General features: G+C 67.6%; 205 protein-coding genes and 1 pseudogene (1 of these 206 running past the window's edge). 107 read left to right on the forward strand and 99 right to left on the reverse strand.

Annotated elements, in window-relative coordinates; genetic code table 11:
• Positions 1–51: 51 nt before the first annotated feature.
• Both DES47_RS05975 and DES47_RS05980 read right to left on the reverse strand, forming a co-directional pair.
• The gene (locus DES47_RS05975) at positions 52–465 is read right to left on the reverse strand and encodes a VOC family protein (protein ID WP_133699785.1); all 414 of its coding nucleotides are present in this window, start codon (positions 463–465) and stop codon (positions 52–54) included.
• Between the two features lie 66 nt (positions 466–531).
• Entirely contained in the window at positions 532–1,524 is a 993-nt protein-coding gene (locus tag DES47_RS05980) for a helix-turn-helix transcriptional regulator (protein ID WP_133699786.1), read from the reverse strand.
• Positions 1,525–1,638: 114 nt separating this feature from the next.
• On the opposite strand from DES47_RS05980, the gene DES47_RS05985 reads away from it, so the two are divergent.
• On the forward strand, positions 1,639–2,250 hold the full coding sequence (locus DES47_RS05985) for a glutathione S-transferase family protein (protein WP_133699787.1): 612 nt from the start codon (positions 1,639–1,641) through the stop codon (positions 2,248–2,250).
• 167 nt (positions 2,251–2,417) lie between these two features.
• Here the strand turns inward: DES47_RS05985 and DES47_RS05990 are convergent, their stop codons facing one another.
• The 10 genes and pseudogenes from DES47_RS05990 to creB all read right to left on the reverse strand — a co-directional run bounded on the left by DES47_RS05990 (position 2,418) and on the right by creB (position 16,378).
• A complete protein-coding gene (locus tag DES47_RS05990) occupies positions 2,418–2,756 on the reverse strand; it encodes a cupin domain-containing protein (RefSeq protein ID WP_133699788.1) in 339 nt (112 codons plus the stop codon).
• A 168-nt stretch (positions 2,757–2,924) separates the two neighbouring features.
• Positions 2,925–3,470 carry a DUF4256 domain-containing protein gene (locus DES47_RS05995; protein WP_133699789.1) on the reverse strand — a complete coding sequence of 182 codons (546 nt, stop codon included), beginning with the start codon at positions 3,468–3,470 and terminating at the stop codon, positions 2,925–2,927.
• 101 nt (positions 3,471–3,571) lie between these two features.
• A pseudogene (locus DES47_RS29165) lies at positions 3,572–3,673 on the reverse strand (VOC family protein); the annotation flags it as partial.
• 134 nt (positions 3,674–3,807) lie between these two features.
• Positions 3,808–4,083 (reverse strand): hypothetical protein, encoded by a 276-nt coding sequence (locus DES47_RS06005; RefSeq protein WP_133699790.1) that lies wholly within the window; start codon positions 4,081–4,083, stop codon positions 3,808–3,810.
• Positions 4,084–4,285: 202 nt separating this feature from the next.
• A complete protein-coding gene (gene pbpC, locus DES47_RS06010; protein WP_243748188.1) occupies positions 4,286–6,610 on the reverse strand; it encodes a penicillin-binding protein 1C in 2,325 nt (774 codons plus the stop codon).
• Between the two features lies 1 nt (position 6,611).
• Complete coding sequence (locus DES47_RS06015) at positions 6,612–12,530, reverse strand: alpha-2-macroglobulin (RefSeq protein WP_133699791.1); 5,919 nt, start codon at positions 12,528–12,530, stop codon at positions 6,612–6,614.
• Between the two features lie 26 nt (positions 12,531–12,556).
• A complete protein-coding gene (gene creD / locus DES47_RS06020; protein WP_133699792.1) occupies positions 12,557–13,957 on the reverse strand; it encodes a cell envelope integrity protein CreD in 1,401 nt (466 codons plus the stop codon).
• Positions 13,954–14,112: a hypothetical protein gene (locus tag DES47_RS28645; protein WP_166651874.1), complete on the reverse strand. Its 159-nt coding sequence runs from the start codon at positions 14,110–14,112 to the stop codon at positions 13,954–13,956. The genes creD and DES47_RS28645 overlap by 4 nt, the downstream gene beginning before the upstream one ends.
• A 109-nt stretch (positions 14,113–14,221) precedes the next feature.
• Positions 14,222–15,652 (reverse strand): two-component system sensor histidine kinase CreC, encoded by a 1,431-nt coding sequence (gene creC, locus DES47_RS06025; protein WP_133699793.1) that lies wholly within the window; start codon positions 15,650–15,652, stop codon positions 14,222–14,224.
• A 9-nt stretch (positions 15,653–15,661) separates the two neighbouring features.
• Complete coding sequence (gene creB / locus DES47_RS06030) at positions 15,662–16,378, reverse strand: two-component system response regulator CreB (RefSeq protein ID WP_133700753.1); 717 nt, start codon at positions 16,376–16,378, stop codon at positions 15,662–15,664.
• Between the two features lie 60 nt (positions 16,379–16,438).
• Here creB and DES47_RS06035 point away from each other — a divergent pair, with 60 nt between their 5' ends.
• Complete coding sequence (locus DES47_RS06035) at positions 16,439–17,797, forward strand: MATE family efflux transporter (protein WP_243748189.1); 1,359 nt, start codon at positions 16,439–16,441, stop codon at positions 17,795–17,797.
• A gap of 5 nt (positions 17,798–17,802) precedes the next feature.
• Here the strand turns inward: DES47_RS06035 and DES47_RS06040 are convergent, their stop codons facing one another.
• Complete coding sequence (locus DES47_RS06040; RefSeq protein ID WP_133699795.1) at positions 17,803–19,722, reverse strand: glucokinase; 1,920 nt, start codon at positions 19,720–19,722, stop codon at positions 17,803–17,805.
• Between the two features lie 263 nt (positions 19,723–19,985).
• On the opposite strand from DES47_RS06040, the gene glk reads away from it, so the two are divergent.
• From glk to DES47_RS06055, 3 genes are all read left to right on the forward strand, one after another.
• Positions 19,986–21,005: a glucokinase gene (gene glk / locus DES47_RS06045; protein ID WP_208114920.1), complete on the forward strand. Its 1,020-nt coding sequence runs from the start codon at positions 19,986–19,988 to the stop codon at positions 21,003–21,005.
• Between the two features lie 300 nt (positions 21,006–21,305).
• The gene (locus DES47_RS06050) at positions 21,306–24,086 is read left to right on the forward strand and encodes a TonB-dependent receptor (RefSeq protein WP_133699796.1); all 2,781 of its coding nucleotides are present in this window, start codon (positions 21,306–21,308) and stop codon (positions 24,084–24,086) included.
• A gap of 81 nt (positions 24,087–24,167) precedes the next feature.
• On the forward strand, positions 24,168–26,186 hold the full coding sequence (locus tag DES47_RS06055; RefSeq protein WP_133699797.1) for a S9 family peptidase: 2,019 nt from the start codon (positions 24,168–24,170) through the stop codon (positions 26,184–26,186).
• Between the two features lie 6 nt (positions 26,187–26,192).
• On the opposite strand, the gene DES47_RS06060 is transcribed toward DES47_RS06055, so the two are convergent.
• The 9 genes from DES47_RS06060 to DES47_RS06100 form a co-directional block, all read right to left on the reverse strand.
• Positions 26,193–27,410 carry a CaiB/BaiF CoA transferase family protein gene (locus DES47_RS06060; protein WP_133699798.1) on the reverse strand — a complete coding sequence of 406 codons (1,218 nt, stop codon included), beginning with the start codon at positions 27,408–27,410 and terminating at the stop codon, positions 26,193–26,195.
• Positions 27,397–29,325 (reverse strand): glycoside hydrolase family 127 protein, encoded by a 1,929-nt coding sequence (locus tag DES47_RS06065; RefSeq protein WP_208114921.1) that lies wholly within the window; start codon positions 29,323–29,325, stop codon positions 27,397–27,399. Before DES47_RS06065 ends, DES47_RS06060 begins: the two co-directional genes overlap by 14 nt.
• On the reverse strand, positions 29,322–31,505 hold the full coding sequence (locus DES47_RS06070; RefSeq protein WP_133699799.1) for a formylglycine-generating enzyme family protein: 2,184 nt from the start codon (positions 31,503–31,505) through the stop codon (positions 29,322–29,324). Before DES47_RS06070 ends, DES47_RS06065 begins: the two co-directional genes overlap by 4 nt.
• Positions 31,502–32,455 (reverse strand): ribokinase, encoded by a 954-nt coding sequence (locus DES47_RS06075; protein ID WP_133699800.1) that lies wholly within the window; start codon positions 32,453–32,455, stop codon positions 31,502–31,504. Before DES47_RS06075 ends, DES47_RS06070 begins: the two co-directional genes overlap by 4 nt.
• A gap of 54 nt (positions 32,456–32,509) precedes the next feature.
• A complete protein-coding gene (locus DES47_RS06080) occupies positions 32,510–34,672 on the reverse strand; it encodes a TonB-dependent receptor (protein WP_133699801.1) in 2,163 nt (720 codons plus the stop codon).
• A 263-nt stretch (positions 34,673–34,935) separates the two neighbouring features.
• Positions 34,936–36,000, reverse strand: coding sequence for an alpha/beta hydrolase (locus DES47_RS06085; RefSeq protein WP_133699802.1), 1,065 nt, complete (start codon positions 35,998–36,000; stop codon positions 34,936–34,938).
• Positions 36,001–36,097: 97 nt separating this feature from the next.
• Positions 36,098–36,985, reverse strand: a complete 888-nt coding sequence (locus tag DES47_RS06090; protein ID WP_133699803.1) for a LysR family transcriptional regulator — start codon at positions 36,983–36,985, stop codon at positions 36,098–36,100.
• A gap of 12 nt (positions 36,986–36,997) precedes the next feature.
• On the reverse strand, positions 36,998–39,388 hold the full coding sequence (locus tag DES47_RS06095) for a sodium:solute symporter family protein (RefSeq protein ID WP_133699804.1): 2,391 nt from the start codon (positions 39,386–39,388) through the stop codon (positions 36,998–37,000).
• A 61-nt stretch (positions 39,389–39,449) separates the two neighbouring features.
• Positions 39,450–40,316, reverse strand: coding sequence for an HpcH/HpaI aldolase/citrate lyase family protein (locus DES47_RS06100; RefSeq protein WP_133700756.1), 867 nt, complete (start codon positions 40,314–40,316; stop codon positions 39,450–39,452).
• 153 nt (positions 40,317–40,469) lie between these two features.
• Here DES47_RS06100 and DES47_RS29540 point away from each other — a divergent pair, with 153 nt between their 5' ends.
• The 13 genes from DES47_RS29540 to DES47_RS06165 all read left to right on the forward strand — a co-directional run bounded on the left by DES47_RS29540 (position 40,470) and on the right by DES47_RS06165 (position 54,966).
• Complete coding sequence (locus tag DES47_RS29540; RefSeq protein WP_166651875.1) at positions 40,470–42,020, forward strand: methyl-accepting chemotaxis protein; 1,551 nt, start codon at positions 40,470–40,472, stop codon at positions 42,018–42,020.
• Between the two features lie 135 nt (positions 42,021–42,155).
• Entirely contained in the window at positions 42,156–43,766 is a 1,611-nt protein-coding gene (locus tag DES47_RS06110; protein ID WP_166651876.1) for a methyl-accepting chemotaxis protein, read from the forward strand.
• Positions 43,747–45,351, forward strand: coding sequence for a GMC family oxidoreductase (locus DES47_RS06115; RefSeq protein WP_133699807.1), 1,605 nt, complete (start codon positions 43,747–43,749; stop codon positions 45,349–45,351). Before DES47_RS06110 ends, DES47_RS06115 begins: the two co-directional genes overlap by 20 nt.
• An 80-nt stretch (positions 45,352–45,431) precedes the next feature.
• Entirely contained in the window at positions 45,432–46,223 is a 792-nt protein-coding gene (locus tag DES47_RS06120) for an SDR family NAD(P)-dependent oxidoreductase (RefSeq protein ID WP_133699808.1), read from the forward strand.
• Positions 46,224–46,236: 13 nt separating this feature from the next.
• Positions 46,237–47,034 carry a MoaF C-terminal domain-containing protein gene (locus DES47_RS06125; protein WP_133699809.1) on the forward strand — a complete coding sequence of 266 codons (798 nt, stop codon included), beginning with the start codon at positions 46,237–46,239 and terminating at the stop codon, positions 47,032–47,034.
• Positions 47,034–47,423, forward strand: coding sequence for a nuclear transport factor 2 family protein (locus DES47_RS06130; RefSeq protein WP_133699810.1), 390 nt, complete (start codon positions 47,034–47,036; stop codon positions 47,421–47,423). The genes DES47_RS06125 and DES47_RS06130 overlap by 1 nt, the downstream gene beginning before the upstream one ends.
• 298 nt (positions 47,424–47,721) lie before the next feature.
• Entirely contained in the window at positions 47,722–48,609 is an 888-nt protein-coding gene (locus DES47_RS06135; protein ID WP_133699811.1) for a SphA family protein, read from the forward strand.
• Between the two features lie 187 nt (positions 48,610–48,796).
• A complete protein-coding gene (locus tag DES47_RS06140) occupies positions 48,797–50,302 on the forward strand; it encodes an aldehyde dehydrogenase family protein (protein ID WP_133699812.1) in 1,506 nt (501 codons plus the stop codon).
• A gap of 41 nt (positions 50,303–50,343) precedes the next feature.
• Complete coding sequence (locus DES47_RS06145) at positions 50,344–51,600, forward strand: ABC transporter substrate-binding protein (protein ID WP_133699813.1); 1,257 nt, start codon at positions 50,344–50,346, stop codon at positions 51,598–51,600.
• Between the two features lie 3 nt (positions 51,601–51,603).
• The gene (locus DES47_RS06150) at positions 51,604–52,461 is read left to right on the forward strand and encodes a branched-chain amino acid ABC transporter permease (protein ID WP_133699814.1); all 858 of its coding nucleotides are present in this window, start codon (positions 51,604–51,606) and stop codon (positions 52,459–52,461) included.
• Positions 52,462–52,476: 15 nt separating this feature from the next.
• Positions 52,477–53,538, forward strand: coding sequence for an ABC transporter permease subunit (locus DES47_RS06155; protein ID WP_133700757.1), 1,062 nt, complete (start codon positions 52,477–52,479; stop codon positions 53,536–53,538).
• Entirely contained in the window at positions 53,535–54,239 is a 705-nt protein-coding gene (locus tag DES47_RS06160) for an ABC transporter ATP-binding protein (RefSeq protein ID WP_133699815.1), read from the forward strand. The genes DES47_RS06155 and DES47_RS06160 overlap by 4 nt, the downstream gene beginning before the upstream one ends.
• A gap of 13 nt (positions 54,240–54,252) precedes the next feature.
• Positions 54,253–54,966, forward strand: a complete 714-nt coding sequence (locus DES47_RS06165; RefSeq protein ID WP_208114922.1) for an ABC transporter ATP-binding protein — start codon at positions 54,253–54,255, stop codon at positions 54,964–54,966.
• Here the strand turns inward: DES47_RS06165 and DES47_RS06170 are convergent.
• Positions 54,960–55,937 carry an AraC-like ligand-binding domain-containing protein gene (locus tag DES47_RS06170; protein ID WP_133700758.1) on the reverse strand — a complete coding sequence of 326 codons (978 nt, stop codon included), beginning with the start codon at positions 55,935–55,937 and terminating at the stop codon, positions 54,960–54,962. The two genes, DES47_RS06165 and DES47_RS06170, sit on opposite strands and share 7 nt — an antisense overlap.
• Before the next feature lie 197 nt (positions 55,938–56,134).
• Between DES47_RS06170 and egtB the strand changes: the two genes are divergently transcribed.
• Both egtB and egtD read left to right on the forward strand, forming a co-directional pair.
• Positions 56,135–57,352, forward strand: a complete 1,218-nt coding sequence (gene egtB, locus DES47_RS06175) for an ergothioneine biosynthesis protein EgtB (RefSeq protein ID WP_425057412.1) — start codon at positions 56,135–56,137, stop codon at positions 57,350–57,352.
• A 1-nt stretch (position 57,353) separates the two neighbouring features.
• A complete protein-coding gene (gene egtD, locus DES47_RS06180; RefSeq protein WP_133699817.1) occupies positions 57,354–58,310 on the forward strand; it encodes an L-histidine N(alpha)-methyltransferase in 957 nt (318 codons plus the stop codon).
• Positions 58,311–58,937: 627 nt separating this feature from the next.
• On the opposite strand, the gene DES47_RS06185 is transcribed toward egtD, so the two are convergent.
• Positions 58,938–59,204 carry a hypothetical protein gene (locus DES47_RS06185; protein WP_133699818.1) on the reverse strand — a complete coding sequence of 89 codons (267 nt, stop codon included), beginning with the start codon at positions 59,202–59,204 and terminating at the stop codon, positions 58,938–58,940.
• A gap of 195 nt (positions 59,205–59,399) precedes the next feature.
• Here DES47_RS06185 and DES47_RS06190 point away from each other — a divergent pair, with 195 nt between their 5' ends.
• Positions 59,400–59,684: a hypothetical protein gene (locus tag DES47_RS06190; protein ID WP_133699819.1), complete on the forward strand. Its 285-nt coding sequence runs from the start codon at positions 59,400–59,402 to the stop codon at positions 59,682–59,684.
• A gap of 77 nt (positions 59,685–59,761) precedes the next feature.
• Here DES47_RS06190 and pdxR read toward each other — a convergent pair whose 3' ends face one another.
• Complete coding sequence (gene pdxR / locus DES47_RS06195; protein ID WP_133699820.1) at positions 59,762–61,255, reverse strand: MocR-like pyridoxine biosynthesis transcription factor PdxR; 1,494 nt, start codon at positions 61,253–61,255, stop codon at positions 59,762–59,764.
• Between the two features lie 89 nt (positions 61,256–61,344).
• On the opposite strand from pdxR, the gene gabT reads away from it, so the two are divergent.
• From gabT to DES47_RS06230, 7 genes are all read left to right on the forward strand, one after another.
• Complete coding sequence (gene gabT, locus DES47_RS06200) at positions 61,345–62,628, forward strand: 4-aminobutyrate--2-oxoglutarate transaminase (RefSeq protein ID WP_133699821.1); 1,284 nt, start codon at positions 61,345–61,347, stop codon at positions 62,626–62,628.
• A 14-nt stretch (positions 62,629–62,642) separates the two neighbouring features.
• On the forward strand, positions 62,643–64,103 hold the full coding sequence (locus DES47_RS06205) for an NAD-dependent succinate-semialdehyde dehydrogenase (RefSeq protein WP_133699822.1): 1,461 nt from the start codon (positions 62,643–62,645) through the stop codon (positions 64,101–64,103).
• Positions 64,104–64,187: 84 nt separating this feature from the next.
• Complete coding sequence (locus DES47_RS06210) at positions 64,188–65,756, forward strand: wax ester/triacylglycerol synthase family O-acyltransferase (RefSeq protein ID WP_133699823.1); 1,569 nt, start codon at positions 64,188–64,190, stop codon at positions 65,754–65,756.
• Between the two features lie 9 nt (positions 65,757–65,765).
• Positions 65,766–66,590, forward strand: a complete 825-nt coding sequence (locus DES47_RS06215) for an alpha/beta fold hydrolase (protein WP_166651878.1) — start codon at positions 65,766–65,768, stop codon at positions 66,588–66,590.
• Positions 66,591–67,478, forward strand: a complete 888-nt coding sequence (locus DES47_RS06220; protein ID WP_133699824.1) for an alpha/beta fold hydrolase — start codon at positions 66,591–66,593, stop codon at positions 67,476–67,478. It begins immediately after the preceding gene.
• A 112-nt stretch (positions 67,479–67,590) separates the two neighbouring features.
• Entirely contained in the window at positions 67,591–69,693 is a 2,103-nt protein-coding gene (gene fusA / locus DES47_RS06225; protein ID WP_133699825.1) for an elongation factor G, read from the forward strand.
• A gap of 199 nt (positions 69,694–69,892) precedes the next feature.
• On the forward strand, positions 69,893–72,322 hold the full coding sequence (locus DES47_RS06230; protein ID WP_133699826.1) for a putative bifunctional diguanylate cyclase/phosphodiesterase: 2,430 nt from the start codon (positions 69,893–69,895) through the stop codon (positions 72,320–72,322).
• On the opposite strand, the gene DES47_RS06235 is transcribed toward DES47_RS06230, so the two are convergent.
• The 4 genes from DES47_RS06235 to DES47_RS06250 form a co-directional block, all read right to left on the reverse strand.
• Positions 72,309–73,271, reverse strand: coding sequence for a Bug family tripartite tricarboxylate transporter substrate binding protein (locus DES47_RS06235; RefSeq protein ID WP_133699827.1), 963 nt, complete (start codon positions 73,269–73,271; stop codon positions 72,309–72,311). The genes DES47_RS06230 and DES47_RS06235 overlap by 14 nt on opposite strands.
• Before the next feature lie 19 nt (positions 73,272–73,290).
• Positions 73,291–74,463, reverse strand: a complete 1,173-nt coding sequence (gene tcuB, locus DES47_RS06240; RefSeq protein ID WP_133699828.1) for a tricarballylate utilization 4Fe-4S protein TcuB — start codon at positions 74,461–74,463, stop codon at positions 73,291–73,293.
• The gene (tcuA, locus tag DES47_RS06245) at positions 74,450–75,853 is read right to left on the reverse strand and encodes an FAD-dependent tricarballylate dehydrogenase TcuA (protein ID WP_133699829.1); all 1,404 of its coding nucleotides are present in this window, start codon (positions 75,851–75,853) and stop codon (positions 74,450–74,452) included. The genes tcuB and tcuA overlap by 14 nt, the downstream gene beginning before the upstream one ends.
• A 77-nt stretch (positions 75,854–75,930) precedes the next feature.
• Positions 75,931–76,857, reverse strand: coding sequence for a LysR family transcriptional regulator (locus tag DES47_RS06250; RefSeq protein WP_133699830.1), 927 nt, complete (start codon positions 76,855–76,857; stop codon positions 75,931–75,933).
• Positions 76,858–76,887: 30 nt separating this feature from the next.
• On the opposite strand from DES47_RS06250, the gene DES47_RS06255 reads away from it, so the two are divergent.
• From DES47_RS06255 to DES47_RS06270, 4 genes are all read left to right on the forward strand, one after another.
• The gene (locus tag DES47_RS06255; RefSeq protein ID WP_341800590.1) at positions 76,888–77,535 is read left to right on the forward strand and encodes a glutathione S-transferase; all 648 of its coding nucleotides are present in this window, start codon (positions 76,888–76,890) and stop codon (positions 77,533–77,535) included.
• Between the two features lie 73 nt (positions 77,536–77,608).
• Positions 77,609–78,052 (forward strand): FecR family protein, encoded by a 444-nt coding sequence (locus DES47_RS06260; RefSeq protein WP_133699831.1) that lies wholly within the window; start codon positions 77,609–77,611, stop codon positions 78,050–78,052.
• Entirely contained in the window at positions 78,049–78,654 is a 606-nt protein-coding gene (locus tag DES47_RS06265) for an OmpA family protein (RefSeq protein WP_133699832.1), read from the forward strand. Before DES47_RS06260 ends, DES47_RS06265 begins: the two co-directional genes overlap by 4 nt.
• A complete protein-coding gene (locus tag DES47_RS06270; RefSeq protein ID WP_133699833.1) occupies positions 78,632–80,665 on the forward strand; it encodes an adenylate/guanylate cyclase domain-containing protein in 2,034 nt (677 codons plus the stop codon). Before DES47_RS06265 ends, DES47_RS06270 begins: the two co-directional genes overlap by 23 nt.
• Here the strand turns inward: DES47_RS06270 and DES47_RS06275 are convergent.
• On the reverse strand, positions 80,644–81,720 hold the full coding sequence (locus DES47_RS06275) for an MBL fold metallo-hydrolase (RefSeq protein ID WP_243748191.1): 1,077 nt from the start codon (positions 81,718–81,720) through the stop codon (positions 80,644–80,646). The two genes, DES47_RS06270 and DES47_RS06275, sit on opposite strands and share 22 nt — an antisense overlap.
• 166 nt (positions 81,721–81,886) lie before the next feature.
• Here DES47_RS06275 and DES47_RS06280 point away from each other — a divergent pair, with 166 nt between their 5' ends.
• Together DES47_RS06280 and DES47_RS06285 are read left to right on the forward strand one after the other, a co-directional pair.
• A complete protein-coding gene (locus tag DES47_RS06280; protein ID WP_133699835.1) occupies positions 81,887–82,534 on the forward strand; it encodes a TetR/AcrR family transcriptional regulator in 648 nt (215 codons plus the stop codon).
• On the forward strand, positions 82,531–83,376 hold the full coding sequence (locus tag DES47_RS06285; protein WP_133699836.1) for an alpha/beta hydrolase: 846 nt from the start codon (positions 82,531–82,533) through the stop codon (positions 83,374–83,376). Before DES47_RS06280 ends, DES47_RS06285 begins: the two co-directional genes overlap by 4 nt.
• 18 nt (positions 83,377–83,394) lie before the next feature.
• Here DES47_RS06285 and nadC read toward each other — a convergent pair whose 3' ends face one another.
• Together nadC and DES47_RS06295 are read right to left on the reverse strand one after the other, a co-directional pair.
• Positions 83,395–84,267 (reverse strand): carboxylating nicotinate-nucleotide diphosphorylase, encoded by an 873-nt coding sequence (nadC, locus tag DES47_RS06290; protein ID WP_133699837.1) that lies wholly within the window; start codon positions 84,265–84,267, stop codon positions 83,395–83,397.
• 9 nt (positions 84,268–84,276) lie between these two features.
• Positions 84,277–84,975 (reverse strand): fumarylacetoacetate hydrolase family protein, encoded by a 699-nt coding sequence (locus DES47_RS06295; protein ID WP_133699838.1) that lies wholly within the window; start codon positions 84,973–84,975, stop codon positions 84,277–84,279.
• Between the two features lie 143 nt (positions 84,976–85,118).
• Here DES47_RS06295 and DES47_RS06300 point away from each other — a divergent pair, with 143 nt between their 5' ends.
• Both DES47_RS06300 and DES47_RS06305 read left to right on the forward strand, forming a co-directional pair.
• Positions 85,119–85,694: a GAF domain-containing protein gene (locus DES47_RS06300; protein WP_133699839.1), complete on the forward strand. Its 576-nt coding sequence runs from the start codon at positions 85,119–85,121 to the stop codon at positions 85,692–85,694.
• Entirely contained in the window at positions 85,691–86,656 is a 966-nt protein-coding gene (locus DES47_RS06305; protein WP_133699840.1) for a septal ring lytic transglycosylase RlpA family protein, read from the forward strand. Before DES47_RS06300 ends, DES47_RS06305 begins: the two co-directional genes overlap by 4 nt.
• Here the strand turns inward: DES47_RS06305 and DES47_RS06310 are convergent.
• From DES47_RS06310 to DES47_RS06320, 3 genes are all read right to left on the reverse strand, one after another.
• Positions 86,653–87,393: an SDR family oxidoreductase gene (locus tag DES47_RS06310; protein WP_133699841.1), complete on the reverse strand. Its 741-nt coding sequence runs from the start codon at positions 87,391–87,393 to the stop codon at positions 86,653–86,655. The genes DES47_RS06305 and DES47_RS06310 overlap by 4 nt on opposite strands.
• Positions 87,390–89,039, reverse strand: a complete 1,650-nt coding sequence (locus DES47_RS06315) for a GGDEF domain-containing protein (RefSeq protein WP_133699842.1) — start codon at positions 89,037–89,039, stop codon at positions 87,390–87,392. The genes DES47_RS06310 and DES47_RS06315 overlap by 4 nt, the downstream gene beginning before the upstream one ends.
• Positions 89,040–89,171: 132 nt before the next feature.
• Positions 89,172–90,692: a CoA-acylating methylmalonate-semialdehyde dehydrogenase gene (locus DES47_RS06320; RefSeq protein ID WP_133699843.1), complete on the reverse strand. Its 1,521-nt coding sequence runs from the start codon at positions 90,690–90,692 to the stop codon at positions 89,172–89,174.
• Between the two features lie 88 nt (positions 90,693–90,780).
• Between DES47_RS06320 and DES47_RS06325 the strand changes: the two genes are divergently transcribed.
• Both DES47_RS06325 and DES47_RS06330 read left to right on the forward strand, forming a co-directional pair.
• Positions 90,781–91,731: a LysR family transcriptional regulator gene (locus DES47_RS06325; protein ID WP_133699844.1), complete on the forward strand. Its 951-nt coding sequence runs from the start codon at positions 90,781–90,783 to the stop codon at positions 91,729–91,731.
• A 336-nt stretch (positions 91,732–92,067) separates the two neighbouring features.
• The gene (locus tag DES47_RS06330) at positions 92,068–92,709 is read left to right on the forward strand and encodes a YecA/YgfB family protein (protein WP_133699845.1); all 642 of its coding nucleotides are present in this window, start codon (positions 92,068–92,070) and stop codon (positions 92,707–92,709) included.
• Here DES47_RS06330 and DES47_RS06335 read toward each other — a convergent pair whose 3' ends face one another.
• From DES47_RS06335 to DES47_RS06345, 3 genes are all read right to left on the reverse strand, one after another.
• On the reverse strand, positions 92,710–94,023 hold the full coding sequence (locus DES47_RS06335) for an Hsp70 family protein (protein ID WP_133699846.1): 1,314 nt from the start codon (positions 94,021–94,023) through the stop codon (positions 92,710–92,712). It abuts the gene before it with no gap.
• Positions 94,024–94,085: 62 nt separating this feature from the next.
• Positions 94,086–95,369, reverse strand: coding sequence for a D-amino acid dehydrogenase (locus tag DES47_RS06340; RefSeq protein ID WP_133699847.1), 1,284 nt, complete (start codon positions 95,367–95,369; stop codon positions 94,086–94,088).
• A 49-nt stretch (positions 95,370–95,418) separates the two neighbouring features.
• Positions 95,419–96,048 (reverse strand): LysE/ArgO family amino acid transporter, encoded by a 630-nt coding sequence (locus DES47_RS06345; protein WP_133699848.1) that lies wholly within the window; start codon positions 96,046–96,048, stop codon positions 95,419–95,421.
• A gap of 109 nt (positions 96,049–96,157) precedes the next feature.
• Between DES47_RS06345 and DES47_RS06350 the strand changes: the two genes are divergently transcribed.
• Positions 96,158–97,090 carry a LysR family transcriptional regulator ArgP gene (locus DES47_RS06350; RefSeq protein ID WP_133699849.1) on the forward strand — a complete coding sequence of 311 codons (933 nt, stop codon included), beginning with the start codon at positions 96,158–96,160 and terminating at the stop codon, positions 97,088–97,090.
• Between the two features lie 7 nt (positions 97,091–97,097).
• Here DES47_RS06350 and DES47_RS06355 read toward each other — a convergent pair whose 3' ends face one another.
• The gene (locus tag DES47_RS06355) at positions 97,098–97,301 is read right to left on the reverse strand and encodes a hypothetical protein (protein ID WP_133699850.1); all 204 of its coding nucleotides are present in this window, start codon (positions 97,299–97,301) and stop codon (positions 97,098–97,100) included.
• A 359-nt stretch (positions 97,302–97,660) separates the two neighbouring features.
• Here DES47_RS06355 and DES47_RS06360 point away from each other — a divergent pair, with 359 nt between their 5' ends.
• Complete coding sequence (locus DES47_RS06360) at positions 97,661–97,867, forward strand: hypothetical protein (protein WP_133699851.1); 207 nt, start codon at positions 97,661–97,663, stop codon at positions 97,865–97,867.
• A gap of 1 nt (position 97,868) precedes the next feature.
• On the opposite strand, the gene DES47_RS06365 is transcribed toward DES47_RS06360, so the two are convergent.
• Genes DES47_RS06365 through DES47_RS06375 form a run of 3 tightly spaced genes read right to left on the reverse strand, consistent with a single transcriptional unit; the run spans position 97,869 to position 100,402 of the window.
• Positions 97,869–98,648, reverse strand: coding sequence for a metallophosphoesterase (locus DES47_RS06365; RefSeq protein ID WP_133699852.1), 780 nt, complete (start codon positions 98,646–98,648; stop codon positions 97,869–97,871).
• Between the two features lie 9 nt (positions 98,649–98,657).
• Positions 98,658–99,431: a UPF0149 family protein gene (locus DES47_RS06370; RefSeq protein WP_133699853.1), complete on the reverse strand. Its 774-nt coding sequence runs from the start codon at positions 99,429–99,431 to the stop codon at positions 98,658–98,660.
• A complete protein-coding gene (locus tag DES47_RS06375; RefSeq protein ID WP_133699854.1) occupies positions 99,428–100,402 on the reverse strand; it encodes a LysR family transcriptional regulator in 975 nt (324 codons plus the stop codon). The genes DES47_RS06370 and DES47_RS06375 overlap by 4 nt, the downstream gene beginning before the upstream one ends.
• A gap of 130 nt (positions 100,403–100,532) precedes the next feature.
• Between DES47_RS06375 and DES47_RS06380 the strand changes: the two genes are divergently transcribed.
• Positions 100,533–100,772 carry a hypothetical protein gene (locus DES47_RS06380; protein ID WP_133699855.1) on the forward strand — a complete coding sequence of 80 codons (240 nt, stop codon included), beginning with the start codon at positions 100,533–100,535 and terminating at the stop codon, positions 100,770–100,772.
• Positions 100,773–100,902: 130 nt separating this feature from the next.
• Here the strand turns inward: DES47_RS06380 and DES47_RS06385 are convergent, their stop codons facing one another.
• Positions 100,903–102,768, reverse strand: coding sequence for a phosphoenolpyruvate carboxykinase (GTP) (locus DES47_RS06385; protein ID WP_133699856.1), 1,866 nt, complete (start codon positions 102,766–102,768; stop codon positions 100,903–100,905).
• A gap of 323 nt (positions 102,769–103,091) precedes the next feature.
• Between DES47_RS06385 and DES47_RS06390 the strand changes: the two genes are divergently transcribed.
• A complete protein-coding gene (locus DES47_RS06390) occupies positions 103,092–103,667 on the forward strand; it encodes an MOSC domain-containing protein (RefSeq protein WP_133699857.1) in 576 nt (191 codons plus the stop codon).
• Here the strand turns inward: DES47_RS06390 and DES47_RS06395 are convergent.
• Positions 103,664–104,749: an alkene reductase gene (locus DES47_RS06395; protein WP_133699858.1), complete on the reverse strand. Its 1,086-nt coding sequence runs from the start codon at positions 104,747–104,749 to the stop codon at positions 103,664–103,666. The two genes, DES47_RS06390 and DES47_RS06395, sit on opposite strands and share 4 nt — an antisense overlap.
• A 110-nt stretch (positions 104,750–104,859) precedes the next feature.
• Between DES47_RS06395 and DES47_RS06400 the strand changes: the two genes are divergently transcribed.
• The 5 genes from DES47_RS06400 (at position 104,860) to DES47_RS06420 (ending at position 108,384) form a co-directional block, all read left to right on the forward strand.
• Positions 104,860–105,714 (forward strand): 23S rRNA (adenine(2030)-N(6))-methyltransferase RlmJ, encoded by an 855-nt coding sequence (locus tag DES47_RS06400; RefSeq protein WP_133699859.1) that lies wholly within the window; start codon positions 104,860–104,862, stop codon positions 105,712–105,714.
• A gap of 114 nt (positions 105,715–105,828) precedes the next feature.
• Entirely contained in the window at positions 105,829–106,509 is a 681-nt protein-coding gene (locus DES47_RS06405) for a CAAX prenyl protease-related protein (RefSeq protein WP_133699860.1), read from the forward strand.
• Positions 106,510–106,574: 65 nt separating this feature from the next.
• A complete protein-coding gene (locus DES47_RS06410) occupies positions 106,575–107,258 on the forward strand; it encodes a glutathione S-transferase N-terminal domain-containing protein (protein WP_133699861.1) in 684 nt (227 codons plus the stop codon).
• A complete protein-coding gene (locus tag DES47_RS06415; RefSeq protein WP_133699862.1) occupies positions 107,255–107,569 on the forward strand; it encodes an aromatic ring-opening dioxygenase subunit LigA in 315 nt (104 codons plus the stop codon). Before DES47_RS06410 ends, DES47_RS06415 begins: the two co-directional genes overlap by 4 nt.
• A complete protein-coding gene (locus DES47_RS06420) occupies positions 107,566–108,384 on the forward strand; it encodes a DODA-type extradiol aromatic ring-opening family dioxygenase (RefSeq protein ID WP_133699863.1) in 819 nt (272 codons plus the stop codon). Before DES47_RS06415 ends, DES47_RS06420 begins: the two co-directional genes overlap by 4 nt.
• A gap of 1 nt (position 108,385) precedes the next feature.
• Here DES47_RS06420 and DES47_RS06425 read toward each other — a convergent pair whose 3' ends face one another.
• The 3 genes from DES47_RS06425 to tgt form a co-directional block, all read right to left on the reverse strand.
• Positions 108,386–109,612 carry an alpha/beta hydrolase family protein gene (locus DES47_RS06425; protein ID WP_133699864.1) on the reverse strand — a complete coding sequence of 409 codons (1,227 nt, stop codon included), beginning with the start codon at positions 109,610–109,612 and terminating at the stop codon, positions 108,386–108,388.
• Between the two features lie 71 nt (positions 109,613–109,683).
• Complete coding sequence (locus DES47_RS06430) at positions 109,684–110,184, reverse strand: hypothetical protein (RefSeq protein ID WP_166651879.1); 501 nt, start codon at positions 110,182–110,184, stop codon at positions 109,684–109,686.
• Between the two features lie 8 nt (positions 110,185–110,192).
• Positions 110,193–111,323, reverse strand: coding sequence for a tRNA guanosine(34) transglycosylase Tgt (gene tgt / locus DES47_RS06435; protein ID WP_133699865.1), 1,131 nt, complete (start codon positions 111,321–111,323; stop codon positions 110,193–110,195).
• 38 nt (positions 111,324–111,361) lie between these two features.
• On the opposite strand from tgt, the gene DES47_RS06440 reads away from it, so the two are divergent.
• Entirely contained in the window at positions 111,362–111,949 is a 588-nt protein-coding gene (locus DES47_RS06440) for an IMPACT family protein (protein ID WP_133699866.1), read from the forward strand.
• Here DES47_RS06440 and DES47_RS06445 read toward each other — a convergent pair.
• A complete protein-coding gene (locus DES47_RS06445; protein ID WP_133699867.1) occupies positions 111,946–112,284 on the reverse strand; it encodes a hypothetical protein in 339 nt (112 codons plus the stop codon). The two genes, DES47_RS06440 and DES47_RS06445, sit on opposite strands and share 4 nt — an antisense overlap.
• A 13-nt stretch (positions 112,285–112,297) precedes the next feature.
• On the reverse strand, positions 112,298–113,422 hold the full coding sequence (gene queA, locus DES47_RS06450; protein WP_133699868.1) for a tRNA preQ1(34) S-adenosylmethionine ribosyltransferase-isomerase QueA: 1,125 nt from the start codon (positions 113,420–113,422) through the stop codon (positions 112,298–112,300).
• A gap of 127 nt (positions 113,423–113,549) precedes the next feature.
• Between queA and DES47_RS06455 the strand changes: the two genes are divergently transcribed.
• On the forward strand, positions 113,550–113,948 hold the full coding sequence (locus tag DES47_RS06455) for a TraR/DksA family transcriptional regulator (RefSeq protein WP_133699869.1): 399 nt from the start codon (positions 113,550–113,552) through the stop codon (positions 113,946–113,948).
• 27 nt (positions 113,949–113,975) lie between these two features.
• A complete protein-coding gene (locus tag DES47_RS06460; RefSeq protein WP_133699870.1) occupies positions 113,976–114,356 on the forward strand; it encodes a hypothetical protein in 381 nt (126 codons plus the stop codon).
• A 43-nt stretch (positions 114,357–114,399) separates the two neighbouring features.
• On the opposite strand, the gene DES47_RS06465 is transcribed toward DES47_RS06460, so the two are convergent.
• A complete protein-coding gene (locus DES47_RS06465; RefSeq protein ID WP_133699871.1) occupies positions 114,400–116,736 on the reverse strand; it encodes a YCF48-related protein in 2,337 nt (778 codons plus the stop codon).
• A gap of 121 nt (positions 116,737–116,857) precedes the next feature.
• Here DES47_RS06465 and recG point away from each other — a divergent pair, with 121 nt between their 5' ends.
• On the forward strand, positions 116,858–118,909 hold the full coding sequence (gene recG, locus DES47_RS06470) for an ATP-dependent DNA helicase RecG (protein WP_133699872.1): 2,052 nt from the start codon (positions 116,858–116,860) through the stop codon (positions 118,907–118,909).
• A gap of 4 nt (positions 118,910–118,913) precedes the next feature.
• Here recG and DES47_RS06475 read toward each other — a convergent pair whose 3' ends face one another.
• The 3 genes from DES47_RS06475 to DES47_RS06485 all read right to left on the reverse strand — a co-directional run bounded on the left by DES47_RS06475 (position 118,914) and on the right by DES47_RS06485 (position 121,130).
• Entirely contained in the window at positions 118,914–119,603 is a 690-nt protein-coding gene (locus DES47_RS06475) for a peptidylprolyl isomerase (RefSeq protein ID WP_133699873.1), read from the reverse strand.
• A gap of 130 nt (positions 119,604–119,733) precedes the next feature.
• Complete coding sequence (locus tag DES47_RS06480; protein ID WP_133699874.1) at positions 119,734–120,450, reverse strand: peptidylprolyl isomerase; 717 nt, start codon at positions 120,448–120,450, stop codon at positions 119,734–119,736.
• A gap of 38 nt (positions 120,451–120,488) precedes the next feature.
• The gene (locus tag DES47_RS06485) at positions 120,489–121,130 is read right to left on the reverse strand and encodes an ABC transporter ATP-binding protein (RefSeq protein ID WP_166651881.1); all 642 of its coding nucleotides are present in this window, start codon (positions 121,128–121,130) and stop codon (positions 120,489–120,491) included.
• Between the two features lie 156 nt (positions 121,131–121,286).
• Here DES47_RS06485 and DES47_RS06490 point away from each other — a divergent pair, with 156 nt between their 5' ends.
• Together DES47_RS06490 and DES47_RS06495 are read left to right on the forward strand one after the other, a co-directional pair.
• Positions 121,287–122,210, forward strand: coding sequence for a hydrogen peroxide-inducible genes activator (locus DES47_RS06490; protein ID WP_133699876.1), 924 nt, complete (start codon positions 121,287–121,289; stop codon positions 122,208–122,210).
• Between the two features lie 420 nt (positions 122,211–122,630).
• A complete protein-coding gene (locus DES47_RS06495) occupies positions 122,631–123,923 on the forward strand; it encodes an NF038122 family metalloprotease (protein ID WP_133699877.1) in 1,293 nt (430 codons plus the stop codon).
• A gap of 48 nt (positions 123,924–123,971) precedes the next feature.
• On the opposite strand, the gene DES47_RS29180 is transcribed toward DES47_RS06495, so the two are convergent.
• Positions 123,972–125,162, reverse strand: a complete 1,191-nt coding sequence (locus tag DES47_RS29180) for a LysE family translocator (protein ID WP_243748192.1) — start codon at positions 125,160–125,162, stop codon at positions 123,972–123,974.
• 162 nt (positions 125,163–125,324) lie between these two features.
• Here DES47_RS29180 and DES47_RS06510 point away from each other — a divergent pair, with 162 nt between their 5' ends.
• The 5 genes from DES47_RS06510 to DES47_RS06530 all read left to right on the forward strand — a co-directional run bounded on the left by DES47_RS06510 (position 125,325) and on the right by DES47_RS06530 (position 131,375).
• Positions 125,325–126,749 carry an esterase-like activity of phytase family protein gene (locus DES47_RS06510; RefSeq protein WP_133699878.1) on the forward strand — a complete coding sequence of 475 codons (1,425 nt, stop codon included), beginning with the start codon at positions 125,325–125,327 and terminating at the stop codon, positions 126,747–126,749.
• A 64-nt stretch (positions 126,750–126,813) separates the two neighbouring features.
• The gene (locus tag DES47_RS06515) at positions 126,814–127,776 is read left to right on the forward strand and encodes a helix-turn-helix transcriptional regulator (RefSeq protein WP_243748193.1); all 963 of its coding nucleotides are present in this window, start codon (positions 126,814–126,816) and stop codon (positions 127,774–127,776) included.
• A gap of 53 nt (positions 127,777–127,829) precedes the next feature.
• Entirely contained in the window at positions 127,830–128,354 is a 525-nt protein-coding gene (locus DES47_RS06520) for a Dps family protein (protein ID WP_133699879.1), read from the forward strand.
• A 37-nt stretch (positions 128,355–128,391) separates the two neighbouring features.
• Positions 128,392–129,660 carry a hypothetical protein gene (locus DES47_RS06525; protein ID WP_133699880.1) on the forward strand — a complete coding sequence of 423 codons (1,269 nt, stop codon included), beginning with the start codon at positions 128,392–128,394 and terminating at the stop codon, positions 129,658–129,660.
• An 86-nt stretch (positions 129,661–129,746) separates the two neighbouring features.
• Positions 129,747–131,375, forward strand: coding sequence for a peptide chain release factor 3 (locus DES47_RS06530; RefSeq protein WP_133699881.1), 1,629 nt, complete (start codon positions 129,747–129,749; stop codon positions 131,373–131,375).
• Between the two features lie 45 nt (positions 131,376–131,420).
• Here the strand turns inward: DES47_RS06530 and DES47_RS29185 are convergent, their stop codons facing one another.
• The 3 genes from DES47_RS29185 to DES47_RS06545 form a co-directional block, all read right to left on the reverse strand.
• On the reverse strand, positions 131,421–132,353 hold the full coding sequence (locus DES47_RS29185; RefSeq protein ID WP_133699882.1) for an SdiA-regulated domain-containing protein: 933 nt from the start codon (positions 132,351–132,353) through the stop codon (positions 131,421–131,423).
• A gap of 26 nt (positions 132,354–132,379) precedes the next feature.
• The gene (locus DES47_RS06540; protein WP_133699883.1) at positions 132,380–133,045 is read right to left on the reverse strand and encodes a lamin tail domain-containing protein; all 666 of its coding nucleotides are present in this window, start codon (positions 133,043–133,045) and stop codon (positions 132,380–132,382) included.
• 63 nt (positions 133,046–133,108) lie between these two features.
• Positions 133,109–134,038, reverse strand: a complete 930-nt coding sequence (locus DES47_RS06545) for an EamA family transporter (protein WP_133699884.1) — start codon at positions 134,036–134,038, stop codon at positions 133,109–133,111.
• Between the two features lie 84 nt (positions 134,039–134,122).
• Between DES47_RS06545 and DES47_RS06550 the strand changes: the two genes are divergently transcribed.
• Positions 134,123–135,058: a LysR family transcriptional regulator gene (locus tag DES47_RS06550; protein WP_133699885.1), complete on the forward strand. Its 936-nt coding sequence runs from the start codon at positions 134,123–134,125 to the stop codon at positions 135,056–135,058.
• On the opposite strand, the gene DES47_RS06555 is transcribed toward DES47_RS06550, so the two are convergent.
• Positions 135,048–136,901 carry a S8 family serine peptidase gene (locus DES47_RS06555; RefSeq protein ID WP_166651883.1) on the reverse strand — a complete coding sequence of 618 codons (1,854 nt, stop codon included), beginning with the start codon at positions 136,899–136,901 and terminating at the stop codon, positions 135,048–135,050. The genes DES47_RS06550 and DES47_RS06555 overlap by 11 nt on opposite strands.
• A gap of 147 nt (positions 136,902–137,048) precedes the next feature.
• Between DES47_RS06555 and DES47_RS06560 the strand changes: the two genes are divergently transcribed.
• Complete coding sequence (locus tag DES47_RS06560) at positions 137,049–138,035, forward strand: helix-turn-helix transcriptional regulator (RefSeq protein ID WP_133699887.1); 987 nt, start codon at positions 137,049–137,051, stop codon at positions 138,033–138,035.
• Between the two features lie 80 nt (positions 138,036–138,115).
• Positions 138,116–140,182 (forward strand): 3-hydroxybutyrate oligomer hydrolase family protein, encoded by a 2,067-nt coding sequence (locus DES47_RS06565; RefSeq protein ID WP_133699888.1) that lies wholly within the window; start codon positions 138,116–138,118, stop codon positions 140,180–140,182.
• Here the strand turns inward: DES47_RS06565 and DES47_RS06570 are convergent.
• Positions 140,179–140,598, reverse strand: coding sequence for a VOC family protein (locus tag DES47_RS06570; protein WP_133700765.1), 420 nt, complete (start codon positions 140,596–140,598; stop codon positions 140,179–140,181). The two genes, DES47_RS06565 and DES47_RS06570, sit on opposite strands and share 4 nt — an antisense overlap.
• Before the next feature lie 2 nt (positions 140,599–140,600).
• On the reverse strand, positions 140,601–141,104 hold the full coding sequence (locus DES47_RS06575) for a helix-turn-helix domain-containing protein (protein ID WP_133699889.1): 504 nt from the start codon (positions 141,102–141,104) through the stop codon (positions 140,601–140,603).
• 153 nt (positions 141,105–141,257) lie between these two features.
• On the opposite strand from DES47_RS06575, the gene DES47_RS06580 reads away from it, so the two are divergent.
• The 3 genes from DES47_RS06580 to DES47_RS06590 are packed head-to-tail and all read left to right on the forward strand — an operon-like array spanning position 141,258 to position 143,160.
• On the forward strand, positions 141,258–142,328 hold the full coding sequence (locus DES47_RS06580; protein WP_133699890.1) for a flavodoxin family protein: 1,071 nt from the start codon (positions 141,258–141,260) through the stop codon (positions 142,326–142,328).
• A 32-nt stretch (positions 142,329–142,360) separates the two neighbouring features.
• Entirely contained in the window at positions 142,361–142,813 is a 453-nt protein-coding gene (locus tag DES47_RS06585; RefSeq protein WP_133699891.1) for an OsmC family protein, read from the forward strand.
• Positions 142,814–142,833: 20 nt separating this feature from the next.
• Positions 142,834–143,160 carry a plasmid stabilization protein gene (locus DES47_RS06590; RefSeq protein ID WP_133699892.1) on the forward strand — a complete coding sequence of 109 codons (327 nt, stop codon included), beginning with the start codon at positions 142,834–142,836 and terminating at the stop codon, positions 143,158–143,160.
• A 34-nt stretch (positions 143,161–143,194) separates the two neighbouring features.
• Here DES47_RS06590 and DES47_RS06595 read toward each other — a convergent pair whose 3' ends face one another.
• The 3 genes from DES47_RS06595 to DES47_RS06605 all read right to left on the reverse strand — a co-directional run bounded on the left by DES47_RS06595 (position 143,195) and on the right by DES47_RS06605 (position 146,224).
• Positions 143,195–143,566, reverse strand: a complete 372-nt coding sequence (locus tag DES47_RS06595) for an HPF/RaiA family ribosome-associated protein (protein ID WP_133699893.1) — start codon at positions 143,564–143,566, stop codon at positions 143,195–143,197.
• Between the two features lie 98 nt (positions 143,567–143,664).
• Positions 143,665–144,126 carry an SRPBCC family protein gene (locus tag DES47_RS06600; RefSeq protein WP_166651884.1) on the reverse strand — a complete coding sequence of 154 codons (462 nt, stop codon included), beginning with the start codon at positions 144,124–144,126 and terminating at the stop codon, positions 143,665–143,667.
• 97 nt (positions 144,127–144,223) lie between these two features.
• Positions 144,224–146,224 carry a 3'-5' exonuclease gene (locus DES47_RS06605; RefSeq protein ID WP_133699895.1) on the reverse strand — a complete coding sequence of 667 codons (2,001 nt, stop codon included), beginning with the start codon at positions 146,222–146,224 and terminating at the stop codon, positions 144,224–144,226.
• A gap of 137 nt (positions 146,225–146,361) precedes the next feature.
• Between DES47_RS06605 and DES47_RS06610 the strand changes: the two genes are divergently transcribed.
• A complete protein-coding gene (locus tag DES47_RS06610; RefSeq protein ID WP_133699896.1) occupies positions 146,362–148,140 on the forward strand; it encodes an ABC transporter ATP-binding protein/permease in 1,779 nt (592 codons plus the stop codon).
• A gap of 15 nt (positions 148,141–148,155) precedes the next feature.
• On the opposite strand, the gene DES47_RS06615 is transcribed toward DES47_RS06610, so the two are convergent.
• Positions 148,156–149,109, reverse strand: coding sequence for an MBL fold metallo-hydrolase (locus DES47_RS06615; RefSeq protein WP_133699897.1), 954 nt, complete (start codon positions 149,107–149,109; stop codon positions 148,156–148,158).
• A gap of 206 nt (positions 149,110–149,315) precedes the next feature.
• Between DES47_RS06615 and DES47_RS06620 the strand changes: the two genes are divergently transcribed.
• A complete protein-coding gene (locus tag DES47_RS06620) occupies positions 149,316–149,882 on the forward strand; it encodes a PEP-CTERM sorting domain-containing protein (protein WP_133699898.1) in 567 nt (188 codons plus the stop codon).
• Positions 149,883–149,945: 63 nt separating this feature from the next.
• On the opposite strand, the gene DES47_RS06625 is transcribed toward DES47_RS06620, so the two are convergent.
• On the reverse strand, positions 149,946–152,129 hold the full coding sequence (locus tag DES47_RS06625; protein ID WP_133699899.1) for a 3-hydroxybutyrate oligomer hydrolase family protein: 2,184 nt from the start codon (positions 152,127–152,129) through the stop codon (positions 149,946–149,948).
• A 125-nt stretch (positions 152,130–152,254) separates the two neighbouring features.
• Between DES47_RS06625 and DES47_RS06630 the strand changes: the two genes are divergently transcribed.
• Genes DES47_RS06630 through ubiA form a run of 3 tightly spaced genes read left to right on the forward strand, consistent with a single transcriptional unit; the run spans position 152,255 to position 154,637 of the window.
• Complete coding sequence (locus DES47_RS06630; protein WP_133699900.1) at positions 152,255–152,830, forward strand: helix-turn-helix transcriptional regulator; 576 nt, start codon at positions 152,255–152,257, stop codon at positions 152,828–152,830.
• Entirely contained in the window at positions 152,830–153,738 is a 909-nt protein-coding gene (locus tag DES47_RS06635; protein WP_133699901.1) for a helix-turn-helix transcriptional regulator, read from the forward strand. The genes DES47_RS06630 and DES47_RS06635 overlap by 1 nt, the downstream gene beginning before the upstream one ends.
• Positions 153,735–154,637 (forward strand): 4-hydroxybenzoate octaprenyltransferase, encoded by a 903-nt coding sequence (ubiA, locus tag DES47_RS06640; RefSeq protein WP_133699902.1) that lies wholly within the window; start codon positions 153,735–153,737, stop codon positions 154,635–154,637. The genes DES47_RS06635 and ubiA overlap by 4 nt, the downstream gene beginning before the upstream one ends.
• Before the next feature lie 3 nt (positions 154,638–154,640).
• Here the strand turns inward: ubiA and DES47_RS06645 are convergent, their stop codons facing one another.
• On the reverse strand, positions 154,641–155,249 hold the full coding sequence (locus DES47_RS06645) for an ECF-type sigma factor (protein WP_208114924.1): 609 nt from the start codon (positions 155,247–155,249) through the stop codon (positions 154,641–154,643).
• A gap of 143 nt (positions 155,250–155,392) precedes the next feature.
• On the opposite strand from DES47_RS06645, the gene DES47_RS06650 reads away from it, so the two are divergent.
• Entirely contained in the window at positions 155,393–158,053 is a 2,661-nt protein-coding gene (locus tag DES47_RS06650) for a serine/threonine-protein kinase (protein ID WP_133699903.1), read from the forward strand.
• A gap of 15 nt (positions 158,054–158,068) precedes the next feature.
• On the opposite strand, the gene DES47_RS06655 is transcribed toward DES47_RS06650, so the two are convergent.
• The 3 genes from DES47_RS06655 to proC form a co-directional block, all read right to left on the reverse strand.
• On the reverse strand, positions 158,069–158,758 hold the full coding sequence (locus tag DES47_RS06655; RefSeq protein ID WP_243748194.1) for a hypothetical protein: 690 nt from the start codon (positions 158,756–158,758) through the stop codon (positions 158,069–158,071).
• 105 nt (positions 158,759–158,863) lie between these two features.
• Entirely contained in the window at positions 158,864–159,391 is a 528-nt protein-coding gene (locus DES47_RS06660; RefSeq protein WP_133699905.1) for a chorismate--pyruvate lyase family protein, read from the reverse strand.
• An 18-nt stretch (positions 159,392–159,409) separates the two neighbouring features.
• On the reverse strand, positions 159,410–160,222 hold the full coding sequence (gene proC / locus DES47_RS06665) for a pyrroline-5-carboxylate reductase (RefSeq protein ID WP_133699906.1): 813 nt from the start codon (positions 160,220–160,222) through the stop codon (positions 159,410–159,412).
• 144 nt (positions 160,223–160,366) lie between these two features.
• On the opposite strand from proC, the gene DES47_RS06670 reads away from it, so the two are divergent.
• On the forward strand, positions 160,367–161,053 hold the full coding sequence (locus tag DES47_RS06670; RefSeq protein WP_133699907.1) for a nitroreductase family protein: 687 nt from the start codon (positions 160,367–160,369) through the stop codon (positions 161,051–161,053).
• Positions 161,054–161,065: 12 nt separating this feature from the next.
• On the opposite strand, the gene DES47_RS06675 is transcribed toward DES47_RS06670, so the two are convergent.
• Complete coding sequence (locus DES47_RS06675; RefSeq protein WP_133699908.1) at positions 161,066–164,746, reverse strand: L-glutamate gamma-semialdehyde dehydrogenase; 3,681 nt, start codon at positions 164,744–164,746, stop codon at positions 161,066–161,068.
• A 94-nt stretch (positions 164,747–164,840) separates the two neighbouring features.
• Between DES47_RS06675 and DES47_RS06680 the strand changes: the two genes are divergently transcribed.
• The 4 genes from DES47_RS06680 (at position 164,841) to DES47_RS06695 (ending at position 166,463) form a co-directional block, all read left to right on the forward strand.
• Positions 164,841–165,344, forward strand: a complete 504-nt coding sequence (locus DES47_RS06680) for an Lrp/AsnC ligand binding domain-containing protein (RefSeq protein WP_133699909.1) — start codon at positions 164,841–164,843, stop codon at positions 165,342–165,344.
• 75 nt (positions 165,345–165,419) lie between these two features.
• A complete protein-coding gene (locus DES47_RS06685; protein ID WP_133699910.1) occupies positions 165,420–165,656 on the forward strand; it encodes a FitA-like ribbon-helix-helix domain-containing protein in 237 nt (78 codons plus the stop codon).
• Positions 165,643–166,080 (forward strand): type II toxin-antitoxin system VapC family toxin, encoded by a 438-nt coding sequence (locus DES47_RS06690; RefSeq protein WP_133699911.1) that lies wholly within the window; start codon positions 165,643–165,645, stop codon positions 166,078–166,080. Before DES47_RS06685 ends, DES47_RS06690 begins: the two co-directional genes overlap by 14 nt.
• Before the next feature lie 164 nt (positions 166,081–166,244).
• Positions 166,245–166,463, forward strand: a complete 219-nt coding sequence (locus tag DES47_RS06695) for a hypothetical protein (protein WP_133699912.1) — start codon at positions 166,245–166,247, stop codon at positions 166,461–166,463.
• Between the two features lie 5 nt (positions 166,464–166,468).
• Here DES47_RS06695 and DES47_RS06700 read toward each other — a convergent pair whose 3' ends face one another.
• From DES47_RS06700 to DES47_RS06720, 5 genes are all read right to left on the reverse strand, one after another.
• The gene (locus tag DES47_RS06700) at positions 166,469–167,152 is read right to left on the reverse strand and encodes a phosphatase PAP2 family protein (RefSeq protein ID WP_133699913.1); all 684 of its coding nucleotides are present in this window, start codon (positions 167,150–167,152) and stop codon (positions 166,469–166,471) included.
• The gene (pcaG, locus tag DES47_RS06705; protein WP_133699914.1) at positions 167,142–167,753 is read right to left on the reverse strand and encodes a protocatechuate 3,4-dioxygenase subunit alpha; all 612 of its coding nucleotides are present in this window, start codon (positions 167,751–167,753) and stop codon (positions 167,142–167,144) included. Before pcaG ends, DES47_RS06700 begins: the two co-directional genes overlap by 11 nt.
• Positions 167,750–168,493 carry a protocatechuate 3,4-dioxygenase subunit beta gene (pcaH, locus tag DES47_RS06710; RefSeq protein WP_133699915.1) on the reverse strand — a complete coding sequence of 248 codons (744 nt, stop codon included), beginning with the start codon at positions 168,491–168,493 and terminating at the stop codon, positions 167,750–167,752. Before pcaH ends, pcaG begins: the two co-directional genes overlap by 4 nt.
• A 36-nt stretch (positions 168,494–168,529) precedes the next feature.
• Complete coding sequence (locus DES47_RS06715) at positions 168,530–170,446, reverse strand: putative bifunctional diguanylate cyclase/phosphodiesterase (protein ID WP_133699916.1); 1,917 nt, start codon at positions 170,444–170,446, stop codon at positions 168,530–168,532.
• A 241-nt stretch (positions 170,447–170,687) separates the two neighbouring features.
• On the reverse strand, positions 170,688–172,748 hold the full coding sequence (locus DES47_RS06720; RefSeq protein ID WP_133699917.1) for an NADPH-dependent 2,4-dienoyl-CoA reductase: 2,061 nt from the start codon (positions 172,746–172,748) through the stop codon (positions 170,688–170,690).
• Between the two features lie 103 nt (positions 172,749–172,851).
• Here DES47_RS06720 and DES47_RS06725 point away from each other — a divergent pair, with 103 nt between their 5' ends.
• Entirely contained in the window at positions 172,852–173,133 is a 282-nt protein-coding gene (locus DES47_RS06725) for a DUF427 domain-containing protein (RefSeq protein ID WP_133699918.1), read from the forward strand.
• Positions 173,134–173,136: 3 nt separating this feature from the next.
• On the opposite strand, the gene DES47_RS06730 is transcribed toward DES47_RS06725, so the two are convergent.
• A complete protein-coding gene (locus tag DES47_RS06730; protein ID WP_243748195.1) occupies positions 173,137–174,138 on the reverse strand; it encodes a GlxA family transcriptional regulator in 1,002 nt (333 codons plus the stop codon).
• 81 nt (positions 174,139–174,219) lie between these two features.
• On the opposite strand from DES47_RS06730, the gene DES47_RS06735 reads away from it, so the two are divergent.
• Positions 174,220–175,011, forward strand: coding sequence for an MBL fold metallo-hydrolase (locus tag DES47_RS06735; RefSeq protein WP_133699919.1), 792 nt, complete (start codon positions 174,220–174,222; stop codon positions 175,009–175,011).
• Here the strand turns inward: DES47_RS06735 and DES47_RS06740 are convergent, their stop codons facing one another.
• Entirely contained in the window at positions 175,012–175,875 is an 864-nt protein-coding gene (locus DES47_RS06740) for a pirin family protein (RefSeq protein ID WP_133699920.1), read from the reverse strand. It abuts the gene before it with no gap.
• Positions 175,876–175,894: 19 nt separating this feature from the next.
• Positions 175,895–176,500, reverse strand: a complete 606-nt coding sequence (locus DES47_RS06745) for an FMN-dependent NADH-azoreductase (protein ID WP_133699921.1) — start codon at positions 176,498–176,500, stop codon at positions 175,895–175,897.
• Between the two features lie 186 nt (positions 176,501–176,686).
• Between DES47_RS06745 and DES47_RS06750 the strand changes: the two genes are divergently transcribed.
• Together DES47_RS06750 and DES47_RS06755 are read left to right on the forward strand one after the other, a co-directional pair.
• On the forward strand, positions 176,687–177,592 hold the full coding sequence (locus DES47_RS06750) for a LysR family transcriptional regulator (RefSeq protein ID WP_243748196.1): 906 nt from the start codon (positions 176,687–176,689) through the stop codon (positions 177,590–177,592).
• A gap of 55 nt (positions 177,593–177,647) precedes the next feature.
• Positions 177,648–178,574, forward strand: coding sequence for a DMT family transporter (locus tag DES47_RS06755; RefSeq protein ID WP_133699923.1), 927 nt, complete (start codon positions 177,648–177,650; stop codon positions 178,572–178,574).
• A 1-nt stretch (position 178,575) separates the two neighbouring features.
• On the opposite strand, the gene DES47_RS06760 is transcribed toward DES47_RS06755, so the two are convergent.
• On the reverse strand, positions 178,576–179,247 hold the full coding sequence (locus DES47_RS06760; protein WP_133699924.1) for a DNA alkylation repair protein: 672 nt from the start codon (positions 179,245–179,247) through the stop codon (positions 178,576–178,578).
• Positions 179,244–179,723, reverse strand: a complete 480-nt coding sequence (locus DES47_RS06765; RefSeq protein ID WP_133699925.1) for a hypothetical protein — start codon at positions 179,721–179,723, stop codon at positions 179,244–179,246. Before DES47_RS06765 ends, DES47_RS06760 begins: the two co-directional genes overlap by 4 nt.
• A 211-nt stretch (positions 179,724–179,934) precedes the next feature.
• Between DES47_RS06765 and DES47_RS06770 the strand changes: the two genes are divergently transcribed.
• Positions 179,935–181,512 carry a thioredoxin family protein gene (locus DES47_RS06770; RefSeq protein WP_243748197.1) on the forward strand — a complete coding sequence of 526 codons (1,578 nt, stop codon included), beginning with the start codon at positions 179,935–179,937 and terminating at the stop codon, positions 181,510–181,512.
• On the opposite strand, the gene gstA is transcribed toward DES47_RS06770, so the two are convergent.
• A complete protein-coding gene (gstA, locus tag DES47_RS06775; RefSeq protein ID WP_133699926.1) occupies positions 181,509–182,114 on the reverse strand; it encodes a glutathione transferase GstA in 606 nt (201 codons plus the stop codon). The genes DES47_RS06770 and gstA overlap by 4 nt on opposite strands.
• A 125-nt stretch (positions 182,115–182,239) precedes the next feature.
• On the opposite strand from gstA, the gene DES47_RS06780 reads away from it, so the two are divergent.
• Genes DES47_RS06780 through DES47_RS06795 form a run of 4 tightly spaced genes read left to right on the forward strand, consistent with a single transcriptional unit; the run spans position 182,240 to position 186,118 of the window.
• On the forward strand, positions 182,240–182,695 hold the full coding sequence (locus DES47_RS06780; protein ID WP_243748198.1) for a MaoC family dehydratase: 456 nt from the start codon (positions 182,240–182,242) through the stop codon (positions 182,693–182,695).
• Between the two features lie 8 nt (positions 182,696–182,703).
• Positions 182,704–184,158: an alpha/beta hydrolase gene (locus tag DES47_RS06785; protein WP_133699928.1), complete on the forward strand. Its 1,455-nt coding sequence runs from the start codon at positions 182,704–182,706 to the stop codon at positions 184,156–184,158.
• Positions 184,155–184,943 (forward strand): ABC transporter ATP-binding protein, encoded by a 789-nt coding sequence (locus DES47_RS06790; protein ID WP_133699929.1) that lies wholly within the window; start codon positions 184,155–184,157, stop codon positions 184,941–184,943. The genes DES47_RS06785 and DES47_RS06790 overlap by 4 nt, the downstream gene beginning before the upstream one ends.
• Positions 184,940–186,118 (forward strand): ABC transporter permease, encoded by a 1,179-nt coding sequence (locus DES47_RS06795; RefSeq protein ID WP_133699930.1) that lies wholly within the window; start codon positions 184,940–184,942, stop codon positions 186,116–186,118. The genes DES47_RS06790 and DES47_RS06795 overlap by 4 nt, the downstream gene beginning before the upstream one ends.
• A gap of 48 nt (positions 186,119–186,166) precedes the next feature.
• Here the strand turns inward: DES47_RS06795 and DES47_RS06800 are convergent, their stop codons facing one another.
• A complete protein-coding gene (locus DES47_RS06800; protein WP_133699931.1) occupies positions 186,167–186,442 on the reverse strand; it encodes a hypothetical protein in 276 nt (91 codons plus the stop codon).
• A 256-nt stretch (positions 186,443–186,698) separates the two neighbouring features.
• Here DES47_RS06800 and DES47_RS06805 point away from each other — a divergent pair, with 256 nt between their 5' ends.
• The 4 genes from DES47_RS06805 to DES47_RS06815 all read left to right on the forward strand — a co-directional run bounded on the left by DES47_RS06805 (position 186,699) and on the right by DES47_RS06815 (position 191,231).
• Entirely contained in the window at positions 186,699–187,412 is a 714-nt protein-coding gene (locus tag DES47_RS06805; protein WP_133700769.1) for an autoinducer binding domain-containing protein, read from the forward strand.
• 142 nt (positions 187,413–187,554) lie between these two features.
• Complete coding sequence (locus DES47_RS28650) at positions 187,555–187,701, forward strand: hypothetical protein (protein WP_166651886.1); 147 nt, start codon at positions 187,555–187,557, stop codon at positions 187,699–187,701.
• Positions 187,702–187,816: 115 nt separating this feature from the next.
• The gene (locus DES47_RS06810) at positions 187,817–189,076 is read left to right on the forward strand and encodes an HlyD family secretion protein (RefSeq protein ID WP_133699932.1); all 1,260 of its coding nucleotides are present in this window, start codon (positions 187,817–187,819) and stop codon (positions 189,074–189,076) included.
• Positions 189,069–191,231, forward strand: a complete 2,163-nt coding sequence (locus DES47_RS06815; RefSeq protein ID WP_243748199.1) for a peptidase domain-containing ABC transporter — start codon at positions 189,069–189,071, stop codon at positions 191,229–191,231. The genes DES47_RS06810 and DES47_RS06815 overlap by 8 nt, the downstream gene beginning before the upstream one ends.
• A gap of 8 nt (positions 191,232–191,239) precedes the next feature.
• On the opposite strand, the gene DES47_RS06820 is transcribed toward DES47_RS06815, so the two are convergent.
• From DES47_RS06820 to DES47_RS06830, 3 genes are all read right to left on the reverse strand, one after another.
• A complete protein-coding gene (locus DES47_RS06820; RefSeq protein WP_133699933.1) occupies positions 191,240–193,273 on the reverse strand; it encodes a sensor domain-containing diguanylate cyclase in 2,034 nt (677 codons plus the stop codon).
• A gap of 134 nt (positions 193,274–193,407) precedes the next feature.
• A complete protein-coding gene (locus DES47_RS06825; protein WP_133699934.1) occupies positions 193,408–194,553 on the reverse strand; it encodes a GGDEF domain-containing protein in 1,146 nt (381 codons plus the stop codon).
• Positions 194,554–194,564: 11 nt separating this feature from the next.
• The gene (locus tag DES47_RS06830) at positions 194,565–194,837 is read right to left on the reverse strand and encodes a YkgJ family cysteine cluster protein (RefSeq protein WP_208114925.1); all 273 of its coding nucleotides are present in this window, start codon (positions 194,835–194,837) and stop codon (positions 194,565–194,567) included.
• 146 nt (positions 194,838–194,983) lie between these two features.
• Between DES47_RS06830 and mnmG the strand changes: the two genes are divergently transcribed.
• The 4 genes from mnmG to DES47_RS06850 all read left to right on the forward strand — a co-directional run bounded on the left by mnmG (position 194,984) and on the right by DES47_RS06850 (position 199,302).
• Positions 194,984–196,960: a tRNA uridine-5-carboxymethylaminomethyl(34) synthesis enzyme MnmG gene (gene mnmG / locus DES47_RS06835; RefSeq protein WP_133699936.1), complete on the forward strand. Its 1,977-nt coding sequence runs from the start codon at positions 194,984–194,986 to the stop codon at positions 196,958–196,960.
• Between the two features lie 21 nt (positions 196,961–196,981).
• Entirely contained in the window at positions 196,982–197,641 is a 660-nt protein-coding gene (gene rsmG, locus DES47_RS06840) for a 16S rRNA (guanine(527)-N(7))-methyltransferase RsmG (protein ID WP_133699937.1), read from the forward strand.
• 99 nt (positions 197,642–197,740) lie between these two features.
• Positions 197,741–198,511: a ParA family protein gene (locus DES47_RS06845; RefSeq protein WP_133699938.1), complete on the forward strand. Its 771-nt coding sequence runs from the start codon at positions 197,741–197,743 to the stop codon at positions 198,509–198,511.
• 5 nt (positions 198,512–198,516) lie between these two features.
• Positions 198,517–199,302, forward strand: coding sequence for a GNAT family N-acetyltransferase (locus DES47_RS06850; RefSeq protein WP_133699939.1), 786 nt, complete (start codon positions 198,517–198,519; stop codon positions 199,300–199,302).
• On the opposite strand, the gene argC is transcribed toward DES47_RS06850, so the two are convergent.
• Positions 199,303–200,244 (reverse strand): N-acetyl-gamma-glutamyl-phosphate reductase, encoded by a 942-nt coding sequence (gene argC, locus DES47_RS06855; RefSeq protein ID WP_133699940.1) that lies wholly within the window; start codon positions 200,242–200,244, stop codon positions 199,303–199,305.
• Positions 200,245–200,300: 56 nt separating this feature from the next.
• Here argC and DES47_RS06860 point away from each other — a divergent pair, with 56 nt between their 5' ends.
• The 6 genes from DES47_RS06860 to DES47_RS06885 all read left to right on the forward strand — a co-directional run bounded on the left by DES47_RS06860 (position 200,301) and on the right by DES47_RS06885 (position 208,070).
• Positions 200,301–200,861 (forward strand): RBBP9/YdeN family alpha/beta hydrolase, encoded by a 561-nt coding sequence (locus tag DES47_RS06860; RefSeq protein WP_133699941.1) that lies wholly within the window; start codon positions 200,301–200,303, stop codon positions 200,859–200,861.
• 33 nt (positions 200,862–200,894) lie between these two features.
• Complete coding sequence (locus DES47_RS06865) at positions 200,895–201,785, forward strand: ParB/RepB/Spo0J family partition protein (RefSeq protein WP_133699942.1); 891 nt, start codon at positions 200,895–200,897, stop codon at positions 201,783–201,785.
• A 283-nt stretch (positions 201,786–202,068) separates the two neighbouring features.
• Positions 202,069–203,991 carry a PrkA family serine protein kinase gene (locus DES47_RS06870; protein WP_133699943.1) on the forward strand — a complete coding sequence of 641 codons (1,923 nt, stop codon included), beginning with the start codon at positions 202,069–202,071 and terminating at the stop codon, positions 203,989–203,991.
• 36 nt (positions 203,992–204,027) lie between these two features.
• A complete protein-coding gene (locus DES47_RS06875; RefSeq protein WP_133699944.1) occupies positions 204,028–205,308 on the forward strand; it encodes a YeaH/YhbH family protein in 1,281 nt (426 codons plus the stop codon).
• Positions 205,305–206,927, forward strand: a complete 1,623-nt coding sequence (locus DES47_RS06880; RefSeq protein WP_133699945.1) for a SpoVR family protein — start codon at positions 205,305–205,307, stop codon at positions 206,925–206,927. Before DES47_RS06875 ends, DES47_RS06880 begins: the two co-directional genes overlap by 4 nt.
• A gap of 141 nt (positions 206,928–207,068) precedes the next feature.
• Positions 207,069–208,070, forward strand: a complete 1,002-nt coding sequence (locus tag DES47_RS06885) for a hypothetical protein (protein ID WP_133699946.1) — start codon at positions 207,069–207,071, stop codon at positions 208,068–208,070.
• Positions 208,071–208,132: 62 nt separating this feature from the next.
• Here DES47_RS06885 and DES47_RS06890 read toward each other — a convergent pair whose 3' ends face one another.
• Positions 208,133–209,545, reverse strand: coding sequence for an FAD-binding oxidoreductase (locus tag DES47_RS06890; RefSeq protein WP_133699947.1), 1,413 nt, complete (start codon positions 209,543–209,545; stop codon positions 208,133–208,135).
• A 69-nt stretch (positions 209,546–209,614) separates the two neighbouring features.
• Between DES47_RS06890 and DES47_RS06895 the strand changes: the two genes are divergently transcribed.
• On the forward strand, positions 209,615–210,193 hold the full coding sequence (locus tag DES47_RS06895; RefSeq protein WP_133699948.1) for a cob(I)yrinic acid a,c-diamide adenosyltransferase: 579 nt from the start codon (positions 209,615–209,617) through the stop codon (positions 210,191–210,193).
• Here DES47_RS06895 and DES47_RS06900 read toward each other — a convergent pair.
• Entirely contained in the window at positions 210,190–211,188 is a 999-nt protein-coding gene (locus tag DES47_RS06900) for a helix-turn-helix transcriptional regulator (protein ID WP_133699949.1), read from the reverse strand. The two genes, DES47_RS06895 and DES47_RS06900, sit on opposite strands and share 4 nt — an antisense overlap.
• Positions 211,189–211,331: 143 nt before the next feature.
• On the opposite strand from DES47_RS06900, the gene DES47_RS06905 reads away from it, so the two are divergent.
• Positions 211,332–212,480, forward strand: coding sequence for a hypothetical protein (locus DES47_RS06905; RefSeq protein WP_133699950.1), 1,149 nt, complete (start codon positions 211,332–211,334; stop codon positions 212,478–212,480).
• Positions 212,481–212,632: 152 nt separating this feature from the next.
• A complete protein-coding gene (locus tag DES47_RS29190) occupies positions 212,633–213,397 on the forward strand; it encodes a PEP-CTERM sorting domain-containing protein (protein ID WP_133699951.1) in 765 nt (254 codons plus the stop codon).
• Between the two features lie 15 nt (positions 213,398–213,412).
• Here the strand turns inward: DES47_RS29190 and DES47_RS06915 are convergent, their stop codons facing one another.
• The 5 genes from DES47_RS06915 to DES47_RS06935 form a co-directional block, all read right to left on the reverse strand.
• Positions 213,413–213,628: a hypothetical protein gene (locus DES47_RS06915; protein ID WP_133699952.1), complete on the reverse strand. Its 216-nt coding sequence runs from the start codon at positions 213,626–213,628 to the stop codon at positions 213,413–213,415.
• Between the two features lie 117 nt (positions 213,629–213,745).
• Positions 213,746–214,165: a PIN domain-containing protein gene (locus DES47_RS06920; protein ID WP_133699953.1), complete on the reverse strand. Its 420-nt coding sequence runs from the start codon at positions 214,163–214,165 to the stop codon at positions 213,746–213,748.
• On the reverse strand, positions 214,162–214,611 hold the full coding sequence (locus DES47_RS29195; RefSeq protein ID WP_243748200.1) for an AbrB/MazE/SpoVT family DNA-binding domain-containing protein: 450 nt from the start codon (positions 214,609–214,611) through the stop codon (positions 214,162–214,164). Before DES47_RS29195 ends, DES47_RS06920 begins: the two co-directional genes overlap by 4 nt.
• A gap of 79 nt (positions 214,612–214,690) precedes the next feature.
• Positions 214,691–216,313, reverse strand: a complete 1,623-nt coding sequence (locus DES47_RS06930) for a GDYXXLXY domain-containing protein (protein ID WP_133699954.1) — start codon at positions 216,311–216,313, stop codon at positions 214,691–214,693.
• Positions 216,310–217,284 carry a DUF2157 domain-containing protein gene (locus tag DES47_RS06935; protein WP_133699955.1) on the reverse strand — a complete coding sequence of 325 codons (975 nt, stop codon included), beginning with the start codon at positions 217,282–217,284 and terminating at the stop codon, positions 216,310–216,312. Before DES47_RS06935 ends, DES47_RS06930 begins: the two co-directional genes overlap by 4 nt.
• Positions 217,285–217,363: 79 nt before the next feature.
• On the opposite strand from DES47_RS06935, the gene DES47_RS06940 reads away from it, so the two are divergent.
• The 3 genes from DES47_RS06940 (at position 217,364) to DES47_RS06950 (ending at position 219,007) form a co-directional block, all read left to right on the forward strand.
• A complete protein-coding gene (locus DES47_RS06940) occupies positions 217,364–218,053 on the forward strand; it encodes a helix-turn-helix transcriptional regulator (RefSeq protein ID WP_133699956.1) in 690 nt (229 codons plus the stop codon).
• 80 nt (positions 218,054–218,133) lie between these two features.
• A complete protein-coding gene (locus DES47_RS06945) occupies positions 218,134–218,505 on the forward strand; it encodes a VOC family protein (RefSeq protein WP_133699957.1) in 372 nt (123 codons plus the stop codon).
• A gap of 88 nt (positions 218,506–218,593) precedes the next feature.
• Positions 218,594–219,007, forward strand: a complete 414-nt coding sequence (locus tag DES47_RS06950; RefSeq protein ID WP_133699958.1) for a D-Ala-D-Ala carboxypeptidase family metallohydrolase — start codon at positions 218,594–218,596, stop codon at positions 219,005–219,007.
• On the opposite strand, the gene DES47_RS06955 is transcribed toward DES47_RS06950, so the two are convergent.
• Together DES47_RS06955 and DES47_RS06960 are read right to left on the reverse strand one after the other, a co-directional pair.
• Positions 219,004–220,269 carry an RNA polymerase sigma factor gene (locus DES47_RS06955; RefSeq protein WP_133699959.1) on the reverse strand — a complete coding sequence of 422 codons (1,266 nt, stop codon included), beginning with the start codon at positions 220,267–220,269 and terminating at the stop codon, positions 219,004–219,006. The two genes, DES47_RS06950 and DES47_RS06955, sit on opposite strands and share 4 nt — an antisense overlap.
• Positions 220,270–220,276: 7 nt before the next feature.
• Positions 220,277–220,714, reverse strand: coding sequence for a YciI family protein (locus tag DES47_RS06960; RefSeq protein WP_133699960.1), 438 nt, complete (start codon positions 220,712–220,714; stop codon positions 220,277–220,279).
• 159 nt (positions 220,715–220,873) lie between these two features.
• Between DES47_RS06960 and DES47_RS06965 the strand changes: the two genes are divergently transcribed.
• Positions 220,874–222,163: an aspartate carbamoyltransferase gene (locus DES47_RS06965; protein WP_133699961.1), complete on the forward strand. Its 1,290-nt coding sequence runs from the start codon at positions 220,874–220,876 to the stop codon at positions 222,161–222,163.
• Here DES47_RS06965 and DES47_RS06970 read toward each other — a convergent pair whose 3' ends face one another.
• Positions 222,164–223,087, reverse strand: a complete 924-nt coding sequence (locus DES47_RS06970) for a DMT family transporter (protein WP_133699962.1) — start codon at positions 223,085–223,087, stop codon at positions 222,164–222,166. It lies immediately after the preceding gene.
• Positions 223,088–223,173: 86 nt separating this feature from the next.
• On the opposite strand from DES47_RS06970, the gene DES47_RS06975 reads away from it, so the two are divergent.
• Entirely contained in the window at positions 223,174–224,040 is an 867-nt protein-coding gene (locus DES47_RS06975) for a LysR family transcriptional regulator (RefSeq protein WP_133699963.1), read from the forward strand.
• A 9-nt stretch (positions 224,041–224,049) separates the two neighbouring features.
• Here DES47_RS06975 and DES47_RS06980 read toward each other — a convergent pair whose 3' ends face one another.
• Positions 224,050–224,928: a LysR family transcriptional regulator gene (locus DES47_RS06980; RefSeq protein WP_133699964.1), complete on the reverse strand. Its 879-nt coding sequence runs from the start codon at positions 224,926–224,928 to the stop codon at positions 224,050–224,052.
• Positions 224,929–225,063: 135 nt separating this feature from the next.
• On the opposite strand from DES47_RS06980, the gene DES47_RS06985 reads away from it, so the two are divergent.
• Positions 225,064–225,999, forward strand: a complete 936-nt coding sequence (locus tag DES47_RS06985) for a DMT family transporter (RefSeq protein WP_133699965.1) — start codon at positions 225,064–225,066, stop codon at positions 225,997–225,999.
• A gap of 2 nt (positions 226,000–226,001) precedes the next feature.
• Here DES47_RS06985 and DES47_RS06990 read toward each other — a convergent pair whose 3' ends face one another.
• The gene (locus tag DES47_RS06990) at positions 226,002–227,045 is read right to left on the reverse strand and encodes a S1/P1 nuclease (protein ID WP_166651887.1); all 1,044 of its coding nucleotides are present in this window, start codon (positions 227,043–227,045) and stop codon (positions 226,002–226,004) included.
• A 47-nt stretch (positions 227,046–227,092) separates the two neighbouring features.
• Positions 227,093–227,842: the 3' portion of an ATP-binding protein gene (locus DES47_RS06995; RefSeq protein WP_133699967.1), read on the reverse strand. It continues 765 nt past the right edge of the window; 750 of the gene's 1,515 nt are visible here — the last part of the coding sequence; its start codon lies beyond the right edge, outside the window; it ends in the stop codon at positions 227,093–227,095.

The raw sequence follows: 227,842 nt of genomic DNA on the forward strand, positions 1-227,842 counted from the left end.
CTCAGGCTGTTCCGCCGAGCTACCCAGTGCCATGCGCTGCACGGGCCCTGCTTACTCGGGCAGATGGCAGACGGCTTCGATGTTGTTGCCCTCGGGATCGATGACAAACGCGCCGTAGTAGTTGGCGTGATAGTCCGGGCGCAGGCCCGGGGCGCCGTTGTCCTTGGCGCCGGCGGCCATCGCCGCCCTGTAGAAGGCATCCACCTGCGCGCGGTTCTGTGCACGCCATGCAAGGTGGCAACCGGAGGTGGAGGGGGGGCCACCATAGGGCGATGGGCCATCAATGAACCAGACATCAGCCTTCTTTCCATCGGGTTCAGCGGCATCCGGATAGGCGAAGCCCACGATGTTCGAGCCGAAGTTGCCCTCGAAACACAGGCTGTAGCCCAGTGGCGCAAGGGCCGCACTGTAGAACGTCTTGGCGCGTGAAATATCGGTCACGCGGAAGGTCATATGGTCGAGCATGATGAAGCACTCCTGAGTTTGGTATGGCGCGTTTGCGCCTGCTCATATTACTGTACGTAATCACAGTCAAAGAAGAACTGGTTTGGGTGGATCTCCAAGCCGACCCAGGCCGCGCATCACCCGCTCGGCCGCCAGCGCCAGCCGCTCGCGCAGCGCCGGCGGTGCCAGCACCTCGAACTCGACCTCCAGCGCCATCAGCCAGTAGACCAGCGAGTCGAGCGCGTGGGCGCCGCATTGCAGCAGGCAGCGCTGCTCGTCGTCGACCGCCTCCAGCCGCGCGGCCGTGGCCGGGATGCGCGCGGCCATCTGGGCCAGTGGCGCGTGCAGGATCACCCGGGCCTGCTCGGCATGGGGAGAGAGCACCACGGAGCGCGCGACAAAGGCGCGCAGATCGCCGCCCTCGGGGCCGATGCGCGGCGTGAAATGCCTGCCGACCATCGCCGTGCCGGCAATGCGGTCGATGCGGAAGGTGCGCCAGTCGCTGCGCAGCGTGTCCCAGGCCACCAGATACCAGCGGTGGCCGGTGTGGACCACCCCCTGCGGCTCGACCCGGCGACGGCTGGGCTCGCCCTTGGCATCGACATAGTCGAAGTCCAGGCCCAGCTGATCGCGGCAGGCGCCGGCCAGATCGGCCAGCAGGCCGGCGTCGACGCTGGGGCCGACCGGGTCCATGGCCTGCACCGCCGAGCGCAGCGCATCGGCCCGCCGCCGCAACCGTGCCGGCATCAGCTGCTCCAGCTTGACCATGGCCTGCAAGGCCGGCTCCTCGATGCCGCCGACCTGGCCCGAGGCGGCGGTGCGCAGGGCGATGGCTACGGCCAGCGCCTCCTCGTCGTCCAGCAGCAGCGGCGGCATGGCCTGGCCCGCCCGCAAGGCGTAGCCACCGGCCACGCCGCTGCTGGCCGCCACCGGATAGCCCAGCTCGCGCAGCCGGTCTATATCGCGCCGTAGGGTGCGCGGATGCACACCCAGGCGCTCGGCCAGCTCGGGCCCGGCCCAATGGCGCCGGGCCTGCAACAGGGACAGGAGCTGCAGCAGTCGGGAGGAGGCACTCAGCATCCGGTCACTGTAGCTTTGATTGAGGGCCGTATCTGTCCGCAATGCTTTCTACAGTGACCGCAGTCGTCGGCGCCGTGCCGATGCCCATCAAACCACCTCAACGGAGAGAAACCCATGTCCATCGTTCTGTATTGGCACGCTATGTCCAGCGCCACCCCCGTCGCCTGCGCGCTGGCCGAGCTGGACCTGCCGCACGAGCGGGTCAAGATCGACATCCGGGCCGGCGAACAGCATCGCCCGGACTATCTGGCCCTGAACCCGAATGGCAAGGTGCCGACCTTGACGGTCGACGGCGCGCCGATGTTCGAGGCCCTGGCCATCCAGCTGTGGCTGGGCGAGACCTATGGGATCGAGCGCGGGCTGTGGCCGGCAGCCGGCACGCCCGAGCACCTGCAGGCCCTGTCCTGGTGTGCCTGGGCCTATGTCAGCTATGGCGCGGTGCTGACGCGTCTGCACCGCGCGACGCTCGGTGACGAGGCGCTGCGCAGCAGCCCCCATGCCGACGCGGCCCGTGCCGAGCTGAATGAGCTGCTGGCCCTGCTCGACACCCGGCTGGCGCGCCAGCCCTGGATGCTGGGCGATACGTACTCGCTGGTGGACCTGCTGGTCGGCTCGGTGATCGGCTACAGCGCCTACATCGGTGCGCCGGTGGCCGCCCACGCCCATGTGCAGCAATGGCTGGACCGGGTCCAGGCCCGGCCGGCGATGCAAAACGAGGGGCTGTGAGCCCTTCGGCTGGCGCTGGCTCCCCGGCGGGGCCAGGGAGCCGCGAATGAGGCCGCCGAATTGGGACTGACTGTCGCACGGGTGTCTGCCCAGGGCTGATCGTTCGTCAATGCGTCAGCGACGTTGCTGCGCCTTGCCATCGATGCGGCAGCTTGATGCTTGGCCGCTCACGGCAGCTGACGGGTCAGAACAATCGTCACCAACGCCGACGAGTCCTCGATCGCCACGACCCCATGTTGAACCCCGCCCGACAGGAAGAGCATCTGCCCGGCACGCAGCGGGTTGCTGCGGCCCTCGACGGTGACGTCGATCTGGCCTTCGATGCAGTGAATGGTGATCTCACCCGCGACGCGGTGCGGTGGGAATGAGTCGCGCGCCTGCAGCACCAGCCGGATGACCTCAAGCTGCTCGGACTTGAAGAGCGCGCTGGTCTTTTCGTTCGACAGACGAGCGCCCAGCGGCTGGACATCGATGAGCTGACCGGAACTTGCGTGGGGGATGGCCATGCACAAGTATGCGCCGCTTCACTCCTTCCGCAGCATGACCCTTGAGCCAAATGGGCGGCGGTGGCGGCGGTGAGTGAGGCTCGTCCCTCATCGCCTTCAAGGCCAGCTGCAGAGTGGCAGCCTGCTCCCTGTACAGCTCGTCACCTGGACGCTCGGCACGACCCAGGCTCACACGCGCAGCAGGCCGCGGAAGCCCCGTGCGGCGTAGTAAGACTGCGCCCCGTTGTGATAAACGAACACCCTGCCGTAGCGGCGATCGCAGAACAGCGCGCCGCCGAGCGCGCGCACCGGGTCGGGTGTGGCGATCCAGCTGGACGTCTTCAGGTCGAACTCGCCGAGCTGCTGCAGCTCACGGTACTGCGCCTCATTGAGCAAAGTGACGCCCATCGCCGCAGCGGCACCGACGACACTGCCCTCAGGCCTGTTCTCCTTCCGCGAGGCCAGAGCCTCGCCGTCGAAGCAAAGACTTCTGCGCCCGGAAGGGCTCTCGGTCGAGCAATCACAGAAGATGTACTGGCCGGTGGCTTCGTCATAGCCGATCACATCCGGCTCGCCACCGGATGACTCCATGTGATGGAGTGACTTCAGGGCACTGGGAGTTTGTTCAAGCCTGGCCTGAACCGGCGCCCAGATGAGCCTCTGATGTCGATGCTGGTTTGTTTCGAACCGGCCCTTCAATGATTGGAGTAGCGTGTCTCGTTCCTGTGCCTTCATAAACGCATCCGTAGTCGCTTGGGAGGAAGTCGGGTGGATGGGCTTGTACCACCACGTCTTGAGCTGAGCGCGAGGTAGCCACCTGCCAGTTGAGCGAAGGGCTAGGTCCCAGGCTCGTGGCAGACCGCCTCGATATTGTGTCCGTCCGGGCCAATGACGAACGCCGCGTAGTAATTCACATGGTAGTGCGGGCGCGACCCAGGCGGCGAGGACCGGCCAGCTGTCAACGAGATGGGCGTTGCGGACTTTCAGGTGGGTCTTGAGCGCGATGGCGACTCGCCGCGAAGTCCCTGTTGCGATTGGCGGGGGACAGATCGGGATCTACCCCCGTTGGCGCCTAGACGATGCCCTGAGGAAACTGGATACGCTGGTTCTCCTGACAGGCGAAAAGCATGTCAGGGCCCACACCCGAGGTATCCGATAGCACGGCCGTGAACGCCTTGGCCACATTGGGGGCTGGGTCTCCGCCCATGTTCGCGTTGTTGACTGTGACCAGATTGGTCCCTTGGGTGGCCTTGATGGCCGCGTACAGGGCGTCCACCACACTCGCCGCCACGGAAACGCTGCTGCCATTTGTGCCGCCGTAGATGGCACTGCTGATGCTCCAATACATGATGCCTACTCCCTGGTTGAATGACTGCCGATGGGCACGGATTCGTCGAGCTTCGGCCGGAAAGGTCACGACGCCAAATCGCCGTGGCTCTAATGTCTTACCTGAGAGCATCATCCGTCCTGAAAGCAGCTGAATCGCGGCTGAAACGTTCTGAATTCGACAACGGCAAGCACAACGGGGTAGATCGAAAACACCTCTGCCCTCAATTCGTGAACTCCACCGCGACCTCACGGGTATCGGCAACACCTTGCGCATCCACCGCACTGAGCAAGTAGCGACCAGCCGCCGCCGGCTGCCAGCTCAAGTCCTTGCCAGTCGCCGACTGGCCCAGGTAGGCCGCGTCGGCAAACCAGTAGACCAGCCCCTGACGCGCCGCATTCGCACGCAAAGTCAGCGGCGTCGCCTGCTTCACCCGCAACACATAACTAGCCCCCTGCAGCGGCGAAACGATGCGCGGCCCGTCACCCTGGGCCTCGGCAGCCACCGCAACGCCACAGCGGGCCGGCACCGGTGGCACGCGCCGCGGCATGCCGGCCTGGGCGAACAGTTGCAGCATGTCGCTGCTCCAGTACTCGAACACCTCTTCGCGGATGTTGGCACCTAGCCGGCAGACGGCGCGGCCCGAGGCGTCGACCAGCACGGCGCGATGCAGGGTGCTGAGCTTGATCGGTGACTTGCCGGGGATGAACCAGGTCTCGGCCAGTTGCTTGCAATGTTCGTTGGGCAGATCGCCGCTGGCTGCGCAGACGGGAACGCGGCTCAGGTTGGCCGGCGCCTTGGTGGCCACCTCGCCGGCGTCCAGGCCCTGGCTGCGCAGGCTGTCGACGATCTGGAAGAACAGCGGTGCGGCGGCCTGCACGCCGACCAGGGCCGGGTTCGACGTGGCGTCGAAGTTGCCGAGCCAGACGACCAGCGCGTAGCGGCCGAACACGCCTGCCGTCCAGGCATCGCGAAAGCCCCAAGAGGTGCCGGTTTTCCAGGCCACGCGCGGGAAGGCCGGCCGGCCGGTGTCGGGCCGCGGGTTGTTACGCAGCATGTCCAGCGTGATGAAGGCGGCCTCTGGGCTCAGCAGTTGTTGGCCCTCTGCCGACGGCGTGGGGTCAGTCGTGAACTGCAGCGGCTTCAGCTCGCCGCCATTGGCCAGCATCGCGTACATCGCCAGCAGCTCCTCCATGCTCAGCTCGCCGCCGCCCAGGGTCAACGCCAGGCCGTAGTGCTGCTCGCTGGCCAGCTGGCTGACGCCGGCCAGCTTCAGGAACTGGTAGAGATTGGGCTGCTTCAGCTTTGCCGACACCTGGACGGCCGGGATGTTGCGGCTGCGCACCAGGGCGTTGGCGGCGGTGATGGGCCCCTCGAAACGGCCGTCGAAATTCTCCGGGCTGTAGGTGCCGAAGGCGGTGGGGGCATCCTTCAGGATGCTGGCCGGGTGCAGCACGCCCTGGTCCAGCGCCAGCGCGTATATAAAAGGCTTCAAGGTCGAGCCCGGCGAGCGCTTGGCGGTGGTGGCGTTGACCTGGCCGTCGATCTTGTCGTCGAACCAGTTCGCCGAACCGACCCAGGCACGCACCTGCATCGTCTGCGTATCGACCAGCAAGGCGGCAGCGTTGTTCAGGCCCTGGCCTTTGCGGTTGTCCAGGAACTGGGTGATGGTCCGCTCGACGGTGCGCTGCGTCGGCATGTGCAGGCTCAGTGTCGTCTGTGCAGCCGGGGTCTGGAAATGAGACTGCCGCATCAAGGTCTGCACGGCATGCGGAGCGGCGAACGGCAGCTCCTTGACGCTGCGCAGATTCAGCGGCAGGTTCAGACTGGCCTGCTGCGACGGGGCCAGGTCGTGAGGATGGCGCTTCAGCCAGGCCTGCCACAGCCGGCCGCGCGCATGGCCAAGCGCCACCGGCCAGGCCTCTCCACCGCGGCGATTCGGGTTCTGCGGGATCACGGCCAACGCCAGCGCCTCGGGCAGCAACAGTTGATCCGCCCGCTTGCCGAAGTAGATCAGGCTGGCTGCGCCGGCCCCCTCGATATTGCCGCCGTAGGGCGCGAGGTTCAGATATGCCTCCAGGATCTCGCGCTTGCCGTAGCGTGACTCCAGCCACAGCGCGGCGGCGATTTGCCTGAGCTTGCCCACGGGGCTGCGGCTGTCGATGCGGTACAGGCGCCGTACGAGCTGCATGCTCAGCGTCGAGCCACCCCGCCGCTTGTCGCCGCTCCAGGTGCTGACGGCGCCACGCACCAGGCTCGCCGGGTTGACGCCCGGGTGCCAGGCAAACCAGCGATCCTCGTACAGCTGTACCGCCTCGACCAGGCGCGGGTCGATCTGCTCAAGCGGCGTCCAGACGCGGTACTGCTCGTCGCGCGCCAGAGACAGGCGCAGCAAGGCGCCGTCGCCGCTGTAGAAGGCCGACGAGTAGCTGGCCTGCGCCTGCAGCGGTGGCTTGGGCAACAGGCGCAGTACCGCCAACACCACGAACACGAACAGTACCGCGATGGCAAGTCGCCGCAGCGCTGGTCGTTTGAAGGCCTTGTTCACCTCACTTCGCCACCACCACCATGCGCCCGGCCAGCGAACGCGCCTGCCGCTCGCGCTCGTACATCGATTGCGCAAAGGCCGGCGGCACGACGAACTCGCCGATATTGGTGGCGCGGATCTTGTACGTGTAGGTCTGCACCTTGTCCTCGGCCCAGCTGTAGATCACGACACGGTCTTCGCGCACATCGGCGAACTCCAGATTCGGGCCGGCCACAGTGCTCGGTGCGCCATTCGCATCGCGCCCCTGCACCGGCTCGAAGCCGCCGGGCAGCAGATCGGTCAGCGCCACGCTGCTGACGGCCGCACTGCCCGCGCCCGAGGCGCTGGTCATCGGCATGCCGCGCAGGCTCAGCCGCACCGTCACCTCATCGCCGACCTTCATCTGCGTGACCGGCTTGCCATCCGCGCCAACATACTCGCGCACCACCTCCAGGCCGGACTTCAGCTCCTGCGTCGGCGGCACGGCGTCGAAGCCGGTCTGCGTGACGGCGTAGTAGCTGGTCAGGCCGCTGCTCTCATTGCTGAGCTTCAGCTTGGTGGTGCCAGGCAGGAAGGCCGCGCGCGGCAGCAGATTGGCCGGCAGCACCAGCGGCGTGGCCACGCCCTTGGCATCGAGCTGGACGACGGCCAGCTTGCCCAGCGCCTGCTCGCCCAGGGTGCGCGCCATCGCGTCGAAGGCCAGCACCGTCCAGGCCGAGGACACGGTGTTGTAGCCACCGCTGGCCAGCGGCGCGACGAAGCGGGCGTAGGCCTTGGCGTCCAGGCCCTTGAGCCGCGCCGGGAAGTGGCGGGCCAGCAGGTACAAGGTCTGCGCGTCACGTATCGTCGGGTCGTTGTAGTAGGCGTAGCGATAGACCGGCCCGCCCTGCTCGACCTGCTTGGCCAGCGGTGCGATCAGCTCGGCCGCAGGCTTCTCCTGCTTCAGCAGCTGGTAGGTTGCGGCCAGATAGGCGGCGGTGGCGTCCAGCTTCCACTCCTTCGCGTGCTTGGCGTCTAGCGTTTCGCGCAGGCCCGCCAGCAGCGGCGTCGTCACCGCGCCGTTGCGCGTCAGCAGATAGATCGCGTAGGCCCGCTGGCGCGCCGCGTTCAGGTCGGCCGGATTGCTGCCCGCCAGCTGCTGCAGATACTCCAGGCCCTTGTTCAGCATGTCGGCCGGCACGGTGGCACCAGGCACGTCGAGCTCGCGCGCTTCCAGCATCAGGTGCACGGCATAGACGGACGCGTACTCGTCGGCTTGCACCGAGGCGGCCCAGAGGCCGAAGCCGCCCTGCGCGTTCTGCCGCGTGCGCAGCACGTTCAGCGTCTGCTGCAGGCTTGAAGCGGCGTTCTGCGGCGGTCGGTCCTGCGCGAACTCGGGCCGCTTGGCCAGGGCCAGGGCGGGCAGGCTGCGGCTCACCAGCTGCTCGGTGCAGGCATGCTCGAAGTGGTCGAGGTAGGTCATCAACCCCGGCGCCAGTGCCAGCGGCAGCACCGACAGCGCCACCTCCTGCTTGCGGAACTCGGGCACCAGGCTGCGCGGCGTGTCCACGTCCTTGGAGCCGCTGAAGCTGCCTATGCTCAGCGTCGTGGCCATGGGCGTGGCCGGGCGCACGCTGATGTCCATGCGGCGCGTCGCCGTCTTGCCGTTCCAGCTGGCGGTGAACTCCAAGGTGGCAGAGCCGAGCTTGGCCGAAGCGGCATCCTTCACCTTCAGCTTGAAGCGGGCCACGCCTTCACGCATGGGGCTGATCTTCAATGTCTGGCTGGGGTCGCCCACCAGCTCGAAGGTGGCGGCCGACTTGATCGCCAGCAGCACCGGCGCATCCTTGGGCGCGCCGGTGACGTTGTTGGCCACACCGACCGAGACCTCGAACTGGTCGCCCGGTGTGACCATCAACGGCAGATTGGGCGACAGCACGAAGTCACCGCGCACCAGCGCCTTGGTCTGGGCCACGCCGATGGCAGTGTCGTTGACGGCCACGGCCATCACCCGCAAGGTGCCATTGAAGTGGCCCGGCACGGTGTAGCTGAACTCCTTCTCGCCGCTCACGTCGACGATGCCCGACCAGTACACGGCCGGCGCCTCGCCCTTGCGCTTGAACGGATTCAGCTGGCGGGCATTGGCGCCGGCGTCATCGCCGCCCGGGGCCGAGGCGGCCATCAGGCGCTTGAACTCGGGCAGTATCAGGTCGAGGATCTGCGTGCTGCGTACCTCCAGTGCGCGCTTCTGGAAGAAGAAGCCCAGCGGATCGGCGGTCTGGTAGCGGGCTACCTGCAGAATGCCCTCGTCGATGGCGAACACCACCGCGCGGGTCGGCTTCTCGGCGGCGAGCTTGATCTTCAGCACCTGGCCGGGCTTGGTCAGCTCGGGCACGGTGAGCTTCAGATTGTTGGTGCGCTGCGCGAGGCTGGTGGCGAAGGGTACGACGCCATAGCTCAGCGGGCTCATGAAGATCTCGTCCGAGGCCGGGTCGCGAACGAACTGCACATTCACATAGCCATTGCCCTCGAAGTCCTTGGGCAGCTTGATCTTCTGCACCGAGGCGGTGGTGGTGGTCTTGAACCACTGCTGCGAGTAGATCTTGTCGCGCTCGATCGTGATCAGCCCGGCGCCGACGTAGGGCGCGCGGATGCTGATCTCGATGTCTTCGCCCGGCGCGTAATCCTTCTTGCTCAAGGTCAGCTGCAGCTCGGCATTGCGCTCCAGCGAGCGCGTCACATTGCCCGCGCCGGCCACGCTGTAGTCGATGCGGTTCAGCTCGATGCCGGTGGCATCGCGCAACACATAGCTGTAGTTGCCGGCCTTGCCGGTGTCCAGCGCCAGCTTGTGGCCAGCGGCGGGGATCGCCAGCGCGCTCTCGCTGATCACGCTCTCCTTCTTGCGCGACTCGTAGCGGTAAGTGTCATTCGGTTGGCGCATCAGCACCGACACGACCTTGCGCTCGACGAACTGCAGGGTCAGGTCTTGCACGGCTGTCTTCTTCGCCGCCGGGTCGATGGCGATCAGATGGCTGAAGCGCTGGCTGCCACGCGACACAAAGCCCAGGTCGCCGTCATGCTTGACGCCGATCAGGAAGGCCTGCTCGGACACCAGCGCACTGGTCTCGGCCGCCACGCTGCGGCCGCCCTCGGGTTCGAACACCTTGGCCAGCAGGCTCAGCCGGTAGGTGGCCTTGGCAAAGCGCTGCAGCCGCAAGTCGAACTCGGCATCGCCGTTCGCATCGGTCTGGCCGGCGGGCAGCTCGTCGGTGAAGCCCTCCTTGGCGCGCTGCGGATCGTAGAACTGGTAGTCGGCATGGCTGCGGAAGGCCGGCCAGGCCGGCTGCAGGGTCATGCTGGCCTCGACGCGGCGGCTCTCGGCGGGCGTGCCGAACAGGTTCTGCGCGTTGATGCGGCCCTTCAAGTCCTTCGGATTCACCCAGCCTTCGACCGAGGGCGATGACAATTGCGCCGTGACCTTCATCCGGTCCGGCAGGAACTCCTGCACCTTGACCGTGACGGTGCCGATCTGCCGCTCGACGCGGCCATCCTTGCCGATGATGTTCAGATTGACCGTGTAGTTGCCGGTGGGCGAGGTCTCCAGGGTCGCGTGGCTCAGCTCGGCAAAGCCGCCGGCCGCCAGACGCAGACGCTCACGCTTGACGGTCAGCCCGCGCGCATCGAGCACCTCGGCCTCCAGCGGCACGCCGGCCAGCGGTTTGGCCCAGTCGGCGGCCTTGACGATCAGGCCAATCTTCATCGTCTCGCCGGGGCGGTAGATGCCGCGGTCGGAGAACAGATAGGCGCTCAGCTGATCCTGCGTGCGGGCATTGGGCATGCCGCCGACATCGAAGCGCGAATAGTCGAGCTGGCGGTCATAACGGTTCAGCGGCATGAAGCTCATATCGCCGGCCTTCTTCGCCAGCACCAGCAACGGCGCGCGCTCGCGGTTCAGGCCCTCGAGCTTGTCAAAGTGGGCGCGGCCGCCGGCGTCGGTCAACTGGCTGAACAGGATGCTGCCGTTCTTGGCCATCACCTCGACCGTCACTCCGGCCAGCGGCAGGCCGGTGAAGATGGATTGCACGAACACATCGCGCGAGCCGTCGGTGCTCTGCTTGATCAACAGGCCCAGGTCGGTGACCAGCAGCAGCCGGCTCTGCTCCATGCTGGCCGGATCGGTGCCATCTTGCGGCGCGGCTTCACCATCACCGCCCTCGCCGTCGCCCTCCTCCGGTTCGGTGCGGGCCGGCGCGGCGCGGCGGTCGTCTTCGGCTTTCGGGTCATAGCCCTGAACCTTCAGCAGGAACAGGCCGCGGCGTTGCTCGCCGTCCTTGGCCAGGTATTCGGACAGGTCGATCGCCTCGTAGTGCGGCTTGCCCCGCTGCAGCTGCGGCAAGGGCAGCTTGCGCTCGAAGCGCTCGGTCATATTGTCCGGACCGAAGCTGCCGTAGAACTCGGGGTTGGTGAAGCTGCCCTGGGCCTGCGACACGAGGTGCTGCAGCTGCGACGGTTGCACGCGGCCCAGCTCGATGCGCAGGCCCGGCAGGTCGCGCACCAGCACGGCCAACTTCTTCTCGCCGCTCATCGGCAGCAAGGCGCCCTGGCTGAGGATGCGCAGCTCCGGCGGGAACGGCGGCACCTTGACCAGGCGCTGGCCCCGCTCGCGCATCAGATAGCCGCCAAAGCTCTTGGCCTTGGGCTCCAGCTGCACATAGAGCACGCGGCCGACATCGGCGCGGATCTTGAACGAATGCAGCTCGGTGTGCTCGCGCTCGGCCGCCACCGGCGTCAGCTCCAGCTTGGTGGATTGCTTCAGCACCGCATCGGTGATTTCCGCCGGATCGGGCCAGGCGTAGGGGCCTAGCTCCTGCTCGTCCTTCTTCGCGCCAGGCCGGAACACCGGCAGCACCCAGGCGCTGATGCTCTTGGCCACCTCGCGCTCATGCACTGGCTGCGAAACATTGACCAGCAACACCTGCTCGGGCTCGTAGCGCTCGTTGGTCACCACCTTGGCGACCACCTCGCCCAGCGCGAGGCTGTACAGACCTGGCACCGCCACCGCCTTGGCCAGCACCTCCTTGGTCGCCGGCCCGCCGGCCTGGGCGACCAGGCCCTTGTCGACGGTCAGGTTCAGAGTCGTCGATTCCTTCGGTATCGGCAGCGCGGCCGAATGCACGTAGGCCGACAGCTTCAGCTTGTCGTAGCTGACGGTGAACTTCGTCGTCTCGCGGCCCACGCCCAGCACGCCGGCAGCCTGGCCGGCCAGCTGCAGCTCGATGCGCTTTTCCAGCTCCGCCGCGTTGACCGGATGGCTGAAGCCCAGCTCGAACACGGCCTTCTTCAGCGCCGGATTGACCGGGTCCTGGTAGAACTCGGCCTTGCGCACCGCCGGCACGAAGGCGGCGCTGGCATAGGCGAACTCGTACTGCGCCAGCCGCACCTGGGGCGCGACGGCCTGGCGGTCCAGCACCACCTTGACCTCGGCACCGACCGGCCACTCCTGCTTGGGCGTGAACTCCAGCCGGTCATCGGCCGCCCAGCGCCAGCTGCCGTCGATCGCCGGCGTGGCGACGATGCCGGCCTGCACTTCCTTGCCCACCAGGGCCAGCGGCGCGACCGATTTCGAGAACTTGACCGACAGCGGCTGCGCCGTGCCGTTGTTCAGAAAATCGGTCAGCGGCGGGTTGGTGAAGGCAAAGGTGACCTCGATCGGCTTGGGCCGGGCCTGCCACCAGGCATAGCCGTAGTAGCCGCCGACGCCGGCCGCCAACAGGGCCGCCAGCACACCGGCGCTGGTGCGGGGCCGGGCGCGGACGGTGGCCACCGAAGCCGAGCCTGCGGCATGCAGCTTGGCGCCGCTCCAGCGCAGCCAGGGCGGCGCGCTCCAGGTGCCAAGCAGGCCACTGGCAGCGCGGCCAATGCCGCCCCAGATCCGTGACCCGCCCGATGCTTGTTCCGACATGACCCAGCTCCCCGTTTTGCGCTCGATTATGTGGTGCGTGGCGTGACATCCTTCGGCTGCCCGCCCTCACGCATCTGCGTCATCAGCGCATACCAGTCGATGCGCCGCGTGGCCACCATGATCACCACCAGCACCCCGAACAACAGCAGCGAGCCCAGCATCAGGGCCGTCTGCTCGCGCTGCAGCAGAACGTACAGCGTGCCGAACAGCGCCGCGATGCCGGCGCCAAAGGCCAGGCCGGCGGTCCATCCGCGCAGCACGAAGCTGCCGTAGAAGCCCAGCAGCACCGTGCAGGCCGCACTGGCCACCAGATAGGCCCACTCGAAGGCCAGATGCTCGCTGAGGCTGACCAGCAGCAGGAAGAACACGCTCAAGGCGCAGCCCACCAGCAGATACTGAATCGGGTGCACCCGCAGGCGCCGCAAGACCTCGACCAGGCCCACGGCGACAAAGCTCAGGGCGATGAACAGCAGGCCGTATTTGGTGGCACGGTCGCTGAGCGAGTAGACGCTGATCGGGTCCATGAAGCTCAGGCCGAAGGTCTCGACGCAGGCGGTCTTGTTGGTCTCAGGGCCGATGTCGCCGAAGGCACACAGGCCGGCGCCGGTCAGCAACTCCTGCGGCGCCGAGGTGGCCAGTGCGCTGAGCTGCCAGTTCGCGGTGAAGCCCTTGGCGGTCACTTCACGCTTGCTGGGCAAGAACCGGCCCCCGAACGAGGGATGGGGCCAGTCGGAGCGCAGCTCCAGCTGCGTGATCTCGCCCAGCGGCGCAAAGGCCAGCGTGCCGGTGCCGACCAGATCGAGCCCGACGCTGAGCTTCAGCGGCGCGGCGCTGTTGTCCACCCATTCGGCGGGCAGCTGCGCATGAAAGCCACGGCCGTGCTTGCCATGGCCGGTGCCCGGCAGGATGGCCAATGCTTGCTGATTGGCCGTGACGGTGGCCACGCGTATGCCGCGCGCATCGCCGACGGCCACAAACACCTGCGGCGGCTCGCAGTGCAGCCGCCCGCCGGCATGCTCGGCGCGGGGGCGCAGCGCGCTCAGGTCGGCCCATTGGGCGCTGAAGCTGCTGCCCAGCGTGTAGGTGTTGACCTTGAAGATGCCGCGGTAGCGCGGCGCGATATCGGCCTTGGCCTTGATGTCCAGGGTTGCCGGCAGGCTGGTCAGCACGAAGTCGCGCCGCTCGGTCACCAGCTGGCGCTCCTTGCCCTCGCCCTGCATCACGTCCCAGCGCTCGTCGCAGGCCCGCCGCAGCACCGGGCCCAGCAGCGTCTGCGCGCCGGCCAGCCCATCGGCCACGCTGGCCTGGGCTTCGCGCAGCCGCGATTCGCGCTCACGGACGATGCCGGTCACCGATGCCAGCGCCATCATCAGCGCCAGCAGCACGGCGATCAGCGCCAGCGCCTTGGTCAACACCGGGAACCTCATGCCGCCCCCGCCACGGTGAACGCCAGGCCCTGCGCCTGGGCCCCGAGCACGCACAGCGCAGCGGCGACGATGCAGATGGCGCTGCACAGCAGGAATCTGGCCGTCAGCGACCAGGGCAGGAAGCGCTGAATGAAGCGCTGAGTTCTCTTCGACATGGTGTTCTCCCTGAGCAAGCGTTTGAGTGATGAGCAACGCTGCTCAGCATCGGCCGGCTCGGAGAACGCCGTAAGAAGCCTTTTCGACTTGTGTGAAGTCTCTGTGAAGTCAGCCCATCAACCGGGGTAGGGACAGCACCGCCACCGCCCCGCCCTCATCCGCATTGCGCAGGCTGACCCGGCCGTCGTGCAGGGCCGCAATCTCCTTGACGAAGGGCAGGCCCAGGCCGGTGCTCTTGCGCTGGGTGTGGGGGCGGGCCAGCGAGTAGAACTTCTCGAACACCTTGTCGTCGGCATAGTCGGGGATGCCAGGGCCCTGGTCTTGCACAACCACATCGGCGCGACGGGCATGCAGCTGCAAACCCACGGTGATCAGGCTGCCTGAGGGCGAGAAATCCAGCGCGTTGTCGAGCAGATTGCCGACCGCGCGGCGCAGCAGGAAGGCGTCGCCGAGCACCTGCGCGTCGTCGCCGGCCAGCAGCTGCACCTGGATGCGGCGTGGCGCACCAGCGGCCGAGGCGCTGGCGCAGATATCGTCCAGCAGCGCGCGCAAGCCCACCGGCTGCGGATGCTCCAGGCTGCGGCGCGACTCCAGTGCGGCCAGCTCCATCATCCGGTCCACCAGCTCCTGGATGCGCTGGGTTTCGCGCTCGATATTGCCAACGAAGCGCTGGCGGTCGCTGTCGGCCATCGGTTCATGCAAGAGCTCGGCCGCGCCGCGTATCGCCGACAGCGGGCTCTTCAGCTCATGGGTCAAGGTCTGCACATAGTCGGCCACATAGTTGCGGCCGGCCAGCGCATCGCGCATCTCGGCATAGGCCGCGCCAAGCGTGCCCCAGGCGCGGCGGGACAGCCGCGGCAGGCTGAAGCTGCGCTGGGCGCGCACAAAGCGTAGATAGTCGGCCGCAAAGCCCCAGGGCCGCACCAGCCAGACCGAGAGGATCAGCATCAGCACCAGCACGGCGGCCACCGAGGTCAGGCCCACCAGCAGGGTCTTCTGCCGCGCCGCCTGCACGAACTGGCCGAAGCTCTGCGTCGGCTTGCCCACGGTCACCGCGCCGGCAATGCGGCCCTGCAGCCGTATCGGCGCGGCCACATACATCACCGAGGTGCTGGTCTGGCCCTCGACATCGGGCGTCAGCCTTGCGCCGTACTCCCCGGCCAGGGCCAGCTTGACGTCGCGCCACTGCGAGAAATCGGCGCCCTCGAAGCGGCCGGTCGAGTCGAGCAGCACCCGGCCGGCGGCGTCCACCACGGTGGCGCGCAGCTCGATGCGGGTCTTCTCGAAGCCGAAGATGTCGGCCTTGATGCGGCGCTCGTGGAGCGACTGGAACACCGGTTTCAGCGCCCTGGTGTTGATCACATCGGTGGACTGCTGCTCGATCAGGCTGGCCAGCAGATGCGCCGTCTCGACCATCGACTCCTCGGCCGATTCGCGGTAGCGCGGATCGATGTCACCGAGCAGGCGCCACATCAGCAGCGCCAGGCCCAGGGCATAGGCCAAGAGGACGGCGACGAAGACGCGGTTGCGTTGGCTCAAGCGGCTGTCTCAATGAGGGGTCGAGTGAAGGACGGCCGGCAGGTCTTCTGCCAGCGCATAGCCGGTGCCGCGGTGCGTGCGTATGGCCTCCAGCTGCGGGGCGATCACCTTCAGCTTGGCGCGCAGCGTCTTCACATGGGCATCGACGGTGCGGTCCAGGCTGTCGCTGTGATCGTCCCAGACCTGGGCCAGCAAGGCGTCGCGGGTGAACACGTGGCCGGGGCGGCGCATCAGGGCCTTCAGCAGGCCGAACTCGTAGCGCGACAGGTCCAGCGGCCGGCCATAGAAGCGGATCTGGCGCCGGCCCTCGTCGAGCTCGAACACCGCGCTGGGCGCAGGCGCCGAAGCGCTCTTGCCGGCCCGGCGCAGCACGGTGCGCACCCGCGCCACCAGCTCGCGCGGCGAGAAGGGCTTGGCCACATAGTCGTCGGCGCCCAGCTCCAGGCCGACGACGCGGTCGATCTCGGCGCCGCGCGCGGTCAGAAAGACCACAGGCACCTCGATCAGGCTCTGGCGCAGCCGCTTGAACAGCTCGAAGCCGTTCATGTCCGGCAGGCCCACATCGAGAATGATCAACGCCGGCACGCGCTGGGCCACCGCCGTGAGGGCTGCCTCGGCGGTCGCGCACCACAGCGCTTCGAAGCCATCGGTGCGCAGCGCGTATTGCAGCGTGTCGGCGATGCCGGGCTCGTCTTCGACGATCAGGATCAAGGGCTTGATTGGCATCATGGGCAAATCATACGCAGACGGTGCGCGGAGCACGCAGGCCGAGGCATGATGCCCGCCATGTCGTCCGCACCCCAAGCCGCGTCACCGCGCCTGCTCACCCTCGCCTGGCCCCTGTTTCTCGAACTCTGGCTGGCCATTGCCGTGGGCATGGTCGGCACGGTGCTGGCCGGGCGCATGTCCGACAGTGCCGGTGGCGCCTTCGCGCTGGCCAACCAGGTCTCGGCCACGCTGTTCATCCTGTTGCGCATCATCGGCGCCGGGGTCAGCGTGGTGGTCACGCAAAGCCTGGGCGGCGGCCGACGCGACACCGCCGACCAGGTGGCCCGCGCGGTGCTGGGCGCCAGCAGCTGGATAGGCCTGGGCACGGCCCTGCTCGCGCTGGTGGGTGCCGGGCCCCTGCTGCGCCTGATGAATGCGCCGGCCGAGGTGCTGCCTCTCGCCACCGTGTTTCTGCAGTCGCTGTGCGTGGCGATGCTGCTCGATGCCTGGAACGCCTCGATGGCCAGCGTGATGCGCGCCCATCTGCGCACCCGTGACACGCTGGCCGTGTTCGTCGCCATGCATGTCTGCCACCTGGCCCTGGCCTGGCCACTGATGCAGCGCATGGGCCTGCCCGGCTTTGCGCTGGCGCTGGCGATCAGCCGGGCGCTGGGCCTGGCGCTGCACCTGTGGCTGTGGCGCACGCGGCTGGGCATCCGCCCCTCGGCCGCCGACTGGTGGCGCCTGCCCCGGCGCGAGCTGGCCGCGGTGCTGCACATCGGCCTGCCCGGCGCGGCCGAGAACATCGCCTACCGGCTGGCTTTCATGGTCAGCGTCGCGGTGGCGGCCCTGCTGGGCACCCAGGCGCTGGCGACCCAGGCCTATGCGCTGCAGCTGATGTATGGCGTGCTGCTGTTCGGTCTGGCCACCGGCTTTGCGGTGGAGATCGTCGTCGGCCACATGATAGGCGCCGGGCGCCTGCACCAGGCGCACCGGCTGGTGCGGCGGGCGCTGGCGCGCGGCCTGGCCGTCAGCACGATGGTGGCGCTGTGCGCCGCGCTGGCCGCGCCGTGGATGCTGGGCTGGTTCACGCAAGACCCGCAGATCATCGCCACCGGCACCACGCTGATGTGGATCACCGTGCTGCTGGAGCCGGGCCGCACCTTCAACCTGGTCGTCATCAACGCGCTGCGCGCGGCCGGCGATGCCCGCTATCCGGTGGTGGCCGGTGCAGCCTCGATGCTGCTGGTGCTGGCCGGCGGCAGCTGGGTGCTGGGCATCTATTTCGGCTGGGGCCTGGCCGGGCTGTGGATCGCCTATGCCGCCGATGAATGGATACGCGGCCTGCTGATGTGGCGGCGCTGGGCCACGCTGGGCTGGCTGCCCCACGCCCGCGCGGCGCACCGGCGGCTGCGCGCGGCCAATGCGGCGGCCTGAGTGGCCTAGCGGCTGTGCGAGGTCAGTCGTGCCAGCGGTCCGGCCAGGCTGACGCCCGGCGCGGCACGGCGGGCACCGGTGGGTGGCTGCGGCGTCACGGGGCTGGCATCCGACTCGTCGAGGCGCTCGTCGGCCGGGCCGCTGAGCAGGCCCACCCCATCGGGGCTGCGGCGCATGGCCACGCCGACGGCCAGGATGTCGATCACCAGCAGGTGCAGGATGCGGCTGACCATCGGCAGATGGGTGGCCACGTCTTCCACATGGTCGACGATCAGCGCGGCATCGGCCTTGCGCGCCAGCGGTGACTGGCTGGCGGTGATGGCGACCACGGCCGCGCCGCGCTCGCGCGCCTTCTCGGCCACCTCCAGCAGCTCGGGCAGCTTGCCGCCGCTGCTGATGATCACCGCCACATCGCCCGGGTTCAGTACCGAGGCGGCGAGCAGCTGCAGACGCGGGTCGGTGTAGGCGCCGCTGGACACGCCGAAGCGCAGGAACTTGAACTGCGCGTCCTGGGCCACCACGCCGTAATGGCCGACGGCATAGAACTCGACCCGCTTGGCATGGATCAGCAGCTGGATCGCCCGATCGATCATGTCGCGGTTCAGCTCGCTGCGCACCTGCAGGATGGCCGAGGCGGTGTTGCCCAGCACCTTGGCGCCGAGCTCCAGCATCGAATCGTCCTGCGTGACCTGGGTGTGGGTGACCGGCACCGTGCCGGTCAGGCCCGAGGCCAGGCGCAGCTTGAAGTCGGACAGGCCTTCGCAACCCAGCGAGCGGCAAAAGCGGATCACCGTCGGCTGGCTGACCTGCGCGGCGCGCGCGATCTCCGCGATCGGGTCGTTCAGCACCGAGCGCGCATGGGCCAGCACATGCTCGGCCACTCGCAGCTCGGCCGGTGACAGCTCGGCACGGGCGCGGCGGATCTGCCCGAGGATGGCCGAGCCGGGCTCGGTCTTCAGCGCGCGCAGCTGGGCGTCCAGGATCGCCGAGGCGCCGCTGAAGGTGGCGTGCTCGGCGGTGATGACATAGGTCGGTATCGCGGCCACGTACTGGCTGAAACGGCCCTTGTCCTCGAAGCGGGCACGGAATGGCGAGCGGTCGAAATACTCGCCCAGCCGCGGCACGATGCCGCCGCCGATATAGATGCCGCCCAGCGCGCCCAGGGTCACCGCCAGATTGGCGGCGGCCGTGCCGAGCAGCGCGCAAAACACATCCAGCGTGTCCACGCAGACCGGGTCGGTGCCGTCAAGCGCCCGGCGGGTGATCTCGGGGGCATGCAGGTCTTCGCCGGCCACGCCGCCATGCTCGGCCAATGCGCGGTACATCAGCTCCAGGCCCGGGCCGGAGACCAGGCGCTCGAAAGACACATGCTCGAAATGCTTCCAGGCAAAGCGCAGCACCGCGATCTCGCGCTCGTCATGCGGCGCGAAGCTGGTGTGACCGCCCTCGGTGCCGAGGGCCACCCAGCCCTCGCCGGCCGGGATCAGGCCCGACACGCCCAGGCCGCTGCCCGGGCCCAGCACGCCGATGACGCTCTGCTTGCTCGCGTCACCGCCGCCGATCTGGCGCCGGTCACGGCCAGACAGCCGCGGCACCGCCATCGCCAGCGCGGTGAAGTCATTGACCACCACCAGGGTGTCCAGACCCAGCTGCTGGCGCATCTGCTCGATCGAGAACTGCCAGTGGTAGTTGGTCATGCGCACCTGGTCGCCATCGACCGGGTTGGCAATGGCCACGCCGGCATGCTCCACCTGCACCGGCGGCAGCATCGCCAGATAGCCCTTCACCGCGGCATGGAAGTCGGTGTAGTCGGCGCAGCGCAAGGACTGCACATGGCTGAACTCGCCCTGCGCCGTTTCCAGTGCGAAGCGGGCATAGGTGCCGCCGATGTCGGCAATCAGGCGCGGGCTGTCAAAGGCGAGCATGTCAGTGGAATGAGGCGTTGGGCGTTAGGGGCAGCACTGCTGCGGTCGATTATGGGGCAGCCCGCCGACAGCCCAGCCGGTGAAGAACCCGGCCTTCCTTTTGACGCCCAACGTGTAGCTTGACTACAGATATTCCGAGCCTGATCAGCGCCTCTCAGGTTCATTCCACCCATGTCGTTTCCGCCTATTGCCTTTGCAATGTAGTTTAGCTACATTTCAACCGAACAGTGCCAACCCCGTGGCCGATCCAACCCAAGAGCACCGTGCCAGCCCCAGCTCAACCCCCACTCTCCAGCGCCGCCAGCGCCAGCCACCCCTGGCTGGTGGCCGATATCGGCGGCACCAATGCCCGCTTTGGCTGGGTAGATGGCCGCAGCGAGGCCGTCCAGCATGTGCGCACCCTGTCCGTGCCCGACTTCAGCGACCCGGCCGCAGCGGCGCAGGCCTATCTGGCGCAGCTGAACACTCTGTTGGGCAGCGATTTCCAGCCGCCGCACCGTGCCGCCTTTGCCGTGGCCACGGCCGTGGCCGGCGACCGCATCGAGCTGACCAACAGCCACTGGAGCTTCTCGCGCCAGCAGGTGCAGAGCGAACTCGATCTGCAGGCGCTGCTGGTGCTCAATGACTTCGAGGCGCTGGCACTTTCGCTGCCGCGCTTGCAGCCCACGCAATGGCGGGCCCACGGCGCGGCGCCACTGCACCAGGGCACGCTGGCGGTGATAGGCCCCGGCACCGGCCTGGGCGTGGCCGGCGTGCTGCAGACCTCCGCCGGCTGGGTGGCCCTGGCCAGCGAGGGCGGCCACGCCACCCTGGCGGCCGGCGACGAGTTCGAGAGCGCGCTGCTGGCCCGCGTGCGGCAGGACTTTCCGCACGTCTCGGCCGAGCGCCTGCTGTCCGGCATTGGCCTGCCGGTGCTGCACGGCGCGCTGGCCGATGTGTTGGACCAAGCGTCCCCGCCACTGAGCACCGAGCAGATCGTCGCCCTGGGCCTGTCGGGCGCCGACCCGCTGTGCGCCCAGAGCCTGGACATGTTCTGCGCCCTGCTCGGCAGCTTCGCCGGCAATGTGGCCCTGACCCTGGGGGCCCGCGGCGGCGTCTATATCGGCGGCGGCATCGTGCCGCGCCTGGGCGAGATGTTCTTCGCCTCGCGCTTTCGCGAACGCTTCGAGGCCAAGGGGCGCTTTCGCAGCTACCTGGAAGAAATCCCGACCGCCCTGATCACCGACACCCTGGCGGCACTGACCGGCGCGGCCCTGGCCATCGAGCAATACCGCCAGGCCTAGGCACTACAAGCAGCTCGATTCAAATGTAGTTTGGCTACAAAACAACACCCAAAGCGGTGCACCATCGGTACGGCAGAGGTCGATGAAATCCCTTTCACCATAGAGCAATGCGAACCAAAGCTGTGCATTCACTCAGATAAAAATGCACCTTTTAGGGTTTGTATCGGGTTGATAAATCATCTAGTTTAAGTACAAACTTGCATCAAGGTCCTGATAGGGCCACCGGTTCCGGGTTCCTTTTGACCGCTCGCGGGCAGGTCACTGGGATGTGTAGTTCGAGTGAGATCTAGGAGACAAGAGATGAAGAGTTCTGCAAACAAGCGCGCTGGCGCTTCGGGCGCCCAGCGCTTCCGGGTCAGCCCGGTGGTGGCGGGTTGCACCCTGCTGATGCTGGCCTCGGGCGCGAGCTTCGCGCAGCAGGCCCCCGCAGCGCTGGACACCGTGACGGTGACCGGCATCCGCCGCGGCATCGAGAGCGCCATCTCGGTGAAGAAGAACTCCGACTCCATCGTCGAATCGATCTCGGCCGAAGACATCGGCAAGCTGCCCGACAACAGCATCGCCGAGTCGATCGCCCGTCTGCCCGGTCTGTCGGCCCAGCGCGTGGCCGGTCGTGCCCAGGTCATCAGCGTGCGCGGCCTGTCGCCCGACTTCGCCACCAGCCTGCTCAATGGCCGTGAACTGGTCAGCACCGGCGACAACCGCAGCGTCGAGTTCGATCAGTACCCGTCGGAACTGATGAGCGGCGTGACCGTCTACAAGACGCCCGACGCCGGCCTGATCGGCCAGGGCCTGTCTGGGACGCTGGACATGCAGACCGTGCGCCCGCTGAACTTCGGCAGCCGCGTCGTCTCGCTGAACGTGCGCGGACAGCGCAACTCGCTGGGATCGGCCGCCAATGCGGACGCCACCGGCAACCGCATCAGCGCCAGCTACATCGACCAGTTCGCCAACCGCACGGTGGGCCTGGTGCTCGGCTACGCCCACCAGGAAACGCCGGTGCAGGAAAACCAGGTGGGCCTGTACGAGCCCTGGGAAGCGGTCGGCGACGGCTGGCGCCCCGGCGTGGCGGCGGGCACCTTCTATTCGAACGGCATCAAGGCGCTGCGCCGCACCGGCGTGACCAAGCGCGATGCGTTGATGGCCACGCTGGAAATGCGTCCGTCCAAGGACTGGACCAGCGTGCTGGACGTCTATCACACGACCGCCAAGCAGGAAGACACGGCCAACCAGTTCGAAGTCAACCTCGGCGACTACAACGGTGGCTATGGCCGTATCGGCATCACCGGTGCCCAGATCAACGGCAACAACACCTTCACCGGCGGCACAGTCGCGAACCTGTACCCGCTGATTCGCGGCATGTACAACAAGCGCGAAGACACGATCGATGCCATCGGCTGGAACAACAAGTTCACGGCCGCCGGCATCAAGTGGAACGCCGACATCAGCTACTCCAAGGCCAAGCGCGACGAGCTGAGCCTTGAGAACAACACCCAGCTCCCGCCGGTCGGTTCGGTCGCGCCGCTGGATACGCTGAAGCTCAACTTCGGCACCGGTGGCTTCTCGTCGATGATCCCGACGCTGAGCTACTCCGACCCGACCAAACTGCTGCTGCGCGGCACCATCTACGGCTCCGGCTATGGCAAGGTGCCCAGCGTGGAAGATGAGCTGAAGAGCTTCCGCTTCGGCGGCACGGCGGCCGTGCCGGCCATGCTCGACGGCTTCCTGTCCGACATCGAGTTCGGCCTGAACTACGCCGACCGCGCGAAGAAGAAGCGCCAGCCCGAGGGCAATATCAATGTGGGCGCCCAGGGCGACACGGCCGTCGGTGCGGAGTTCCAGTACGGGCTGGTGGACCTTGGCTTTGCCGGCCTGGGCCAGATCCCCGCGTGGAATGTGCCGGGCGCCGTGGCCAAGTACATGACCTTCAGCCCCAGCGGCACCGCCTTCCCCTATCTGGTGGCCAAGGCCTGGGACGTCAAGGAGTCGATCACCACCGGCTACCTGAAGGGCAATATCGACACCAAGATCGGCGGCTTCGATGTGCGCGGCAACATCGGTGTGCAGCTGCAGCGCGTCGACCAGTCCTCGACGGCCGTGCGCCTGACCGACGGCGCGAACCCGAAGCCGGTGGAAGACGGCAAGAGCTATACCGACGCACTGCCCGCCATGAACCTGGTGTTCGCCCTGGGCAATGACCAGACCCTGCGCATGGCCCTGGCCAAGCAGGTGGCACGGCCGCGCGTCGATCAGCTGCGCTCGGCGCTGGAGTTCGGCGTGGGCGACAACCCGAACGCCCAGGGCTTCCGCGAGCCCGGCGCCAGCGGTGGCAACGCCAAGCTCGACCCATGGCGCGCCGTGGCCTTCGACCTGTCTTACGAGAAGTACTTCGGCAACAAGGCCTATGTGGCCGCCGCCTACTTCCACAAGGACCTGAAGAGCTACATCTACACGCAGAAGATCTCGAACTACGACTTCGCGCCCTTCATCGGCGACGCCAAGGTCATCCTGGACGCCAATGGCAAGCCGGTGCCAATCCAGACCCTGGGCACCTACACCGCCCCCGACAATGGCAAGGGTGGCCGCCTGTCGGGTGTCGAGCTGTCGGCCTCGCTGCCCTTGAACATGCTGACGCCGGCGCTGAGCGGCTTTGGCATTCAGGCCAGCGCCAGCTTCACCAGCAGCAGCATCAAGGTCAAGGATCCCGAGAGCGCCTCCAGCGTCGGCTCCGGCGACATCTCGCTGCCCGGCCTGTCCAAGCGCGTGACCAACCTGACCTTCTACTACGAGAAGGCCGGCTTCGAGGCCCGCATCAGCCAGCGCAAGCGTTCGGACTTCATTGGCGAGATCGGCAACTTCAACGGCAACCGCACCTTGCGCTATGTGGTCGGCGAGAGCATCGTCGACGCCCAGATCGGCTACAACTTCACCGAAGGATCGCTGAAGGGCCTGGGTCTGCAGCTGCAGATCAACAACCTGGGCAACGCCGCCTACCAGACCTATGCCGGCACCAAGGATCGCCCGCTGGAGCACATCGAGTGGGGCCGCACCGTCTTGCTGGGTGCCAGCTACAAATTCTGATAGGCTGAACACCAGCGCTCCGGCGCATCAACAGCCCCGACGTTCGCGCGTCGGGGCTTTTTTCCTTTCTCACCCCAGCCCATGCCCAAGAACCGAAGCTCGCTCCACCCCACCCTGCGCAGACGCAGCCTGCTCGCCCTGGCGCTGAGCAGCGCCCTGCCGCTGGCCCGGGCCCAGGGAGCAGCCGACAAGCCCGACGCCGCGCGCCTTTTCCGCGCCCCGCAGATGCTCGGGGCCGTGCTCGCGCCCAATGGTCACCGCCTGGCCATGCGCAGCGTCGGCCCCCAGGGCCGGGTGATGCTGACGGTGCTGCAGCTCGACACCCTGGCGCCCAAGGTGGTCTACAACTCCGATAACGCGGACGTCGAGCGCGTGGTCTGGGTCAACAACGACCGGCTGGCCTTCGACCTCACAGATCGCGAAACACCCCAGGGCAAGATAGACGCTGGTCCGGGCCTGTTCGCGGTGGACCATGACGGCGCGAACCTGCGCCAGCTGGTGGAGCGCCAGGTCGCCTGGCTGAAGGACGGCAACGACACCCGGCAGCTGCAGCCCTGGAACACCTTTCTGCTCAACGGCAGCACGCTGCGCCAGGGCGATGCGGTGATGGCCGTGCGGCCCGAGGCCTATGACGGCAAGGACATGGGCTTTTTCAAGCTCCTGCGCGTGGACACCCGCAACGGCCGCGCCGAGACGGTGGACAGCCCGCTGCACTCGGTCGGCTGGTGGCCCGACGCCCAGGGCAATCTGCGCGTGGCGCTGACCCGCGACGGCGAGAAGGCCGCCCTGCGCTGGAAGGACCCTGCCAGCGGCCAATGGCGGGTGCTGGCCGAATTCAATGCCTACACCGAGGACGGCGATCTGCAGGTGCGCCATGTGGGCGCGGACGGCAAGCTCTATGTCAGCGCGCGCCGTGGCCGCGACAAGCAGGCGATGTGGCTGCTGGACCCGGCCACCGGCACCTGGTCGGCCAAGCCGCTGGCGGAGTCACCCCAGTTCGATGTCGATGCCCAGGCGCTGGCCCGCCAAGACAGGGTGCTGGGCCTGCGCTTCACCATCGATGCCGAGGTCACCCAGTGGCTGGACGCAGACATGCAAACGCTGCAGGCACAGATCGACAAGGTGCTGCCCAGCACCGTCAACCGCCTGTCTGTGCCCTGGAGCGACGATGCGCCCTGGGTCTTGATCGAGGCCTTTGCCGACATCCAGCCAACGCAGTACCTGCTGTTCAACCGCGAAACCCGCAAGTTCACCCGGCTCGGCGGCGAGCGCCCTGACATCGAGGCCAAGCAGATGGCGGCCATGGACATGGTGCGCATCAAGGCCCGCGACGGGCTGGAGATTCCGGCCTGGCTGAGCCTGCCGCCCGGTGCGGAGAAGCTGGACAAGAAGAACCTGCCCCTGGTGGTGCTGGTGCACGGCGGGCCGTTTGTGCGTGCCCCCGGCTGGACCTGGGACGCCGAGGTGCAGTTCCTCAACGCACGCGGCTATGCCGTGCTGCAGCCGCAGTTCCGCGGCACGCTGGGCTTTGGCACCGCCCATGCCCGGGCCGGCTGGCGCCAATGGGGCAAGGCGATGCAGGCCGATCTGGCCGACGCGGCGCGCTGGGCCATTGCCCAGGGCATTGCCGACCCCAAGCGCATCGCCATTGCCGGCGCCAGCTATGGCGGCTATGCGGCGCTGATGGGCCTGGTGCGCGACGCCGATCTGTTCCGCTGCGCGGTGGCCTGGGTCGGCGTGACCGACCTGGACATGCTGCACACCGTCAACTGGAGCGATATGTCGGACTCGTTCAAGACCCACGGCATGCCGGCCCTGGTCGGCGATCGCGTCAAGGACGCTGCCGACCTGAAGGACAACTCACCGCTGACGCACGCGGCCAGGATCAGGCAGCCGCTGCTGCTGGCCTATGGCAGCGCCGACCGGCGCGTGCCGCTGATCCATGGCGAGGCCTTCCGCAAGGCCGTGCAAGCTGGCAACACGGCGCTGGAATGGGTGGTCTATCAAGACGAGGGCCATGGCTGGCGGGTGCCGGCCAACAGGGTTGATTTCTGGAACCGCACGGCGACCTTCCTCGACAAGCATCTGACGCCGCGCTGAGCGGCCCTACTCCGGCAGGGCGCCGCTGGCACGCAGCAGCGCCAGCTCCGCGTCGCTGCAGCCGCTGGCACGCACCACCATGTCCGAGTGCTGGCCGAACACCGGTGCGGCAAAGGGAGCAGGCCCCGGTGTGCGGCCGAACTTCAGCGGCCGCGTCACACCACGGTAGGGGCCGATCACCGGGTGGTCTATGGTGCCCACCATGTCTTCGGCCAGCACTTGCGGGTGGTCGAACATGTCCTCGATGCGGCGCGCCGCGGCACAGGGCACCTCGTCGCCGAAGATCGCCTCCCACTCCAGTGCGCTGTGCGCCTGCAGCGCCGTGTGCAGGCGCGGAATGATCTCGCCGGCCAGCTGGGCCCGCTTGCGCACGGTGTCGAAGCGCTCGTCGTCGGCCAGCTCCGTCAGGCCGGTCTTCTGGCACAGCGCTTTCCAGAAGCGCTGCGTGTTGGCCGAGATGTAGAGGTGCCCCTCACGCGCCGGATGGATGCCTGTGACACCACCCGATCGCATGTCGCGGCCTATGTCCAACGGCTCGCCATCGGCCCAGATCAGCCGCGCCGACTGCATCGTCAGCGCACTGCGCAGCAGCGACACGCCGACGTACTGGCCCAGGCCGCTGCGCTCGCGCTCAAACAACGCCGATGACACGCCGGCCGCCAGCAGCGCGGCGGCGTAATAGTCCACCACCGAGCCATAGATGATCTCCGGCGCGCCGCCACGCTTGCCCTGCAGCGCGCACATGCCGGTCATCGTCTGCAGCACCTGGTCGTAGCCGGCCTTGTCCTTCATCGGCCCGGTCTCGCCATAGCCGGTGACGGCGCAGTAGATCAGGCGCGGGTTGATCGCGCCGAGCTGCTCGAAGTCAATGCCCAGGCGCTTGGGCACGCTGGGTCTGAAGTTGTGCACCAGCACGTCAGCCTCGCGCACCAGGCGCATCAAGAGAGCCAGGCCCTCGGCCTTCTTCAGGTCCAGCGCCACACCGAGCTTGCTGCGGTTGACGCCGATGAAGGCCCGGCTCTCGGCCTGCAGGGTCGAGGGATAGCTGCGCAGATTGTCGCCACCGGGCGGCTCGATCTTGATCACCTCGGCGCCCTGGTCGGCCAGCAGCGTGCAACCATAGGGCCCGGCGATATAGGCGCTGAGGTCCAGCACGCGCACGCCGCTCAGCGGGCCGGTCGGGCCGTCGCGGTGCGCAGGCTTGAAGGTGTCAGGTGTTGCCATGTTCGAAGTCGGAAGAAAAGCCGGTGTCCGGGGCTAGCGACAGCCAGGTCAGGCGCCAGCTGCCATCGCTGCGGCCGCCGGCACGGTAGTAGGGCCAGAAGGTGATGGGCGCGCGATAGCCCAGGCGCAGCTCGATCGCAGGTGCGGCGTCCTCATCCTCGCCCTTGCCCTCGATCAGCGGCAGCAGGCTCAAGGCCTGCGTCGGATCGCCCTCGGGCAGCCGTATGCTCTCCTCGGTCTTGAAGCCGTCGATCAGGCCGGTGGCATAGACCAGGGGCCCGCGGGTGATGGCCACATACTCATGGCACAGCACCTGCTGGCGCACCGGCGAGCCATCGGGCGCCAGCGATTCCTGCACATTGCGGTTGGCCTTGCGGTGCAACACCGGCGGCATCGCAAGGTCCATCGTGATGCGGTCGCCTGGAGTCCAGTCGCGATCGAGCTCCGCATAGCTGCCGGGCGTGGCGGCCACGCTCAGCTGTTCATCATTGATCTGGATGCGCACCTGCTGTGCCCAGGCCGGAATGCGTAGCTGGATATTGAAACGCGCCGTCTGGTCCGGTGTGACGCGCAAGCGGATCTGGCCGTCGAACGGATAGCCGGTGCACTGCTTCAACGCCACCGCACCGATGCCATCCAGCTGCACCGAGGCCAGGCCCGGACCGTAGAGATTGACGGCGATGGCGCCCTCGGCCGTGACGCCATAGGCCGCGGCGGGCAACTCCTCGACCGCCATCGCGCCGCTGGACTTGCAGCAACGCCAGTAGGTGGTGTGCACGCGCCGACCGTTCGGGAAGGAGTAGTAGCACCAGTCCTCGCCATTGGGCGCCATCGCCCCGAGCAGGTCGTTGTAGGCGGTGCGCTCGATCTCTTCGGCGTACTTCGCCTCGCCGCTGATCGCCAGCAGCTCGCGGTTCAGCTGCAGCCAGGCCAGGGTCGAGCAGGTCTCGACATAGGCCTGGGCCTGGAAGGCGCCCGGCGCGTTGAAGACCTCGCGCGAGCGATGGGCCACGCCGCCCCAGGGGCCGCCACCCAGGGTCAGGTGATGCCGGCGGATGCTCAGCCAGAGCTTGTCGACCGCCTCGCGGTACAGCGCCACGCCGGTGGCCTTGTGCAGCTTGGTCAGGCCGACCAGGTTCCAGGCCAGCTGGTAGGCCTTGCCGGTGGCGATCTCGGCCGCATCGGCGCCACTCAGTGCGCGGCTCAGCAGGGCCAGCGGCGGGTGGTTGTCGGCCTGCTCCAGTATCAGCAGGGCCAGGCTCAGATAGCGCCGCTCGCCGGTGACGAGATACAGCTCGACGGCGGGGTCAAGCAGCACGGTGGCCGACATGCCATGGTGGTTGCCCAGCTCGGTGATGTTGATGCCGCCCTCGCTGAGCGTGTACCAGCAGAGGTCACCGATCTTGCGTGCCGCCGCCAGATAGCGGGCACTTGATGGGACGTCAGGCATCGCCTTGTGCAGCTCCAGCAGGCCCAGCACCAGATAGCTGTGCGTCCAGATGTCCCAGGTGCGCGCACTGGGCGCCCCGTCCCAGCTCTGTGGCTTTGGCGGCTGCTGGTGCATGAAGCGGCGCTCGGGCGCATAGGTGCCCAGATAGCCCTCCTCGCCCTGCAGCGCCACCAGATGGTCTGCCACACTGCGCAGCTGCTCGCTTAAGCTGACGTCCTGCGTACGCGCATAGGCCTTGGCGGCGGCATACAACCACTTGCCGGCATGCTCGCCGTACCAGTCGCCCTCGCGATTGGCCAGCACCCGCGCCGGGTCGAAGATGGCGATGGCCGGGCTGGTCGGCCCGGTGATGAAACGCGACAGGCGGCCGCGCCTGTTGGCGTCGAGCGCGGCGCCGAGCAGACCGCCCAGCTGCACCTGGGCGGACGACAGCAGCCGCATGCCAACGGGCGCAGTTTTGCTCACAGCGTGTCCACCACGCAGCGAAAGCCGATGCAGCCCGAGCGGTCCTTGGACGGGGCCATCAGCAGGTATTTGCCATGCTGGTCGAGCCGGTAGGCATTCGGGAAGTACCAATGCGAGGTCTGCGGCTGGTAGCTGCTGCCGCCGCGCAGCACGGCCGCGCGGGTGTGATCGTCGCGGTATTCATCGGTCCACTGCCAGACGTTGCCGACCAGGTCTTGCACACCGAACGGGCTGGCGCCCTGCGGGTGCGTGCCCACGTCGGCCGGCGGCAGCAGCGTGCGACCGCGGTTCGGCGGTGGCACGACATCCGGCTGCCAGCTGTTGCCCCAGGGATAGAGGCGGCCGTCGAGACCCTGGGCCGCGTACTGCCACTCCCATTCGCGCGGCAGGCGCTTGCCGGCCCAGGCGGCGTAGGCGCGGGCGTCCTCGATGCCCACCCAGGTGACAGGCTTGTTGTCCCAGCCGGGCAGCGGCGCACCGTCGCGCCAGTCGCGCAGAAAGTTGTGCGCGTTGCGCGGCGTGTAGTTCGTGGCGTCCATGAAGGCCTTGAACTGCGTGTTGGTGACCGGGTACTGGTCGATGTGAAAGGCCGCGATGGGCATGCGGCGGCGGTGGCCGCGGCGGGCCTCATGCTCCCAGGGGTACTGGACATCGACACCGGCCCAGGTCTGGCCCTCGATGGCGATGCCACCGACGACGAAGTCGAACTCGGCGGCGGGAATCGTCACCATGCCCTTCGGCGCCGCGGACACGGCTGCGGTGGGCGCGATCTCGACCAGCTGCTGCGGAATCGACTTCCACTGCGCTGACAGCGACTGCAACGGCGTCCTGGCGAATTCGGCGGCACGGGCCAGATAGGCGTCCAGCCCCGGCACCTCGGCGCCGGCCGCGAGGGCCAGGACCGCGCCATAGCCGCGCGGCTCAAGGCTCAGCTCGATGAGAGCCCGGCCATCGACGATGCGCGGCTGCAGCGCCACGCCACTCCACAGATCGATGTAGGTCGTTCCTGCAGCATGCGGCAGGGCCAGCTGCTCGCCGCTGACCTCGACCTCGTTGCGGTTGACTATCGTATGCAAGACCTGTCCCTCACAGGGGAACCTACTGGCGAACACGCCCGCCTGCAAGGTCGGCGCATAGGGCCGCCAGTCCAGGCTGACCAGCAGCGGTGCGACGGCGCGCTGCAGGGTGGCGATGCGCTTCAGCGTCTGCGCATCGCGCGGCGTCAGCTGGTTCCAGATGCCCCAGATGTTTTCCCAGGCGTTGTAGCCGACGCCGTTGAAGAAGATGTACTGGAAGTCGTTGGTGCGATCGCGCCCCCAGCGGTTCTCGACATTGATCATGTGGCGCGGCTCCAGCCACTTCCACTTGGCCACCGAGGGGATCACGCTGTCAGGCACCTTCTTGCCCCAGCTCTGCACATTCCAGATCAGCGCTTCCTCGGCCGAGATAGTGGACTCGGGCTGCAGCACCACCGGGCAGCCGACCGCGTCGCAGGCATCGAAGAAGGCCCGCGGCACGCCGTTGTAGGTGTCGCCGTTGATGCCGTCGGCGCCCACCGCCTTGACGATGTCGGCGATCGCATGCCAGTCGGTCTGGCCCTGGTCGCGCGTGCCCTTGTCCCAGGGCTTGGTGGGCAGGAACACGCGCACGCCGCGGCGGTGGAAGTCTGCAATGGCACCGCGCAGGCCTTCCAGGCCACCGGGCATGTCATGGGCCAGATCGGTCTGGTTGCGGTCATCGACGCCGATGTTCGGATAGACGTACCAGATCAGCACGCTGTCGATGCCGCCGAAGCGCTGCTCCAGATCGTCGAGATAACGATCGACGGTGTACCGGCCGGCTTCGGCGTCGAAGAAATAGCGGTCCTCGACCATCATCTGCGCGTGGACGAAGTTGCGCTGCGCCCACTGCAGCTCGGGCCGGCGGTAATTGGCATCGTCATAGCCGATGCGGGTCAGGTGCTCCCGCCGCCAGTCCTGCAGCTCGGCGATCCAGTCGTCCGCCGTGCCGGCCACGTCCATCTTCCAGTGGCCGATCTCGGCAAAGGGCCAGCCTGGCGCCTTGCCCGGCGTGGGCAGGTAGCGGCCGGTGGTGACGTGCGAGAACTTGTACTCGGTCTTCAGCGCGCGGCGCTCGCCCCGGTCGTCAGGCCCGGGCAGGTGGTCGGATTCGGAGCTCATGCAGGTACGTTCGAAAGCGTGGGAACACCACAATGATGGGCCAGCGCGGACAGGCTGTGTTGGGGTCTTTCGGACGAGGCGCGCAGCAGCGCCTGAACCTCGTCGTAGGAGGGGATGCTGGCCTGTGCGCCCAGCCGCGTGCAGGCCAGGGCCGCTGCGGCGCTGGCATGGCGCAGCGCCTCGGCCAGATTGGCTCCCAGGCTCAGCGCGGCCACCAGGGCGCCGCAGAAGGTGTCGCCGGCGGCGGTGGTGTCCACTGCCTTGACCGGAAAGGCGGGCTGCAGCAACCACTCGCCGCGGTCCAGCGCGCAACAGCCACGCGGACCCAGGGTGACAATCACCCGCGCCACGTTGAGGCGTTGCATCCGTTCGATGATGCTGCCCTCGCTGCCTGCCAGGCAGGCCAGCTCGCCCTCGTTGACGATCAGCAAATCGATGGAGCCAAGCAGGGCCACCGGCAGCTCGCACGCCGGCGCCGCATTGAGCACGACGCTGACACCCTGCGCCCTCGCCGCCTGGGCCCAGGTGGTGACGGCCGCTATCGGCGTTTCCAGCTGCAGCAGCAGATAGCTGACGCCGGTCAGCGGCGGCAGATCGCTGCCGCGCAGGCAGCTGTTGGCGCCGGGCGCCACCGTGATGGCGTTCTCGGCCGAATCGGCCAGGCAGATGAAGGCCGTGCCGGTCGGTTCGGCCAGGCTGCGCACGATATGCATCTGCACACCGGCCTCGCGCAGCGAGTGCTCGATCGGTGCGGCATAGGCGTCCGAGCCCAGCGCCAGCAGCATCTGCGTGCGCGCCCCACCGGCGCGGGCGCAGGCGATCGCCTGGTTGGCCCCTTTGCCGCCGGGAAAGGTCTGGAAGGCGCCGCCGAGCACGGTCTCACCAGGTGCCGGGATGTGCGGCGCGCGCACGACGAAATCAAGATTGGCCGAACCGGCGACGAGGATCATGGGGCGCGAGCAGGGTGAGTGGACGGGGCTTCGGCGGACCCCGTCCGGGGTTGTTTAGAAGGTCAGCGTGTGCGTGACCGTCACGACGCGACCACGACCGGCCCAGTAGTTGCGGAAGCCCGGCACCTGCGACCAGCTGAGCACGTAGAACTTGTTGGCCAGGTTTTCGACGCCCAGGGTCAGCTTGCCGTAGCGACCGAAGTCGTAGTTGGTGTCCAGGTCGAACAGCGTGTAGCCGGTGGTGTTCTCCTCCGAGCCGGTGCCTGCATTGATGTGGCGCGACATCAGCTTGGTGAAGCCCAGCGTCACGTCCGCATTGGCCATGTACTTCCAAGTGGCCGACATGCCGAACTTGTCCGGGTTCACGTCGTTGACGCCCAGGCTCTTGTCCATCGGACCGTTGGCCACGAAGGTGGTCTTGCCGCGGATGCGCGAGTACAGGGCCGTGGTCTTGAGCTCCTTGCTCAGGTTCAGCTCGCCGGTCAGCTCCATGCCCTGGATGCGCACCGGCGCCCGGTTCATGATGAAGTCATTGGTGACCGGATCGACCGACAGCGACACACCCAGGTTCGAGTCCGATTGATAGAACGAGGCACCAAAGCTGGCCGCCGCGGTGCGCCAATTGGCACCCAGCTCCTTGTTCTTGACCAGGATGGGCTGCAGCTCCAGGATGCCGTCCACCGACTGCCCAGGCTTGTTGATATTGCGCAGCGGGATGCCGATATTGGGCAGGCTGAAGCCCTTGCTCTGTGCCACGAACATCGACCAGTTGTTCGGCAGCTTCAGCACGGCGCCGACATTGCCCAGATTGGCGTTGTACTTCAGGCTGCCGCCCAGCACCTGCACCCGGTTGCGGAAGTAGGTGGTGGTGTAGGTGTCCACCGACAGCTTGCCGTCTTCGCGGCGCAGGCCGCCACTGAGGGTCAGCGGGCCGATGTCATAGGACAGCTGCGCGTAGGGCGCGGTGCTCTGGTACAGCATCGGCGGCACCCACAGCCGGTCGGTCAGCGCTAGGCGCTGCTGCGCCTCGTCTTCGATCACATCGAGGCCGGCGCGCAGCTCCAGGCCTTCGACGGCAAAGATGTCGGGACGCGTCCACGCGGTGCGCAGGCCCTTCTTCTTGGCATAGATCTCGGACTGGTCGATCAAGGTGCCCAGCGGCGCGATCAGCGGATCCTGCCGGTCGGCGCCATCTTCGGCCGGATAGCGCATCGCCTGCTTGGCCAGATAGGCATCTGCCGTGAACGTGCCGCCGAACAGGTTGTCATGCCGGTACGACACGATGTATTGCTCGAAGTCGTTGAACTCGGTCTTGGCGCCCAGCGGCCGGCCGCGCTCGGAGGTGTTGGTGACGCCGGTCGCGCGGTCGCCATCCACCAGGATGTAGTTGCCCTTGCCGGTGACCTTGAAGTTGCTCATCGAGAACTGCAGGCGCTGCTGCTTGTCGACGCCGAAATCGACGCCCACCTTCAGGAACAGATCGTTCGTGCGCGAGTCGGAGAGCGAACCGCTGGTGTTCATGCCGATGCGCCGGCCATGGCCGTCGTAGGTGATGCCGCGGTCGCTGTGCGCGGCCGAGATCAGCAGGTCATAGGCCTCGGCCTTGCGGGCGAAGGTGCCGCCCAGCTTGAAGTTCTGGCTGTCGTTGCCGTTCTGCGAGCTGACCCGGCCGACCAGCGTGAACTCGTCGCCCTGCTTGGTCGGCACCTTGGAGATGTAGTTGATGATGCCGCCGGCCGCACCCACGCCTTCCGACGCCGACGGGCCGTTGATGACCTCGATGCGGCCTATCACCCCCATGTCGGTGAAGGTAGCGCTGCGCCCGCCTTCACGCAGCGGCGAGCCCTGCGGCACGCCATCGAACAGGCGCAGCGGGATGCGGCCGCGCAGCGTTTCGCCGGTGTTGCTCATGGCCTGCGACGACTCGGCATAGCCGGGCACGATGCGCGCCAGCACGGCGCTGGCGTCTTCCGTCACCGCCAGCGTGTGGGCCAGGTCTTCCTTGGACACGACGGTGATCGCACCGGGAATCTTGTCTATGGACTTGGCCGTGCGGGTGCCGGTCACGATGGTGGTTTCCAGACGCTTGGCATCGCTGTTGCCCGCCTCGGGCACGCTGGCGGCAGCGGCGGGTGCGGGGGCGGCCTGCTGGGCATAGGCCGCCGAGATGGCGCTGACCAGCAGCAGGGTGGTTAGGGTGGCGGGAACTTGTCTCATGTTTTTTTCGCTCTGTTTTTGGGTGGCGGAGATCCGGACCTCGCGTCTTCGAGTCGCCTCGCAGGCTGAAGGTCCGGGCTGTCGGGCAGGCAGCTCAGCGCCGGGCAGAAGCGGGTCAGAAGCGGGGCAGGAGTCGGGAGCCTCCTTCCGCGACGCTGTCATGCGTTCCCGGCGATGTCCTCAGTCTCAGTGATCGCGGAGCTTAGTAAAACTATCCCCGACTATGTTCAGGCGATAGTTTTTGTGGCTTTCTGACGGCGCACTCACTCGGGCGCGCGAAGGCTCTTCGCCACAAAAGCCAGGCCTTCGCGCAAGGCGGGCTGCCAGACCGCCCAGTCATGGTCGCCGTCGAGGATGCGCAGCTCGGCGCTGATGCCCGTCACGCGCGAGACGCGGTTGAACAGCAGATGGGCTTCGAGGTCGATGTCATTGCCGGCCTCGGCCGGGTCGGGGTTCTTGTATTCGTCATCGCCGGCGGCAATGAACATGCGCAGCGGCAGGTTCTTGGCCGCGAAGCCGGCCAGCAGGGCCGGATAGTTCTTGGCACGGTAGATCTCGTCAACGAACAGCGTGTTGACGCTGCCGAAGGCTCCGAACTCGCGCGTGCTCGACCCTGCGGGCGGCAGCGGCGTATAGACCGCCGGGCTGAGCACGATGGCGGCACAGAACAGCTCCGGATAGACCAGCGCATAGCGCAGTGCGCCATAGCCGCCCATCGAGTAGCCGGCCAGCGCGCGGGCATTGCGGTGCTGGATGGTGCGGAAGTTCGCGTCCACGTGGGGCAACAACTCGCCGATGACGCCGGTCTCGACCTTGGCGCCGGGCAGCGAGTCCTTGGTGTAGGCCGAGTCGACCCAGTAGCCGCCGCGGTCGCTGGACGGTGAGTCCGGCATGACGGCAATCATGGCCGGCATCTTGCCGCCGGCGATCAGCTCGTCCAGCAGCGCCTTGTTGCGGTCCCAGGCAGACAGGCTGTCGCCCCGGCCATGCAGCAGATAGATCACCGGATAGCGCAGACCCGAGGTCTGGTAGCCGGCCGGCAGATAGACCTTGTAGTAGCGCGTGCCGCCCAGCACCGGCGAGGCAAAGCTGAACTCGGTGATGCTGCTGGCCGACGGTGCCGGGGGCGGTGGCGGCGGTGCGGGCGTGGGCGGGGGCGGCGTGACGACGGCCAGCAGGTCCTCGCTGCCACCGCAGGCCGCCAGACCCAGTCCGCCGAGCAGCGCCGTGCTGGCGCGCAGCAGGCCGCGCCGGCTCAGCGGGCCCGGCTCCTCGGGGCGGGGGGCAGGTGTGATGGGGCTGATGTGCTTTTCGATGAACTTTTTCATTGTTGTCTCCACTGTTGGGAGACCGAGTCTGGGCGAGCATCCACCGCGATCACAGCAGCGCTGGCTTGGTTCACAAGACAGCTTTCATAGCGTCTGTTCAGGGCGCATCCACATGGGCCGCCATGGCCACGCGGCTCTCATGCAGAAACGCCGTCACCAACCGAATGCGTATCGTCGAGCGCGACCAGACGATGCCGATGCGCCGCGGCTCGAAGGGCCGGGGCAGCGGCAGGCGCACCAGGTGCAGGCCCTCGGGCCAGGGCCGCGCCCAGTCGGGCACCAGGGACACGCCCAGGCCCCGGTCCACCATCACCGCGATCGCATTCAGCGCATTCAGCTCGAAGCGCTCGCGCGGCGTGATGCCGGCCGAGCGCAGGTACTGATCGGCCTGGCGACCACCCCATTGGCTGCGGTCGTAGCGAATCAAGGGCTCGCTGGCCAGCAGCTCGTGCGGGTCGCGCCCGGCCATGGCCGCCGGGGCCAGCACCACCAGCGGCTCCTCGCGCAGCAGCTCCCAGTCGCAGGTCTTGGGCAGGGCGAACGGCGCCTGCAGCACGATGGCCGCGTCCAGCTCGCCGCCCTCGACGCTGCGGTACAGCTCCGGTGAATAACCGGGCTTGATGAAGACCTTGATGCGCGGAAACTTCTCGACCATGCGCGCCAGGATGTCGGGCAGCATGCCGGTCAGCGCATTGGTGCCGGCGCCCAGGCGCAGCTCGCCGGCGGTGGCGTCGTCATTGGCCACCGTGCTCAGATCGGCCACGTCGCGCAACACATCGCGGGCCCGCTGCAGGATGCGCGAGCCGGCCTCGGTGACGTTGACGGTGCGGCCGGCGCGGGCGATCAGCGGCGCACCGATCTCGCGCTCCAAGGTGCGGATCTGCTGCGCCACCGCCGCCGGCGTGATGTTCAGCAGCCGCGCGGCCGCGGCCATGGAGCCGTGATCGACCACGGCGACGAAGGTATGCAGGAATTGGGTGTCCACACGCCTAGGCTATCAGTGATACCCCTCATCGGAGTAAATCGTCAGTCCGCGCAGCGAACGCGTCGGCGCCGGGAAGAACAGGCTGGCGATATAGCCGATGACGATGCACAGCATGATGGAGATCGCCAGATAAAAATAGGGGTGGACCAGATTCATCGACCAGGCGATGGTGGTCAGCACGATGGCCGAGCCCACGCCTATGGCCACGCCCGGCGAGTTGGCGCGGCGGGTGAACATGCCCAGCGTGTAGGCGCCGGCAAAGCCGCCACCCAGCAGGCCCGCCAGCTCGATCGACACATCGAACAGCGAGTGGATGTCGTAGCGCGACAGCAGCAGCGCAAAGCCGATGCCGATCAACCCGGCCACCACCGTCATGATCTCGGCAAAAAGCACGCTCTTCTTCGGATCGGGCTTCTTCACCAGCTTCTCGTAGAAGTCCACCGAGGCCAGCGTGGCCACGCTGTTCATGATGCTGGACAGGGTGGCCATGGCGGCGGCAAAGATGCCGGCGATGATCAGCCCGGTCACACCCATCGGCAGCTCGGCGGCGATGAACATCGGGAAGGTGGCGTCAATGCTCAGCAACGGGTTCATACGCTCCGGATGGGCCTTGTAGAACACGAACAGCGCCGTGCCTATGGTGTAGAAGACGAAGCCGCCCGGGATCATGATCAGCGCAAAGGCCCAGATCGAGCGGCCGGCGTCCTTGTCCGACTTGGTGGACAGCGTGCGCTGCATCAAGACCTGGTCCTTGGGAAAGGTCAGCACCACATCGAACAGCACCAGGAAGATGAAGCCCCAGACGGTGGCCTTGGTCAGGTCGAAGCTGAAGTCGAACATCTTGGTCTTGTTGGCCGCCGCCGCCACCTCGATGAACTCGCCGAAGCCGCCATTGAGCTTGTAGATCATGAAGCCGATGGCAAAGATCGCCCCGCCCATCTTCACCACCAACTGCACCACATCGGTCCAGACCACCGCCTTCATGCCGCCCATGGCCGTGTAGGCGATCGTGAAGCCGCCCATCATCAGGATGCTCCAGACCACGTTCAGGCCGGTGATGGTGGCAATCGCCAGCGAGGGCAGGAACAGGATCACACTCATGCGGCTGCCCAGCTGCACCAGGATGCACAGGCCGCTGGACAGCATCCGTATCGCCGGGTGGAAGCGCGTCTCCAGGTACGAGAACACCGACATCAGGTCCAGCCGGCGCAGCAGCGGCACGATCCAAACTGCCACAAACATCAGCGCCACAACGGCGATCAGGTTGTTGGTCAGGTACTGCCAGTTGGTCTCGAAGGCCTTGGCCGGAATGGCGATATAGCTGATCGAGCTGGTATTGGCCGCATAGAGGCTGACACCGGCGGCCCAGAACGGAATCGTGCGTCCGCCGACGAAGAAGTCCGAGGTCGAGTTGCGCTTCTCGCGCAGATAGAAGTACAGGCCTATGCCCAGCATGGAGACCAGATAGACGACGATCACCACCCAGTCCAGCCACTTCAGCAGCAGCTTGCCGGACTCGATCTCGGCAAAGCCGAAGTGCTGACCGTTGGCATCGGCGCGGGCCCAGAGCACGCCGTTGTTCCAGGCGGCGGTCTGGCTGACGCCGACGGTGTCGGGTGCAGCCATCACCGCCCAGGAGCCGGTGATGGTGTGAAAACTCATCAGCCTGGGCGCTGCCTCGGCACCCGCCTGCACCAGATAAAGCACATGGGCCTGGCCCATCGCCCGGCCCGAACCGGCCACCACGCGGCCGGGCACGGCGCCCTGCTCGGTCCAGCCCCGGTCGGCCGACCAGCGCAGCATGGACTCGGCCCCTTGGCCATCGCTCTTGACGGTCGCGAACAGCGCAGCCGTCTGGCCGACCAGCGAACTCAGCTGCCCTGCCCCGGGCCAGCCCGCCAGCTCGCGCCAGGCCGGCTGCTTGGCCTGGGTGTCGAGTTGCAGCACTCGGGACTTGCCATCCGCGCCCAGTCCGGCGACGTAGAGCTTGCCGGCCAGGCCTGTGCCGCGGGCCAGCGCCAGTGCGGTCGGCAACGGGGGCAGCGGAGCCAGCGTCGGCTGGCCCTGGACCAGGGTCAACCTGTCCGTCCGCTGCACCCGGCCCTCGGCACCCATCAGCGCATAGGCCTGGGCCCCGCCACCGACCACCGCCAGCAGCGGGGCAGGTGCTTGCCAGTTCGTTGGCGTCCAGCGCTTCTGGTCCTCGCTCAGCAGCCAGGCGTTTTGCTGGCCCAGCGCCAACGGCCGTCCCTCAAGGGCCACCAGGGCCTGCAGCGGCTCGGCGGCCGGCAGCGAGGGCAGGTCCGTCATCCGCACCGAGGCCAGATTCTCGGCCCGGACCGGCGGGCAAATGGCCAGCAGCAGGAGGGCAATGACGCAAAGGACGCGGTGGACTGGGCTCATGGAGACTCGGGAAACGGGGGGAGGAGCGCGCGGGGCGCAAGACGGCACAACGACGACGGCGCTAGGGCGGATCGGCAGACGCCTCAGCGGCGGCCAGTAGCGCCTCGGCACGCCTCAGAAAGGGCAGATCGATCATGCGCCCGTCCACCAGAAAGGCCCCTCGCCCCTGTGCGGCCGCCGCACGCGCGGCCTCGACCACGCGCCGGGCATGCTCGATCTCCTCGCCGCCGGGTCGGAACACCTCATGGGCCAGCGCGACCTGGCTGGGGTGTATGCAGCTCTTGCCGGCAAAGCCCAGGCGCTGCGCCATCCGCGCCTCGGCGCGATAGCCCTCGGCGTCGGCCACATCGGCGAAGGCGCCATCGACGGCAAAAACCCCGGCCTCGGCCGCCGCCATGCGCACGGCAAACATCACGGCATGCACATTGGCCGCATCGCGGCGGGCGATGCCGTGCGGCGCGAACAGATCGCCCAGGCCCAGTTGCAGGCCGGCCACGCGGGGGTGGGCGGCGGCGATGGCAGCCACCGCGCGCAGCGCCTTCGGCGTTTCGATATTCAGCAGCAAGCGGATCGGCTGGTCAACGCCGTTGGCCCGCTCGGCCCGCTCCAGCGCCGCCACGGCCATACGAACGTCGTCGGCCGACTCCGGCTTGGGCAGGTTCAGCAAGGCCAGGCCTGGCCGGGCCACGGCCTGCAGATCGGCCTCGAAGTGCGGCGTGCCCAGGGCATTGACGCGCACGATGATCAGCTTGACCGCGCTGCGTGCCGCGTCGGATGTCACGAAAGCCTGAACTAAGTCACGGGCCGACGCCTTGCGCTCCTCGGGCACGGCGTCTTCCAGATCGATGGAGAGGGCGTCGGCGGCGCCGGCCAGGGCCTTGTCGAAAAGCTCCGGCCGTACACCCGGGACGAACAGTTTGCTCCGCATCATGGGCCGCAGTATGGTGGAGCCCGGACTGAAGAAAAACTGCTCTCAGCATCTTCAGACGATAGTTTTTCTATGCAACAGAGGCCGGTCAACTGCTTCAGCCTTGGGTCAAAACGCCGATACCTTCTTACTGATCAATCGGGAGACGCACGCATGAACCTCAACAACCTGCCCATTTCACGCAAGCTCTGGGGCGCCATCCTGTTCCTGCTGGTGGCCATGCTGCTGGTGGCGGGGCTGACGATGCGGCGGGCGCAGGTGGTTCAGCAGGAGGCCTTTGACCAGTCCATCCTGGCCCATCAGCTGGTGGAAAAGGCCACGCAATGGAAGGGCATGACCGAAACCGCCGTGGCCCGCAGCCTGGCCTCGGCCATCAGCGCAGACCCTTCGGTGGGCGCCTTCTTCAAGGAAAACCTGGCCAATGACGCGCCGCGCGTGGCCAAGCTGCGCGAAGAAATTTCCAAGGAGGCGACCACCGATGACGACAAGGCCCAGCTGAAGGACATCGTCGCCCTCGGCGGCAAACTGCTGGCGGCGAGCAAGAAGACGCGGGAACTGGGCGGCTCGGGCGACGTCTCCGGCGTCGAGGAGACCGTCAAGAACGAGTACGTGCCCTCGGTCAACGCCTATCTGGCCGCCATCGACAAATTCGTCAAGCTGCAGCAGCTCAAGGGCGAGAACGCGCAGAAGGAAGCGGCGGCGGCGCGCGGCGAGATCGTCATGTACGGCAGCATCGGCGCGCTGATCGTCATCGGCCTGGGCATGGCGGTGGCCGCCGCCTTGGTCAAGTCGATACGCCAACCCTTGCAGCAGTCGATCGATGTGGCCAGCGCCATCGCCGCCGGCGACCTGACCCAGCACATCAGCACCGAGCGCGGCGACGAGTTCGGCGCGCTGATGAAGGCGCTGCAGCACATGAATGAATCGCTGGGCCGGGTGGTGGGCAATGTGCGCGCCTCGACCGACAGCATCTCGCACGCCTCGGTGGAGATCGCCACCGGCAATGCCGACCTGTCGCAGCGCACCGAGCAGACGGCCTCGAATCTGCAGCAGACCGCCTCCTCGATGGAGGAGCTGACCAGCACCGTGCGCCAGAGCGCCGACTCGGCCCGCCAGGCCAACCAGCTGGCCTCGTCGGCCGCCGAGGTGGCCGCCCGCGGTGGCGCCGTGGTCGCCCAGGTGGTCTCGACGATGGACGAGATCAACGCCAGTTCGAAAAAGATCAGCGACATCATCGGCGTGATCGACGGCATTGCCTTCCAGACCAATATCCTGGCGCTGAATGCCGCGGTCGAGGCGGCCCGAGCCGGCGAGCAGGGCCGCGGCTTTGCCGTGGTGGCCAGCGAGGTGCGCAGCCTGGCCCAGCGCTCGGCCCAGGCGGCACGCGAGATCAAGAGCCTGATCGGCACCTCGGTCGAAAAGGTCGAAGGCGGCTCCCGCCTGGTGGCCGATGCCGGCAAGACGATGAGCGAGATCGTCGGCTCGGTGCAGCGCGTGACCGACATCATTGCCGAGATCAGCGCCGCCGCAGGCGAGCAGAGCCAGGGCATAGGCCAGGTCAATGTGGCCGTCGCCCAGCTGGACCAGATGACGCAGCAGAACGCGGCCCTGGTCGAGGAATCGGCCGCCGCCGCCGAATCGCTGAAGGAACAGGCGATGCGGCTGGCTCAGGAGGTGGCGGTGTTCAAGCTGTCGGGGCGCTGAGCCAGGGCACACTCGATCAATACCCAGTGCCGCCTCGGGCAAGCGCCTGCGACGGCCAGCGCCAACACTCGCTACCCACAGTGAACCGCCCGGGGCCGCATGTCGCGTCCCATGGCGCGGCACAGGGAGGGCGTGTTGGGAACATGGACGATAGGCGCACGGGTGGGCGCCGCTTTTGCCGGATTGATCGCGCTGATGGCGGCGCTGGCGCTGTTCTGCCTGATGTCGCTGCGCGGCACGGCCGACCTGGTCACCGAGCTGCTGGACAGGCAGTGGAAGCTGGCCCAGGGCATCGTGAAGCTGCAGGGCCTGGTGGAGTTGAATGTGTGGCGCGACACCACGCGCGTCAATGTCGCGCTGGGCGCCTATGCGGCCGAGTACAAGCGCGCCTTCGAGCAGACGCAGGCCGAGGCCAAGGCCCTGCGCGAGGCGCTGCGGGCCGTGCCGCAAGGCGCTGTGTTGTACGCGCAGTTCAAGAACGTCGACTTGCTCGCGTCCGAGTTCGCCGCGCTCACCACCGAGATCACCCGGCTGCGTGGCGAGGGCGACTATGTGGCGCTGCAGAAGATGCTGGCCGAGCAGCACACGCCGGCCCGCGAGCGCTATGTGGCAGCACTGGGCGAGCTGGTGCGGCTGACCGATGCCGCCGCGCGCGAGGCCGGCGCGCAGGCCGGCGAGCGCGTCAGCACGGCCCAGGCCTGGGTCGCCCTCCTGCTATGCGCGGCCATCGCCAGCGCCACCCTGTTCGCCTGGCGACTGGTTCGCGGCATCAGCCGTCCCGTACGGGCCGTGGTGGGCCAGGCCAGGGCGATGGCCGATGGCGACCTGTCCGGTCAGCTGGCCCAGGATGGCGCGGCCGAGGTCGGTGACTTGCAGCGGGCGCTGGCCGGCATGCAGAGCGGGCTGCGCACCCTGGTGTCCCAGGTCCACCAGGCCAGTGACGCCACCTCGCTGGCCAGCCAGGAGATTGCCCGCGCGAATCAGGACCTCAGCGAACGCTCCGAGCACACAGCCAGCCTGCTGCAGGAGGCCACCGCCTCGGTTGCCGAGCTGCACCTGCTGGCGGACAACACTGCCTCCTCTGCGGCCGAAGCCAATCAGCTGGCCACCCGCGCCGCCGCCGATGCCCACAGCGGCGCCGGCACGGTGCTGAAGGTGATTGCCTGCATCGACGATGTGCATGCGCACTCGAAGCAGATTGGCGAAATCATCCAGCTGATCAATGGCATTGCGCTGCAGACAGACATCCTGGCGCTGAACGCAGCGGCCGAGTCGGCCCGCGCCGGCATCCATGGCAAGGGCTTCTCGGTGGTGGCCGACGAGGTACGCAACCTGGCCCGCCGCTGTGCCAGCGCCGGTACCCAGATCAAGACCCTGGTGCTGGACGCCAACGCCCGCGCCGAAGAAGCGGTGGCGCTGGCGCGCGATGCCGGCGAGGCGATGCAGCGCTGCGTCGGCGGCGCCGAGGGCGTGGCCCGGCTGATCGCCCGCATCCACAGCGGCAGCACCCAACAGTCGAAGCAGGTGGCACAGGTCAGTGCAAGCGCCGCACACATCGACCGCCTGACCCAGGCCAATGCGGCCCTGGTCGAACAGTCGGCCGCCGCCGCCACCGGCCTCAGCGAGCAGGCTCATCGGCTGGTGCAGTTGGTGCGCGTGTTCCGTCTAACGCCAGTCACCCCGGCCCCGCACCCTGCGCAGCCCGCCTCACCCGAATCCGTACGCTATGCAAGAACAACAGTTTGACTATGTGATCGCGGGCGCCGGCTCGGCCGGCTGCGTGCTCGCCCACCGGCTGGTGAAGGCCGGCTTCTCGGTGCTGCTGCTGGAGGCTGGCCCGAAGGACGACTCGCCCTTCATCCACATGCCCGCCACCTTCGTCAAGGTGATAGGCACCGAGCGCACCTGGCTTTACGAAACCGAACCGCAGCCCGGCGCTCAGGGCCGTGTCATGCACGTGCCCCAGGGCCGCACGCTGGGCGGCGGCAGCTCGGTCAACGCGATGGTCTACACCCGCGGCACGGCCCAGGACTATGACGACTGGGCGGCCCTGGGCTGCAGCGGCTGGGACTGGAGCCAGGTCTTGCCGGCCTTCCGCCGCGCCGAGGGCAATCAGCGTCTGGCGGGCGAGTTCCATGGCACAGACGGGCCGCTGAAGGTCAGCGACACGCGCTACCGCCATCCGCTGAGCCTGGCCTTCGTCAGGGCCGCGCAGCAGATCGGCCATCGCTACAACGACGACTTCAACGGCGCCCGCCAGGCCGGCGTGGGCTTCTACCAGACCACGACGATGGACGGCAAACGTGCCAGCACGGCCGCCACCTACCTGGCCGCCGTGCTGAAAAATCCGCTGCTGACCGTGCACACCCGTGCCCATGTGCTGAAGATGGACGTCGAAGATGGCGAGGCCCGCGGCCTGCGCTGGCGCGACAGTGCAGGCACCGAGCACCTGGCGCTGGCGCGGCGCGAGGTGGTGCTCAGCACCGGCGCGCTGGCCAGCCCCAAGCTGCTGCTGCTGTCGGGCATAGGCCCGGGGGCGCAGCTGCAGCAGTTGGGCATCCCGGTGCTGCGCGATCTGCCCGGCGTCGGCGAGAACTACCAGGACCATCTGGAGGTTTCGGTCTATGGCCGCGCTCGCGAGCCCATCAGCCTGCTGGGCCAGGACCAGGGCCTGCGCGCGCTGCGCCACGGCCTGCAGTGGACGCTCTACAAGCAAGGCCTGCTGAGCTCCAATGTGGTCGAGTCCGGCGGCTTTTTCGACACCACCGGCAGCGGCCGCCCCGATGTGCAGTTTCATGTGCTGCCCACGCTGGTGGGCGATGTGAACCGGGAGCCGCTGGCCGGCCACGGCCTGTCACTGAACCCCTGCTTTCTGCGGCCGGCCTCGCGCGGCGTGGTGCGCCTGCGCAATGCCGACCCCATGGCGCCGATCTGGTTCGACGCCCGGGCCCTGAGCAAGCAGCAGGATGTGGACACCCTGGTGCGCGGCGTCAAGCTGGCGCGGCGCATGCTGCGCGCGCCGGCACTGCGCGCCGTGATCAGCGCCGAGCTGGCTCCGGCCGTGCAGGACGAGGTGGCCGACGGCCTGCTCGAAGCCCACGTGCGCAGCCATGCCAAGACCGTCTACCACCCGGCCGGCACCTGCAAGATGGGCATAGACGCGATGGCCGTCGTCAGCCCCGAGCTGAAGGTGCACGGCATCCGCCGCCTGCGCGTCTGCGACGCCTCAGTGATGCCCACCTTGATCAGCGCCAACACCAATGCGCCCACCGTGATGATCGCCGAGCGCTGCGCTGAAATTATGTTGAACGAAGCCGTGCCTCCACGCTGAAGCAAGGCTGCACTGTCAGTCAAACAATCGTCGCCATGGCCACCTAGAGTGCCGGCATCAATAGCAGTCGGGAGACAGGCATGAATTCATTCCACGGCAAGGTAGCCTTCATCACCGGGGGCGGCACCGGCATCGGCGCGGCCGTGGCCCAGCAGCTGGCCGCGGCCGGCGCCAAGGTGGTGCTGATGGGCCGGCGGCTGGAGCCGCTGCAGGCCGTGGCCCAACCGCTGGGTGGCCTGGCCTTGGCCGGCGATGCGGCCGACGCCGCCGATGTGCGCAAGGCGCTGGCCCAGGCGCACGAGGCCTTCGGCAAGGTCGACCTGCTGGTGGCCAATGCCGGCGGCCACGGCATCGGCACGGCCATCGACACGACGGACGATTCCTGGGCCCAGGCCACGCGCCTGAACCTGGACACCGCCTTCGTCTGCGCCCGCGAGGCCCTGCCCGACCTGATCGCGCAACGCGGCAACATCGTCATCCTGTCCTCGCTGGCCGGGCACTTCGCCGGCCCGGGTGTGGTCGGCTATGTGACGATGAAGCATGCCCTGATCGGCCTGACCCGCTCGCTGGCCCGCGACTACGGGCCGCAGGGCGTGCGCGTCAACGCCGTCTGCCCCGGCTGGGTGCGCACGGCCATGGCCGACGAGCAGATGCAGGTATTGATCGACAAATACCAGCTCGCTGATGTGGATGCCGCCTACGACAGGGTCACGCGCAACGTGCCCATGCGCCGCGCCGCCTCGGCCGATGACGTGGCCAATGCGGTGCTGTTCCTGGCCTCACCGCTGGCCGCCATGATCACCGGCACTTCGCTGATGGTGGACGGCGGTGCCTCCGCCGTCGATCTGCCGACGATTGCCTTTGCTGATTGATAACGGAGACTCCATGAGCAACCAACGCCCCGCGGGCTGGAAGAACTACGACGACTTCGCCGACGGCATCGCCAGCAACCGCCTGCCCGCCTCGGCCGCCCTGGTCGGCAAGACGCTGCGTCTGAACCTGCCCGCCTTTGTGCTGACCCTGAGCCCCAGCGATCCGCACCGCCTGAGCTGGTCCGAGCAGGGCCAGCACCACGGGCATGGCGAGGACTGGTATGAGGCGATCGAGGTCGCCCCCGACACCTTCTTCATCGACATCACCCAGGCCTCGCGTCCGCAGGAGGCGCTGACGGTGATCGTCAACACCCGCACTTTGCGCGTGCTGGCGATTCGCTGCCAGATCATCAGTACGGAAGCGGCCGGCGGCGAGCCCCGCGTGCCGCAGGACTTCTGGGTCGGCACGCTGGGCGACGACCCATCCGCCACCACCGGCCCGGTGCCCGCACCGACGCGCGATCTGATAGGCCTGCGAACCTGGCAGACCTACAGCCCCAGCCACACCTACGAGCACACCTATCTGAGCTCCAGCCGTTACGCCTGGCAATGCCTGGTGGGCGTGCAGCGCGGCCATGGCGATGTGGACCTGGCCAGCTACTACAAATTCGACGAGAACCAGTACATCTTCACCTTCCGCGAGTTCAAGATCCCGGTCGCCTCGGTGTTCTTCTTCAACTTCGCGGCAGGCCGCTCCACCGGCAAGTTCCTGGGCCTGACCGGCGCCGGCGAGATTGCCAACAACCCGGCCGGCGCTTTCATGCGCAAGGCTTCCATGACTTTCTACGCCCAAGGCGAGGAGCCAGTCTGATGCGCACCAATCTGCAGATCATTCAGGAACACTACGCGGCCTCCGACCGCCAGGACATCGCCGCGATGATGGCTGACGTGGCCCCCGACGCCCGCTGGACCGAGGCCGCCGGCTTCCCCTGCGCCGGCACGCATGTGGGCCCGCAACAGATCATCGACAAGGTATTCAAGGTGCTGGGCGGCGAGTGGGAGGGCTACACCTTCAAGCTCGAATCGCTGATCGACGGCGGCGCGACGATTGCCGGCGTGGGCACCTACTCGGGCACCTACCGCAAGACCGGCAAAGCGATGCAGGCACGCGTCGTCCATGTGTGGCAACTCGACGCCGGCAAGATCCGCGCCTTCGAGCAGTTCACCGACACCCTGCTGGTGGCACGGGCGATGACATAGGGTGAGGAGTGGGATGGCTCGGTTCCAGGCTGGACCGTCCGAATTCACAGCCGCCTTCGGGCGGCTTTTTTCTTCATCGTCGATCTGCGGGCTTTTAGCGACGCAGAAGGCTGGGTAGGCCCGCAGCTCGAGTCACGCTAGCACCGGCTCCTTCGGAAACCGACTCATTTGATCGACAGCGCCCATTGCACCCCCGTGCGCGCAAGTCCATCTGGCGCTGCATCTCCAGTCAAACGCCCTGCCTCTCCACTTCCTACGATGACTTGTCTGATCCCATTCATCAACAAGAGGAGACATCATGGCACGCAAAATAAGCGCAATCACCTTCGCCGCAATGGCGGCACTGCTGGCCGGCAACGCCCTAGCCACCGAGGGCGGCGGCGGGGTCTATCCGAACGGCAATGAGAACTATCTGGTCGGCGCGATGCCGCCCCCCGGCACCTACTGGCTGGCCTACGCTGGCTATGACCACCTGACCAAGCTGCGCGACAACAACGGCGACCGCATCAATGTGCCCTTCGACGTCAAGGTCGGTGCCTTCGCGCCGCGCTTCGTCTGGGTCACCGACACCAAGATTCTGGGCGGTCAGCTGGCCTGGCATGTGATAGCTCCGCTGCTCAATGTCGATGTCAGCGTGGCCGGCAGCAGCCAACGCAAGACCGGCCTGGGCGACATTGTGTTCGGCCCCGGCCTCGGCTATCACGAGGGCAATCTGCACTATGTGTTCGCGCTGGACGTCAATGCGCCGACCGGCTCGTACAAGAAGACCGACATGGCCAACACCAGCCGCAACTACTGGAATCTGGAGCCGCTGATCGCCGTCAGCTATGTGCAACCGCAGGGCATCAATGCCGACATCAAGTTTCACTACGACTTCAATGCCGAGAACAAGGACACGAAGTACAAGTCCGGCCAGGAATTCCACTTCGACTATGCGCTGGGCTATGGCTTCGGCAACGGCTGGGTGGCCGGCGTGGGCGGCTATGTCTACCAGCAGGTCACGGCCGACAAGCTGAATGGCGCGACGGTGGCCAATGCCAAGGGCGAGGCGATGGGCTTCGGGCCCTCGATCAAGTACGACAACGGCAAGGGCTTCTTCATCACCGCCAAGTGGCAGAAGGACTTCTCGGTCAAGAACCGGGCCGAGGGCACGGCGCTGAAGGTCAAGTTCTCGATTCCTTTCTAGGCGGCGGTGCCCCCCGGATTGCGCTGCGCTTCATCCGGGCTACGAACGCTGTAGCCCGCATGCAATGCGGGGTCGTACCTCTGTGCACCGGCATGCAATCCGCGCTGCGCTGCCAGACAAGCGCCGCGGCAGGCCCCTGCCTACAGTGCCCGAAGACTGCGCCACCCCAAGACCCAGGAGTTCTTTCATGCACCCGCGAGATCTATCGCTTGAACAGCTTGCCAAGGTCGGCTTTCTCGCGCGCCACCGGCACCACAACTTCATAGACGGCCGAGCCAGCCCGGCGGCCTCGGGCCTGTTCACCCCGGTGGTGGACCCGGCCACCGAGCTGGTCGTCGCCGAGGCGTCGGACAGCGACGAGCGCGATGTCGAGCTGGCCGTGGCCAGCGCGCGCCGCACCTTCGAGGACTCGGCCTGGTCGGCCATGCTGCCGGCCGAGCGCGAGCGCCTGCTCTACAGGCTGTCGCAGCTGATCGACGAGCATGCCGACGAGCTGAGCGCGCTGGAGACCCTGCAAAGCGGCAAGCTGCAGGCGATTGCGCGGATGATCGATGTCGGCAGCGGTGCCGCCTTCGTGCGCTATATGGCCGGCTGGGCGACCAAGCTGGAGGGTCAGACCCTGGACCCATCCATTCCGGGCCCACCGGGCACGCACTACATCATCTACACCCGGCGCGAGGCGGTGGGCGTGGTGGCGGCGGTCGTGCCCTGGAACTTTCCGCTGGCGATTGCCCTGTGGAAGGTCGCTCCCGCACTGGCGGCCGGCTGCACCGTGGTGCTCAAGCCCTCGGAGGAGACACCGCTGACGGCGCTGCGCCTGGCCGAACTGGTGATGCAGGCGGGCTTTCCGGCCGGCGTGCTGAATGTGGTCTGCGGCCGCGGCCACACGGCCGGTGCGGCGCTGACCCGCCACCCGGACGTCAACAAGATCAGCTTCACCGGCTCCACCGCCGTGGGCAAGCAGATCGGCCATGCGGCGGTCGAGAATATGGCGCGCATGACGCTGGAGCTGGGCGGCAAGTCGCCGATGATCGTGCTGGCCGATGCCGACCCGGCCAAGGCGGCCCTCGGCGCGGCCATGGGCATCTTCTTCAACCAGGGTCAGGTCTGCACTGCAGGCTCGCGGCTCTATGTCCATCGGTCGATCTTCGACCAAGTGCTGCGGGGTCTGGCCGAGGCTGCCCAGTCACTAAAGATAGGCTCCGGCTTCGATGCCGCCTCGCAGCTGGGCCCGCTGGCCTCGAAGCGCCATTTCGAGCGCGTGCTGGGTTTCATCGCCGAGGCACGGGCCGAGGGCGCGCGCGTCGTCACCGGCGGAGAGCGGGCGCTGGCCGGTGGCTACTTCGTGCAGCCCACCGTGCTGACCGATGTGCATGCCGGCATGCGCATCGTGCGCGAGGAGGTGTTCGGCCCGGTCATCGTCGTCATTCCCTTCGACGATGTCGACGAGGCCGTGCGTCTGGCCAATGACAACCCGATGGGGTTGGCGGCCAGCATCTGGTCCAACGACCTGTCGGCCGTGCACCGGCTGATTCCGCGGCTGAAGGCCGGCACCGTCTGGGTCAACACTCACAACATGCTGGACAACGGCCTGCCGCTGGGCGGCTACAAGCAATCGGGCTATGGGCGCGACCTGGGCCGCGCCGCCGTCGAGAGTTTCACCGAGCTGAAAAGCGTGTGCATGGCCGTTTGAGCCCAGAGCGCACCACACAACCACAACAGGAGACAAGCAATATGAAGCACTTCATCCAACGCGCCTTGCCCGTGGCCCTGGGACTGACGGCGCTCAGCGGCGCCGGCTGGGCACAGAACGTCAGCTGCGGGCTGAACAGCGGCAAGGCCGCCACCGGCGAACCACTGCCCATCGGCGCCGTGGTCGGCAAGACCGGGCCCGACGACTTCAGCTCGGCCGCAGGTGCCGCCGCCGCCTACTTCAAGTGCGTCAACGCCAACGGCGGCATCAATGGCCGGCCGGTCGAGTACATCGTCGCCGACGACCAGTGGAACCCGGAGACGGCGACACAGGTGGCCTCCAAGCTGGTCAAGGACCGCAAGGTGCTGGCCATGGCCGGCAACACCAGCTTCGTCGAGTGCGGCGCCAACGCGAAGATGTATGCGCAGGAAGACGTGATGGTGATCGCCGGCGTCGGCGTGCCGCGCGAATGCTTCAATGCCAAGAACTATGCGCCGATCAACTCGGGGCCCCGCGTCTCCGGCACGATCGCCGCGATGTATGCGGCCAAGAAGTACGGCGCCAAGAAGATGGTCTGCATCATCCCCAACATCCCCAGCCTGGGCAACTGGGCCTGCGAGGGCCCGAAGGAATGGGGGGCCAAGAACGGCGTGTTGTCGGAAACCATCGTCATCGACCCGGGCTCGGCCGACGCCACCTCGGTGATGCTGCAGGCGGCGAGCAAGAAGCCCGACGTCATCATCATGAACGTACCCAAGGGCATTCTGGTGCCCATGCTGGCCGCGGCCGAGCAGCAGAACCTGGGCAAGAAGATCCACTTCGTGTCGTCCGCCCCTGCCTACAACACCGAGGTGCCCAAGGCCATTGGCGCCTACTGGAAGAACAACTTCGACACCAATCTCGAGTTCCAGCCGCTGGAGGCCGGCGGCCCGGACAACAAGAACTGGCTGACGCTGATGGACAAGTACGGCAACAAGTCCGACCCGCGCGACACCTTCTCGCAGGCTGGCTATCTGGCCGCACGCGTGGTCACCGAAGCGATGCTGAAGCTGGACCCGAAGAAGATTGACCGCGCCGCCGTCAGCAATGCGCTGCGCGCGGTCAACGGTTTCAAGAGCGACATCCTGTGCAAGCCCTTCTACGTCGGCAACGGCAGCCGCCACAACGCCAACAACAGCGGGCCGATGGCCACCAGCACCGGCACCGCCTGGGCCATCGCCCCGGGCGGCTGCATGACGGCCGATGACCCCGAACTGGCCGACATCCGCGCCGACGAGAAGAAGATGGGCATCAAGTAAGCCATGGTGGACTTGCTGCCTTTCCTGGTCTCCGGTCTGGGCATCGGCGCCGTCTATGCCCTGTCCGGGGTGGGTCTGGTGGTGCTGTACCGATCGTCGGGCGTGCTGAACTTCGCCTTCGGCGCGCTCGGCGCGATCGGCGCCTATGTGGCCTGGTCTTTGCTGGACCAGGACTGGCCGCAGTGGCTGGCCTGGGCCAGCGCGATAGCCACGGCGATGGCGCTGTCGCTGGCCTATGGCCGGCTGCTGGCACCCAAGCTGGCCCACCGCGACCCGACCATACGCAGCATAGGCACGCTGGGCTTTGCGCTGATCGTGATGGGCTTCACCGAGTGGTACTGGGGCGCCCAGCCGCGCCGGCTGGTGCTGCCCACCGACGCCGAGGCGCTGGAGTTCGCCGATGTGCGCCTGACCTACACCCGCGTGCTCGGCCTCACCCTGGCGCTGGCGATGATGGCGGGCATTGGCCTGCTCCTGAGCCGCACCCGCATCGGCCTGAAGATGCGTGCGCTGGCCAATGACCGCGACCTGAGCGCGCTATTGGGGATTCGCGTGCTGCAGGTGGACACGGTGGCCTGGGTGCTGTCGGGCGCCTTCGCCGGCGTCTGCGGCCTGCTGCTGGCCAATATCGTGCGGCTGCAGGCCACCCTGCTGACCTTTCTGGTGATACCGGCCTTTGCCGCCGCCATCCTGGGCCGGCTGAACTCGCTGCCGGTGACGGTGACGGCCGGCATCAGCATAGGCGTGCTGGAGGCCCTGGCCATCACGGTGCCAGGTTTCGCCCCCTACCGCACGGCCGTGCCCTTTCTGGTGGCGCTGGCGGCCATCCTCTTTTTCCGCAGCGATGCACGCAAGGCCTGATAGCCGTTGTTGATGATGTCCTACGAGCAAACCCTTTCCCCTCACAGCACCGGAGCACCAGGTGAACTGCAGCAGGCACTGGCCCGCGCCGTCAGCGAAGCCCGCCGCTCCTGGCTGACGATGCTGTTGCTGCTGTCGCTTCTCGCCCTGGCGCTGCCCTGGCTGGCCAATGCCTACTGGATCAAGAGCCTGATCTCGGCCATGGCCCTGGCCGTGGCCGCCGCGGGTGTGGCCCTGCTCTATGGGCAGCTGGGCCTGGTGACCTTGTGCCAGCACGCGCTGCTGGGCGCCGGCGGCTGGGTCGCACTGCGGCTCAGCCACGGCCTGCAGCTGCCCTTCGAGTTGTGCGTGCTGGCAGCCGGGGCCACCTCATGCCTGATCGGCATGCTGGCCGGCCTGCCGGCGCTGCGCATGAAGGGGCTGTACCTGGCGCTGGTCACCCTGATGATGGCCGGTGGCTTCCAGGTCGTGATCAGTGCAACAGGTTTCCCCGATGGCGGCGAGGGCTGGCTGGGCCGCGTCGTCGGCAGCGAGCGGCTGATGATGGCGCGCCCGGCGCTGGCGCTGTCCGACGCCGCCTATTTCCGCTATGTGGTGATCTGCCTGGCCCTGGTGCTGAGCCTGATCGAGCTGCACCGCCGCACCAAGGCCGGCCGCTCCTGGGCGCTGATACGCCGCGGCGAGGCGGCCGCCGTCAGCGCCGGCGTCAATATCCTGCTATACCAGACCTGGGCCTTCGGCCTGGCGGGCTTTTGCGCCGGCGTCAGCGGTGCGCTGCTGGCCGGCGGCGTGGGCCAGCTGGATGGCCGCGCCTTCGGCGCCGGCGACTCGGTGATGACCTTTGCGCTGAGCGTCGTCGGCGGCGTCTACCACTGGCTGGGTCCCATCGTCGCCGGCCTGCTGATGCGGGCCGTGCCCTCGCTGCTGTCGGACTACAACGTCAGCGGCTTTCTGGCCGACATCTTCTTTGGTGCGGCCCTGCTGCATGCGCTGATCACCGCGCCTCAGGGCGTGGCCGGCCAGCTGCTGCAAGCGCTGACCGCTGTGCGACGCCGGCTGAGCGGGAGGCCCGCATGATCGAGCTGAACCAGGTCAGCGTCGCCTTCTGGGGTGTCAAGGCCATAGACGGGCTCACCGCCAGCCTCAGCGCGCCGGTCTGCGGGCTGATCGGCCCCAACGGCGCGGGCAAGACCACGTTGGTCAATTTGCTCAGCGGCCTGGTGTCGGCGGCCGAGGGCACGGTCCATGTGCAGGGCACGCCGCTGCTGGGCATGAAGCCGATTGCCCGCGTGCGCTTTGGCGTGCGGCGCTCGTTCCAGACCGAGCAGGTAGTCGAAGACCTCAGCGTCTGGGACAACGTCCGTGCCGTGCTCGACCACGTGCCGCACGAGCGGGCCAACTTGCAGGCCCAGCTGGCCGAGATCCTTGCCTACACGGGCCTGAGCTCGGTGGCCACGCGGCCCGGCCAGCAGCTCAATCTGTTCCAGCGCCGCATGGTCGAGGTGGCCAAGGCGCTGGTGGGCAAGCCCAAGCTGCTGCTGTTCGACGAGCCCGGTGCCGGCCTGACCGAGCAGGAGTCGCAGCTGCTGCGCGCCGCCATCGTCGGCATACCGGCGCGCTTCGGCGCCCAGGTGCTGCTGATCGACCATGACGTGGACCTGATCAAGGCCACCTGCACCCAGACCCTGGTGATGGACTTCGGCCGCCGTCTGGCGCTGGGCCCGACCGCCGAGGTGCTGGAAGACCCCGATGTGCGCCGCGCCTACCTCGGCACCTGAGAAAGCTATAGCGATGTTGCAAGTTCAAGACCTGGTGCTGCACCGCAGCGGCAAGGCCGTGCTGCATGGCGTGAGCCTGGAGATTCCGGCCGGCCAGATCACCGCCCTGGTGGGCGCCAATGGCGCCGGCAAGTCCAGCACGGTGATGGCCATCGCCGGCGCGCTGCCGCTGACCAGCGGCCGCATCGAGCTGAGCGGCCACGCACTCCACCGAATGCGGCCCGAGGCCGTGCGCGCCGCCGGCGTGGCCGTGGTGCCCGAGGGCCACAAGGTGCTGGGCGACCTGAGCGTGCGCGACAACCTGCGCGTGGCCGCCAGCGCGCTGCCGGCCGCCGAGGTGCCCGCGGCGCTGCAGCGCGTGCTGGCCGTCTTCCCGGAGCTGGAGGTCAAGCTGGCACAGCCGGCCAAGTCGCTGTCGGGCGGGCAGAAGCAGATGGTCTGCATCGCCCAGGCGCTGATAGCCGCGCCGCGCTATCTGGTCATCGACGAGCTGTCGCTGGGCCTGTCACCGATGATCGTCAAGCGACTGGCCGATGTGGTGCAGCAGATCGCCGCCCAGGGCGTGGGCGTGCTGCTGATCGAGCAGTTCACCAGCCTGGCCCTGGCCATCTCGACCCAGGCCTGCGTGCTGGAGCGGGGCCGTATTGCCTTCAACGGCGCCTCGGGCACGCTGCGCGAGCGGCCCGAGATCCTGCACAGCAGCTATCTGGCCTCAGCGGCTCAGTGAGCCAGCGGTAGCGCTGCAGTCCCGGCGGCCACCCGCCGCTGGAACTCCCGCGGCGCCTCCCCGAAGTGGCTCTTGAACATGCGGCAGAAGTGCGCGCTGCTGTTGAAGCCCCAGGCGAAAGCCACCTCCGAGATCATCTTGCGGCCCGGCGCGCTCAGGTCGGCATGGCAGCGCTCCAGCCGGGTCTGCCAGATATAGCGGTCCAGCGAGCAGTTTTCGTCTTCGAACACGCGGTGCAGATAGCGCTTGGAGCAGCGCATGGCCAGCGCGATGCGCTCGATGCTGAGGTCCGACTCGGCCAGGTGGGCATGCACATACTGCTTGACGCGGGCGCGCAGCACGCTGGGCAGGGTGGTGTGTTCGCTGGCCTCGCCCTGATAGGCGGCCAGCGTCGAGGCCAGCAGGCCTATCACCGTCTCGCTCAGCGGCTGGCCCACGCCATTGGGCAGGCCCGGCAGCTGTTCTGACAGCGAGCGCAGAAAGGAGCTGAGCACCGCGTACAGACCGACCACGCTGCTGGCCGTGGCCTCGCAGGTGTGCAGGCTGGGCACCTTGAAGCCGCGCAGCAACTCGCGTGGCACCTGCACCACCAGCAGATCCAGGCGCTCGAAGTTGGTCACCGAATAGGGCACGCGGGGGTCGTACAGGCTCCAGTCGCCGGGGTGCAGGTGGAAGGAACGCTCGCCCTGGCGGATCTCGGCATGGCCTTTCAGCTGCAAAACAAGCTTGTACAAGGCGTCCATCGGCAGCTCGCTGCAGATGCGTTCACGGTGCACACGGTGTGGCGGGGCGCTGATGCGCAGCATGCGCAGCGGGCCGACGTTGAAGGCCGACAGCTCGGCATCGACCGGCCCGTCGTCCAGCGCATCGACGCCCAGATCGCCGAAGTAGTTGCGGTTGATGCGTTCCCAGGCGGCGGCACGGTCCGCCAGATGTTCGCCGTGGGTGCTGAAATATTGGTGATCCATGATGGCCTCGGGGGACAGGCTGAGGACTCGGAGGCTGCTGCTGATTCGGGCGCTGGCCGCCAAGCGGGCAGGCGCGCACCAAAATACTTAATTTATTAACCATATTAGGGCATGGCGCACCAGGCCCGTATGAGGGATAACGATCAATGCGGGTATCCTGCAACGCAACCGTGACGGGTCCAAGGCCAGACAAGGGAGGCATGCCCATGGGATTAGCTGACTCGATGCCGATGCGCAGGGACCCGCGGGCCCTGGCCGCGCGCTACGCCCAGGTACGTGCAGCCACGCTGGCCCTGGCCGCGCCGCTGTCGGCCGAGGACCAGTGCGTGCAGTCCATGCCCGACGCCAGCCCTGTCAAATGGCATCTGGCCCACACCAGCTGGTTCTTCGAGACCGTGGTGCTGCGCCCGCATCTGCCCGGCTACGAGGTCTTCGACCCGGCCTTTGCCCAGCTCTTCAACTCCTACTACGTCAGCCTCGGGCCGCGCCATCCGCGCCCCCAGCGCGGCCTGCTGACCCGGCCCTCGCTGCAACAGGTGCTGGACTATCGCGCCCATGTGGATGCCGGCATCGCCGCTCTGCTGCGCCAGGGCGGCGGCGAGGCGCTGCCGTTGCTGGAGCTGGGCCTGCACCACGAACAGCAGCACCAGGAACTGCTGCTCACCGACGTCAAGCATTTGTTTTCGCTGAATCCCTTGCTGCCGGCCTGGGGCGACGCGGGCCCGCATCCGGCTGCCGACGCGGCGAGGTCCGGCGGCTGGTCCACCTTCACCAGCCAGGAGGCCTTGATCGGCCATGCCGGCGAAGGCTTCGCGTTCGACAACGAGACGCCCCGCCACCCGGTGCGGCTGCAGCCCTTTGCGCTGGCCGACGACCTAGTGAGCTGCGGCGAGTACCTGGCCTTCATCAATGACGGCGGCTACCGGCGCCCCGAGCTGTGGCTCAGCGATGGCTGGTCCACCGTGATGGCCCAGGACTGGCAGGCGCCGCTGTACTGGAACCTGGCCGATGCGCAGCAGCCGCGCCTGTTCACGCTGGCCGGCGAGCAGGCGCTGGACCCGGCCGCGCCGGTCTGCCACCTGAGTTTTTACGAAGCCGCTGCCTACGCCGAATGGGCCGGCCACCGACTGCCGACCGAGTTCGAGTGGGAGGCGGCGGTGAGCCGCAGCAGCGAGCTGCGGCAGGGGTTCGGCGCCGTCTGGCAATGGACCCGCTCCTCCTACGACCCCTACCCCGGCTTCAGGACCTGGACCGGCGCGATCAGCGAATACAACGGCAAGTTCATGGTCGGCCAGCTGGTGCTGCGCGGTGGCAGCTGCGCCACGCCGGAGGGTCACAGCCGCGCCAGCTACCGCAACTTCTTCCCGCCGGCGGCGCGCTGGCAGTTTGCAGGCATACGGCTTGCCCGGGATCTCTGATATGCATCCTCATCTGATCCAGCTCACCGACGACGTGCCGGTGGCCGCCGTCGACTTCGCCCGCGACCTGATCGCCGGCCTGCATGAGCAGCCGCGCCAGGTCTCGCCCAAGTACTTCTATGACAGCGCCGGCTCGGCGCTGTTCGAGCGCATCTGCGAGCTGCCCGAGTACTACCCGACGCGCACCGAGATGGGCCTTCTGCAAAGCCGCGCGCACGAGATGGCCGAATGCATAGGAGCGCGGGCCGACATCGTCGAGTTCGGCGCTGGCGCCAGCCGCAAGATCCGCCTGTTGCTGAACCATTTGCAGGCGCCACAGCGCTTTTTACCGGTGGACATCTCAGGCGAGCACTTGCATGAGGCAGCCGGCGGTCTGCGGCGCGACTACCCGGGCCTGCGCGTCGAGCCCATTGCTGCCGACTTCACCCAGGGCCTGAACCTGCCGCCCGCGCTGGGCCGGCGCATCGGCTTCTTCCCCGGCTCGTCGATAGGCAATTTCGAGCCCGAGGCGGCCCGCAATCTGTTGCGCCGCATGGCCGGCTGGCTGGAAGGCGGTGGCCTGCTGATCGGCGTCGATCTGGTCAAGCACCCGGACGAGCTGCATGCCGCCTACAACGACGCCCAAGGCGTGACGGCCGCCTTCAATAAGAACCTGCTGGCCCGCGCCAACCGTGAGCTGGGCGCCGACTTCGAGCTGTCAGCCTTCGACCACTACGCCTTCTACCAACCCCAGCTGCAGCGCATCGAGATGCATTTGCTCAGCCGGGCGCGGCAGACCGTGCGCTTCTGCGGCCAACGCTTCGAGTTCGGGCAGGGCCAGTCGCTGCACACCGAGAACTCCTACAAATACACGCTGGAGAGCTTTGAGGCGCTGGCCCGCAGCGCAGGCTTTGAGCCAGCGGCGGTGTGGACCGATGAGGAGCAGCGCTTCGCGGTGCACTGGCTGGTGTTGCCTTGAGCCTTTCGGAGGCTCTCAACACGTCCCACATGAGCTTTGAAGCGCATTGCAAGCCAGCGTCGCCGTCACCCCAAATGCGGCGCTTGGCCCTGCGGGCCAAGTCCCCTGTGCTGCTCCCAGCCTGAGGCTACGCGCCTAACTCGCCCTCCCACCCCCTGCGGGGCCGGCATCTGCCGTTGGCAGCTGCCTGTGGTCGGTGCTCGGACAAAGACGCTCGGCCCATCGCCCGGAGCGATGGGCAACCTCAGGCAGCTGCGCTGCTCGGCGCCGCATAAGGGGTGTCGTCGCCACCGGCTCGCAATGCAGGCACCGCCGGTGGCACACCACTCGTGCTACGCCACCCTGCATCCGCGCAGGCGCAGCTCCGCCAGCCGACGGGCGCCTGTGCGGGGCTGAAGCGCGCAGCGGCTTGGGCCAGCGCGCTTTGCGCGCGGATCAAAAACTGACTGGGCGCGTTTGTCCGAGCTTAGTGAGCGAAGCGAACGGGGGCGAGTTACGCGACCGGCCCAAGGCGAGAGCACTGGAAGGGAGTCGGGCGGGCCGCAGGCCGGCTCGACCTCCGTACTGAAGCCCGGCGGCTGGCGGGGCTGGGCCTGCGTAGCCACAAGCCGTGATCAAGCGAAATCCTCAAGCCCTTCCCTGAGGCCCGAAGCACCCGTGCTCCACATCCATCAAGGCCAATGCAAACCATGGCCGCCCCGGGCCGGCGGCATACAGCCGCTCGTCGCCTGTGCTGCGCCGGCGCACAGTGACCAGCGCGTCGTCATTGCCCAGCATGCGGCTCAGATCGGAGCCGGTTTCTTCCCTGATCTCGAAATCGTTGGCATCGAAGCCGCTGGCGCGCAGGCTGTCGCAAAACCTCAGACTGACGGGTGAGACATGACGGTGCTGCATGGCGGGATCTCCTTGACGGCTGGGAGCGATTGTTGAGAAAGCACCCTGATCCCGCCATTCCCTCTGAAAGGGGTGATGCCCCCTCTTTCGGGGGACATGCGGCACAGCCGGCCATCCGTCATTCGCATCTATGAACTAGCATGTGGGACTGCTGCCGCACCCGATCAACCCCGCGCTTACCCTGCCCCTCCTGCCGTGTTCATCCAAATCCTCGCCGCCCTGGGCCTTGCCATCTGCCTGCTGCTGGGCATACGCATGTGCCTCAGCGCGCCACGCCAGCGCCGGCTTGATGCCGTGCTGCGGCGCTGGGGCTATGGCCTGAAGGCGCGGGCCCTGGGGCTGTACCACTGGCGAGCCACGCGGCGCCAGGCGGCCCGCGAGGCCGAGGCGGCGATCGAGCGGGCGCGCAAGAAGGGCCAGTGGGAGGGCAACGTCTACCGCCCCGAGTCCTTCGACAAGAAGCCGCGAAAACCCCACTGAGCCCGGACACAAGGCCCGGAAGGGGCTTGTGCCTGGCGAAGGCCAAATGGCGATACAAGCCATTTGGCTGACGCGGGTTACAAAAAGCCTTGCACCGCCCGCGCCAGCAGCGCAAAGTAACCGGCGATCTCCTCCTCGCGCACCGCGCCGTAGCCCAGTAGCAGGCCCTTGGCCGGCGCCGGGGAGCGCATGTAGTACATCGATAGCGGCCGCGTCGCCACGCCGGCGCGCAGCACCTTCTGCACCACCGCACGGTCATCCAGCGCCTGGGGCAGGCCCAGCACCAGATGCAGGCCGGCGTCACCACCTATCACCGGCAGTTGGCTGCCGAACTGCTGGGCTATGGCCGCGATCAGCGCGTCGTGCCGGGCGCCATAGACCGCCCGCATGCGGCGGATATGCGTCGCGTAATGGCCCTCGGCCAGAAAGCGCGCCAGCACGGCCTGCTGCAGGGTCTGGCCCTCGCGGAACAGCTCGTTGAGGGCGCGGGCAAAACTGTCCACCAGCTCGGGCGGCAGCACCAGGTAGGCCAGGCGCAGCGCCGGGAACAGGGTCTTGGAGAAGGTGCCCAGATAGATCACACGGCCCTTGTCGTCCAGCCCCTGCAAGGCCGGCAGCGGCCGGGCGCCGTAGCGGAATTCGCTGTCGTAGTCGTCCTCGACCACCCAGGCGCCCTGCGCCGCCGCGTACTCCAGCAGCTGGCGGCGCCGGCCATGGCTCATCAGCGCGCCGGTCGGGTACTGGTGCGAGGGCGAGACGAACATGGCCCGAGGCGGCGCGCGAAGCTGCGCGGCGCTGGGCGCCAGGCCCTCGGCATCCACCGCCACCGGCTCCAGCTTCAGGCCCAGCGCGCGGAACACGCTGCGCGCGCCCCAGTAGCCGGGGTCTTCGAGCCAGACGGTGTCGCCCGGATCGGCCAGCAGCTGGGCCACCAGCTGCAGCGACTGCTGCGTGCCGCTGGTCACCACCACCTGCTCGGGCGTGCAGACCACGCCCCGCGTGCCCTGCAGATAGGTGGCGATGGCCTCGCGCAGGCCGGCGTCGCCATGGCCGGTGGCATAGCTCATCTGCTGCGGCGTGGCGGCGCGCCAGACCTGCGCCTGCAGCCGGTTCCAGACCTGGGACGGGAACATCCGCACCTCAGGCACGCCCGGCGCGAACGCGCCCCATTGCAGCGGCGCCGCCCCGGCCTGCTCGACCAGCTGGCTGCCGCGGCTGGACAGCGCCGCCCGGCGGGCGGGCTGCAGCGGCTGCGCCGCCAGGCCGGCAAAGCCGGCCAATCGCGGCCCGACGGCGGCCACAAAGGTGCCGCGTCCGACGCCGGCCTGCACATAGCCCTCCAGCGCCAGCTGTTCATAGACGTGGACGACGGTGTTGCGCGCAATGCCCAGCGCCTGGGCCATGGCCCGCGACGGCGGCAGCTTCAGCCCGGCCGGCAGCACCGCCGTGCGTATGCCCGATTGCAGGATGCGGTAGAGCTGGCGGTGGTCGGGATCGCCACTTGCCGGGTCGAACTGACGCAGCACGAAGTCGGGCAGAGCACCGGCCTGGGCAGGGAGTTGAGCGGCCATTTGGTTCTAACAATTCATCGATATTGGTTCCAATAATGGAGCCAATACGATTCTAGACTGCGGCTCGCGTCACGCTTTTCAGGGACCCCATGAATACGACCACCAGCCACACCAACAACGCCACCATCGATGCCCGCCGCATCGCCGCCACTCCGCGCGGTGTGGGCATAGGCTTCCCCATCTACGCCCAGCGCGCGCTGAACGCCGAGATCTGGGATGTCGAGGGCCGGCGCTATATCGACTTCGGCTCGGGCATCGCCGTGCTCAACACCGGCCACCGCCATCCGCGCATCGTGCAGGCGATACAGGCGCAGCTGGAGTGCTTCACCCACACGGCCTACCAGGTCGTGCCCTACGAGAGCGTGGTCCGGCTGGCCGAGCGGCTGAATGCGCTGACACCCGGCACGCATGCGAAGAAGACGGCCTTCTTCACGACCGGTGTCGAGGCGGTCGAAAACGCGATCAAGATCGCCCGCGCCCACACCCGCCGCCCCGGCGTGATCGCGCTCAGCGGCGCCTTCCATGGCCGCACCTATATGGGCATGGCGCTGACCGGCAAGGTGGCACCCTACAAGCAGGGCTTCGGCCCGTTCCCGGGCAGCATCTTCCATGTGCCGGCACCGGCCGCCCTGCATGGCGTGTCGGTCGATGACTCGCTGCGCGCGATCCAGCAGCTGTTCAAGTGCGATATCGAACCGACCCAGGTGGCGGCCATCATCGTCGAGCCGATCCAGGGCGAGGGCGGCTTTTACGTGATGCCGACCGAGTTTCTGCGCGCGCTGCGCCAGCTCTGTGACCAGCATGGCATCGTGCTGATCGCCGACGAGATCCAGACCGGCTTCGGGCGCACCGGCCGCCTGTTCGCGATGGAGCACCACGGCGTGCTGCCCGACCTGATGACGATGGCCAAGAGCCTGGCCGGCGGCGTGCCGCTATCGGCCGTCTGCGGCCGCGCCGAGATCATGGACGCCCCCGCGCCCGGCGGCCTGGGCGGCACCTATGCCGGCCATGCGCTGGCCATCGCCTCGGCCCATGCGGTGCTCGATGTGATCGAGGACGAACAGCTCTGCGCCCGCGCCGAACGCCTGGGCCAGACCTTGAAGACCCGGCTCAACGCGCTGCGCGCCACGGTGCCGCAGATCGCCGACGTGCGCGGCCTCGGCGCCATGGTGGCAATGGAATTCGCCCAGGCCGATGGCACGCCCGACACCGAATTCACCAAGCAGGTGATACATCGCGCGCAGGCCGCCGGGCTCTTGCTGCTGAGCTGCGGCGTCTACGGCAACGTGATCCGTTTCCTGTTCCCGCTGACGATAGAAGACGCCGTGCTGGACGAAGGTCTGGCCATCCTCGCCCGCGCCCTGCAAGCCTGATCCGAAAGAACCCCATGCTGAACCTCAAAGACCCTTCCCTGCTGCGTCAACAGGCCTTCATCGCAGGCGTTTGGACCGATGCCGATGACGGCAAGACCCTGGACGTCACCAACCCCGCCACGGGCGAGACACTCGGCACGGTACCGCTGTGCTCCGCCGCCGAGACCGAGCGCGCCATAGCCGCCGCCGACGTCGCGCAGCGCGCCTGGGCGAAGGTGCCGGCCAAGGAGCGCGGCGCCGTGCTGCGCAAGCTGTTCGATCTGATGCTGGCCAATGCCGACGACCTGGCGCTGATCTTGACCTCGGAGCAGGGCAAGCCGCTGGCCGAGGCCCGGGGCGAGATCATCTACGCCGCCTCCTTCATCGAATGGTTTGCCGAGGAGGCGCGCCGCATCTATGGCGACGTGATCCCGGCACCACAGGGCGACCGCCGCATCCTGGCGATCAAGCAGCCGGTGGGCACGACCGCGGCGATCACGCCATGGAATTTCCCGACCGCGATGCTGACGCGCAAGGCCGGTCCGGCGCTGGCCGCCGGCTGCTCCATGGTCGTCAAACCGGCCTCGCAGACGCCCTACTCCGCCCTGGCCTTTGCCGTGCTGGCCGAGCGCGCTGGCGTGCCCAAGGGCCTGCTGTCGGTGCTGACCGGCTCGGCCAGCCAGATCGGCGGCGAGATGACGCGCAACCCGCTGGTGCGCAAGCTGACCTTCACCGGCTCGACCGAGGTCGGCCGCACGCTGATGCGCCAGTCCGCCGACACGATCAAGAAGCTGTCGCTGGAGCTGGGTGGCAATGCGCCCTTCATCGTCTTCGACGACGCAGATCTGGACGCCGCCGTCGAGGGCGCGATGATCTCCAAGTTCCGCAACACCGGTCAGACCTGCGTCTGCGCCAATCGCCTGTATGTGCAGCGCGGCGTGCTGAAGGCCTTCAGCGACAAGCTGGTGGCCCGCGTCAAGGCGCTGAAGGTCGGCAACGGCCTTGACGCGGGCATCACCCAGGGCCCGCTGATCGATGCCAAGGCGGTGGCCAAGATCGAGGAGCACATTGCCGACGCCCGCGCCAAGGGCGGCGAGGTGCTGACCGGCGGCAAGCCGCACGCGCTGGGCGGCCTGTTCTTCGAGCCGACGGTCGTCAGCGGCGCGACGAGCGAGATGCTGGTCGCCGTTGAAGAGACCTTCGGCCCGCTGGCGCCGCTGTTCCCCTTCGACACCGAGGCCGAGGTCATCGCGCTGGCCAACGACACCGAGTTCGGCCTGGCCGCCTACTTCTACAGCCGCGACCTGGGCCGGGCGATGCGCGTGTCCGAGCAGTTGGAGGCCGGCATGGTGGGCGTCAACACCGGCCTGATCTCCACTGCAGAGGCACCGTTCGGCGGCGTCAAGCAGTCGGGCCTGGGGCGCGAGGGTTCGAAGTACGGGCTGGAGGAGTTCCTTGAGGTGAAGTACGTCTGCCTGGCGGGCCTGGCTGAGTGAGCAGGCGGCCGCGCTAGGGTTCTCCCCTGCGCGGCGGCCGCGGAGCGCGGGCTAGCATGGCCCGACAGCCTCCTGGAGTACGCCTTGAAGCAACTCGCCGGCCTCGACGCCTCGTTCCTGTTCCTCGAAACCGCCGAGATGCCCATGCATGTGGGCGCGCTGCACATCTTCGAGCTGCCGGCCAGCTACCGCGGCAACTATGTCTGTGACCTGCGCGCGCACATGGCCAGCCGCCTCCCGTTTGCCCCGGCGCTGCGCCGCAAGCTGGCGCTGATGCCGATGAACCTGGCCAGCCCGGCCTGGGTCGACGCGACGCCGGATCTGGACCAGCACATCGTCGCCATCAAGCTGCCCAGGGGCAGCGGCCAGGCCGAGCTGGAGCAGCAGGTCGGCCTGCTGCATCCGGTGCTGCTGGACCGCAGCCGGCCGCTGTGGAAGTTTCATGTCTTCGAGGGCCTGGCCGTTGGTCCCGGCGGCACCAAGCGCTACGGCCTCTACACGCAGCTCCACCATGCGGCCGTCGATGGCCAGGCGGCCGTGGCGCTGGCCCATGCCATCCTCGACCTGAGCCCGGAGCCCCGTGCACTGCCCGACATGCCGACACGCCCGGCCCGCGCCGTGCCCGGCACCACCCAGCTGCTGCGCCGCGCACTGGCCGGCCAGTGGCAGCAGACCTTGAACATCGCCAAGGCCCTGCCCGGCGCCGTCAGCACGCTGGCGCAGATGGCCGCGCAGTCGGCCGGCGGCGCGGCCGGCGGGGTCATGTCTGACGTGATGGCGCGAGTCAAGGGACAGGCCGCGTCTGGCAGCAAGGGCGTCAGCAATCTGAGCCTGGCGCCGCGAACGCGACTGAACGCCACGCTGTCGGCGGAGCGGGTGTTCTGCGGTGTCAGTCTGCCGCTGGCCGAGCTGAATGCGGTGCGCCGCCGCCACGGCGCCAGCCTCAACGACGCGGTGCTGATGATTTGCAGCGGCGCGCTGCGGCGCTACTTCGCCAAGCATGGGCCGCTGCCGCGCAAATCGCTGATCGCGGCGGTGCCGGTGTCCACCCGCGCCAAGGGCGACACCACGGCCAACAACCAGGCCTCAATGACGGTGTTCAGCCTGGGCACGCACCTCGCCGACCCGGCCAAGCGACTGGCCCATGTGCTGGCCGCCAGCGCGGCGATGAAGAGCAATCTGGACCATGTCAAGGGGCTGATGCCGACCGACTTCCCGTCGCTGGGCGTGCCCTGGCTGATGGAGGGTGCAGCGGCGCTGTACAAGCGTGCCGGTGTGGCCGAGAAGATTCCGCCGATTGCCAATGTGGCGATCTCCAATGTGCCCGGCCCGACCGTGCCGCTGTACATGGCCGGCGCCAGGATGCTGAAGAACTACCCGACCTCGATCGTCGTCCATGGCATGGCCTTGAACATCACCGTGCAGACGTACAACGACGCGCTGGACATGGGCCTGATCGCCTGCGCCCAGGCCATGCCCGAGGTGGCCGAGCTTGGCGAGCATGTGCAGGCGGCATTTGCCGAGTTTGCGGCGCTGCCCGCACCTGCTGCCGAAGCAGCGCCAGCAGCCAAGAAGACGCCGAGGAAAGCTGTCACCCCGGCGACAAAACGTCCTAGGGCAAGCGCTCCAACCCAGAAGCGAGCCAGCCGATAAGATCAGCCGATGCCTGCAAGCAAGCGCAAGCCTCCTCAACCCCAAGCCCACCCGTCGCCGTCGTTCGCCGAGCTGCGCGCGCCCGGCGCCATGCTGCTGATGTTGGAGGGCCGCGCGCCCTGGGAATATGCGGCCCTGCTCGCCGCCATGCCCTGGCTCAGGCGGCTGCCGCGCGGCGATGGCCACCCGGTGCTGGTGTTCCCGGGCCTGGGCGCCAATGACCTGACGACAGCGCCGCTGCGCAGCTTTCTGGACAGCCTCGGCTATGTCTCACAGCCCTGGAGTCAGGGCTTCAACTTCGGCCCGCGCAAGGGCGTGCTGGAGCGGGGCCAGGCCGACCTGCGTGCGCTGTACCGCGAGTATGGCCAGAAGGTCAGCCTGATCGGCTGGAGCCTGGGCGGCCTCTATGCCCGCGAGCTGGCCAAGGAATTGCCCGAGCAGGTGCGCTGCGTGATCACGCTGGGCACGCCCTTCACCGGCCACCCGCGAGCCACCAATGCCTGGCGCTTCTTCGAGCTGGTCAGCGGTCATTCGTCCAACGACCCGGCGATGATGGAAGAGCTGCGCAAGCCGCCGCCGGTGCCCACCACCTCGATCTTCTCGCGCAGCGATGGCATCGTCGCTTGGCGCTGCAGCGTCAACGAGCCGGCGGCGCACACCGAGAACATCGAGGTGCAGGCCAGCCATGTCGGCCTGGGCCTGAACCCGGTCGCGCTGTACGCCATCGCCGACCGATTGGCGCAGGACCCGGAGCAGTGGCGGCACTTTGAGCCTACCGGCGCCCGGCGCTGGTTCTTCCGCACCCACCCAAGCTCCACGACGACCAGAACCTGAATGCAGATACGCGCCAACGGCATCAACCTCGAAGTCGAATCATTCGGCCCTGCCTCCGGCGAACCGCTGCTGCTGATCATGGGCCTGGGCATGCAGCTGCTGGCCTGGCATGAGGACTTTGTGCAAGACCTGGTGGCCACCGGCTTTCGCGTCATCCGCTTCGACAACCGCGACGTAGGCCTGAGCCAGTCCTTCGACGCCGAGGGCCTGCCCCATATCGGCCTGGAGTCGGTCAAGTACCTGCTGCACATGGCGGTGAAGTCGCCCTATTCGCTCGCGGACATGGCGCTGGACTGCGTCGGCCTGCTCGACGCGCTGGGCCTGGCCAGCGCGCACGTCTGTGGCGCCTCGATGGGCGGCATGATTGCCCAGCAGCTGGCCGCCCGCCACCCCGAGCGGGTGAAGAGCCTGACGCTGATGATGACCACCAGCGGCGCCCGCGCCCTGCCCGGCCCGTCGATGAGAGTGCGCGGCGCGCTGATGGCCAGGCCGCCGTCCAACGACCATGCCGCCGTGGTCGCCAGCTATGTGAGGCTGTACCAGCTGATCGGCAGCCCCGCCTACCCCAACGACCCCGAGGTCCTGCGCCAGCGCATAGACCGCATCGTGCGGCGCAGCCACCGGCCCCAGGGCACGATGCGCCAGTTGATGGCCATCGCAGCAGACGGCGACCGCTCCGCCCTGCTGGCCCGAATCCAGGCCCCGACGCAGATCATCCACGGCCAGGCCGACCCGCTGGTGCCGGTGGCCGCCGGCCACGACCTGGCGCGCAAGATCGCCGGCTCCAGGCTGGACCTGATCGACGGCATGGGGCATGACCTGCCCCCGGCGCTGTGGCCGCGCTTCATTGCCAATATCCGCACTGCGGCGGCACGGGCTGCGAGCTAGCAAAGCCCCACAAGCCGCGTAACGCGCTGCAGGCTCCTACACTCCACGGTTCTGGAGACCTCGGGGTTCCCGCCGGGAAGCCGAGGCCGCCTCACCGCACCGGAGTAGCACCATGGCCCGCAAGACCCCCATCGAACGCTATCGCAATATCGGCATCTCCGCGCATATCGATGCCGGCAAGACGACGACGACCGAGCGCATCCTGTTCTACACCGGGGTCAATCACAAAATTGGCGAGGTGCATGACGGCGCTGCGACGATGGACTGGATGGAGCAGGAGCAGGAGCGGGGCATCACCATCACCTCGGCCGCCACCACCTGCTTCTGGAAGGGCATGGACCTGAGCCTGCCCGAGCACCGCATCAACATCATCGACACCCCCGGCCATGTGGACTTCACGATCGAGGTCGAGCGCTCGATGCGCGTGCTCGACGGCGCGGTGATGGTCTATGACTCGGTGGGCGGCGTGCAGCCGCAGAGCGAGACCGTCTGGCGCCAGGCCAACAAGTACAAGGTGCCGCGGCTGGCCTTCGTCAACAAGATGGACCGCGTCGGCGCCGACTTCTTCCGCGTGCGCCAGATGATGGTGGACCGGCTGCGCGCCAATCCGGTGCCCATCGTCGTGCCCATAGGCGCCGAGGAGAACTTCAAGGGCGTCGTCGACCTCTTGAAGATGAAGGCCATCTTCTGGGACGAGGCCTCGCAGGGCATGAAGTTCAGCTACGAAGCGATTCCGGCCGAGCTGCTGGAGACGTGCAAGAGCTGGCGCGAGAAGATGGTCGAGGCCGCGGCCGAGGCCAGCGAGGAGCTGATGAACCGCTACCTCGAGGCAGGCGAACTGAGCGAGCAGGACATCAAGCTCGGCATACGCACGCGCACCCTGGCCGGCGAGATCCAGCCCATGCTGTGCGGCTCGGCCTTCAAGAACAAGGGCGTGCAGCGCATGCTCGACGCGGTGATCGACTTCATGCCCTCGCCGATCGACATCCCGCCGGTGCCCGGCACCGATGACGATGACAAGGAGACCTCGCGCCGCCCGGCCGACGACGAAAAGTTCGCCGCCCTGGCCTTCAAGCTGATGACCGACCCCTATGTCGGCCAGCTGACCTTTGTGCGCGTCTATTCCGGCATCCTGAAGTCGGGTGACTCGGTCTACAACCCGATCCGCGGCAAGAAAGAGCGCATCGGCCGCATCCTGCAGATGCATGCCAACCAGCGCGAGGAGATCAAGGAAATCCTGGCCGGCGACATTGCCGCCTGCGTCGGGCTCAAGGACGTGACCACCGGCGAAACGCTGTGCGACCCGGAATCCATCATCACCCTGGAGAAGATGGTCTTCCCCGAGCCGGTGATCTCGCAGGCCGTCGAGCCCAAGACCAAGGCCGACCAGGAGAAGATGGGCATCGCCCTGGGCCGCCTGGCCCAGGAGGATCCGTCCTTCCGCGTGCGCACCGATGAAGAATCGGGCCAGACCATCATCTCGGGCATGGGCGAGCTGCACCTGGAAATCATCGTTGACCGGATGAAGCGCGAGTTCAGCGTCGAGGCCAATGTCGGCAAGCCGCAGGTGGCCTACCGCGAAACCATCCGCAAGTCGGTCACTGACGTCGAAGGCAAGTTCGTGCGCCAGTCGGGCGGCAAGGGCCAGTACGGCCACGTCGTGCTGACCGTCGAGCCGCAGGAGCCGGGCAAGGGCTTCGAGTTCGTTGACGCGATCAAGGGCGGCGTGGTGCCGCGCGAGTTCATCCCCGCCGTCAAGAAGGGCGTGGAAGACTCGCTGCCCAACGGCGTGCTGGCCGGCTTCCCGGTAGTGGACGTCAAGGTAACCCTGACCTTCGGCTCGTACCACGAGGTTGACTCGAACGAAAACGCGTTCAAGATGGCCGCCAGCCTGGGCTTCAAGGACGGCTGCCGCAAGGCTTCGCCGGTGATACTGGAGCCGATGATGGCCGTGGAAGTCGAGACGCCCGAGGACTATGCCGGCAACGTGATGGGTGATCTGTCCAGCCGTCGCGGCATGGTGCAGGGCATGGACGATATGGTCGGCGGCGGCAAGGTCATCAAGGCCGAGGTGCCGCTGAGCGAGATGTTCGGCTACTCGACGACCTTGCGCAGCATGAGCCAGGGCCGCGCCACCTACACGATGGAGTTCAAGCACTACAGCGAGGCGCCGAAGAACGTGGCTGACGCGATCATCACCTCGCGAGGCAAATGACCCTCACTCCAGGGGTTCTGAGATCGATGTTGCGTTGATATATTGGCAATAGCGCGGACTTTTCCGCGCCTTACGACGCGTGTGAGCAGCTAGATTCAGCGACTGACACCGTTGTCATCGACAACACCAATAGCAACCATCTCGAGGGCCGAGGGCGCCACGGGTCGCAAGACCGGTGGTGTGGCGCCTTCGTCCCGTCATGACCGATCTGCTGACTTCATTGCTGCAACGTTTGCGCGTCTGGGTACTGGCCGAGCCGGGCGACGGCTGGCCCTCGGGCGGCGCCTTGCGCGCACCCTGGCGGGCCAGCCGTTCCTGGGACCGGCCGCGCGGCCGGCCGGGCAGCGAGGCCACCTCTACCGCCGACATCCAGCTGAGCGCGCTGCGGGTGATGCTGCTGGCCAGCGTGGTGCTGGCCGGCGTGGTGGGCCTGCACAGCGCGGTGATGGCCTTGCTGCGCGGCAAGCCCTGGGCGGTGGTGATCGTGGTGGTGGTGCTGAGCCTGCTCGGGGCCGCGATCCGGCAGGCCCGGCGCAACAGCCAGGGCGGCGCCATCCTGCTGCTCTGCGCCGTCTACGCCGCGGCGCTGGCCATCACCATCTCGACCGGCCAGCAACCCGAGCTGTCGCGGCTGGGCTATGTGCTCAGCTACACCACGCCGCTGGTGGCCGGCCTGCTGATCAACTGGCGCCTGGCGCTGGCCCTGATGGCGCTCAACTCGCTGCTCTTTGTGCTGGCGGTGACTGGCTACCAGGCGCCGCAGCTGCCGCAGCAGGACGTGCGCCTGCCGCAGTCGCTGTTCTATGTGCATGCGGCGCTGTTCATGTTCTTCAATCTGTGCCTGCCGCTGGCGGTGTTCCGCCTGGTCGACGGCATGGGCAAGATCCAGCATCGCTTGCGCAGTTCGCGCGAGCTCAGCGAGCAGGTGTTCCAGGCCGGCAGCGCGCCGACCCTGGTGTGCGGCCCGGCCAACGAGGTGCTGCGCGCCAACAAGCCCTTCCTGCTGCTGTGCGGGCTGGACGACGAGCAGGCGCTGCACGGCCTGCCACTGGCCGAGTTGCTGAGCGCCCCCGATGGCGAACCCCGAGCCTGGCGGCCCGAGGCCGGCCTGCGCTGGTGCCTGCGGGCAAGCGCCGGCCCGCGCGAGGTCGAGCTGCGCTCGGCCCATAGCATCGGTCGGCGCCTGCGGGCCTATGGTTTCGACGACGTGACCGAGCTGCGCCGGATGCAGGCCCATCTGGCCGAATCGGTGCTGCGTGAGGCCCGGGCCACCTGGCACGACCCGCTGACCGGGCTGCCCAACCGCGGCCGCTGCATCCAGCAGCTCGATGCTCTGTGCGCGCAAGGCGTCGCCGGGCCGGCCGTCGCGCTGCTGACCCTGCGCATCAGCAATCTGCGCCAGCTCAACGCCCGCTACGGGGTCAGTGCCTGCGATGAACTGCTCCAGGCCTTTGTGCGCGATCTGCTGGCCGGCCTGCCCGCCGGCACCGAGGTGGCGCGGGTGCGAGGGTCGGTGATCGCGCTGCAGATCCGGGCCTGCGAGGACGGGGACGAGATGCTGGTGCAGATGCGGCGCCTCTGCGCGTCACTTCCGACTCAGGCGATGGCCGCGGCGCAGCCGGTCGTGCTGGACCTGGTGTTCGGCCTGGTCGCGGTGCGTGAGCTGCTGACCCGGCAGCCCGGGCAGATCGACGGCGCAGAGCTGCTGCGCTGCTGTGAACTCGCGCTGGACATGGGCCAAGACCCGCGCTGGCGGCAGGAGTTCAACGGCTTCGGCGTGTTCGATGCCACCACCGCCCGCGCCGTCGAGCGTGGCATGGCGATCGAGGCCGAGCTGCCACAAGCACTCAGCCAGGGACAGTTGCACCTGCTTTACCAGCCCAAGCTGCGGCCGGACGGCAGCCTGCTGGGTTTCGAGGCCCTGGTGCGCTGGACCAGCCCGGCCCTGGGCGCGGTCTCTCCGGTCGAGTTCATTCCGGTGGCCGAAGCCTGCGGCCTGGTGGGTGGCATCACCGACTGGGTCGTCGAGGCCGCCTGTGCCCAGCTGGGCCGCTGGCGGGCCGGGGCCAGCGCGGCCGCACCGTACCATGTGGCCGTCAACCTGTCGGCCCACGATCTGGAGCGTGGCGACTTGTTCGACATGCTGACCGGCGCGCTGGCCCGCCACGGCGTGACGGCCTCCCAGCTGGAGCTGGAGGTGACCGAGTCGGCACTGACCCGGCAGCCGGCGCGGGCCTTGCAGCAGTTGCAGCGTCTGCACGAGGCCGGCTTCACGATCGCCATCGATGACTTCGGCACCGGCTATTCCTCGCTGGCCAAGCTGGTCGATCTGCCGATAGACGTGCTGAAAATCGACCGCTCCTTCCTGCGCCAGCTGCCCGGCGATCTGCGGCGCGAGCGGGTTGTGCGCTCGGTCGTGTCGCTGGCGCACAGCCTGAACCTGCGGGTGGTGGCCGAAGGCGTCGAGTCCGACCGGCAGCTGGCCTTTCTGCAAGCGCTGGGCGTTCATGGCCTGCAGGGCTATCTGTTCGGCCGGCCCGAGCTGCCCGGGCATTGGCAGGAGCTGATGTGCCAGGGCCGCATGCCAGGCCCCGCCGCCACCGAAACGGCGCTCGTCACTCCGCCGTGATCTTGCGGTCCCGCACCAGCTTGCCCCAGATCCTGCTCTCGCTATCGATATAGCTGGCCAGCTCTTCGCGGGTACCGGGCGCGGGGGTCAGGCCATGCTTGAGCAGCTCGTCGCGCACCTGGGGCGTGGTCAGCACCCTGACCAGCTCCTTGTTCCAGCGCTCCAGGACTGCCACCGGCGTCTTGCCCGGCGCGACGAAGGCGTACCAGTTGCTGGCGTTGAAGCCCGGATAGCCCGATTCGGCAATCGTCGGCACGTTGGGCATGTAAGCCGGGCGCGTCGGGCCGGTGGTGGCGATCGGGATCAACTTGCCGGCCTCGATATGCGGCAGGGCCGTCGGTGGCGCAGCGTAGTAGGCGGCCACGCGACCGCCCAGCAGATCCTGCAGGGCCGGGGCACCGCCCTTGTAAGGAATATGCACGGTGTCGATGCCCGCGCGCTGGTTCAGCAATTCGCCGGCCAGGTGCGAGGCCGAGCCCGCGCCGGTGGAGGCAAAGTCCAGCGTGCCGGGTTTGGCCTTGGCCTTCGCGATGAAGTCGGCAAAGGTCTTGATGCCGGTGCCCGGATGCACGACCAGCACATTGGGAAAGCTCACGCCCATGGTCAGCGGCGCAAGGTCCTTCTGCGGGTCGTAGCCGACCTTCATCATGTGCGGCGCAATCGTCAGCGGGCCGATCGAGCCAAGCAGGATGACCGAGCCATCGGCCGGCGCTGCGGCCAGGTACTGATGGGCGATATTGCCGCCGGCCCCGGCGCGGTTCTCCACCACCACAGTCTGGCCGAGATTGTCCTGCAGCTTCTTGGCGATGATGCGTGCGGCCGCGTCGGTGGCGCCGCCGGCTGCAAAGCCGACCACCACGGTCAGTGTCTTCTTCGGCAGTTCCTGGGCCTGCGCATGGGCGCCGACCAGCAGCGCAAGGGTGGTCAGCCAGAGGGCTCTTCTTTGCATGGAATGTCTCCTGTTGGATTCAGTCTTCGGTGAGGTGCAGGCGGCTCGGCTGGCGCTTCTCGATCGCCCACTTCAGCAGCGCCGCGCTGCGGTAGATGCCATGGGCAAACTTGCCATAGGGCAGGGTGGCGAACAAGGCCATCACCGCGCCCAGGTGCAGGCACAGCATCAGGCCGAGCGCCGAGGTCTGGCGCAGCAGCATCAGCGCAAGGCCGCTGGCGGCGGTGAGCAGCAGCAGCGCGATGAAGCCGCGGTCCATGGGCCGCTGCGCCAGGTCTTGCTGCAGCGGGTGGCGACGCAGGTTCAGCCAGAACAGCCCTAGGGTGCCGGCCACCAGCGCCAGCCCGCCGCTGATGCCCAGCAGCTTGGGCAGGCTCAGGTAGCCATAGGGCGCCTGCCAGCCGAGCAAATAGTGATACAGCGTGGCCACGCTGGTGGCAGCAAAGCAGAGCATGAAGCCGTAGAAGGTCAGGTGGTGGAAGCGCCGGCGCAAGAGGCTGAAGGCGTCGTCCTCGTTGTTGCAGCCCTCGCCGTGGCCGCCGCCGAGGTATTTGAGGCGCAGCACGTCGTGGGTGGCCTCGCCGGCGGCGGCGCCCGACAGCGGGCCTGGAGACTCGGACCTCCAGAACTGGCGCACTCCGATGGCAAGCGCCAGCGCAGCGAACAGGAAGATCGGCGCGAACAGGCCGACCATCAGGTTATGCGGAAAGATCGCGTAGAAGCTGCCCGGCCCGGGCGCCTGCCACAGCCCGCCCTGCAGCAGGGCGGCCAAGGCCAGGAACAGGCTCAGCGCGGCGGCCAGGGCCAAGGTCAGGGTCAGGCCTTGCCGCTGGTAGAGCTTGCCCAGCGCCGGCGGCCAGGCGAACTCGGTATAGGTCTGCAGCCGCACCTTGGCCATCGCCTGCGGCACATTGACCGCGAACTCATGCGGCGGCGCGTACTGGCAGGCATGCAGGCAGGCGCCGCAGTTGTGGCAAAGATTGGCCAGCAGGTGGATATCGGTCTTGGCGAACTCGAGCCTACGCGTCATCGCCGGAAACACGGCGCAAAAGCCTTCGCAGTAGCGGCAGGCATTGCAGATCTGCATCTGGCGGCCGACCTCGGCCTCGTCGGTCGTCAAGGCGCGTATCGGTATCACGCGGCCCTGGCCCAGCGCAGCGGCCTCGCGGGTCAGTGCCTCAAGCTGCTGCATGGCTGTGTTCCTTGATCGCGGCAAGCGCCGCCTGAGTGCCGGCGATGCGGCCGAAGGCCGTGCCTATCGACATGCCCACGCCGGCCGTGTAACCCTTGCCCAGCACATTGCCGGCCATCATCTCGCCTGCCACGAACAGGTTGTCGCTGGCACGGCCGCCGAAGTGCGCCGCGGCGCGCGCATCGACCTTCAGACCGAGATAGGTGAAGGTCACGCCGGGGCGCAGCGCATAGCCGTAGAACGGTGGCGTATCAAGTGGGCGGGCCCAGTGCGTCTTGGCCGGTGCCAGGCCCTCGGTGTGGCAGTCATCCAGGGCAGTGTGGTCGAAGCTGCCGACGCGGCAGGCGGCGTTGTAGCGCTCCAGCGTCTGCACAAAGGTGTTCGGCTCCAGGCCAAGCATGACGGCGAGCTCATGCAGCGAATCCGCCTGCGTGCCCGGGAACACCGGCGGCATGAAGCGGCCCACCGCCTTGGCGTCGATGATGGACCAGGCCACCTGGCCCGGCTGCTGGGCCACCAGCCGGCCCCAGATCGCGTAGCGCTTGGGCCAGAAGTCCTCGCCCTCGTCGTAGAAGCGCTGGGCCTCGCGGTTCACCACCACGCCCAGCGACACGCAGTCGATGCGGGTGCAGATGCCGCCGTCGTACAGCGGCGCACGAGCGTCGATGGCCACCATATGCGCCTGCGTGGCGTCGCCGATCATGTCGGCGCCCGCGCCCTGCATGAAGCGCAACAGCGTGCCGGTGTTGAAGCGGGTGCCACGTATCAGGAAGTTGTCGGCCGGGTGCTCGCCGCGCTCATTCACGCCCCAGGCTTCACGCAACCATTCGCGGTTGGACTCGAAGCCACCGGCGGCCAGCACGCAGCTGCGGGCTTCAATCCGTTCGCTGCCGACCCAGGCCGCGACGAAGCGGCCCTCGTCCAGCTCCAGGCTATCGACCGGCGCCTCGTAGCGCACCTGCACGCCCAGCCGCTCGGCACTGCGATAGTACGCATTGACCAGGGCCTTGCCGCCCCCCATGAAGAAGGCGTTGGTGCGCGCGGTATGCAGCGCCCCGGACAGCGAGGGTTGGAAGTGGACGCCATGGCTGCGCATCCAGGGCCGGCAGGTCGAGGACTCGCGTATCACCAGCCGCGCCAGCGCCTCGTTGGTAGCGCCGCCGGTGACCTTCAGCAGATCCTGCCAATACTCCTCTTCGGTGTAGGCCTCGACCAGCACGTCCTGCGGCGCGTCATGCATGCAGCGCAGATTGCGTGTGTGTTGCGAGTTGCCGCCGCGCCAGGCCTGGGGCGAGGCCTCCAGCAGCAGCACGCTGGCGCCGGCCTCGCGTGCCATCAGCGCGGCGCACAGCGCCGCATTGCCACCACCAATCACCAGCACGTCGATCACGCTTCACCTCCATCGAAGTGAGAGCGATCCTAGGCTTCAAGTCGTGCCGCCGCCAGCAGGCGACCGGCATGGGGGTTTCAGGATTCGTGAAGGCTGGCCCCGGCCCAGCGCCCCTGCTCCACCAGCTGGCGCGCCACATCGGCCATCACAACGCGAGCCGCCAGCGCGGCCGGCGACAGCTCGTCGTCCGACAGGCTGACCAGCAGATTGGGCCGGCGCGCATGAGCGTCGCTGACCGGAATCAGGGCCAAATCCTCGCGGCGCAGGCGCGACACCGCGGCGCCGGGCTGGATGGTGGCGCCCAAGCCTGCGGCCACTGCGTCCATCAGCAGGGCCAGGCCGTCGATCTCGATCACCACCCTGGGCACGCACTTGGCGCGCACGAAGGCCGCATCGACGACACTGCGCAAATTGTGCGGCGCGCTCGGCAGCACCAGGGGCAGCTCGGTCAGGCTGGCCAGACGGGCGCTGCGGCCACCGGGCAGGCCGGCCAGCGAACGCTCGCCGATCACAAACAGCCGCTCCTCGAGCAGCGGCTGCACGCTCCAACGCCGCGCGGCATCGACCTGGAACAGCACGGCCAGGTCCAGCTGTCGTGCATTGAGCATCTGGGCCAGATGGCCCGACAGGCTCTCGACCAGGTGCAGCCTTACCTCGGGATAGCGCTCGCGCATCGCCCGCATCAGCGGCAGGCCCAGCACGCTGGCCGTGCTGGGCGGCAGGCCGACGCTGACATGGCCCGACAGCCGCGCCGTCTGCGCTGCCAGCACGGCATCGTCGGCATGGCGCAGCGCCAGTTGGGCCTGGCGCCAGAAGGCCAGGCCGGCATCGGTGGGTCGCACGCCGGTGGACACCCGCTGCAGCAGCCGCGTGCTCAGCTCGCCCTCGAGCTTGCTGACCTGCTGGCTCAGCGCCGAGGTCACCACGCCCAGCGAGGCCGCCGCCTGGCTGAAGCTGCCCAGCTCGACGACCCGGACGAAATATCGCAGCTGTCGGAGTTCCATGCCTGCAAGGGTAAGCGATGGGAGGCACCGGTGGCACACTCGGCCGCCATGCTGCCCATCCTCTATTCGTTCCGCCGCTGCCCCTACGCCATGCGCGCCCGCCTGGCCCTGCGGGTGGCCGGCATCGCGCTGGAGATACGCGAGGTGGTGCTGAAGAACAAGCCGGCGGCGCTGCTGGCCGCTTCGCCCAAGGCCACCGTGCCGGTGCTGGTGCTGCCGGACGGTCGGGTGATGGCCGAAAGCCTGGACATCATGGTCTGGGCGCTGACCGAACACGATCCCGAGGGCTGGCTCGCTCGGGCTGAAGCGGCGCAGCCGCTGATCGCCATCAACGACGGTCCGTTCAAGGCCGCGCTGGACGGCTACAAGTATCCCGAGCGCCATCCGCAGATGACACGAGATCAGCATCGCGCGCAGGCTGTGGCGCTGCAGCTCCAGCCGCTGGAGGCGTTGCTGGCCCCCGGGCCCTGGCTGCTGGGGCCCTCGCCCTCGCTGGCCGATATGGCCCTGTTCCCCTTTGTGCGCCAGTTCGCCCAAGTTGATAGGGCCTGGTGGGCCGAGGCCGGTCTGCCGCGGCTCGACGCCTGGTTGCAGCGGCTGGCGGGCTCGCCGCTGTTCGAATCGGTGATGCACAGGCTGCCGCCTTGGCAACAGGGAGATGCCCCACACCGCCTCTGACCGGGGTCATGTCTTGTCTTGTGGCCCAGACTGACGGGTTTAGACTGCGGGTTTTCGCCAACCAGAACCGCCGATGAGAGTTCTTGTTCTTGCCATGACGGCCCTGCTGTCCAGCCTGGCGGTCCAGGCGGCCGATCCCATCGGCCGGGTCAAGCGCGTCAGTGGCAGTGTCTGGGTGGACCGCGCGGGCCAGAGCCTGGCCGTGCTGCCCGGCATGGCGCTGCAGGTCGGTGACCGGTTGCGCACCGGCGCCGATGGCATGGCCGGCGTCACCCTGGCCGACGACAGCCTGCTCACCGCCGGCCACAACAGCCAGCTGCTGATCAACGACTTCCAGTTCAACACCACCACCCATGAGGGCGGCATGCTGGCCACGCTGTCCAGGGGCAGCCTGCATGTGGTGACCGGGCTGATCGCCAAGAAGACGCCCGAGAAGGTCAACTTCAGGACGCCCAGCGTGGTGCTGGGCGTGCGCGGCACCGAGTTCGTCGTCGATGTGCCCGAGGGCAGGGAATGAGAGGCCTGGCCGCGCTCGTGCTGGCCATGTTGCTGGCCTCGCTGCTGGCCGCCTGTGCCCAGCTGCCGGAGCGCGTGATACTGCTGCCCGACGCCGAGGGCCGCGCTAGCGCCTTGCAGCTACAGCCGCTGGAGGGCGCGCAAAGCCCCCTGCTGCTGAACCAGGCCTATGCCCAGGCCGATCTGGTGCGCGGCGAGCTGCGCTCCGGCCTGAGCAGCGCCGAGGCGGTGCAGCAGGCCTATGGCCCGCTGCTGGCGATGCAGCCGCAGCGTCCGCGCACCTTCATCGTCCACTTCCGCACCAACGCCGACGGGCTCACGCCCGAAACCGCGCCGGTGCTGGCCCAGGTGCGTGCGGCCCTGGCCGCCCAGGCGGCGGGCGAGCTGATCGTGACCGGCCACACCGACCGTGTTGGCAGCCCCGAGGCCAATGACCGGCTGTCGCTGGCGCGGGCCCAGACCGTGCGCGAGCTGCTGGCCGCCATGGGCGTGGCCCGCGAGCTGATCAGCGTGGCCGGCCGCGGCGAACGCGAGCCGCTGGTGCCCACCGCCGACGAGGCGGCCGAGGCACGCAACCGCCGTGTCGAGATCAAGCTCCGCTGAACGTTGGCGCGAGGCCTGGCCTTCGCTGCTGCGCTGGCTGGCCGGCTTGAGCCTGCTGGGCCTGCTGCTGGGCCATGCCACCCAGCATCTGCAGCTGCCCGGCCTGGCGCGGCTGGAGCTGCAGCTGTATGACGCCCGGCTGCGCCTGTTCGCCCCGGCCAGGCCCGATCCGCGCATCGTGATCCTCGACATCGATGAACGGTCCCTGGCCCAGCTGGGCCGCTGGCCCTGGAAGCGCTCGCTGCTGGCCGAGGCGATCGAAAAGGCCTTCAGCCCCGAGGGCGCACTGCTGCTGGGCCTGGACATGGTGCTGGCCGAACCCGATGACAGCTCGGGCCTGAGCACGCTGGACGGACTGGCCGCCGGCCCGCTGCGCGATGATGCCGCCTTCGCCGATCAGCTGCAGGCGCTGCGCCCCCGGCTGGACCATGACGCCCGTCTCGCCCGGGTGCTGCAGCAGCATGCGGTGGTGCTGGGCTTTCATCTGTCGAACGCCGATGGTGCGGCCCGCATCGGCAGCCTGCCGCCACCCAGCGTGGCACCGGCCGTGATGGGGGCCCAGCTCGATCATCTGACCCGCTGGCAGGGCTATGGGGGCAATCTCGAAGCACTGCAGCAAGCCACCACTCAAGCCGGTTTTCTGAATGCGCTGGCCGATGCCGATGGCATCACCCGCCGCATGCCCTTGCTGGCGCAGCATGGGGGCCAGGTCTATGCGGCCCTGCCCCTGGTGCTGGCGCAGACCCTGATGGGCAATGCGGCCATCACCCCGGTGCTGGCGCCGCTGGTCCAGGGCCCGGCCCCGCTGGTCGGCCTGAGCCTGGCCACGCCGCGTGGCCCCCTGTTGCTGCCCACCGATGGCCAGGCCGCCGTGCTGGTGCCCTACCGCGCGACCAGCGGCGACTACGCCCGCTATTCGGTCGCCGATCTGCTCGCCGGGCGTCTGCCGGCGGGCGCGCTGCGTGGCCGCGTGGTGCTGCTGGGCAGCAGCGCGCCGGGCCTGCTGGACCAGCGCGCCACGCCGCTGGCCAGCGCCTATCCGGGTGTGGCCGTCCATGCCAGCCTGCTGTCCGGCCTGCTCGACGGCAGCCTGGCCAGCGCGCCCGGCCATGCGCCGGCGCTGGAGGCCGCGATGCTGCTGCTGATGGGCCTGAGCCTGCTGTGGCTGCTGCCGCGACTGGGCTGGCCCGGCGTGATCGCCATCGCCCTGCTGTGGCTGGCCCTGCTGCTGGGCTTGAACTTCGGCGCCTGGGTCTGGGCACGCCAGGCCCTGCCGCTGGCCAGCGGCCTGTTGCTGCTGCCCGGCCTGCTGGGCCTGCACCTGCTGTTCGCCTACTTTGGCGAACGCGGCGCCAAGCACCGGCTGGGCGCCCTGTTCGGCCACTATGTGCCGCCCGCCCTGGTGCAGGAGATGAGCTTGCACCCCGGCCGCTATTCGATGGCCAGCCGCAGCGCCGAGCTGACCGTACTGTTTGCCGATGTGCGTGGCTTCACCGGCATCGCCGAGCGTCTGGCGCCTGCCGAGCTGGCCGCGCTGATGCACGAGTACTTCTCGGCCATGACCGAGATCGTCGGCGCGCACCGCGGCACCCTGGACAAATACATGGGCGACGCGCTGATGGCCTTCTGGGGCGCACCGCTGGACGACCCCGACCATGCTCTGCACGCGGTGCAGGCGGCGCTGGCCATGCAGGCCGAGCTGGCGCGGCTGAACGCGCGCTTTGCCGCCGCCGGCCGGCCGGAGTTGGCCATCAGCACAGGCATACACAGCGGCGCCATGGTGGTCGGCGACCTGGGCTCGCGCCAGCGCCGTGCCTACACGGTGCTGGGCGACAACGTCAATCTGGCCGCCCGTCTGCAGGAGCTGTGCAGCCGCCGCGGCGCACCGCTTTTGATCAGCGAGGCCACCCATGCGCGTCTCGGTGGCGCCATTCCCTGCGCCGCGCTGGGGCCGGTGGCCGTGCGCGGCCGCCAGGCTGAGGTGTCGATCTACGAACCCTTGGCCAGCTGAGCGCTCAAGCCCAGCGGCTGGGTGGCCGGCTCGCGCCACCAACCGCTGGAGGCCGGCGGCGCCTTGATGCTGATGCGCTCACCCATCTTGGGCGCGCTCAATGGCACGCCTTGGGCGGCGGCCAGCGCGCTGATGAGCTCGAACGGTTCCTGCCAGGGATGCAGGGCCAGATCAAAGGTGCCGTTGTGCACCGGCAGCAGCCAGCGGCCCTTGACGTCCAGATGGGCTTGCAGGCTCTGCTCGGGCTGCATATGCACATCGGGCCAGTCCTTGTTGTAGGCGCCGGTCTCGATCAGGGTCAGGTCAAAGGGACCGAAGCGCTCGCCGATGGCCTTGAAGCCGTCGAAGTAGCCAGTGTCGCCGCTGAAGAACACGCGCAACTCGTCACTGATGATGACCCAGGAGGCCCACAAGGTGGTGTTGCCGTCGTTCAGGCCGCGGCCCGAGAAGTGCTGGGCGGGCGCGGCGACGAAGCGCACGCCGGCAATCGTCGTCCCCTGCCACCAGTCGAACTGCTGCACCTTGGCCGCCGGCACGCCCCATTCGATCAGCCGGTCGCCGACGCCCAGCGGCGTCAGGAAGTGCTCGACCTTGGGATGCAGGGCCAGGATGGCGGCATGGTCCAGGTGGTCATAGTGGTCGTGCGACAGGATCACGCCCTTGATCGTCGGCAGCTCGGCGATACCGATCGGCGGCGCATGAAAGCGCTTGGGGCCCAGCCATTGGAGGGGCGAGGCACGCTCCGAGAACACCGGGTCGGTGAGCCAGAACTCACCCTGCAGCTTCAGCAGCATGGTCGAGTGGCCGAGGCGGAACAGGCTGCCATCGGGCGCGGCCAGCAGGTCGGTGTGGGTTAGCTTGAGCACCGGAATCGGCTGCGACGGCGAGGCGTCGGCCGGCTTGTCCAGCACAAAGCGCCACATCACTTGCAAGGTCTTCTCCCAGCCCAGGCGCTGGGCCGGTGCCTCGTTGCGGAACTTGCCACGCACGAACTGCGGCGACTGCGGGAACTGAACGGCGTCGGGGCGGAAGGCTTTGAAAAGGCTGTAGGCCATGGTGATCAGGACTCCAACAATGAGGATGTGACTCAGGCTGCGCGGCATGGCGATTCGGCACCGCTGCTGGGTGGGCCTTAAATTACACTACACAGTGTAGTATCTGGCTTTTGAAAAGTAAACCAGCCGGTGTAAAATTTTTGTTTCTGCCCCAGCCCCTTCGCCCATGAGCACCGCGCCGCCCAGCCGCCTGACCGATAGAAAACGCGAGGCCATCGTCGCCGCGGCGATTGCCGAGTTCCGCGAGCATGGCTTTGCCGGCACCAGCATGGACCGCATCGCCGCCGCGGCCGAGGTCTCCAAGCGCACCGTCTACAACCACTTCCCCAGCAAGGATGAGCTGTTCGCCGAGATCCTGATGCAGCTGTGGCAGCGGGCCAAGGGCCTGGAGGTGCTGGTCTATGACCCCGCCCGCCCCTTGCGCGAACAGCTGCTGGCGCTGATGGCCGGCAAGCTGCGCCTGATCACCGACGCGAGCTTTCTGAACCTGGTGCGCGTGGCCGTGGCCGAGATGATGCATGCGCCCGAACGGGCCCAGGCGATGGTGGAGCGGCTGGGTGAAAAAGAAGACGGCGACGCCGGCCTGGCCGCCTGGATACGCGCCGCCCAGCAGGATGGCCGGCTGCGCCCGGCCGATGCGCTGTTTGCCGCCCACCAGCTGCAGGCGCTGCTGAAGGGCACGGCCTTCTGGCCGCAGCTGGCGATGGGCCAGAAGGCGCTGACGGCGGCCGAGCAGACCCGGCTGCTGAACGACAGCGTGGACATGTTTCTCAGCTTCTATGCCAGCCCCGCGACACAAGGGAGCAAGACATGATCGGAAGAAGAACACTGGCGCTGGCCGCGGGTGCGGCCCTGCTGCTCAACTTGGCTGGTTGCGCCGCCCCTCCCCGGGTCAAGACGCACACGGCACTGCCCGGCGTCGAGGTGCTGCCAACGGCCCTGGACATACCCGGCCTGGACCGCCAGCGCCAGCTGCGCATCTATCTGCCGCCCGGCTATGCCCAGAGCAGCGAGCGCTACCCGGTGCTCTATATGCACGATGGCCAGAACCTGTTCGACGACTTCACCTCCTATGTCGGCGAGTGGGGCGTGGACGAGACGCTGGACGAACTGGCACGCAGCCACGGCCTGAAGCTGATCGTCGTCGGCATCGACAACGGCGGCGACAAGCGCATGACCGAGCTCAACCCTGCGGATCATCCGCAGTTCGGCAAGGGCGAGGGGGCCGAGTACATGCGCTTCATCGTCGAGGTGGTGAAGCCGCTGATCGACCGGCAGTACCGCACCCGCCCCGAGCGCGAGCACACGGCGGTGATGGGCAGCTCGATGGGCGGGCTGATCTCGCACTATGCGATCCAGCAATACCCGCAGGTGTTCAGCAAGGCCGGCATCTTCTCGCCGTCCTACTGGGCCGCGCCGGCCCTGCGCGACGCCACACAGCGCCCGCTGCCGGCCGATGCGCGGCTGTACCTGTACATGGGCGGCCGCGAAGGCGCGGAGATGAACCGCGATGTGCGGCAGATGGTCACGGCGCTGAGTGGCGGCGCCCTGCCGGCCGAGCAGTTGCGCTTCAGCGCCCAGCCCAAGGCCGATCACAACGAGGCCGCCTGGCGGACCGAGTTCGGCCCGGCCCTGCTGTGGCTGTTCAGGCCCTGAGAGGGCACGCCCTCGGGTTCAGGCCGCTGCCGGCCCCTCGACCCGCATCGAGTAGTCCACCGCCTTGACGTCCTTGGTCAGCCGGCCGATCGAGATGCGATCGACACCGGTGGCAGCGATCCAGCGCAGCTGATCCAGCGCCACACCGCCCGAGACCTCCAGCAGCGCGCGGCCGCCGGTCAGCGCCACCGCCTCGACCATCATGGCCTCGCTGAAGTTGTCCAGCAGCACGCTCTCGGCGCCGGCCTCCAGCGCCTCGACCAGCTCGACCAGGCTCTCGACCTCGACCTGAATGCCCACGCCGGCATGCAGCGCCTGCGCCGCCAGCACGGCCGCACGCACGCCCCCGGCGGCGGCGATATGGTTTTCCTTGATCAGGATGCCGTCGTACAGGGCCAGGCGCTGGTTCTGCCCGCCGCCGACGCGCACCGCGTACTTCTGCGCCAGACGCAGGCCCGGGATGGTCTTGCGCGTGTCGAGCACCGCGCAGCCATTTGGATTGGTCGAAGCGCCGGCAATCGCCTGCACATGGGCATGGGTCAGCGTGGCCGTGGCCGACAGCAGCTGCAGGAAGTTCAGCGCCGGGCGCTCGGCGGTGAGCAGGGCGCGAGCGTCGGCGGTGATCTGGCAGACCACCGTGTCGGCGCTCATCAGCTCGCCCTCTTGATACTGCCACTCGATGCGGGCGCTTGGGTCCAGCGCGGCAAGGGTGCCGTCGAACCAGCCGCGACCGCACAGCACCGCGGCCTCGCGCACCCGCACATGGGCCTTGACGCGCTGGCCGGCCGGCACCAGCCGGGCCGTCCAGTCGCCCAGACCGACGTCCTCGAACAGCGCGTCGCGGATATTGCGCTGGCGCGCTTCTTCGAGGGTTTCGTTGTGCTCAAACATGGACGGAGTTTATTCCGCCGCGGCCACCTTCAGGCTCAGTGTGTCCAGACCCTCGATCTCGCCGGTGATCAGGTCACCGGCCTGCACCGCGCCGACACCCTCGGGCGTGCCGGTGTAGATCAGGTCGCCGGGCTGCAGATGGTAGAACTGCGACAGATTGGCGACGATCTCGGGCACGCTCCAGATCATGTCGGCCAGATCGCTTTGCTGCTTGACCGTGCCGTTGACCGACAGCGCGATGCGGCCCTTGCTCAGATGGCCCAGCGTGGCGGCCGGCACCAGCTCGGTGATCACGGCCGATTGCTCGAAGCCCTTGGCCAGGTCCCAGGGCCGGCCGGCCGCCTTGGCCTCGGCCTGCAGATCGCGGCGCGTCATGTCCAGGCCCGCGGCATAGCCCCAGACGGCGTCCAGCGCGTCTTCGACCGCCACACGGAACACCGGCTTGCCGATGGCGATCACCAGCTCCATCTCGTAGTGGTAGTTCTTGGTGCCGGGCGGGTAGGCCACGGTGGAGCCCGAGGGCACCAGCGCATTGGCCGGCTTGGTGAAGTAGAACGGCGGCTCGCGGTCCGGGTTGCCGCCCATCTCGCGGGCATGGGCGGCATAGTTGCGGCCCACGCAGTAGATGCGCGACACGGCATAGCGGGCGCTGCTGCCGCGCACCGCCACGCTGGGCTGCTCTTGGGGGGCGAAGATGTAGTTGCTCATGGGGAGGCCGGCCATTGGCGTAAAAGGGGGTAGCGGCAGGATACCGCGCGGGCCCATCGCCGCCGATGTGGGCTTTGCGGATGCCGCGCGCTGGGCGCACAGGCCAGTAAGCGCCAGGGCGGGCCAGCGCCTACACTGCGGCCATGTCAGCGTCGCCGTTCTGGAACCAGGTGCAGGAGTTGGGCATTTCACTGACCCAGGAGCGCATCGACGGCCGCAACTTCCGCCAGCAGTTCCTGCTGCTGACCCGCGAGCGCATGGATTGCAGCCGCGTCAGCCTCTGGCGCTTCCGCGAAGACGAGGCAGACCGCCAACGGCCGCTGCTGCTGGTCTGCAAGGCCAGCCAGCATGAAGACGGCAGCATCCTGGCCAAGGAGCGCTCGCTGCGCGCCGACCAATACCGCGACTGCCTGGCGGCGCTGCAGCCCACCGGCGTGCGCGGCAGCGACGACTGCCTCAACGACCCACCCTTGCGAACGCTGGCCCAGGCCCTGCTGGAGCATGCCGGTGTGCGCTCCCTGGCCTGCGCGGCCCTGCTGGTGAACGGCCGCACTTACGGTCTGCTGTGCGCCGAGCAGTTGGGCCAGCCAAGGCACTGGACCCGCCGGCAGCTGCTGGACCTGGCCAAGCTGGCCCGCACCATCAGCCTGCAGGTGGTGCGCGGAGGTGGTCCCCATCACATGGACGCGCCATCGTTGCCGGCGCTGCCCACGCCATGAGGCCTCTGCGTAGAGCGTCCTTCCCGCTGGCCGCGGCTATCGCCGTGCTGCTGGCCGGCTGCGCCGGCACGCCCCGATCGCCATCCGCTCCGTCCGTGCCCCGCCACGACCCCGGCCGCGACGGCCCCGAGGCAGTGACCCCGCCCAATCTGCACCTGGTGCCTGACGCCGAGCCGCGCCTGGAGCCCTTGCGCCGGGGTGGCCCGAACAAGCCCTACGAGGTGCTGGGCCAGCGCTACGAGCCAATGACCGCCGATCAGCCCCTGGTCGAGCGGGGCCTGGCCTCCTGGTACGGCCGCAAGTTCCACGGCCGCTCGACCGCCAGCGGTGAAACCTACAATATGTATGCGATGACGGCGGCCCATCCGACCATGCCCATCCCCAGCTATGCCCGGGTGCGCAACCCGGCCAATGGCCGAGAGGTGTTGGTGCGCGTCAATGACCGCGGGCCCTTCCACCCGGGCCGCATCATCGACCTCAGCTACACGGCGGCGCTGAAGCTGGACACGCTGCGCGGCGTGACCCAGGTCGAGGTCGAGCGCCTGACCTTCGAGGACATACGCACCGGCGCCTGGCGCCGTGACAACCCGGCGCCGGTGTTCGTGGCCGGCGAGGCCGCCGGTGCGCCGGAGCGCAGTGCCACCTTCAGCCCGCCGCCGCCCAGGGTCGATCCCGCCCAGTTACTGGCCGCCGATGAACCTGCCCTGCCCAGCGCGCCGAAGGTCGCCAGCCCCGGCTACTGGCTGCAATTGGGCGCGTTCTCAAGGCTGGACGGGGCCGAGACCCTGCGCCAGAGACTGGCGACCGAGCTGGAAGGCCTGGCGCCGCTGCTGGCCATCTTCAAGGACAGCAGCCTGCACCGCCTGCAGGCCGGGCCCTACCCGACCCGCGACGAAGCGCGCCAGGCGGCCGAGCGGCTGCGCGCGGCGCTGAATCTGCAGCCGGTGGTGGTCAGGCGCTAACGCCCGCCGCTGACATCGAGCAGGGCGCCGGTCGTGTAACTGGCCGCATCGGACAGCAGCCAGACAATGGCCTGGGCAACTTCCTGCGCCTTGCCCATGCGCGCCATCGGCAGGCCGGCGACGATGCCGGGCAGCTGGGCGCCGAGGCCGCCGCCGGCATGGATCTCGGTATCGATGATGCCCGGCCGCACGCCGTTGACGCGTATGCCCTCGCCGGCCACCTCGCGGGCCAGGCCGACGGTGAAGGTGTCGATCGCACCCTTGCTGGCCGCGTAATCCACATAGACGCCCGGCGAACCGAGCTGGGCGGCACGGGACGACACATTGACGATGGCGCCACCGGTGCCGCCGTTCGATCGGCTCATCCGCCGCACCGCCTCGCGGGCGCAAAGAAAACTGCCCAGCACATTGACCTCGAACACGCGGCGCATGCGCTCGGCCGTCATCTGCTCGAGCCGCGCGCCGGGGGCCACGACGCTGGCGTTGTTGACCAGGGCAGTCAGCGGGCCCAGCTCGGCATCGACCGCGGCAAACATGCGCAGCACCTCGGCCTCTTGCGACACATCGGCCTGCACCAGCAGGGCGCGCCGGCCCATCGCCCGCACCTGCTCGGCCAGCGCATTCGCACTGGCTTCGTCACGCGCGAAGTTGAGGGCCAGGTCATAACCCCGCTCGGCACACAGCAGCGCAGTGGCCGCGCCGATGCCGCGGCTGGCCCCGGTGATCAGGGCGATCACGCCAAGGCCACCCTGTTCATACCCAGATGCTTGGCCCGGTACATCGCGTTCTGCGCCCGCCCGGCCAGCAGGTCGGTGCCATAGGGCGGCGCGCTGGCCAGGCCTATGCTGAGCGTGACATGCAGGCCCGGCGCCACCTCGTTCCAGGGGTGCAGCTCGACATGCTCGCGCAATCGTTCGCAGACCTCGAAGGCGCGGTCGGCCACGGTGTCGGGGAAGACAACCAGAAACTCCTCGCCGTCCATGCGCACCAGGATGTCCGAGCCGCGGGTGTTGTCGCGCAGCATATCGGCCAGGTGCTGCAGGACCTGGTCGCCGGCGGCATAGCCGAACTCGGTGTTGACTTGTTTGAGGTGATCGACGTCGATCAAGGCCAGGGTCAGCGAAGCGCTCTTGGCCTCGGCGGCCAGCATCAGGCCGGGCATCACCGACTCCAGATGGCGGCGGTTGCGCAGGCCAGTGAGGGGGTCGATAGTGTCCTGGCCGCTGATGACCGGTGCGGCCGGTCCGGCGACCGATGAAGACGAGGTCGCCTGCTCGGCCTGCAGCCGTGCCTGTTCGGCCTCCAGCCGGGTGACGAAGAAGCGCGACTGCGCCTCCAGCTGCACCGTGGTGCTGCGGCGCTCGATCTTGTGCAAGGCCTCCAGATGCTTCAGCGCCTCGGCGGTGCGGCCCAATGCCTTGCTGGTGCGGTGCATCAGCTTGTGCACGCGCAGCTGGGTCGGCACCGAAGCCATCTCGGTCAAGTTCCCGAGCAGATCGGCGATCTCCTGATGCGCCAGATCAGCGCGCCCGCGCGCGAGGCTCAGGTCGGCAAGCACGCAGCGCAGCCTGAGCACATGGGCTTGTAGACCATGCTCCTGGGCCTGCTCCAGCGCCGGCCGCAGCAGGGCCTCGGCCACATCGAGCTCACCCAGGTGCAGATTGACCTCGCCCAGATTGCCGGCCGTCAGCACCAGCGAGAACGGATCGCCCGCCGCCTGCGCCAGCGCAAAGGCCTCGGTCGCGTACTGCTTGCCGCGCTCCAGCGCCTGCCGGGCCAGATCAAAGCGCTCGCCGTCCTGCAACAGGTAATAGGCACCCAGCGTCACGGCGCTGAGATTGTTCAGCGAGATCATGCGCTCGAAGGCGTAGTCGCCCTCGCGCACAAGGGCCGCAGCCTCACCCATCAGGCGCTCGGCCTGCCAAGGGTCACCCATGCGCTCGAACACCGCCGCCAACGCGTTCAGCGACAGGGCGATCTGCCGCGTATTGCCCAGGCGCTGCGCGACCGAGCAACCTTCATGGGCAAAGCGCATCGCGGGCTCGAAGTCACCGGACTCGAAGCTGCTCAGGGTCATCCAGCGCAGCACCTCGCAAAGCTGCTCGCTGGGGCCCTGCTCGCGCATCAGCGCGGCCACCTCCTCACCCGCGCGCAGCATCTCGGCCAAGGCCCCCTGGCGCACCAGAAAGAACACGCGCAGATAGCCGGCCTCGATCTGCTCGGACAGATAGCCCTGCTCATCGGCCGCCACCCAGACCTGATGGGCCAGCGCCAAACCCTGCGGCAGCTGCAGCGCCTCACGCGCCTGACGCGCCTGGCGCAGCAGTTCTTCCAGCTGCGCGCTGGTCAGCTCAGGGGCGGATTCAGGGCTTGATTCGAACATCTCGGATAGGGCCAGCCTGAAAGAAACAGCAGCGGATGCGCTGCCTGTCAACAGACCTTACCACCAAGGGCTAACCCTGAACACCCGAGAGTGCGGGGTTGTTCGAGGAACAACCTCCGCACCCATCGACGTCTACTTTGAGGTGGGCATGGCGAACTCGGCGCCCTTGGGTGCGCTCGACGACCAGCGCTGCATCACGCTCTTTTGCTTGGTGTAGAAGCGCACGCCCTCCTCGCCGTAGGCATGCATATCGCCGAACAGACTCTTCTTCCAGCCACCGAAGCCATGCCAGGCCATGGGCACCGGGATCGGCACATTGATGCCAACCATGCCGACCTGGATGCGGCGGGCGAACTCGCGGGCCACATTACCGTCGCTGGTGAAGCAGGCCACGCCATTGCCGTATTCATGGCCATTGACCAGCTCGACGGCAGCGGCGAAGTCGGGCACGCGCACGCAGGCCAGCACCGGGCCGAAGATCTCTTCCTTGTAGATGCGCATATTCGGCGTCACATGATCGAACAAGGTGCCGCCGGTGAAGAAGCCGGCTTCGTGGCCGGCGACCTTGTGGCCGCGGCCATCAACGACCAGGCTCGCGCCCTCCTGCACACCGATGCCCACATAGCCCTCGATGCGGTTCAGGGCCTCGCGGGTGACGATGGGGCCCATTTCGGCATCCAGCTCCATGCCGTTCTTGATCTTCAGCGTGCGGGCGCGCTCGGCCAGCAGGGGCACGATCTTGTCGGCCACATCGCCGACCAGCACCGCCACCGAGATCGCCATGCAGCGCTCGCCGGCCGAGCCGTAGGCCGAGCCGATCAGCGCGTCCACCGTCTGGTTGATGTCCGCATCGGGCATCACCACCATATGGTTCTTCGCACCGCCCAGCGCCTGCACGCGCTTGCCGTGGTGGGCACCGGTTTCGTAGATGTATTGGGCGATCGGCGTCGAGCCGACGAAGCTCAGGGCCTTGACATCGGGGTGGCCCAGCAGCGTATCGACCGCCACCTTGTCGCCCTGGACGACGTTGAACACGCCGTCCGGCAGACCGGCCTGGCGCAGCAGTTCGGCGATGAACAGGCTGGCCGCCGGGTCGCGCTCGCTGGGCTTGAGCACAAAGGTGTTGCCACAGGCAATCGCCACCGGGAACATCCACATCGGCACCATCACCGGGAAGTTGAACGGGGTGATGCCGGCCACGACGCCCAGCGGCTGGCGCATCGTCCAGTTGTCGATGCCGGTCGAGACCTGCTCGGTGTAATCGCCCTTCAGGAGCTGCGGAATGCCGCAGGCGAATTCCACGATGTCGATGCCACGGGTGACCTCGCCCTGGGCATCGGTGAAGACCTTGCCATGCTCGGCGGTGATGATGGCCGCCAGCGTGTCGCGCTGCTGGTTCAAGAGCTCCAGGAACTTGAACATCACCCGCGCCCGGCGCAGCGGAGGGGCATCGGCCCAGGCCGGGAAAGCGGCCTTGGCGGCGGCCACCGCGGCGTTCACATCGTCGACGCTGGCCAGATGCACCTGGCGCGCCACCTCGCCGGTGGCCGGGTTGTAGACCGCCTGCTTGCGGCCGCCGGTGGCCGCCTGCGGCTTGCCGTTGATGAAGTGGGTGATGTCGGTGTTGGATGTGAATGCTGCGGGTGCGGCCATGTGTGTCTCCGGTAAAAATTCAGTCTAGGCCGCAGGGGGGCGCTTGCCAATCCACTTTTGCCGACCACATTGTTCGACAATGTGAACAATGGAAAATCGCAATGACCTGCTCTGGAGCCAGCTGCATGCGCTGACCGTGATCGCCCAGCTGGGCAGCTTCACCAAGGCGGCACAGCGCCTGGGGATGTCGAAGGCGGCGATCAGCCAGCGGATCAGCGAGCTGGAGCGGGCCATCGGCCAGACCCTGGTGCAGCGCACCACGCGCTCGGTGCGCCTGACCGACGCTGGACAGCGACTGGTAGACGACAGCTCGGACAGCTTCGCCCAGATCGCCCGCAGCCTCGCCCAGGCCCGCGACGCCGCCGGCCAGCCGCGCGGGCTGTTGCGCGTCACCGCCCCGGTGGCCCTCGGCCGCCAGCATGTGGCGCCACAGTTGGAGGGCTTCTTCCGCCAGTACCCCGAGGTACGCATCGAGCTGGATCTGAGCGACCGCATCATGCCGCTGGCCCAGGAGGGCTTCGATCTGGCGATACGCCACACCAGCACGCCGCCGGAAAGCCATGTCGCTTTCAAGCTCTGCGGCTCGCGCACCCTGCTGCTGGCCAGCAACGCCTATGTCAAGCGCTGCGGCCTGCCCCAGCATCCGTCCGAGCTGGCCGAACATGCCTGCCTGACCTATCTGCGGCCGGGCCCGGTGTCCTGGCTGTTCGAACGCCAGGGCCCGGTGGCCGAAGGGCTGGATGCCGAACGCCACCGCGTCAGCGTCAGCGGCCCGCTGCGCGCCGGCAACAGCGAGGTGCTGCGTGACGCCGCCCTGGCCGGCCTGGGCCTGGCCCTGCTGCCCGATTTCAGTGCCGCCGCCGCCCAGCGTGCCGGCCGCCTGCGCGAGCTGCTGCCCGATTGGCGCCCGGTAGGCGTGTTCGGCGACAGCATCTATGCCATCCACCCCTGGAGCAGCACCACGCCAAGGCCGGTGCGGCTGCTGGTCGAGCATCTGCGCGAGGCGCTGCGGGCGGGGTTCGAGGCCCAGAGCACATAAAAAAAACGCCCACCCGGTAAACCGGATGGGCGTGTACAAGTCCTTGGAAGGACGTCGTTGGGAACGGAGCATGGCAAAAATCGCCAGGCAGGATTGCTACTGTAGGGATCAGGGTTCTCCCTGGCCATCCCTAACAATGAGGTTGCGTGTGATCTTGACTTTTTGCCGGTTCTGCAAATTCGGCCGGCAGGTCAGCCACCAAGTGGTCGCCAAGCAGACTCCCGGTCACAATCGGGCATGAATTCCGCCAAGCCCCCGCACCGCCCACTCACCAAAACCCCGCCTCGCAGCCCCGCCGCTGCGCCCAAACGGCCCGCAGCTGCACCGCAAGCACCCATGGGCGAGGACGATATCGTGGCGCTGGAACAACTGCTGGACAAGGTGCCGGCGCCGCTGGAGCCGCTGGACGTCAGCATGCTGGACGGCTATCTCTGTGCCGTGCTCCTGCAACCGATCCCGCTCTTGCCCGCGCAGTGGCTGCCCTATGTCACCGACATCGAGGCGCGCCCCCTGCCCCCGCGCTACAAGCCCGAGGCGCTGCACGCGCTGGTGCTGCGCCGCCATCAGGAGTTGAAAGCCGCGATCACCGAGCGCCAATGGTTCGACCCCTGGGTGTTCGAGATGGACGACGAGGCCACGCCGTCCGAGACGGTGTTCCCCTGGGTGGCCGGCTTCGCACTGGGCGCCGATATGTTCACCGCGCTGATGGGTCTGTCGGCCGCCGACCTACTGGAGCCGCTGGCCACCATCTATATGCACCTCGATGCGGACGATCTGGAAGACGCCGACGCGCTGCTGGCCGAGATCGAGACCCTGGAGCCGCCGGAGGACCTCAGCGAGGCCGTCGAAGGCCTGGTGCGCAGCTGCCTGCAACTGGCCGATATCTCGCGGCCTCAGCCCAAGCCGGTGGCCGAGGTTCCCAGGCGCATCGCCCGCAAGCAGGCGCCGCCAGCCGGCCCCACCCCTCGCAAGCGCTGATCAGGCGTAGAGCCGGGCGGCGTGCAGCGCCAGCCCGGTGGCGACCGAGGCGAAACGGTCGCCGCGCACCACCTGGGCCCGGCTGAACTCGGCCGCGATGCGGTCGGCCAGCAGGCGCAGGCCGGTGGAGCCCCCGGTCAGATACAGCGCATTGACCTGCTCCGGCTTCAGGCCGGCCTCGCGCACGGTGTCACGGGCGGTCTGCACGATGCGCTGGATGTCGGCTTCGAGCGAGGCCACCGCGGTCGCCTCGCTCAGCCCGACCAGCAGGCCGGACTCGACCAGGCCCAGATCGATCTCGGTGTCGCCGCCGCCCGAGACCTGGATCTTGGCGTCCTCGGCCCGTGCCGCCAGCTCATGGCCCAGGCGTTCGGTGATCACCGTCATCAGCCGCTGGTGGTGGCGCACATTGCCGTAGAAGCTCTTCATCGCCCGCAACTCCATCACCCGCGCCGGGCTGTAGACGGTGTTGATCAGATGCCAGGTGGCCAGATCGAAATAGACGGCGCTGGGCACCTCGCGCGGCGTCGAGCCGGCAATGCTGGGGCCCATGGCCTGGTAGCCGAACTCGCGCAGGATGCTGCTCAGCTCGACACGGCGGTCGAAATCGGTGCCGGCCACGTGCACGCCGTGGTTGGCCAGGATGTCGTCGCGGCGATCCAGCCGGTGCATGCGGTCCGGACCGACGCGCACCAGCGAAAAGTCCGAGGTACCGCCGCCGATGTCGGCCACCAGCACGATCTGCTCGGCCTGCGCCTGCTGCTCATAGTCGAAGGCCGCGGCGATGGGCTCGAACTGGAAATGCACCTCATCGAAGCCGACCGCGCGGGCGGCCGCCTCCAGGGTGCCCTGGGCCGCGGCATCGCGCTCCGGATCTTCATCGACGAAGAACACCGGCCGGCCCAGCACCACCTGGTGCAGATTCGTCTCGGCATGCTCGGCCTGGGCGCAGGCACGCAGCCGCTTCAGATAGCCCGCCAGCACATCGAAATACTTGACTGCCCGCCCGCCGCCGACATCGGTGCTCTGCTCTACCAGGCCAGAGCCAAGGATGCTCTTCATCGAGCGCATCAGCCGGCCTTCGGCGCCTTCGACATAGGCCGCCACGGCGGCGCGACCGAAGGCACGGGCCGGGCCGTCCTCGTCGTGCTCGAGGTCGGCAAAATAGAACACCGCCGTCGGCATCGTCGTGTTGCTGCCCTCCAGCGGCACCAGGCGCATGCGGCGGCCGGTGTCCGGAATCGCGATGGCCGAGTTGGAGGTGCCGAAGTCAATGGCGCAGAACGAACGGGAGGCGGAAGCAGGCACGGGCATGGCGATGAGCCCGGCGTGGGCCAGGCCCTGTGGAATGAGGAGCGGGGCGCGGATTGTAGCGATCAGCGCGCCTTGGGCCCATAGAACGCGAACTTGGTGTCCGGCTGCTTGCCGCTCATCAGCTCCGCCAGTGCACGCCCCGAGCCCGCGCCATGCGTCCAGCCCAGGGTGCCGTGGCCGGCATTGATCCACAGATTGCTGTGCTTCCTGCTGTGGCCGATATAGGGGATGTTGGTCGGCGTGCTCGGGCGCAGGCCGGTCCAGAAATTGGTCTCGCTGGTGTCGGCCACGCCCGGGAACAGCTCCTCGTAGCGGCGCACCAGGGCCTCGCAGCGCACGCGCGAGGTGGCGTTGTTCAGCTGCGTGTCGTAGCCGACCAGCTCCGCCGTACCGGCAATGCGCACATGGTCGCCCAGCCGTGAGATCGCGATCTTGCGCGTGTCGTCCAGCAGGCTGACGACGCTGGCGCGCTCGGGGTGCTTGAGGCGCATCGTCGTCGAGTAGCCCTTGGCCGGGTAGATGTTCAGGTCTTCACCCACGGTACGCAGCAGCGGCGCAGTGTAGGAGCCCATCGCGGCCACAAAGGCATCGGCCTGCAGCGTGCCGGTCGCACCGGTGCGGGAGGCGGCGATGCGCGCGCCGCTGATGCCGCCGCCGGCCTGTTCCAGCGCCAGGATGTCGTGCTCGAACAGGAAGGTGGCGCCGCGGGCCATGCAGCGCTTGGTCAGCTCCTGGGTAAAGACGGCGCAGTCACCCGACTCGTCGCTGGGCGTGAAGGTGCCGCCGAAGATATTGCTGCCGAAGCTGGCCAGCGCCGGCTCGACCTTGAGCACCTCGTCGCGATTCAGCACGCGGCGATCGACGCCATGGCGGCGCATCACCTCGGCGCCGGCCGCCCCGGCGTCGAAGTCATGCTGGCTGGAGAAGAAGTGCAGGATGCCGCGCTCAAGCCGGTTGTATTCGATGCCGGTCTGCGCGACCAGGCTCTTCAGCGACTCGTGGCTGTAGCGGCCCAGCATCACCAGCTCCTCGACATTGCGCTCGAAGGCGGCCGTCGTGCACTGGGTCAGAAAGCTCAGGCCCCAGCGCCATTGCTGCGGGTCCAGGCTGGGGCGGAACAGCAGTGGCGAATCATCGCGAAGCAACCATTTGGCGACCTTGAACGGTGCGCCGGCATTGGCCCAGGGCTCACAGAAGCTGACCGAGATCTGCGCGCCATTGGCAAAGCTGGTTTCATGCGCAGCCTCGGACTGACGGTCCACCACGGTGACCTCATGGCCGGCCTCCAGCAAATACCAGGCGGTGCTCACACCGATGATGCCCGCACCCAAGACGACGACTTTCACAGCATTCCCGTTCTGACGGCAGCGCCGTCGGCTTTCTTTCGATTGATCGCTACTGCACCACCAGCGGGCGCATCAGCAGTTGCAGGCCCAGGCTGGCCATCAGCACGGCGATCAAGCCGTCGATGACACGCCAGACCACCGGCTTTTGCAAGGGGGTGGCCACCGCCGCAGCCCCGAAACCGAGCAATCCGAACCACATCACCGACGCAAGACTCGCGCCACTGGCAAAGGCCCAGCGCAACTCGGCCGGCTGCTGCGAACCGACGGTGCCCAGCAGCACGACGGTGTCCAGATAGACGTGCGGGTTCAGAAAAGTCATCGTCGCCGCAGCGCCCAGGGCCGCCTGCAGACCCAGGCCGGCGCCGGCGGTCTGCAGGCTGTCGGCACCCTGCCAGGCACGCCAGGCCGAGCGCGCGGCGTAGTAGAGGAGAAAGGCCGCACCACCGAAGCGGAAGATTTCCATCACCAGCGGCGAGCTGGCGATGGCGGCGCCCAGGCCGAATACGCCCAGGCAGATCAGCGCCACATCGGACAGGCTGCACAGCAGGACCACCGGCCCCACATGCTGGCGGCGCAGGCCCTGGCGCAGCACCAGCGCGTTCTGCGCGCCAATGGCCATGATCAGGCTGGCTCCGGTGAGCCAGCCCTGGGTCACGGCTGTGGCGATATGCGAATCCATGGGGCGAGGTCTTGCCTTGGCCGCGACAGCGGCAGTGCCCGCATTGTCGGTAGCTTCCCCCGATTGTTGAAGCTACATTCATACTTCTCTCGCAACATTAGATCTACTTATGAAAGACCTGGACTTGGCCGCGCTGCAGTGCCTGGCGGCCCTGGCCGACGAGGGCAACTTCGAGCGTGCCGCCCAGCGCCTGAACATCACGCAGAGCGCCGTGTCGCAGCGCCTGCGTGCGCTGGAGGCTCAGGTCGGCCAGTTGCTGGTCATACGCACCCGGCCGCTACGACTGACCGAGCAGGGCAAGCTGCTGCTGCGCTTGGCCCGGCAGATCCAGGCGCTGAGCAGCGATGTGGCCCGCGAGCTGGGCCTGCAGCAGACGGCGATGGAGCGGCTGCCGATTGCCGTCAATGCCGACAGCCTGGCGACCTGGGTGTTGCCTGCGCTTGACGGCCTGGTGCAGCAGGGTCTGCAAGCCGGTTACGGCCTGGAACTGGTCGTCGATGACCAGGACTTCACCCACGACTGGCTGCGCCAGGGTGCGGTGCTGGGTTGCGTCAGCACCGTGCGCGAAGCGCTGCGCGGCTGCCTGGTCCAGCCGCTGGGCGTGATGCGCTACATCGCGGTGGCCAGCCCGGCACTGATCGCTGGGCGGTTTCCCGAGGGCCTGACGCCGGTCAATTTCTCCCAGCTGCCGTTTCTGGTCTTCAACCGCAAGGACGACACCCAGGTCCAATGGGTCTCGCGCGCCTTTGGTTTGCGTGCGCCAACTTTGCAGGAGCGTTATGTGCCGTCGTCGGAGGCCTATGTGCACGCCGTGCAAATGGGCTGGGGCATTGGCGTCGCACCCGAGCTCCAGGTACGGCCGCTGCTAGCCAGCGGCGCCTTGGTGGCCCTGCGGCCGGAGGTGACATTGGACGTGGCGCTGTTCTGGCATCAATGGAAGCTGCTGCCCGACAGCGTCGCTCAAGAGCCTGGCGTGGCCTTGCTGACCGAAGTGGGCAGGGCCCTGGCCGATGGCGCGCGCCGCGCCCTGGCTCAGGAGTGAGCGCCTCTCAGCGCCGGTCGCTTCCCGGTGCCGAAGCAGCCGGTCCGGCCGCAGTGGCTTCCGTGGGCAGGGGCATCAGGCTGCTGTCCTGGTCGATCAGCTTGGCGGCCTGCAGATCCATCACCGGCACGCTCGCGGCCAGCCACACGGAGCTGAGCACCGCGCTGCCGACCACGCCCCAGGTGAGGCAATTGAAGAACTGCTGCTTCATTGCAAAGTGATGGATTGAGCCGAGAGTTACAAAGCCGGGACAAGGTGCGCAGCATATAGGGTTTACACCTGAGCACCATCCCCAATCGGTGCGAAATTGCAACAAGGCTGAGCCCGGACACAGGCAGTCCTGAGGACTGACTGTGCCTGGCGAAGGCCAGGGCCTCCTGGCCCTGGCGCAAGCACCGCGTGAACCTCGGCCCACAAGCCACGGCAAAGCAGGCCCGGAGCACCCCCATGCTTAGGGATGCGGTGTGCGTTTTGCCCATGAATCCGTTGTTGTCCACCCAATTGGGGTGTTCACTTTTTTACAACGAGGACGAAACTACCTACACCCCCGATGTACGCAGTGAGGCCCCCATGAGATTCCTGCCCGCCATGCTCCAGTTCCGCCGCTCCACCGACCGCGCGCGCGTCCCGCATGAGCAGGACCCGGCCGACCTCGGCACTGCCTTCGGCATGGAAGCCAGCCTCGACGAGGAAATGGACTACTGGCCGGTCAAGGACGCGGCCGGCGTCGAGGCCTACAAGCAGGAAGCGCCGATGTCCTGGTTGTCGCGGCGCTGAGCTAGACAAAGACCTCGAATGTTTTGAGCGGGTCATGGCCGTCGGCCTCGCCCTTGCGCAAGAGGCCCCGGGCATTGCTGAGCACCCTTGTTGCGCCGCCCGTGTGGGCAAACAGATAGTCATGCCGGCAATGCAGATGGCCGTGCACCCAGACATCCACCAAGGGCAGTAGCGCCTCATCGTTGTTGCAGAAACTCGCCGTGCCCGGCTGGTTGCCGTAGCGGCTGTCGGCGCTCTTCAGGCTGGGTGCGAAATGGGTGATCGCCACCTGCGCATCCCAGCGCCCCTCGACCGGCTCGACCAGGGTCCTGGCCAGCCAGTCGCGACACAACAGCCCCTCCTCCCGCACCGCCTTGGCGTCGAACACCGCGCCGTTTCGGGTCGCCCCCATCACCCGCTGGAAGTAGGCGCCGGCCCGCATCGCACGGTCCAGCTGCTGGGCGCCGAATACCTCAAAATCACTCCAGCGCGTGTTGCCGACAAAGCGCACGCGCCGGCCCTCCCGGTCGGTCAGCACGCAGCTGTCGAAGTCCAGCATCGTCATGTCCAGACTCGCCGTCAGCTCGCGCAGACCGGCCCGGGCTTCGTGGATGTCGCGACCATCGAACTCATGATTACCGGGCACGAACAGCATGGGCACCGGCCAGCCGCGAAAGCGCTCGAGGCTGGCCCAGGTGGTGTCGATGTCGCCGGCCAGCACCAGCAACTCGGCGTCCGGTGCAGGCACCGGGTCGAAGGGCTCCGTCTCCATATGGAGATCGGACAGCAATTGAAACTGCATGCTCAGGCGTCAATTCGCCCCGTGGCAGACCTTGAACTTGCGACCGCTGCCGCAGGGGCAGGGGTCGTTGCGGCCGACCTTGGGCGCCTCGCGCTTGACCGCCTCGACCTTGTAGCGCTGCTCGCGGGTCAGGTCGTTCAGCTCGGCCACCGTGGCGACCATGTCTTCGACGGCGTCGTCGATGTCCTTCAGCGGGAATTCCTTTTCCAAGGTGGCCAGCAACTCGCGCTCCTCATCGGTCTCGGCCGGCAGGTGGCGATACAACCGGGCGAGCGCCGACATCACCGCCTCGCTGGGCAGATCGGCCAGGTCGGGGAAGGACAGCGTCGCATGCTGGAAGCCGGCCACCCAGGGCATCAGCGAGCGCGACAGCGGGTTCATGCCTGCCAGCACGGCCGCTTCTTCGTCCGACGGCGCGTCGCCGGCAGCCTCTTCGGCCTCCAGATCCATCACCAGCGGGTCGAACCAGCCGTTCTCGGCCAGGGTGCGTCCCAGCGCCGTGTGGCGGCGGGTGACCAGGGCGGTGACGCGTTCCAGCCAGGCGGCGTCGATATCGTCCGGCAAGGAGGCGCCTTCGTAGTCGAAGATCGGCGGCAGCCACTCTTCGCGCGGAATCAGCCGGGGCTGCACCAGCACGCCGCACAGATAGCCGTCGAGCATGATGGGATCGAGCGCCTGCAGCGGCGCGGGCGTCTGGGCCAGCAACTCGTCGAGCTCGGCGAACTCGGAGTCGGTGAGGTCGCGGGTCAGCGGGCGGCTTTGGTCGGGGGGTGCGTGTTTCATAGGTCCGATTGTCGTCGGTTACGGGGCGCTGCAGGCAGGGCCTGGGCGTTGATGGCGGCAGCAATCAGCCGCTGGCGCAGCCAGGCCTGGGCAGGATGGTCATCATTGCGCAGATGCCACAGCATTTCGACATGCACGCGCGCCAGCGGCATCGGCAGCGGCCGCTCGATCAGCTCGCGCTTGTAGCCGGTCGCATCAATGAAAGACGCCGGCAGCACGGTCAGCAGGTCGGAGTGCGCGACCACCCGGCCGGCGGTGAAGAACTGGTTCACCGTCAGCACGATGCGGCGACTGCGGTTCAGCGCGCCCAGCGACTCATCGACAAAACCATGGGCCCGGCCCGAGAAGCTGACCAGCAGGTGGCGGGCGGCGCAGTAGGCGTCCAGGGTCAGTTCCTGATCGGCCAGCGGATGGCCGCGTCGCATCACACAGACATACTCGCTCTCATACAAGCGGTAGTTGCGTATCGGCGCCATGCCGGCCTGGGAGGCCAGGGTTGCTACCGCATTCGGGAAATAGCCCACCGCGCAATCGACCTCGCCCTGCTCCAGCAGCCTCCGTGGGTCGCGGGTGGTCAGCGGCAGCACTCGAATATTGGCCAGCACGCCAAGGCGTTCGAACTCCACCATCAGCGGCGGCAGCAGCATGGCGGCGGTGGCGTCGGCCATGGCCAGGTGGACGGTCAGCTCGTCGACCTGCGGATTGAAGTCGGCCGGATCCAGGGCCAGGCGCAGCCGGTTCAGCGCCGCGCGCACCTCGGGCCACAGGCTCTCGGCATGGGATGAGGGCTTGACGCCGAAGGCCTGGCGCTGGAACAAGTCCTCGCCCATCGCCTCCTTGAGCCGCTTCAGCGCGTGGCTGACGGCCGGCTGCGTCATCGCCAGGCGCTCGGCGGCGCGGGTCAGATTGCCCTCGGCCATGACGGCGTCGAACACGCGCAGCAGGTTCAGATCGAGGGTGCGGAAGTTCATGAGGTCGTGCAGAAGGCATGCGATCTGTTTATACCTTCAATGCGCATCTTTCATTGGCTTAATGTCTAGGGTTAACCCTAAACTCTCGCCATCGACTCCAAAAGGGTCTCCCAACAGTCAAGGAAACGCCATGAGCATCGCATCCCAAACCTTCGGTCTGCCGACCCGCCACTCCATCCGCCACAGCGGCTCCCTGTCCTCGATCGGCGCCCGCGCCTGGCTGAGCCTGCTGGCCAGCGTCAAGGCCTACCGCGCCGCCGCCGCCGACCGCGCCGCCGAACGCGAACTGCTGAACTTGGCCGACCAGTACGAAATGAGCATGCCGTCGTTCGCCGCCGAACTGCGCGCCGCCAACGCACGCCGTAACTGAGCCCGGACACAAGGCCCGGAAGGGGCTTGTGCCTGGCGAAGGACGAAAGGCGATACAAGCCTTTCGGCTGAGAACCAATATTGAGAAAGCCCGCTTCAAAGCGGGCTTTTCTACGTCTGGTTGCAGGTGATCAGTCGGCCAGGCGGGCCTCGATCTGGGCCTTGGTGGCTTGAAGCTCCGCCGGCAGGTGGTAGCTCAGCTGCTCGAACAGGGCCGTGTGCAGTTCCAGCTCGGCCTTCCAGGCGGCCTTGTCGATGTGGGTGACCTGCTCGAACTGGGCGGGGCTGAAGTCCAGGCCGTCCCATTGCAGATCGCCGTAGCCGGGGCTGAGGCCGAACAGGTGTTCCTCGGCCTTGCCGGTGCCCTCGACGCGCTCCAGCATCCACTTCAGCACGCGCATGTTCTCGCCATAGCCGGGCCAGACGAACTTGCCGTCCGGGCCCTTGCGGAACCAGTTGACGCAGAAAATTTTGGGCAGCTGGCCGCCCAGGGACTCAAGCTTGTGCTCCATGTCCAGCCAGTGCTGGAAATAGTCGCTCATGTTGTAGCCGCAGAAGGGCAGCATGGCGAACGGGTCGCGGCGCACCACGCCCTGCTGACCGGCGGCGGCGGCGGTGGTCTCCGAACCCATGGTGGCGGCCATGTAGACGCCTTCCATCCAGGTGCGGGCTTCGCTGACCAGGGGCACCGTCGTTGAACGGCGGCCGCCGAAGATGAAGGCATCGATGGCCACGCCGGCGGGGTTGTCCCATTCGGCATCGAGCACCGGGTTGTTCAGCGCGGCCACCGTGAAGCGAGCGTTCGGATGGGCGGCCTTGGCGCCGGTTTCCTTTGCGATGGCCGGTGTCCAGTCCTTGCCTTGCCAGTCGATCAGATGGGCCGGCGGCGTGTCGGTCATGCCTTCCCACCACACATCGCCGTCATCGGTCAGCGCGACATTGGTGAAGATCACGTCATGGGTCAGGCTGGCCATGCAGTTGAAGTTGGTCAGCGTGTTGGTGCCCGGAGCGACACCGAAGTAGCCGGCCTCGGGGTTGATCGCGTACAGGCGGCCGTCCTGGCCCGGCTTGATCCAGGCGATGTCGTCGCCGATGGTGGTGACCTTCCAGCCGTTCAGGCCGGCCGGCGGGATCAGCATCGCGAAGTTCGTCTTGCCGCAGGCGCTGGGGAAGGCGGCGGCGACGTGGTACTTCTTGCCGGCCGGATTGGTGACGCCCAGTATCAGCATGTGCTCGGCCAGCCAGCCCTGGTAACGGCCCATCGTCGAGGCGATGCGCAGCGCGAAGCACTTCTTGCCCAGCAGCGCGTTGCCGCCGTAGCCGGAGCCGTAGGACCAGATCTCGTGCGTTTCGGGATAGTGGACGATGTACTTGGTGCTGTTGCAGGGCCAGGCCACGTCTTGCTGGCCCTCGGCCAGCGGCGCGCCGACGGTGTGCACGCAGGGCACGAACTCGCCGTTCTCGCCCAGCACGTCCAGCGCGCCACGACCCATGCGGGTCATGATGCGCATGTTCACGGCCACATAGGGGCTGTCGCTCAGCTCGACGCCGATGTGCGCGATCGGCGAGCCCAGCGGGCCCATGCTGAAGGGCACGACGTAAAGGGTGCGGCCACGCATCGCGCCCTTGAACAAGGCCTTGTCACCCGACTGCAGCAGTTGGCGCATCTCGGCCGGTGCCATCCAGTTATTGGTCGGGCCGGCGTCTTCCTTGCGCTCGGAACAGATATAGGTGCGGTCTTCGACGCGCGCCACGTCGCTGGGGTCGCTGCAGGCCAGATAGCTGTTGGCACGCAGCTCGGGGTTCAGCCTCTTGAAGGTGCCGGCCTCGACCAGCTGGGCGCACAGCCGGTCGTACTCGGCCTGGCTGCCGTCACACCAATAGACATCGCTGGCTTGCGTGAGCGCGGCTACTTCCGCAACCCAGGCAATCAGACGGGCGTGTTTCACGTAGGCGGGCACGTTCAAGCGCAGCCCTTCCATGGCGGGTCGGTTCATGGTGAGTCCCAATCAATGTCAAAAAGCAGAATTGGGCGAGCCTCGTTGCGAGGCACATGGCAAAGCGCCTCTCGCGGGGCTGGCCCAATTCCGCCTTCGCTGCGGGTCGCGCAGGTCCGGCGCCTGACCGGCTTTGTGGGCCGGCCATCCGGGCGTTTTGATCCAAACGGCCGGCGGGGAAGCGATTGTCACCCCAATGTAACCACGCCGTAACTACCGCATCCCCGGGGGTCATGCAATTGCGGAATAAGGTGATGCAAGCGACGATTGGGGGCTGACGCACTCGTAAGATCCGTCACGAATCCTTGACTTTCATCACTCCAATGAAACTGCTGCATATCAATGTGGGCCGAGCCGCGGCGCTGCAGGCCGAAGGCCAGACCGTGATGTCGGGCATACGCAAGCGCGCGGTAGACGGGCCGGTGCAGGTCGGCCCCATGGGCTTGACCGGCGACGAGCAGGCCGACCTCAGCGTCCATGGCGGCCTGGCCAAGGCGGTCTATGCCTATCCGCAGGAGCATTACCCGTTCTGGCAGACCGTGCGGGCCCAGGCCAGGGCGGCCGAGCCCGACGCTGATCTGCCACCGGGCAGCATGGGGGAGAACCTGTCGCTGAGCGGCCTGCTGGAGAACCAGGTCTGGATCGGCGATGTGCTGCGCTTCCCCGGCTGCGAGCTGGCCGTCAGCGAACCGCGCTTTCCCTGCTTCAAGTTCAACGCGGTGATGGGCTTCAACCAGGCCGTCAAGATGATGACGCAGAGCGGCTGGTGCGGCTTCTACCTGAGCGTGCGCTCACCGGGCCTGCTGCGGCCCGGCGAGGCCTTCGAGCTGATAGCGGGCCCACGCGAGGTCGGCATCAGCGAGCTGTTCCGCAGCCGCTCGGCGGGCCGCAAGCTCTAAGCCTTGGACTGAGCCAGCGTCGGATAGTCGATATAGCCCTCAGCGCCGCCGCCATAGTAGGTGGCGCGGTTCGATTCCTGTAACTCGCTGTTCTGGCGCAGACGCTGCACCAGATCGGGGTTGCCGATGAAGGCGCGACCGAAGGCCACCGTGTCTGCCAGGCCCTTGGCGATGACATCCATCGCCATCTCGCGGCTGTAGCCGTTGTTGACCATCCAGGAGCCGCCGAACTTCTGGCGCATCGCCTCGAAGTCGAACGGGGCGACATCGCGCGGGCCACCGGTGGCGCCCTCGACGACATGCAAGAAGGCCAGCTTCAGCGGCGCCAGCTGCTCGGCCACGTAGTTGAACAGGGCCTGGGGGTTGCTGTCCTGGCCGATGTCGTTGCTGGGCGTGACCGGGCTCAGGCGCAGACCGGTGCGGCCGGGGCCGATGGCGCCAGCGATGGCCGTCATCACCTCGATCAGCAAACGGGCGCGATTCTCGATGGAGCCGCCATAGGCATCGGTGCGGTCATTGACGCTGTCGCGCAGGAACTGGTCCAGCAGGTAGCCATTGGCGCCATGTACTTCGACGGCGTCGAAGCCGGCCTCTATCGCGCAGCGGGCGGCATGGACATAGGCCTGGATCAGGCCCGGAATCTCGTCGGTGCGCAGCGCGCGCGGGACATCGACATTGACGAAGCCCTCGGTGGCATAGGTCTTGGTCGTCGCCGGCTTCGCTGTCGACGATACCGGCGCCTGGCCGCCCGGCTGAAAGGCCTTCAGCGAGATGCGGCCCACATGCCACAGCTGGACGGCGATACGGCCGCCCTCGGCGTGCACCGCGTCCGTCACCTTGCGCCAGGCCGCCACCTGCTCGGGCGTGTGGATGCCGGGGGTGTCCAGATAGCCCTGGCCCTCGGGACAGATTTGCGTGCCCTCGCTGATGATCAGCCCAGCGCTGGCGCGCTGACGGTAATACTCGACATGCAACGCGTTGGGCAGCTGGTGGATGGCGCGGTTGCGCGTCAGCGGCGCCATCACGACGCGGTTGGAAAGTTCTACATCGCCAAGGCGGATCGGGTCGAACAGGGAGGTCATGGGACTGCTTTCGGGAATGGATGCCTCCAAGGGTACGCAGTTTTGATAAAACCTCGCGTCAGCGCCCCGCAGGAGTTCGTGCTAGGTCAAACAACGGCTACATTGCCCCCATGCTTGCTTACAGACACGCCTTTCACGCCGGCAACCATGCCGATGTACTCAAACACCTGGTACTCGGCCAGGTGCTGCGCTATATGGGGGAAAAAGACAAACCCTATACCCTGATCGACACCCACGCGGGCGCCGGCGGCTATTCGCTGGAAGGCCGCTACGCCCAGAAGAAGGGCGAGTACGCGATGGGTGTGGGCAAACTTTTCGACCGCAAGGACCTGCCGCCCGGCCTGGCCGCCTATGTGCAGCAGGTCAAGGATTTCAACGAGGACGGCCAGCTGCGCCAGTACCCGGGCTCGCCGGCCATCGCCAAGGGCCTGCTGCGGCCCGACGACCGCATGCGCCTGTTCGAGCTGCACTCGACCGATTTCCGCATCGTCGAGTCTTATATGAAGGACAGGCCCAACACCCAGGTCAGCGACAAGGATGGTTTTGCCGCGCTGAAGGGCGAGCTGCCGCCGCCGTCGCGCCGCGCCGTGGTGCTGATGGACCCGTCCTACGAGATCAAGAGCGACTACGCCAAGGTGCTGACCGCCGTGCGCGAAGGCCTGCAGAAGTTCGCCGAGACGGTGCTGATCGTCTGGTACCCGCAGATCCAGCTGCTGGAGGCGGCGCAGCTGCCCCAACGCCTGAAGGCCACAGGCGACACCATGGCCAAGAAGGGTTGGCTGCATGTGCGCCTGACGGTCGCCCAGCCGGATGAGCGCGGCTTCGGCATGCTGGGCTCGGGCCTGTTCATTGCCAACCCGCCCTTTGTGCTGCACGACATGCTGGCCGCCGAGCTGCCCTATCTGGTGGACAAGCTCGGCCAGTTCGACGGCGCAAACTATGTGCTGGAGCAGCGCTCCGTCTGAGCCCTGCAATTGAGTGGCAGATCGCACGGCGGCACAGTGCCCCCGTGCAGGCACTCATGGAACTGCAGCATTTCTGCGCTAGCCTAGGGCGACAAACGGACTCTCCCGCCCCGCATGAACCTCAACTTCAGCCCTGCCGCCCTCGCGCGCATCGTGCCGTTTCTGGCCTTCATGCTGCTGTTGGGGCTGCGCGGCGCGCTGGGCGATGCCGGCCTGGCAAGCCTTGACCCGCGCTGGGTCTATGGCCTGAGCGTCGCCGTGGTCGGTGGGCTGCTGGCCTGGTACTGGCGCGGCTATGGCGAGCTGGCGCGGCAGAACCTGCCCACGGCCTCTGAGACGCTGCTGTCCATAGGCCTGGGCCTGGCGGTGTTCGCGCTGTGGATACGGCTGGACGCCCCATGGATGATGCTGGGCGAGGCCACCGCCACCTTCCACCCGGTCGATGCCAATGGCGAGTTGCTGTGGCCGCTGATCATCGTGCGCTGGGTCGGTGCTGCGCTGCTGGTGCCGGTGATGGAAGAGCTGTTCTGGCGCAGCTTTCTGATGCGCTGGGTGCAGGCACCGCAGTTCGAGACTGTCGATCCGCGTCGTGTCGGCCTGCGGGCCATCGCCATCTCGACCTTTCTGTTCATGCTTGCCCACACCCTGTGGCTGGGCGCCATCATCGCCGGCCTGGCCTATGCCTGGCTGTACCGCCGCACCGGCAAGCTGTGGACGGCGGTGATCGCCCATGCGGTCACCAACGGCGCGCTGGGCATCTGGGTCGTGCAGACGGGGCAGTGGCAGTTCTGGTGAGTCTGCAGCAAAGCTCAAGCCCGGCTTGAGCAACACACCAGGCGCGGCGTCTAAGCTGCGCCGTCATGAGCGCCGAAATCCTCCGCCTTTACTACAGCCCCAAGGCCTGCTCGCTGGCCTCGCATATCGCGCTGGAGGAATCCGGCCTGGCCTACACGGCCGAATGCGTGGACATACGCACCCAGGCGCACCGCGATTCACGCTTTCTGGCGCTCAACCCGCTGGGCACGGTGCCGGCGCTGGGCCTGGGCGATCAGCTGCTGACCGAATCGCAGGCCATCCTGACCTGGGTGGCCGACCGAGCACCCGAGCAGGGCCTGCTGGCAAGACCGGGCACCCTGCAGCGGGCCCGCTCGCACGAGTGGATGAACTTCGTTTCCAGCAGCCTGCACCCGAGCTTTCGCGCCATCTTCCGGCCCGAGCACTATGCGGGCGCCTGCCTGGCCGGCCAGGACGCCGTGCGCCTGCAGGGCCGGCAGCGGCTGCGCCAGGCCCTGCTGACGATTGAGCAGCGCCTGGCGGGCAAGAGCTATGCGGTGGGCGAGCGCTTCAGCGTCTGCGACGCCTATCTGTTCGTGTTCTTTCTCTGGACCTATGACGAGCGCATAGGCGCCGAGCTGCCGGCGCGGCCCCACTACCAGGCGCTGGCCGAGCGCGTCTGGCAGCGGCCGGCGGTTCAGCGCGTGGTGGCCACCGAACATGCGCAACGCGCCTATGCGCTGGCGCCCATGCTGGAGTGGACGCGATGAGCTTGTACGCGGTGCAGAAGCTGATCTACCAGGTCAACCGCGACCCGGCCCTGGCCCAGCGGCTGAAGGCCGGCCCGGCGGCGGTGCTTGCCGACTACGAGCTCAGCGCCGAGGAGCTTGGCGCGCTGGCCGCGCCCGACATCGGCCTGCTCTATGTGTTGGGCGTCAACGGCCAGCTGCTGATGCACTATGCCGCGCTGTGGGGCCTGGCCTGGGACGACTATCTGCAGGCCATGCGCCAGGGCGTGCGCGAGCACGGGCCGGTGCGCGCCGGACTGTACGCGATGACCACCGACGGAGATCTCTCATGAGCCTGGTCTTTGCCGGCATCTGCAGCCATGGCCCGGGCATCACGGCCCGCACCGAGCGGGCCGACCCGGCCAGGCGTGGCCGCTACTTCGACGCGCTGGCCACTTTGCGCGCCGAGCTGGAGGCGAGCCGGCCCGATGCCTTGATCGTCATCGCCGCCGAGCACTTCGCCAACTTCTTCATGAACAATATGCCTGCCTTCGCGATCGGCATGGCCGAGCACTACGAGGGCCCGATCGAGGATCCCGACTGGCTGCGCATACCGCGCCGGCGGGTGCCCGGCGCCAAGGAACTGTCGCGCCGCCTGCTCGACGGCCTGCTGCCGCGCATCGACATGGCCTATTGCGAGGAATGGCAGTTCGATCACGGCATCATGGTGCCGCTGCACTTTCTGACGCCCGGCTACGAGCTGCCGGTGATACCGGTCAACATCAACTGCCAGTGCCCGCCGATGACGCCGCTGCCCCGCGCCTATGCGATGGGCCAGGCGTTGCGCGCTGCCTGCGACGCGCAGCCGGAGCGCATTGCCCTCATCGGCACCGGCGGTATCTCGCACTGGCCCTGCACGCCCGACACCGGCAAGATCAACACCGCCTGGGACCAGGACTTTCTGCAACGCTGGGCCCGCAACGAACCCGCGGCGCTGACCGCCTACACCGATGCCGAGGTCTATCGCGATGGCGGCCAGGGCGGCTTCGAGATCCGCACCCTGATTGCCGTGGCCGGGGCCGCCGGCGGCCTGGGCGAAATCCGCTGCTACGAGCCGATTCCGGAGTACGCCTGCGGCGTCACCGTCGGCCGCATGGCCTTGGGGTGATTCAGAGGTCCTTGGCCTGGGTGGCGAACTCCGCCAGCATGAAGTTCCAGAACGGCTTGACGCAGTCCAGATGGCCGGCCGGCTGGGCCGGGCAGTCGGTCAGGGTGACCAGGCCGCCAGCACCCTGGGTCTGCATCGCCTGCAAGGTGGCCACTGCCGTCTGGTAGGGCACGGTGCGGTCGTCACGGCCGTGGTACAGCCGGGTCGGCACCGCCGGTTTCCAGTTGTGCACATTGCTGTGCAGATTCATCGCGGCGCTGTCATCGGCCAGGTAGTTGTCGATGAAGTGCGGCGTGAACGTGACGTCGGCCTGGTCGCTCATCAGCTCCTTCAGCAGCAGGTCGCGCACATCGCGGCGCACCGTGTCGCTGAGCAGCTTGAACAGGCCGGGCTGCAGCAGCGGCGCGAGCTTGGGCGCGGCCGTACGCACACGGTCCAGCAGCTGGTCCATCGTGACCTCGACGCTGTAGGGGCCCGCGCCGGTCACGACGCTGACCAGTTGGCTGCGCACCGGGCTGGTGCTGGCCTGCAGCACACGGTGCGCGGCCATCGTCACGTAGCCGCCCTCGGAATAGCCGCCGAGAAAGAGCTGCTTGTTATCCAGGATCTTCTGGGTATAGCGCCAGTAGCGGGTGGCGGTCAGCAGGTCCATCACCACGGCGGCCGATGGCGCGGCCAGCAGATAGGGATGGGGCACGCCCTTCGATGCGCCATAGCCCACGTAGTCGGCCGCGACGACGATGTAGCCGCTTGATGCCATCACCACCGCCGCCTCCGCCGCCACCGCGTGGTTGCTGGGCACCTCGGCATTGCGCATCGTCGTGCCATGCTGATAGGCCAGCACCGGGCTGACCGCATTGACGGGCTTGACCGGCACGCTGACCAGCGCCGAGGCCAGCACCTCCTTGCCGGCGGCGTCCAGGGTCAGGTACTCGATACGGTAGTTGGTGACCTCGTACTTGGGCACGACGTCGGGCGCCTTGGCGCCGGCGTCTCGCAGGGCGATCGAGATGTCGGCGGCGGTGATGCTATTCAGCTTGGTCGCAGTCCTGAACTCGCCGGGGCCCTTGACCTGGACGATGGGGTCGGGCGGCACGACGACCACCGGCGGCGGAATGGCCGGATCAGCGATACCGGGGCTGCCGCCGCCGCAGGCCGCCAGCAGCAGCGCGCACAGCGAAGCCGACAGCAGGTTCGGACGCAGGCCCGATGCTGAGCTATGACTCATGAGATTCTCCCCTGGATGCGGATCCTGCGGTCTGTGCCGCGGCTGTGGGCAGCATCCTAGCCCAGGGTACGTCAAGCAAAAAGCAGACGCCAGCGCAGCCAGGCGCGGCGGGCCAGCCGCCTGGCGCGCTTCAGCTCGTGCCAGGCCCGCGAGGCGCGCACCTGGGCCAGCAGGGCGGTCTTCCAGGCCAACCAGCGCGTGTAAAGCCGGGCGAACCAGGCCAGGCGCATCAGCGCCGGCTGGGTCAGCTGGAACAGCCGCGCCATCACCGCCGTGCCCACCAGCTTGGCCAGCACAATCACCGCCAAGCCCAGGCCCGCACGGCCGATGCCGATCAGCCACAGCGCCAGCAGCTTCACCGGCAGCAGCAGCACCGTGGGCACGATGAACAGAGCGAGCGCGGCATAGGGTGGCAAGCCACCAACCCAGCGTTCGATCTGGCGGAACAGCGGCAGCGCGCCGATGCGGGCCATCAGCCGCGACAGCGGCGCCCAGCCCCATTCCTCGAACAGTATCAGCAGCGCCAGCAGCCAGCCGCCCACGGTCTTGAGCGCGCGCAGCAGCCGGCTCATCACAGCACCTACTCGATGCCGCGCGCGCGGTCGGCGTGGAACTGCACGCGCCAGGCTTCGAAGCGGCCCGCGTCCAGCGCCTCGCGCATCTCGCGCATCAGGTTCAGGAAGTAGTGCAGGTTGTGGATGCTGGTCAGCATCGGGCCCAGCATCTCGCCGCAGCGGTCGAGGTGGTGCAGGTAGGCGCGGCTGAAGCTCTCACAGGCGTGGCAGCTGCACGTCATGTCGATCGGCTTGTCGTCGGTCTTGTAGCGCGCATTGCGCAGCCGCAGATCGCCGAAGCGGGTGAACAGATGGCCGTTGCGCGCATTGCGCGTGGGCATCACGCAGTCGAACATATCTATGCCCTGACTGACGCCCTCGACCAGATCCTCCGGCGTGCCCACGCCCATCAGGTAGCGCGGTTTGTTGGCCGGCAGCTGGTGGCCGATATGGGCCAGCACCCGCATCATGTCTGCCTTGGGCTCGCCCACACTGAGGCCACCGATCGCATAGCCAGGCAGATCGAGCGCGGCCAGCCCGGCCAGCGATTCGTCACGCAGGTTCTCGAACATGCCGCCCTGGACGATGCCGAACAGGGCGTTCGGGTTCTCAAGCTTCTCGAACTCGTCCTGGCAGCGCTTGGCCCAGCGCAGGCTCAGCTCCATCGACAGCCGGGCTTCCTTCTCGGTCGTGATGTGGCCCTTGGTGTCGTAGGGGGTGCACTCATCGAACTGCATCACGATGTCGCTGTTCAGCACGGTCTGGATCTGCATGCTGATCTCGGGCGTCAGGAACAGCTTGTCGCCATTCACCGGCGAGGCGAACTTGACGCCCTCCTCCGAGATCTTGCGCATCTCGCCGAGGCTCCAGACCTGGAAGCCACCGCTGTCGGTGAGGATGGGCTTGTTCCAGGCCTCGAATTTGTGCAGTCCGCCGAACTGTTGGAGGATGTCCAGGCCCGGCCGCAGCCACAGATGGAAGGTGTTGCCGAGGATGATTTGCGCACCCATTTCTTCGAGCGAGCGCGGCATCACCCCCTTGACGGTGCCGTAAGTGCCCACCGGCATGAAGATGGGCGTCTGCACGACGCCATGGTTGAGGGTGAGCGTGCCGCGGCGGGCGCGGCCTTCGGTCTTGAGCAGGTCGAACTTCAGCATGATGGGGCGATTGTCGCAGGCGCGGGACAATTCACCCTATGCCCTATTCCCTCGCCCAGGCCGTACACAGCGAACTGATCATCAAGAAGAGCCGCTTCATCGGCTGTGTCGAGCCCTGCGCGGACCGGGCGACAGCGCTGGTGAGGGTCGCAGAGCTTCGTACCCAGCATGTGGGTGCTGTGCACGTTTGCTGGGCCCTGCTGGCCGGCGGCCAGTCGGCGGCGGTCGATGACGGCGAGCCCAGCGGCACCGCCGGCCGACCGATGCTGGAGGTAATGCGCCATCAGGATCTCGAGGGCGTGCTGGCCACCGTGGTGCGCTACTGGGGTGGCGTCAAGCTCGGCGCCGGCGGCCTGGTGCGAGCCTATACCGACAGCGTGGCCCAGGCCCTGCTGACCGCCACCAAGGTGCCGCTGCAGCGCCTGGTGCAGCTGCGCTGTACCGTGCCCTATGCCCAGGAGGGGGTGCTGCGGCGTGAGCTGGACGCCGCCCAGGCCACACTGACCCAGGTCGAGCATGGCAGCCAGGTCGAGCTGTGGTTCAGCCTGGCGGAGAGCGGCTCGGCGACGCTGGTCAGTCGATTGAACGATGCGACCCAAGGGCGCATCGGCTGGCTCACGGCCTAGGCTTGCCAGACCCCGTAGCCGGCCTCGCGCAGCGCAATCGCCAGTTCCACCTCCATGTCACGTGCTCCGTCGTACGGCATCGGGTTGTAGCACTCGTACAGCTGGGGCAGCAGGCGCAGGCCGTAGTCGAACACATAGCGATTCGACTGGATGCCGGCCTTGTGCTTGTCGAAGCGCAGGTCCGGGTCGACGCCGGTCATGCCCACGTAAACGAAAGGCTTGCCCAGCTGGTAGTCCGGGTTGGCCTTGCGAAAGCGCGGCTCGTTCCAGACCTGATCGGCCAGCTCGACGACGTAGACGCTGTGGTGATGGCTGCGTGGTGGTCGCTTGGCCATCGCGGGGCCTCAATCAGCCGGCGCGAGCCAGCAGCATCGCGTCGCCATAGCTGAAGAAGCGGTATTGCTCGGCAATCGCGTGGCGATACAGGTCCATCACCGGTTCATAGCCGGCAAAGGCGCTGACCAGCATCATCAGGGTGCTCTTGGGCAGATGGAAGTTGGTCAGCAGCCGGTCCACCACCTGGAACTCGAAGCCCGGGGTGATGAAAATGTCGGTCTCGCGGGCGCCGGCTTTGAGCGTGCCTCCCAGCGCGGCGGACTCAAGCGCTCGCAGGGTCGTCGTGCCCACGGCCACCACCTTGCCGCCCCGTGCGCGGGTCTCGGCAATTGCCGCCACCGTTTCGGCCGGCACCTGGAACCATTCGCTGTGCATCTTGTGCTCGGCCAGCGTCTCGACGCGCACCGGCTGGAAGGTGCCTGCGCCGACGTGCAGGGTCACATGCGCGGTGACTACGCCGCGCGCGGCCAGATCGGCCAGCACGCCCTCATCGAAGTGAAGGGCGGCCGTCGGCGCGGCCACCGCGCCCGGCTCGCGGGCGAACACCGTCTGGTAGCGCCGCACATCGTCGCCGGAATCCTCATGGGTGATGTAGGGCGGCAGCGGCACATGGCCGTGGGCGTCGAGCAGCGCGAACGGATCAGACGGAAAGCGCAGATGGAACAGCCCGTTGTCAGGGCCGCAGCGGCCCAGCACCTCGGCATCGAAGGCATCGTTGAAGCGCACCAGGGCACCGGGCTTGGGCGACTTGCTGGCGCGCATATGGGCCCAGACCTCCTGCGTGCCCGGCAGCACCCGCTCGATCAAGGCCTCCACCGAACCGCCGGTGGCCTGGGCCAGCGCTGGGCCGCTCCCGAGCTGGCCCAGCTCCCCCTCGGGGGGCAGCGACCGCGAAGCGGGCGCCTGGGGGCCCCATTTCCTGCCAAACAGCCGCGCCTTGATCACCAGCGTGTTGTTGAAGACCAGCAGGTCGCCGGCATCGAGCAGGCCGGGCAGATCGCGGAACTGGCGGTCCACCGGCGTGGCAGCACGCCCATCCAGCAGGCGCGAGCCGCTGCGTTCAGGCGCGGGATGCTGGGCGATCAGCTCGGGGGGCAGCGTGAAGTCGAAGTCGCTGGCGGTGAAAAGACGAGACATGGGGTTTTGAGGGCCGGACGGACCCGTGCCAAACACTGGGGGCAGGATTGTCCCACGCGTCCTGCGGTTGACACGCATCAAGGCCCGGCATGGCCAGCGGTGCGAGCATCAAGACAAGGAGACCTCGATGACCCACCACATGACCACCGGCCAGCTGGCCCTGCTGGAAACCGCCCTGACGCAACGCCAGCAGGCACTGGAACGGGAACTGCAAGCCCAGCTGGGTGACCAGGGCCGCGTCGAGCATGCGCGGGAGCAATTGCTGCAGGACAGCGATGGGGAACGCGCCCACGACGCCGACCGCGAGGTGGACCTTGCCCGCAGCGACCTGAACCTGGACGCGCTGCGCCAAGTCAACGAGGCCCTGCTGCGCCTGCGCCTGCCCGACTACGGTCTGTGCACCGATTGCGGACAGGGAATTTCCTTCGACCGGCTGCAGCACAGCCCCGAGGTGCTGCGCTGCATCAGCTGCCAGTCCGCGGTGGAAAAGCGCAGCGGCCTGAACAGCACCCATCACAGCCTTTAACCGAAACCCTGAGAAGAGGAAACCGATATGACCATGTTCCACGCCATCGTCTGGCTCGACCACCACAACGCCAAGGTCTTGCAGTTCAACCCAGACACCGTCGAAACCGCCACCGTCAAGGCCCATACCCACAACACCAAGCAGCATGGCAGCGGAGTTCGCGACGAGCACGAGTTCTTCGCTGACGTCAGCGCCGCCCTGGCCGGCATCACCGAGGTGCTGGTGGTCGGCTCCAGCACCGCCCAGGCCGACTTCAAGCACTATCTGGACAAGCACCGCCCGCAGGTCGCCAAGCAGGTCGTCGCCTATCAGACCGTGGACCATCCGACCGACAATCAGCTGGTCGCCCTGGCCCGCGAGTTCTTCCTGAAACACGACCGCATGGCGGGCGTGCCGACGCCGAGCTGAGCCGACCTGAGCCGGCTTGACGCCGGCAACGGTCGGTGACGGCTCAGTTGCCGCCGGTGCCGGTGGTCAGTATCGTGCCCTGCTCACCGGTGATCCAGCCGGCCTTGGCATCGATAAATTGCACGCCGGACAGATTCCGGGTGGTGCCGGTGTTCTGCTGGATCCAGGTCTTGCCACCGTCTTGTGTGGCAATGACGCTGCCGGCGCCGCCAACGACCCAGCCATGCGCTGCGTCGGCAAAGGCAATGCCTCGCCAGCCAGCGTATTGGGTCGTGGGTCGCTGAACCTTCCAACTCTCACCGCCGTCCGTCGACTGCAGTACCGCCGATGACGAGATGGCCCAGATCAGCTTCTCATCGACATACTGGATCTGCATGATCTGGTCGGAGATACCCGAGTAGCGGGACATCCAGGTCTTGCCTCCGTCCAGCGTTTGGTAGATCTGCCCGCTGAATCCGGCCACCAGGCCCCTGCTGGCGTCCCGAAATCGAAGCGTTCCGCCAGAGGTGGGCCATTCGCCAACCTTGACCCAGCTTTGACCTCCATCCGTGGTCTGCATCAAGTCGCTGCTGCCATTCGAGCGGCGAGCCCACCCCAGGTTCTCATCGACAAACTGATAGTCCGCAAAATTGGCGGCACCAGGGCCGGAGTTCCAGGTGGCTCCGCCATCGCTGCTGCGGTAGAGGCGTCCGTCAGCCGTCAACCAGCCGATCTTGGTGTTGATGAATTGGAACTTGGACGCGCCATAGTTGGTGGACAACTCGTTCAACTTGACCTTCCAACTCAGGCCGCCGTCGGTCGTCTCCTTCAGCTCACCCTGGTCGGTCAGTAGCAAGGCGCGCTTGTTGTCGAAGAACCAGCTGGTGCGATAGCTCTGGTTGCGCTGTGCATAGGGCAGACCGACGGCCAGCGTCCAGGTCTTGCCCTTGTCCGACGACAGGTAGTGAGCGCTGTCGGTCCGCGCCAGCCATGTGCCGCCACCGAACTTCTGAAACCAGGGTCGGCTGTAGCCGCCGAGCTCTGGCGCGGCAATGGCCCCCCAGGTGGCGCCGGCGTCTTCGGTGACCCAGTAGCTGGAAGCGTTGTAGGTATTGCCGGTATAGACGAGGGTGCTCGCGTCAAGCGCCTGAAACCCACCCGAATCCCAGTAGGTCGCCGCGCCAGGTGCCTGCAAGGCGACCCAGTTGAGACCGCCGTCAACGCTTCGATACAGCATCGAGCCCTGCAAGGCCAGCAACGCACCGGCCGTCGACTGCTGCACGCGCAACATGCCCTGGTCGGCAGCAATGCCCTTGGGCACCATCTGGTTCCAGGTGCTGCCCCCGTCATGGCTGGTGTGCAGGCTGAAGCTGCTAACGAAACTGTTGGTCGAGCTGACATAGGCCTGCTGCCAGCGGCTTATGAACACCGTGGATTCGCCGACGACCTTCAGTTCGGAGGAATCGTAGGCCGAAGGCGCCTCCGTCTGCAATACCTTGGTCTTAGTCGCCCCAAAGTCCGTCGACTTGTACAAGGCGTTGTTCTGGTAGCTCCAGATCACGCCCTCCGGAGTCGTCGCATTGACCTGCATGTCGAACCGCCTCCAGGTCGTGCCACCGTCACTGCTGGCGTAGCCGCCGTACTGTTCGAGTAGAAGCAACTTGTCGGCACTGATCACCTGCAAGGTGGCCGCGTAGTAGTTGGGCTCGAAAGGCAGCTTGGACAGCTGCCATGTCGCGCCGCCGTCCTTGGTGCGCAGCAGGGCACCGAACTCGCCCAAGGCCCATCCAGTCTGGGCGTCCAAGAATTTGACAAAGGTCAGGGTCGCGTTGATGCCGGAGTTCTGCCGGGTCCAGCTGACACCGCCGTCCACCGTCTTGAATATTTCTCCGTTGACGCCGACCATCCAGCCGGTTTTGGCGTCCAGGAAAGAGACATCACGCCGATCCGAACCTGTCGGCTTGGGATGCTCCCAGCACCAGCCCGACTCGCTGGCGCCGCTGCACTGCAGCCCCTTGACATGGGCCGCGTTGTTCACGGTCACCTTGTATTTGGCTTCACGAGTCGAGCCGGCCTCGTTGGTGACCTTCAGCGTCACCTCGAAGTCGCCGCCCTTGGGATAGCTGTAGCTGGGTGCGACCTCGGAGCTGGTGCCGCCGTCGCCGAAGGTCCAGGCGAACTTCAGGCCGCCGCCGGGCGCGGCAATGGATGGCTTGAACTGTGACGGGCTTGTGACGTCCAGATGGCTCGGCGCACTCACGCTCACAATGTCGGGAAGCGCGGTCACCGGTGGCGGCGGTGGAGGCGGTGGCGGGCCTTCCTCGCCTCCGCCGCCGCCGCAGGCGCTCAGCAGGAGTCCGGAAAAAATGATCGCGGCATGCGCGGCTGCAACTCTGTTCATGGAGTTCCTCCCTGGCCTGATGGCTGTATTTGTGCGGCGATCATAGCCAGACACCGGCTTCAGGACCTCAGTACTTGCCTACCCCGGCAACCGCTGGCAACAAGCACGGCAAAATCCCCCCATGCCCGAGGCCAAGCCCCCCACCCAGCAGCAGAAGTCCGCGCCCCAGAAGGCGCTGGAGAAGCTGGGCCTGCGGCGCGATATCGACCTGGCCCTGCACCTGCCGCTGCGCTATGAGGACGAGACGCGCATCACGCCTATCGCCCAGGCCCGCGAGGGTCAGGTGGTGCAGGTCGAGGGCATCGTCAGCGAGAGCCATATCGAGTTGCGTGGGCGGCGGCAGCTGCTGGTGCGCCTGCGCGACGACAGCGATGAGTTGCTGCTGCGCTTTCTGAACTTCTATCCCTCGCAGCAGAAGAGCCTGGCGGCCGGTGCGCGCGTCCGCGTGCGCGGCGAGTTGCGTGGCGGCTTCTGGGGGCGGGAGATGGTGCATCCGCTGTGCAAGCTGGTGCAGGATGACACACCGCTGGCCACCGCGCTGACGCCGGTCTATCCGACCAGCGCCGCCCTGCCCCAGGCCTATCTGCGCAAGGCAGTCGTGAGTGCCTTGAAGCGGGCGCCGCTGGACGAGATCCTGCCGCCCGGCAGCCTGCCCGCCAATCTGCCGACCCTGCGCGAAGCGCTGGACTTTCTGCACCACCCCTCGCCCAAGGTCAGCCTGGCGACGCTGGAGGATCACACCCATCCGGCCTGGCAGCGGCTGAAGGCCGAGGAGCTGCTGGCCCAGCAGCTGAGCCAGCTGCAGTCGCAACGGCAACGGGCCCTGCTACAGGCGCCACCGCTGCGCGGCCAGCGCGCCGGCCTGCACGAGAAATTGCTGGCCGCCTTGCCCTTTCAGCTGACCGGCGCGCAGCAGCGCGTCGTCGAGGAGATTGCTCAAGACCTGGCCCTGGGCAAGCCCATGCACCGGCTGCTGCAGGGCGATGTGGGCTCGGGCAAGACGGTGGTGGCGGCGCTGGCTGCCGCAGTCTGCATGGACGCCGGCTGGCAATGCGCGCTGATGGCGCCGACCGAGATCCTGGCCGAGCAGCATTTCCGCAAGCTGATCCACTGGCTGGAGCCGCTGGGCATCACCGTGGCCTGGCTGACCGGAAGCATCAAGGGCAAGGCCAGGCAGAAGATGCTGGACGCCGCCGCCTCGGGCCAGGCCCAGCTGGTGGTGGGCACCCATGCGGTGATAGAGGACAGGGTCGAGTTCGCCAGGCTCGGGCTCGCCATCATCGACGAGCAGCATCGCTTCGGCGTGGCGCAGCGACTGGCCCTGCGCAACAAGCTGGCGCAGCAGGCGCTGGAGCCCCACTTGCTGATGATGAGCGCCACGCCGATCCCGCGCACGCTGGCGATGACCTATTTCGCCGACCTGGAGGTCAGCACGATCGACGAGCTGCCGCCCGGCCGCACACCCATCGTCACCAAGGTGTTCGCCGATGCCAAGCGCGAGAACGTGATTGAGAAAATCCGGGACGAGGTGACCAAGGGGGCCCAGGTCTACTGGGTCTGCCCGCTGATCGAGGAAAGCGAGACGCTGGACCTGCAGAACGCCACCGAGACCCATCTGCATCTGGCCGAGGCCCTGCCCGGCCATGCGGTGGGCCTGCTGCACGGCCGCATGCCACCTGCAGAGAAGGCCGCAGTGATGGCCCAGTTCACCGCCAACCAGATGAGCGTGCTGGTGGCCACCACGGTGATCGAGGTCGGCGTCGATGTGCCCAATGCCAGCCTGATGGTGATCGAGCATGCCGAGCGCTTCGGCCTGTCACAGCTGCACCAGCTGCGCGGCCGCGTCGGGCGCGGGGCGGTGGCCAGCGTCTGCGTGCTGATGTATACGGCACCGCTGTCCGACACCGGCAAGGCGCGGCTGAAGGCGATGGCCGAAACAAACGACGGCTTCGAGATCGCCCGCCGCGACCTGGAGATACGCGGCCCCGGCGAGTTCATGGGCGCGCGCCAGTCGGGCGCCCAGCTGCTGCGCTTCGCCGACCTCACCGAGGACATCAAGCTCTTGGAGCATGCCCGGCGCCTAGCGCCCAGGCTGCTGGACCAGCACCCCGAGGCAGCGTCCAGGCATGTGGCGCGCTGGCTGGGGAGCAAGGCGGAGTTTCTGAAGGCTTAGGACATCACTTCAGCCGCTGTACCCAGTAGACAAGCACCTCGGTGCGCGGCCTGATGTCCACATCGCTGTAGCGATAAACCGGCACCGTGTTGATCGCGTCCACCGTGGCCATGCCCGAGATCACGCGGCCGAACACCGTATAGCCCTGCTGACCGGGCAGGCTGCTCTTGTAGTCCAGCGAGGTGTTATCGCGGGCATTGATGTAGAACTGGCTGGTGGCCGAGTTCGGGTCGCTGCCGCGGGCCATCGCGAGGGTGCCGCGCAGATTGCTCAGGCCGTTATTGCTCTCCAGCGCGATCGGTGCATAGCGCGGCGCCAGCGGGATCTGGCCGCTGACATAGCCGCCGCCCTGCATGACGAAGTCGCGGTCCACGCGGTGGATCAGCGTGTTGCCGTAGAAGCCATCAGCCACATAGCGCAGGAAGTTGTTGACCGTGGCCGGCGCATAGGCGGTGTAGAGCTCGATCACCATCTCGCCGCTGCTGGTCAGCATGCAGACGGTGCTGTAGCTGCTCAGCGCCGAGGCGGCCAGGCCGGTGGCGCTGCAGGTATTGGTGTTGGGATAGGGGTAGGGATTGGGCTGAGGCCGGGGCAGCGGATCGGGTTCGTAGATGATGACCTCGCCGCCACCGCCGCAGGCGGTCAGGAAGGCTGCGCAGGCAATGGCGGCCGCGCGCAAAGCAAAAGAGCGCATTGTGCTGACTCCGGATGTGGGGTCGTGGCACAACGCGCTCTGGGCGGGCGCTGTTGACTCGGCTGCGATCTGTTACTTGATTGTTACCAATGTCAAGCAATCAACAAATCATCCCCGAGTAGTCCAGGCCTCACTGGATTTGCTGAGCCCAATAGATCAAGACCTCAACCGCCGGCACCTCGCGTGCCGCGTTCAACACCGGTTCGGCATAGATCTTGTCGATCGTGTCGATGCCGGAGATCACGCTGCCATAGACGGCGTAGCCGTTCTTCGTTGCCGGGGTGGTGGCCTTGAAGTCCAGCGTGCCACTGTTGTCGGCGGTGTTGATATAGAACTGGCTGGTGGCCGAGTCGGCCACATCGGTACGGGCCATGGCCAGGCTGCCGCGCACATTCTTCAGGCCGTTCTCGCTTTCCAGCACGATGGCGGGATAGGTCGCCGCCTTGGCGACGGTGCCGGTGGCAAAGCCGCCACCCTGCACCACCTGCACGCCCGTGACCTTGGAGACGCGGTGGAAGATGGTGTTGGTGTAGAAGCCGTCCTTCACATACTTCAGGAAGTTGGCCACCGAGACCGGCGCCTTGTCGGCGCGCAGTTCGAACACGATCTCGCCATCGCTGGTCAGCATGCACACGGCGGCATTGGTGGTCAGCTTGGCCGCGGCGATGCCGGCGGCGCTGCACGCGGTGGTCGGTGCGGTGGGCTTGGGGTTGGGCGAGCCAACGACTTGCGGCGCAGGGGCCGGGGCGGGACTGTCGCCGCCACCGCCACCGCAGGCAGCCAGGGAGGCCACGCCGGCCATCAGGGCCGCGCGTGCGAACAGAGAACGCAGGTTCATCATGGACATGGTGAATTCAAAGTGTGTGTTGACAGATGAGTCCCGGGTCAGGGGATCCGAGTGAACTCAATGGTAGCGTGAACGGGTAAATGATCAGGCAAGGGCTCGTGGCTGGCGATCAGCCAGGCCGTGCCGCCGGCCGCAGCGTACTCGGCAAGTGCGGCGGCCAGGTGACGGATCGATGGCAGGTCCAGCGCGGCCAAGGGTTCGTCCAGCAGGCACACCGCCACCTGCACGGTCAGGGCCGCCGTCAGCCCGACCTTGCGCCGCGTTCCGGTCGACAACATGTACATGGGCTTGTGCAGATGGGACTCAAGCTTGAAGCCGGCGATGTGCCGTTCCCACTGCCCCGGCTCGCGCTGGGCATGGCGGCTGCGCACATGGTCGAAGTAGTCCAGCGCCGTCTGCTGCTGGAAGGCCTGCAGCTCGGAGTCGAAGGCAAATACCTGGCGGCCATAGGGCTGCGGGTCGATCGCTGCATCCAGTCCGGCGGCGATCAAGCGACCGGACGCTGGCGCCAACGCGCCGCCTATCAACTTCAACAGCGTCGAGCTGCCGGCGCCGTCCGGAGCGCTCAGCAGGGTGATGCCCGGACCGAGATCTTGCGACCAGTCTTCGACGATAGGGCGACCGGGGTAGGCGAAGCTCAGTTCGCTGACTTGCAGCAGCGGGAATGTGGCATTGCTCATGGGCCGCCATTGTGGACGCCCGGGCTGCGGAGGCAGCGCCGGGAAAGCCCTCTGGAACACGCGCGACGGGGCCGCCATCATGATAGTGTCAAGCTATCAGACGACGCGGGCCGCTGCCGTTGCACCGTGCCCGCAGAGTAGAAGAGAAAGAGACGCATGACCCTGACCGAACTCCGCTACATCGTTGCCGTGGCCCGAGAAAAGCACTTCGGCCGGGCCGCCGAGGCCTGCTTCGTGTCGCAGCCCACGCTCAGCGTCGCCATCAAGAAGCTGGAGGAGGAGCTGGACCTGAAGATCTTCGAACGCGGCGCCAGCGAGGTCAGCGTCACCGCGCTGGGCGAGGAGATCGTGCGCCAGGCGCAGATGGTGATCGAGCAGGCCGCCGCGATCAAGGAGATCGCCAAGCGCGGCAAGGATCCGCTGGCCGGCGCCCTGCGCCTGGGCATCATCTACACGATCGGCCCCTATCTGCTGCCCCAGCTGGTGAGGAGCGTGATCGAGCGCTATCCGCAGATGCCGCTGATGCTGCAGGAGAATTTCACCGTCAAGCTGCTGGAGATGCTGCGCACCGGCGAGCTGGACTGCGCCATCATGGCCGAGCCCTTCCCGGACACCGGCCTGGCCGTGGCGCCGCTCTACGACGAGCCCTTTGTCGTGGCCGTGCCGGCCAACCACCCGCTGGCCGCGCGCGAGAGCATCTCGTCCGAGGAGCTCAAGCGCGAAACCATGCTGCTGCTCGGCACCGGCCATTGCTTCCGCGATCACGTGCTGGAGGTCTGCCCCGAGTTCGCGCGCTTCTCCAGCGACGCCGAGGGCATACGCAAGAGCTTCGAGGGCAGCTCGCTGGAGACCATCAAGCACATGGTGGCCTCGGGCATGGGCGTGACGGTGGTGCCACTGCTCAGCGTGCCCAAGGAGGCGTCGCCCCATCTGCGCTACATCCCCTTCCAGGCGCCGGTGCCGTCGCGCCGCGTCGTGCTCGCCTGGCGCCGCACCTTCACCCGCTACGAGGCGATAGCCGCACTGCGCAACGCCGTCTACGCCTGCGAATTGCCGGGGATGGAGCGGCTGAGCGGCTGAGCGGATTGACGAATCCGCGGCTTGAATTGTTTGTATCGATTCAGAGGTGCCGCGTGGGCAGCACCATCTGTCAAGGACATTGCAATCAGGCCTGCGGCAAGCAGCCCGAGCTGCCGGTCATCGGCGCCCCGATATGGGCCGCAGCACGAAGGGAATGCAGAATTTCACCCATGGAGAGCGTTCCACTAACTCGTTAATATCAGTGATTCATGGCGACATATGCCACAGGTCCTTGACTGCCGCATGCCGGTGAATACCCGTCCCGCACATGGGGGGTGATTGGCCTGTTACTTACGTGAACTATTTCACTATCCTTCGACTCCCCGGCGGCGCATCCACAAGGGCCCGCCAGCCATCCCGAGGTGTCCGTTTGAAAGGTCCTGACCCAGCGGCCGATCGAACCAATATGGAGGAGTCAAAGTGAAAAAATCATCCGCTCTGAGCATTGTTGCGGCCGCTGCCGCCCTGGTCTGCGCCGCACCCGCGAGCGCACTGAATATCGTGCTGTGGGATACGAACAATAGCTATGCGGCTTCGCCTGACGCGCTGCTGGCCTTTCAGAAGGCCGCCAACTACTGGAACAAGACGATCACCAACGACGTGACGGTGAACATCAAGATCGGTTTCGCCGATCTGGGCGCCAACGTCCTGGCCCAGGCGGGCAGCAGCAGCAGCGAGGTGCTGGTCAAGGACGTCTATGGCGCCCTGCACGCCAATGCCAGCAAGAGTGCCCTGGACACCATTGCCGTCGGCGGCCTGAAGAGCCTGAACGCCGATGGAGGGCTGTTCATGCGCGTCAACGGCTATGTCGATGCGGCCAACAAGATCGGCGTTGACACCACCATCGGCAGCCGCATGACCAGCGGCAACGATGCGATCAACCATGTGCTTGACGTCAACACCTCGGTGCAAAAGGCCCTCGGCCTGGCCAACCCGGCCGGCCCCAAGTACGACGCCACGATCACCTTCAGCTCGAGCTTCGGTTTCGACTACAACCCGACCAATGGCACCAACGCCGGCACCTACGACTTCACCGCCGTGGCCATCCATGAGCTCGGCCACTCGCTGGGCTTCGTCAGCGGCGCAGATACCTTCGACTACTTCGGGCGCGGCAGCGGCCCCGGCGCCGACCTGCTGGAGTCCGGCGTCTTTGGGCCCAAGCGCCTCGACGACTTCGCCATCGGCAGCGTGCTGGACCTGTTCCGCTATGGCGCCAGCCCGGTCACGCCGGACGGTCATCTGCAGCTGCAGTGGGGTGCCAACAAGGCCGCGTTCTTCTCCATCGACGGCGTGACCCCGTTCAATTTCGGCAGCGCCGACCAATCGGTGGCGAGCTTCTCGACCGGCTCGTTCAATGGCGACAACAGCCAGGCCTCGCACTGGAAAGACACCGACCTGTTCCCTGACGCCGGCCTCCCCGGCTGCTACCTGAACGGCCGCGACGTCGGCATCATGGACCCCACCGGCACCCCCTGCGCCAACGGTCGGGTCACGCAGAATGATCTGGCTGCCTTCGACGCGATGGGCTGGAACCTGAGCATCGACGCCTTGCAGCAGACCAAGTACAACATGGACACCTCGGACATCTACAAGATGGACGGCCTCGCCGTCGTCGCTGTGCCCGAACCCGCCACCTGGGCGCAGCTGCTGCTGGGCTTCGGCCTGGTCGGTGGCGTGCTGCATCGTCGCCGCAGGGCCGCCAACGCGGCCTGATAGCGCCGCCTGGGGCCAGGTCTCGCCGTAAGGCGGACTTGGCCTCATTCATTGCTGGATGCGCTTGAGCTCCATCACCCAGTTGACCTCCCAGCTCTTGCCCCCGTCGGCCGAGAAGGCCTGCTGCCAGCGCGCGGCGTCGGGGTCCAGTCGCGTCCATTCGAAGCGCACCTTGATCGGCCGCCCTTCCCACAACTCGTCGCCGTAGAACAGCCCCGTATCGCCCTCGAAGCGACCGACGACCGGTGGCTGCAGGCCATGGGTCTTGGCGTCGATGCCGCCATCGCGATTGGTCAGCCAGAAGATGCTCCACGCTTGAGTCTGCGGATTGAAGGCCCGCAGTGACATGCCCACGAAGCCAGGCCGCCAGCCGACGGGCAGGAATTCGTCATAGTTGCCGATGCCACCGGGCAGCAGGTGGGCGTGATTGGTCGCCTTGAAGGTTTCCCATTCATTGGAGCCCTGCAGCTGTTTGGGCAGGCGGCGGTTGCTGATATCCCATTTTCCAATCAGGAAGTCGAAGTCGTGGGAGGCGTCGGCGACGGGCGTTGAGGATGGGGTCATGGTCTGTCCTTTCGGGGTTTGAGCGGAAGCCGGCTGCCAGGCGCCGGCGAGGGTGAAGACGGCAGCCACGATCAACGTGGCGCCCACGGCAGCGGAGATCCAGCGCTGGGTGTTCTTGCGCGGCCCGGCCCAGCGCTGAGCGCCCGCCGCGGCCACGGCAATCGCGCCATAGACGGCAATCTGGTTGCCCGCGGTGATGGCGCTGAGCAGCACCGCCTGCTCCGCCAGGCCACGGCTGGGCGTGCGCAGAAAGGCCGGGAACACGGCCAGCATGAAGGCATAGGCCTTGGGGTTGAGCAGGCAGTTCAGCACCCCCCGCAGGAAGATGGCAGAGGCGGGCCCCTGCGGCGGCTGAGCCACAGGCGCAGTGGCCGCCGCAGCCGGCCTCAAGGTCGAAGCGAGGATGCCCCAACCTATCCAGGCCATATAGGCCGCACCTCCCAGCAGCAGCGCATTGAACGCGCCGGGCCATAGCATCAGCAGGGCCGATACGCCGGTCACATTGACCAGCACATGGACGATGCCCCCGACCACGATGCCCGCCACGGCCAGCAGGCCGCCGCGCATGCCGGCGGTCAACGCGCTGCCGGCGACGAAGGCCATGTCCATGCCGGGCAGCGCGATCACGCCAAGGGTCAGGGCGAAGTAGATCCAGAGACTGTTGCCGGCATCCATGCGGGGCTCCTGTTGCTTGATGAGGCGCCAGTCTAGGAACGTCAGCGGACAGAATCCGCCCTATATCGAGCGAAGAAGATGCGCCGGAGGACCCTGTCACCGCACCGTCACATCCCGCCTCTAGTCTTCGAGGTTTGCTTGCACCCTAGAAGGAACCTCGCCATGAATGCCAAACTCCACGCGCTCGCCGCTGCCGCCCTGCTGGCCGCCACCTCGCTCGCGCATGCGGCGCCCAGCTTCGTCAACGGACTGGCCCTCGATGGTGCGATGCTGGACCTGTCCGGCGGCACAAGCATCAACAACGGCCGCGTCGGCTACTTCTCGGATATCTACTACGACACCAACCGCAAGGAGTGGTGGGGCCTGTCGGACCGCGGCCCCGGCGGCGGCACGATGAGCTATGACACGCGGGTGCAGCGCTTCACGCTCGACGTGAACCAGAACACCGGTGCGATCAGCAACTTCAAGATCGTCGAGACGGTGGTGTTCAAGAGCGGCCTGAGCTCGCTCAACGGCCTGGCCCCGGCCGGCACCACGAATCCAGGTCTGGCCTTCGACCCGGAAGGCATCGTCGTCAACCCGCACAACGGCAATCTGCTGGTCTCGGACGAGTACGGCCCTTCGGTGCGCGAGTTCAACCGCCAGGGCCAGCTCTTGCGTACCTTCACCACCCCGGCCAACCTGGTGCCGCGCAACACCACCACCGGCACCTACTACGGCAATGATGACGGCACGAACAATGCCGGCAAGCGCACCAATCGCGGCATGGAAGGCCTGGCCATCAGCCCGGATGGCAAGTTCGCCTTCGGCATGCTGCAAAGCGCCATGCTCGACGAGGGCGGCGGCAACGGCGCGGTCAATCGCATCGTGAAGTACGACATGGCGACCGGCACCGCGGTGGCCCAGTATGCCTACGAGATGAAGCGCGCCGGCCAGGGCCAGGGCATTTCGGCGCTGGTGGCCATCAACGACCACGAGTTCTTCGTGCTGGAGCGCAACAACCGCGGCGTCGGCGTCGGCGCGACCTTTGCGACGGCCGACAAGGAGGTGTTCCGCATCGACCTGAACGGCGCCACCGACGTGACCCACATCGATCTCGACTCGGGCGCGGCCTACACCAAGGTCGTCAAGTCGGCCCAGGTCTTCGATCTGGACGCCAACACCCTGGCCGCCCTGGGAGGCAAGTCGCCGGAGAAGTGGGAAGGCCTGGCCATCGGCCCGAAGCTGGCCAATGGCAGCTACCTGATGCTGGCCGGCACCGACAACGACTACAGCGTGACGCAGGACGGGGTGGGCGTGCAGAAGGACGTCTGGTTCGACTTCAGCCAGGCCGACCCCTATGCCGCCTCGATCCAGTGCCCGTTGGACCAGACCGTCAACTGCGTCAAGACCTCGAACGGCGCCGCGGCGGCCTGGTCGGCCAACTACCAACTGTTGCCCGGCGTGCTGCACGCCTACACCATCAGCGCCAGCGAGTTGGGCGCCTACACCGCACCAGTGCCCGAGCCGACCACATGGGCGCTGATGCTGGGAGGCCTGGCCGCCCTGGGCGCTTGTGCCCGCCGCCGGACGCGCGCCGCGGAGTGAGTCTTCTGGGGCGATTCAGGTCAGAATCAACCTGAATCGACTCCGGCCACCCGGCCACCTCCGCTTGACCACCAAACCCACCGGCCGCGTGCTGGCCGTGCTTGAGTTGCTGCAGTCGCACCCGCAAATGCCGGGTGCCGAGCTGGCACGCCGCGTGGAGGTCGACCAGCGCACCGTGCGGCGCTACATCGCCCATCTGGTCGAGCTGGGCGTGCCGGTGGAGGCGCAGCGCGGGCGCGATGGTGGCTATCGGCTGCGGCCCGGCCACAAGCTGCCGCCGATGATGTTCACCGCCGACGAGGCCATGGCCCTGGCCATAGGCCTGCGCGCCGCCCGCGAGCTGGGGCTGAACGGCATCCTGCCGGCGATCAGCAGCACCCAGGCCAAGCTGGAGCGTGTCATGCCGGCGGCTTGCGCCAAGCGCATCGGTGATGTCAACGAGGTCGTCGCGCTGGACCTGGCGCAGCCGTCCGGCCCCGGTGCCCGCTCGGAATTGCTGGCGCTCAGCGCCGCGGCGCGGGCGCAGCAGCGCGTGCGCCTGGGCTATCGCAGCCGCGACGAGACCGAAACCGCACGCGAGGTCGATGTCTATGGCCTGGGCTTTCGCGGCGGCGCCTGGTACGCGGTGGGCCACTGCCATCTGCGCCATGACCTGCGCTCGTTCCGGCTCGATCGGGTGCTCTCGGTCGAGGCCCTGCCGGCCAGCTTCGGCAGGCCGGCCGACTTCGATGTGCTGGCCTATCTGGCCAACGCTATCGCCACCCTGCCGCGCAGCCACGCGATCGAGGCTCTGCTCGATACCGACCTGGCCAGCGCGCAGCGCGCCGTGCGCCCCGAGATAGGCGTGCTGGCGCAGGTCAAGGGCGGCGTGCGGCTGCTCGCCCAGGCCGATGACCTGGCGGCCATGGCGCGCGAGCTGGGCCGCCTGCCCTTCGGCTTCAAGATCCTCAAGCCGATGGCCCTGCGTCGCGCGCTGGCCGCACATGGCCAGGCGCTGATCACCAGCGCGGCATTGCAAAACCGCTGACCGCCCCACAGTTGGGCACAATCGACAAGACCCAGCCAAGCAAGGAGAGTTTGATGAGCAAGAAGTCTTCGCCCAAATCCGCAACCGCCACCGCCGCCGCCCCCTCGGGCATCAATATCGGCATCAGCGACAAGGACCGCGCCGCCATTGCCGCCGGCCTGTCCAAGCTGCTGGCCGACACCTACACGCTCTACCTGACCACCCACAACTTCCACTGGAACGTGACCGGGCCGATGTTCAACACCCTGCACGTGATGTTCATGGGCCAGTACACCGAGCTATGGAATGCCGTCGACCCGATCGCCGAGCGCATACGCGCGCTGGGCCATGCCGCCCCCGGCTCCTATGCCCAGTTCGGCCAGCTCAGCTCGCTGCCCGACGCGCCGGCCGTGCCGCCCAAGGCGCTGGAGATGGTGCGCATACTGGTCGCCGGCCATGAGGGCGTGGCACGCACCGCGCGCAGCCTGTTCCCGCTGGTCGACAAGGCCTCCGACGAGCCCAGCGCCGATCTGCTGACCCAGCGCCTGACCGTGCACGAGCAGACCGCCTGGATGCTGCGCAGCTTGCTGGAAGAGTGATCGCCGGCTGCCGCCGGGCCGATGGCAGACTCGGCGCATGAGATCCAAGTTTCGATGGCTGGGCTGGGCCCTGACGGCGCTTGCCCTGAGCCTGCTGCTGATGCTGGCCCTGGCGCTGCAAGGCGCGCCGCTGATCCCGCCACAGGCCGAGGTCAGCGCGGCCGATGTGGAGCGGGCCAATGCCTTCCTGCGCCGCAATGACCCGCGCCTGCCGCGGCCGGGCACCCAGCGAACCCTGGTGATGCCGGAGCGGGACCTGAACCTGCTGCTGAACGAGTTGATGCGCCGCAAGCTGCCCGGCGCCTCGGCCAAGATCGTGCTGGGCGCTGGCATTGCCCAGGTGCGCGCCAGCGTGGCCCTGCATCAGCTGGGCCTGCCGCTGTGGCTGAACCTGGACGCTGCCCTGCGCGAGAGCGCCGAGCTGCCGGTGGTGGAGCGGCTGCGCATCGGCCGGCTGCCGGTGCCTGGCTGGGTGGCGCGCCGGTGGCTGGAGTCCCTGCGCAGCCGGCTCGACGCCACCGCCGAGGGGCAGCTCGCCAACGACCTGGTGAAAAGCGTCCAGCTGCGCCCGGCCTGGCTGCAGCTGAACTACGAGTGGCGCGACGACACGTACGGCCGCATGCTCGTCGCCCTCGTGCCCCAGGCCGAGCAGGCCCGGCTGAAGGCCTACTCCGACCGCCTGGCCGAGCTGTCGGAGCAGCCGGCGGCCATGCCCGCGAACGGTGGCACCTCGCTGGCCCTGCTGCTGCCGGCCATGTTCGAGCTGGCCCGCCAGCGCAGCCTGCCCGGCGGCGACGCCGCCGCCGAGAACCGTGCCGCCCTGCTGACCCTGGCCCTGCATGCAAGCGGCCGCGGCCTGAAGGCGCTGGTGCCCGCAGCGCGCGACTGGCGCCAACCCAAGCCGATGCTGGTCACGCTGTACGACCGCGACGACTTCCCCCAGCACCTGCTGATCTCGGCCGTGCTGGCCATCGAGGGCGGCGGCCCGCTGGCCGACGCGATCGGCGTCTACAAGGAGCTGGCCGATTCGCGCAGCGGCAGCGGCTTCAGCTTCAACGACATCGCCGCCGACCGCGCCGGCACCCGCCTGGGCCTGCTGGCCAAGAACGCCCCGGCGCAGCTCCAGGCGCGCCTCGCCGGCTTGCAGCGCGAGGCCCAGCTGATGCCCGATGTGTCGGACCTGCCGGAATTTTTGCGCGCCCAGGACTTTCAGAATACCTATGGTGGCGTCGGCGCGCCGGCCTATCAGCAGATGCTGGCCGAGATCGAGCGGCGGCTGGACGCCACCCCGCTGTTGGCACCCTGACAAGACGAACAGGCGCACTCCAACGATAATCGAGGGTTCCACGAATCCGGCCGGGCCGGTTGTTCAACGCTTCAGGCCCAGATCCCATGTCCACCGAGCTCAGCCCCCAGGTACGGCGTCGCCGTACTTTCGCCATCATTTCCCACCCCGACGCCGGCAAGACGACGCTGACGGAAAAGCTCTTGCTGTTCTCGGGCGCGATCCAGATTGCCGGCTCGGTGAAGGCGCGCAAGGCCTCGCGCCACGCGACCTCGGACTGGATGGAGATCGAGAAGCAGCGCGGCATCTCGGTGGCTTCGTCGGTGATGCAGATGGAGTATCGCGACTGCGTCATCAATCTGCTCGACACCCCGGGCCACCAGGACTTCTCGGAAGACACCTATCGCGTGCTCACCGCCGTTGACGCGGCGCTGATGGTGATCGACGCGGCCAATGGCGTGGAGCCGCAGACGCGGCGCCTGCTGCAGGTCTGCCGGGCGCGCAACACGCCCATCCTGACCTTCGTCAACAAGATGGACCGCGAGGTGCAGGAGCCGCTGACCCTGATGGACGAAATCGAGCGCGAGCTGGGCATGACCGTCGTGCCTTTCACCTGGCCGGTCGGCATGGGCAAGCAGTTCCATGGCGTGATGGACCTGCGCAAGGAGCAGATGCGCGTGTTCTCGCCCGGCGAGGACCGCGCGGCCGGCGAGGAGGAGGTCCTGCAAGGCCTCAACCACCCCGAATATGCCAGCCGTTTCGGCATGCAGTACGAGCAGGCCGAGGGTGAGATCGAGCTGGTGCGCGACGCCGCCCCGGCCTTCGACAAGGAACAGTTCCTGGCCGGCCACCAGACGCCGATGTTCTTCGGCTCGGCCGTCAACAACTTTGGCGTGCAGGAAGTGCTGGACGCGCTGGTCGACCTGGCCCCGTCGCCGGCCGCCCGCCCGGCGATGCAGCGCGTGGTCGAGCCCGACGAGGCCAAGTTCAGCGGCGTGGTGTTCAAGATCCAGGCGAATATGGACCCGGCGCACCGCGACCGCATCGCCTTCCTGCGCGTGGCCAGCGGCCATTTCGAGCGCGGCATGCGGCTCAAGGTGGTGCGCTCCGGCAAGGAGCTGCGGCCCAACTCGGTGGTGAGCTTCCTGAGCCAGCGCCGCGAGTTGCTGGACGAGGCCTTTGCCGGCGACATCATCGGCATTCCCAACCACGGCGTGCTGCAGCTGGGCGACACGATCACCGAAGGCGAGCAGTTGCAATTCACCGGCCTGCCCTTCTTCGCGCCGGAGATGTTCCGCGCCGTCGAGGTGGCCGACCCGCTGCGCACCAAGCAGCTGCGTGCCGGTCTGACGCAGCTCGGCGAAGAGGGCGCGATCCAGGTCTTCCGTCCGGTCGCCGGATCGGTGCTGCTGCTGGGCGCCGTCGGCCAGCTGCAGTTCGAGGTCGTCGCCCACCGCCTAGAGCATGAGTACGGCGTCAAGGCCCGCATCATGCCCAGCCGCTTCCAGGTCGCCCGCTGGGTGACCTGCGACGAGGCCGACGGCGGCGACAGGGAGCTCAAGCGCTTCATCGACGCCAACGCCCACCGCGTCGCCTACGACGCCGTTGACGCGCCCACCGTGCTGGTCGAATATGCGCCCGAGCTGCGCGCCATCGAGAGCAACTGGCCCAAGATCAAGTTCCACGCGATGCGCGAGCACGCGGGGCTGATGTTCCAGAACCGGCTGGACGGCTGATCGCGAGACGGACCGCCCCCGGAAGGGCGGCCCGTTATCGCCACCTCAAGTGCGGCGGCGTTTCGCCCAAGCCAGCAGGCCCAGCCCCCCGGCCATCAGCGCCCAGGTCGTGGGCTCCGGCACCGGCGTCAGCACGAACAGGCGCGAGTTCGGCGTGCCCGAGTCCTCGGCCACCAGGTAGATCACGCCCTTCTCGTCCACCGTCACGCCCTCGATGGCCTGGCTGGTCACGCCGGAGAGATCAAAGCTGCTCAGCACATCGCCCTTGCGGTTGATCTCGACCAGCTTCCTCGAGTCCAGGCTCAGTATCAGCAGGTTGTCGGCCGCGGCCGAGCCGGCCAGTGCGTCGATCGGCGACAGGGTCTGCACATCGGACAGGCTGTTAAGTCCCAGCTTGGCATCGGCGTTGAACAGCGCCGCCATCGCCGACACGCCGCCGGCCTTGGCAAACGTCAGCCCACCGGCCAGCACGGCCTGCGGGTTGTCCTGCTTGACGCTGACGAAGCTGCCGTTGCGCGGGTCGTAGCTGATGCCCTCGGTGCCGATATTGCCCACCGTGCCGGCGATCGAGACGAAGTCGGCATCGCGTAGCGCGACGCTGCCCCCGGCCACATACTGGAAGCGGTAGGCGTCCTGCAGGCGCTCCTCGGCCACCACCAGCTGGCCATTGCCCAGATAGGTCAGGCCCTCGGCGTCATGGTTGGTGCTGGCGGTGGGCCAGTTGCTGAAGCGCATGCTGCCCAGGGTCTGGCCGGTGCGTGAGATCTCGACCACGCCCAGGCCCTCGTCACCGACGAAGAACAGCGTGCCGCGGTCGCGCGCATAGGTCACGGCCGAGGCTTCCAGGCCCATATCGCCCAGGGTGTCCAGCGTGTAGTTGCCGCTGAGCTTGTAGTTGGCCAGGTTGATGGAGGTCTGCGCCGAGGTGCCGACAGCGAACAGGGCCGCCGCAGCGGCGGCGATGATTTGCTTGATCATGATGGTGAGATGTCCGGATTCAGTTTTCAGGCTTGACGGCGGCGGCGGGCGACGGCGCCCACCAGGCCGAGGCCGCCCAGCAGCAGCGCGTAGGTCGAGGGCTCGGGCACGGCCAGCGTGAACAGGCCGGGGTTGCCGACATCGCCGAGGCTGGACGCATGCGAACCGAAGGCATCGCCCTCGGCGGCCAGCACCCAGCCGGTGCTCACGGCCTGCGGTGCCAGGTCGGCCAGGCTGCCGGGATTGCCGCTGCGGTTCTGCGCGCGCACGGTGCCGGGGATGGCCACGTCGCCATAGCTCAGGCGGTCGACCAGCTGGCCGGCGCCGTCGAACAGATTGATCTCATCGGCCCGGCCCAGATTGGCCAGATTGCCGCCGACGATCTTGACGTTGGCCCCAAGGCCCCAGACGCTGCGGAAATCGGCCGCGCTGGACTCGACCAGCAGCACCGACTCGCCCGGGGCGACCAGGCCCAGCGCGCTCAGCGAGGTGACGCCGGGGTTGCGCGAGTCGTCATCGAAAGACCACCCGGAGAAGTCCACGGCGCTGGCACCCAGGTTGGTGAACTCGATGTACTCGCCGGTCTTGCCATTGCCGTTGTACATCCATTCGGTGATTTCGACCTTGGCCTGGGCGGCCATGGCGCTCGACAGCAAGGCGGCAGCGCCCAGCGCATGAAACATAGGGTTCATGGGTTATTCCTCGGGTTGGTGTGGCGCCGGCGGGCGTGCGCTGCACGCACCGGCGGCGCGACCTTAATGACCCAAGATGACCTGCGCGTGACAGGCCCTGGCGCCAGCGGGCAGCGGCAGGCGAATCAGCCGGAAGCCGGCGACGATCAGCAAGAGGCCTGGCAGCAGGCGCCAGCTCAATGCCTCGTCGAACAGCAGTGCGCCCAGGACCAGGCCGGTCACGGTGATGACATAGCCCATGAAGCTGAAGCTGACCGGCTCGGCCACGCGCTGCAGCCGGAAGTACAGCAGATAGCCCAGTGCCATCGCCGCGGCCTGGCCGGCCAGGGCCAGCCAGGCCCCGGCCTCGGCAGGCGGCAGCGGCAGGTCGAGCAGCAGGCGCAGCGGTGCCAGCAGCAGCACCGAGCCGGCCAGCGTGGCCGCGCCCAGCCACTCATTGGCCTGGCCCTGGGGCAGGCGGCGGCTGCGATAGACATTGCCCGCACCGATCAGCGCCGGCACCGCCAGCAGCAGCAGCAACACCGCGGCATCCGCCGGCCCCGCATCGCCCAGCCGCGAACCCACCAGCAGCAGCGCGCCGGCCAGGCCCAGCACCACGGCCAGGACGCGCTGCCAGCGCCAGGGCTCCAGGCGCAGCAGCAGGCTCAAGCCCAGCGTGAACACCGGCGGCAGGGTGAAGGCCAGCGCCGCAAAGCCGGCGCCGGCCTGGGCGGACAGGTAGAAGGCCAGGCTCATCGGCAGCGCATGGCCCAGCAGCCCGGCGATCAGGCCGAAACGCAGCAGCCGGGCGGGCTGTGCCGGCCGGCCATGACGGTGCACCGCCCGCATCGACAGCAGCAGGGCGGCCAGCACGGTCGGCCACAGCGCGAAGTCCAGCGCGCCGACGCCCTGCTGCGCGGCGTACTTGGACAGGGGCAGGGCCAAGCCCAGAAACACGCCGGTGCCGATCAGCAGCGGCAGCAAGGACCACATGGGGACGGGGTGTAGCTTCATCGCGATGTACCTCTGCGGCTCAGTTTATTACTGAGCAGATCGCGCGTATCCTCTCAATCTACAGATCAGAAATTCCCATTTGGAATGAATCAGCCGCTGCCCTCGACTCCCGCCCTGCTCGCCTTCCGCCGCGTCGCCGAGCTGCGCTCGTTCAAGGCGGCGGCGGCCAGCCTGGGCTTGACCGGTGGCGCCGTCAGCAAGCTGGTGGCCCAGCTGGAAGCCGAGCTGGGCGTGCGCCTGCTGACGCGCAGCACGCGCCATGTCGCGCTCAGCGAGGCCGGGGCGCGCTATCTGGCCTCGGTCGGCGCCGCGCTGGACGCGCTCGGCGAGGCTGGTGCCTCGCTGCGCGAGCAGGCCGAGCGGGTCGGTGGCCGGCTGAAGGTGGCGGTGCCCAGCTCGTTCGCCCTGATGTGGCTGGCGCGCCGCCTGCCGGACCTGCTGGTGCGCTACCCGGAGCTGCAGGTCGAGCTGTCGTTGAGCGACCAGTTCGTCGATCTGCTCGAGGGCGGTCATGACTGCGCGCTGCGCATCGCCACCGCCCTGCCCAGCTCCAGCCTGGTGGCGCGGCGCCTGGGCAGCGTGCCGCGGGTGCTGGTCGCCAGCCCGGCCTATCTGCGCCATGCACCGCCGCTGCGCCGACCGCAGGACCTGCTGCAGCACAACTGCCTGCTCTACTCGCTGTCGAGCACGCCCGGCATCTGGCCGCTGCGCGAGTGGCGTGATGGCCAGTGGCACGAGCTGGCGCTGGAGGTAGGCGGCAGTCTCAAGGCCAATAACAGCGTGGTCTTGCGCGAAGCCCTGCTGGCCGGCATCGGCCTGATGCTGACGCCGCTGTTCGTCGTCCGCGACCTGCTGGCCAGCGGCGCCGTCCAGCCGCTGCTCGGCGACTGCATGCCCGCGCCCCATGTGCTGTATGGCGTGATGCCGCAGGCACGCCAGGTGCCGGCGCGGCTGCGCGCCTTTCTCGACTTCGTCGAGCAGGCCTGCGCGGCCGAGCCGGAGTTCCTGATCAGAGCTTGATGCCCGCCAGCTCGGCGCTCCTGCGCGGGTTGATCAGGTTGACGCGGCCGGGCTTGCCATCGGCACCGGCCAGGCGCTCGGCGCCTTGCAGTATCAGCGCCTTGACCTCGGTGGGCTTGAGCTCCGGCTTCAGCGCGAGCAGCTTGGCGGCCAGATTGGCCACCTGGGGGCTGGCCATGCTGGTGCCGCTGAGCTTCATGCGCACGCCGCCGGGCACCGGGCTGTCGACCTCGAAGCCATTGGCGTGCACGACCACGGTCTTGCCGAAGGTCGAGAAGCTGGTCTCGCTGCCGGCCTGATCGACGGCACCGGCGGTGAGCAGATTCGGCAGCTCCAGGCCGGCCGGGATGTACTCCTCGAAGTCGGCGCTGTTGTCCTCGTTGCCGGCACCGGCGACGAACAGGATCTCGGGTGCACCGGCGATCGCGCCGTGCAGCGCATCACGCTCGATCTTGAACAGCCGCGCCGCCTCGAGCTTGCGAGCCTCGGGCGTGCCGCCGAGGTTGTGGTACGCCATCACCGCCTCGTAGGCGCTGGGGCCGTAGCGCCAGCTCATGTTGACGACGCGCACGCCGGCGCTCTTGAAGCCCTGCACCATCGAGCGGTAGGCGGCGGCCGTGCGGCGCGAGCGCTCCTCGCTGGGCTTGGCCGGCTCGGCCTTGTGGCTCCACAGCATCGTGCCGGCATAGACCTGAGCAAAGGGGTTGCCCTCGACGGCAATGCCCGCCACATGGGTGCCATGCACATAAAGCCCGGCCAGCGCCATGTCCTCGGTGAAGCCCTTGACCTGGTCGGCCTTCAGGCTGCCCAGGGTGGCACGGAGCTGGCGCGAGTCCGGCGTGTCCAGCGCCGCGCGCTGGTCCATTGAGCCCTTGATCATCGTGCGCAGCTGCGGCCAGCGCGCCTCGGCCTCACCCAGCGGGCGCAGCAGCGCCTTGGCGGGCTGGGCGTCGTCGTCGAAGGCCAGGCCGCGGGCCGCGCCGGTCTTGAACAGGCTCAGGTCAACGCCCGAGTCCCAGACACCGATCAGCACGGGTGATGCCTTGGCATCGGAGGCGATGGCAAAGGTGCGCGGGGTCCAGATATCGGCCTTGGCCACCGCCCGGGTATTGGCATCCAGCACCTGCTGCAGGCCCTTGACGATGGCCTGCTTGTGCGGGCCCAGCAGCTCGATCTGCATGCGCGCGCCGACGATGGTCATGGCCACGCGGTCGGGCACCACCATCTGGCCGTTGCTGGCCAGCGCGTCGAGCTGGGCCTTGAAGCCGCCGACCAGCAGCTCCGGGTTGAAGGTCTCGACCGCGCCGCGGTTGCTCTTCACCACGTCCTGCACTTCGGTCCAGTTCATCGCGCTGTAGCGGCGCGCCACCTCGGCCGTCAGCCAGGCCGCGTCGCGCTGCTCCAGCCGCTGCTGCGACAGCAGATCGGTCAGCACACCGCTGGTCTGTTTGCCGGCGGCCTTCTCCTGCAGCGCCCGGGCCTTGGCCGTCCAGCCGGGCACCGCGGCCCAGTCGCCACGCAGCTGGGCCAGGGTGGCCAGGGCGGTGTAGCCTTCGCGCAGGGTGGTCGGGTCCTGGATGTCATAGGCGGCGAGATCGGCCAGCAGCTGCGCCTCCAGCTGGGTGCCCAGCTTGCGAGCCTCGTCAAGCGGCGCCTGCAAATAGGCGCTGGGCAGCATCGCCAGTGTGACGCTGCGGCGCGGCAGCTGGTCGGCGCGGGTGATGACCTGGCGGGTGTTGCTGGCCGTCTTGCCGGCATCTGCGGACTGGGCCAGCGTCTGGCCCTGCAGAGAGACCAGCAGGGCGGCGGCCGCGGCCACCGGGATCAGATTCAGCTTGCTCATTGTTGTGCTCTCCTTCAAAACAGAGGAGCGCACGATAGCCAAGCCCGGCCGCCCGGGCCAGCGCGATCTGACGAGCTGTCGGTTTGGCCGCTTGGTTGGCGCAAAGCCGCACGCGACCTGTGGGCCATGCCGTGCCATCATCAAGCCATGCACGCCTTCTCACGCTCCATGGTGGACCTGTACCGCCTGGCCGAACAGGCCGGCTACCAGGAGTTCCCGGGTGAGGCGCTGCGCCTGCTGCAGCGCTGGGTGGGCTTTGACGGCGCGGTGCTGGGGCTGGGCGAGGCCGGCCGCGACCCCCGCACCGGCCTGCTGATCACGCAGGCCCATGTGCACCAACGCGAGAACCACATCCTGCAGGCCTATGGCGCGGTATCGGGCCGCGACCCGGTCACCGACGCTTTTTTGCGTGGCCTGCAGCGGCCGCTCGCGGTGGACTGCCATGCACAGTACCGGCGGCGGGGCGAGGGGCTGGCCGAGATGGAGGCCTTCACGCGCGACTACGATCTGCGCCATCTGCTGCTGTTCGGTGACAGCCCCGCCGCCGGCACGCCCGGGCGCTGGCTGGTGCTGTACCGCGCCGACGATGCCTGTTTCAAGCCCGAAGATGCCGAGTTGCTGCATGCCGCCTGGCTGCACCTGTCGCGGGCCATCGGCCTGCATCGCGCGGCGCTGCTGGACCGGCAGGACAGCGTGCGTGCGCAACGCGCCTCGGCCCTGGTCAATGGCCTGGGCGGCGTCGAGAGCGCCGATGCGCGCTTCGTCGATCTGCTGCGCCAGGAATGGCCCGCGGGTTGCGGCCAGCAGCTACCCGCCGAGCTGCTGGGCAGGCTGAGCGAGGGCCTGGCCTGGCGCGGGCGGCGCATCGAGGTGATGGCTCGGCGCGAGCAGCATCTGCTCGTCTGCACGGCCCGCCCGGTCGAAGCCCTGGCCCTGCTGACCCCGGCCGAGGCGGCGGTGGCGCGGCGCTTTGCCGCCGGCCAGAGCCACAAGCAGATCGCCCGCGAGCTGGGCGTGGCACCGAACACGGTGCGCACCCAGATCACCCGACTGTATGCCAAGCTGCAGATCCACGACAAGGCGGCGCTGGCCCAGCGGCTGATGGCCGCCGAGCGCGGCGCACTGGACTCCTGAGCCCGCCCTGTCACGCATTTGCGTGATTGAGCGGCCCGGCCGCCCTGCCTATGGTTGCCTCCACAACAACGGAGACACCCATGACCCTGCACTTCAGGCTGCACCAGGCCGCCACGCTGGCCCTGCCCACCCTGCTGCTGGCCGCCTGCGGCGGCAGCGACAGCAGCAGTCCGGCCGATGCCTTCAAGGCCCGCCCCGCCTTCCTGCTCGCCGAGCCCGTACGCGTCGACTATGACGGCGGGAGCAACGGCCTGCTGACCGGCAAGGCCGGCTCGCTGGCCGCGCTGATCACCTACCAGCTGCCCGCCAACCCCACGGCCGCCGACCTGCGCACGCTGGCCATTCAGACCAGCTACACCGGCCTGCTTGACGTGACGGCCGCCGGTGGCTTCGGCACCTACTACGGCAAGGTCTCGGCGGCCGCCAACAAGGGCAGCGAGTATGTGGCCGTGTCGGATGACGGCACGGGCACGAAGAACGCGACCCTGGTCGTCACCGTGCCCAGCCATTTCGACGCAGCCAAGCCCTGCATCGTCGCCGTACCGTCCAGCGGCTCGCGACCGGTCTATGGCGAGCTGGGCACCATCGGCGAATGGGCGCTGAACAGGGGCTGCGCCGTGGCGCTGACCGACAAGGGCGGCGGCGTCGGCATCCATGACCTGGACCGCGACCAGAGCTTCGCCATCGACGGCACGGTGGCCGCCGCCGGTGCGCGCAAGGACCTGACCTTCAATGCCAATCTGCTGGGCGACAACCTGGCCCCCTTCCGTACCGCCAACCCGAACCGCCTGGCGCTCAAGCATGCCCATGGCAAGCAGAACCCCGAGAAGGACTGGGGCAGCTACACGCTGCAATCGATCAAGCTGGCCCTGTACGTGCTGAACAAGCAGTTCCCCGGCGCCGAGCTGTCACCGGCCAACACGGTGGTGATCGCCTCCAGCATCTCCAACGGCGGCGCGGCGGCATTGCGCGCCGCCGAGCAGGACAGCGAGGGCCTGATACGCGGCGTGGTGGCCGGCGAGCCGCAGCTCAATCTGCCCGACAACGCCGGCCTCGTCGTGAAGCGCGGCGGCGTGGCCGTGCCCATCTCGGCCAGGCCGCTGTTCGACTACACCACCGTGGCCGGCCTCTACCAGGCCTGCGCCACCCAGTCGGCGGCGCTGGCGCCCAGCAGCGCCTTTGTCATCGCCCCCTATGCCGCCAACCGCTGCGCGGCGCTGGCCGCCAAGGGCCTGGTGACCGGCGCGACCCTGGCCGAGCAATCGGCCGACGCGCTGGCCCGCCTGCATGCCTATGGCTGGGAGGCCGACAGCGATCTGCTGCACGACAGCCACTCCGGCTTCGAGTTCACCGAGCTGGTGGCGCACACCTACGCGAATGCCTTTGCCCGCGCCTCGGTGACGGAAGGGCTCTGCGGCTACAGCGTGGCCGGTATCAGCGCCAGCTACCAGACCCCGGTGGCGCCCGCCGCCGAGGCCTTCAAGCCCGGCTGGGCCACCGGCGGGGGCCTGGGGTTTCTGGGCGGCGCCTTCAACATCATTGCCGATACGTCGGTGGGCGGCCCGGCGCTGTATCTGCTGGCCACCTCGCCGAGCACCGGTCAGGCCGACTTCTTCGTCGACGGTGCCACCTGTCTGCGCCGTCTGGCCACCGGTGCGGCGGTGGGCAACACCACGCTCAGCGCCGCCGAGCAGGCGCTGGCCGCGCGCGTCAAGACCGGCCTGGCCGAGGTGCGCGTGACCGGCGACCTGCGCGGCAAGCCGGCGGTGATCGTCCACGGCCGCTCCGATGCGCTGATACCGGTCAACCATAATTCGCGCCCCTACGCTGCGCTGAACAGGCGCGCCGAGCCGAACAGCGCCCTGCGCTACTACGAGGTCACCGACGCGAACCACTTCGACGCGCTGGTGGGCCTGTACCCGAAGACGCTGGTACCGCTGCATGTCTACACGCTGCGCGCGCTGGACCTGATGTGGGCCAAGCTGAACAACGGCACCGCCCTGCCCGACTCGCAGGTGGTGCGGGCCAAGGCGCGGGCCTCGGCGGCCGCCGTGCTCAGCGATGCCAACGTGCCGGCGATTGCCACCACGCCAACGGCCGGGGACCAGATCACGCTGGGCAGCGGCACCATAGACGTGCCGAACTAAGCCCTGCTCGGCTGCGCGGCCTGGATCATCTTCCAGCCATTGCCGGCCGGGTCGCGGAAGCCGGCATCGACGCTGCCGTAGCGGTCCACCGACTCCTGCGTGAACTCCACGCCGCGCTCGCGCCATTGCGCGTAACTGGCCCGGCAGTCGACGACGCTCAGCACCAGGGGCGGCATCGCCCCCTTGGCCACCATGGCGAGCAGCGTCTGCGCCGTCGCTTCGTCATGGATGGGCGCCCCAGGCTTGAACAGGCCCAGCTGGAAGCCGGGCTGCTCCGGCTGCTGCACCGTCAGCCAGCGGTAGGAGCCGTTGCGCACATCCGTGTGGACGCGGAAACCGAGCTTGTCGACATAGAAGGCGAGCGCCTCGTCCTGGTCATTGACGTACACACCCACCACACCGATTCCTTGCTTCATCATCAAACCTCCTTGATTGAAGGCTGGTTTGTACCGTCGGCAAGGCGGCGGCGCTTCTCCGAAACTGCGGTGACGAGATCCGGCCGCTGCGCGGCCTTCAGCAGGCAGGCGGGCACACGATCGAGCTGCTGCGTCGTGGCCCGGGCCTCGCGGCGCAGTGCGCTGGGGCTCTTGCCGGTGATGTCGTGGAAGGTGCGGCCGAAGGTGCCCAGGCTCTCCCAGCCGGTGGCGAAGGCAATCTCGGTGATGGGGTGCTCGGTGTCGCGCAGCAGCGTGCTCGCCTGCTCGATGCGCCGCGTCAGCAAATAGCGGTGCGGCGGAATGCCGAAGGCCTGCCTGAAGGAACGTGCGAAATGGGCCTCGGTGACGTCGCTGAGCTCGGCCAGCCGTTTGACCGGCCAGGCCTCGTGCGAAGCGGCGTCCATGCGGTCCCTGGCGCGCAGCAGGGCCGGGTCTTGAGGTGCCTCGGGCTGGGGCGATGTTTCAGTATCTGCGCGTCGGGGCATGGCTTGCAAAAAGGGGCCGGCGATGGGCGGCAAGCTTAGCCTGAACACCGCGGCGCTGATGTCGCCAAAGCCTCCCGGCCTTGGTGCGCTGGCGAACAGACCGGGCCCGGGCGCGCGGCGACGATGGTGGCCCGCCCAGTCTCAGGAGTCGCCATGACCAAGATCCGCACCGGCCAGGCGCCGGCGCCGCTGACCCGGGCGCAGTTCCACGAGCGCTACCAGCTGCGCTTCTACGACCCGGCCTATGCCGGCGAGCAAGAGGCCATTGCCCGCCTCGAGGACATCGCCTGGCAGGCGCTGCAGGAGGGCCGCAAGGCGCCGGTCACCCGGCCCGCGGGCCGCGGCTTTGCCGACCCGAGCTATCGGATCTCGGTCGAGTGGCTGGACACCCGCAAGCGCCTGCGCCTGGCGCAAAAGCGCTGGCAGGATGCGGATACGCCCTCGCGCGTGCTGCTGGTCTGCGGCAGCGCCCGCAATGACGGCACCTGCCCGGGCGAGGTCTCCAAGACCTGGCGGCTGACCGGCATCGCGGAGCAGGTCATCGCGGCGGCGGGCGTCGAGGCCGATGTGCTGGACCTGAGCCTGGTGACCTCGGAGTTCGGCCGCACGATACAGCCCTGCAAGGGCTGCGTGGCGAGCGCAATGCCGCTGTGCCACTGGCCCTGCACCTGCTACCCGAACCACGCGCTGGGCCAGGCCGATGACTGGATGGCCGAGATCTATGAGCGCTGGGTCGCCGCCCACGCGGTGATCATTCTCGCGCCCACCTACTGGTACCAGTCACCCGGCCCGCTGAAGCTGATGATGGACCGCATGGTCTGCGCCGACGGCGGCAACCCCGATCCGACGACGACCCACGGCAAGCGCGTGGTCGAGGCCAAGCGCATCGAGAAAAAGGGCTGGGACTATCCCAAGCATGTCGCCGGGCGGGCCTTCGGCGTCGTCGTCCACGGCGACGTGGCCGGCGTCGAGAACCACCGGCGCAATCTGTGCGACTGGCTGGAGTGGATGGGCATGGTCGATGCGGGCGCAACCGCCAAGCTCGACCGCTACATCGGCTACTACGGCCCCTACTTCGACAGCCACGATGCGCTGGACAAGGACAAGGCCGTGCAGGAAGAAGTCCGCAACGTGGCCCGCTCGGTCGTCGCGGCCGTCAAGGAACTGCGCGCCGGCCGCCTGAGCCAACCGGACAAGCACACCCAGTCACCGCGCCCGAAATGACGCCACCCCAACCACCACCGAAAGGAAGCACCATGACCGAAAAGACCGCCACCATCCATTGGCAGGGCTCAGGCAAAGCGGGCCTGGGCCAGATCAGCACCGAAACCGGCGCGCTGAAGGCCTATCCCTACGGCTTTGCCAGCCGCTTCGAGGACGACAGGCGCGGCAGCAACCCGGAAGAGATCCTGGCCGCGGCTCACGCCGCCTGCTTCACGATGGCCTTCTCGTTCGCCTGCGACAAGGCCGGCTTTGCCACCGCCGTGGTCGATACCGAGGCCCGCGTGCGCCTGACCCAACAGGGCGAGGGCTTCGTGATCGATCGCATCGCGCTGACCCTGAAGGCCCAGGTGCCCGGCATAGCCGAGACCCGCTTCCAGGAGATCGCCCAGGCCGCCAAGCGCGACTGCCCGCTGTCCAAGGCGCTGGCCAGCGTCCTCGAGATCACGCTGGAGGCCACCCTGCTGGGCGCCCCCAGCGCCCGGTAGTCCATCGCCAAGGAGCCGTCATGCCGCAGAAAGCCTGGAGTGCCAAGCGCGAACGCCAGTACGCGCACATCAAGGAGGGTCTGCTCGAACAGGGCCGGCCCCTGCCGCTGGCCGAGGAGATTGCGGCCCGCGTAGTCAACAAGGAACGGGCGCAGCACGGCGAGTCGGTCGAGGCCAGCGCCTCGTCGCTCAATGACATGTCGGCGGGCCGGCGCGGCGGACTGCGCTCGCACCAGGGCCCGGGCGGCCGCACCGTGATGCAGTTGCGCAATGAGGCCCGGCAACGCGGCGTGGTAGGACGATCGCGCATGAACAAGGCGCAACTCGAAGCCGCGCTGCGACGTTGAGGCGAGCGCCCAGCCTTGCTGTTTGTATGCGGGCTCAGGCCTGCGGCTCGTCGTCGGTGTCTGGCGTGGCGTCCGGGCGCACGCGATGCTTGCGCGGGTCCTGCTTGGCCAGCGCGGATTCGACCGCGCGCTTGAGCTTGTGCAGCGCGCCGTCGATGGCCTGGTGGGCGCTGCCGGCATGGTCTTTCACGATCACCGGCTCCAGGCCGATCAAGCGCGCTTCCAGCGTGCAGTGGCTGCCGTCGGTGCCCGTTTTGGCCTGGCTATGGACCTCGGACAGATGGGCTTCGACCCGGGTGATGTGTTCGGCGAAATGCGCCATCGCGTCGGTGACGACGGTCTTCAGATGGTCGGCCATCAGCTGGCTGCCATCGGTGTGCGGGTCTGAATGAAGCAGGATTTGCATCAGGTTCCTTGGGTGTGGGGTTGGGGGAATTGCGCCCCGGAGGGTGCGGTGGGCGATCAGCCGACCGGCTGGCGGCCTGTGGACATCGTGCGCGCCGGTCAGGACACGATCTTGGCCAGGCCGTCCAGCACCATCGCCCAGTTCTTCTCGTACTCGGCACGGTGCTCCCTGTCGGCCGGCGTGATGCCGCCCAGCAAGTTCGCCTGGCTCAGCGTGACCTGGGTCGAGGCGCCCTGCGGCGCCAGATCGAAGCTGATGACGTGGTGGTTCTCCGGCGTGTCGGGCGTGCCCGACAGCGCACTCCAGTGCGAGAAGCGCAGGCGCCTTGCGGGCTCGAAGGCCAGGATGTCGCCCCTGTCCTCGTAGGGCTTGCCCTTGAACTCGCCCCGCATACGGATCGGGCTGCCGACCGCCCAGTCGGTGACGATGTCGGCACCAAAGAAGAATTGCTTGAGCGTCGCGGGTGTGGTCAGTGCAGTCCAGACGTCGGCGGCCTTGGCGGCCATCACCCGCTCGACCTGTGCGGTCACCTCATCGGTCATGCCATCGGACTTACTCATCGGGTATCCAATCGATCTGCGGGGTTGACGCCCGCAGACTGCACCAAGACACCCGCCGGGTCTGTGCCCTGGCGCACACAGGCCCCGGTCCGCAGGCTCACAGCCCCGGCGCCGGGGCCCCGTCCAACGGCGCGAGCAGCCCCGACTCGAACAGATAGCGCGACGGTCGCTGCGCATCGAACAGCAGGCTCAGATGCCGCCGGGCGCGCGTCATGCCGACATACAGCAGGTTGCGGTTCTCGGTCGAGTGGCCGCCGACGGCGAAGTCGCCCTGGTTGAGGCCGGGCAGGATGACATGGTCGAACTCCAGACCCTTGGCGGCCTCGATGCTGGCCAGCACCACGGCGTTGCGTCCCTCCATCTGGCGCTGCCGCGTGGCCTGCTCGTGCATGACGCGGAACAACGCCTCCAGCGTGCCCTCGCCCTCGATCAGGCCTACCAGCTGGGCGAGGTTCTGCTCCAACTGGTCGATGTCTTCGCGGCACACCAGTACCCGCGCCGCCAGCTGGTGCGGCTGCAGCACGGCGACGAAGCGCCGGGCAAAGGCCTGGGCGTCATCGCTGCGCAGCAGGGCAATGGCGTCCAGCAGCCGGCGCCTCACCTCGGCGTCGGCATTGCGCAGGATGTGGTTCTGGATGAACAGTGGCATCGCCGCCGGATCGGCGGCCACCTCGCGCATCACCCGCTCCTGCTCCTCGACGCGGTCGGCCAGGCGCAGCTCCTGGCTGTCGATGTAGGAGCCCGCAAACAGCATCAGCGCCTGCAGCACCGCCAGACGGGTCGGCGCCGCGTCGAAGCCGCTGAAATCGTTCTGCGCATAGGCGTGCAGCCCGCGCACCAGCAGCACCTCGCGGCGCTGCAGGTAGGACGTGAAGCCAGCCGTGCGGTAGTGCACGCCGGCACGCAGCAGCTGGTCCTCCAGCGGAATCGACTGGTGGGCCTGGCGTATCAGCACCGCGATGCTCGCACCCGGCCCCGCCTTGGCCGCCCGCTCCGTGGCACGCAGCTCCTGCAGCGAGCGCGCCACATGGCGGCTCATCGTCGCCGCGTCGGCAAAGGGCAGCACCTGGATCTCGGTCGGCCAGGCCGCGCCAGAGCGATAGGGTTTGGCCGCCAGCCGGCCCGCCGCATCGGCCAACTCAGCGCCGAAGCGGAAGCTCGCCGTCAGCGGGAACCGCGCGGCCCGACCGATGCCGCGCTCGAAGGCTGCCCCCATGAAATCGGCATCGGCGCCGGCCGCCGAGTGGATGACCTGGTCGCGGTCGCCCACGCCCAGAAAGGCCACCCGCCGGTTGCTCGCCAGCAGGCAGGCCAGCACGGTGAACATGGCGCGATTGGTGTCGTGCATCTCGTCGAGCACGACCAGGTTCAGGCCCAGATCCAGCGGGTGGGGCTCGCTGCCCGCGAGCTCATCGTCGACGATCAGCCGCGCCAGGTCATAGGTCGCATCACCGGCGGCGCGAAAGGCCGGATGGTCGGGATGGCCGCCGCGGCGTATGAATTCAAAGGCACTGTAGACGCGCAGGCTGGCGTAGTCATGGCCCAGCTCGTCGGCCAGGGCCGGCGACATGCGCTGCTCGGGCGGATCCAGCACCAGGCGCAGCGTGCCCTTGAGCACGGCGAACCGGTTCAGCAGGCCCTCGACCATGCCCTCGCCGCCACCGGGGATCAGCAGTTCGTCGGGATAGCGCTCCTCGGGCAGGGTCTGGGCCCGTTCGATGGCCCGCAGCACATAGGGCTTGATCTGCTCCGGCGTGCGGCACCGGGTCACGCCGCCGCCCTCGATCTCGGCCAGGCGCTGGGCGCTGAAGTCGTCGAAGCTGAGGATGCGCAGTCGCGCGACGGTGCTCGAGGCCAGGCCGATGCGCAGCAGCGCCTCGCGCAACGCCAGCACGGCGGTGTCGGTATAGGTCAGCGCCAGGATGCGCTCGGGCGCGGCGCCGCGCTGCAGCGCCTGGGCGATGCGCAGCGCCAGGGTCGTGGTCTTGGCCGCGCCGGCATTGGCCTCGACCAGCCCATAGGGCACCCGGGCCAGCTGCACAGCCAGTTGCTCGGCGGACGGCGCGATGCCGGCCGGTACAAAGATCTCTTCGGTCATTCCGGATCGTACCGTCCGCGGCGCCCCTGCGGCCTGCCATGGGGAAGTCTCGCGTCTTCACGCGGCATCGTCCGACAGCGCCGCGGCCACTTGCGATGTAACCTAGGGTTCGCTCATGAGCCGTTTGCAAGGACCCGATGCCTACCCCCTCCCCCGCTGCGGCGACGGCGCCGGCCGAAGCCCGACCCCGCCGGCGCCCTTCGCCGCTGTCGCTGGCCGCGTGGACACAGTTCCTCACCGTGGCCAAGCCCTACTGGCTGGGTGATCAGAAGAAGGCGGCCTGGACCTCGCTGGCCCTGCTGATCGCGCTGATGCTGGCCGAGACCCAGTTCGCGGTGATGCTGAACAACCAGACCGGCGAAATGACCTCCGCCCTGGCCGGCAGGGATGCCGACCGCTTCTGGCACTCGGTACGCGCCTGCCTGTGGATACTGGCCTTCGCGGTGCCGATCTACGCTTTCTACTACTACATGCGCGACGCCTTCTCCAACCAGTGGCGGCGCTGGCTCACCGGGCGCTTCCTCGACGGCTATCTGGACGGCCGCAAATACTACGAGCTGGGCAGCAGCGGCGAGATCGACAACCCCGACCAGCGCATCAGCGAAGACATCAACAGCTTCACCGGCCGCTCCACCCACTTCCTGCTGATCTTCCTGGGCTCGCTGATGCAGCTGGTGGCCTTCAGCGCGGTGCTGTGGTCGATCTCTCATCTTCTGGTCGGGGTGCTGGCGGTCTATGCGCTGCTGGGCACGGTGATCGCGCTGTATGTGTTCGGCGCACCGCTGATACAGCTGAACTTCTGGCAGATACGGCGCGAGGCCGACTTCCGCTTCGGCCTGATGCGGGTGCGCGAGAACGCCGAATCGATCGCCTTCTATCGCGGCGAGGCCCAGGAGCGGGCACAGATCGATGGCAAGTTCGGCAAGGTCTTCACCAACTACGAGAGGCTGATCAAGAAGCAGCGTTCGCTGAATCTGTTTCAGCGCGGCTTCAACCAGCTCACCCTGGTCCTGCCCGCCGTGGTGCTGGCCCAGGGGGTGCTGTCCGGCGAGCTGGAGGTGGGCCGCGCCGTGCAGGCGGCAGGCGCCTTCGCCGCCGTGCTCGGGGCCGTGGCGCTGATCGTCGACAACTTCGAGAGCCTGAGCCGTTTTGTGGCCGGTATCGACCGCCTGCAGGCCCTGTCGCGAGAGGTGTTGCAGGCAGGGGCTGCTGCGCCGGCGACCGAGGCCCGGCCGCAGATCCGCACCGAAGGCGGCGAGCAGTTGGCGCTGGATGCGCTGACCCTGTACACGCCGCAATACGAGCGCATGCTGATCAAGGAACTGAGCCTGAGCCTGAAGCCCGGTGACGGCCTCTTGATCACCGGCGACAGCGGCTGCGGCAAGAGCTCGCTGCTGCGTGCGATTGCCGGCCTGTGGCGGTCCGGCAGCGGCGTGGTCCATCTGCCGCCGTCGGGCGATGTGTTCTTCCTGCCGCAGCAGCCCTATATGCAGTTCGGCACGCTGCGCAGCCAGCTCATCTATCCGGCTGCCACCACGGAACTGGCCGACGAGCGCCTGCTGGACATCCTGGCCGAGGTGCATATGGCCGAGCTGGCCGAGCGCGTCGGCGGGCTGGACGCCGTGCACGACTGGGCAAAGCTGCTGTCGGTCGGCGAGCAGCAACGCCTGGCCTTCGGCCGCGTGCTGGTGCGCCAGCCCCGCATCGTCATCCTCGACGAAGCCACCAGCGCACTGGACAGCGGCAACGAGGCCTCGCTGTACGAGCGCCTGCGCGGCACGGGCACCACCGTGGTCAGCATCGCCCATCGCGCCGCCGTGCTGCGCCACCACACCCAGGTGCTGGAGCTCAAGGGCGAGGGCGCCTGGGCGCTGCACCCGGCCAGCGGCTACCAGTTCGATGGCACCAGGGCCTGACGGCCGGCCCTGTGCCTAGGGCTTGCTGCTGTAGTTGGCCGGCAGCCAGGTGTAGCCCTTGCCATCGGGGCGCAGCCGGCCGATGCCGGGGAAGGAGATGTGCGCCACCGCCACGTAGTAGCCATTGGCGGCCGCCTCGGCATAGGCCTTCTGGCGCTGCGGCATGGCCTGGGAGGAGTCGGAGTCGAAGGAGATCGTCACCGTCGGGTCGGGAAACTGCACCGCAGCCACATGCATCAGGTCGCCCCAGACGGCCATCTTCTGGCCCTTGCTCTCGACCAGGTAGACCGAATGCCCGGGCGTGTGGCCATAGGTGGGCATGGCGCTGACGCCCGGCACCAGCTCGACGCCCTTGTCACTGCCCTCGAAGGGCTTGAGGCGGCCACTGTCCTGGTAGGGCTTGACCGACATCATCGCGCCCTTGAAACCGCCCTTGGCGGCCTCGGGTGCTTTCTCCATCTGCTCGGCGCTGAGCCAGAAATCCGACTCGCGCTTGTCCATGCGCAACACGGCATTCGGGAAGGCCGCCTTGCCATCGGCCAGCAGACCGCCGACATGGTCGCCATGCAGATGCGTGATGTAGACCTCGTCCACCTGCTCGGGCTGGTAGCCGGCCGCCTTCAGGTTCGTCAGCAGCTTGCCCAGCGTCGGGCCGAACAGGCTGGCCGCACCGGTGTCTATCAGCACCAGCTTGGTCCCGGTGTTGATCAGGTAGCCGTTGACCGAGGTTTCCAGCGGCAGGCCCAGATAGGCGTGCTGCAGCGCGCGCACCACCTGCCCGGGCTGGTTCTCCCGGAGCAGCTTGTCCATGGGCAGATTGACGGTGCCATCGCTCAGCGCGGTGATCTCGAAGTCACCCAGCATCATGCGGTAGTAGCCCGGCGCCTGGGTCTTGACCTGGGGCGCGGCGGCCTGGACGCCGACGGCGGCCAGGGCGAGGCTGAGGGCGGCAGCAAGACGGAAAGACATATCGGCTCCTTTTTTGGACAGGGAGCGGCAGCATAGCAAGGCAGCGCAAACCGTGCATTCGTTCATGGCCGACTTCCTGCCGCCCCCCTGAACCGGAGGGTCGGGCAGGCCAAACCCCCGGCTCGCGGGATGTGGACGACAGCCGCCCCCCATAGGATCGCGCCCTGACAGCCCACTCACTCACAAACAACTCCAAGGAAACGACCATGCGCTTCACACCCACCGCCCTCGGCGCCCTGCTCCTGGCCGTTTCCGGCCTGACCCAGGCCGCCCCCTATGTGGTCGATGCCAAGCTCAACAGCAGTTCCGGCGGCACCGGCCTGAGCACCATCAGCCTCGGCCTGGGCCAGTCCTTCACCGTCAGCGTTGACGCCGAAGACCTGTGGAGCGCCGGTGCCCTGCCGCGCTGGTCCAATGCCAACGGTCTGAGCGGGGCCCTGTACGCCACCGGCAGCGACGAGTCGGGCCAGGCCGTCGGCACCCTGATCGGCAGCAATTTCGGCCTCTATTCGCAAGGCAACCTCAGCGCCGCCTACGGCTCCCTGGTCGGCCAGATCGGTGGCGGCGACTACTTTGTCGTCGGCACCAACTACGCCGGCAATGCCGCCAGCGCAGGCACGTTGAAGCTGTTCTACTGGGACTCCCAGGCTGGCGACAACACGCAATTCATCACCGCCAATGTGAACGCCGTGCCTGAGCCCGAGAGCTACGCGTTGCTGCTGGCCGGCCTGGTTGCCATGGGTTTTGTGACGAGTCGCCGCAACAAGGCCTGAGCAATTCTGCATGCATGACGAGAAAAGCGCCCCGCGGGGCGCTTTTTGCATGGCTACCGCACCTTACTGCGGCACGTTCAGCGTGTTGCTGGAGAAGCTGATCGCGTCCGCCGCACCCGGCGTGGCGGCCCAGACCGGCACATTGGTGGCGGTCAGCACCGCGCCCGCGGCGCGCGGCGTGGTCCGAACCACCTGGCTGGCCGGCAGCGCGGTGCCGCTCTTCAGGTGCGCGTACATCTGGTCCAGCGCACGCACGAAGTACACATGCAGAGGCACAAACCTGGCGTCATAGCCAAGGAAGGTCGTGGCCGCAATGAACGAGTCGAAATGCTGCGCGTTAGTCACCTCGTAGTAGCGGGTCTTGGTCGTGGCGGACTCGTTCACCTGGTTCTTGCCGAAGTAAGCGCGGCTGGCATGATTGACCGGAATCAAGGTGTCGCTGCGGCCGGCGACGATGATCGTCGGCACGCCACGCAGCTTGGCCGTGGCCTGCGCCTCGTTGACGCCAGCGATCACACGGTCGGACCAGCTTTTCATGTTGCCGAACAGCGCCTTGCCGGTGGTCGTGTCCTTGCCGGTCACCAGTGAGCGCATGCACAACGCGCCATCAAGGCCAAAGTCGGCCGTGCCGCTGGTCGGAGATACGGCCAGAAAGTCCAGCTTGGCGCCGCCGACCGAGTCATTGTTGACGATGTTGATGCCGCCGGACGGTGGCACGCCGTTGCCGGTTGAGAACAATGCCGCCTGCGTGGCGGCGGCCTGTGCAATCACGTCGCCGCTGGCATTGGTGTTGGCGAAGCTGAAGCCGCAGACGTTGTCTGTCACCTTGAAACGACCGTAGCTGTTCACATAGGTCATCACAATCGAGTTCGTCGCCAGGCGGAAGTGCGACTGCTGGGTGAAGTTGGTCGCCGCGCTCCAACCGTAGTCGTTCATCTTGGTCAGCGCATCATCGGCCTGCTCGGCCACGGTCGCTCCGGCCACCAGGCCGCGAGCCTTCAGCGCGGCGCAGCGGTTCTGTGCTGAGGCCGTGTAGGCGGCGGGCCAGTAGAAGGAAATCAGCGACTGATCCGCCTGTGAGGACAGCGCGGCGCAGGGCTGATAGACATTGGCAAAGGTGAAGTAGTCCAGCAGCGGCTTGCTGTGGTTGTTCACCGTGCTGGCACCGAGCTTGATCGTCAGTGCTGCGTTGGCCCCGGGCTGGATCTGCGGCTCGGTCACGGCCACGCCGTCGATCAGGCCCTCGGTGTCCTGCTCGGCGGCCAGCAGCGCGGCGCCGGCACCGTTGGAGATCGACGAAGCGATCACCAGTGTGTTGGCCGGCGTCAGCAGCACCTCCTTCTTGCCCGGCTGGGCGGCGATGGCGGTGCCGTATTTTTCATTCAGCACATAGAAGGCCAGCTTGATGGCGCGCAGCGTGTCGCGGCCCCAGTCCTTCTCGGGGTTCTGCTGCGAATGGGCATGCTTGTAGGCCACGCGGTTCGGGAAGGCGATGTTGAAGGCCTCGCGCTCCGCGTCGCCGATGTCGGCCTTGAAATGGGCCTTCTTGCCAGCGGCGGTGGCCGTAGCCATGGTGCCGTCGATCTGTATTACCCGGTCGCTCATCAGGTCGTGCAGGCCATTGCCCGAGCCTTTGTCGGCATAGGCCACGGCGCAACCCTTCTTGAGGCCCCACTCGCCGGAGCTGCCGATGGCGCCGTAGATACCGCGCGAGCCCGACGAGGTGCCGGTGACGATGCAGGGGTTCTTGACGTCGAAGCTGGCCGGCACCTGGACCATCAGCACGACATTCTGGCGGCCCGTGCCATCGTCGGCCACGGCGATATGTTCGGTGCCTGCCACCCTGCCCTCACCCAGGGTGTCATTGCCGCTGGCGTCGATATTCGGGCCGTAGAGCCGGGTGAAGCCGCCGGCCGAAGTGGCGTCCAACACGGCGCGGTAGTTGGTGTGGATGGCATTGCGACGCAGCTCGGCGGCGGTGGGTGACTCCGAGATGGCGAAGGCCGGCGGGGCAGTGGCCAGCAGGCCGGTCTTGCCCAGGCCGCCGGTCAGCAGGTCATCGGTGCTGCCGTTGTAACTGACCTCGGTGGGCGCACCCGTGACGAAGGTGGGCAGGGTGTTGACCACCGGGGCAGGAGGCGGCGGTGGCGGCGGAACAGGCGCATCGTCGGAGCCGCCGCAGGCGGCCAGGAACAAGGCGGCCAGCAGGGTGGGAACGGGCTTGAGGGTGCCAGGTGTGACGGTCATTGCTGTCTCCATACTTTTTAGCGAGGGAGTAATGGCTTCACCCGCGGCGTCCCTCTTGCGCTGGCAACGGGCACTCGGTGCAATCCCATGAAGCGGACACACAGAGTGCGCTAGGCTAGGCGGACATGAACAACATCGACAGCCGCGTGAATACGCCAGGGTTTTCCCCTGCCGATAGCTTTGCCTCGCTGAGCCCCCTGGGCCTGGCGCTGTCACGCGACCGCGTGCTGTTCTGGGTCAACGAACGCTTTGCCGCGCTGTTCGGCTTCAGCGCCGAGGAGCTGGCCGGCCAGAGCTTTGCCGTGCTCTTCCCCAGCGAGGCGGAGTTCAAGCGCATCGGCCTGCGCATGCAGACGGCAATGCTGGGCTGCGGCAGCTACCAGGACGAACGGCTGATGCGCCGCCGTGATGGCCGGCTGCAGTGGTTTCGCGTCCACGGCCATGCCACCGACCCGAACGAACCCTTTCGCGAGGCCGCCTGGGTGTTCGAGCCCATGTCCACCGGCGTCGAACCCGACACGCTGACCCCCCGCGAACGCGAGGTCTTGGCCGCGCTCACCGCCGGGCTGACGGCCAAGGAATGCGCCAAGTCGCTGGGCATTTCGCCGCGCACCGTCGAAAAGCTCAGCGCCCGGCTGCGCCAGCACTACGGCGTGCACACCTCGGCCGGCTTGATTGCCCGGGTGCTGGGCATGCCCTGATGCTGGCGCACCCGGTCTTCGAAGCCCTGAGCCTGTCGCGCGCACGGCTGGAGCGCCAGGTCGAGCTGGGTGACGCGCTGCGCCTGGCGCAGTGGGCCAACCGGGACGACAGCACCCACTATCGCCAGCCCGGTCACCACACCCTGTCGGTCTATCTGGAGGGCGGTCGAGGCACGCATCTGGTCGATCAGCCCGGCAACACCGGCGCACCGGGGCGCTTCTGCGTGCTGCCAGCCGAGCATGAGTCGCGCTGGCGGATCGAGGGCCGGCTGCGCTTCGTCCATCTCTATGTGTCCGATGCCGCCTGGGCCGACCGGGTCGTGCGCCTGCTCGACGCCGAGCCGCGCGCGGTGACCCTGAACCAGCGCATCTTTGGCGAGGACGCCGCGCTGGCGCAGTGGGCAGCCCAGGTCGCCGGTCTTGACTGGGCCGGTACCAGCGGCCGTCTGCAGTCGCACGTGCTCAGCCACGCGGCGCTGGACCGGCTGGTGCTGCTGGCCGCCAGCCCGCGCGCGCGTGCTGCGGCCGAGCGGGTGGGCGGCGGCCTGGCCAGCGCCGCACGCCGCCGCGTGCTGGAGCATGTGGAGGTGCATCTGGACAGCGCGCTGGACGCGCTCACGCTGGGCCGCCTGGCCGGGCTGGCACATCTGTCGGAATTCCACTTCGCGCGGATGTTCCGCGTCTCCATGGGCTGCACGGTCCACCAGTGGATCATGCAACGCCGGCTGGCTCGCGCTCAAGACCTGCTGGCGGACGACCGATTGCCGCTGGCCGATGTGGCCGCCGCCTGCGGCTTTGCCAGTGCCAGCCATCTGAGCCAGGTCTTCAGGCAGCAGCTGCGAGCGACGCCGCGGCAGTTCAGCCGGACGCTGCGCCAGACCTGGGCGGAGCGACAATCCCAGGCATGAGCCCCGATCCACGCACGCGTTTCAACCTTTACCTCAATCTGATCCGCTGGGACCGCCCGGCCGGCACCTGGCTGCTGCTGTGGCCCAGCCTGTCCGCGTTGTGGATCGCCGCCGACGGCTGGCCAGGCATGCACTTGCTGATGGTCTTCATCCTGGGCACCTTCCTGATGCGTTCGGCCGGCTGCTGCGTCAACGACGTCGCCGATCGGGAGTTCGACAAACACGTCAAGCGCACCGCCCAGCGCCCGGTGACCAGCGGCGCCGTTTCGGTGCGCGAGGCCCTGCTGCTGGGGGCGGGTCTTGCCCTGTTGGCCTTCGGCCTGGTGCTGACGACCAATGCGCCGGCCATCCTCCTGTCGTTCGCAGCGCTGGCCGTGGCCTGCCTCTACCCCTATGCCAAACGGGTCGTGGCGATGCCGCAGGCGGTGCTGGGCGTGGCCTTCAGCTTCGGCATACCGATGGCCTTTGCCGCCGCGCTGGGTGGCATGCAATGGAGCCTGGAGGGCATCAATGCCGCCGTACCGCCCACCGCATGGGGCCTGCTGGCGTCGAATCTGTTCTGGGTACTGGCCTATGACACCGAGTACGCCATGGTCGACCGCGACGACGACATCCGCATCGGCATCAAGACCTCAGCCCTGACGCTGGGCCGTTTTGACGTGGCGGCGGTGATGGGCTTCTATGCCATCTATCTCGCGAGCTGGACCTGGCTCGGCCTGCGCCTCGGCCTGGGCAAGCTGTTTCTCTTGGGCATGGCCATCGCCGCAGCCCAGGTCGTCTGGCACTACCTGCTGATCCGTGACCGCTCGCGCGAGGGCTGCTTCAAGGCCTTCCGCGAGAACCACTGGCTGGGCTTCTCGGTCTTCGCCGGCGTGGCGCTGGATCTGTCGCTTCGTTAGCGTTCAAGCCTGGCCGCTGAGCTCGCGGTGCAGCCAGGCCTTGGCCAGGCTCCAGTCCCGCTTGACGGTGGCCAGGGACAGGTCCAACGCCTCGGCGATCTCCTCGTTCTCCAGGCCGCCGAAGAAGCGCAGCTCCACCACCTTGGCGGCGCGGGGGTCGAACTGCTCCAGCGCCAGCAACGCCTCATGCACGGCCAGCACATCGGGGTCGCTGGGCAGGGCCAGCTGATCCAGGCCGGCCAGCGTGGCGCTGACCAGCTCCGCCTCGCGCTTCTGCGCGCGGCGCGCCATCTCGTGATTGACCAGGATGCGCCTCATCATGATGGAACTGACGGCCAGGAAATGGCTGCGGTTCTTCCAGTGGGTGCGTCGTTGATCGGCCATGCGGAACCAGGCCTCGTGGGCCAGCGCGGTGGCGCTGAGCGTGTGGCCGATGTTCTCGCGCCGCAGATGGCCGCCCGCCATGCGTCGCAACTCCTGGTACAGCAGTGCGAACAGCTGGTTGCCCACCGCGGCCCCCTCCCCGTTGGCCTGACCCTGGGCGCTGAGCCATTGCGTCAGCTCCGCCAGATCGACCGGAAACGAGGAAGGAAGGTCAGGAAGGTTTTTCACGGCCCCCGATTGTGTATGAGCTTTCCGCGGCTGCGTGCCTGCTTGAACCCAAAGTACCCCGCGAATACGGGGTCAGGTCCATTGACCCGGGTCAAACGCTCTATGCTGGTCACCCGTCACGCTGTCATGGAGCTTGCCGCCGCATGAGCCTGCCCACCGATTCCGCACGCTGGAGCCTCGTCAAGTCGCTGTTTGACGAGGCGTTGCAGCGGCCCGAATCGCAGCGCGAGGCCTGGGTGCGGGAGCAGGCTCTGGCGCCCGAGGTGCGCGAGGAGCTGCTGTCGCTGCTGGCCCATAGCACCGGCGGGCATGAGGCCGCCCCGGGGTTTCTGGAGCAGCCGGCGCCCACGCTCCGCGAGCTGGGCCGGAGCGGCTGGCCGGGTATGCGCTGTGGCAGCTGGGAATTGCTGGAGCCCATCGGCAGCGGCGGCATGGGCGAGGTGTTCCGTGCCCGTCGCGCCGACGGGGCCTACGAGGGCCTGGCTGCCGTCAAGCTGCTCAAGCGCGGCATGGACTCGGCCCAGGTGCTGGCCCGCTTCGCCCAGGAACGGCAGACGCTGGCGCGGCTGGAGCACCCGCATATCGCGCGCCTGTTCGACGCCGGCCTCAGCGAGCTGGGCCTGCCCTACTTCGTGATGGAGCTGGTGCAGGGCCGGCCTCTGGACCAGGCCTGCGAGGGACTGGCCCTGGAGCAGCGCCTGCAGCTGTTCCTGCAACTGGCCGATGCGGTGGCCTATGCGCACCGCAATCTGCTGGTGCACCGCGATCTGAAGCCCGGCAATGTGCTGGTTAACGAGCAGGGCCAGGTCAAGCTGCTGGACTTCGGCATCGCCAAGGCGCTGGACCCGCTCGACGGCACCGATGCCGGCCAGACCCGGGTCGGCGAGCGCCCCTACACGCCGCATTACGCCAGCCCCGAGCAGGTGCGTGGCGAGCCGGTCAACACGGCCACCGACATCTATTCGCTGGGCGTGCTGCTGTACCTGATGTTGACCGGCGTTCGCCCCTATGGACGGCAGGCCAGCACACCGGGCGAGGCCGCGCACAGCGTGCTGATGGAGGCGCCCACCCGACCCAGCACCCTGGGGCCGGAGGTGGTCAGCGATGCACACTGGCTGGCCACCCGCCAGCGCCTGCGCGGCGATCTCGACAAGATCGTGCTCAAGGCGCTTGAGAAACCGCTGGAGCGGCGCTATGCCAGCGTCGATGCGCTGGCGGGCGATGTACGCGCCTATCTGGGCGGCTATCCGGTCAGCGCGAGGGCGCCCAGCTGGGGCTATGTGACCGGCCATTTCATACGCCGCCATCGCCTGCCGGTGGCATTGAGCGGCGTGGCGCTGCTGGCCCTGATCGGAGGGCTGATAGGCACCGCCTGGCAGATGCAGGAGGCCCAGCTGGCCCGGGCCCAGGCCGAGCGCCGCTTTGCCCAGGTGCGCCAGTTGGCCAACAAGCTGGTTTTCAACTACCACGACCAGATCGCCAGCCTGCCCGGCGCCACCCAGGTGCGCGAGGCCCTGCTCGGCGATGCGGTCGGCTATCTGGACGGACTCAACCAGGAGTTGGGCCAGGACCGCCGCCTGGCCCGCGAACTGGCCGAGTCGTATTCCCGTATCGCCGCACTTCAGGGCGATGCGTTCTCGCCCAGCCAGGAACGCCTGGCCCTGGCTGAGCAGAATCTGGACAAGGCCCTGGCCCTGCTGCCCAGCTATCTGGACAGCAGCAACCGCGAGCTGGAGGCCCTCAACAACGCCACCGAGATGTGGCAGGGCCGGGCCCTGCTGCACAGCCGAGCAGGCCGTCTGCAGCGGGCTCTCGACGCGCTGGAGGAGGGCCGGCGCCTGAGCGCCCGGGCGCTGGCACTGGCGCCGGGCAACAAGGAAGCGATCTCGCAACTTGCCACCTTGAAGGGCCGCATGGCCCTGGTGCTGGGCGGCAACTACAGTCAGGCCTGCCTGGGTAGGGTGGCCGAAGCCGGCACACAATGGCTGGAAGCGTTGGCGCTGTTCGAGCAGTTGGTGGCCAGCGAGCCCGAATCGCCCCAGTGGCTGAATCAGCTCGCCTGGGCGCGCAACGGTCTGGCGAGCTGGGCGGTGCTGAACGGTGATGGTGACGAGGCCGTGCGCCAAGGGCGGCAGCTGATCGCACTGCGCGACAGGATCAGCGCGCTGGAACCCAATAACGGCAACTTCCAACAGCAGGCCGCCATGACGCGATCGGTGATGGCCGCGGCGCTGAGCGCGGCCGGCCGGCCGAAGGAGGGTCTGCAATGGCTGGACCAGGCCGGGCTCATCCTGCACAAAATCAATCGCCAGGATGGCGCCAATCGCGCCGCCAGCCGTGATGCGGCACTGCTGCAGCTGGTTCGGGCGCGCACACTGCACCTAGCCGAGCCCGGCGCGGCCAGCCGCCTGGCCCTGCTGAATGCCCTGCGGGGACTACCCGACAGCGCCGAGCTGCATCACGACTTCTATATGACGCGCTGGCGTGCCGAGGCGCTGATCTGGAATGCCAGGGCCCACAGTTCGCGACCTTCAGACGCCGAGCAAGCGCTGAGCTATGCCGAGCAGGCACAGGCCCTGCTGAAGCGCCTGCCGGACAACCCCGACAATGCCAATCTGCGCTGGATGATGGCCCAGGCCCTGGGCGAGCAGGCGCAGGCTCAGCGCATGCTGGGTCGCGACGCCGCAGCGCGCTTGAGTGCAGGGCAGGCCATGGACCTGTGGGGTGGCGGCAGTGCCGCAGCGGCTCCGGCCTACTTCAAGACCTGGATCGAACGCGACCGACGCAGTGCCGAGGGTCGCTGAACAAGGAGCGCCGACTCAGAACGCGTACTGCAGGCGCATCGAAAACATGCTGCCTGGGCGGCCGTAGATCTTGCCGTTCAGCCATGCCGCCTGATATTTGATCTGCTGCCTGGCGCCCACGTCCCAGCTGCCCGACAACACCGGCCCGGCGCGATGCGACTGCCGGGCGTGGGGCGACCAGTGGTCCCAGGGTCCCAGCTCGCCGAAGCCCTGCAGGCCGACATGCAGCCAGGGCTTCCAGCGGTACTTGGCCTGCCACTGGTACTTCATCTTGGTCGGGCCGGGCACGGCACCGTCGAAGCGGCGCTCAAGGAACGCATTGGCATTCAGCTGGGTGCGGCCGACGTCGGTCTGCAATGCCGGCCCGATCTCGATCTCCACACCATCAGCGCGATCGCGGTTCCAGATCAGATTCGTGTGCACGGCCAGGTCGAAAGGATACTGGCCCTGGGTCAGCAGATAGTCGTTCTGCCAGTTCAGGGTGCTCAGCTTGGTGGCCACGCCGGTGCCGCCGATGAAGCTGGCATAGAGCTCGGTGTACCAGCGCTTGCTGACGCCGTAGCCGAAGCCGATCTCCGGCCAGGTCTGGACCGGCCGCCCGGGGAACTTGACGGTCCAGTAGCGGTAGTCGATCGAGGCCTCGCCCTCGTTCTCATACACGCTGACCAGGTAGTAACCGGGGTCGGCCGCGAGGGCCGACCCCAAGGGCCAGATCAAGCAGGCAAGGACTGCAAGCCGATTGCGCATCAAGCGTCTCCCGAACAATCCCACAGCCATGAAAAGCCTGCCATAGCTTAATCGCTGCCTGACTCAGGGCCGGTACTTCGCCAGCCCAGGCGCAAACAACTCCATCACCCGCAGCTGCGCCCCGCCGCGGCGGAACACCGAGTTGCGAGACCACAGCATCTGCGCCGAAGGTGGGCTGCCGGTGGCCGCCAGCCACTGGCGCTGCAGATGGCGGCGCGTGTGGCCGTGACGGGCCAGGCGACGCGGCCGCAACTCGCTGCGCACGACGCGGCGGTCGGCATACAGCAGGTTCGCCAGCGGCTGCGGCCCCAGCCCCTTGAGCGCGCGCCAGGGCCCGGCCAGCGCCGACTTGTGCAGGGCCGAGCGGGCCCAGACCAGGGGCACACCATCGACGCGCAGCAAGACCTCACGGACCAGGGTGCAGCCCCGCCGAGGCAGGCCCAGCGCCAGGCGCTCATGGCTGCGCAGCGGCTGGGTGCGCTGGCTCAGCACCTGCACCTCGAAGCGCTGGCCCAGGCGCGCCAGGCGCCGGCTCAGCGAACCGGGCGCGCGCAGCCAGTCGCGCAGGCCTTCACGGCTTGCTATTCCCATGATGCTCAACGGCCCTGTTCAGTTGCCGAACTCGTCGCCCAGCTCGCGGGCACGCTGTTGAGCGGCGAGCACGGCCCGCTGCACCGCGGCGCCCACGCCATCGGCCTGCAGGCTGCTCAGCGCCGCGTAGGTGGTGCCGCCCTTGGACGTGACGCGCTCGCGCAGCGTGGCCGGCGACTCGTCGGACTGCAGGGCCAGCGCGGCCGCGCCGGCGCAGGTGGCCAGCGCCAGCTGGCGGCCCTGCTCGGCCGAGAGCCCCATCTCGATGGCGGCGGCCATCATCGCCTCGACAATGTAGAAGAAATAGGCCGGGCCGGAGCCCGACAGCGCCGTCACGGCGTCCAGATCGGCCTCGCGCTCCACCCACAGCGTGGTGCCGGTTGGCCGCAGCACCTGCTCGACCAGCGCGCGGTCGGCGGCCGTGACCTCGGGGCGCGCATACAGGCCTGCAATGCCCTGTCCGATCAACGCGGGCGTGTTGGGCATGGCGCGCACGACACGCTGCGCAGCGGTCGCGGCGACCAGCCCCTCGCTGCGTATGCCGGCCATCACCGACAGCTGCAAGGCCTGCTGCACATGGGGCCGGCACGGCAGGGACGCCTCGGTGAACAGCTGCGGCTTGACGGCCCACAGCACCAGGCCGGCGCGCTGCAGCGAGGCATCGGCCGCGGCCAGCGGCTGCAGACCGAAGTCGGCCGCCAGCCTGGCGCGCTGCGCCTCGAAGGGCTCGACCACCAGCAAGTCGGCGGCGGCGTGGCCCGCCTTCAGCAGGCCGCCGATGATGGCGCTGGCCATATTGCCGCCGCCGATGAATGCTATGCAGGTGTTCATATCGCCGAGATCCACGCTTGAGGGAGTCGGCAAGTTTAGGGGCACTGCCGATGTGAGTTTCGCGTCTCCGGCGCTATGCTGGCGCCCAGAAATCGCGGCCAAGACCGCTTTCACCGTCAAATCCACCTGTCAGGGAGACAGCACATGACCACCACCTTCGCGCCGCCCGTCATGGAGGCGCTGCCCCACTATCAGGAACTGAGCCCGGCGCAAATGCTGGAACGCGCCCAGGCCCGCTACCAGAGCCTGCTGCGCCGCCGCACCGTGCGCGACTTCGACAGTCGGCCGGTGGACCGCGCCGTGATCGAGCACTGCCTGCTCGCCGCAGGCACCGCGCCCTCGGGCGCCAACCAGCAGCCCTGGCACTTCGCCGTCATCACCGACACCGCGCGCAAGCAGGAAATTCGCGCCGCGGCCGAGGAGGAAGAGCGCGCCTTCTACGCCGGCCGCGCCCCCGAGGAATGGCTGCGCGCGCTGGCGCCGCTGGGCACCGACGCGAGCAAGCCCTTTCTGGAGGAGGCGCCGCTGCTGATCTGCATCTTTGCGCAGAAGTACGGCATAGACGCCAGCGGTGAGCGCTTCAGCCACTACTACGTGCCCGAGTCTGTGGGCATTGCCACCGGCTTCCTGATCAGTGCGCTGCATGAGGCGGGCCTGGCCAGCCTGACGCACACGCCCAGTCCGATGGGCTTCCTGAACCGCATCTGCATGCGCCCGGACAACGAGAAGCCGGTCATCCTGCTGGTCGTCGGCCATCCGAAGGCCGGTTGCCAGGTGCCGGTGCATGGCGGCATCAAGAAGCCACTGGAGCAGATCAGCTCCTGGTTGTGAGGCCCGGCCGGCTCAGTGCGTGCCGGCCAGCAGCGCCGCATTGCCCCCGGCCGCGGCGGTGTTGATGGTCAAGGTCTGCTCGGCCGCGAAGCGGTACTGCTGACGCGGATTGGCGGCCTCGGCAGCGCTGATCAGCGGCAGGATGGCGCCGCTGCGCTGGGCCAGGCGGCGCAGCACGGTACGGACCAGGCCCACATCGTTGGCGGCCACGCAGACGCCGGCCAGCGCCGACGCGCCCAGCAGTGCGGCGGCGGCATCCACCGGTAGCACCGTCAGCACAGCCGCAGGCAGGCCGGCGGCGACAAATTGCTGGCGCAGCGTCTCGCAGCGGCCGTTGCCGAGCAAGGCCACGCTATTGCCTGCCACCAGCGCGCCGGCCAGGGCGGCGGCCAGCTGGGCGACATCGGCACCGTCGCTGAGCACGGCGATGACGCCGCGGCCATGCAGGCGCAGCTCATTGCTTTCTCCGGTGGGGCCGGGCAGGGCCAGCGGCGCCAGGCCGTGGCGGGCCTGCAAGGCATGGGCCCGCACCACAGCGGCAGCGCCGGGCTCAAGTGAATCGGCGGTGCGCTCCAGCACGGCCACACGCTGGGCCAGCTCGACCTCGGCCCAGGCGGCCTGTGCCGTCTGCAGCGCGGCCAGACGCCCGTTCAAATCAGCGGGGGCCGCCACGCCCGAGATCAGGCCGCTCATCGCCTGGGTGCTCGGCGCCGGCTCGGCGCAGAAGCGGTGCAGATAGTGAGGGCCGCCAGCCTTGGGGCCGGTGCCCGACATGCCCTCGCCACCAAAGGGCTGGACCCCGACCACGGCGCCGATGATGTTGCGGTTGACGTAGACATTGCCGACCTGAGCCTTGGCGGCCAGGCGCAGCGCCCGGCTGTCGATGCGGGTCTGTATGCCCAGCGTCAGGCCGTAACCCAGCGCATTGATCTGCTCGATCACCGTGTCGGCCTCGCCGCCCCAGCGCAGCACATGCAGCACCGGGCCGAAGATCTCCTGGCCGAGGTCGGCGATCTTGTTGATCTCGAAGGCCACCGGCTTGACCAGACGCGGCACGGCGTCGTGGATGGTGCCCTCGGCGATCAGCTTCGCCTCACGCTTCAGCCGTTCGACCTGGGCGGTGATGCCCTGATAGGCCTCGTCATCGATGACCGGACCCACATCGGTGGCCAGTTCGGCCGGGTTGCCGACCCACAGCTCCTGCAGTGCGCCGCGCAGCATCGCTATCAGGCCGTCGGCAATGCTCTCGTGCACGCACAGCAGGCGCAGCGCCGAGCAACGCTGGCCGGCCGAGCGAAAGGCCGATTGCACGACGGCATCGACCACCTGCTCGGGCAGCGCGGTCGAGTCGACGACCATCGCGTTGATGCCGCCCGTCTCGGCGATCAGCGGCACGACGGCGCCCTCCTTGGCGGCCAGCGTGCGGTTGATGATGTGGGCCACGGCCGTGGAGCCGGTGAAGCACACGCCTGCGGTATGTGGGTGAGCCACCAGGCCGGCGCCGACCGTCTCGCCGGGGCCATGTAGCAACGCCAGTGCGTCACGGGGCAGACCGCATTGCTGCAGCAGCTCGACCATCTTCAGCGCGACATAGGGTGTCTGCTCGGCCGGCTTGGCGGCCACCGTGTTGCCCGTCACCAGCGCGGCAACGACCTGGCCGGCAAAGATCGCCAGCGGGAAATTCCACGGGCTGATGCAGACGAACACGCCGCGGCCCTGAATGCGCGGGGCCTCAAGCTCGGCCTGGTCGGCGTAGTAGCGCAGGAAGTCGACCGCCTCGCGCACCTCGGCCACGCAATCGGCCTGGGTCTTGTGCGCCTCCTTCACCAGCAGCGCGCAGAACTCGGCCAGGCGGGCGTCCAGTGCGTCGGCGGCGCGGCGCAGGATGGCGGCACGCTCGGCCACCGGCGTCGCATTCCAGCCGGCAAAGCCGGCCTGCAGCCGGGCCATCGCCTCATCCACATCGAAGCTGGTGGCCTCGGGCACGGCTCGCAGGGCATGCTGCTCCAGCGCCCGGCGCAGCGGCTCGCGCTGGGCCGGCGCGGTCAGGTCAGCGCCGGTGGAGTTGGCACGGCCGCGGCCCTGGGCATCCCGGTACAGATCGACCGGCATCGGCAAGGCGCCGGTGGGCTGCACCAGGCTGATCGGCGAGCCCAGCAGCTCGGGTACCTGCACATTGACGTCGGCCAGCTGATGGACGAAGGACGAGTTGGCGCCGTTCTCCAGCAGGCGGCGCACCAGATAGGCCAGCAGATCGCGGTGCTCGCCGACCGGGGCGTAGACGCGGCAAGGAATGGACCCATCCTTCAGCACCTCGCGATAGACGCCCTCGCCCATGCCGTGCAGGCGCTGCATCTCGAACTTGGCATTGGCGGCGCGGGCCATCAGCACGATGGCGGCAATGGTGCCGGCGTTGTGGCTGGCGAACTGCGGGTAGATCACATCGGCATGGGCTATCAGCGCCTTGGCGCAGGCCAGATAGGACACATCGGTGTGCTGCTTGTGCGTGAACACCGGATAGGCCTCCAGGCCCAACTCCTGGGCCCGCTTGATCTCGCCGTCCCAGTAGGCGCCCTTGACCAGACGCACCATGAAGCGCAGTCCGTGCTTGCGGGCGATAGCGGCCACCTCGTGGATGACGGCCTGCGCGCGGGTCTGGTAGGCCTGCACGGCCAGGCCGAAGCCGCGCCACTGCGGATAGGTCTTGGCGATCTGCTCGGCCAGGGTGTCCAGCACGTCCAGCGACAGCTCCAGTCGGTCCACCTCCTCGGCATCGATGGTGAGGTTGATATTGGCGTTGGCGGCCAGCTCGATCAGCTGCCAGACGCGGGGCAGCAGCTCGGCGAACACGCGCTCACGCTGCAGCACTTCGTAGCGGGAGAACAGCGCGCTGAGCTTGATCGAGATGCCGTCGGCCGTCTCGGGCGCCTCGGCCTTGCTGCCGGCAGCGATGGCCTTGATGGCCGCGATGTAGGAATCCTGGTAGCGCTGGGCGTCATGCTCGGTGCGGGCGCCCTCGCCCAGCATGTCGTAGCTGAATCTCAGCATGGGATATTGGCCCCCAAGGCCGTCGCTTCGCGCCGACCGCCCCCCCGAGGGGGAGTCAGGAAGCTTGGGGCGGCCCTGCGCTTCCTGGGCCTCGCGGCGCTGGTCGGCCGCCTCGCGCATCGCCTCCTGGATGCTGCGGCCCAGCACGAACTGGCGGCCCAGCAGCTGGATGGCGCGCACGGTGGCGGCGACCACGGTCTGCGCGCCGAGCCGGGTGAACAGGCCACCATCGCCATCGGAATCGGGCAGAAACTTCTTCGACAGCGAGATCGCCGAGGCCGACAGGCTGGCCAGCATCTTGTGCGGCCCGTCCGAGGCGCCATCGAACTGGGCGCGCCCCAGCTGGTCGGCGGTCAGTGCGATGGCGGTGGGTGCATCGGGCACGCGCAGCAGCGCCTCGGCCAGGCGCATCAGGGCCAGACCCTCGGCGCTGGTGATCGGGTACTCGCGCAGCAGCGACTCCATGGCCCAGAACGGCGCCGGGTTGGCGCGCACCGCCTCGACCCAGGGGCCGGCGGTGTCTATCACCCGCGACCAGTCCAACCCCTCACCCAGGCTGGCTATCAGGTCCTGCAGCACGGCCTGCTCGTCGCGGTAGGGAAAAGGCAGGCGGGTGCGCTCGGGAGGCAGGGCGAAGCTGTTCATGGTGTGGCAGTCAACTGGTGAGAATCAGGAGAATATGCGGGGTGCCCATGAATTAAATTCAGCTTTATGCCGCCTGCCCGGAGAAAAATCTAGCATGTCCAGCGAACAAGACCAGAGCGACGACCAGTTCGGCGCCGCCCGCGACATCGACCGCATCGACCTGCGCATCCTGCGCGCGCTGCAGGCCGACGGCCGCATCTCCAATCTGAAGCTGGCTGAGACGGTGCACCTGTCGCCGACCGCCGTGCTGGAGCGGGTCAAGCGCCTGACCCGCGACGGCTACATCCTCGGCTACGAGGCGCGGCTGAACCCGGCCAAGCTGGGCGCCGGCATGATGGTCTTCATCGAGGTGCTCCTGGACCGCACCGCCCCCGACGTGATGGACAACTTCAAGGCCGCCGTCCAGGTGCGCCCCGAGATCCTCGAATGCCATCTGGTCGCCGGCGGCTTCGACTACCTGATCAAGACCCGCGTCGCCGACATGCCCGCCTACCGCGCCCTGCTCGCGTCGGTAATCTGGAGCCTGCCCGGCGTGCGGGAGACGCGCACTTATGCGGTCATGGAAGAGGTGAAGAACACCAGCGCGCTGGCGCTGTGAGGTGCGGATCCGCGATTTGACCCGACGGCCGACGAATGCTATCTTTGATATCAATTCTGGTAAGAGAGGCACATCATGGCTGACTTGCTGGTTCGCGGCATCGACGATGCCCTGGTCAAGGCGCTGAAGGAGCAGGCCGTCGCCCACGGCCGCAGCGCCGAGGCCGAGCACCGCGAGATCCTGGCTGCGGCACTGACCCGCCCGCGGCGCCGCAGCTTTGCCGAGGTGCTGGCGTCGATGCCGGAGGTGGGCACCGACGCCGACTTCGCCCGGGCCCAGTCGTCCGCCGAGGCGCCACGTGTATTTGATTGACACCAACGTCATCAGCGAGGCGCGCAAGCGGGCCAAGGCCGACCCGGGTGTGATCGACTTCTTCGCACGCATCACAGCAGATCAAATACCTGCTTATCTGTCTGTCATCGCGGTAGGTGAGCTGCGCCGTGGTGTGGAGCTGATACGCCATCGCGGGGACACCCAGCAAGCCGAAATACTGGCCCTCTGGTTGGACGAGGTTCTGGACCAGTACGCCGGCAGCATCCTGCCGCTGGACGCCGACGCGGCGCAGGTGTGGGGCCGCCTGCGTGTGCCGCACCCGGAGCACGAGCTGGACAAGCAGATCGCCGCCATTGCGCTGGTCAACGGGCTCACGGTGGTGACGCGAAACACGGCGGACTTCACCGGTACCGGTGTGAACCTTCTGAATCCGTTCCGATTGCTTGGTCAGACGCCGAGCTAACGAGTTAGCGAGCCGGGTTTACCCAGGGGGATAGCTACCCCGAAAGGGGGTGCCGTGCTCCACCTCATCCCCCACCGACCCTCCCTTGTGGTGATGGAGTGCAGATGCGGCCAGCGAGAAGATGGCTCCATCGCAACAAACAGGTCAAACCAAGGGAGGCCACCATGCTGCAATTCCTGAGCGCCAGGCGCCACGCCGCTGAACCCGCCATCGTAGCGCTGGCCGGCAAGCCAAACGAAGCCGCGCAAGCCGCAGTCCCGGTGGTCGAACGGCACTACGCCTGGTTCGACTCCAGCCGTGAGCTGAAGGCCGGCTTGTTGGTGCAGGAGTTGCCGCTCTCCCGCGACGACTGGCTGGCCCTCAGCGGCCAGCGCCTGCAATGAAGCGCTCAGGCACCGGCCAGCGCCAAGGGATGGCGGGGCAAGGCCGGCGGCGGCGGCTTGTGCAGATCATGACGGGTGAAGGCCTGATGGCGGCCGGACAGCTTCAGCGACAGCCGCGTCACCATGTCATGGGTGCGCGACGGTGGCGCGCCGGCCGGCAGGGCCATCAGCCAGGCCAGCAGCAGCAGCGGCACCCAGGGCGGGGCGTGCATCTTGGGGATGTGCTGCCAGCCGAGCACGGCCAGGCTGACGGCGGCGCCCAGGCCGAATCCTGTGACCACCTCGGAGACCGAATGGGCATGCACCTCCAAGCGCGACTGGGCCACCAGCAGGGCCAGGGCGAAGCCGGTGGCTATCGCCAGCGACTGGGTGCGCGGCGGGGCATTGGTGGCCATCACCCGCAGCAGCAGCGGGTGGACTGCGGCGGCAAACATCGCGTGGCCGGAGATGCCAGTGAAGTCCCAGGCCGCGCTGCCCAGGCCCCAGCCGATGAAGGCGACCTTGGTGGCCGTGGTCAGGCCCGCGGCGGCGCTGAGCAGCACCAGCCACATCAGGGCGGCCTGGCCGGCACGCACCCGCCAGGACAGCCAGGCCGCGGCCAGCAGGGCGGCGGGCAACAGGATCTGGGCCTCGCCCAGGCGGGTCACGCCGCGCCAGAACAGCGGCAGCCAGGAAGCATCAAATATCAAAGAACACCGTCTCGCCCTCGCCCTGCAGGCGAATATCAAATCGATAGACGGCCAGACCGTCGCGCTCGCCGCGCTGGGCGATCAGCGTGGCCCGGCGCTGCACCCATTCGATGCTGTTCAGCACCGGGTCGGCCGCGTTGGCCGCCACCTCGTCACTGAAATACAGCCGTGTGTTCAGACCCATATTGATGCCGCGGGCGACCACCCAGACATTGATGTGCGGCGCCTGCATCTGGCCCTTGCGGCCGACGACCGGCCCAGGCTTGATGGTGTCGAAGCGGTACAGGCCGGTGTCGAAGTCGGCGCCGCCGCGGCCCCAGCCGCGAAATGCGTCGTCCAGCGGCTTGGCCTGCAGATCGCCGGGATGAGCGTACTTGCCGGCCGCATTGGCCTGCCAGATCTCCAGCAGCACATCGCGCAGCACCGCGCCGGAGCCATCGATCACCTGGCCCTCGATGGCGATGCGCTCGCCAAGGGTGGCCGGCGCGCAGAGATTGGCGCCGAAGTTGTTCTTGAAGATGTCGAAGCCGGCCTGCTGGGGCGCCAGGCCGATGTGGACGTAGGGGCCGCCGGTTTGCGAAGCCGTTTCTGGGTACCTCATGCCGTTGCTCCTTGCACGTGGTTCTCGAACAGGGTGGCTCGACGCCCACGGAGCGTGATGTCGAAGCGGTAGGCCCTGCTGTCCAGTGGCACGAAGGCGGCGCGGTCCTGCACGGCAATCAGGCCGCGCACCTGCTCCTCGCTGGGGATGGTGCGCACGATGGGGCAGTCGGCTATCAGCGGATCGCCCTCGAAATACATCTGCGTGATCAGGCGCTGGGCCCAGCCATCGCCCATCAGCGAGAAATGGATGTGCGAGGGCCGCCAGTCATTGATGCGGTTGCGCCAAGGGTAGGGCCCGGGCTTGATCGTGCGGAATACGTAATAGCCATTGGCATCGGTCAGCAAACGCCCGCAACCGCCGAAGTTCGGGTCTATCGGCGCCAGGTACTTGTCATTGCGGTGGCGATAGCGCCCGCCCGCATTGGCCTGCCAGATCTCGACCAGCGCGTTGGGCACCGGCCGGCCCAGCTCGTCACGGACGATGCCGTGGACGATGATGCGCTCGCCGATAGGCAAGCCGTCCTTGGCAAAGTTCAGGATCAGGTCGTGGTCCAGCGGGCCCAGCTCTTCCGGCTGGAAGGCTGGCGCGGTGATCTCCGACAGCGTCTGCTCGATCGAGATCAGCGCCAGGCGCGGCGAGCGCAGCACGCTGGTCTTGTAGTCCGGCGTCAGGGCCGGCGCATGCAAGCCGGTATCGCGCTGGATGAATTCGTCTGTTGGTCTTGGCAGAGGGCCCATGCTGTCTCCGATTTTCGACCCACTCTACCCGATCGTTTACAAGGCAAACAACTCCGGTGCCTGTGCCTTGCCATAGAAGTAGCCCTGGGCCCAGTCGCAGCCCTCGTCACGCAACCAGGCTGCCTGGGCCTCGGTTTCCACGCCCTCGGCCAGCACGTCCAGGCGCAGGGTGCGGGCCAGCGCGATGACGGTGCGGGCGATGGCGGCCACATTGCCGTCGCCGGGCAGGTCACGGACGAAGCTGCGGTCGATCTTCAGGGTCTGCACCGGCATGCGCTTCAGATAGGACAGCGAGGAATAGCCGGTGCCGAAATCGTCGATGGCCACGCGCACGCCGCGGCTGGTCAGCTGGGTCAGCAGGTGGATGGCCTTGTCGGCGTCGTCGAGGAACATGCTCTCGGTCACCTCCAGCTCCAGCGCCTGCGGCGGGCAGCCCGTGGCGGTCAGCGTGGCCTCGACCATCTGCACGAAGTCAGGTTGCAGCATCTGCCGCGCTGAAACATTGACGGCAACGATCTGCGGCTGGCCAGGCGCGCCCAGCCAGCGCGTGGCCTGAAGGCAGGCCTCGTGCAGCACCCAGCGGCCCAGGGGCACGATCAGGCCACTGCTCTCGGCCAGCGGAATGAACTCGACCGGCGAGATATTGCCGCGCGTCGGGTGCTGCCAGCGCAGCAGCGCCTCGGCGCCGATCAGCCGCCCGTCGGACAGGCGCACCTGGGGCTGGTAGTGCAGATAGAACTGGCCCTCCTCCAGCGCCTGGCGCATTGCATGGGTCAGCTCGACGCGCTGCTGCACGGCGCGCGTCAGCTCGGGCCGGTAGGCCTGCACCGTGCAGCGCGCCTGTACCTTGGCCCGGCACATCGCGGCATCGGCATTGCGCAGCAGGTCATCGACGGTGATGCCGTCCGCCGGGAACAGGGCCAGGCCTATCGAGGCGCCGATATTGAAGCGGGCCTCGCCGATCTGTATCGGTGCCTGCATGGCCTCGATCAGGCGCTCGCCCAGACGCATCGCCGACTCCTCGTCGACCAGGCCGCACAGCACGACGACGAACTCGTCGCTGCCGACGCGGGCCACCGAGTCGCTGGCTCGCACCACATCCTGGAAGCGGGCGGCGGCGATCTTCAGCACCTCGTCGCCGGCGGCGTGGCCGGCGCTGTCATTGATGTCGCGGAAGCTGTCCAGATCGACGTAGAGCACGGCCACGCAGGTGTGCTCGCGCTGGGCCACTGTTATTTGCCGCTCGATGCGGTCGCGCAGCAGGGCCAGATTCGGCAGACCGGTCAGCGGGTCGTGCAGGGCCTGGTGCTTCAGCGCCGCCTCGCTCTTCTTGATGCGCGAGATGTCGGCCAGCACGGCCACGTACTCGGGTTCGGCCTCGGGCGTGGCCGCGGGCACGCGCACCACGGTGGCCCACAGCGGGATCAGCACGCCGCTCTTGTGGCGCTCGATGATCTCGCCGCTCCACTTGCCCAGCCGCATCACTTCCTCGCGCAGCGCGACGCTTAGCAGCTCGGGCGCGCGGCCCAGCAGCTCCTCGCGCACGCAGCCGGTCAGCGCGCACAGGGCGGTGTTGACCTCCTGGATGCGCCACTGGGCGTCGGCCACAAACATGCCCTCGCCACAATGCTCGAACACGCTGGCGGCGCGCTTCAGCGCCTGGGCCGGAGCGGCTGGCTTGAAGGCCGGTTGGGCGGGCAGCTCCGGGTCGTCAAACAGGTCCGGCGCCGGCAGCGCGGCGGCTTCGGCGGGCGCCATGGCCCTTTGCAGGTTCAGGCTCAGCGAGCGTTGGCGCGCCAGCTGCAAGGCCTGGCCCCAACGCTTGAGCAGGCCCTGCTCGTGCAGCACCGCCAGCAGCAGCACCCCGCTCAAGGCCAGCATCCACCAGTCACCCGAGCGCCCGTCCGTCCAGGCCTCGGCACGGCAGGGCGCCATCCAAAGACAGGCGAGCAAACAGGCAGCCTTGCGGCCCGCCGTGACCCAGCGCTTGTTTCTTGCAGCTTCTGTTCCCAACGAGCCCTCCATCCGGTGATGCGTGGTGCACGCCGACTTTCGGGTTGCCAGCGCTTCTACGGCCGCCGGTCTATGGTCCCGAAAGACTGTCCATCGCTCCACGCACGGGCTCGTGGCCCGGCTGTGGAGCCTGGCCTATCGGCGGTGGGGGTCCGGTCTTGATAGGGTCTAGGGAAAGCACTTACAACACAGCAGCCAAACGCGTGCCCTGGTTAATGGCCCGCTTGGCATCCAGCTCGCTGGCCTCATGGGCGCCGCCTATCAGATGGGTCTTGATGCCAGCCGCTTTCAAGGGCGCTTCGAGCTCGCGCAGCGGCTCCTGGCCGGCGCACAGCACGATGGTGTCGGCCGTGATCAATTGCGCATCCTTGCGTTGCTCGCCATAGCTGACCATCAGGCCTTCGGGGGTGATGGCCTCGTAGTTGACACCTGACACCATTTCCACTTTTTTCATTTTCAACGTGGAGCGATGGATCCAGCCGGTGGTCTTGCCCAGGGTGGCGCCGAGCTTGCCGGCGCGGCGCTGCAGCAGCACTACCTCGCGTGCCGGCTCGCCAGGTGCCGCGCGCACCACACCGCCACGCACCTCGCCGGGCTGGGCCACACCCCACTCGCGGCGCCAGGCCGGCAGGTCCAGCGCCGGTGAGTGGCCCTGTTCGACCAGGTACTCGGCCACATCGAAGCCGATGCCGCCGGCGCCGACAATGGCAACACGTGGCCCCACCGGCTTCTTGTGCAGCAGCACATCGATATAGCTCAAGACCTTGTGCGCCACCTCGGGGTGGTCCTGGCCCGGGATGCGCGGGTTGCGCGGCGTCACGCCGGTGGCCAGCAGCACCTCATCGAACTTCTCTGCGATCAGGGCCTCGGCGCTGATGCGGGTGTTCAGGTGCAGCCTCACGCCGGTCAGCTCGATACGGCGGCGGAAGTAGCGCAGGGTCTCGGCGAACTCCTCCTTGCCCGGGATCTGCCGCGCCATATTGAACTGGCCGCCGATCTCGGCCGCCGCGTCATACAGATGCACCTCGTGGCCGCGCTCGGCCAGGGTGGTGGCCGCGGCGAGACCGGCGGGCCCGGCACCAATCACGGCAAAGCGCTTCTTGGCCGGGGTCAGCCTGATCACGAGCTCCTGCTCGTAGGCGGCGCGCGGGTTGACCAGGCAGGTCGAGATCTTCTGCGCGAAGGTGTGGTCCAGGCAGGCCTGATTGCAGGCGATGCAGGTGTTGATCTCGTCCGCCCTGCCCTGCGCGGCCTTGTTGACGAACTCGGCATCGGCCAGGAACGGTCGGGCCATGCTGATCATGTCGGCGCAGCCATCGGCCAGCACCTGTTCGGCCACCTCGGGCATATTGATGCGGTTGCTGGTGATCAGCGGGATGTTGATGCCCGCCGCGCGCAGCTCGCTGCGCAGCTGCTGCGTCACATTGGCAAAGGCGGCACGCGGCACGCTGGTGGCAATGGTCGGTATCCGCGCCTCGTGCCAGCCGATGCCGGTGTTGATGATGGTGGCACCCGCCGCGGTGATGGCCTTGGCCAGCTCGACCACCTCCTCCCAGCTGCTGCCGTCGGGGATCAGGTCCATCATCGACAGGCGGTAGATGATGATGAAGTCCGGGCCCACGGCCTCGCGCGTGCGGCGCACGATCTCGATCGCCAGGCGCATCCGGTTGGCATAGGAGCCGCCCCAGTCGTCGGTGCGCTGATTGGTGTGCGTGACCAGGAACTGGTTGATGAAATAGCCCTCGGAGCCCATCACCTCGACGCCGTCATAGCCGGCCTCGCGGGCCAGCTTGGCGCAGCGCACGAAGGCACGGATCTGGCGCTCGATGCCGCGCACGCTCAACTCGCGCGGCGTGAACGGCGAAATCGGCGACTGGATGCGCGAGGGCGCCACGCACAACGGGTGGTAGCCGTAGCGGCCGGTATGCAGGATCTGCAGCGCGATCTTGCCGCCCTCGGCATGCACGGCCTGGGTGATGGCCTGGTGGCGCCGCGCCGCGCCATGGGTCGCCAGCGTGCCGGCGAAGGGCTTGGCCCAGCCTTCGATGTTGGGTGCAAAGCCGCCGGTGACGATCAGCCCCACGCCGCCACGCGCGCGCTCGGCAAAATACACGGCCATCCGTTCGAAATGCTTGCGCCCGTCTTCCAACCCGGTATGCATGCTGCCCATCAGCACGCGGTTCTTCAGCTGGGTGAAGCCCAGATCCAGCGGTGCCAGCAAATGCGGGTAAGGTGTGCTCATGGGCGCCTCGGTATGACAATCGGCCATCGTAGGCTGCTGCCCGGAGACTGACACTGGGGCTTGCGAGCAAGTAGGCATTTGGCTCTAAACAGGAGAGGCACATATGAAAGCAGTCTGGAACGGCGTCGTGATCGCCGAAAGCGACGACACCGTGGTCGTCGAGGGCAACCATTACTTCCCGGAAGGCTCGGTGAAGAAGGAATACCTGAGCTTCAGCAACCACCGCACCGGCTGCCCGTGGAAGGGCCAGGCCTATTACCACTCGCTGTTCGTCAATGGTGAGATGAACCCGGAGGCGGTCTGGTACTACCCCGAGCCCACCGAGGCCGCGGCCGAGATCAAGGGACGGATGGCGTTCTGGAAAGGGGTGAAGGTCATCGAGTGATCTTCACGCCGAAGCACCGAAGGCGCGCCGGTAGGCCGCCGGCGTCAGGCCGGTGGCGCGCTTGAACATGCGGTGCAGCGCCGCCTCGCCGCTGAAGCCCAGCGCCTCGCAAAGCGTCTTCACCGGCTCGGTGCCGCGGGCCAGCCGCTCGGCGGCCTGACGCAGCTTGATCAGTCGCAGCCACTCGCCGGCCGCCACGCCGGTGCCCTGCTGCACGTGGCGACACAGGCTGCGCGGCGAGCTGTTCATCTGGCTCGCGGCCGATTGCAGGTTCAAGTCCATCGCCGGTGTGCGCTGGGCCCAAAGCAGAAGCCGACGCAGCCAGGGATCCTGCAGGGTCAGCAGTTCGACGCTGCGAAAGGCGCCATGGCGCTGGCGCGGCTGCGGCAGCATCAACACCTCCTGCAGCTCGCGCAGCTGGGCCTCGTCCATGCGCCGGGCAAGCTGCTGCAGGATCAGCGGCAGATGGCCGCTGGCCCCGGCCGCCGTGCAGACCTGCTCGCCCAGCACCAGCGGTTCGTCGAAATGCCATTGCACCTGCGGGAACAGACGCTCCAACAAGGGCGCCAGCCACCAGGTGGCGGTGGCGGGCTGCCCGGCCAGCCGACCGCTGGCGGCCAGCAGGGCCACGCCGGTGCAGTAGCTCCACAGTGCGGTGCCGGCCGGCAGGCCTTTCAGCGCGGCGACCAAGCCGGGCTGAGCCTGCAGAAAGGTCAGCAGATCGGCCTCGGCCGAGGTCCACAGGCCCGGCACCAGCACGGCATCAACCTCAGCCGCCGCCAGCGAGGCCTGTGCTGACAAGGTCTGTCCATGGGCGCAGGTCACCGGCAGGCCATCCTGGCTCAGCCAGCGGATCTCGAACAGCGCGCGGCCGGCGCGCAAATTGGCGGCGGCCACCAGATCGGCCACGGCAAACAGCCCGGCCGGCATGCACTGCGGATAGAGCAGCAGGCCCAGTCTCAGGCAGCGTTGGGGTGTAACCGAAGTGCTTGGCAAGAATTGCAAGGAATGACTCCTTTCTTGCCATTGTGCGGGCCGGGCCCGATTTCCACAATCGAGGCCTCAGTCGCTACCCGAATCACCCCCATGAAGATCACCCAGCTGCGCAACGCCACCGTCCTGCTCGAGTTCGCATCCGCCGGCCAGCCGGTGGCCCTGCTGGTGGACCCGATGCTGGCCCCGCAAGGCGGCCTGCCGACACTCAAATACCTGGGCGGCCAGCGCCGCCGCAACCCGCTGGTGGAGTTACCAGAGGGCAGCGACGCGCTGTTGCGGCGTGCCACCCACGGCCTGATCACCCACTGCCAGCGCGGCCACTTCGACCATCTGGACCGGGCGGGCAAGCGTTTCTTGCGCGAGCGCGGGCTACCGGTGCTGTGCATGCCTCGCGACGAGGCCTATCTGAAGGAGTGCGGCCTGCAGGCCAAGGTGTTCGACGGCGTGCGCCGCCAGCCCTTCTTCCACGGCCATATCACGCCCATCCCCTGCATCCACGGCCACGGTCTGGTCGGCAGGCTGATGGAGCATGGCCACGGCTACTTGATCGAACTGCCGGGCGAGCCCTCGGTCTATCTGGCCGGTGACACGGTGCTGACCGACACCGTGCGCGACACCCTGAGCCGGCTGCGGCCCGACCTGGCCGTGCTGCCGGCCGGCGGTGCGCGCTTCGATCTGGGTGGCGACATCCTGATGACCGAGGACGAGGTCTGCCAGGCGGCCCAGCTCTTCGGCGGCCGGGTGCTGGCCAACCATCTGGAGGCGCTGGACCATTGCCCCGGCACCCGCGCCAGCCTGCTGCAGAAAGCAGCCAGGCTGGGCTTGGGCGAGCGTCTGCTGGCGCCGCACGACGGCCAGACGCTGGCCTTCAGCGTGGCCTGATCAGGCCAGCTTGCCGGCGTTGAAGTCCTGCACCGCCTGGTAGATCTGCTCCTTGCTGTTCATCACAAAGGGGCCGTACTGGACGATGGGCTCGTTCAGCGGCTTGCCGGCGATCAGCAGCACGCGGGTCGGCTCGGCGCCGGCCTGCAGGCGCAGACCATCGCCACTGTTCTTCAGGATGGCCATCCGTTGCGTCGCGACCTCGGTGTCGCCCACGGTGACGCCACCGCGATAGACGTAGATGAAGGCGTTGTGCTCGGCCGGCAGCGCCTGCTCGAAGCTCGCACCAGCTTCCAAATGCAGATCCAGGTACAGCGGCTCGGTGCCGTCGCGCTGCACGGCGCCCGTCACGCCATGGCTCTCGCCTGCGATCACGCGGCCGGTCACCCCCTCGGTCTTGAACTCGGGGATCTCGGCATTCTTGAAGTCGCGGTACCAGGGCTCGCGCATCTTGTCGCCCGAAGGCAGGTTCAGCCAGAGCTGGAAGCCCTCCATCACGCCCTCCTCCTGCTCGGGCAGCTCGCTGTGGATCACGCCGCGGCCGGCGGTCATCCATTGCACACCGCCGTTTTCCAGCAGGCCCTCATGGCCGGCACTGTCGCGGTGGCGCATGCGCCCGGCAATCATGTAGCTGATGGTCTCGAAGCCGCGGTGCGGATGGTCGGGAAAGCCGGCGATGTAGTCACCGGGCTTGTCGCTGCCGAAGGCATCGAGCATCAGATAGGGGTCGAGGCGGCGCTGCAGGTCTTGCGTGAGCACCCGCGTCAGCTTGACCCCGGCGCCGTCGCTGGTGGCCTGGCCCAAGACCTGGCGCTCCACGGTGCGCGGGCTGGTGATCGAAGAGGTGACGGTTGCGGTGCTCATACAAAACCTTTCTGGAGTTTCACAATGCGGCGATCTGTTCGCGGGCCTCGGCCAGGCCGGCCGCTTCAGCGTCCGGGCCCATCGCCAGACCTTCGGCGTAGATGAACTCGACATCGGTCATGCCAACGAAGCCCAGCACGGTGCGCAGATAGGGCACTTGCGAGTCGGCCGGCTGGTCGCGGTACTTGCCGCCGCGGGTCAGCACAGCATAGACCTTCTTGCCGGGCAGCAGACCCTCGACGCCGGTCTCGGTGTAGCGGAAGGTCGTGCGCGCCTTGACGATGGCGTCGATCCAGTTCTTCAGCTGCGAGCTGACGCCGAAGTTGTACATCGGCACACCCAGCACCAGCACGTCAGCGGCCTGGACTTCGGCGATCAGCGCATCGTCGAGCGCGGCGCGTGCGGCCTGCTCGGGCGAGCGTTGCTCGGCGGGCGTGAACAGCGCCTGCAGCGCCGTCTCGTCCAGCGCCGGCTGAGGCTGGCGGGCCAGGTCACGCACGGTGACCTTGGCGTCCGGCGACGCGGCCGCCAGCTTGGCGACCAGCTCATTGGCCAGGCGGGTCGATTGCGAACCCTGGTTGTTCTCGTAAACACGGGCGCTGGTGTTGATTTGCAGGATGTTCATGGTTCAAGCCTTTCGGGATTGCCGGTGGTTGCGGCGCCTGCTGTGAGCCTTGTGCGTCGCGTTAGGGATAATTTATTCCTCACGCCTGAAGAACAAAAGACATTAGATTGGCATTCATTGTTCGCCTGGTGAGACAATTGCCCGGCCACAACCGCCCGCCCCGCCATGGAACCGAATGACTTGCTGATGTTTGCCCAGGTCGCCGATGCCGGCAGCTTCACCCGTGCGGCCGAGCGCATGAAGCTGCCGAAGTCGACGGTGTCGCGCCGGATCGCCGCGCTGGAAACCGAGTTAGGTGAGCGCCTGCTTCAGCGCAGCACCCGGAAATTGCTGATCACCGAGTTTGGCGACAAGGTGCTGCAACATGCCCGCCAGGTGCTGTGCGAGGTCGAGCAGACCCAGGCCCTGGCCCAGCATCGGCAGGTCCTGCCCAGCGGAAGGCTGCGCGTGTCCATGCCGGCCGACTTCGCCAACACCGCCCTGCAGACCATGCTGGCCGAGTTCGTGAAGACGCACCCGGCGATCTCGCTGGAGCTGGACCTGTCGGCCCGCCGGGTCGATCTGATCGGCGAGAACTTCGACCTGGCCATACGCATGGGTGATCTGCCGGAGGACAGCCTGCTGACGGCCAAGCGCCTGGGCGTGTTCAGGGTCGGCCTCTATGCATCGCCGACATTTCTGACTGCGCATGGAGCGCCCACAACGCCGGACGACCTCAACCGCCTGCATGCGCTGATGCTGATGAGCCGCACCGGCGAAGCGCTGCCCTGGCGACTGCAGCCGCTGGAGGGCAGCGAACCCGGCGCACTGATCACGAACCCGGTCAGCCGCACGCTGGCCAACTCGCCCGATGTGCTGATGCGCCTGGCGCAGAACGGCTGTGGCGTGACCACCCTGGCCGACTTCATCGTCGAGCCCATGATCAACGGCGGCCAGCTGGCCCGCGTGCTGCCAGGCTGGATGGCCGAGCCGGCGGTGGCCTGGGCCGTCTTCCCCGGCCGGCGGCTGATGCCGGCCAAGACACGGGTGTTCCTGGACGCGCTGACGCTGACCCTGGACGCCTGCCCGGCCTCGCGCATCGACAGGCCCTGACCCCGCTGTGCGCTCCTCGCCGCAATGCCCGCCCGGTCTGCGGCAAGATCACACCATGCCCGACATCCCGCCCTCCGCCACACGTCACGCCCTGCTCGTCGGCCTGCTGGTGGTGCTGTTCTGGGGCCTGAACTTCCCGATCCAGAAGGCCCTGCTGACGGCAATGCAGCCCGAGGGCTTTCTGTTCCTGCGCTTTGCGGCGATGCCGCTGCTGGTGCTCGGACTGCTGCTGCAGCGCTACGGGCTGAAGTGGCCCCGCGTGTCGCGAGCCGACCTCTGGGCGCTGACGCGGCTGGGCCTCCTGGGCCAGGGCCTGCACCTGGCCCTGTCCAGCTACGGCACGCATTGGTCCACGCCGTTCTCCAGCTCAGTGCTGCTGGCCTGCGGCCCGGTGTTCACCCTGCTGATACTGCGCTTCTACGGTCTGGAGCGGCTGCGCCGGCCCCAGCTGATGGGCATGGCGCTGGCGGCGCTCGGTGCGCTGCTGTTCATGTCGGACAAGCTGCTGGCCGCCGACTGGCGCGCCGGCGGCGGCGATCTGGTGCTGCTGGCCGCGGCCGCGCTGTTCTCGTATTACACGGTAGCCGCCAAGCCGCTGATCGCCCGCCATGGCGCGGTGCCGGTGATGTGCTACGCCAGCCTGATCACCACCCTGCCGGTGGTGCTGTACTGCTGGCCGGTGGCGCGCACAGTCAACTGGGCCGCCGTCTCGCCGCTGCTGTGGCTGGGCGCGGCCTGGGGCATTGTCGGCATCGGCTTCGTCAGCTGGCTGGCCTGGGGTTGGGTCAATGCCCAGCGCGGCGTAGCGCGCACCGCGCCGCTGATCTATCTGATGCCGCCGATCGCCGGTCTGGCCGCCTGGTTCAGCACCGGCGAGAGCTTCACGGTCCCGAAGCTGCTCGGCGCGGCCGTGGCGCTGGGCGGGGTGGCATTGGCCCAGTTCACGAATGCAACGCCGGTGCCGGAGCCCGAACCGCGGTAGTTCAGCCGGCGCGGGCCTTCAGCTCGCGCAGGGCATCGGCCGCGATCCAGCGCGCGCTCTTCGAAGGCTGTTCTTTCAGCCGCTCGGCCAGCGTGATCGCCTGCGGCAGCAGGGCCGCATTGCGCTTGCCGATCTGGCGCAGCGCCCAGTTGACCGACTTCTTGACGAAGTTGCGCTCATCGTCGGCGGCCTGTTCGATCAGCGGGAAGCAGTCGGTGAAGCGTGCATCGGGCGCCTGCTTGTCATGGACGGCGAGCACCGCCAGCAGCGAGAACGCGGCGCGCCTGGCAAAGCAGTCCTGCGCCTGCGCCCAGCGCGGCACGCAGCTCCAGGCCAGCGGCGAACGCCGGAAGCAGTTCAGACAGGCCTGGTCGCAGACATCCCAGGCTTGCATGCCCTGGGTCCAGTGATCCATCTGCGCAGCCGTCATCAGCTTGGGATCGGCCACCAGGCTGGCGACGATCTGCGCGTCCGGGATGCCGGTGTCCCACAGGGCCAGGGCCAGGTCGTGATCGGTGCCCAGCTGCTTGCCCAGGGCGCGCATCGTCGGTACGGCCAGGCCCAGACGGCCTTCGCCGGTCAAGCCAAAGCCGGCCATCGCGTCCAGGGCCTCAGGCCGGGCCTGGGCGCGCAGCAGGGCCAGCGCGTGATCGAGCCGGGTCGGGTCTGTCATGCGCTTCGGCGCATGCCCACCTGCGGCCGGCGGAACGACAGCGGCGCCGGTGCGCGTGTGGCGCTGCGCCCGGCCAGCCACAGCCCCAACAGCACCGGCAACAGGGCCCAGCCAGCAACACCCAGCAGGCGCAACCAGGGCATATGCAGATGCGGGCCGAGCAGCGACATCGGCACATAGGCCAGCCAGGGCAGCGCGCAGGCCAGCAGCAGATGGCTGGGCGGGCCCTGCAGATTCTTCACCAGCACCAGGCCGAACAAGCAAGCCAGCAACAGCACCGGCAGACGGCACCACAGCAGATCGGCCAGCGCGAACTGCACGGCCGGATGCGCTTGCCAGGCCGCCGGCAGGCCCCAGCTCGCGGCCAGGCCCAAGGGCAGCGGCGAAGCCAGCAGCCAGGCCGACATCAGCACCGTCAGCACGGCAAGCACGACGCCTGCCGTGAGAGCAACGGCCAGAGAACGTTGATGCAACATGAGCAGCCCCTGTGCGCATCGAGTCATCCCCGGAGGATGCCCAACAAACCCGATGGCGTTCTTGTAGGTTTGAGACCAGCCGGGGAGCTTAGGCAGCCGTCACGCCCCTGTCTATTGGTAGGCGCCCCAGTCCGGCATCCAGCGTCGCTGTCACAAAACAAGCACAATGCGCGGCAGTCCCGAACATGGCCACAAGCCTATGGAGTCCTTGATGAGCTTTCGCTTCCGTCTGAACCACGGCGCCGCCGCCGCCCTGCTGGCCATGAGCCTGGCACACCCTGCAATCGCCGCCTCAAGTGCCACTGGCCCCAGCGTCGCCTGGCAGGCCGCCGCCGGTGACGCCGACATCGAGCGCGCCTTTGCCCAGGCGCGCGGCGAGAAGAAGCCGGTGCTGCTGTACTGGGGGGCCAAGTGGTGCCCCCCCTGCAACCAGCTGAAGGCGACGCTGTTCAACCGCCAGGATTTCATCGAGCGCTCGCGTGCCTTCGTGGCCGTCAACATCGATGGCGACCTACCCGGCGCGCAAAAGCTCGGCACCCGCTTCAAGGTGCGCGGCTACCCGACGATGATCCTGTTCAACGCCGATGGCGCCGAGCTGACCCGCCTGCCCGGCGAGGCCGATGCGGCCCAGGTGATGCAGGTGCTGCAGGTCGGCCTGGCCGGCGGCCGGCCGGTCAAGTCGGTGCTGGCCGATGCCCGCGCCGGCAAGCCGCTGGCCGCCAATGAGTGGCGCCTGCTGGCCTTCTATTCCTGGGAGACCGACGAGCAACAGCTGGTGCCCCCGGCCGAACTGCCCGGCATGCTGACCCAGCTGGCCGTGGCCAATGCCAGCGGCGAGGCCGCCACGACGACACGGCTGTGGCTGAAGGCGCTGGCCGCCAGCAATGAGGCCAAGGGCCTGAAGCCCGATGCCGCCGTGCGCGACCGCGTGATGGCCGTGTTGGCCGATCCGGCCTCGGCCCGCGTGCAGATGGACGTGCTGGTCAACAACGCACCGGCCATCGTGCAGACCCTGGTCGCCGCAGGCGCCGACAAGAAGGCCCTGCTGGTCGCCTTCGATACCGCGCTGCAGAAGCTGCAGGCCGATACCGGCCTTTCACGGGCCGACCGCATCACCGCGCTGGGCGCCCGCGTCGACCTGGCCAGGCTGGATCTGCCCAAGGACGCCGCCCAGGTGCAGGCCCAGATGCCCGCCGCCCTGCTGACCAGCCTGCGCGAACATGCCGCCCGCGACGACCGCGAAATCACCGACGGCTATGAGCGTCAGGCCGTCATTACCTCCGACGCCTATGTGCTGGGCCAGGCCGGGCTGTGGGCCGAGTCGGACGCGCTGCTCAAGGCCAGCCTGGGCAAGAGCCATTCGCCCTACTATCTGATGAGCCAGCTGGGCAGCAATGCCAAGAAGCAGGGCCGCAAGGACGAGGCGCTGAAGTGGTATGAGGAGGCCTTCAACAAGAGCGAGGGCCCGGCCACGCGGCTGCAGTGGGGCTCCAACTACCTGACGGCCCTGGTGGACCTGGCCCCGGCCGAGGCCGCCCGCATCGAGAAGGCCGCCGCCCAGCTGCTGACCGAAGCCGGCCAGGACAAGGCCGCGTTCTACGAACGCAGCGCCCGCTCACTGCAACGCGTCGGCGCCAAGCTCAACAGCTGGAACCAGGACGGCAAGCACGCCGCCGCACTGAAGCGCCTGCAGGCCCAGCTCGACGGCGTCTGCGCCAAGCTGGACAGCAAGGACGCCCAGCGGGCGACTTGCGAGGGGGTGTTGAAGCCCTCTGGCAAAAAGACTTAAGACAAGCCCTCTGCCTTCAGCGCTTCCTGCACCGCAGGACGCGCTGACATCCGCGCCATGAAGGCCACCAGATTCGGCAGATCGGCAATGTCCACGCCCACATACTGGCCCCAGCGGGCGACGGTGAACAGATAGGCGTCGGGCAGACTGAAGGCATCGCCCATCAGGTATTGCTTGCCTTCCAGCTGACCGTTGACCCAGCTCAGGCGCTGCTTGACCTTGTCACGAGCCAGCGCCTTGGCCTCCTCGGGCATGGCCGGGTTGAACAGCGGCGAGAAGCCCTTGTGCAGCTCGGTGCTGATGAAGTTCAGCCACTCCTGCAGGCGGTAGCGGGCCATCGTGCCGGCGGCGGGCGCCAGGTTCTTGGCCGGCGCCTGGTCGGCGACGTACTGCAGGATCACCGGGCCCTCGCTGAGGCGCTCGCCATTGTCCAGCTCCAGCAGCGGCACATAACCCTTGCTGTTGATGGTGTAGTAGTCGGTGCCATCCTGCAGCTTGTGGGTCTTGGTGCTGGCCAGCACCAGATCGAAGGGCAGGCCCGCCTCGCGCAGAACGATGTTGGGGGACAGCGAGCAGGCGCCGGTGCTGTAGTAGAGCTTCATCGGTGATCTCCTTGGCTTGTGGGTGAAGCGCCGCACGATACGACGGATCGCAAAGGCTTGCAGCGGCGGGGTCCATGTCGGGCACTGCTACAGTCGGCGCGACCCAATCACCAGGATGTTCGCGCATGAAGATGGCTTTTGAGGACTTCCAGGTTGGCCAGGTCAGGGAGTTCGGCGGCCGCACCGTCGGCAAGGACGAGATCCTGCAGTTCGCCGCCGCCTACGACCCCCAGCCCCTGCACCTGGACGAGGCCGCCGCCGAGGCCTCGGTACTGGGCGGTCTGTCGGCCAGCGGCTGGCACACCTGCGCGATGGTGATGCGCATGATGTGCGACGACTATCTGCTCAACTCGACCAGCCAGGGCTCGCCCGGCATCGACAATCTGCGCTGGCTGCGCCCGGTGCGCCCCGGCGACACGCTGCGCGTGCGCATGACGGTGCTGGAAGCTCGCGAGAGCAAGAGCCGGCCCCAGATCGGTCTGATTCGCTCCAGCTGGGCCGTGTTCAATCAGCACGGCGAACAGGTGCTGAGCATGGAGGGCTGGGGCATGTTCGGGCGGCGCGACGCGCCCGCGGCCTGAGCGGCCAAATGACGCCGATCCAAGGCCTGACCCTGGCCGTGGCGCTGGGCCTGGCGGCGCCGGCGCTGGCTCAGACGCCGCTGACGCCCTGCCGCGTGGACGGCCTGAAGAACGAGGCGCTGTGCGGCCAGCTGAGCCGCCCGCTGGAGCCAGCCCGGCCCGAGGGCACAAAGATCAGCCTGCACTATGTGGTCGTGCCGGCCCTGGCACGGCGCAAGCTGCCCGACCCGGTGTTCCTGCTCGCCGGCGGCCCGGGCCAGAGCGCCATCGCCCTGGCCGGCCAGGTGATGCCGCTGCTGGGGCGCCTCGGCAATCGCCGCGACCTGGTGTTCGTCGATCAGCGCGGCACCGGTCGCTCGGCTCCGCTGAACTGCGATGAGGACCGCCGTCAATCGCTGGCCCAGAGCCTGGACGGTGCCGCGCAGGAGACGCGCATGCAGCAGTGCCGCGAGGCGCTGATGAAGCTGCCGCACGGCGACCTGCGCCAGTACACGACGACGATCGCGATGCAGGACCTGGACGCGGTGCGACTCCAGCTCGGCGCCGAACAGATCAATCTGATCGGCGCGTCCTACGGCACACGGGCCGCGCTGGAGTATCTGCGTCAGTTCCCGCAGCAAGTGCGGCGCGTGATACTTGACGGCGTGGCCCCGCCGGACATGGTCTTGCCGGCCAGCTTCTCGACCGACAGCCAGGCGGCGCTGGAACAGGTCTTCGACGCCTGCGAAGCCGCAGCGGACTGCCGGCTGCGCCATCCGCAGCTGCGCCGGGACTGGGCCGCCCTGCTGGCCGGTCTGCCGAAGGCGGTGACACTGAACCATCCGCTGACCGGCCAGCCCGAACGGCTGACCTTGACCCGCGACGCCGTGCTCGGCGCGGTGCGCGGCCCGCTCTACATGCCCAGCTACGCCAGCGCCCTGCCCCAGGCGATCGCCGATGCGCGCCAGGGCCGCTTCGAGGCCCTGGTGGGCCTGTCCGGTCTGCTGGGCTCGGGCCGCTCGGCCAAGCTGGCGATGGGCATGCATTTCTCGGTGGTCTGCGCCGAAGACCTGCCCCGCCTGGCCCAGGCGAGCGACCCGGCGGGCAAAGACTTCGGCACACAGTTCGCCGAGGCCTACACCCGCATCTGCAAGGACTGGCCGCGTGGCAGGGTGCCGGCCGAGTTCTATCAAGTCAAGCCCTCAACCGCCCCGGTGCTGCTGCTCAGCGGTGGCGCCGATCCGGCCACGCCGCCTCGCCATGGCGAGCGTGTCGCCAAGACCTTGGGCGCCAAGGCACGGCATCTGACGGTGCCGAATGCCGGGCATGGCGTGATGGGCCAGGGCTGCGCTCGCGAGCTGGTGTTCCGCTTCATCGCCGCCGAGGAAAAGGACGCGCTGGCGCTGGACGCCGCCTGCGTGAGCAAGATCCCCCGTCCGCCAGCGTTTCAGCCCGTCGGCCTGGGCCCGGAGGCTCGCCCATGATTGCCGTTCAAGGCCTGAGCAAGCAGTTCCGCCAGGCAGGCGGTGGATGGTGGCAACGCAAGCCAGCCCGCGTGGTTCAGGCCGTGGAGCAGCTGAGCTTTGCCGCGCCCGATGGTCGCATCACCGGCCTCTTGGGCCCCAACGGCGCCGGCAAGACAACGACCTTGCGCATGATCGCCGGGCTGATCACGCCCGATGCCGGCAGCATCCAGGTCGACGGCTTCGATGTCACGACCCAGACCAGCGCCGCGCTGGCCCGCATGGGCGTGCTCAGCGATGCGCGCGGCCTCTACCCCCGCCTCAGCGCCCGCGAGAACATCGTCTATTACGGCCTGCTGCAAGGCATGACCCGCGAGCAGGCCCACGAACGGGCTGAGGCCCTGGGCGAGCTGCTGGACATGGGCAAGCTGCTCGGCCGCCGCACCGAAGGCTTCAGCCAGGGCGAGCGGATGAAGACGGCACTGGCCCGGGCCCTGGTCCACGACCCGGCCAATATCATTCTCGACGAGCCAACCAATGGCCTGGACGTGCTGGCCACTCGCGCGCTGCGCGACACGCTGCGCCATCTGCGCTCGCCCGAGGGTGGAGCCAAGTGCATCGTGTTCTCCAGCCACATCATGCAAGAGGTCGAGCGGCTGTGCGACGAGGTCGTCGTCGTCGCCCACGGCCGCACCGTGGCCGAAGGCACGGTGGTCGAGCTGCTGCAGCGCACCGAGCAAAGCGATTTCGAGGAGGCCTTTGTGCAGCTGGCCTTTGCCGAAGAGACAAAGGGATCCCACCCATGAGCCGAGCCGCGCTGGCCCAGTTCGGGGCCGTCTATCGCAAGGAGATCATCGACGCGCTACGCGACCGCCGCACGATGCTGATGGTGTTGCTGTCCGCCGTGGTGATGGGGCCGGTGTTGTTGGTGGCGCTGTCCTTTCTGATGGCCTCGCTGGAGGAGAAGGCCGAGCAGCGCATCGTCTATGCCGTCGGCATCGAACACGCCCCCAGCCTGCGCAACTTCATCGAGCGTCAAAGCTATGAGGTCAAGCCGGCGCCGGCCGACTACGAGGCCCGGCTGCGCAACGCGCAGTGGGGCGACCCGGTGCTGTTGGTGCCGCAGGATTTCGAGGTCAGGCTGCTGCGCGGCGAGCAACCCAGTCTCGAGCTGATATCTGACAGCGCCAATCAGCGCGCCAGCGGCGGCGTTGGCACGCTGCAAGGCCTGGTGCGTGCCTTCGGCCGCGAGCGGGCCTCGCTGAGCCTGGTGCTGCGCGGCGTGTCGCTGGATCTGCTGACGCCGCTGGAGCTGGAGGAGCGCGATCTGGCCAGCACCCAGACACGCGCGGCGCGGCTGACCGGCATCCTGCCCTTCTTCGTCATCCTGGCCGTGGTCTCGGGCTCGCTGAGCGCGGCACTGGACAGCACCGCCGGCGAGCGCGAGCGCGGCTCGCTGGAGCCGCTGCTGATGAATCCGGCCGAAGGCTGGGCACTGGTGGCCGGCAAATGGGGGGCGGTGGCCAGCGTGGGCATGCTGATCGCCACCCTGAGCTGCCTGAGTTTTCTGCCCGGCCAGTGGCTGTTGCGCAGCGACAGCCTGCAGGCGATGTTCCAGTACGGGCCCAAGGAAGCCGGGGCCTTTCTGGTGCTGCTGCTGCCGCTGGCCGCCGCGTTGAGCGCCGTACTGATGGCGGTGGCGATACGCTGCAAGTCATTCAAGGAGGCGCAGGCCAGCAGCACCTTCGTCGTCATGGGCGTGTCCTTCCTGCCCATGGTGACCCTGTTCAATCAGGGCGTTGAAGCGCCCTGGCAGATCTGGGTGCCGGCGCTGGCCCAGAACACCCTGATGACGCGAGTGCTCAAGGGCGAAGGGCTGGATGCGCTGCAGATACTGGCACCGCTGGCAGTGTGCGTTGCCTTGACCGTGGCATGCCTGTGGTTCGTGGCGAAATCGCTGCGGGCCGCGGCCACCCGCTAGGCAGGTCTTTGCTTGACACCTCAAACAAGTGGGCGCCCTGCGCCCACCTCAAGCCGCCTGCAGCACCCGCTGTACCTCGCTCTGCCAGGGCAGGCCGTGCACAATCTCGTTGAGGCGGCGCACCGACTCCATGGGGGCCAAGACCTGACCCTCTCGATTGACGAACTGCAGATTGCTGACCAAAGCCATCGGGTCGACCATCGCCACCATGCCGATGGGCAGCTGCACCCAGTCCCAGGCCACACCGGCCTCGCCCTCGTCCGAGTGGCCGCACCACAGGGTTTGCCCCATCGAGGGCTGGGCGCCGTAGCCCGCAACCAACACGCGCGTGCTCTGGTGTGTAAGCTGTAATCTTTGCGCACGCTGGGCCTGACACAATACCCGGGGCCATGCATACACAATCCAAGCTGGAGTCATTGAGTAAAGTCGTTTGGGGTGGATGAGCCTAAGCAAGTGCTTGGCCTTGACCTCCAGTTTGCGCAAGCCCGGCTGCCTTGGCATCTGTAAAACCTGTCAGGGCAGGCCAAAATACCGATTCAGCGCCCGCCCGTCGTGCGCACCCCAACCATGAGGGATCTTGATGCTGCAGGGCGGCTACCTGTCGGTGCTTGAAGCCAAAACCCGCGACGAGTTTCGCGCGGAGGTGGTGCGCTTCACCCAGCAGCTGGGGTTCGATACCGTTTCTGCCGTCACGGTCATCGACCACACCTTGGGCAATACCGAGTTCATTGCGGTGGACAACTGCCCGTCCAGCTACCGGGACACCTTCGACGATCTGAGCCGCGCTCGGCGCGATCCGGTGGTGCAGCACTGCAAGCGCCAGAGCGTGCCCATCGTCTGGGACCAGAACACTTATACCGCTGCCGGCCTGGGTGATCTGTGGGAGAGCCAGGCGCGCTACGGCTTTCGTACCGGCATCTGCATGGCCCTGCACCTGCCCGAAGGCAAGCACTTCATGTTAGGTGTTGACCGCGATCAAGCGCTGCCGCGAGACTCGACAGAGCTGACGCGGCTGGTCGCCGATTTGCAATTGTTTGCCGTCCATGCGCTGGACACTGCCATGCGCGTGCTGCTGCCCACCCAGCTGCAGCAGGAGTCTCCAAAGCTCACACCCCGCGAGCTGGAGTGCCTGCAGTGGACGATGGAGGGCAAGACGGCCTGGGAGGTCGGCGAGATCCTGGCCATCAGCGAACGCACCGCCGTGCTGCACGCGCAGAACGCGATGCACAAGCTGGGTTGCTCCACCAAGCACCAGGCGGTGTTGAAGGCCCTGAGACTGGGCCTGCTGCGCTGAGGCCGGCCGCAGCGCGCTGCGCCCTGCAGCGTTTGCGCTCGTGCGCACACTGTAAGAGTTGACAGTACCCAGAAGGCGCCCCGCCTGATGGAATCGCTTCCGTGCACGCAAAAAGCACTTCACAAACGCCACGGAGCAGACCATGCAAAACCAAACCGCCCAATCCCCTACCCTCGACCAAGCCGCCCTCCAGGACGCACAGCAACAACCGATCGAACTGGATCTGCAGCAACTGAAGGCTGTCAGCGGTGGCGACGGATCAGTCTCAACGCCTGTCAAAGGCTGGTAATGTCCACAGATCGGGGATGAGGGCCCGGCGCCGGACCTTGTCTCACCGATCGACTCAATGCTCAGGGAAATGGCTGATACAGCCAGCGACGTTGTACCGGTAGTCTCGCCCTCAAATGGCCTCACTGTTCAGACCTGAAGCCATCAACGGCCAACGCCAGAACTGGCTGGGCAGCATCACGCTGGTCCGGCCTTTGTCGCTTTCCGTTCTCACTTCCTTTGCCGTTGGCGCCGCCGTCCTGGTGGGCGCCTATCTCTTTTGGGGCGAGTACACGCGCAAAGCGCGGGTCAGCGGCTATCTGGTGCCGGACCGCGGCCTGCTGCGCGTGGTGCCGCCGGCAGGTGCGACCATCCTGTCGCGCGAGGTCGCAGAGGGTCAGGTCGTGCGCCGCGGCGATGTGCTGTTCGTGCTGTCGCTGGACAGCAGCACCGCCCAGGGCGACACCCAGGCCAGCATCCAGCAAAGCCTGGGGGCCCGCGAACAAAGCCTGCAGCTGGCTGCGCGCCAGCACGGGCTGCTCTTGAAAGAACAGCAACAGGATCTCGCACAACGCATGGCCGGCAAGCAGCTCGAACTCGAAGCTGCCGCCGAGGACGCCAAGGTACGCGAGCAGCGTCTGGTGCTGGCCCGGCAGACGCTGGCCGACTGGGAAGGCCTGAAGCGCGACAACTATGTTTCGGCCGCCCAGGTCCGCATCAAACACCAGGAGGTGCTGGAACTGGAATCGCAGCGCCTGGGCCTCAAGGGCCGGATCGAAGTGCTGCACCGCGACCTGCAGACCTTGGACGCGCAGCGCCGCGAACTGCCACTGCGAGCGCAGGCGCAGCAAGGCGAGGTAGAGCGTGCCCTGGCCGCACTGGCCCAGCAGGGCGCAGAGACCGAGGCTAAACGTCGCGTCGTGCTGCGCGCTGCCGAGGACGGCGTGGTCACCGCCCTGCAGGCCGAGCCGGGCCAGATGGTGACCGCCGGCCTGGCCCTGGCCAACCTGGTACCGGCCCAGGCGCAGCTGCTGGCGCACCTGTATGCGCCGTCCAGCGCGGTCGGCTTCTTGCGGCCGGCGCAGGCGGTGCAGCTGCGCTACCAGGCCTTCCCCTATCAAAAATTCGGCCATCAGACCGGCCAGATCGTGGAGGTCTCGCGCACACCGCTGGCCGCAGCCGAGCTGAGCGCCCTGCCCTTGGCGCTGGCCTCGGGCTCACGTAGCGAGCCGCTGTACCGCATCACCGTCAGACTGGACCGCCAGGCCGTCGCCGCCCATGGCCAGGACCAGGCGCTGGCCGTGGGCATGCAGCTCGACGCCGATGTGCTGCTGGAGCGCCGCCGGCTGATCGAGTGGATCTTCGAACCCCTGCTGAGCGTGGCCCGTCGTGTCTGAAGGCCTCTTCGGGGGACTGAATCTCGCCTGGCGCCGCGGCACCAGGCGTACCCCCGTCATCCTGCAGACCGAGGGCGCCGAGTGCGGCTTGGCCTGCATCGCCATGGTCCTGTCCCACCACGGCCTGCAGACCGATCTGCCGACGCTGCGCAAGCGCTTCTCGCTGTCCCTCAAGGGCGCAACGATGATTGCCCTGGTGCGCCTGGCCGAACAGCTGAACCTGAGCCCGCGCGCGCTGCGTGCCGAGCCAGAGCATCTGGCCCAGCTACAACTGCCCTGCGTGCTGCACTGGGACATGAATCACTTCGTCGTGCTGACCTCACTGCGCGGCCAGCTCGCCGTGATCCACGATCCGGCCCATGGACGGCGCGAATTCAAGCTGAGCGAGCTGTCGCGCCATTTCACCGGCGTGGTTCTGGAGCTGACGCCCACCGAGGGCTTTGCGCCCGGCAAGCAGCGCCAGCAGTTCAGCCTGCGCCAGCTGCTGGGCAAGGTCACCGGCCTCAAACGCTCGGTGCTGCAGATCATCGCGCTGGCGCTGGCACTGGAGGTCTTCACCCTGCTGGCGCCCTTCTTCCTGCAATGGGTGGTCGATGGGGTGCTGGTCAGCGCCGATCGCGATCTGCTGGTCACCCTGGGCCTGGGCTTCGGCCTGCTGGTACTGCTGCAGGTGGCGACCGGCGCGCTGCGCTCCTGGGCGGTGCTGGTGCTGTCGGCAACCTTGAATCTGCAGTGGCTGTCGAATGTATTCGCCCATCTGCTGCGCCTGCCGCTGGACTGGTTCGAGAAGCGCCATGCCGGCGACATCTGGTCGCGCTTCACCACCGTGCAGCAGATCCAGAAAACCCTGACGACCAGCTTTGTCGAGGCGGTGCTGGATGGGCTGATGGTGGTTGTCACGCTGGCGATGATGTGGGTCTATAGCGGCATGCTGACGGCCGTGGCGCTGTCGGCCGTTGCCGCCTATGCGCTGCTGCGCTGGGCCTTCTTCGCGCCGCTGCGGGCCGCCACCGAGGAGGCCCTGGTCCACGAGGCCAAGCGCTCCAGCCATTTTCTGGAGTCGCTGCGCGGCGTGCAGGCGATCAAGCTGTTCAATGCCGAGGCCGACCGGCGCTCGCGCTTCATGAACCTGGTCGTCGACAGCATGAATGCCGACATCGCCACCCGCAAGCTGGATCTGCTGGCCAGCGTGCTGAACAAGCTGCTGTTCGGCGTCGAGCGCATTGCCATCATCTGGCTGGGTGCCCTCTTGGTGATGGACGCGCGCTTCTCGGTGGGCATGCTGTTCGCCTTCCTGGCCTACAAGGAGCTGTTCGCGCTGCGCATCAGCGGGCTGATCGACAAGGTGATCGAGCTGTCCATGCTGCGCCTGCAGGGCGAGCGCCTGGCCGATATTGTGCTGACGGCGCCGGAGCCCAATGCCGAGGGCAGCGCGTCCCAACAGGCCCTGTCGCCTCGGCTGGAACTGGACGATCTGAGCTTTCGCTACTCGGATGCCGAGCCCGAGGTGATCTCGCATTGCAAGCTGGTGATCGAGCCCGGTGAGTCGGTGGCCATCGTCGGGCCCTCGGGCTGTGGCAAGACCACGCTGCTGAAGCTGATGATTGGCATGCAGCAGGCCCAGGCGGGTGAGGTGAGGATCGGGGGCGTACCGTTGGCTCGGCTGGGCCAGCGACGCTGGCGCGCCATGTTCGGCACCGTGATGCAGGACGACCAGCTGTTCGCCGGCTCGATCGCCGACAACATCAGCTTCTTCGACCCGGACGCCGACCAGGCATGGATTGCGGAATGCGCCCGTATGGCTTGCGTGCACGACGAGATCGAGGCCATGCCCATGGCCTATATGAGTCTGATCGGGGACATGGGCAGCAGCATTTCCGGCGGTCAGAAGCAGCGCCTGCTGCTCGCCCGAGCGTTGTACAAGCGCCCGCAGATCCTGTTCCTCGACGAGGCCACCAGCGCGCTCGACGTCGACAAGGAGCGTCAGGTCAACCAGGCGATACGCCAGCTGGCGCTGACCCGGGTGATCGTCGCCCACCGGCCGGAAACGATTGCGGCGGCCCAGCGTGTGATCGTGCTGCAGGGCGGCCGGGTGGCTCAGGACTTGCGCAGCGTCGGCGGCGGGCCGGGCAACTCGGACGCCAATCGTTCGTAGCTGATGACTCAGGCTTCGTCGAGTTCGACCGCCTGGGCGCTGCTCACTACCGCCGCATCGCCCACCACCACACGGTTGCGGCCGCCGTGCTTGGCCACATAGCAGGCCGCGTCGGCGGCGCGCATCAAGGCCTCGGTGCTCTCATACGCGCCGTTGCTGCTGATCACGCCGATACTGGCGCCCACGCCCAGGGTCTGACCGTCCCAGACCAGGCGGTAGGCCTCGATCTCGCGGCGTATCGCCTCGGCAATGTCCAGGGCGCGGTTCAGCGGGCAGAACGGCAGCAGCACGGCAAACTCGTCGCCGCCCAGCCGAGCGACCATATCGTTCTGCCTTACCTGCGCCACCATCAGCAGGGCCAGATCACATAGCAGCTTGTCGCCGGCGGCATGGCCGGCGCTGTCATTGACCTGCTTGAAGCGGTCCAGATCGAGGAACAGGGCGCAGAACGAGGGCTCTTCCACCGTCCTGGGCGCCTCAAAGGCCAGTTTCAGTTCCTGCTCGAAGACCAAGCGGTTGCTCAGCCCGGTGAGTGGATCATGGCCGGCCTGCCAGGACAGCTGCTTCTGGGCCTCCAGCTCGGCCGTGACGTCCTCGATGATCCAGATCGTGCCGGCCTGGAAGTCACCCTTGACCACCTCACGGGCGCGCATGCGGCCATGGAACTCGCTGCCATCGGGCCGCATGAAGCGGGCATTGCCGTCAAAGTAGCCAGAATCCGCAAAACTCAGGCGCACGCTCTCGACCAGGCCCGCACGGTCCTCGCTCATGATCTGGATCGCGTCGATCGGCTCACCAACCAGGCTTTGCACCGACCGCCCCAGCAGGCGCGCCAGGTGCTCGCTGATCAGCTCGATGCGGCCGCTGCGGGCGAACGCGATGCCCACCGGTGCCAGGTCGAGCATGGCGCGCAACTGGTCGAGCAGATGACGTGTTTCAGCACCGCGCTGCTCGCGCTGCTCCACCACTTCGCGAAAGGCGCGCGCCAGGCGGCCGATCTCACTGTCTTCCTCCAGCCAGTCACGGCCCATCATGCCCTCGGGCTGCAACAGCAGACCCTCGGCCTGGGACTGCAGCCGGCGCACCGAGCGGGTAGACAACCACACCCCTGCCCCGGCCAGGCTGCCCATCAGCAGCGCCACTACCACGCCCGCCCCCCAGACCACGCTGACGCTGCGCCGCAGCGGCTGGAAGGCCTGATCCACGTCGAGCCAGCGCATCACCATCCATTGGCTTGCAGGCATGCCGGCCATGGCCACCAGGCCGTCATCGGCCAGGCTGGCCACGCCTTCGGCATGGACCGTGCGGCCGTTGTCCACCCAGCTCGCAAATGCCGCCTGCAGATTGGGCTCCAGCGCCGCGCTGCCGAGCACGCGGCGGCTGTCGGGGTGGAACACGATCGTGCCGTCATCGGCCACCAGCAGCGTACGCGTACCGGATTGCTCCATGTCCTGCTCGATCACCCGGCGAAAGCTGCCCATCTGAGGCGACTGCAGGGCAATCACGCCGCCCAGCATGCCCAGCAGCTGACCCTGCTCACCACGGACCGGCACGGTCAACACGATCGCCGGCGCATTGCCCTTGAGCAGATGGACCAGCCGCGCCACCGCGGCCGTCTCCTTCGGCACTTCCGTGCTCCAGGCAGGCACATCGATCTGGGCCTGTTTGGTCGCATCGGGCAAGGGCCTGGCCCCGGACAACAAGGCCAGCTGGCCCGCCAGATCGCCCAGGAACACCCAATCGAACAGGCTCAGCAGGCTGGCCTGCCGGTCAAGATGGGACTGCATGGCTTGCGGATCGGCCATCCAGGCTTCGCCTCGATCCGGAACCGCACCCGACAGCACGGTGTGCATCACCTCGATCCGCGAGGACAACAGATTGGCCACGGCCTCAACCTCGGCCGCGCTGGAGTGCAGCAGCGCGCGCGTGGCCTGGCTCTGCATCACCGACGCACTCCACCAGGTCATGCCGACGGTGGCCAACACCGCGCTCACAAGGCTGGCGGCCACCACCCTGAAGCTCAGCGTGCGGCTCAAACTCATCAGCCTGAGAAGGGGGCTAGGTGGCACACACTCTCCTGTTCGGTCGGGCTCGAATGGCGGAATGCGACAAGAATGCCACAGCCTTCATCACCTGGTGGCTCTGCACATGCCCTGTTGCGGGCATTGTTTCGCGACTACAGCGTATTGGAGGTGCGGGCCTGCCCCTTGGTGCCGGGCAGCCCACCGACAACCACGCGATTGCGTCCGCCGCCTTTGGCGGCATAACAGGCGGCATCCGCGGCGCGAAGCAGGCCGGCCGCGCTTTCGTACTGCCCGGCATGGCGGATCACGCCTATGCTTGCCCCCACACCCAGCGACAGACCCTCCCACTGCAGCCGAAAACCCTCGATCTCGCGGCGAATCGCCTCGGCAATCTGCAGTGCGCGCTCCAGCGGGCATTGCGCCAGCAGCACGGCGAATTCGTCACCGCCCAGACGGGCGACCAGGTCGTTCTGGCGCACATGGCTCATCAGCAACATGGCCAGCTCGGTCAGCAGGCGGTCACCAGCCGCATGGCCACCCGAGTCATTGACGCGCTTGAAGTAGTCCAGATCAATGAACAGCGCGCAAAAAGGCTGCTTCAGCGCCTGCTCATGGGCGCGCTGCAACTGCGACTCAAACAGACCGCGGTTGCACAGGCCAGTGAGCGGGTCGTGGCCGGCCAGCCAGGACAGGCTCTCCTGCTTCTCGCGCTCCTGCGTCACGTCTTCGATGATCCACAGGGTGCCCGCCTCCATATGGCCAGGCACGACGGCGCGGCCGCGCAGGCGGCCCCAGAACACGCTGCCGTCCAGTCGCGCCATACGGGCATGGCCGTCGAAGCTGCCCGAGGCATCGGCAAACACCGCGCGGGCCCGTTCGACCAGATCGTCGAAGTCCTGCGGCGTGGCATAGCTGATGATGGTGTGCTGACCTCGCAGGCTCTGTGCATCACGACCCAGCATTTGTGCAAAGTGCTGGCTGACCAGCTCGAAACGGTGCTTGCGTGTGAAGACAATGCCCACCGGCGCCAGATCCAGGGTGGCCTGCAGTTGCTCCAGCAGGTGCCGAGACTCCGATGAACCTGCCTGCCCCTGTTGTTTGACCTGAGCCACGACCTTGCGGAAGGCCTTGGCCAAACGGCCCTGATCACCGTCCGGCAGCGAACTGGTGTAGCCGCTTTCTGAGTCGATGACATCGTGGCGTGGCGGCTGGCGGCGGTGGCGCAGCCGGAGCCAGGCCAAGGTCAGCATCACGCCGATGAGGGCACCGAGCAGTACCAGCAAAAGCTGAGACCCCATCGGTTTCTCGCTCAGCAGATCGGCGCGGTCAACGCCTCGGTGGCGCCCAGCCAGCGCATCGCCTGCTCGCGCGAACTGCCGCACATATCTGCGTCGGGCCGCAGCGAGGAACAGACCGCCGGTCGCTCGGGGCGGCCGAACAGCTTGCAGCGATCCTGCTCATCGAGCTGGATGCAGCGCACGCCGGCCGGCTTGCTGATGCCGTCAACCACAGGCATACCCGGAATCGGTGAACTGATGGACGGTGCGATGCAGCAGGCGGCGCAATGGGGACGACATTCCATGCCGCATTGTGCATGAGACATGACCCTGTCACAGTGACTTATCCACAGGCGAAGACTAAAATCAAGGGTTAGTCCGCGCGACCGCATCAGCCCTGATGCACCCCCTCTTCCCCTTCGTCGCCGCGGCATTTGATGAACGGCGCCCCATGTTGTACCCCAAAGAATTTGATGTGATCGTGGTCGGTGGCGGCCATGCCGGCACCGAGGCCGCGCTGGCCGCCGCCCGCATGGGCTGCGCCACCCTGCTGCTGACCCACAATATCGAGACGCTGGGGCAGATGAGCTGCAACCCCTCGATCGGCGGCATCGGCAAGGGCCACCTGGTCAAGGAGGTCGATGCGCTGGGCGGCGCAATGGCCGCGGCCACCGACGAGGCTGGCATCCAGTTCCGGGTCCTCAATTCCAGCAAGGGCCCGGCCGTCCGTGCCACCCGCGCCCAGGCCGATCGCGTGCTGTACAAGGCGGCGATTCGCCAGCGGCTGGAGAATCAACCGAACCTCTGGTTGTTCCAGCAAGCGGTGGACGATTTGATGGTCGAAGGCGATCGCGTCGTCGGCGCCGTGACCCAGGTCGGCATCCAGTTCCGTGCTCGCGCCGTGGTGCTGACCGCCGGCACTTTTCTCGACGGCCGCATCCACGTCGGGCTGCAGAACTACAGCGCCGGCCGCGCCGGTGATCCGCCGGCGGTCAGCCTGTCGTCCCGGCTGAAGGAGCTGGCCCTGCCGCAGGGCCGGCTGAAGACCGGCACGCCACCCCGCATCGACGGCCGCAGCATAGACTTCAGCAAATTACTGGAGCAACCCGGCGACCTGGACCCCGTGCCGGTATTCAGCTTCATGGGCAACGCCGCCCAGCATCCGCAACAGGTGCCCTGCTGGATCACCCACACCAGCGCCAAGACGCACGACATCATCCGCTCCGGCTTCGAACGCAGCCCGATGTTCACCGGCGTGATCGAAGGTGTGGGCCCGCGCTATTGCCCCAGCATCGAAGACAAGGTGAACCGCTTCGCCGACAAGGACAGCCACCAGATCTTCCTGGAGCCCGAGGGCCTGACGACGCATGAGTTCTACCCGAATGGCATCTCGACCTCCCTGCCCTTCGACATCCAGCTCGCCGCCGTGCGGTCCATGATCGGACTGGAAGACGCCCACATCCTGCGCCCCGGCTATGCGATCGAGTACGACTACTTCGATCCGCGGGCGCTGAAGTCCAGTTTCGAGACCAAGTCCATCCAGGGTCTGTTTTTCGCCGGCCAGATCAATGGCACGACCGGCTATGAGGAGGCCGCCGCCCAGGGCCTGTTCGCCGGCCTGAATGCGGCGCTGCAGGTGCAGGGAAAGGAAGTCTGGCTGCCCGGCCGCGACCAGGCCTATCTGGGCGTGCTGGTCGATGACCTGATCACCAAGGGCGTGACCGAGCCCTACCGCATGTTCACCAGCCGGGCAGAGTTCCGCTTGCAGCTGCGTGAAGACAATGCCGACGCGCGGCTGACCGAGGCTGGCCGCACGCTGGGTCTGGTTGATGATGCGCGATGGAGTGCCTTCAATCGCAAGCGTGATGCTGTTTCACGTGAAACAGAGCGACTCAAGTCCACCTGGGTGCACCCGGGCATTTTGGGTGCGGCCGATGCCGAGCGGCTGATCGGCAAGGCCCTGGAGCATGAGTACAGCCTGGCCGAGCTGCTGCGTCGGCCGGGCATTGGTTTCGATCAAGTCACCGAAGCGGCAGCTATCGCACGACCGGAATGGGCTGTTTCACGTGAAACACTGAAGGCCGAGTTCGGTGCCGATCTGGCCGAAGCCGTGATCGAGCAGGTCGAGGTCAGCGTCAAGTACGCCGGCTATATCAACAAGCAGGTTGAGGATGTGGCACGGGCCGCGAACTTCGAGAAGCTGCGCCTGCCGGCTGAACTGGACTATGACCAGGTCAAGGCCCTCTCCTTCGAGGTGCGGCAGAAGCTCAGCACGCACCGGCCCGAGACCCTGGGCCAGGCCTCCCGCATCTCCGGCGTCACGCCGGCCGCCATCTCCCTGCTGCTGGTCCACCTGAAGAAGGGCCGCTTCAAGGGCTTTGACGGCGACAATGCCAGCAACGAAGCCTCGGCCACCGACGCCGCCTGACAGCCCCCAACCCGAGTCTCCATGCTGCTGCAACGAACGCCCGACCTCCGTGAACCCCTGACTCACGCCGCTAACCAGCTCGGCCTGACCTTGAGCGAAACCCAGGTCGATCGGCTCCAGGCCTATCTGGCCCTAATCCACAAATGGAACCAGGTCTATAACCTGACCGCCGTTCGTCAACCCGCGGCAATGCTGACCCAGCATCTGGTGGACAGCCTCAGTCTGGTTGAACCGCTTCGCCGCCACACCCAGGGCCGCGCGCTGCGCGTATTGGATGTCGGCAGCGGCGGCGGCCTCCCCGGTGTGGTGCTGGCCATCGTCATGCCGGAGCTGACCGTGGTCTGCGTCGATGCGGTGGCCAAGAAGACCAGCTTCATCCAGCAGGTGGCGGCCGAGTTGCGCCTGTCCAATCTGCGCGGCGAGCACTCCCGGGTCGAGCAGCTGAAGATCGAACCCTTTGACGTGATCACCTCGCGCGCCTTTGCCTCGCTGGTGGACTTCACCCAGCTGACCCGTCAGCACCTGAAGGCCGACGCCATCTGGCTGGCGATGAAGGGGCAGATGCCGCAGGACGAGATAGCCGCCCTGCCCTCCGACGTCACCGTGTTTCACGTGGAACAACTGGACGTGCCCGGCCTCGATGCCCAGCGCTGCCTGGTCTGGTTACGCCCGACGAATTGATTCGCACCGCCGCCGGCATTGCGGCAAAAGCGCCACAGCCGAGCCCATGGGAAGTGATGGGCAGGCCTTAAGCTCTCACCTTCCCTACCTCTCAGCGCCATGGCCAAGATCTTTTGCATTGCCAATCAAAAAGGCGGCGTCGGCAAGACCACCACCACCGTCAACCTCGCCGCTGGCCTGGCCAAGGTCGGCCAGCGCGTGCTGGTCATCGACCTGGACCCTCAGGGCAACGCCACGATGGGCTCGGGCATAGACAAGCGTCAGCTGGAGCTGAGCGTCTATGACGTGCTGCTGGAAAACGCCAGCATCGCCGAGGCGCGGCAGCACAGCGACAAGGCAGGCTACGACGTGGTCGGCGCCAACCGTGAACTGGCCGGCGCCGAGGTCGAGCTGGTGGAGCTGGAGCGCCGCGACCAGCGCCTCAAGGGCGCAATCACCGCCGTGGCCGCCGACTACGACTTCGTGCTGATCGACTGCCCGCCCTCGCTGAGCATGCTGACCTTGAACGGCCTGTGCAGCGCCCATGGCGTGGTCGTGCCGATGCAATGCGAGTACTTCGCACTGGAAGGCCTGTCCGACCTGGTCAACACGATCAAGCAAGTCCATGCCAATCTGAATCCTGATCTGCAGATCATCGGTCTCCTGCGCGTGATGTTCGACCCCCGCATCACCCTGCAGCAACAGGTCAGCGAACAGCTGAAGTCCCACTTTGGCGACAAGGTGTTCGACAGCGTGATCCCGCGCAATGTGCGGCTGGCTGAGGCCCCAAGCTACGGTCTGCCGGGCGTGGTGTTCGACCCCGCATCCAAGGGCGCGCAGGCCTTTGTCGATTTCGCCAAGGAAATGGTGCTGCGCGTAGGCAAGAAGTGACCCCGATGCTGTTTAACACCGATCTCGCCCAGGATCTGCTGCAGGCCGCCGAAACCGCCGGCCTCAATGCCAGCGCCCCGCCCCAGCAGGAAATGCTGGATGGCTGGTTGATACGCCTCTCACCTGGGAAGGCCAAGCGCTCGCGCTGCGTCAATGCACTGGCCCAGGGCAAGCTGCCATTGGACGAGGTGCTGGCCCGCTGCACCCAGGCCTTCGAGCGTGCCGGGTTGCCGCTGGTGGTGCGCATCACACCGTTCACACAGCCGGCCGATCTGGACCAGCAACTGGCTGCGCTGGGCTGGGAGTTTTTCGACGACACGAGGGTGATGCTGAAGGCCAATCTCGGCGATTTGGGCAAAGTCACCTGGCCCGAGGGCTGCGTGCTGCACACCGTGGGCCACGCCGAATACGCCCAGGCGGTTGGCATCCTGCGAGGCTCCAGCCAGAGCGCGATCGAGGCTCACGCCGAGCGCATGCAGCAGTCACCGGTGCCCTATGTGGGCATGCTGCTCAAGCGCGGCGACGAGCTGCTGGCCTGCGGTCAGTTCGTCCGCGAAGGCGAGTTGGTGGGCCTGTACGACATCTTCACCGTGCCCGAGCAGCGCGGTCAGGGCCTGGGCCGTTCACTGTGCACCCAGCTGCTGCGTCTCGCCCGCGAGCAGGGCGCGCGCAGCGCCTACCTACAGGTCAGTGCCGACAACGACGGTGCGCGCTCGGTCTACCTGCGCATGGGCTTTGTCGATGGCTACGGCTATCACTACCGCACGCCGGACTTGGCCGGCGTTTACTAATTAAAGGCCCAGCGCCTCGTCCACACCCAGGTGGACATTCATCGCCTGCACCGCAGCCCCGCTGGCACCCTTGCCCAGATTGTCCAGGCGGGCCATCAGCACGACTTGCGTGTCGTGGCCGAACACGAACAGATCGACCCGGTTGGTGTCATTGCAGGCCTGCACATCGAAGAAGCCTTCTTCGAGCGTGCCCGGGTCGCGAAGCGGCATCACCCGCACAAATTGTTCGCCGGCATAGTGCTTGGTCAGCGCTGCATGCAGGGCCTCGGCCGTCACACCGGGCTTCAGCTGGCTCAGATGCAGGGGCACCGTCACCGACAGACCCTTGTAGAAATTGCCGACGATGGGCATGAAGATGGGCGCCACGACCAGACCGGTGTGGGTCATCATCTCCGGCAGATGCTTGTGCTTCAGGCTCAGGGCATAGGGCCGCGGCGAATTCAACCTGGCGTCGCCACCGGCTTCGTATTGGGCAATCATCGACTTGCCGCCGCCGGAATAGCCGGTGATCGACGTCGCCGACACCGCCAGTTCACGCGACACCAGGCCGGCGTCGACCAGCGGCCGCAGCAGCAGGATGAAGGCACTGGCATGGCAGCCGGGGTTGGCAATGCGCTTGGCGGCGCGCAGCTTGGCGCGCTGGTCGGCGGCCAATTCGGGCAGGCCGAACACCCAACCCGGCACCGTGCGGTGGGCCGTGCTGGCGTCGATCAAACAGGTATTGGGGTTGGTGATCATCGCCGCCGCTTCGCGCGAGGCGACATCGGGCAGGCACAGAAAGGCCACATCGGCGGCGTTCAGCAGGCGGGCGCGCTCGGCGGCGTCCTTGCGCTTGTCGGGATCAATGCGCAGCACCTCGACATCGTCGCGCTTGGCCAGATATTCATGAATGCGCAGGCCGGTCGTGCCCTCTTGACCATCAACAAACACCGCATGTTTCATGACAACTTCCTCTCGCGCACAATCGCAACAACCGAACGAACCATCAAGCATAAGGCATGACAACCAATAAGCATCGTGTACTGTTATTGCCCGGCTGGCTGAATTCCGACCCCGGCCACTGGCAAAGCCTGTGGGAACAGCATTTCGGCTACACCCGCGTCGAGCAGGCCGACTGGGAGTGGCCGCTGCGCGGCGACTGGATGATGAGGCTGGACGAGACCCTGCTGGCCGACGACAGCCTGCTGGAAGCCCCCGCCATCCTGGTCGCCCACAGCCTCGGCTGCCAACTGATCGCCGCCTGGGCCGCGCATTCGCAGCACACGGCGCGCGTCCATGCCGCGCTGCTGGTCGCGCCCCCTGACCCCGAGCGCACCGACATGCCGCCGCAGCTGCATGGCTGGCGGCCCATCGTGCGCAGCAAGCTGCCCTTCCCCGCCACGGTGGTGATCAGCAGCGACGACCCCTACTGCGCGCCCGAACGCGCGATGGCGATGGCGCAGGACTGGGGCGCCGGTGTCGTTCAGCTCGGCGCGCACGGCCACATCAACACCGAGTCCGCCCTCGGTCTCTGGCCGGAGGGCCAGGTCTTGCTTGAAACCCTGAGCCGTAAAGAATAGAGAACCACCCGCTTGTCGGGGACAATCACGCCCATGGTCACCAAAAAACCCAAAGGTCTGGGCCTCGGTCTGGAAGCATTGCTGGGCCCCAAAGTCAGCGACGCTCCCGCCGCCGCCTCGGGCGAACCCAGCACCCTGAGACTCGAACAGATGCAGGCCGGCAAGTACCAGCCGCGCACGCATATGGACGAGGGCTCGCTGTACGAACTGGCCGAGAGCATCAAGGCCCAGGGCATCATGCAGCCGATACTGGTGCGTCCGGTCGGCGACAAGCGCTACGAGATCATTGCCGGCGAACGGCGCTTCCGCGCGGCCAAGCTGGCCGGTCTGCGCGAGGTGCCGGTGCTGGTAAAGATCGTGCCGGACGAGGCAGCGGCCGCGATGGCGCTGATCGAGAACATCCAGCGCGAGGATCTGAATCCGCTGGAAGAGGCCCAGGGCCTGCAGCGCCTGGTCACCGAGTTCCATCTGACCCACGAACAGGCCGCGCAGGCGGTGGGCCGCTCGCGCAGCGCTGCCAGCAATCTGCTGCGGCTGCTGCAGCTGTCCGAGCCGGTGCAGCAGATGCTGATGGCCGGGGACCTGGACATGGGCCATGCCCGCGCGCTGCTGCCGCTGGACGGCGCGCAGCAGATCCTCAGCGCCAACGAGATCGTCGCCAAGAAGATGAGCGTGCGCGAGGCTGAGAAGCTGGTCGCACGCAACACCTCGACGCGCCAGAAGCCCCTGCTGCGTGTCAGCAAGGACAAGCCCCGCGACCTGCAGCGCATCGAGCAGCAGCTGTCCGATGCGCTGACCGCCCAGGTCGAGATCCGCGTCAAGAAACGCACCAAGCGCGGCGAGCAGGGCGAGGTCGCGATCCAGTTCGGTTCGCTGGAAGAGCTGAACGGCCTGCTAGAAAAGTTGGGCCTGAGCAACAGCTGAAGCCCTTCTTGCAGGCGCGTGATTTGCCTCGTACACCGAGGCAAAGAACGCCAACAGTTCACACTGCACCTGGAACTGAGGGGGTGCCAGCGCGATCTATTCGTTGTACTGTTAACCCATAGGCAGCACCGTGCGTTAAGCACCGAAGCAACGGCCCGATCCGCCACAGGCTGATTGACCGGAAAGTGCTGATGGAGCCCCAGAGGACTTCATCAGAACTTCCCGGACGACTTGAAGGGATGTCCCGTTTCAAGTCGCCCACCTGAATCAACAGGAGGTCAGCATGGACGTGATCAGCAGCTTTACCGCCCGGTTCGAACGCACGCGCGAAGAAGAGATTTCGCTCGAAGACTATCTTGCCGAATGCAAGCGCAACCCGATGGCCTACGCAACGGCCGCCGAGCGCATGCTCAAGGCCATAGGCGATCCGCAACAGATCGACACGCGCAACGACCCGCGGCTGAGCCGGCTGTTCGCCAACAAGACGATCAAGATCTACCCCGCCTTTGCCGAGTTCTACGGCATGGAGGACGCGATCGAACAGGTGGTCAGCTACTTCCGTCACGCCGCGCAAGGGCTGGAAGAAAAGAAGCAGATCCTCTATCTGCTGGGCCCGGTCGGCGGCGGCAAGAGTTCGATTGCCGAGCGGCTGAAGCAGCTGGCCGAGCAGGTGCCCTTCTATGCGATCAAGGGCTCGCCGGTGAACGAGTCGCCGCTGGGCCTGTTCGATGCCGCCGAGGATGGTCAGATCCTCGAGCAGGAATACGGCATCCCGCGCCGCTACCTGAACCGCATCCTGAGCCCCTGGGCCGTCAAGCGCCTGGACGAGTTCCAGGGCGACATACGCAAGTTCAAGGTCGTGCGCCGCTTCCCCAGCGTGCTCAAGCAGATCGGCATTTCCAAGACCGAGCCCGGCGATGAGAACAACCAGGACATTTCGTCCCTGGTCGGCAAGGTGGATATCCGCAAGCTAGAAACCTATGCCCAGGACGACCCCGACGCTTACAGCTACTCCGGCGGCCTGTGCCTGGCCAACCAGGGCCTGCTCGAGTTCGTCGAAATGTTCAAGGCGCCGATCAAGGTGCTGCACCCCTTGCTGACGGCCACGCAGGAAGGCAATTACAAGGGCACCGAGGGCTTTGGCGCGATTCCGTTCGATGGCGTGGTGCTGGCCCACAGCAACGAGAGCGAGTGGAAGGCCTTCCGCAACAACAAGAACAACGAAGCCTTCCTGGACCGCATCTACATCGTCAAGGTGCCCTACTGCCTGCGCGTCAGCGAGGAGGTCAAGATCTACGAGAAGCTGCTGCGCGGCTCCTCGCTGGCCAACGCCACCTGCGCGCCCGGCACGCTGAAGATGATGAGCCAGTTCGCCATCCTGACGCGCCTGAAGGAGCCCGAGAACTCGGCCCTGTACTCGAAGATGCAGATCTACGACGGCGAGAACCTGAAGGACACCGACCCCCGCGCCAAGAGCTACCAGGAGTACCGCGACTACGCCGGCGTCGACGAGGGCATGAACGGCATCTCGACGCGCTTTGCCTACAAGATCCTGTCCAAGGTCTTCAACTTCGACAACAGCGAGATCGCCGCCAACCCGGTGCACCTGATGTATGTGCTGGAGCAGCAGATCGAGCGCGAGCAGTTCGCGCCCGAACTGGAGCAGAAGTACGTCGGCTACATCAAGGAGCTGCTGGCGCCGCGCTACGCCGAGTTCATCGGCAAGGAGATCCAGACCGCCTATCTGGAGAGCTATAGCGAGTACGGCCAGAACATCTTCGACCGCTACGTCACCTATGCCGACTACTGGATCCAGGACCAGGAGTACCGCGACACCGACACCGGCGAGGTGTTCGACCGCGTGGCGCTGAACGGCGAGCTGGAGAAGATCGAGAAGCCGGCAGGCATCAGCAACCCCAAGGACTTCCGCAACGAGATCGTCAACTTCGTGTTGCGCGCCCGCGCCGGCAATGCGGGCAAGAACCCCTCGTGGACCAGCTACGAGAAGCTGCGCACGGTGATAGAGAAGAAGATGTTCTCCAACACCGAGGAGCTGCTGCCGGTGATCAGCTTCAACGCCAAGGCCAGCGCCGACGAGGTCAAGAAGCACGAGGACTTCGTCAATCGCATGGTCAACAAGGGCTACACGCCCAAGCAGGTGCGCTTGCTGTGCGAATGGTATTTGCGCGTCAGAAAGAGTTCGTGAAGACGGGTGTCTAGACCTAGCAATCGGGACCCACTCATGCTTCAACAAATCATTGATCGCCGCCTTTCAGGGAAAAACAAATCGATAGGCAACCGCGAGCGCTTTCTGCGCCGGCACAAGGAGCAGATACGCGAGGCGGTGAAGCGCGCGGTCGATGGCCGCGGCATCCGTGACATGGAGCGCGGCGAAGATGTGCACATCCCCAAGCGCGACCTGAACGAGCCGGTGTTCGGCCATGACCAGGGCGGCAAGCGCGAGATCGTCCACCCCGGCAATCAGGACTATATGCGGGGCGACCGCATCAAGCGGCCCGAGGGCGGCGGCGGCAAGGGCGGCGGTGGTGGCGAGGCCAGCGACTCGGGCGAGGGTGATGACGATTTCGTCTTCCACCTGAGCAAGGAAGAGTTCATGCAGGTCTTCTTCGACGACCTGGCCCTGCCCAACCTGACCCGCACGCAGATCGCCGACACGCCGGAGTGGAAGACCCACCGCGCCGGCTTCGTCACCGACGGCACACCGACCAACTTGCATGTGGTGCGTTCGATGCGCGGCGCCCTGGGCCGCCGCATCGCGCTGGGCATGACGCCCCGCCGCGAGCTGGAGGAATGTGAGCAGGCGCTTCAGGCCCTGCTGGCGAAGCCGCAGGATGCCGCCGCGCAGGGCCAGGTGGCCGAGCTGCAGGCGCGCATTGTCACCGTGCGAGCGCGCATCCAGCGCATCCCCTTCCTCGACCCGATCGACCTGCGCTTTCGCAGCCGCGTGCGCACCCCGGTGCCGACCAGCCGGGCGGTGATGTTCTGCGTGATGGATGTATCGGGCTCGATGGACGAGGCGCGCAAGGACTTGGCCAAGCGCTTCTTCATCCTGCTCTATCTGTTCCTGACCCGGCACTACGAGAAGATCGAGGTCGTCTTCATCCGCCACCACACGCAGGCGCAGGAGGTGGACGAGCAAAACTTCTTCCATGCCACTGAAACCGGCGGCACCGTCGTCTCCAGCGCCCTGGTGCTGATGGACGAGATCATCCGCACCCGCTACCCCAGCGGCGACTGGAACATCTACGGCGCCCAGGCCAGCGACGGCGACAACTGGCACCACGACAGCGGCCGCTGCCGCGAGCTGCTGGCCGACAAGATCCTGCCGATGTGCCGCTACTTCGCCTATGTGCAGGTGGCCGAGCAGGAGCAGAACCTGTGGGAGGAGTACCAGCGTCTGATCGGCGTCGAGACCCACTTCGCGATGCGCAAGGCCATCGAGCCGGCACAGATTTACCCGGTGTTCCGCGATCTGTTCAAGAAGGAAGGAGCGCCCGCATGATCACCATCGAAAACCGCCGCCACGTCGGCCTGGCCCCGCGTTCAGATGACTTTGGCGGCCGCCGCCACCGCCGCGTGCCCCCGCTGCAGCTCAGGCGGCTGGAGCAGCGCCCGACCGAGCGGCTGCCCTCGCCCAGCGACTGGACCTTCGAGCTGATCGAGCAGTACCACGCGGTCATACGCCAGACGGCCGAGCGCTACGGCCTGGACACCTACCCCAATCAGCTCGAAATCATCACCGCCGAGCAGATGATGGACGCCTATGCCTCGGTGGGCATGCCGGTGATCTACCGCCACTGGAGTTACGGCAAGGAGTTCATCACCACCGAGAAGAACTACAAGCGGGGCCAGATGGGCCTGGCCTACGAGATCGTCATCAACTCCGACCCCTGCATCTCCTACCTGATGGAGGAGAACACCCTGGCCATGCAGGCCCTGGTGATCGCCCATGCGGCCTATGGCCACAACAGCTTCTTCAAGGGCAACTACCTGTTCGGCATGTGGACCGATGCGTCCAGCATCATCGACTACCTGGTCTATGCGCGCAACTACGTCAGCGAGTGCGAGTCGCGCCACGGCATGGCCCAGGTCGAGGAGCTGCTCGATTCCTGCCATGCGCTGATGAACCACGGCGTGGACCGCTACCGCCGCCCGGCCAAACTCTCGCTGGCCGAGGAGCAGGCCCGCCGCGAGGACCGCGAGGCCTATGCCCAGCGCCAGATCAACGATATGTGGCGCACCCTGCCCCGCAAGGCCGAGCCCAGCGAGGCCGCGGTGGCCGCTGCGCGCCGCTTCCCCGAGGAGCCGCAGGAGAACCTGCTCTACTTCATCGAGAAGAACGCACCGCTCCTGGAACCCTGGCAACGCGAGATCGTGCGCATCGTGCGCAAGGTTGCCCAGTACTTCTATCCGCAGCGTCAGACCCAGGTCATGAACGAGGGCTGGGCCACCTTCTGGCACCACCGGCTGCTGAACCAGATGTATGACGATGGCTACCTGGCCGACGGCATGATGATCGAGTGGCTGAAGTCGCACACCAATGTGATCGCCCAGCCGCCGGTGGGCCATCGCAACTACAGCGGCATCAACCCCTATGCGCTGGGCTTCGCGATGTACACCGACATCAAGCGCATCTGCGAAAAGCCGACCGATGAAGACCGGCTCTGGTTCCCCGACATGGCCGGCAGCGACTGGCTGCCCACGCTGGACCATGCGATGCGCAACTTCAAGGACGAGAGCTTTATCGGCCAGTACCTGTCACCGAACCTGATGCGCGAGTTCCGGCTGTTCTCCATCCTCGACGACGACAAGAAGAGCGAGCTGGAGGTCTCGGCCATCCATGACGAGGCCGGCTACCGCCAGGTGCGCGAGGCCCTGTCGCACCAGTACGACCTCGGCTCGCGCGAGCCCAATATCCAGGTCTGGAACGTCAATCTGCGCGGCGACCGGTCCCTCACGCTGCGCCACACCCAGCACAACAACCGGCCGCTGCACGACAGCGCGCAGGAGGTGCTCAAGCATGTGGCGCGGCTGTGGGGCTTTGGCGTGCAGCTGGAGAGCGTCAACAGCCAGGGCGAAGTCAGCAAGCGCTGGTCGGTGGCGGCGCCAACCCATCCCTGATCCGTCAGCCGGACGATGCGGCGCCGGAAATAGCCCGCCCTTCTCCCTCTTCATGGGGCTTGCCCACGGCCGAGCCCCTTCTAGAATTTCTCCGGACCTGCGCACACGTGCGCCATGTCTCATAACCAAGGGAGAATTGATATGTCATTCCTGAAACTTGGCTCCGCCCTGCTGCTCGGCTCCCTGCTGAGCGCCTGCGGCGGCGGCGGAGGCTCCGACGACGGCAGCCCCGCGCCGACCAATCTGTCGCAATCCACCACCGAGGCCCGCCAGGCGGTGGAGTTCAGCGTCAGCGGCGCGGCCGCCATCGTCGCCAAGAGCTCGGTGCTCGACAACAACCCGCTGTTCGACCTGACCGGGCCCGGCAGCTCGGCCAGCCAGTCCGCCCCGACGCTGAAAGCCCAGAGCGCCAGGCCGCCCAGCGTCAAGCCGCAGGCCCTGGTCTCGTTCGGCTGCGCCGACCTGCAGGTCTTCACCGGCACTTGCACCGGCACCGTAGGCGTCGATGCCAATTTCCTGGACTCGGCCACACAGATTCCTGCCGACAGCTTCCTGGCCATGACCTTCAACGGCCTCAGCGGCGTGATGGACGGCGTCAGCACCCGCCTGGACGGCCAGTTCCGCATCGAGTTCCTGACCGCCGTGAACAGCAACGCCACCTCGTTTGCGAACGCACGCCTGCGCATCACGCTGACCAACTTCTCCGGTGCGGTGGGCGCCATCAGCTATGGCCCCGAAACCTCGACGGCCCTGCTGGAGTTTGACGGCCAGGGCCAGCCGACGATCACCATCGGCGACCTGACCCTGAGCAAGATCAGCAATCTCGACATCACCGACAACAACAACTACCGCATCGGCTCGGCCCAGCTGCGCAAGCCCTACTGGGGCAGCGAGGCCAACAAGATCGACAGCAGCTTCCAGACCTGGACGGTCGGCCAAGCCCGCCCGGCCGTGGGCTCGGTGGCCAACCTGACCGCCAGCAATGGCGTGACGGCCAAAGTGGAGGTCAGCGCGTCCAGCAGCAGCACCGTCGTCTACCCGGTGCAGATTGCGGTCGGCGCCTCGACCAAGCGCTATACCGTCACGGCCAGCTATGCCTCGGCCACGGCAGCGCCCACCTACGCGGTGGTCGAACTGCCCTGACGGCGGAACCTGCCACCGCATCAAAGCCGGCCTGGCGCAGACCAGCCGGCTTTTTCATTGCCTCAGGCGCTGAAGATCTTGCCCGGGTTCATGATGTTCTGCGGGTCCAGCGCAGCCTTGAGCTGGCGCATCAGTGCCACCGCGCCTACACCGGCCTCCTCGACCAGGAAGCCCATCTTGTGCAGGCCGATGCCATGCTCGCCGGTGCAGGTGCCCTCCAGGCGCAGCGCCCGCTGCACCATCTGGTGGCTCAGGCGCTCGGCGGTGTCGCGCTCCTCGGGGATGTTGGGGTCAATCAAGTAACCCAGATGGAAGTTGCCGTCACCGACATGGCCGACGATGAAGTACGGCAAGCCCTCTGCCTCGACCTCGGCCACCGATTCGTTGATGCTCTCGGCAAGGCGCGAGATCGGCACGCAGGTATCGGTCGTCACGCAGCGGCATCCGGGCCTGGTCTGCAGCGCCGACAGGTACGCATGGTGGCGCGCGGTCCACAGCTTGGTGCGCGCCTCGGGCGTGGTGGCCCATTCGAAGTCTTCGCCGCCAAACTCGCGGGCAATCTCCTGCACCGTCTGCGCCTGCTCGGCCACCCCGGCCGGGCTGCCATGGAACTCCATCAACAGCATCGGCGCCTCGCGCAGGGTCAGCTTGTCATGCTTGTTGACGGCGCGCACCGCATGGGGGTCCAGCAGCTCGCAGCGGGCGATGGGCACGCCCATCTGGATGATCTGTATCGTCGTCTGCACCGCGGCGTCTATGGTCGGAAAGAAGCACACCGCCGCCGACACCGCCTCGGGCAGCGGATAGATGCGCAGGCTGACCTCGGTCATCACGCCAAGCGTCCCCTCGCTGCCGACGAACAGCCGGGTCAGGTCATATCCGGCGCTGGACTTGCGCGCCCGCGTCCCGGTCTGGATCACGTCACCGGCCGCCGTGACCACGGTCAGCCCCAGCACGTTCTCGCGCATCGTGCCGTAGCGCACCGCATTCGTGCCGCTGGCGCGAGTGGCCGCCATGCCGCCCAGCGAGGCGTCGGCGCCCGGGTCGATCGGGAAGAACAGGCCGCTGTGGCGGATCTCGTTGTTCAGCTGGTTGCGCGTCACGCCGGCCTGCACGGTCACGGTCAGGTCCTCGGCATTCACGCGCAGGATCTTGTTCATCCGCGACACATCGAGGCTGACGCCGCCCTGCACAGCCAGCAGATGGCCTTCCAGCGAGGAGCCTACGCCATAGGGAATGACAGGCACCGCGTGAGCATGCGCCAACTTCAACACGAAGGCTACGTCCTCGTTACTCTCGGCGAACACCACCGCCTCGGGCGGCGGCGCATCGATCGGCGACTCATCGCGGCCATGCTGCTCGCGCACCGCCAGCGCCGTCGAGCAGCGCTCGCCGAAGCGGGCCTTCAGCGCCTCCAGCATGACGGCAGGCATGGCGCGCGGCGCGAATTGCAGCGAGGTGTAAGGGGCGTTCATGGGAGTCTCCTGGAAGTGCGGGCCAAAGGGCATTCTAGGCACCATCGATGCAGGCTATAAGATCGGCGCATGGCTAACAGACTCTCTCAGATCGCCACCCGCACCGGCGACGACGGCACCACCGGCCTCGGCGATAACACCCGGGTGTCCAAGAACCATCTGCGCGTGATGGCCATGGGCGATGTGGACGAGTTGAACTCCAACATCGGCGTGCTGCTGGCCGAGCCACTGCCCGATGAGGTGCGCGAGCTGCTGATCACCATCCAGCACGAGCTGTTCAACCTCGGCGGCGAGCTGTGCATGCCTGGCTACGAGCTGCTGAAGCTTGATGCTGTGCTGGGCCTGGACGAAGCCCTCGCTCACTTCAATGCCAATCTGCCGCGGCTGAAGGAGTTCATCCTGCCGGCCGGCACGCGCAGCGCGGCCATCGCGCATGTCTGCCGCACCGTCGCCCGCCGCGCCGAGCGGGCGGTCGTCACCCTGAACGCCAGCGAGCCCATCAACGACGCGCTGCGCCACTACCTGAACCGGCTCAGCGATCTGCTGTTCGTGCTGGCGCGGGTGCTGAACCGGGCCAATCTGGATGGCTTGGGCGGTGATGATGTCTATTGGCACTCAGAGCGGCTGAAGCGGCAGGAAGCCGACTAAGCTGAAGCCAGCTGCTCCACGGCAGCCCTCAGCCGCTGCGCATAGGCAGTCTTCAGCGCCGCCGGCGCCAGCACCTGCACATGGCCGGCGTGGCGCAGCAGGTCCATCAGCAGCTCGGTGGCGTCCACATAGGGCACGCAGAGTTGCCAGCGGCCATCGGCCAGCCACTCGCTGGTCTGGGCCGGGTGCCACTCCTCCTGCGCCACCCATTGCGCCGTCTCGGCGCTGAACACCAACTTCGCCAACTGTGTGCTGGCACCGGCAAAGATCCCGTAGCCCTGGTCCAGCTCGGCCTCCAGCTGCTTGGCGCTGACGGCCTTGGCCTTCTCCTCCAGCGGCTCGGCCGCCTCCATCGCATCCAGGGCAAAGCGGCGCAGGCCCTCGCTGGCATGGCACCAGGCGTCCAGGTACCAGGTGTTGCGGTAGTGGACCAGGCGCAGCGGTGAGACGGTGCGTTCGCTGATCTGGCGGCCGCCGCTGTTGCCCGGGTCGCTGGTGCGCTTGCGGTAGCGCAGGCGAAGCCGCTGGCGCTTGACCAGCGCGCTGCCCACCGTCTCGAAGCTGGCCGAGGGCACGCGGCGCCTGGCGGTGCTGATCAGCTTGACCCGCTTCATCAGCTCCTTGGCCTCCTGCTCGTCGGCGCCCAGCATGCCGGTCAGCTTGTCGAACATCGGCTGCAGATGGCGGGTCAGGATGCCGTCTTCGTCGAGGCCGGACAGCAGCTGGTGCATCGTCAGCAGCGCATGCAACTCCTTTTCGCTGAACCACACGCCCGGCAGCTCGTGCTGGGCACCGCGCCACGCCTGGCCGAAGCGGTAGCCATTGGCCATCGCGTCGTACTCGATAGGCGCGTCCATGCGCTCGCGCAGGTACTGCAGATCGCGCTTCAGGGTGGCCGGTGACACCTCCAGCGCCTCCAGCAAGGCGGCAAAGCTGACGCATTCGCGGCTGCGTATCAGCAGCTCGATCTTGTAGAAGCGTTCGGTGCGGTCCATTGATCTCTCCCTCACAGTGACCCGGATTGCATCCGGGCTACGAAATTCAAACCTTTTTTCTCTGGCTCACGCCATGAGCCAGCTGCCAGCCAAACTGTGCCACAGGGTCGAACGGTTTTCGGCCTCCCCTCAGGAGAAGCACCATGGCACAGATGATCGCAGCACGCAGCGCCCAGCCCAGCAACAGCGCGCAAATCTCGCTTGAAATGGACTGCCCGCCGGCCAACACCAGCCTCGGCTTCGAGCTCGGCTGGGACCATGCCCACCACGGCGTGACGCCCCCGGTCGAGCATCTGTTCGCCGCTTCTCCGCTGCGCCAGGGCTGGCAGTCCGGCCAGGCCACCTTTGGCCGGCGCACCCTGAAGGCCGGCCGCCACGTCCGGCTGTGGCTGAAGCTGCGCACCCATGCCTGGTCGCGCGGTCGCTCGTTCGAAGACGTGCAGATCACGCCCAACTACCTGCAGCAGATCGATGTCGAGTTCTGCCCCATCACCCGGGTCGCGCTGGACCAGGCGACCGCCGACGACAGCCACCGCTCGGTAGACCGGGTGCGCGATGACGCGGCCTATGCCGCCGGCAATCTGGTGATGATGAGCCGCCGCGCCAATGCGGCCAAGAACCGGCATGACTGGCAATCCGCGAGCGCACTGGTGGCCAGCCTGAGCCGCGGCCCGTTCGAGCGCATTGCCGGCCTGGGCGTCAACGAATGGCGGCGCATCGCCACGTTGTGCAGCTATGTCACCGAACTCCCCCATGCCCAGGCCGCCGCCCTGCCGATGCTGGTGCTGCCGCCGAACCGACTGCGCCTGTTCAACCCCATCCAGGCCCTGCAGGCCCTGGTCACCCGCCAGCTGGCCACGCCGGGCTGGAGCCAGCGCCTCGGTTGCGTCGAGGCCCTGCTGCCCAGTGCCGAGCTGAAGCGCGACTTCAATGCCTTTGTGCTGGCCCTGGTGCCGCGCGTGCTGCAGGCGAGCAAGCAGGGCGAGACCCAGGCCCTGCGCTGGGCGCTGGAAGACGCCTGGGCCACGCCACTGGTGCAGCGTCGCTGGACGCAGTTTGCCCAGGCACTGACCGCCGAGCAGGCCGAGCAGCTGGTAGCCCGCGCGGCGGCCAAGGATCTGAGCCCGCTGCATGTGCAACAGCATGTGGGAGACAGCGCCACCGAAGGCTGGGCGCTGGAGCTGGGCGGATTCCAAGGTGCCGCCACCACGGGCCGTCACCTTCCGGCCGCGCGCTTGAAGCCAAGACGGGTCGCCGGGGCGGCACATCGGGTTCCAGATCAGTGCCACTGAGGCATGACAGATCGAACGCGCCCCCCCTTGAATGGGGGAGGACCATGAAGGGCTTCACGGTCCGGTCATGTGGACACGCGACATTCGCTTGCGACTGCAGCAGCGCCTGAAGGGCGACTGCTTCGTTTGGTCCCACCTACCCGGAAATCATCATGCTCATCAAGAAACTCGCACTGGTGGCCGTTGCCGCCGCCGCCACCCTGCCCGCGCAAGCAGCCCTGACCGCCGGCGACATCGCCGTCGTTGCATACAACACCGACACCGCCGACAACTTCGCCTGGGTCGCCCTGGTCGACATCGCCGCCAACACCACCATCAACTTCACCGACTCGTCGTGGCAAGGCAGCGCCTTCCGCGTCACCGAGCATCTGGATGCCGCGGGCGGCGGTCCGCTGAGCTGGAAGAGCGCCAGCGCCCTGGCCGCCGGCTCGGTGGTCCGGTTCACCGGCAATGGCTCGGTCTCCTGGAGCACCGGCACGGCCACTGGCACGGTCCTGAACCTGGCCAACGGCGGCGATCAGATCTTCGGCTTCACTGGCGCCATCGCCGCACCGAACTTCCTGACCGGCACCCAATTCGCCCATGCCAACGGCATCATCGCCAGCCCGACGGTCTCCAACTCGACCAACACCACCAATGTGCCCACCGGCCTGAGCCTGAATGCCGGCACGATGGTCAATCTGGGCAACTTCGACAACGGCTATTACAAGGGCGCCACCACCGGCACCAAGGCCGAGCTGCTGAGCAAGATCGGCAATGTCGCCAACTGGACCCGCACCGACAGCGGCGACTACGCCACCAGCGTCTGGGCGTCCTCGTTCACCGTCACCGCCGTGCCGGAACCCGAGAGCTACGCACTGATGCTGGCGGGTCTGGGCGTGATGGGCTTCATCGCCCGCCGCCGCAAACAGGCCTGAACAGACGCGGGGTCGTCAAGGCAGCCCCGGGCATAGCTTCTCCAAATCACCGCCCTGCCCCTGCAGGGCGACGTGATGGCCCTGTTCGATGAACCAGCGCGCCCAGCCATAGGCCAGGTCACGGCTCGGATGCCAGGGACCGGTCCTCTCGTGCGCGATACGTTTGCCGCGTCGTTCGATGAAGACGACGCGCCACATGCTGACGGTTTTGGGTGAGTCAAATGGGTTCATGAGCCGTCTGACTATAGCGGCGAGCCTCGGCTTTTTTTGCCTCAAAACGGGGAGGCAACACCGTACCCCCGCGCCGCGTGACTTATGGCAAATCGGCTAGGGAAAACGCGAAATCCCCTATGAGAACAAGCTCACGAATGCCTCCGGCGTCGAGGCCGGCAGGCCCTGCTTCTGTGCGTCTCGGCGCAGCAGGGCATCGCCGCTGACGAGCTGGTCGGCGCGGCCGGCCAGGGTCAGCTGCAGCAGGGCGTTGGCAGGCCGATCCATGCCCTGTCCGACCTGCACGACGCGGGCAAAGGGCAGCAGGTCACCCAGCAGCTCCTCTTGCTCCAGCGCGGTCAGCCTGAACCTGCGGAAGGCCAGCGCAGCCAGCAGTTCCTGGGCCGTCGCGGCGCTGAGCAGGGGCAGGACGCGACCGGTCTGCCAGGCCTGACGCAGCCGTGCGGCCTGACCCTCGTTCTGAAACAGGGCGGCGAGCACAAGCGCCGTGTCCAGCACCACCGTGATGGGCTGGCGACTTCGACGCCCGGCCTTCATCGGGCGGATGTGCGCTTTGCCGTCGCGGCCTTCTTGGCGGCCGACGGGGACTGCCGCGTTTTGATCGGCGCTTTTGCAGACGCTTTGGCCAGCGGCTTGGCCGTCACCGCAGCACTGCCGCGTTTTGGCAATGTGCGCCGGGCCGGCGGCAGGGCCTCGGCCGAAGGTGCCAATTTTACTGCCGCGTTTTGCTGCCTCGTTTTGCCCGCGGTCTTTGCCGCCGCCTTGGCCCCCCGCGCCGCCACTGCCGCGTTTTGCAGGTCTTTTTCGCTCAGATCGAGCTCGGCCAGTTTGGCGCGTACCGCGTCGCCGCGTTGGATCCGTACCGGCGTCAGGATGATTTGTCCGCCCCGGGCCTCGACATCGAAATATTCCACCGGCCCCATCGTTTGCGTCACGCTCTTGGGTAGCGTCAACTGGTTCTTGGCGGTGATCTTGGCAAGCATCTCGGTAGCAATCTCGGAAAGTAAGGACTCCTTACTTTAGCCGATGCCGACGACAGCTCTGCTACGGCGCAGCATCGCATCAGGGCTTGATGGGCTTGAGATCGGCGTCGGCCATGCCCACCAGCAGCGCCCGGCCATCGGGCTGCACGCGGAACTCGCCAAAGCGCGCCTGGGCCCAGCGCTCGCCATCGCCCTCGCGGAAAAACCAGGCATCGGCGACCAGTATCCAGCGCCCGTCCTTGGGTGTCAGCTCGATCAGCAACTCGTCGGCGGCGAGTGCATGCTCAGGCTGCCGGCCGCGCAGCACGGTGGCCACGCCACGTGCATCGATGCGCGCCACCACCTTGGGTCGTGCGCTGCCGAGCGCCTGCAGCAGGGGCGTCTCGTCGAAGCCGGCGCCACCGAAGTTCAATCGCATGAAGTCACCCTGCATCAGCGAGCGCGGATCGACCGGCGCCAGCGCCACGAACACCGGCCGGCCGCGGGCGATCAGGTCCTGCTTCTGCCAGATAGCCCCGTTGGCTACCAGCAGGGTCAGCAAACCGCCGGCCAGCATGGCCCAGGCCGCGGGGCCAGGTCTTGCTGGCCCCCCATGATCAACGCGGCTCGCACGCCAGGCCGGCGCCAACCAGGCCAGCGCGCCCAGCAGGCCGCCGGCTCCCGCCAGCACCAGCGCCTTGGTCGCCAACGGCCATTGCAGCTGGTAGTAGAAGCTGCCCAGCACCCAGGCCGCAACGAAGGCTGCCGCCGATGCCAGGCGCCAGCGCTGCGTGGTGCAGCACACTGCCGCGGCCAATAGCACGCCGCCCAGGGCCGGCACAAACCAGCCGAGGCCGGCCAGCACAGCGGCCACCGCCAGCGGCAGCCAGCCCATCAGGCCGGCCCAGGCGCGCACCGCCAGCCAGGTGGCCGCGAGCGCCATCAACACCGAGCCGGCCTGCATGGTCAGGCCCTCGCCCTTCAGGCGCGGCGTCAGGTTGTTGACCACCTCACGGCTCAGCTCGCCCATGCTGCCGCCGACCATGAAGCTCATGCCCGACAACCAGGCCAGGCCAGCCAGCACCAGCAACAGCCAGCCGGCCGCCAGCGCCTCCAGCAGCGCCGCCTCGCGTGCCAGGCGGCCGCGCAGCAGATGCTGTTGCTGCAGCCACAGCGCCGCGCCCCAGGCCAGCAGCAGGGCATGCAGCACCAGCCAGGGCACAACGATGTCGGCGCGCCACATATTCCAGCGCAGCGGCATCAGCACCAGACCCAGCAGGGCCGCCGCCGCAGCGCCCAGCAACACGCGCAACCAGGTCTTGGGAATGGCCCAGGCCACGCCCAGGGTCACCGCCAGCATCAGCAGCGAGGCCAGGCTCGTGCTGAGGTCGCGGTACAGACCGACGACCAGCATGCCACCGCCGACCAGCAGCGCCGGCACGGCCAACTGCTCGACGAACAGCGGCAAATCGCGCGAGCGCATCACCACCACCGCGGCCAGCAACACCAGCACGCCGACGAAGTAGGGCCCGACCCCGCGCCGCAGCACATCGCCCAGCAGCATGCCGATCATGATCATCAGCGGCACGGCCGCGAACCAGGCGCCCACGGCCGTCAGCAGCAGCACCGGCCAGGGGCGTTCGTCCTGCGCCGGCAGCATCGCATCGGCGGGCAGCAGGCCGGACTGCCGCGCGGCCAGCAAGGTCTGTTCAGCGGTCTTCATGCCTGTGCTCCCGTGGCGCGCCGAGACAGGCGCAGGATGCCGCTCACCGAGGCCGCCAGCAGCCCCGCCGCACCGAGGCCCAGCAGCATCAGCTTGCCGATTTCGTCGCCACCGCCATGGCGATCGAACAGCCAGCGGCCCAGGCCGGCCACCAGCAGGGCATTCAGGCCCAGGGCCACCGCGCTAAGCCCGAACACCTCGAAGTGCCGACGCGTGCCGAGCAGACCCGCCGAGACGACCAGCATCAGCAGGCCCAGCGGATACTGGCCGGCCACGGTCTTGTGGAACAGCCCCCCCAGCGCGATCAGCGTGAAGGACATCACCGCCAGCACGATGGCCGTGCGCATCGCCCAGGGGCCGGCACCGGTGAAGCGCCGCAGGGCCGGGCTCAGGGCCGCCACCAGCAACAGGGCCATCGCCCAGGCCAGCATATGCACGTCAAGATCCTCGGGCCGCACCTGCCATTGCCGGCCGATATGGGTGTGCGTCCACAGCGACAGCGCCGTCATCGCCACCAGGGCCCAGGGCGTCCACAGCACATCGGAGCGGGCGCCCAGGCACAGCGGCAGGGCCAGCACCGCCCACAGCGCGAACAGCTGCCAGGCGTCGGCCCCGGTCTGATAGGTCTGGCCGAAATAGGCGAACAGCGCGCCAATGCCCAGGAGGCTCAGCAGGCCCAGCGGCGCGCGGGCTGCAGGCCGCCAGGCCGCCCCGACGGCGGTGGCCAGCACCAGCGCCTGCAGCAGGCCGAAGCGGCCGGGGCGGCCCAGGGTCTCCCAGTTCGCGGCGATCCACATCACCACACCAAGGCCGCCCAGCGCGGCACCGAGAATGGCGGCGCCGCGTGGCAACCAAGAGGCCAGGCCCGGCGGCTCGTCAAGCAGGCCGGACAGCTGCTGCAGCTGCCGAGCCTGCGTGCGATCGAGCTGGTGCCGGGCGATCAGTTCGAACAGGCTCTGACGCAAATCCATGACGGGCCTCCGCTGTGGTCCGGGTCCATGATACGAGGGTCAGGGCTTGCGAGGACCGGTGCGGGCCAAAATGCGGGGAATGTCACGTGCCTCCCGATTGCTGGATCTGCTGCAGCTGCTGCGCCGCCACCGCCACCCCGTCAGCGGCGCGGACCTCGCCGCCAGCCTGAAAATCAGCCTGCGCACGCTGTACCGCGACATCGCCACCCTGCAGGCCCAGGGCGCGCAGATTGTCGGCGAGGCCGGCGTCGGCTATGTGCTGCAGCCCGGCTTCACCCTGCCGCCGCTGATGTTCACGCTGGACGAGCTGGAGGCCCTGGGCCTGGGCTCGCGCTGGGTGGTGGCCCGCGCCGATGCTCGCCTGGCCGATGCCGCGGGCCAGGCCCTGGCCAAGATCTCGGCCGTGCTGCCACCCGAGCTGCGCCATGAGCTGGACAGCCATGCCTTGCTGGTCGGTCCCAGCAACGCGGGCTCGGCAGCCGACGCGCTGCTGGCCACCCTGCGCGAAGCGATACGTGGCGAGCGCAAGATCGCCGTCCGCTACCGCGATCTGCAGGGCCGCGAGAGTCAGCGCCTGCTGTGGCCCTTCGCCCTGGGCTTCTTCAACAAGGTCGAAGTGCTGGCGGCCTGGTGCGAGCTGCGCCAGGCCATCCGCAACTTCCGCACCGACCACATCCTCGGCCTGGAGCTGACCGAGACCCGCTACCCGCGCCGCCGCCAGGCGCTGATGAAGGAGTGGCGCGTGCAGGAAGGCATACCGGGCGCTTAGAACCGTCACTGCTGCCAGAAACTGACAGCAGCGCCAGCCACCATGGCTGCCACCACAACCCACCTTGTTGAAGGCACGCCATGACACACCCCAACTTCATCCTTCTCTACGTCAACAGCCCGGCCACGAGCGCCCATTTTTACAGCCGGCTGCTGGCCAAGCCGCCGGTCGAGGCATCGCCCACCTTTGCGTTGTTCGCGCTGGACTCCGGCCTGATGCTGGGCCTGTGGGCACGCCAGACGGTGGCGCCGGCTGCCAGCTGTACCGGCGGCGGCACCGAGCTGGCCTTCACGCTGGACTCGGTTCGAGCCGTCGATGCCTTGCACGAGCAGTGGTTGGCGCTCGGCCTGCCCATCCTGCAGGCGCCGACGGCCATGGACTTCGGCTACACCTTCACCGCCGCCGACCCTGATGGACACCGCCTGCGGGCGTTCGTGCCGCAGGGCCGATGATGCGCCCCGTCCCTAGAACGTAGGTCGCCGGCCGGGCCGATTTTGTGCAGACTGTGGCGCTCCGATCTCTTGCGAAGTGGAGCTTGCGATGGCCATCACTCTGAAGCAGTACTGGAAGAACCGCGACGTCGAGTACGCCAGTGAGTTGACCCCCGAGCTGCGGGCCCGCGCAACCGAGACGGTGCGTCGCGCCAACCTGCTGCTGGCGATCTACCACGCGGCCACCGGCAACACGGCGCCGGACAATGTGAACAGCGGCTGGCGACCACCCTCGGTCAATGCAGCGACGAAGAACGCGGCGAAGAACTCGCCCCATCTGACCTGCGAGGCGGTGGACCTGTCCGACGACGTCGAGGCGATCGACCAGTGGCTGGCCACGGCCGAGGGCCGCCAGGCCCTGATCGATTGCGACCTCTATGCCGAGGTCGCCAGCGCCACGCCGCGCTGGGCCCATGTGCAGACGCGCAAGACGGCCAGCGGCAACCGCATCTTCAAGCCTTAGCTCGCGTCGCAGCCGCGCGCGCGCTCCTGCAGCAGCGCGCGCTCGCGCACATTGCGGGTCAGCGATGCCGCGCGTTCGAACTCGGCCTGCGCCTCGACCCGCCGGCCCATCTTGAGCAGCAGATCGGCGCGCACCGCCGGCAGCAGGTGGTAGCCCTTCAGCAGTGGCTCGTGGCTCAGCGCATCGGCCAGCTCCAGGCCGGCGGCCGGGCCGTAGGCCATGCCAATGGCCACCGCGCGGTTCAGCGCAACCACCGGCGAGGGCTGCAGCTGGGCCAGGACGTCGTAGAGCGCAGCGATGCGCGGCCAGTCGGTCTGGTGGGCCGTGCCGGCCCGGGCATGACAGGCCGCGATCGCCGCCTGCAGCGCATAGGGGCCCAATGCGCCGTTGAGCCGCTCGGCACGGGCCAGTGCGGTCAGGCCGCGGCCTATCAGCAGATGGTCCCAGCGCGCGCGGTTCTGCTCCAGCAGCAGCACCGGCTGACCCTTGGCGCCGATCCGCGCCCGGGCCCGCGAGGCTTGCAGTTCCATCAGCGCGACCAGGCCGTGCACCTCGGGCTCCTGCTGCATCAGCTCGGCCAGGATGCGGCCCAGGCGTAGCGCTTCGTCGCACAGGGCCGGACGCATCCAGTCGCCGCCACCGGTCGCCGCATAGCCCTCGTTGAACACCAGGTAGATGACGGCCAGCACCGAGGCCAGGCGCTCGGGCAGCTCGGCCGCGCGAGGCACCTCGAACGGCACCTGCGCCGCAGCCAGGCTGCGCTTGGCGCGCACGATGCGCTGCGCCACCGTGGCCTCGGGCAGCAGAAAGGCGCGGGCGATCTCGTCGGTGGTCAGGCCGCCGAGCAGCCTCAACGTGAGCGCCACGCGGGCCTCGGGCGCCAGGATCGGATGGCAGGCGGTGAACACCAGGCGCAGCAGATCGTCGCCGATGTCATCCTCCAGCGCCGCGTCGAAGGCCGGCTCGAAGGCCTCGCCGTGGATCTCCAGATCGCGGCCTATCTCCTCATGCTTGGCGGCCAGCAGCTGCACGCGCCGCAAGTGATCCAACGCGCGGTTCTTCGCCGCGGCGGTGAGCCAGGCACCGGGCTTGTCCGGCACGCCCTTCTGGGGCCATTGCTCCAGCGCGGTGACGAGCACGTCCTGCGCCAGCTCTTCGGCCACGCCGACATCGCGCACCATGCGCGCGACCACGGCAATGATCTTGGCCGACTCGATGCGCCAGACGGCGTCGATCGCGCGGTGGGTGGCTTCCAAGGTCATCGGCGACTCAGCGCTGCTTGGCCTGCTGTTCGACTTCTGCTCGCAGCATGTCCTCCTGCTCGCGCAGCTCCGGCGTGAACTCGGCGCCGAAGTCCTCGGCCTCGAAGACCTGGCGCAGCTCCAGTTCGGCAGCGCCATGGCCGTCGATGGCCGGCCAGCGCTTGACCCACTCGATCGCCTCTTCGCGGGACTTGACCTGGATCATCGTGAAGCCGGCGATCAACTCCTTGGTCTCGGCGAACGGACCATCGATCAAGGTCGGCTTGCCGCCTGAGAACTTCACCCGCAGGCCCTTGGCGCTGGGATGCAGGCCCTCACCGGCCAGCATCACGCCGGCGCGGACCATCTCCTCGTTGTATTTCATCATCTCGGTCAGCAGCTGTTCACTGGGCATGACGCCGGCCTCGGTCTCGGCATCGGCCTTGCGGATGATCATGAAGCGCATCTGGAAATCTCCGTTATGTTGAGGTTGTGAGGAGAAGGGCGGTCGGCCTCTCGCTCTGCAACCACGACGATCCGCGCGCCGCGAAATCGACACGGAGCGCCCACAGTCGCCAAATTCTCGCATTGCACAGCACTACGCAATGCGTATACACTGCCGGCCATGGAAATCGCCCAGCAAGCCCTTTTGCGCGACGCCATGCGACGCCTCAACCTCACCCGCGACGGCCTGGCCGAGCGCATAGGCGCCCGGCGTCGGGCACTGGATACCTGGATCTTGCCCAGCGACTCAAGCGAATTCAGGGCGATGCCCGAGGTGGCGAGACGCTTTGTGCTGGAGATCATGAGCCGGGCGGCGACCGAAGCCGAACAAACGCAAAGCGTATACACCGACGAAAATCCACCGCTCACCACCTTCGGCCCCGGCCGCCATCTGCTGTCGGTCGAGCAGTTCAGCCGCGACGCGGTCGAGGACCTGTTCCACCTCGCCGACGTAATGCAGCCGATCGCCCGCCGCCAGAAGACCACCCGCGTGCTTGAGGGCGCCGTGCTGGCCAATCTGTTCTTCGAAGCCAGCACGCGCACCCGGGTCAGCTTCGGCGCGGCCTTCTGCCGGCTCGGCGGCTCGGTCTGCGACACCACCGGCTTCACCTTCTCGTCGATGGCCAAGGGCGAATCGATCTACGACACCAGCCGCGTGATCAGCGGCTATGTGGACGCCATCGTCGTGCGCCACCCCGAGCAGGGCTCGGTGGCCGAGTTCGCGCAGGCAACGAACGTGCCGGTCGTCAACGGCGGCGACGGCCCGGGCGAGCATCCCAGCCAGGCGCTCTTGGACCTGTACACGATACAGCGCGAGTTCTCGCGCCTGGGCAAGCTGGTCGACGGCGCCCACATCGCGCTGGTCGGCGATCTGAAATACGGCCGCACCGTGCATTCGCTGATCAAGCTGCTGGCGCTGTACCGCGGGCTGCGTTTCACCTTGGTGTCACCGGCGTCGCTGCAGATGCCCACGGCCATCACCGACCGGGTCAGCCGCCAGGGCCATCGGGTCGAGGTGGTGCATGCGCTTGGCGAGCAGCTGCGAGGCGCCGACGTCGTCTATGCCACGCGAATCCAGAAGGAGCGGCTGACCGGCGAGGCGATCGAGGCGGAAGCCCCGGCCCTGCAGATCAATCTGGCGGCCGTGCATGCCTGGTGCAAGCCGGACGTGGTGATCATGCATCCGCTGCCGCGCGACAGCCGGCCCGGCGCGCATGACCTGGGCACCGATCTGAACCACGACCCGCGGCTGGCCATCTTCCGCCAGACCGATAACGGCATTCCGGTGCGCATGGCGATCTTCGCGACGCTGCTGGGTGTCGGCTCGCTGGTGCCCCATGCGATGCGCGACGTGGCCTGGACGCCGCCGTCACGGATAGGCCCGGACGACAGCCCCACGCACAGCTACTGATCAACGAGCGGCTGGGCGACGCAGGGACAGCAGCGCCGCGCCCATCAGCGCAATGCCCAGCAGCTGCAGCGGGCTCTGCGCGTGACCGTAGACCCCCCAGTCGATCAGCACCGCCGCCGCCGGATAGACGAACTGCAGCAGCGCCACGCGCGAGGTCGGCAGCCGCGCCATGCCGGCATACAGCAGCACATAGGCCAGGCCGGTGTGGATGATGCCCAGGCCCGCCAGCCAGCCCCAGGCCGGGCCCATCGCCGGCCAGCCGTGCAGCAGCGGCCAGCCGCTCAGCAACACGGTGCCAACCAGGCACTGCCACCAGGCCAGCGCGAATGAGCTGATGCCCCGGGCCAGCTTGACGATCAGACCCATGCTGGCATAGCACAGCGCACCGGCCAAGCACATCAGCAGTCCGATGGCATAACTTTTATCGTACGTGCCTGATGAGGCATCACCTTCCAGCAATCCGGTGGCCAAGGTCAGCCCTGCCAGCGCCAGCAGCACGGCGGCTATCTGCAGCCGCGTGATGCGCTCGCGCAGCCACCAGGCGCCCAACAGCATCAGCCACAGCGGGTGCACATGGACCACCACCGTCGCCACGCCTATCGAGGTGCGCGAGATCGCCGCGAAGAACAGCGCCCAGTTGGCCAGTATCAGCAGGCTGGCCGCCAAGGCCGCCAGCAGCGCCCGCCCGCGCAGGCGCAACTCGCCGAGCCGGCCCGTCGCCGCGCCCCAGACCATCAGCGCCAGCAGCCCGAAGGCGCAGCGGAACCAGACGGTGGTCAGCGGGTCCTGGCCGGCCTCCTCGACGAACACGCCTATCGTGGCCAGCAACAGGCCGCAGGCCACCATCAACCACAGGCCTTGGCGTTCTTCAGCGGCAGCCCCTGCCGCAGCAGGGAGGGGATGGGTGGTCAGTGCATTGCTCATGCCCTCACTGTGCGCAAACGCCAACCACCCGTAAAGCGCATAGTTTTGACGCTTACCATTCGCTAATCGAATGAATGGAGAAGCCCATGCAATCCGCCGATCTGCAACTCGACTGGTTGCGCGCCTTTGTGGCCGTCGTCGATGCCGGCTCGCTCACCGCCGCTGCGCCGCACGTGCACCGCTCGCAATCGGCCTTGAGCATGCAGCTGAAGAAGTTGGAAGACGCGATCGGCCGCCCGGTGCTGACGCGCGGCCCGCGCCATCTGGAGCTGACCGTCACCGGCATCGAGCTGCTGGGGCCGGCCCGCCGCATGCTGGAGCTGCACACCGAGGCGCTGGCTATTCTCCACGGCCCCGAGATCGCCGGCCGCATCAATCTGGGCGTGCCCGATGACTATGCGGCCAGCTACCTGACGCCGGTGCTGCGCAGCTTTGCCACGCGGCACGCCGGCGTCGAGATCACCCTGGTCTGCGAGCAGTCGACCTCGCTGATACCCAAGGTCACGCGCGGCGAGCTGGACCTGGCCCTGATCAGCCGCGACCGGCCGCAGCGCGGCACGCTGCTGTTCCGCGAGCCGCTGGTCTGGGTCGGCGCCGCCCAGCACGAGGCCTGGCGCCGCAACCCGCTGCCGGTGGCCATCTACGAGAGCGGCAGCCGTGCCCGCCGCGATGCCCTGGCCGCGCTGACGGCACAGCGCCGTACCCACCGCGTCGTCTACAACAGCGCCAGCCTGGCCGGCCAGCTGGCCGCCGTCGAAAGCGGCCTGGCCGTGGCGGCGCTGACCCGCTGCAGCGTGCCGCCGGGCCTGCAGATACTGGGCGCCAAGCACGAGCTGCCGGCCCTGCCGTCGATGGAGGTGGCGGTGCTGCGCAGCAAGGCCTCGCAGCGCATGCCGGCGGTGGACGCGATGCACGAGCAGATGTTGCGCACGCTGCGGAAGGCCGGCGACTGAGGCCGATGCTCAGGCCCAGACCTCCAGCACCGTGTCGCGCACCGCGGCCAGGGCCGGGTCGGGCAGCTGCTTGACCGGCGCCATCCAGCACAGCCAGGTGTGGGCGCGCCAGCCGGGCCAGATGACCAGCTCGCCGGCGCGCTCGGCCGCCTGCGCCTGGTCGAGCCGCATCAGCCCGGCGCCCAGGCCGCTGGCCACCATGCCGCGCACGGCGCCCTCGGTATCGGCCATCGCGCCATGGGGGAAGGGCTGGCCGGCCTCGCGGAACAAGGCCTCCTGCTGCAGGCGCAGCCCGCATTCGGGCGAGTTGCTGACCCAGGGCAGACGAGCCAGCGCTTCAAGGGACTCGGGCAGACCGGCCGCGGCCTGGCGGCGGGTCAGCGTCACGGCCAGGTCGATGACGGTGAGCCGGCGCAACTCCATGCCCTCGACCTGCTCCTGGGCGCTCATCAGATAGGCGCAGTCCAGGTCGCCGCGGCGCAGTGCCGCCTGCGTGCGCAGCGATAGGTTTTGCTGCAGCTGCAGCATCACCTGCGGATGGCGCTCGGCCAGGCGCACCATCACCTCGCCCAGGCGCAGCGCCACCGGGTCGCTGACCGTGCCCATGCGCACCTGGCCGCTGAGCTCGCCGCGCAGCTGTGCCGCGGCGGCGCGCATGCGCTGTGCAGCGTCCACCGTGCGGCGGGCCTCGAGCAGCAGGCTGTCGCCGGCCTCGGTCAGCGCCATGCCCCTGGAGGTGCGGTCGAACAGCTTGACGCCCAGCTCGTCCTCCAGCGCCTTCACCTGCGCGCTGACGGCCGGCACGCTGGTGAACACGCGCTCGGCGGCGCGGGTCAGGTTGCGCTCCTGGGCCACGGCGATGAAGGTGGTCAGTTGGTACAGCTCCATGGCGCCGATTGTGCCGCCCCACCCCGCCGCCCGCGTCTCGAATTTCGGAACGCCGCGCTCCGTGCAAACGAATGGACCGGGCGCCTGCCCGTGCCGACACTTTGCCCATCATTGGCTCTTCTCAAGGCGGCTCTGATGCCCACCCCCTTTGCCCTGCTTGCCATCGCGGCTCTGCTGTTCGCCACCATGGCCTGGTCCAGTCTGTTCTTCATCGGTCAATCCTTGCTGGGCGTGCTCGATCCGGTCTGGTTCACCACCCTGCGCTACACCCTGGCCACCCTGGGCCTGCTGGCCCTGGTGCAGTTGTTCGGCCACACGCCCTGGCGCAAGCTGGTGCTGCATGCGCGCCGGCTGACCGGCTTCGGCCTGGCCGGCTATGGCGCGTTCAGCCTCCTGGTCTTCATCGGCCTGGCCCATTCGCTGCCGGCGCATGGCGCGGTGATCATGGCCACCATTCCGCTGAGCGCGCTGCTGGTGCGTTGGGCGCTGGATGGCATCCGCCCGGCGCCCCGCGCCCTGGCCGCGGCCCTGGTGGCATTCACCGGCGTGGCGCTGGTGGCCGGGCTGTTTGGCGGCGCGGGCGCAGCAGACAAGGCCGCATCGTCGGTGCTGCTCGGTGATCTGCTGACCTTGAGCGGCACGCTGGGCTGGGTGTTCTACACCCGCGGCGCCGCCAGCCTGCCCGAACTCAGCGCGCTGGAGTACACGGCGCTGACGGCCGTGGCCTCGCTGCCCTGGCTGCTGCTGTTCGCCGCGGCCGCCAGCCTGGCCCATCTGGCCACGCCGCCCACGCTGGCCGCGCTGGGCCCGGTATGGCCCAAGCTGCTCTACATCGCCGCCGTGCCCACGGTGGCCGCGGCGCTGGCCTTCAACTTCGGCGTGCGCCGGCTGGGCGCGCCCAGCGGCACGTTGTTCCTGAATTTCGTGCCGGTGTCGGCGCTGGTGATCAGCGCGGCGCTGGGCAGCTGGCCGCGCCCGCACGAGTTGGGCGGCGCCCTGCTGGTGGGCGCGGCGTTGTGGCTGAACGCGTCTTCGTCAGCATCGAAGCCGGCCCGCCAGGCGGCGGCCTGAACTCAGGGCCAGATGGCCTGCAGCAACTGGGCCAGCCGGGCGCCGCCTTTGGCCAGCTGCATGCGCGTCAGCGCCAGCGAGCGGGCGTCGTAGTCGGCCGGCAGTGTCGCAATCCAGCGCGAGCCGCGCAGCGTCTGCGCACGCGGGCTGTAGCTGATGCCATCGAACACCTGGGCCGTCACCCGCACCGTGTCGCTGGCCCAGGCCACGGTCCAGTCGGCGCTGGGGCCGGGGCTGGAGGGCAGCGCGCGGGCCTCGTTGTTCAAGGCCTGCAGTTCCGCGGCACTGAGCCTTGCCGGTGCGTTGTCCCAATAGGCGTGCAGATTGCCGGTGGGCATCAAGGTAATCGCATTGCCGCCCACCGTGTGCGTGGCCGGGTCGATGGCCCCGGTGCCCGGGTCCACCACCTTGCCCTCACCGTCCAGGTACAGCGAGCCCACATGCAGCGGCTGGTGCAGATCACCGAGCAGGTGCAGCAGCACCAGCAAGGCCTCGCGCTCGTTGCCGAAGCGGAACGGCGCTGGTGACGGCCCACCCTTCAGCACAGCCACCGCCGCATTGATGCCCAGCACCAGATCCTGCGGCCCGGTGCCCGGGGCACCGGCGACGTAGCGACCGCTCTGCAGCGGCGGGTTGGTGTAGTGGTACTGCTTGTGGCAGGACTCTTCGCCCGGTTTGGGCTTGCAGTCCATGTCGTTGCGCCGCACATAGTCGCCCATGCGCACCAGCTCGGCCGGGTCGCTCTCCAGCACCGCGCATTCCGGGTAGCGGCCGGCATTGGCATACTTGAAATCGTTCGCGGGGTCTATGCTCTTCACGCAATCGGCCCAGACCGCCGCGTCGCGCATCGCCGTCGTGCCAAGCACGCGCTTGAGCTCGGTCTCGGCCCGGCTGCCCTTGAGCAGGCCCATCGCCACCTCGCCGATGGCCGAGTGCCCGGCGGCGCCAAAGGCCTGGGCCTGGGTGGCGAGCAGAACGCCCAGCAGCGCGGCGGTGAGGGTCTTGATGGCAGCACGCGGGCTGAGCCTGAGGCTGCCGCAATTCACCAAAAGGTGAATAACATGGCTGCTAAGCCGTTGATTTATATATGATTTCATTTTCTTCCTGCGTTGTTATCTTCGAGCGCGGATAACAAACTCAGCTCCGCATCGGCCCCGTTCGGCTTGGTATAGGCCATATTGCGTTTCGCCCGACCGGGCAGCGAAACCAGCAAGCCCTGTTCGCGCCAGGAGATCAGCAGCTTGGAGGCCTTGAGGGTGTCCACCCGGGCGATCCGCACCACATCTCCATTGGCGATGGAGCCATTCCGGTCTATCCAGTCGCTCACCTCATCCCAGGCACTCGGTCGTTTCGAATTGAACAGCGTGACGGTCACGCTCTCCACCGCCGACTCGGTGTTTTGCCGGTACTGGGGTGGATACAACTCGGCCTGCGCCATCTCCGCAAACATCATGCGTACGTCCTCGCCCGCATCGATATTCGGTGCCACCGGAAACTCACGCAGATTGCTGGCAATCAGCGGGTTTCGTGCCTTGGAGCCTGTCTTGGCTATATTGCTCGGGGTGATGCTGCCAGGCAGCAGGCCGGGGCTCTCGACCTCGACGCGGTCATCGAAAATGCGCACGAAGATGTCGCGATTCAGCCGGTAGTCCCGGTGGATGACGGCATTCACGATGGCTTCCTTGATCACCCGCTCTGGATAGGCGTGCAGCGTCCTGAAGCCGCTATGGCTCACGGTCAGCCCCTGCGCGAGCTCATCAAGAACCAGACGCACAGTTCCATCGATCTGGTCAATCAAGGGCCCTCGGACGGTCTTGGCCACCTTGCGCAGATTGGGTGTTGC

This window comes from Roseateles toxinivorans (assembly GCF_004362525.1).
Classification (GTDB): domain Bacteria; phylum Pseudomonadota; class Gammaproteobacteria; order Burkholderiales; family Burkholderiaceae_C; genus Paucibacter; species Paucibacter toxinivorans.

Coding starts and splice junctions, on each gene's coding strand:
- DES47_RS05975 (WP_133699785.1), bottom strand. CDS start 465: ATGCTCGACCATATGACCTTCCGCGTGACCGATATTTCACGCGCCAAG.
- DES47_RS05980 (WP_133699786.1), bottom strand. CDS start 1,524: ATGCTGAGTGCCTCCTCCCGACTGCTGCAGCTCCTGTCCCTGTTGCAG.
- DES47_RS05985 (WP_133699787.1), top strand. CDS start 1,639: ATGTCCATCGTTCTGTATTGGCACGCTATGTCCAGCGCCACCCCCGTC.
- DES47_RS05990 (WP_133699788.1), bottom strand. CDS start 2,756: ATGGCCATCCCCCACGCAAGTTCCGGTCAGCTCATCGATGTCCAGCCG.
- DES47_RS05995 (WP_133699789.1), bottom strand. CDS start 3,470: ATGAAGGCACAGGAACGAGACACGCTACTCCAATCATTGAAGGGCCGG.
- DES47_RS06005 (WP_133699790.1), bottom strand. CDS start 4,083: ATGTATTGGAGCATCAGCAGTGCCATCTACGGCGGCACAAATGGCAGC.
- DES47_RS06015 (WP_133699791.1), bottom strand. CDS start 12,530: ATGTCGGAACAAGCATCGGGCGGGTCACGGATCTGGGGCGGCATTGGC.
- creD (WP_133699792.1), bottom strand. CDS start 13,957: ATGAGGTTCCCGGTGTTGACCAAGGCGCTGGCGCTGATCGCCGTGCTG.
- DES47_RS28645 (WP_166651874.1), bottom strand. CDS start 14,112: ATGTCGAAGAGAACTCAGCGCTTCATTCAGCGCTTCCTGCCCTGGTCG.
- creB (WP_133700753.1), bottom strand. CDS start 16,378: ATGCCAATCAAGCCCTTGATCCTGATCGTCGAAGACGAGCCCGGCATC.
- DES47_RS06035 (WP_243748189.1), top strand. CDS start 16,439: ATGTCGTCCGCACCCCAAGCCGCGTCACCGCGCCTGCTCACCCTCGCC.
- DES47_RS06040 (WP_133699795.1), bottom strand. CDS start 19,722: ATGCTCGCCTTTGACAGCCCGCGCCTGATTGCCGACATCGGCGGCACC.
- DES47_RS06050 (WP_133699796.1), top strand. CDS start 21,306: ATGAAGAGTTCTGCAAACAAGCGCGCTGGCGCTTCGGGCGCCCAGCGC.
- DES47_RS06055 (WP_133699797.1), top strand. CDS start 24,168: ATGCCCAAGAACCGAAGCTCGCTCCACCCCACCCTGCGCAGACGCAGC.
- DES47_RS06060 (WP_133699798.1), bottom strand. CDS start 27,410: ATGGCAACACCTGACACCTTCAAGCCTGCGCACCGCGACGGCCCGACC.
- DES47_RS06070 (WP_133699799.1), bottom strand. CDS start 31,505: ATGAGCTCCGAATCCGACCACCTGCCCGGGCCTGACGACCGGGGCGAG.
- DES47_RS06075 (WP_133699800.1), bottom strand. CDS start 32,455: ATGATCCTCGTCGCCGGTTCGGCCAATCTTGATTTCGTCGTGCGCGCG.
- DES47_RS06080 (WP_133699801.1), bottom strand. CDS start 34,672: ATGAGACAAGTTCCCGCCACCCTAACCACCCTGCTGCTGGTCAGCGCC.
- DES47_RS06085 (WP_133699802.1), bottom strand. CDS start 36,000: ATGAAAAAGTTCATCGAAAAGCACATCAGCCCCATCACACCTGCCCCC.
- DES47_RS06095 (WP_133699804.1), bottom strand. CDS start 39,388: ATGAGCCCAGTCCACCGCGTCCTTTGCGTCATTGCCCTCCTGCTGCTG.
- DES47_RS06100 (WP_133700756.1), bottom strand. CDS start 40,316: ATGCGGAGCAAACTGTTCGTCCCGGGTGTACGGCCGGAGCTTTTCGAC.
- DES47_RS29540 (WP_166651875.1), top strand. CDS start 40,470: ATGAACCTCAACAACCTGCCCATTTCACGCAAGCTCTGGGGCGCCATC.
- DES47_RS06115 (WP_133699807.1), top strand. CDS start 43,747: ATGCAAGAACAACAGTTTGACTATGTGATCGCGGGCGCCGGCTCGGCC.
- DES47_RS06120 (WP_133699808.1), top strand. CDS start 45,432: ATGAATTCATTCCACGGCAAGGTAGCCTTCATCACCGGGGGCGGCACC.
- DES47_RS06125 (WP_133699809.1), top strand. CDS start 46,237: ATGAGCAACCAACGCCCCGCGGGCTGGAAGAACTACGACGACTTCGCC.
- DES47_RS06130 (WP_133699810.1), top strand. CDS start 47,034: ATGCGCACCAATCTGCAGATCATTCAGGAACACTACGCGGCCTCCGAC.
- DES47_RS06135 (WP_133699811.1), top strand. CDS start 47,722: ATGGCACGCAAAATAAGCGCAATCACCTTCGCCGCAATGGCGGCACTG.
- DES47_RS06140 (WP_133699812.1), top strand. CDS start 48,797: ATGCACCCGCGAGATCTATCGCTTGAACAGCTTGCCAAGGTCGGCTTT.
- DES47_RS06145 (WP_133699813.1), top strand. CDS start 50,344: ATGAAGCACTTCATCCAACGCGCCTTGCCCGTGGCCCTGGGACTGACG.
- DES47_RS06150 (WP_133699814.1), top strand. CDS start 51,604: ATGGTGGACTTGCTGCCTTTCCTGGTCTCCGGTCTGGGCATCGGCGCC.
- DES47_RS06155 (WP_133700757.1), top strand. CDS start 52,477: ATGTCCTACGAGCAAACCCTTTCCCCTCACAGCACCGGAGCACCAGGT.
- DES47_RS06160 (WP_133699815.1), top strand. CDS start 53,535: ATGATCGAGCTGAACCAGGTCAGCGTCGCCTTCTGGGGTGTCAAGGCC.
- DES47_RS06165 (WP_208114922.1), top strand. CDS start 54,253: ATGTTGCAAGTTCAAGACCTGGTGCTGCACCGCAGCGGCAAGGCCGTG.
- egtB (WP_425057412.1), top strand. CDS start 56,135: ATGCCCATGGGATTAGCTGACTCGATGCCGATGCGCAGGGACCCGCGG.
- egtD (WP_133699817.1), top strand. CDS start 57,354: ATGCATCCTCATCTGATCCAGCTCACCGACGACGTGCCGGTGGCCGCC.
- DES47_RS06185 (WP_133699818.1), bottom strand. CDS start 59,204: ATGCAGCACCGTCATGTCTCACCCGTCAGTCTGAGGTTTTGCGACAGC.
- pdxR (WP_133699820.1), bottom strand. CDS start 61,255: ATGGCCGCTCAACTCCCTGCCCAGGCCGGTGCTCTGCCCGACTTCGTG.
- gabT (WP_133699821.1), top strand. CDS start 61,345: ATGAATACGACCACCAGCCACACCAACAACGCCACCATCGATGCCCGC.
- DES47_RS06205 (WP_133699822.1), top strand. CDS start 62,643: ATGCTGAACCTCAAAGACCCTTCCCTGCTGCGTCAACAGGCCTTCATC.
- DES47_RS06215 (WP_166651878.1), top strand. CDS start 65,766: ATGCCTGCAAGCAAGCGCAAGCCTCCTCAACCCCAAGCCCACCCGTCG.
- DES47_RS06220 (WP_133699824.1), top strand. CDS start 66,591: ATGCAGATACGCGCCAACGGCATCAACCTCGAAGTCGAATCATTCGGC.
- fusA (WP_133699825.1), top strand. CDS start 67,591: ATGGCCCGCAAGACCCCCATCGAACGCTATCGCAATATCGGCATCTCC.
- DES47_RS06230 (WP_133699826.1), top strand. CDS start 69,893: ATGACCGATCTGCTGACTTCATTGCTGCAACGTTTGCGCGTCTGGGTA.
- DES47_RS06235 (WP_133699827.1), bottom strand. CDS start 73,271: ATGCAAAGAAGAGCCCTCTGGCTGACCACCCTTGCGCTGCTGGTCGGC.
- tcuB (WP_133699828.1), bottom strand. CDS start 74,463: ATGCAGCAGCTTGAGGCACTGACCCGCGAGGCCGCTGCGCTGGGCCAG.
- DES47_RS06250 (WP_133699830.1), bottom strand. CDS start 76,857: ATGGAACTCCGACAGCTGCGATATTTCGTCCGGGTCGTCGAGCTGGGC.
- DES47_RS06260 (WP_133699831.1), top strand. CDS start 77,609: ATGAGAGTTCTTGTTCTTGCCATGACGGCCCTGCTGTCCAGCCTGGCG.
- DES47_RS06265 (WP_133699832.1), top strand. CDS start 78,049: ATGAGAGGCCTGGCCGCGCTCGTGCTGGCCATGTTGCTGGCCTCGCTG.
- DES47_RS06275 (WP_243748191.1), bottom strand. CDS start 81,720: ATGGCCTACAGCCTTTTCAAAGCCTTCCGCCCCGACGCCGTTCAGTTC.
- DES47_RS06280 (WP_133699835.1), top strand. CDS start 81,887: ATGAGCACCGCGCCGCCCAGCCGCCTGACCGATAGAAAACGCGAGGCC.
- DES47_RS06285 (WP_133699836.1), top strand. CDS start 82,531: ATGATCGGAAGAAGAACACTGGCGCTGGCCGCGGGTGCGGCCCTGCTG.
- nadC (WP_133699837.1), bottom strand. CDS start 84,267: ATGTTTGAGCACAACGAAACCCTCGAAGAAGCGCGCCAGCGCAATATC.
- DES47_RS06295 (WP_133699838.1), bottom strand. CDS start 84,975: ATGAGCAACTACATCTTCGCCCCCCAAGAGCAGCCCAGCGTGGCGGTG.
- DES47_RS06300 (WP_133699839.1), top strand. CDS start 85,119: ATGTCAGCGTCGCCGTTCTGGAACCAGGTGCAGGAGTTGGGCATTTCA.
- DES47_RS06305 (WP_133699840.1), top strand. CDS start 85,691: ATGAGGCCTCTGCGTAGAGCGTCCTTCCCGCTGGCCGCGGCTATCGCC.
- DES47_RS06315 (WP_133699842.1), bottom strand. CDS start 89,039: ATGTTCGAATCAAGCCCTGAATCCGCCCCTGAGCTGACCAGCGCGCAG.
- DES47_RS06320 (WP_133699843.1), bottom strand. CDS start 90,692: ATGGCCGCACCCGCAGCATTCACATCCAACACCGACATCACCCACTTC.
- DES47_RS06325 (WP_133699844.1), top strand. CDS start 90,781: ATGGAAAATCGCAATGACCTGCTCTGGAGCCAGCTGCATGCGCTGACC.
- DES47_RS06330 (WP_133699845.1), top strand. CDS start 92,068: ATGGGCGAGGACGATATCGTGGCGCTGGAACAACTGCTGGACAAGGTG.
- DES47_RS06335 (WP_133699846.1), bottom strand. CDS start 94,023: ATGCCCGTGCCTGCTTCCGCCTCCCGTTCGTTCTGCGCCATTGACTTC.
- DES47_RS06345 (WP_133699848.1), bottom strand. CDS start 96,048: ATGGATTCGCATATCGCCACAGCCGTGACCCAGGGCTGGCTCACCGGA.
- DES47_RS06350 (WP_133699849.1), top strand. CDS start 96,158: ATGAAAGACCTGGACTTGGCCGCGCTGCAGTGCCTGGCGGCCCTGGCC.
- DES47_RS06355 (WP_133699850.1), bottom strand. CDS start 97,301: ATGAAGCAGCAGTTCTTCAATTGCCTCACCTGGGGCGTGGTCGGCAGC.
- DES47_RS06360 (WP_133699851.1), top strand. CDS start 97,661: ATGAGATTCCTGCCCGCCATGCTCCAGTTCCGCCGCTCCACCGACCGC.
- DES47_RS06365 (WP_133699852.1), bottom strand. CDS start 98,648: ATGCAGTTTCAATTGCTGTCCGATCTCCATATGGAGACGGAGCCCTTC.
- DES47_RS06370 (WP_133699853.1), bottom strand. CDS start 99,431: ATGAAACACGCACCCCCCGACCAAAGCCGCCCGCTGACCCGCGACCTC.
- DES47_RS06375 (WP_133699854.1), bottom strand. CDS start 100,402: ATGAACTTCCGCACCCTCGATCTGAACCTGCTGCGCGTGTTCGACGCC.
- DES47_RS06380 (WP_133699855.1), top strand. CDS start 100,533: ATGAGCATCGCATCCCAAACCTTCGGTCTGCCGACCCGCCACTCCATC.
- DES47_RS06385 (WP_133699856.1), bottom strand. CDS start 102,768: ATGAACCGACCCGCCATGGAAGGGCTGCGCTTGAACGTGCCCGCCTAC.
- DES47_RS06390 (WP_133699857.1), top strand. CDS start 103,092: ATGAAACTGCTGCATATCAATGTGGGCCGAGCCGCGGCGCTGCAGGCC.
- DES47_RS06395 (WP_133699858.1), bottom strand. CDS start 104,749: ATGACCTCCCTGTTCGACCCGATCCGCCTTGGCGATGTAGAACTTTCC.
- DES47_RS06400 (WP_133699859.1), top strand. CDS start 104,860: ATGCTTGCTTACAGACACGCCTTTCACGCCGGCAACCATGCCGATGTA.
- DES47_RS06405 (WP_133699860.1), top strand. CDS start 105,829: ATGAACCTCAACTTCAGCCCTGCCGCCCTCGCGCGCATCGTGCCGTTT.
- DES47_RS06410 (WP_133699861.1), top strand. CDS start 106,575: ATGAGCGCCGAAATCCTCCGCCTTTACTACAGCCCCAAGGCCTGCTCG.
- DES47_RS06415 (WP_133699862.1), top strand. CDS start 107,255: ATGAGCTTGTACGCGGTGCAGAAGCTGATCTACCAGGTCAACCGCGAC.
- DES47_RS06420 (WP_133699863.1), top strand. CDS start 107,566: ATGAGCCTGGTCTTTGCCGGCATCTGCAGCCATGGCCCGGGCATCACG.
- DES47_RS06425 (WP_133699864.1), bottom strand. CDS start 109,612: ATGAGTCATAGCTCAGCATCGGGCCTGCGTCCGAACCTGCTGTCGGCT.
- DES47_RS06430 (WP_166651879.1), bottom strand. CDS start 110,184: ATGAGCCGGCTGCTGCGCGCGCTCAAGACCGTGGGCGGCTGGCTGCTG.
- tgt (WP_133699865.1), bottom strand. CDS start 111,323: ATGCTGAAGTTCGACCTGCTCAAGACCGAAGGCCGCGCCCGCCGCGGC.
- DES47_RS06440 (WP_133699866.1), top strand. CDS start 111,362: ATGCCCTATTCCCTCGCCCAGGCCGTACACAGCGAACTGATCATCAAG.
- DES47_RS06445 (WP_133699867.1), bottom strand. CDS start 112,284: ATGGCCAAGCGACCACCACGCAGCCATCACCACAGCGTCTACGTCGTC.
- queA (WP_133699868.1), bottom strand. CDS start 113,422: ATGTCTCGTCTTTTCACCGCCAGCGACTTCGACTTCACGCTGCCCCCC.
- DES47_RS06455 (WP_133699869.1), top strand. CDS start 113,550: ATGACCCACCACATGACCACCGGCCAGCTGGCCCTGCTGGAAACCGCC.
- DES47_RS06460 (WP_133699870.1), top strand. CDS start 113,976: ATGACCATGTTCCACGCCATCGTCTGGCTCGACCACCACAACGCCAAG.
- DES47_RS06465 (WP_133699871.1), bottom strand. CDS start 116,736: ATGAACAGAGTTGCAGCCGCGCATGCCGCGATCATTTTTTCCGGACTC.
- recG (WP_133699872.1), top strand. CDS start 116,858: ATGCCCGAGGCCAAGCCCCCCACCCAGCAGCAGAAGTCCGCGCCCCAG.
- DES47_RS06475 (WP_133699873.1), bottom strand. CDS start 119,603: ATGCGCTCTTTTGCTTTGCGCGCGGCCGCCATTGCCTGCGCAGCCTTC.
- DES47_RS06480 (WP_133699874.1), bottom strand. CDS start 120,450: ATGTCCATGATGAACCTGCGTTCTCTGTTCGCACGCGCGGCCCTGATG.
- DES47_RS06485 (WP_166651881.1), bottom strand. CDS start 121,130: ATGAGCAATGCCACATTCCCGCTGCTGCAAGTCAGCGAACTGAGCTTC.
- DES47_RS06490 (WP_133699876.1), top strand. CDS start 121,287: ATGACCCTGACCGAACTCCGCTACATCGTTGCCGTGGCCCGAGAAAAG.
- DES47_RS29180 (WP_243748192.1), bottom strand. CDS start 125,162: ATGGATGCCGGCAACAGTCTCTGGATCTACTTCGCCCTGACCCTTGGC.
- DES47_RS06510 (WP_133699878.1), top strand. CDS start 125,325: ATGAATGCCAAACTCCACGCGCTCGCCGCTGCCGCCCTGCTGGCCGCC.
- DES47_RS06520 (WP_133699879.1), top strand. CDS start 127,830: ATGAGCAAGAAGTCTTCGCCCAAATCCGCAACCGCCACCGCCGCCGCC.
- DES47_RS06525 (WP_133699880.1), top strand. CDS start 128,392: ATGAGATCCAAGTTTCGATGGCTGGGCTGGGCCCTGACGGCGCTTGCC.
- DES47_RS06530 (WP_133699881.1), top strand. CDS start 129,747: ATGTCCACCGAGCTCAGCCCCCAGGTACGGCGTCGCCGTACTTTCGCC.
- DES47_RS29185 (WP_133699882.1), bottom strand. CDS start 132,353: ATGATCAAGCAAATCATCGCCGCCGCTGCGGCGGCCCTGTTCGCTGTC.
- DES47_RS06540 (WP_133699883.1), bottom strand. CDS start 133,045: ATGAACCCTATGTTTCATGCGCTGGGCGCTGCCGCCTTGCTGTCGAGC.
- DES47_RS06545 (WP_133699884.1), bottom strand. CDS start 134,038: ATGAAGCTACACCCCGTCCCCATGTGGTCCTTGCTGCCGCTGCTGATC.
- DES47_RS06550 (WP_133699885.1), top strand. CDS start 134,123: ATGAATCAGCCGCTGCCCTCGACTCCCGCCCTGCTCGCCTTCCGCCGC.
- DES47_RS06555 (WP_166651883.1), bottom strand. CDS start 136,901: ATGAGCAAGCTGAATCTGATCCCGGTGGCCGCGGCCGCCGCCCTGCTG.
- DES47_RS06560 (WP_133699887.1), top strand. CDS start 137,049: ATGCACGCCTTCTCACGCTCCATGGTGGACCTGTACCGCCTGGCCGAA.
- DES47_RS06565 (WP_133699888.1), top strand. CDS start 138,116: ATGACCCTGCACTTCAGGCTGCACCAGGCCGCCACGCTGGCCCTGCCC.
- DES47_RS06570 (WP_133700765.1), bottom strand. CDS start 140,598: ATGAAGCAAGGAATCGGTGTGGTGGGTGTGTACGTCAATGACCAGGAC.
- DES47_RS06575 (WP_133699889.1), bottom strand. CDS start 141,104: ATGCCCCGACGCGCAGATACTGAAACATCGCCCCAGCCCGAGGCACCT.
- DES47_RS06580 (WP_133699890.1), top strand. CDS start 141,258: ATGACCAAGATCCGCACCGGCCAGGCGCCGGCGCCGCTGACCCGGGCG.
- DES47_RS06585 (WP_133699891.1), top strand. CDS start 142,361: ATGACCGAAAAGACCGCCACCATCCATTGGCAGGGCTCAGGCAAAGCG.
- DES47_RS06590 (WP_133699892.1), top strand. CDS start 142,834: ATGCCGCAGAAAGCCTGGAGTGCCAAGCGCGAACGCCAGTACGCGCAC.
- DES47_RS06595 (WP_133699893.1), bottom strand. CDS start 143,566: ATGCAAATCCTGCTTCATTCAGACCCGCACACCGATGGCAGCCAGCTG.
- DES47_RS06600 (WP_166651884.1), bottom strand. CDS start 144,126: ATGAGTAAGTCCGATGGCATGACCGATGAGGTGACCGCACAGGTCGAG.
- DES47_RS06605 (WP_133699895.1), bottom strand. CDS start 146,224: ATGACCGAAGAGATCTTTGTACCGGCCGGCATCGCGCCGTCCGCCGAG.
- DES47_RS06610 (WP_133699896.1), top strand. CDS start 146,362: ATGCCTACCCCCTCCCCCGCTGCGGCGACGGCGCCGGCCGAAGCCCGA.
- DES47_RS06615 (WP_133699897.1), bottom strand. CDS start 149,109: ATGTCTTTCCGTCTTGCTGCCGCCCTCAGCCTCGCCCTGGCCGCCGTC.
- DES47_RS06620 (WP_133699898.1), top strand. CDS start 149,316: ATGCGCTTCACACCCACCGCCCTCGGCGCCCTGCTCCTGGCCGTTTCC.
- DES47_RS06625 (WP_133699899.1), bottom strand. CDS start 152,129: ATGACCGTCACACCTGGCACCCTCAAGCCCGTTCCCACCCTGCTGGCC.
- DES47_RS06630 (WP_133699900.1), top strand. CDS start 152,255: ATGAACAACATCGACAGCCGCGTGAATACGCCAGGGTTTTCCCCTGCC.
- DES47_RS06635 (WP_133699901.1), top strand. CDS start 152,830: ATGCTGGCGCACCCGGTCTTCGAAGCCCTGAGCCTGTCGCGCGCACGG.
- ubiA (WP_133699902.1), top strand. CDS start 153,735: ATGAGCCCCGATCCACGCACGCGTTTCAACCTTTACCTCAATCTGATC.
- DES47_RS06650 (WP_133699903.1), top strand. CDS start 155,393: ATGAGCCTGCCCACCGATTCCGCACGCTGGAGCCTCGTCAAGTCGCTG.
- DES47_RS06660 (WP_133699905.1), bottom strand. CDS start 159,391: ATGGGAATAGCAAGCCGTGAAGGCCTGCGCGACTGGCTGCGCGCGCCC.
- proC (WP_133699906.1), bottom strand. CDS start 160,222: ATGAACACCTGCATAGCATTCATCGGCGGCGGCAATATGGCCAGCGCC.
- DES47_RS06670 (WP_133699907.1), top strand. CDS start 160,367: ATGACCACCACCTTCGCGCCGCCCGTCATGGAGGCGCTGCCCCACTAT.
- DES47_RS06675 (WP_133699908.1), bottom strand. CDS start 164,746: ATGAACAGCTTCGCCCTGCCTCCCGAGCGCACCCGCCTGCCTTTTCCC.
- DES47_RS06680 (WP_133699909.1), top strand. CDS start 164,841: ATGTCCAGCGAACAAGACCAGAGCGACGACCAGTTCGGCGCCGCCCGC.
- DES47_RS06685 (WP_133699910.1), top strand. CDS start 165,420: ATGGCTGACTTGCTGGTTCGCGGCATCGACGATGCCCTGGTCAAGGCG.
- DES47_RS06695 (WP_133699912.1), top strand. CDS start 166,245: ATGCTGCAATTCCTGAGCGCCAGGCGCCACGCCGCTGAACCCGCCATC.
- pcaG (WP_133699914.1), bottom strand. CDS start 167,753: ATGAGGTACCCAGAAACGGCTTCGCAAACCGGCGGCCCCTACGTCCAC.
- pcaH (WP_133699915.1), bottom strand. CDS start 168,493: ATGGGCCCTCTGCCAAGACCAACAGACGAATTCATCCAGCGCGATACC.
- DES47_RS06720 (WP_133699917.1), bottom strand. CDS start 172,748: ATGAGCACACCTTACCCGCATTTGCTGGCACCGCTGGATCTGGGCTTC.
- DES47_RS06725 (WP_133699918.1), top strand. CDS start 172,852: ATGAAAGCAGTCTGGAACGGCGTCGTGATCGCCGAAAGCGACGACACC.
- DES47_RS06735 (WP_133699919.1), top strand. CDS start 174,220: ATGAAGATCACCCAGCTGCGCAACGCCACCGTCCTGCTCGAGTTCGCA.
- DES47_RS06740 (WP_133699920.1), bottom strand. CDS start 175,875: ATGAGCACCGCAACCGTCACCTCTTCGATCACCAGCCCGCGCACCGTG.
- DES47_RS06745 (WP_133699921.1), bottom strand. CDS start 176,500: ATGAACATCCTGCAAATCAACACCAGCGCCCGTGTTTACGAGAACAAC.
- DES47_RS06750 (WP_243748196.1), top strand. CDS start 176,687: ATGTTTGCCCAGGTCGCCGATGCCGGCAGCTTCACCCGTGCGGCCGAG.
- DES47_RS06755 (WP_133699923.1), top strand. CDS start 177,648: ATGCCCGACATCCCGCCCTCCGCCACACGTCACGCCCTGCTCGTCGGC.
- DES47_RS06760 (WP_133699924.1), bottom strand. CDS start 179,247: ATGACAGACCCGACCCGGCTCGATCACGCGCTGGCCCTGCTGCGCGCC.
- DES47_RS06765 (WP_133699925.1), bottom strand. CDS start 179,723: ATGTTGCATCAACGTTCTCTGGCCGTTGCTCTCACGGCAGGCGTCGTG.
- DES47_RS06770 (WP_243748197.1), top strand. CDS start 179,935: ATGAGCTTTCGCTTCCGTCTGAACCACGGCGCCGCCGCCGCCCTGCTG.
- gstA (WP_133699926.1), bottom strand. CDS start 182,114: ATGAAGCTCTACTACAGCACCGGCGCCTGCTCGCTGTCCCCCAACATC.
- DES47_RS06780 (WP_243748198.1), top strand. CDS start 182,240: ATGAAGATGGCTTTTGAGGACTTCCAGGTTGGCCAGGTCAGGGAGTTC.
- DES47_RS06785 (WP_133699928.1), top strand. CDS start 182,704: ATGACGCCGATCCAAGGCCTGACCCTGGCCGTGGCGCTGGGCCTGGCG.
- DES47_RS06790 (WP_133699929.1), top strand. CDS start 184,155: ATGATTGCCGTTCAAGGCCTGAGCAAGCAGTTCCGCCAGGCAGGCGGT.
- DES47_RS06795 (WP_133699930.1), top strand. CDS start 184,940: ATGAGCCGAGCCGCGCTGGCCCAGTTCGGGGCCGTCTATCGCAAGGAG.
- DES47_RS06805 (WP_133700769.1), top strand. CDS start 186,699: ATGCTGCAGGGCGGCTACCTGTCGGTGCTTGAAGCCAAAACCCGCGAC.
- DES47_RS28650 (WP_166651886.1), top strand. CDS start 187,555: ATGCAAAACCAAACCGCCCAATCCCCTACCCTCGACCAAGCCGCCCTC.
- DES47_RS06810 (WP_133699932.1), top strand. CDS start 187,817: ATGGCCTCACTGTTCAGACCTGAAGCCATCAACGGCCAACGCCAGAAC.
- DES47_RS06820 (WP_133699933.1), bottom strand. CDS start 193,273: ATGAGTTTGAGCCGCACGCTGAGCTTCAGGGTGGTGGCCGCCAGCCTT.
- DES47_RS06825 (WP_133699934.1), bottom strand. CDS start 194,553: ATGGGGTCTCAGCTTTTGCTGGTACTGCTCGGTGCCCTCATCGGCGTG.
- DES47_RS06830 (WP_208114925.1), bottom strand. CDS start 194,837: ATGGAATGTCGTCCCCATTGCGCCGCCTGCTGCATCGCACCGTCCATC.
- mnmG (WP_133699936.1), top strand. CDS start 194,984: ATGTTGTACCCCAAAGAATTTGATGTGATCGTGGTCGGTGGCGGCCAT.
- rsmG (WP_133699937.1), top strand. CDS start 196,982: ATGCTGCTGCAACGAACGCCCGACCTCCGTGAACCCCTGACTCACGCC.
- DES47_RS06845 (WP_133699938.1), top strand. CDS start 197,741: ATGGCCAAGATCTTTTGCATTGCCAATCAAAAAGGCGGCGTCGGCAAG.
- DES47_RS06850 (WP_133699939.1), top strand. CDS start 198,517: ATGCTGTTTAACACCGATCTCGCCCAGGATCTGCTGCAGGCCGCCGAA.
- argC (WP_133699940.1), bottom strand. CDS start 200,244: ATGAAACATGCGGTGTTTGTTGATGGTCAAGAGGGCACGACCGGCCTG.
- DES47_RS06860 (WP_133699941.1), top strand. CDS start 200,301: ATGACAACCAATAAGCATCGTGTACTGTTATTGCCCGGCTGGCTGAAT.
- DES47_RS06865 (WP_133699942.1), top strand. CDS start 200,895: ATGGTCACCAAAAAACCCAAAGGTCTGGGCCTCGGTCTGGAAGCATTG.
- DES47_RS06870 (WP_133699943.1), top strand. CDS start 202,069: ATGGACGTGATCAGCAGCTTTACCGCCCGGTTCGAACGCACGCGCGAA.
- DES47_RS06875 (WP_133699944.1), top strand. CDS start 204,028: ATGCTTCAACAAATCATTGATCGCCGCCTTTCAGGGAAAAACAAATCG.
- DES47_RS06880 (WP_133699945.1), top strand. CDS start 205,305: ATGATCACCATCGAAAACCGCCGCCACGTCGGCCTGGCCCCGCGTTCA.
- DES47_RS06885 (WP_133699946.1), top strand. CDS start 207,069: ATGTCATTCCTGAAACTTGGCTCCGCCCTGCTGCTCGGCTCCCTGCTG.
- DES47_RS06890 (WP_133699947.1), bottom strand. CDS start 209,545: ATGAACGCCCCTTACACCTCGCTGCAATTCGCGCCGCGCGCCATGCCT.
- DES47_RS06895 (WP_133699948.1), top strand. CDS start 209,615: ATGGCTAACAGACTCTCTCAGATCGCCACCCGCACCGGCGACGACGGC.
- DES47_RS06900 (WP_133699949.1), bottom strand. CDS start 211,188: ATGGACCGCACCGAACGCTTCTACAAGATCGAGCTGCTGATACGCAGC.
- DES47_RS06905 (WP_133699950.1), top strand. CDS start 211,332: ATGGCACAGATGATCGCAGCACGCAGCGCCCAGCCCAGCAACAGCGCG.
- DES47_RS29190 (WP_133699951.1), top strand. CDS start 212,633: ATGCTCATCAAGAAACTCGCACTGGTGGCCGTTGCCGCCGCCGCCACC.
- DES47_RS06915 (WP_133699952.1), bottom strand. CDS start 213,628: ATGAACCCATTTGACTCACCCAAAACCGTCAGCATGTGGCGCGTCGTC.
- DES47_RS06920 (WP_133699953.1), bottom strand. CDS start 214,165: ATGAAGGCCGGGCGTCGAAGTCGCCAGCCCATCACGGTGGTGCTGGAC.
- DES47_RS29195 (WP_243748200.1), bottom strand. CDS start 214,611: ATGCTTGCCAAGATCACCGCCAAGAACCAGTTGACGCTACCCAAGAGC.
- DES47_RS06930 (WP_133699954.1), bottom strand. CDS start 216,313: ATGAAGACCGCTGAACAGACCTTGCTGGCCGCGCGGCAGTCCGGCCTG.
- DES47_RS06935 (WP_133699955.1), bottom strand. CDS start 217,284: ATGGATTTGCGTCAGAGCCTGTTCGAACTGATCGCCCGGCACCAGCTC.
- DES47_RS06940 (WP_133699956.1), top strand. CDS start 217,364: ATGTCACGTGCCTCCCGATTGCTGGATCTGCTGCAGCTGCTGCGCCGC.
- DES47_RS06945 (WP_133699957.1), top strand. CDS start 218,134: ATGACACACCCCAACTTCATCCTTCTCTACGTCAACAGCCCGGCCACG.
- DES47_RS06950 (WP_133699958.1), top strand. CDS start 218,594: ATGGCCATCACTCTGAAGCAGTACTGGAAGAACCGCGACGTCGAGTAC.
- DES47_RS06955 (WP_133699959.1), bottom strand. CDS start 220,269: ATGACCTTGGAAGCCACCCACCGCGCGATCGACGCCGTCTGGCGCATC.
- DES47_RS06960 (WP_133699960.1), bottom strand. CDS start 220,714: ATGCGCTTCATGATCATCCGCAAGGCCGATGCCGAGACCGAGGCCGGC.
- DES47_RS06965 (WP_133699961.1), top strand. CDS start 220,874: ATGGAAATCGCCCAGCAAGCCCTTTTGCGCGACGCCATGCGACGCCTC.
- DES47_RS06970 (WP_133699962.1), bottom strand. CDS start 223,087: ATGAGCAATGCACTGACCACCCATCCCCTCCCTGCTGCGGCAGGGGCT.
- DES47_RS06975 (WP_133699963.1), top strand. CDS start 223,174: ATGCAATCCGCCGATCTGCAACTCGACTGGTTGCGCGCCTTTGTGGCC.
- DES47_RS06980 (WP_133699964.1), bottom strand. CDS start 224,928: ATGGAGCTGTACCAACTGACCACCTTCATCGCCGTGGCCCAGGAGCGC.
- DES47_RS06985 (WP_133699965.1), top strand. CDS start 225,064: ATGCCCACCCCCTTTGCCCTGCTTGCCATCGCGGCTCTGCTGTTCGCC.